General features: G+C 68.6%; 196 protein-coding genes and 1 pseudogene (1 of these 197 running past the window's edge). 103 read left to right on the top strand and 94 right to left on the bottom strand.

Translation table 11 applies throughout. From position 1 onward, the window contains the following. Together AC3FMM_RS18750 and AC3FMM_RS18745 are read left to right on the top strand one after the other, a co-directional pair. A partial coding sequence (locus tag AC3FMM_RS18750) for a bifunctional UDP-4-keto-pentose/UDP-xylose synthase (protein WP_488687257.1) occupies window positions 1-1041 on the top strand: 1041 nt, incomplete at its 5' end. Window positions 1042-1053: 12 nt separating this feature from the next. Then, window positions 1054-1953 (top strand): polysaccharide deacetylase family protein, encoded by a 900-nt coding sequence (locus tag AC3FMM_RS18745; RefSeq protein WP_488687256.1) that lies wholly within the window; start codon window positions 1054-1056, stop codon window positions 1951-1953. Between the two features lie 72 nt (window positions 1954-2025). Here the strand turns inward: AC3FMM_RS18745 and AC3FMM_RS18740 are convergent, their stop codons facing one another. The 4 genes from AC3FMM_RS18740 to AC3FMM_RS18725 all read right to left on the bottom strand — a co-directional run bounded on the left by AC3FMM_RS18740 (window position 2026) and on the right by AC3FMM_RS18725 (window position 7169). Further along, window positions 2026-4131, bottom strand: a complete 2106-nt coding sequence (locus AC3FMM_RS18740; protein ID WP_240987841.1) for a heavy metal translocating P-type ATPase — start codon at window positions 4129-4131, stop codon at window positions 2026-2028. Between the two features lie 346 nt (window positions 4132-4477). Then, entirely contained in the window at window positions 4478-4888 is a 411-nt protein-coding gene (locus AC3FMM_RS18735) for a VOC family protein (RefSeq protein ID WP_115683701.1), read from the bottom strand. A gap of 119 nt (window positions 4889-5007) precedes the next feature. After that, window positions 5008-6483 (bottom strand): heavy metal sensor histidine kinase, encoded by a 1476-nt coding sequence (locus AC3FMM_RS18730; RefSeq protein WP_488687255.1) that lies wholly within the window; start codon window positions 6481-6483, stop codon window positions 5008-5010. Next, window positions 6480-7169 carry a heavy metal response regulator transcription factor gene (locus AC3FMM_RS18725; RefSeq protein WP_018008628.1) on the bottom strand — a complete coding sequence of 230 codons (690 nt, stop codon included), beginning with the start codon at window positions 7167-7169 and terminating at the stop codon, window positions 6480-6482. The genes AC3FMM_RS18730 and AC3FMM_RS18725 overlap by 4 nt, the downstream gene beginning before the upstream one ends. Before the next feature lie 209 nt (window positions 7170-7378). On the opposite strand from AC3FMM_RS18725, the gene AC3FMM_RS18720 reads away from it, so the two are divergent. Further along, entirely contained in the window at window positions 7379-7816 is a 438-nt protein-coding gene (locus AC3FMM_RS18720; RefSeq protein ID WP_115713066.1) for a hypothetical protein, read from the top strand. A gap of 40 nt (window positions 7817-7856) precedes the next feature. Here AC3FMM_RS18720 and AC3FMM_RS18715 read toward each other — a convergent pair whose 3' ends face one another. Continuing rightward, window positions 7857-8108: an H-NS family nucleoid-associated regulatory protein gene (locus AC3FMM_RS18715; RefSeq protein WP_373429557.1), complete on the bottom strand. Its 252-nt coding sequence runs from the start codon at window positions 8106-8108 to the stop codon at window positions 7857-7859. Window positions 8109-8413: 305 nt separating this feature from the next. Between AC3FMM_RS18715 and AC3FMM_RS18710 the strand changes: the two genes are divergently transcribed. Next, complete coding sequence (locus AC3FMM_RS18710) at window positions 8414-8689, top strand: hydroxyquinol 1,2-dioxygenase (protein WP_115713064.1); 276 nt, start codon at window positions 8414-8416, stop codon at window positions 8687-8689. A gap of 43 nt (window positions 8690-8732) precedes the next feature. Here AC3FMM_RS18710 and AC3FMM_RS18705 read toward each other — a convergent pair whose 3' ends face one another. Continuing rightward, on the bottom strand, window positions 8733-9620 hold the full coding sequence (locus AC3FMM_RS18705) for a beta-keto acid cleavage family enzyme (RefSeq protein ID WP_326347310.1): 888 nt from the start codon (window positions 9618-9620) through the stop codon (window positions 8733-8735). Beyond that, entirely contained in the window at window positions 9617-10594 is a 978-nt protein-coding gene (locus AC3FMM_RS18700) for a 3-hydroxyacyl-CoA dehydrogenase family protein (RefSeq protein ID WP_488687254.1), read from the bottom strand. The genes AC3FMM_RS18705 and AC3FMM_RS18700 overlap by 4 nt, the downstream gene beginning before the upstream one ends. Window positions 10595-10728: 134 nt before the next feature. Here AC3FMM_RS18700 and AC3FMM_RS18695 point away from each other — a divergent pair, with 134 nt between their 5' ends. The 4 genes and pseudogenes from AC3FMM_RS18695 (at window position 10729) to AC3FMM_RS18680 (ending at window position 15476) form a co-directional block, all read left to right on the top strand. Beyond that, window positions 10729-11664 carry a LysR family transcriptional regulator gene (locus AC3FMM_RS18695; RefSeq protein WP_488687253.1) on the top strand — a complete coding sequence of 312 codons (936 nt, stop codon included), beginning with the start codon at window positions 10729-10731 and terminating at the stop codon, window positions 11662-11664. Next, window positions 11661-13973, top strand: coding sequence for a cation:proton antiporter (locus AC3FMM_RS18690; protein ID WP_115713061.1), 2313 nt, complete (start codon window positions 11661-11663; stop codon window positions 13971-13973). Before AC3FMM_RS18695 ends, AC3FMM_RS18690 begins: the two co-directional genes overlap by 4 nt. Before the next feature lie 270 nt (window positions 13974-14243). Beyond that, a pseudogene (locus AC3FMM_RS18685) lies at window positions 14244-15128 on the top strand (NAD(P)-dependent oxidoreductase); the annotation flags it as partial. Between the two features lie 171 nt (window positions 15129-15299). Beyond that, complete coding sequence (locus tag AC3FMM_RS18680; RefSeq protein WP_092309867.1) at window positions 15300-15476, top strand: glycine zipper 2TM domain-containing protein; 177 nt, start codon at window positions 15300-15302, stop codon at window positions 15474-15476. Window positions 15477-15540: 64 nt separating this feature from the next. Here the strand turns inward: AC3FMM_RS18680 and AC3FMM_RS18675 are convergent, their stop codons facing one another. After that, entirely contained in the window at window positions 15541-16359 is an 819-nt protein-coding gene (locus AC3FMM_RS18675) for a glycosyltransferase family 2 protein (RefSeq protein WP_116314559.1), read from the bottom strand. A 39-nt stretch (window positions 16360-16398) separates the two neighbouring features. Further along, a complete protein-coding gene (locus AC3FMM_RS18670; RefSeq protein WP_062802929.1) occupies window positions 16399-16659 on the bottom strand; it encodes a phosphopantetheine-binding protein in 261 nt (86 codons plus the stop codon). Between the two features lie 265 nt (window positions 16660-16924). On the opposite strand from AC3FMM_RS18670, the gene AC3FMM_RS18665 reads away from it, so the two are divergent. The 9 genes from AC3FMM_RS18665 (at window position 16925) to AC3FMM_RS18625 (ending at window position 26872) form a co-directional block, all read left to right on the top strand. Then, window positions 16925-17653: a COG4648 family protein gene (locus AC3FMM_RS18665; RefSeq protein ID WP_240991322.1), complete on the top strand. Its 729-nt coding sequence runs from the start codon at window positions 16925-16927 to the stop codon at window positions 17651-17653. Window positions 17654-17702: 49 nt separating this feature from the next. Further along, the gene (locus AC3FMM_RS18660) at window positions 17703-19433 is read left to right on the top strand and encodes an AMP-binding protein (protein WP_326347308.1); all 1731 of its coding nucleotides are present in this window, start codon (window positions 17703-17705) and stop codon (window positions 19431-19433) included. Beyond that, a complete protein-coding gene (locus AC3FMM_RS18655; protein ID WP_115682670.1) occupies window positions 19427-20401 on the top strand; it encodes a lysophospholipid acyltransferase family protein in 975 nt (324 codons plus the stop codon). The genes AC3FMM_RS18660 and AC3FMM_RS18655 overlap by 7 nt, the downstream gene beginning before the upstream one ends. Window positions 20402-20418: 17 nt before the next feature. Further along, complete coding sequence (locus AC3FMM_RS18650) at window positions 20419-21054, top strand: LolA-related protein (RefSeq protein ID WP_488687252.1); 636 nt, start codon at window positions 20419-20421, stop codon at window positions 21052-21054. Then, window positions 21051-23465 (top strand): MMPL family transporter, encoded by a 2415-nt coding sequence (locus AC3FMM_RS18645; RefSeq protein ID WP_488687251.1) that lies wholly within the window; start codon window positions 21051-21053, stop codon window positions 23463-23465. Before AC3FMM_RS18650 ends, AC3FMM_RS18645 begins: the two co-directional genes overlap by 4 nt. Next, complete coding sequence (locus tag AC3FMM_RS18640; RefSeq protein ID WP_488687250.1) at window positions 23462-24310, top strand: polysaccharide deacetylase family protein; 849 nt, start codon at window positions 23462-23464, stop codon at window positions 24308-24310. Before AC3FMM_RS18645 ends, AC3FMM_RS18640 begins: the two co-directional genes overlap by 4 nt. A gap of 65 nt (window positions 24311-24375) precedes the next feature. Beyond that, window positions 24376-25578, top strand: a complete 1203-nt coding sequence (locus tag AC3FMM_RS18635) for a beta-ketoacyl-[acyl-carrier-protein] synthase family protein (RefSeq protein ID WP_488687249.1) — start codon at window positions 24376-24378, stop codon at window positions 25576-25578. Between the two features lie 9 nt (window positions 25579-25587). Next, window positions 25588-26400 carry a beta-ketoacyl synthase chain length factor gene (locus AC3FMM_RS18630; protein ID WP_326347304.1) on the top strand — a complete coding sequence of 271 codons (813 nt, stop codon included), beginning with the start codon at window positions 25588-25590 and terminating at the stop codon, window positions 26398-26400. Further along, window positions 26393-26872, top strand: a complete 480-nt coding sequence (locus AC3FMM_RS18625; RefSeq protein WP_115713052.1) for a hotdog family protein — start codon at window positions 26393-26395, stop codon at window positions 26870-26872. The genes AC3FMM_RS18630 and AC3FMM_RS18625 overlap by 8 nt, the downstream gene beginning before the upstream one ends. A gap of 24 nt (window positions 26873-26896) precedes the next feature. Here the strand turns inward: AC3FMM_RS18625 and fahA are convergent, their stop codons facing one another. From fahA to AC3FMM_RS18610, 3 genes are all read right to left on the bottom strand, one after another. Then, window positions 26897-28159: a fumarylacetoacetase gene (gene fahA, locus AC3FMM_RS18620; protein WP_488687248.1), complete on the bottom strand. Its 1263-nt coding sequence runs from the start codon at window positions 28157-28159 to the stop codon at window positions 26897-26899. A 119-nt stretch (window positions 28160-28278) separates the two neighbouring features. After that, window positions 28279-29598 carry a homogentisate 1,2-dioxygenase gene (gene hmgA / locus AC3FMM_RS18615; protein ID WP_488687247.1) on the bottom strand — a complete coding sequence of 440 codons (1320 nt, stop codon included), beginning with the start codon at window positions 29596-29598 and terminating at the stop codon, window positions 28279-28281. A 404-nt stretch (window positions 29599-30002) separates the two neighbouring features. After that, window positions 30003-30386: a helix-turn-helix domain-containing protein gene (locus AC3FMM_RS18610; protein WP_115713049.1), complete on the bottom strand. Its 384-nt coding sequence runs from the start codon at window positions 30384-30386 to the stop codon at window positions 30003-30005. Between the two features lie 338 nt (window positions 30387-30724). On the opposite strand from AC3FMM_RS18610, the gene AC3FMM_RS18605 reads away from it, so the two are divergent. The 3 genes from AC3FMM_RS18605 to AC3FMM_RS18595 all read left to right on the top strand — a co-directional run bounded on the left by AC3FMM_RS18605 (window position 30725) and on the right by AC3FMM_RS18595 (window position 32868). Next, window positions 30725-31339: a TetR/AcrR family transcriptional regulator gene (locus AC3FMM_RS18605; protein WP_240987843.1), complete on the top strand. Its 615-nt coding sequence runs from the start codon at window positions 30725-30727 to the stop codon at window positions 31337-31339. A gap of 165 nt (window positions 31340-31504) precedes the next feature. After that, window positions 31505-32521 carry an alpha/beta fold hydrolase gene (locus tag AC3FMM_RS18600; protein ID WP_116314806.1) on the top strand — a complete coding sequence of 339 codons (1017 nt, stop codon included), beginning with the start codon at window positions 31505-31507 and terminating at the stop codon, window positions 32519-32521. Between the two features lie 14 nt (window positions 32522-32535). Continuing rightward, window positions 32536-32868, top strand: coding sequence for a DUF2917 domain-containing protein (locus AC3FMM_RS18595; protein ID WP_116314566.1), 333 nt, complete (start codon window positions 32536-32538; stop codon window positions 32866-32868). 161 nt (window positions 32869-33029) lie between these two features. On the opposite strand, the gene aliA is transcribed toward AC3FMM_RS18595, so the two are convergent. Genes aliA through badH form a run of 4 tightly spaced genes read right to left on the bottom strand, consistent with a single transcriptional unit; the run spans window position 33030 to window position 37488 of the window. Continuing rightward, window positions 33030-34673: a cyclohexanecarboxylate-CoA ligase gene (aliA, locus tag AC3FMM_RS18590; protein ID WP_488687246.1), complete on the bottom strand. Its 1644-nt coding sequence runs from the start codon at window positions 34671-34673 to the stop codon at window positions 33030-33032. 51 nt (window positions 34674-34724) lie between these two features. Further along, complete coding sequence (gene aliB / locus AC3FMM_RS18585; protein WP_326347301.1) at window positions 34725-35876, bottom strand: cyclohexanecarboxyl-CoA dehydrogenase; 1152 nt, start codon at window positions 35874-35876, stop codon at window positions 34725-34727. A gap of 26 nt (window positions 35877-35902) precedes the next feature. Next, window positions 35903-36685 (bottom strand): 2-ketocyclohexanecarboxyl-CoA hydrolase, encoded by a 783-nt coding sequence (gene badI / locus AC3FMM_RS18580; RefSeq protein ID WP_115682683.1) that lies wholly within the window; start codon window positions 36683-36685, stop codon window positions 35903-35905. A 35-nt stretch (window positions 36686-36720) separates the two neighbouring features. Further along, a complete protein-coding gene (badH, locus tag AC3FMM_RS18575; RefSeq protein ID WP_115713043.1) occupies window positions 36721-37488 on the bottom strand; it encodes a 2-hydroxycyclohexanecarboxyl-CoA dehydrogenase in 768 nt (255 codons plus the stop codon). 139 nt (window positions 37489-37627) lie between these two features. On the opposite strand from badH, the gene AC3FMM_RS18570 reads away from it, so the two are divergent. From AC3FMM_RS18570 to AC3FMM_RS18550, 5 genes are all read left to right on the top strand, one after another. After that, on the top strand, window positions 37628-38149 hold the full coding sequence (locus tag AC3FMM_RS18570) for a MarR family winged helix-turn-helix transcriptional regulator (RefSeq protein WP_115713042.1): 522 nt from the start codon (window positions 37628-37630) through the stop codon (window positions 38147-38149). Window positions 38150-38386: 237 nt separating this feature from the next. Next, entirely contained in the window at window positions 38387-38680 is a 294-nt protein-coding gene (locus tag AC3FMM_RS18565; RefSeq protein WP_116314571.1) for a GYD domain-containing protein, read from the top strand. A gap of 175 nt (window positions 38681-38855) precedes the next feature. Beyond that, window positions 38856-39080 carry a DUF2188 domain-containing protein gene (locus AC3FMM_RS18560; RefSeq protein ID WP_115713036.1) on the top strand — a complete coding sequence of 75 codons (225 nt, stop codon included), beginning with the start codon at window positions 38856-38858 and terminating at the stop codon, window positions 39078-39080. 83 nt (window positions 39081-39163) lie between these two features. Continuing rightward, window positions 39164-40210: an AI-2E family transporter gene (locus tag AC3FMM_RS18555; RefSeq protein ID WP_115682688.1), complete on the top strand. Its 1047-nt coding sequence runs from the start codon at window positions 39164-39166 to the stop codon at window positions 40208-40210. A gap of 137 nt (window positions 40211-40347) precedes the next feature. Continuing rightward, complete coding sequence (locus AC3FMM_RS18550; protein ID WP_116314572.1) at window positions 40348-42447, top strand: TonB-dependent siderophore receptor; 2100 nt, start codon at window positions 40348-40350, stop codon at window positions 42445-42447. A 60-nt stretch (window positions 42448-42507) separates the two neighbouring features. Here AC3FMM_RS18550 and fdhF read toward each other — a convergent pair whose 3' ends face one another. The 5 genes from fdhF to AC3FMM_RS18525 all read right to left on the bottom strand — a co-directional run bounded on the left by fdhF (window position 42508) and on the right by AC3FMM_RS18525 (window position 50469). Continuing rightward, window positions 42508-45330 carry a formate dehydrogenase subunit alpha gene (gene fdhF, locus AC3FMM_RS18545; RefSeq protein WP_488687245.1) on the bottom strand — a complete coding sequence of 941 codons (2823 nt, stop codon included), beginning with the start codon at window positions 45328-45330 and terminating at the stop codon, window positions 42508-42510. A 26-nt stretch (window positions 45331-45356) separates the two neighbouring features. Further along, window positions 45357-47066 (bottom strand): NADH-ubiquinone oxidoreductase-F iron-sulfur binding region domain-containing protein, encoded by a 1710-nt coding sequence (locus AC3FMM_RS18540; protein ID WP_115713033.1) that lies wholly within the window; start codon window positions 47064-47066, stop codon window positions 45357-45359. A gap of 187 nt (window positions 47067-47253) precedes the next feature. Then, the gene (gene oxlT / locus AC3FMM_RS18535; protein ID WP_326347297.1) at window positions 47254-48573 is read right to left on the bottom strand and encodes an oxalate/formate MFS antiporter; all 1320 of its coding nucleotides are present in this window, start codon (window positions 48571-48573) and stop codon (window positions 47254-47256) included. Window positions 48574-49199: 626 nt separating this feature from the next. After that, a complete protein-coding gene (locus AC3FMM_RS18530; protein ID WP_115713032.1) occupies window positions 49200-49418 on the bottom strand; it encodes a hypothetical protein in 219 nt (72 codons plus the stop codon). A gap of 127 nt (window positions 49419-49545) precedes the next feature. After that, window positions 49546-50469: a LysR family transcriptional regulator gene (locus AC3FMM_RS18525; RefSeq protein WP_115713031.1), complete on the bottom strand. Its 924-nt coding sequence runs from the start codon at window positions 50467-50469 to the stop codon at window positions 49546-49548. 305 nt (window positions 50470-50774) lie between these two features. On the opposite strand from AC3FMM_RS18525, the gene AC3FMM_RS18520 reads away from it, so the two are divergent. Both AC3FMM_RS18520 and AC3FMM_RS18515 read left to right on the top strand, forming a co-directional pair. Then, window positions 50775-51716, top strand: coding sequence for a LysR family transcriptional regulator (locus AC3FMM_RS18520; protein WP_115713030.1), 942 nt, complete (start codon window positions 50775-50777; stop codon window positions 51714-51716). A gap of 116 nt (window positions 51717-51832) precedes the next feature. Further along, window positions 51833-52138, top strand: a complete 306-nt coding sequence (locus tag AC3FMM_RS18515) for an HAD family hydrolase (protein ID WP_012356314.1) — start codon at window positions 51833-51835, stop codon at window positions 52136-52138. Window positions 52139-52192: 54 nt separating this feature from the next. On the opposite strand, the gene AC3FMM_RS18510 is transcribed toward AC3FMM_RS18515, so the two are convergent. Beyond that, window positions 52193-52651, bottom strand: a complete 459-nt coding sequence (locus AC3FMM_RS18510) for a DUF2269 family protein (RefSeq protein ID WP_115682696.1) — start codon at window positions 52649-52651, stop codon at window positions 52193-52195. Next, window positions 52633-53913 (bottom strand): SDR family oxidoreductase, encoded by a 1281-nt coding sequence (locus AC3FMM_RS18505; RefSeq protein WP_488687244.1) that lies wholly within the window; start codon window positions 53911-53913, stop codon window positions 52633-52635. The genes AC3FMM_RS18510 and AC3FMM_RS18505 overlap by 19 nt, the downstream gene beginning before the upstream one ends. A 12-nt stretch (window positions 53914-53925) precedes the next feature. On the opposite strand from AC3FMM_RS18505, the gene AC3FMM_RS18500 reads away from it, so the two are divergent. Next, the gene (locus tag AC3FMM_RS18500) at window positions 53926-54480 is read left to right on the top strand and encodes a hypothetical protein (RefSeq protein ID WP_488687243.1); all 555 of its coding nucleotides are present in this window, start codon (window positions 53926-53928) and stop codon (window positions 54478-54480) included. A gap of 264 nt (window positions 54481-54744) precedes the next feature. Beyond that, on the top strand, window positions 54745-55359 hold the full coding sequence (locus AC3FMM_RS18495) for a TetR/AcrR family transcriptional regulator (protein ID WP_488687242.1): 615 nt from the start codon (window positions 54745-54747) through the stop codon (window positions 55357-55359). Here the strand turns inward: AC3FMM_RS18495 and AC3FMM_RS18490 are convergent. The 10 genes from AC3FMM_RS18490 to AC3FMM_RS18445 all read right to left on the bottom strand — a co-directional run bounded on the left by AC3FMM_RS18490 (window position 55326) and on the right by AC3FMM_RS18445 (window position 68578). After that, on the bottom strand, window positions 55326-56903 hold the full coding sequence (locus AC3FMM_RS18490) for an AMP-binding protein (protein WP_488687241.1): 1578 nt from the start codon (window positions 56901-56903) through the stop codon (window positions 55326-55328). The genes AC3FMM_RS18495 and AC3FMM_RS18490 overlap by 34 nt on opposite strands. 148 nt (window positions 56904-57051) lie before the next feature. After that, entirely contained in the window at window positions 57052-57489 is a 438-nt protein-coding gene (locus AC3FMM_RS18485) for a PAS domain-containing protein (RefSeq protein ID WP_116314582.1), read from the bottom strand. Between the two features lie 158 nt (window positions 57490-57647). After that, window positions 57648-58898 (bottom strand): formyl-CoA transferase, encoded by a 1251-nt coding sequence (gene frc, locus AC3FMM_RS18480; RefSeq protein ID WP_115713024.1) that lies wholly within the window; start codon window positions 58896-58898, stop codon window positions 57648-57650. A gap of 40 nt (window positions 58899-58938) precedes the next feature. Continuing rightward, entirely contained in the window at window positions 58939-60678 is a 1740-nt protein-coding gene (gene oxc / locus AC3FMM_RS18475; RefSeq protein ID WP_115713023.1) for an oxalyl-CoA decarboxylase, read from the bottom strand. A gap of 438 nt (window positions 60679-61116) precedes the next feature. Continuing rightward, the gene (gene pntB / locus AC3FMM_RS18470; RefSeq protein ID WP_116314583.1) at window positions 61117-62514 is read right to left on the bottom strand and encodes a Re/Si-specific NAD(P)(+) transhydrogenase subunit beta; all 1398 of its coding nucleotides are present in this window, start codon (window positions 62512-62514) and stop codon (window positions 61117-61119) included. A gap of 16 nt (window positions 62515-62530) precedes the next feature. Then, on the bottom strand, window positions 62531-64090 hold the full coding sequence (locus AC3FMM_RS18465) for a Re/Si-specific NAD(P)(+) transhydrogenase subunit alpha (protein WP_115713021.1): 1560 nt from the start codon (window positions 64088-64090) through the stop codon (window positions 62531-62533). Between the two features lie 36 nt (window positions 64091-64126). Beyond that, window positions 64127-64909, bottom strand: a complete 783-nt coding sequence (locus AC3FMM_RS18460; protein WP_115713020.1) for a fumarylacetoacetate hydrolase family protein — start codon at window positions 64907-64909, stop codon at window positions 64127-64129. Window positions 64910-65065: 156 nt separating this feature from the next. Further along, complete coding sequence (frc, locus tag AC3FMM_RS18455; protein WP_115682707.1) at window positions 65066-66298, bottom strand: formyl-CoA transferase; 1233 nt, start codon at window positions 66296-66298, stop codon at window positions 65066-65068. A gap of 314 nt (window positions 66299-66612) precedes the next feature. Beyond that, entirely contained in the window at window positions 66613-67332 is a 720-nt protein-coding gene (locus AC3FMM_RS18450; protein ID WP_115713019.1) for a GntR family transcriptional regulator, read from the bottom strand. A gap of 268 nt (window positions 67333-67600) precedes the next feature. Continuing rightward, a complete protein-coding gene (locus AC3FMM_RS18445; RefSeq protein ID WP_115713018.1) occupies window positions 67601-68578 on the bottom strand; it encodes a 2-dehydropantoate 2-reductase in 978 nt (325 codons plus the stop codon). A 173-nt stretch (window positions 68579-68751) separates the two neighbouring features. On the opposite strand from AC3FMM_RS18445, the gene AC3FMM_RS18440 reads away from it, so the two are divergent. From AC3FMM_RS18440 to AC3FMM_RS18430, 3 genes are all read left to right on the top strand, one after another. After that, the gene (locus AC3FMM_RS18440) at window positions 68752-69516 is read left to right on the top strand and encodes a TerC family protein (RefSeq protein WP_115713017.1); all 765 of its coding nucleotides are present in this window, start codon (window positions 68752-68754) and stop codon (window positions 69514-69516) included. Window positions 69517-69623: 107 nt separating this feature from the next. After that, window positions 69624-71237 (top strand): OpgD/OpgG family glucan biosynthesis protein, encoded by a 1614-nt coding sequence (locus tag AC3FMM_RS18435; protein WP_116314585.1) that lies wholly within the window; start codon window positions 69624-69626, stop codon window positions 71235-71237. A 129-nt stretch (window positions 71238-71366) separates the two neighbouring features. Then, window positions 71367-72059 carry a GntR family transcriptional regulator gene (locus tag AC3FMM_RS18430; protein WP_115701264.1) on the top strand — a complete coding sequence of 231 codons (693 nt, stop codon included), beginning with the start codon at window positions 71367-71369 and terminating at the stop codon, window positions 72057-72059. Window positions 72060-72096: 37 nt separating this feature from the next. Here the strand turns inward: AC3FMM_RS18430 and yedA are convergent, their stop codons facing one another. The 12 genes from yedA to AC3FMM_RS18370 form a co-directional block, all read right to left on the bottom strand. Next, window positions 72097-72972 (bottom strand): drug/metabolite exporter YedA, encoded by an 876-nt coding sequence (yedA, locus tag AC3FMM_RS18425; RefSeq protein ID WP_116314586.1) that lies wholly within the window; start codon window positions 72970-72972, stop codon window positions 72097-72099. A 213-nt stretch (window positions 72973-73185) separates the two neighbouring features. Continuing rightward, window positions 73186-73371 carry a hypothetical protein gene (locus AC3FMM_RS18420; protein ID WP_115713014.1) on the bottom strand — a complete coding sequence of 62 codons (186 nt, stop codon included), beginning with the start codon at window positions 73369-73371 and terminating at the stop codon, window positions 73186-73188. A gap of 179 nt (window positions 73372-73550) precedes the next feature. Continuing rightward, entirely contained in the window at window positions 73551-74435 is an 885-nt protein-coding gene (locus AC3FMM_RS18415) for an SDR family NAD(P)-dependent oxidoreductase (RefSeq protein WP_326347288.1), read from the bottom strand. Window positions 74436-74523: 88 nt separating this feature from the next. Further along, window positions 74524-74910, bottom strand: coding sequence for a hypothetical protein (locus AC3FMM_RS18410; RefSeq protein WP_488687240.1), 387 nt, complete (start codon window positions 74908-74910; stop codon window positions 74524-74526). A 53-nt stretch (window positions 74911-74963) separates the two neighbouring features. Further along, the gene (locus AC3FMM_RS18405; RefSeq protein ID WP_488687239.1) at window positions 74964-78068 is read right to left on the bottom strand and encodes an efflux RND transporter permease subunit; all 3105 of its coding nucleotides are present in this window, start codon (window positions 78066-78068) and stop codon (window positions 74964-74966) included. A gap of 9 nt (window positions 78069-78077) precedes the next feature. Further along, on the bottom strand, window positions 78078-79211 hold the full coding sequence (locus tag AC3FMM_RS18400; RefSeq protein WP_488687261.1) for an efflux RND transporter periplasmic adaptor subunit: 1134 nt from the start codon (window positions 79209-79211) through the stop codon (window positions 78078-78080). Continuing rightward, window positions 79211-79801, bottom strand: coding sequence for a hypothetical protein (locus tag AC3FMM_RS18395; protein WP_488687238.1), 591 nt, complete (start codon window positions 79799-79801; stop codon window positions 79211-79213). The genes AC3FMM_RS18400 and AC3FMM_RS18395 overlap by 1 nt, the downstream gene beginning before the upstream one ends. Beyond that, entirely contained in the window at window positions 79798-81015 is a 1218-nt protein-coding gene (locus tag AC3FMM_RS18390) for a TolC family protein (RefSeq protein WP_488687237.1), read from the bottom strand. Before AC3FMM_RS18390 ends, AC3FMM_RS18395 begins: the two co-directional genes overlap by 4 nt. A 98-nt stretch (window positions 81016-81113) precedes the next feature. After that, window positions 81114-81458 carry a hypothetical protein gene (locus AC3FMM_RS18385; RefSeq protein WP_240991317.1) on the bottom strand — a complete coding sequence of 115 codons (345 nt, stop codon included), beginning with the start codon at window positions 81456-81458 and terminating at the stop codon, window positions 81114-81116. Between the two features lie 89 nt (window positions 81459-81547). Then, window positions 81548-85459, bottom strand: coding sequence for an autotransporter outer membrane beta-barrel domain-containing protein (locus tag AC3FMM_RS18380; RefSeq protein WP_147309752.1), 3912 nt, complete (start codon window positions 85457-85459; stop codon window positions 81548-81550). Between the two features lie 288 nt (window positions 85460-85747). Continuing rightward, the gene (locus AC3FMM_RS18375) at window positions 85748-86914 is read right to left on the bottom strand and encodes an acyl-CoA dehydrogenase family protein (RefSeq protein WP_092310014.1); all 1167 of its coding nucleotides are present in this window, start codon (window positions 86912-86914) and stop codon (window positions 85748-85750) included. 51 nt (window positions 86915-86965) lie between these two features. Then, window positions 86966-87160: a hypothetical protein gene (locus AC3FMM_RS18370; protein WP_414248842.1), complete on the bottom strand. Its 195-nt coding sequence runs from the start codon at window positions 87158-87160 to the stop codon at window positions 86966-86968. 79 nt (window positions 87161-87239) lie between these two features. Between AC3FMM_RS18370 and AC3FMM_RS18365 the strand changes: the two genes are divergently transcribed. From AC3FMM_RS18365 to AC3FMM_RS18355, 3 genes are all read left to right on the top strand, one after another. Beyond that, window positions 87240-88544: an acetyl-CoA hydrolase/transferase family protein gene (locus AC3FMM_RS18365; protein ID WP_488687260.1), complete on the top strand. Its 1305-nt coding sequence runs from the start codon at window positions 87240-87242 to the stop codon at window positions 88542-88544. A 40-nt stretch (window positions 88545-88584) separates the two neighbouring features. After that, window positions 88585-89793, top strand: a complete 1209-nt coding sequence (locus AC3FMM_RS18360) for an acetyl-CoA C-acetyltransferase (protein WP_115712991.1) — start codon at window positions 88585-88587, stop codon at window positions 89791-89793. A 78-nt stretch (window positions 89794-89871) separates the two neighbouring features. Continuing rightward, window positions 89872-91404, top strand: coding sequence for a class I adenylate-forming enzyme family protein (locus AC3FMM_RS18355; protein ID WP_488687236.1), 1533 nt, complete (start codon window positions 89872-89874; stop codon window positions 91402-91404). Between the two features lie 25 nt (window positions 91405-91429). Here AC3FMM_RS18355 and AC3FMM_RS18350 read toward each other — a convergent pair whose 3' ends face one another. From AC3FMM_RS18350 to AC3FMM_RS18340, 3 genes are all read right to left on the bottom strand, one after another. Then, entirely contained in the window at window positions 91430-92332 is a 903-nt protein-coding gene (locus AC3FMM_RS18350) for a LysR family transcriptional regulator (RefSeq protein ID WP_115682740.1), read from the bottom strand. 74 nt (window positions 92333-92406) lie between these two features. Further along, a complete protein-coding gene (locus tag AC3FMM_RS18345) occupies window positions 92407-92979 on the bottom strand; it encodes an AraC family transcriptional regulator (RefSeq protein ID WP_240987846.1) in 573 nt (190 codons plus the stop codon). Between the two features lie 135 nt (window positions 92980-93114). Further along, window positions 93115-94023, bottom strand: a complete 909-nt coding sequence (locus AC3FMM_RS18340; protein WP_115712989.1) for a LysR family transcriptional regulator — start codon at window positions 94021-94023, stop codon at window positions 93115-93117. 161 nt (window positions 94024-94184) lie between these two features. Here AC3FMM_RS18340 and AC3FMM_RS18335 point away from each other — a divergent pair, with 161 nt between their 5' ends. Continuing rightward, window positions 94185-95366 (top strand): M20 aminoacylase family protein, encoded by a 1182-nt coding sequence (locus AC3FMM_RS18335; protein WP_488687235.1) that lies wholly within the window; start codon window positions 94185-94187, stop codon window positions 95364-95366. Window positions 95367-95391: 25 nt separating this feature from the next. Beyond that, the gene (locus tag AC3FMM_RS18330; protein ID WP_115712987.1) at window positions 95392-96402 is read left to right on the top strand and encodes a tripartite tricarboxylate transporter substrate binding protein; all 1011 of its coding nucleotides are present in this window, start codon (window positions 95392-95394) and stop codon (window positions 96400-96402) included. A gap of 27 nt (window positions 96403-96429) precedes the next feature. Here AC3FMM_RS18330 and AC3FMM_RS18325 read toward each other — a convergent pair whose 3' ends face one another. Beyond that, complete coding sequence (locus AC3FMM_RS18325; protein ID WP_488687234.1) at window positions 96430-97947, bottom strand: PQQ-dependent sugar dehydrogenase; 1518 nt, start codon at window positions 97945-97947, stop codon at window positions 96430-96432. 396 nt (window positions 97948-98343) lie between these two features. On the opposite strand from AC3FMM_RS18325, the gene AC3FMM_RS18320 reads away from it, so the two are divergent. From AC3FMM_RS18320 to AC3FMM_RS18310, 3 genes are read left to right on the top strand one after another with little or no spacing between them, the layout of a single operon-like run. After that, window positions 98344-99021, top strand: a complete 678-nt coding sequence (locus AC3FMM_RS18320) for a hypothetical protein (protein ID WP_116314598.1) — start codon at window positions 98344-98346, stop codon at window positions 99019-99021. Between the two features lie 2 nt (window positions 99022-99023). Further along, the gene (locus AC3FMM_RS18315; RefSeq protein ID WP_240987847.1) at window positions 99024-99725 is read left to right on the top strand and encodes a hypothetical protein; all 702 of its coding nucleotides are present in this window, start codon (window positions 99024-99026) and stop codon (window positions 99723-99725) included. A 52-nt stretch (window positions 99726-99777) separates the two neighbouring features. After that, window positions 99778-100410 carry a uracil-DNA glycosylase family protein gene (locus AC3FMM_RS18310; RefSeq protein ID WP_488687233.1) on the top strand — a complete coding sequence of 211 codons (633 nt, stop codon included), beginning with the start codon at window positions 99778-99780 and terminating at the stop codon, window positions 100408-100410. Between the two features lie 21 nt (window positions 100411-100431). Here the strand turns inward: AC3FMM_RS18310 and AC3FMM_RS18305 are convergent, their stop codons facing one another. Beyond that, a complete protein-coding gene (locus tag AC3FMM_RS18305; protein ID WP_115712980.1) occupies window positions 100432-101256 on the bottom strand; it encodes an IclR family transcriptional regulator in 825 nt (274 codons plus the stop codon). A 128-nt stretch (window positions 101257-101384) separates the two neighbouring features. Between AC3FMM_RS18305 and AC3FMM_RS18300 the strand changes: the two genes are divergently transcribed. From AC3FMM_RS18300 to AC3FMM_RS18290, 3 genes are all read left to right on the top strand, one after another. Next, on the top strand, window positions 101385-103040 hold the full coding sequence (locus AC3FMM_RS18300) for a GMC family oxidoreductase (protein WP_488687232.1): 1656 nt from the start codon (window positions 101385-101387) through the stop codon (window positions 103038-103040). A 111-nt stretch (window positions 103041-103151) separates the two neighbouring features. After that, window positions 103152-104480, top strand: coding sequence for an MFS transporter (locus AC3FMM_RS18295; RefSeq protein WP_488687231.1), 1329 nt, complete (start codon window positions 103152-103154; stop codon window positions 104478-104480). Window positions 104481-104557: 77 nt separating this feature from the next. Next, on the top strand, window positions 104558-105292 hold the full coding sequence (locus AC3FMM_RS18290; RefSeq protein WP_414248848.1) for a GntR family transcriptional regulator: 735 nt from the start codon (window positions 104558-104560) through the stop codon (window positions 105290-105292). A 12-nt stretch (window positions 105293-105304) separates the two neighbouring features. Here the strand turns inward: AC3FMM_RS18290 and AC3FMM_RS18285 are convergent, their stop codons facing one another. Further along, the gene (locus AC3FMM_RS18285; RefSeq protein WP_488687230.1) at window positions 105305-106036 is read right to left on the bottom strand and encodes a BON domain-containing protein; all 732 of its coding nucleotides are present in this window, start codon (window positions 106034-106036) and stop codon (window positions 105305-105307) included. 156 nt (window positions 106037-106192) lie between these two features. After that, a complete protein-coding gene (locus AC3FMM_RS18280; protein ID WP_326347271.1) occupies window positions 106193-106861 on the bottom strand; it encodes an alpha/beta hydrolase in 669 nt (222 codons plus the stop codon). Window positions 106862-107320: 459 nt separating this feature from the next. Here AC3FMM_RS18280 and AC3FMM_RS18275 point away from each other — a divergent pair, with 459 nt between their 5' ends. The 5 genes from AC3FMM_RS18275 (at window position 107321) to AC3FMM_RS18255 (ending at window position 113210) form a co-directional block, all read left to right on the top strand. After that, window positions 107321-109786 carry a DUF3772 domain-containing protein gene (locus tag AC3FMM_RS18275; protein WP_414248850.1) on the top strand — a complete coding sequence of 822 codons (2466 nt, stop codon included), beginning with the start codon at window positions 107321-107323 and terminating at the stop codon, window positions 109784-109786. A 243-nt stretch (window positions 109787-110029) separates the two neighbouring features. Beyond that, window positions 110030-110917, top strand: a complete 888-nt coding sequence (locus tag AC3FMM_RS18270) for a LysR family transcriptional regulator (protein WP_115712973.1) — start codon at window positions 110030-110032, stop codon at window positions 110915-110917. Window positions 110918-110975: 58 nt separating this feature from the next. Beyond that, window positions 110976-112094 (top strand): NAD(P)H-dependent flavin oxidoreductase, encoded by a 1119-nt coding sequence (locus AC3FMM_RS18265; protein WP_488687229.1) that lies wholly within the window; start codon window positions 110976-110978, stop codon window positions 112092-112094. A gap of 169 nt (window positions 112095-112263) precedes the next feature. Then, window positions 112264-112614, top strand: coding sequence for a mechanosensitive ion channel protein MscS (locus tag AC3FMM_RS18260; RefSeq protein WP_115682759.1), 351 nt, complete (start codon window positions 112264-112266; stop codon window positions 112612-112614). Between the two features lie 11 nt (window positions 112615-112625). Then, on the top strand, window positions 112626-113210 hold the full coding sequence (locus AC3FMM_RS18255; RefSeq protein WP_115712971.1) for a methyltransferase domain-containing protein: 585 nt from the start codon (window positions 112626-112628) through the stop codon (window positions 113208-113210). A gap of 181 nt (window positions 113211-113391) precedes the next feature. On the opposite strand, the gene AC3FMM_RS18250 is transcribed toward AC3FMM_RS18255, so the two are convergent. The 4 genes from AC3FMM_RS18250 to AC3FMM_RS18235 form a co-directional block, all read right to left on the bottom strand. Then, window positions 113392-116508, bottom strand: a complete 3117-nt coding sequence (locus AC3FMM_RS18250) for an efflux RND transporter permease subunit (protein ID WP_115712970.1) — start codon at window positions 116506-116508, stop codon at window positions 113392-113394. 6 nt (window positions 116509-116514) lie between these two features. Next, on the bottom strand, window positions 116515-117675 hold the full coding sequence (locus tag AC3FMM_RS18245; protein ID WP_115712969.1) for an efflux RND transporter periplasmic adaptor subunit: 1161 nt from the start codon (window positions 117673-117675) through the stop codon (window positions 116515-116517). A 2-nt stretch (window positions 117676-117677) separates the two neighbouring features. Further along, on the bottom strand, window positions 117678-119126 hold the full coding sequence (locus AC3FMM_RS18240) for a TolC family protein (protein WP_116314606.1): 1449 nt from the start codon (window positions 119124-119126) through the stop codon (window positions 117678-117680). Window positions 119127-119343: 217 nt separating this feature from the next. Next, the gene (locus AC3FMM_RS18235) at window positions 119344-119754 is read right to left on the bottom strand and encodes a cobalt-zinc-cadmium resistance protein (RefSeq protein ID WP_115682764.1); all 411 of its coding nucleotides are present in this window, start codon (window positions 119752-119754) and stop codon (window positions 119344-119346) included. Between the two features lie 262 nt (window positions 119755-120016). On the opposite strand from AC3FMM_RS18235, the gene AC3FMM_RS18230 reads away from it, so the two are divergent. Then, the gene (locus tag AC3FMM_RS18230; RefSeq protein ID WP_488687228.1) at window positions 120017-120391 is read left to right on the top strand and encodes a type II toxin-antitoxin system PemK/MazF family toxin; all 375 of its coding nucleotides are present in this window, start codon (window positions 120017-120019) and stop codon (window positions 120389-120391) included. Between the two features lie 32 nt (window positions 120392-120423). Here the strand turns inward: AC3FMM_RS18230 and AC3FMM_RS18225 are convergent, their stop codons facing one another. The 3 genes from AC3FMM_RS18225 to AC3FMM_RS18215 form a co-directional block, all read right to left on the bottom strand. Then, on the bottom strand, window positions 120424-122037 hold the full coding sequence (locus AC3FMM_RS18225) for a rhodanese-related sulfurtransferase (protein ID WP_326347268.1): 1614 nt from the start codon (window positions 122035-122037) through the stop codon (window positions 120424-120426). Continuing rightward, window positions 122034-122651: a cysteine dioxygenase family protein gene (locus AC3FMM_RS18220; RefSeq protein ID WP_116314610.1), complete on the bottom strand. Its 618-nt coding sequence runs from the start codon at window positions 122649-122651 to the stop codon at window positions 122034-122036. Before AC3FMM_RS18220 ends, AC3FMM_RS18225 begins: the two co-directional genes overlap by 4 nt. 106 nt (window positions 122652-122757) lie before the next feature. Further along, window positions 122758-123969, bottom strand: coding sequence for an acyl-CoA dehydrogenase family protein (locus AC3FMM_RS18215; protein ID WP_414248858.1), 1212 nt, complete (start codon window positions 123967-123969; stop codon window positions 122758-122760). A 190-nt stretch (window positions 123970-124159) separates the two neighbouring features. On the opposite strand from AC3FMM_RS18215, the gene AC3FMM_RS18210 reads away from it, so the two are divergent. The 8 genes from AC3FMM_RS18210 (at window position 124160) to AC3FMM_RS18175 (ending at window position 133653) form a co-directional block, all read left to right on the top strand. Continuing rightward, window positions 124160-125257, top strand: a complete 1098-nt coding sequence (locus tag AC3FMM_RS18210; protein ID WP_488687227.1) for an LLM class flavin-dependent oxidoreductase — start codon at window positions 124160-124162, stop codon at window positions 125255-125257. 42 nt (window positions 125258-125299) lie between these two features. Beyond that, window positions 125300-126313, top strand: coding sequence for an ABC transporter substrate-binding protein (locus AC3FMM_RS18205; protein WP_115682771.1), 1014 nt, complete (start codon window positions 125300-125302; stop codon window positions 126311-126313). A 4-nt stretch (window positions 126314-126317) separates the two neighbouring features. After that, the gene (locus AC3FMM_RS18200) at window positions 126318-127385 is read left to right on the top strand and encodes an ABC transporter permease (protein ID WP_488687226.1); all 1068 of its coding nucleotides are present in this window, start codon (window positions 126318-126320) and stop codon (window positions 127383-127385) included. After that, window positions 127379-128257, top strand: a complete 879-nt coding sequence (locus AC3FMM_RS18195; RefSeq protein ID WP_488687225.1) for an ABC transporter ATP-binding protein — start codon at window positions 127379-127381, stop codon at window positions 128255-128257. Before AC3FMM_RS18200 ends, AC3FMM_RS18195 begins: the two co-directional genes overlap by 7 nt. 40 nt (window positions 128258-128297) lie before the next feature. After that, a complete protein-coding gene (locus tag AC3FMM_RS18190; RefSeq protein WP_488687224.1) occupies window positions 128298-129470 on the top strand; it encodes a c-type cytochrome in 1173 nt (390 codons plus the stop codon). A gap of 402 nt (window positions 129471-129872) precedes the next feature. Continuing rightward, window positions 129873-131639, top strand: a complete 1767-nt coding sequence (gene xsc, locus AC3FMM_RS18185; RefSeq protein ID WP_116314808.1) for a sulfoacetaldehyde acetyltransferase — start codon at window positions 129873-129875, stop codon at window positions 131637-131639. 215 nt (window positions 131640-131854) lie between these two features. Then, on the top strand, window positions 131855-132886 hold the full coding sequence (gene pta, locus AC3FMM_RS18180; RefSeq protein WP_488687223.1) for a phosphate acetyltransferase: 1032 nt from the start codon (window positions 131855-131857) through the stop codon (window positions 132884-132886). Further along, a complete protein-coding gene (locus AC3FMM_RS18175) occupies window positions 132883-133653 on the top strand; it encodes a sulfite exporter TauE/SafE family protein (RefSeq protein WP_115712958.1) in 771 nt (256 codons plus the stop codon). The genes pta and AC3FMM_RS18175 overlap by 4 nt, the downstream gene beginning before the upstream one ends. A 27-nt stretch (window positions 133654-133680) precedes the next feature. Here AC3FMM_RS18175 and AC3FMM_RS18170 read toward each other — a convergent pair whose 3' ends face one another. The 10 genes from AC3FMM_RS18170 to AC3FMM_RS18125 form a co-directional block, all read right to left on the bottom strand. After that, window positions 133681-134985 (bottom strand): MFS transporter, encoded by a 1305-nt coding sequence (locus AC3FMM_RS18170; RefSeq protein ID WP_115682779.1) that lies wholly within the window; start codon window positions 134983-134985, stop codon window positions 133681-133683. 45 nt (window positions 134986-135030) lie between these two features. Continuing rightward, window positions 135031-136524 carry an amidase gene (locus AC3FMM_RS18165; RefSeq protein WP_488687222.1) on the bottom strand — a complete coding sequence of 498 codons (1494 nt, stop codon included), beginning with the start codon at window positions 136522-136524 and terminating at the stop codon, window positions 135031-135033. A gap of 253 nt (window positions 136525-136777) precedes the next feature. Then, window positions 136778-136954 (bottom strand): hypothetical protein, encoded by a 177-nt coding sequence (locus AC3FMM_RS18160; protein ID WP_172583656.1) that lies wholly within the window; start codon window positions 136952-136954, stop codon window positions 136778-136780. A 164-nt stretch (window positions 136955-137118) separates the two neighbouring features. After that, on the bottom strand, window positions 137119-137829 hold the full coding sequence (locus AC3FMM_RS18155) for a GntR family transcriptional regulator (RefSeq protein WP_115712955.1): 711 nt from the start codon (window positions 137827-137829) through the stop codon (window positions 137119-137121). A 70-nt stretch (window positions 137830-137899) separates the two neighbouring features. Further along, window positions 137900-138901: a 2Fe-2S iron-sulfur cluster-binding protein gene (locus AC3FMM_RS18150; protein ID WP_488687221.1), complete on the bottom strand. Its 1002-nt coding sequence runs from the start codon at window positions 138899-138901 to the stop codon at window positions 137900-137902. A gap of 21 nt (window positions 138902-138922) precedes the next feature. Next, window positions 138923-139402, bottom strand: coding sequence for a GlcG/HbpS family heme-binding protein (locus tag AC3FMM_RS18145; protein ID WP_488687220.1), 480 nt, complete (start codon window positions 139400-139402; stop codon window positions 138923-138925). A gap of 27 nt (window positions 139403-139429) precedes the next feature. Further along, entirely contained in the window at window positions 139430-140875 is a 1446-nt protein-coding gene (locus AC3FMM_RS18140) for an aldehyde dehydrogenase family protein (protein WP_488687219.1), read from the bottom strand. A gap of 25 nt (window positions 140876-140900) precedes the next feature. After that, a complete protein-coding gene (locus AC3FMM_RS18135) occupies window positions 140901-141632 on the bottom strand; it encodes an iron-containing redox enzyme family protein (protein ID WP_115682785.1) in 732 nt (243 codons plus the stop codon). Between the two features lie 171 nt (window positions 141633-141803). Next, a complete protein-coding gene (locus tag AC3FMM_RS18130; RefSeq protein ID WP_488687218.1) occupies window positions 141804-142736 on the bottom strand; it encodes an ornithine cyclodeaminase family protein in 933 nt (310 codons plus the stop codon). Window positions 142737-142799: 63 nt separating this feature from the next. Beyond that, window positions 142800-143495, bottom strand: coding sequence for a sulfite exporter TauE/SafE family protein (locus AC3FMM_RS18125; RefSeq protein WP_116314809.1), 696 nt, complete (start codon window positions 143493-143495; stop codon window positions 142800-142802). Window positions 143496-143885: 390 nt separating this feature from the next. Between AC3FMM_RS18125 and AC3FMM_RS18120 the strand changes: the two genes are divergently transcribed. The 4 genes from AC3FMM_RS18120 to AC3FMM_RS18105 all read left to right on the top strand — a co-directional run bounded on the left by AC3FMM_RS18120 (window position 143886) and on the right by AC3FMM_RS18105 (window position 146502). Beyond that, on the top strand, window positions 143886-145424 hold the full coding sequence (locus AC3FMM_RS18120) for a hypothetical protein (RefSeq protein ID WP_488687217.1): 1539 nt from the start codon (window positions 143886-143888) through the stop codon (window positions 145422-145424). A 61-nt stretch (window positions 145425-145485) separates the two neighbouring features. Then, a complete protein-coding gene (locus AC3FMM_RS18115; RefSeq protein WP_111517151.1) occupies window positions 145486-145821 on the top strand; it encodes a 2Fe-2S iron-sulfur cluster-binding protein in 336 nt (111 codons plus the stop codon). Window position 145822: 1 nt separating this feature from the next. After that, window positions 145823-146140 (top strand): ferredoxin, encoded by a 318-nt coding sequence (locus tag AC3FMM_RS18110; RefSeq protein WP_326347257.1) that lies wholly within the window; start codon window positions 145823-145825, stop codon window positions 146138-146140. A gap of 32 nt (window positions 146141-146172) precedes the next feature. Then, window positions 146173-146502, top strand: coding sequence for a 2Fe-2S iron-sulfur cluster-binding protein (locus AC3FMM_RS18105; protein ID WP_115682790.1), 330 nt, complete (start codon window positions 146173-146175; stop codon window positions 146500-146502). Between the two features lie 13 nt (window positions 146503-146515). On the opposite strand, the gene AC3FMM_RS18100 is transcribed toward AC3FMM_RS18105, so the two are convergent. From AC3FMM_RS18100 to AC3FMM_RS18090, 3 genes are all read right to left on the bottom strand, one after another. Then, on the bottom strand, window positions 146516-148237 hold the full coding sequence (locus AC3FMM_RS18100) for a cobaltochelatase CobT-related protein (protein ID WP_473704917.1): 1722 nt from the start codon (window positions 148235-148237) through the stop codon (window positions 146516-146518). Further along, entirely contained in the window at window positions 148234-149253 is a 1020-nt protein-coding gene (locus AC3FMM_RS18095; protein ID WP_115712947.1) for an AAA family ATPase, read from the bottom strand. The genes AC3FMM_RS18100 and AC3FMM_RS18095 overlap by 4 nt, the downstream gene beginning before the upstream one ends. 65 nt (window positions 149254-149318) lie before the next feature. Then, window positions 149319-150167: an IclR family transcriptional regulator gene (locus AC3FMM_RS18090; RefSeq protein ID WP_115683709.1), complete on the bottom strand. Its 849-nt coding sequence runs from the start codon at window positions 150165-150167 to the stop codon at window positions 149319-149321. 334 nt (window positions 150168-150501) lie between these two features. On the opposite strand from AC3FMM_RS18090, the gene AC3FMM_RS18085 reads away from it, so the two are divergent. The 8 genes from AC3FMM_RS18085 to pdeM all read left to right on the top strand — a co-directional run bounded on the left by AC3FMM_RS18085 (window position 150502) and on the right by pdeM (window position 162102). Continuing rightward, window positions 150502-151938 (top strand): amino acid permease, encoded by a 1437-nt coding sequence (locus tag AC3FMM_RS18085; protein ID WP_116314624.1) that lies wholly within the window; start codon window positions 150502-150504, stop codon window positions 151936-151938. Between the two features lie 131 nt (window positions 151939-152069). Then, the gene (pdxR, locus tag AC3FMM_RS18080) at window positions 152070-153632 is read left to right on the top strand and encodes a MocR-like pyridoxine biosynthesis transcription factor PdxR (RefSeq protein WP_115712945.1); all 1563 of its coding nucleotides are present in this window, start codon (window positions 152070-152072) and stop codon (window positions 153630-153632) included. A gap of 118 nt (window positions 153633-153750) precedes the next feature. Further along, a complete protein-coding gene (locus AC3FMM_RS18075) occupies window positions 153751-154152 on the top strand; it encodes a nuclear transport factor 2 family protein (protein WP_115712944.1) in 402 nt (133 codons plus the stop codon). Window positions 154153-154168: 16 nt separating this feature from the next. Continuing rightward, window positions 154169-155614: an NAD(P)/FAD-dependent oxidoreductase gene (locus tag AC3FMM_RS18070; RefSeq protein ID WP_488687216.1), complete on the top strand. Its 1446-nt coding sequence runs from the start codon at window positions 154169-154171 to the stop codon at window positions 155612-155614. Window positions 155615-155898: 284 nt separating this feature from the next. Next, entirely contained in the window at window positions 155899-157014 is a 1116-nt protein-coding gene (locus AC3FMM_RS18065; RefSeq protein ID WP_488687215.1) for a ligase-associated DNA damage response exonuclease, read from the top strand. Further along, window positions 157011-158684, top strand: coding sequence for an ATP-dependent DNA ligase (locus tag AC3FMM_RS18060; RefSeq protein ID WP_488687214.1), 1674 nt, complete (start codon window positions 157011-157013; stop codon window positions 158682-158684). Before AC3FMM_RS18065 ends, AC3FMM_RS18060 begins: the two co-directional genes overlap by 4 nt. Then, window positions 158681-161398 (top strand): ligase-associated DNA damage response DEXH box helicase, encoded by a 2718-nt coding sequence (locus AC3FMM_RS18055; protein WP_488687213.1) that lies wholly within the window; start codon window positions 158681-158683, stop codon window positions 161396-161398. The genes AC3FMM_RS18060 and AC3FMM_RS18055 overlap by 4 nt, the downstream gene beginning before the upstream one ends. Then, complete coding sequence (gene pdeM / locus AC3FMM_RS18050) at window positions 161395-162102, top strand: ligase-associated DNA damage response endonuclease PdeM (RefSeq protein ID WP_488687212.1); 708 nt, start codon at window positions 161395-161397, stop codon at window positions 162100-162102. Before AC3FMM_RS18055 ends, pdeM begins: the two co-directional genes overlap by 4 nt. Here the strand turns inward: pdeM and AC3FMM_RS18045 are convergent. Together AC3FMM_RS18045 and AC3FMM_RS18040 are read right to left on the bottom strand one after the other, a co-directional pair. Next, window positions 162087-162860 carry an SDR family NAD(P)-dependent oxidoreductase gene (locus AC3FMM_RS18045; RefSeq protein WP_115712939.1) on the bottom strand — a complete coding sequence of 258 codons (774 nt, stop codon included), beginning with the start codon at window positions 162858-162860 and terminating at the stop codon, window positions 162087-162089. The genes pdeM and AC3FMM_RS18045 overlap by 16 nt on opposite strands. Before the next feature lie 540 nt (window positions 162861-163400). Beyond that, complete coding sequence (locus tag AC3FMM_RS18040; RefSeq protein ID WP_488687211.1) at window positions 163401-164354, bottom strand: helix-turn-helix transcriptional regulator; 954 nt, start codon at window positions 164352-164354, stop codon at window positions 163401-163403. 399 nt (window positions 164355-164753) lie between these two features. Here AC3FMM_RS18040 and AC3FMM_RS18035 point away from each other — a divergent pair, with 399 nt between their 5' ends. From AC3FMM_RS18035 to AC3FMM_RS17990, 10 genes are all read left to right on the top strand, one after another. Continuing rightward, entirely contained in the window at window positions 164754-165287 is a 534-nt protein-coding gene (locus AC3FMM_RS18035; RefSeq protein WP_115712937.1) for a (2Fe-2S)-binding protein, read from the top strand. Beyond that, on the top strand, window positions 165284-166261 hold the full coding sequence (locus tag AC3FMM_RS18030) for an FAD binding domain-containing protein (RefSeq protein ID WP_488687210.1): 978 nt from the start codon (window positions 165284-165286) through the stop codon (window positions 166259-166261). Before AC3FMM_RS18035 ends, AC3FMM_RS18030 begins: the two co-directional genes overlap by 4 nt. Continuing rightward, window positions 166258-168369 (top strand): xanthine dehydrogenase family protein molybdopterin-binding subunit, encoded by a 2112-nt coding sequence (locus AC3FMM_RS18025; RefSeq protein WP_473704910.1) that lies wholly within the window; start codon window positions 166258-166260, stop codon window positions 168367-168369. The genes AC3FMM_RS18030 and AC3FMM_RS18025 overlap by 4 nt, the downstream gene beginning before the upstream one ends. 69 nt (window positions 168370-168438) lie before the next feature. Then, complete coding sequence (locus AC3FMM_RS18020; RefSeq protein ID WP_116314633.1) at window positions 168439-169368, top strand: LysR family transcriptional regulator; 930 nt, start codon at window positions 168439-168441, stop codon at window positions 169366-169368. Between the two features lie 231 nt (window positions 169369-169599). Then, window positions 169600-169953, top strand: coding sequence for a Zn-ribbon domain-containing OB-fold protein (locus AC3FMM_RS18015; RefSeq protein WP_116314634.1), 354 nt, complete (start codon window positions 169600-169602; stop codon window positions 169951-169953). Window positions 169954-169982: 29 nt separating this feature from the next. Then, window positions 169983-171128: a thiolase family protein gene (locus AC3FMM_RS18010; RefSeq protein WP_488687209.1), complete on the top strand. Its 1146-nt coding sequence runs from the start codon at window positions 169983-169985 to the stop codon at window positions 171126-171128. Between the two features lies 1 nt (window position 171129). After that, window positions 171130-171894 carry an SDR family oxidoreductase gene (locus AC3FMM_RS18005; RefSeq protein ID WP_115712931.1) on the top strand — a complete coding sequence of 255 codons (765 nt, stop codon included), beginning with the start codon at window positions 171130-171132 and terminating at the stop codon, window positions 171892-171894. Window positions 171895-171904: 10 nt separating this feature from the next. Continuing rightward, window positions 171905-172708 (top strand): enoyl-CoA hydratase/isomerase family protein, encoded by an 804-nt coding sequence (locus AC3FMM_RS18000; protein WP_488687208.1) that lies wholly within the window; start codon window positions 171905-171907, stop codon window positions 172706-172708. A 32-nt stretch (window positions 172709-172740) separates the two neighbouring features. Then, complete coding sequence (locus tag AC3FMM_RS17995) at window positions 172741-173724, top strand: tripartite tricarboxylate transporter substrate binding protein (protein WP_115712929.1); 984 nt, start codon at window positions 172741-172743, stop codon at window positions 173722-173724. Continuing rightward, window positions 173721-174995 carry a CaiB/BaiF CoA transferase family protein gene (locus tag AC3FMM_RS17990; protein WP_488687207.1) on the top strand — a complete coding sequence of 425 codons (1275 nt, stop codon included), beginning with the start codon at window positions 173721-173723 and terminating at the stop codon, window positions 174993-174995. Before AC3FMM_RS17995 ends, AC3FMM_RS17990 begins: the two co-directional genes overlap by 4 nt. Window positions 174996-175020: 25 nt before the next feature. On the opposite strand, the gene gcvA is transcribed toward AC3FMM_RS17990, so the two are convergent. Beyond that, on the bottom strand, window positions 175021-175917 hold the full coding sequence (gcvA, locus tag AC3FMM_RS17985) for a transcriptional regulator GcvA (protein ID WP_115712927.1): 897 nt from the start codon (window positions 175915-175917) through the stop codon (window positions 175021-175023). A gap of 192 nt (window positions 175918-176109) precedes the next feature. On the opposite strand from gcvA, the gene AC3FMM_RS17980 reads away from it, so the two are divergent. Further along, on the top strand, window positions 176110-177000 hold the full coding sequence (locus tag AC3FMM_RS17980) for an oxidoreductase (RefSeq protein WP_115712926.1): 891 nt from the start codon (window positions 176110-176112) through the stop codon (window positions 176998-177000). A 201-nt stretch (window positions 177001-177201) separates the two neighbouring features. Further along, window positions 177202-179265, top strand: coding sequence for an elongation factor G (fusA, locus tag AC3FMM_RS17975; RefSeq protein WP_488687206.1), 2064 nt, complete (start codon window positions 177202-177204; stop codon window positions 179263-179265). A 103-nt stretch (window positions 179266-179368) separates the two neighbouring features. Here the strand turns inward: fusA and boxA are convergent, their stop codons facing one another. The 4 genes from boxA to AC3FMM_RS17955 form a co-directional block, all read right to left on the bottom strand. Further along, window positions 179369-180649 carry a benzoyl-CoA 2,3-epoxidase subunit BoxA gene (gene boxA, locus AC3FMM_RS17970; RefSeq protein ID WP_488687205.1) on the bottom strand — a complete coding sequence of 427 codons (1281 nt, stop codon included), beginning with the start codon at window positions 180647-180649 and terminating at the stop codon, window positions 179369-179371. Window positions 180650-180839: 190 nt separating this feature from the next. Further along, window positions 180840-182267 carry a benzoyl-CoA 2,3-epoxidase subunit BoxB gene (boxB, locus tag AC3FMM_RS17965; RefSeq protein WP_115712923.1) on the bottom strand — a complete coding sequence of 476 codons (1428 nt, stop codon included), beginning with the start codon at window positions 182265-182267 and terminating at the stop codon, window positions 180840-180842. 52 nt (window positions 182268-182319) lie between these two features. After that, a complete protein-coding gene (boxC, locus tag AC3FMM_RS17960) occupies window positions 182320-183978 on the bottom strand; it encodes a 2,3-epoxybenzoyl-CoA dihydrolase (protein WP_488687204.1) in 1659 nt (552 codons plus the stop codon). Between the two features lie 160 nt (window positions 183979-184138). Then, window positions 184139-185101, bottom strand: coding sequence for a helix-turn-helix transcriptional regulator (locus tag AC3FMM_RS17955; protein ID WP_414248880.1), 963 nt, complete (start codon window positions 185099-185101; stop codon window positions 184139-184141). Between the two features lie 89 nt (window positions 185102-185190). Here AC3FMM_RS17955 and AC3FMM_RS17950 point away from each other — a divergent pair, with 89 nt between their 5' ends. From AC3FMM_RS17950 to AC3FMM_RS17935, 4 genes are all read left to right on the top strand, one after another. Continuing rightward, window positions 185191-185655 (top strand): DUF4863 family protein, encoded by a 465-nt coding sequence (locus tag AC3FMM_RS17950; protein WP_115712920.1) that lies wholly within the window; start codon window positions 185191-185193, stop codon window positions 185653-185655. A gap of 8 nt (window positions 185656-185663) precedes the next feature. Beyond that, window positions 185664-187211, top strand: a complete 1548-nt coding sequence (locus tag AC3FMM_RS17945) for a 3,4-dehydroadipyl-CoA semialdehyde dehydrogenase (protein ID WP_488687203.1) — start codon at window positions 185664-185666, stop codon at window positions 187209-187211. Window positions 187212-187308: 97 nt separating this feature from the next. Then, window positions 187309-188913, top strand: a complete 1605-nt coding sequence (locus AC3FMM_RS17940; protein WP_488687202.1) for a benzoate-CoA ligase family protein — start codon at window positions 187309-187311, stop codon at window positions 188911-188913. Between the two features lie 49 nt (window positions 188914-188962). Then, the gene (locus AC3FMM_RS17935) at window positions 188963-190318 is read left to right on the top strand and encodes an MFS transporter (RefSeq protein ID WP_488687201.1); all 1356 of its coding nucleotides are present in this window, start codon (window positions 188963-188965) and stop codon (window positions 190316-190318) included. 102 nt (window positions 190319-190420) lie between these two features. On the opposite strand, the gene ycaC is transcribed toward AC3FMM_RS17935, so the two are convergent. Together ycaC and AC3FMM_RS17925 are read right to left on the bottom strand one after the other, a co-directional pair. Next, complete coding sequence (gene ycaC / locus AC3FMM_RS17930; protein WP_115712916.1) at window positions 190421-191047, bottom strand: isochorismate family cysteine hydrolase YcaC; 627 nt, start codon at window positions 191045-191047, stop codon at window positions 190421-190423. Between the two features lie 86 nt (window positions 191048-191133). Further along, window positions 191134-191811, bottom strand: coding sequence for an isochorismatase family protein (locus AC3FMM_RS17925; protein WP_116314643.1), 678 nt, complete (start codon window positions 191809-191811; stop codon window positions 191134-191136). Window positions 191812-191959: 148 nt separating this feature from the next. On the opposite strand from AC3FMM_RS17925, the gene AC3FMM_RS17920 reads away from it, so the two are divergent. The 4 genes from AC3FMM_RS17920 to AC3FMM_RS17905 all read left to right on the top strand — a co-directional run bounded on the left by AC3FMM_RS17920 (window position 191960) and on the right by AC3FMM_RS17905 (window position 194225). Beyond that, the gene (locus tag AC3FMM_RS17920) at window positions 191960-192868 is read left to right on the top strand and encodes a LysR family transcriptional regulator (protein WP_116314644.1); all 909 of its coding nucleotides are present in this window, start codon (window positions 191960-191962) and stop codon (window positions 192866-192868) included. Window positions 192869-193324: 456 nt separating this feature from the next. After that, on the top strand, window positions 193325-193558 hold the full coding sequence (locus AC3FMM_RS17915; RefSeq protein WP_115712913.1) for an isochorismatase: 234 nt from the start codon (window positions 193325-193327) through the stop codon (window positions 193556-193558). A 108-nt stretch (window positions 193559-193666) separates the two neighbouring features. Continuing rightward, complete coding sequence (infA, locus tag AC3FMM_RS17910; RefSeq protein WP_115682815.1) at window positions 193667-193888, top strand: translation initiation factor IF-1; 222 nt, start codon at window positions 193667-193669, stop codon at window positions 193886-193888. 82 nt (window positions 193889-193970) lie between these two features. Further along, window positions 193971-194225 carry a hypothetical protein gene (locus tag AC3FMM_RS17905; protein WP_018008446.1) on the top strand — a complete coding sequence of 85 codons (255 nt, stop codon included), beginning with the start codon at window positions 193971-193973 and terminating at the stop codon, window positions 194223-194225. A gap of 54 nt (window positions 194226-194279) precedes the next feature. Here AC3FMM_RS17905 and AC3FMM_RS17900 read toward each other — a convergent pair whose 3' ends face one another. The 4 genes from AC3FMM_RS17900 to AC3FMM_RS17885 form a co-directional block, all read right to left on the bottom strand. Continuing rightward, window positions 194280-194654: a hypothetical protein gene (locus AC3FMM_RS17900; protein ID WP_488687200.1), complete on the bottom strand. Its 375-nt coding sequence runs from the start codon at window positions 194652-194654 to the stop codon at window positions 194280-194282. Between the two features lie 117 nt (window positions 194655-194771). After that, window positions 194772-195098 carry a hypothetical protein gene (locus AC3FMM_RS17895; RefSeq protein WP_115714215.1) on the bottom strand — a complete coding sequence of 109 codons (327 nt, stop codon included), beginning with the start codon at window positions 195096-195098 and terminating at the stop codon, window positions 194772-194774. A gap of 67 nt (window positions 195099-195165) precedes the next feature. After that, window positions 195166-195465 (bottom strand): hypothetical protein, encoded by a 300-nt coding sequence (locus tag AC3FMM_RS17890; RefSeq protein WP_115712909.1) that lies wholly within the window; start codon window positions 195463-195465, stop codon window positions 195166-195168. Window positions 195466-195643: 178 nt separating this feature from the next. Next, window positions 195644-195847, bottom strand: a complete 204-nt coding sequence (locus tag AC3FMM_RS17885; RefSeq protein ID WP_020202065.1) for a cold-shock protein — start codon at window positions 195845-195847, stop codon at window positions 195644-195646. A gap of 282 nt (window positions 195848-196129) precedes the next feature. On the opposite strand from AC3FMM_RS17885, the gene AC3FMM_RS17880 reads away from it, so the two are divergent. Next, window positions 196130-196357 (top strand): hypothetical protein, encoded by a 228-nt coding sequence (locus AC3FMM_RS17880; protein ID WP_115682818.1) that lies wholly within the window; start codon window positions 196130-196132, stop codon window positions 196355-196357. A gap of 84 nt (window positions 196358-196441) precedes the next feature. Here the strand turns inward: AC3FMM_RS17880 and AC3FMM_RS17875 are convergent, their stop codons facing one another. Together AC3FMM_RS17875 and AC3FMM_RS17870 are read right to left on the bottom strand one after the other, a co-directional pair. Continuing rightward, complete coding sequence (locus AC3FMM_RS17875; RefSeq protein ID WP_488687199.1) at window positions 196442-198679, bottom strand: NADP-dependent isocitrate dehydrogenase; 2238 nt, start codon at window positions 198677-198679, stop codon at window positions 196442-196444. 342 nt (window positions 198680-199021) lie between these two features. Continuing rightward, the gene (locus AC3FMM_RS17870; protein ID WP_116380002.1) at window positions 199022-200563 is read right to left on the bottom strand and encodes a methyl-accepting chemotaxis protein; all 1542 of its coding nucleotides are present in this window, start codon (window positions 200561-200563) and stop codon (window positions 199022-199024) included. Window positions 200564-200845: 282 nt separating this feature from the next. Here AC3FMM_RS17870 and AC3FMM_RS17865 point away from each other — a divergent pair, with 282 nt between their 5' ends. Further along, a complete protein-coding gene (locus AC3FMM_RS17865; protein ID WP_488687198.1) occupies window positions 200846-201283 on the top strand; it encodes a phasin family protein in 438 nt (145 codons plus the stop codon). A gap of 23 nt (window positions 201284-201306) precedes the next feature. Here the strand turns inward: AC3FMM_RS17865 and AC3FMM_RS17860 are convergent, their stop codons facing one another. The 6 genes from AC3FMM_RS17860 to AC3FMM_RS17835 form a co-directional block, all read right to left on the bottom strand. Next, the gene (locus AC3FMM_RS17860) at window positions 201307-201612 is read right to left on the bottom strand and encodes a DUF1272 domain-containing protein (protein ID WP_115712902.1); all 306 of its coding nucleotides are present in this window, start codon (window positions 201610-201612) and stop codon (window positions 201307-201309) included. Between the two features lie 91 nt (window positions 201613-201703). Beyond that, window positions 201704-203047, bottom strand: a complete 1344-nt coding sequence (gdhA, locus tag AC3FMM_RS17855) for an NADP-specific glutamate dehydrogenase (protein ID WP_116314646.1) — start codon at window positions 203045-203047, stop codon at window positions 201704-201706. Window positions 203048-203335: 288 nt separating this feature from the next. After that, window positions 203336-204091, bottom strand: coding sequence for a DeoR/GlpR family DNA-binding transcription regulator (locus tag AC3FMM_RS17850; RefSeq protein ID WP_092310324.1), 756 nt, complete (start codon window positions 204089-204091; stop codon window positions 203336-203338). Window positions 204092-204349: 258 nt separating this feature from the next. Beyond that, on the bottom strand, window positions 204350-205813 hold the full coding sequence (gene phnY / locus AC3FMM_RS17845; RefSeq protein ID WP_116314652.1) for a phosphonoacetaldehyde dehydrogenase: 1464 nt from the start codon (window positions 205811-205813) through the stop codon (window positions 204350-204352). A gap of 62 nt (window positions 205814-205875) precedes the next feature. Beyond that, window positions 205876-207138: a phosphonoacetate hydrolase gene (phnA, locus tag AC3FMM_RS17840; protein ID WP_115712884.1), complete on the bottom strand. Its 1263-nt coding sequence runs from the start codon at window positions 207136-207138 to the stop codon at window positions 205876-205878. Window positions 207139-207209: 71 nt separating this feature from the next. Then, on the bottom strand, window positions 207210-207926 hold the full coding sequence (locus tag AC3FMM_RS17835; RefSeq protein WP_488687197.1) for a phosphonate utilization associated transcriptional regulator: 717 nt from the start codon (window positions 207924-207926) through the stop codon (window positions 207210-207212). Window positions 207927-208190: 264 nt separating this feature from the next. Here AC3FMM_RS17835 and AC3FMM_RS17830 point away from each other — a divergent pair, with 264 nt between their 5' ends. The 5 genes from AC3FMM_RS17830 (at window position 208191) to AC3FMM_RS17810 (ending at window position 214436) form a co-directional block, all read left to right on the top strand. Continuing rightward, window positions 208191-209225 carry a putative 2-aminoethylphosphonate ABC transporter substrate-binding protein gene (locus tag AC3FMM_RS17830; RefSeq protein ID WP_116380007.1) on the top strand — a complete coding sequence of 345 codons (1035 nt, stop codon included), beginning with the start codon at window positions 208191-208193 and terminating at the stop codon, window positions 209223-209225. 93 nt (window positions 209226-209318) lie between these two features. Then, window positions 209319-210461 (top strand): putative 2-aminoethylphosphonate ABC transporter ATP-binding protein, encoded by a 1143-nt coding sequence (locus tag AC3FMM_RS17825; protein WP_488687196.1) that lies wholly within the window; start codon window positions 209319-209321, stop codon window positions 210459-210461. Continuing rightward, window positions 210452-212290 (top strand): putative 2-aminoethylphosphonate ABC transporter permease subunit, encoded by a 1839-nt coding sequence (locus AC3FMM_RS17820; RefSeq protein WP_488687195.1) that lies wholly within the window; start codon window positions 210452-210454, stop codon window positions 212288-212290. Before AC3FMM_RS17825 ends, AC3FMM_RS17820 begins: the two co-directional genes overlap by 10 nt. 37 nt (window positions 212291-212327) lie before the next feature. After that, window positions 212328-213461: a 2-aminoethylphosphonate--pyruvate transaminase gene (locus AC3FMM_RS17815; protein WP_488687194.1), complete on the top strand. Its 1134-nt coding sequence runs from the start codon at window positions 212328-212330 to the stop codon at window positions 213459-213461. A 123-nt stretch (window positions 213462-213584) separates the two neighbouring features. Next, window positions 213585-214436, top strand: coding sequence for an EamA family transporter (locus AC3FMM_RS17810; RefSeq protein WP_115712875.1), 852 nt, complete (start codon window positions 213585-213587; stop codon window positions 214434-214436). 30 nt (window positions 214437-214466) lie between these two features. Here AC3FMM_RS17810 and AC3FMM_RS17805 read toward each other — a convergent pair whose 3' ends face one another. After that, on the bottom strand, window positions 214467-215375 hold the full coding sequence (locus tag AC3FMM_RS17805) for a LysR family transcriptional regulator (protein WP_414248891.1): 909 nt from the start codon (window positions 215373-215375) through the stop codon (window positions 214467-214469). 121 nt (window positions 215376-215496) lie between these two features. On the opposite strand from AC3FMM_RS17805, the gene AC3FMM_RS17800 reads away from it, so the two are divergent. The 7 genes from AC3FMM_RS17800 to adh all read left to right on the top strand — a co-directional run. Continuing rightward, a complete protein-coding gene (locus tag AC3FMM_RS17800; RefSeq protein ID WP_115712873.1) occupies window positions 215497-216405 on the top strand; it encodes a sterol desaturase family protein in 909 nt (302 codons plus the stop codon). Continuing rightward, a complete protein-coding gene (locus AC3FMM_RS17795) occupies window positions 216402-217871 on the top strand; it encodes a coniferyl aldehyde dehydrogenase (RefSeq protein WP_414248893.1) in 1470 nt (489 codons plus the stop codon). Before AC3FMM_RS17800 ends, AC3FMM_RS17795 begins: the two co-directional genes overlap by 4 nt. A gap of 127 nt (window positions 217872-217998) precedes the next feature. Then, window positions 217999-220482: a GcvT family protein gene (locus AC3FMM_RS17790; protein WP_488687193.1), complete on the top strand. Its 2484-nt coding sequence runs from the start codon at window positions 217999-218001 to the stop codon at window positions 220480-220482. 313 nt (window positions 220483-220795) lie between these two features. Next, window positions 220796-223630 carry a xanthine dehydrogenase family protein molybdopterin-binding subunit gene (locus AC3FMM_RS17785; protein ID WP_488687192.1) on the top strand — a complete coding sequence of 945 codons (2835 nt, stop codon included), beginning with the start codon at window positions 220796-220798 and terminating at the stop codon, window positions 223628-223630. Next, window positions 223627-224187, top strand: coding sequence for a (2Fe-2S)-binding protein (locus AC3FMM_RS17780; protein WP_115712867.1), 561 nt, complete (start codon window positions 223627-223629; stop codon window positions 224185-224187). Before AC3FMM_RS17785 ends, AC3FMM_RS17780 begins: the two co-directional genes overlap by 4 nt. Further along, window positions 224187-225470: a c-type cytochrome gene (locus AC3FMM_RS17775; RefSeq protein WP_115712865.1), complete on the top strand. Its 1284-nt coding sequence runs from the start codon at window positions 224187-224189 to the stop codon at window positions 225468-225470. The genes AC3FMM_RS17780 and AC3FMM_RS17775 overlap by 1 nt, the downstream gene beginning before the upstream one ends. Before the next feature lie 280 nt (window positions 225471-225750). Further along, a protein-coding gene (gene adh / locus AC3FMM_RS17770) for an aldehyde dehydrogenase (protein ID WP_414248896.1) crosses the window boundary here: on the top strand, window positions 225751-225860 show its start. It continues 1411 nt past the right edge of the window; only the first 110 of its 1521 coding nucleotides appear in the window; the start codon lies at window positions 225751-225753; the stop codon falls past the right edge of the window.

The raw sequence follows: 225860 nt of genomic DNA, 5'->3' as shown, positions 1-225860 counted from the left end.
CTGATTCTCGGCGTCAACGGCTTCATCGGCCACCACCTGACGCGCCGCATCCTGGAAACCACGCCGTGGGAGGTCTACGGCATGGACATGAACACGGACCGCCTGGGCGACCTCGTCGACCACCCGCGCATGCATTTCTTCGAGGGCGACATCACCATCAACAAGGAGTGGATCGAGTACAACATCCGCAAGTGCGACGTGGTGCTGCCGCTGGTCGCCATCGCCACCCCGGCCACCTACGTGCGCCAGCCGCTGCGCGTGTTCGAGCTGGACTTCGAGGCCAACCTGCCGATCGTGCGCGCCGCGGTCAAGTACCGCAAGCACCTGGTGTTCCCGTCGACCTCCGAGGTCTACGGCATGTGCGGCGACGAGGAATTCGACCCCGACGCCTCGCCGCTGGTCTACGGCCCGATCAACAAGCCGCGCTGGATCTACGCCTGCTCCAAGCAGCTGATGGACCGCGTGATCCATGCCTATGGCATGGAGCAAGGGCTCAATTACACGCTGTTCCGCCCCTTCAACTGGATCGGCGCGGGGCTGGACTCGATCTTCGAATCGAAGGAAGGCTCGTCGCGCGTGGTGACGCAGTTCCTGGGCCATATCGTGCGCGGCGAACCGATCAGGCTGGTCGACGGCGGCGCGCAGCAACGGGCCTTCGCCGACATCGCCGACGGCATCAGCGCGCTGATGCGCATCATCGAGAATCCCGGCGGCGTGGCCAGCGGCAAGATCTACAACATCGGCAACCCGGACAATATCCACTCGGTGCGCGAGCTCGCCGAGATGATGCTGAAGATGGCCGCCGACTACCCGGAATACGCGCAGCAGGCGCGCCTCACCCAAATCGTCGAGACCTCGTCGGGCGACTTCTACGGCAAGGGCTACCAGGACGTGCAGCACCGCGTGCCGAAGATCGACAACACCATCGAGGAGCTGGGCTGGCGCCCCGAGATCGGCATGGAAGCGTCGCTGCGGCGCATCTTCGAGGCGTACCGGGGCAAGGTGGTCGAGGCCCGCACGCTGGTCGATTCCGGCAACTGAACGCGCACCCACATGGCACGGATCGCCCTGAAGGTCGACGTCGACACGCTGCGCGGCACGCGCCAAGGCGTGCCCCGGCTGCTGTCGCTGCTGACGGCCGCGCAGGCGCAGGCCACCTTCCTGTTCAGCCTGGGCCCGGACCATACCGGCTGGGCGCTGCGGCGTGTGTTCCGCCCCGGTTTCCTGCGCAAGGTGTCGCGCACCTCGGTGGTGTCGAACTACGGCCTGCGCACGCTGATGTACGGCGTGCTGCTGCCCGGCCCGGATATCGGCCGCAAGGGCGCCGCCGAGATGCGCGCGGCGCGCGCCGCCGGGCATGAATGCGGCATCCACACCTGGGACCACGTCTACTGGCAGGACAACGTGCGCGAGCGCGATGCCGCCTGGACCCGCGACCAGATGCAGCGCGCCTTCGCGCGCTTTCGCGAAATCTTCGGCGAGCCCCCCGCCACGCACGGCGCCGCCGGCTGGCAGATGAACGAGGCCGCGTTCCGCCAGATCGATATCTGGGACATGGCCTACGCGTCCGACGGCCGCGGCACCGCGCCCTATATCCCCACCATCGGCGGCGTGCCATGCCGCCACGTGCAGATGCCGACCACGCTGCCGACGCTGGACGAGCTGATCGGCACCGACGGCCTGAGCGAGGACAACGTCCACACGGCCCTGCTGAAGCTGACCGAAGGCACGTGCGACCATGTGTTCACGCTGCATGCCGAGCTCGAAGGCGGCAAGCTCGCGCCCGTGTTCGAACGGCTGCTGGCAGGCTGGCTTGCACAGGGGCACGAGCTGGTGTCGATGGGCACGTGGTATCGCGGGCTGGATTGCGCGGCGCTGCCGCGCCTGCCGGTCACGTGGGGGGAGATACCGGGGCGCAGCGGGGAGTTGATCGTGCAGCCCGCTCCAGGCTGACGAACCGTCGCACCAAGCGATTGTGACTCCCTCTCCCGCACGCGGGAGAGGCGAGCAAACCAGCGGTGATGCTCACCCCCCGCGCCGCGCCCCCACCCGCAGCCCGTTGAACACCACCAGCAGGCTCGCTCCCATGTCGGCGAACACCGCCATCCACATCGTCCCCATCCCCAGCACCGTCAGCACCAGGAACACGGCCTTGATGCCCAGCGCCAGCGCGATGTTCTGCCTGAGGATGGTGGCGGTGCGGCGCGACAGCCGGACGAAGGCGGGGATCTTGCGCAGGTCGTCGTCCATCAGCGCCACGTCGGCGGTCTCGATCGCGGTGTCGGTGCCCGCGGCACCCATGGCGAAGCCGACGTCGGCACGCGCCAGCGCCGGGGCGTCGTTGATGCCGTCGCCGACCATGCCGATGCGGCCGCCGCGGGCATGGGCCGCGTCGGCCAGCGCGGCGATGGCATCGGCCTTGTCCTGCGGCAGCTGATTGCCGCGGGCCTCGTCGATGCCGACCTGCGCCGCGATCGCCTGTGCCGTGTGCGGATTATCGCCGGACAGCATCAGCGTCTTGACCCCCAGCGCATGCAGTTCGGCAATCGCCTGGCGGCTGGTGTCGCGCACGGTGTCGGCCACCGCGAACAGGGCCAGCGCGGTGGCCGCGCCGCGGCCGTCCACCCGCGCCAGCAGCACCACGGTCTTGCCCTCGCGCTCCAGCGCCTCCAGCCGCGCTTCCAGCGCCGGCGAGCACGCGCCCATCTCATGCACCAGCCGATGGTTGCCGAGCCGGTATTCCACGCCCTGCACGGTGCCGCGCGTGCCGCGCCCCGCCAGCGCCTCGAACGCCTCCACCGGCAGCGTGGCGATGCCGTCGGCCTGCGCCGCCGTGGCCACCGCGCGCGAGACCGGATGGTCGGAGCGCGCCGCCAGGCTGGCGGCAATGGCGCGCGCGTGCGGGACATCGTCGGCCAGCAGCGCATGGTCGGTCTGCGCCGGCTTGCCGTGCGTGATGGTGCCGGTCTTGTCCAGCGCCACCCAGGCCAACTCGCGGCCCTGCTCCAGGTAGACCCCGCCCTTGACCAGGATGCCGCGCCGCGCGGCCGCGGCCAACCCGCTGACGATGGTGACCGGGGTCGAGATCACCAGCGCGCACGGGCAGGCGATCACCAGCAGCACCAGCGCCTTGTAGATCCAGTCCACCCAGCCGCCGCCGGCCAGCAGCGGCGGCACCACCGCCACCGCCAGCGCGATCGCGAACACAGTAGGCGTGTAGATGCGCGCAAACTGGTCGACAAAGCGCTGCGTGGGCGCGCGGCTGCCCTGCGCGGCCTCCACCGCGTGGATGATGCGCGCCAGCGTCGAGTCGCTGGCGGGCGCGGTCACGGTGTATTCCAGTTCGCCGGACTGGTTGATCGAGCCCGCGTAGAGCGCATCGCCCTCGGCCTTGTCGACCGGCACGCTTTCGCCGGTGATGGGCGCCTGGTCCAGCGCCGACTGCCCGCGCACGACCTTGCCGTCGAGCGCCACGCGCTCGCCCGGGCGCAGCCGCACCAGCGTGCCGACCGCCACGCCGGCGGCCGGCACGGTGTCCCAGCTGCCATCGGCGCGCCGCACCGTGGCCAGTTCCGGCGCCATCGCCATCAGGCCGCGGATGGCATTGCGGGCCCGGTCCAGCGACGCCGCCTCGATGCGCTCGGCCAGCGCGAACAGCACCATGACCATCGCCGCTTCCGGCCACTGGCGCAGCAGCAGCGCGCCGGTCACGGCAATGCTCATCAGCGCGTTGATGTTCAGGTTGCCGTTGCGCAGGGCGATCCAGCCCTTGCGGTAGGTAGTGAGCCCGCCCAGCGCCACCGCGGCCAGCGCCAGCACCGCCGGCAGCCACGGCAGCCCAAGGCCCAGCCATTCCGTCGCCTCGGCCCCCAGCGCGGCGACACCGGCCAGCGCCAGCGGCCACCACGGCTTGCGTGCGGTGGTTTCGGGCAGGACCTGCTGCGCGGCTTCGGCACTGAGCGGGACCGGCCGCATGCCCAGGCTTTCGATGGCGCGGGCCACCGGCTCAGTCGACGGCAGCGTGTGGTGCACCGTCAGCACGCGCTGGATCAGGTTGAATTCGAGCGCGGCGATGCCGGCCATGCCGCCCAGCTTGTTGCGGATCAGCGTTTCTTCGGTGGGGCAATCCATGGCGTCGATGCGCCAGGCAGCGGTGCTGGCGCCGGCCGGTACCTCGACCCGAGGCGGCGGCGTCAGCGCGACGGTGGACGCACACCCGCCGCCGCAACACGCGGCAGGTGCCGGCTCCGGGGCGTGAGCGTGAGCGTGGCCGTGGTGATCGTGATCATGCGCATGGCAGGCGCCATGCTGCCCATCGTGCTTGACGGCGTGATCGTGTGGAAGAGCGTCTTCAGGTGACGTGCGAGCCATGTCTTGTTGTTCGCGCTGGTTTGACCTGATGACATTGAAGACCCTGTAGTGGCTACAGAGTCAAGCGGCATGGCCGCCGTGATGCCGGCCATGCCGCGGCGGGCCGCTAGTGCTCGCAGTTGACCATCCACGACATGCCGAAGCGGTCCACCAGCATGCCGAAGCCTTCGGCCCAGAAGGTCTTCTGGTATGGCACCACCACCTGCCCGCCTTCGCTCAGCCCTTCGAAGATGCGCTGGCCTTCGTCGCGGCTGACTCCGCCCACCGACAGGCTGAAGCCGCTGAACGCCGGGCGCTCGCCGGGACGGCCGTCGGAGGCCATCACCTGGTTCTCGCCGATCTGCAGGTTGGCGTGCATCACCTTGTCTTTCCAGTCCTCGGGCACCGCCATGCCCTGGTCCTGCGGCGCTTCCTTGTAGCGCATCGCAAACGTGACCTGCGCCCCCAGCACCTTGCCGTAAAAGGCCACTGCCTCGTCGAAGCGGCCGCCGAAATCCAGATAGGGTTGCACCTGCATGTAGCTCTCCTGGTTGTCCATCGGTTTGCATGACATGAGACCGGCGGGCACTGCGGGTCGCAGCGCGGCCGGCACGCGCGCCATTATGCGCGCGCGCCGGGCCAGTGCAAGTGCGGGGTTCAGGATACGGCGGCGGGGGTGGCAGCCGCCGGCATCGGCATCGGGTCGGCCGGGAACTGCAGCGTGAACACGGTCAGTCCGTCGACGCTGCGCACCGTCACGCTGCCGCCATGCAGCCGCATGATGGTGTCGACGATGGCCAGCCCCAGCCCCGTCGAAGCCGCCGAGTTGCGGCGCGACGGATCGGCGCGATAGAAGCGGCCGAAGATATGCGGCAGCGTCTCCGGCGGGATCGCCGGGCCCGGGTTGCTGACGCGGATACTGGTGCCCGTACCGCTGCCGGCGCCCGTGCCCGCGGCCGCGGGCGCAAGCGCGCGTGCCACGTCGACCCGCACCGTGCTGCCCGCCGGCGCGTGGCGCAGCGCGTTGTCGAGCAGGTTGGTCACCGCGCGCCGCAGCAGCGTCTGGTCGGCCTCCACCGGCGCGGAGCCGGAGACCGTCAGCACCACCTCGCGGTCCGCCGCCACGGCTTCGAAGTACTCGGCCATCTTGTCGAGTTCTTCGCGCGCGTCCAGCGTGCGCACGTCCAGCGCCACCTGCGCATGGTCGGCGCGCGCCAGGAACAGCATGTTCTCGATCATGCGGGCCAGGCGCTCGTATTCCTCCAGGTTGGATTCGAGCAGCGCCTCGTATTCGGCGGTCTTGCGGCTTTGCGCCAGCGTGACCTGGGTCTGCCCGATCAGGTTGCTGATCGGCGTGCGGAAGTCGTGCGCCAGGTCGGCCGAGAACTCGGACAGCCGTGAAAAGCTGTCCTGCAGCCGCGCCAGCATGTCGTTGAGCGCGGCCGCCAGCTCGCGCAGCTCCGCCGGCGCGCTGCCGACGTCGAGCCGCGTGGCCAGGCGGCTGGTGGTCACCGCGGCGGCGTCGGCGGCCATGCGCCGCAGCGGCCGCAGCGCGCGCCGCGCCAGCGCAAAGCCCAGCCCGGCGGCCACCGCGGCGCCGCACAGCGTGGCCCACAGCAACTGGTGGCGATATTCGCGGATCAGCGCGACGCGATAGCCGGCATCGCGCAGCACCACGATCTCCACGGCCTTGTCAGAGTCGCCCAGCTGGCCCAGCGCGGCAATGCCGCGCGAGGGCACGCCGTTCTTCGGGCGCCAGGTCTGCAGCATGCCCTTCTCGGGCTGCGTGGTGGCCGGCAGCACGCGCAGCGGCGGCACGGTCTCGTTGCGCGGGTTCAGCGTCACCAGCGGCTCGCCCTGGCGCGTGCGCACCACCAGGATCAGGCCCTCGTGGCCCATCGCGATATCGGCAAAGCGGTGGGTATCGGCGCGGATCTCGGCTTCGCTGCGCACCTCGCGCAGCAGGTGGCGCACCAGCAGCACCTCGCCCACCAGTTCGCTTTCATCGCGTCCTTCGAGCTGGGCCGACAGCGCGCTCGACAGGTAGGCCGCCACGCTGGCCAGGATCGCCGCGGTGGCGAGCCCGTAGGCCAGCGCCAGCCGCGTGGTAAGCGAAGACGGCAGCCGCATCATGCGTCCTGCACCCGCTCGTCGCCGTCGTCCAGCACATAGCCCATGCCGCGGCGCGTATGGATCAGCTTGCGCGGGAACGGGTCGTCGACCTTGGCGCGCAGGCGCCGGATCGACACGTCGACCACATTGGTGTTGCTGTCGAAATTGACATCCCACACCTGCGAGGCGATCAGCGAGCGCGACAGCACCTCGCCGCGCCGGCGCGCCAGCAGGTACAGCAGCGCGAACTCCTTCGAGGTCAGGTCGATCTTCTGGCCGGCGCGCACCACGCGGCGGCGGATGGCGTCGATCTGCAGGTCGGCCACTTCGATGAACTCGCTCTCGCGCAGCGGGCCGCGGCGCAGGATGGTGCGGATGCGCAGCACCAGCTCGGCAAAGGCAAAGGGCTTGACCATGTAGTCGTCGGCGCCGAGCTCGAGGCCCTTGAGGCGGTCCGACAGCTCGTCGCGCGCGGTCAGGAACAGCACCGGCGTGTCGCGCTCGCGGCGCAGTTCGCGCAGCACCTCCCAACCGTCCAGGCCGGGCAGCATCACGTCCAGCACGATCAGGTCATAGGGATGCTCGCGCGCGTGGGCCAGGCCGTCCGCGCCATCGCGCGCCAGGTCCACCACGAAGCCGGATTCGGTCAGCCCCTTGTGCAGGTAGTCGCCTGCCTTGGGTTCGTCCTCGACAATCAGGATACGCATGATTCAATCACTTTCGGGCGGCCCAGTGCCGCCATGGCGTAACGCTAGCCGAGGATGGCGGCAAATGGGTAAAGATTGCAGAAATGTCATCGCCATGCCAACGCATTGCCACGGCCTGGCCGCGCAAATCCCCGGTAGAATGCGCGCTCACCTTCCCTGCGCGCGACTGTCCCGCGCGCATCGTCTCCCATTCTGCCGGTTTCCCTGCGATGAAACGCCTGCCTGATTCCTTGTTGCTGTCCCTGGCCCTGCTTGCGCCCGCTGCGGGCATCGCGGCGGACGCCCGGATGTGCGGCGCAGTGCAGGCGGCTGGCCTGTCGCTGCCGGACCGGCACGTTGCGGCCAAGCTGGCGGCGGAAGCGTCGCTGGATGGCGCTGGCGACGCAGGCTGCGGCGGTAGCGCGGTGCGCGTGATGGCCGAGCCGGCCGGCGCCGGCGCGCCGTTGCAGCTGGGCGAGACGGATGGTCCGCAGGACCCTGCCGCGGGCAACGCCCCGCAGTCGGCCGCGGCTGGCGACGTGCTGCGCGAGCTGCCGCCCGAGGTCTTCGTGCACCGCTCTCATGCGGCGCCCATGGCGACGCCGGCGGCATTCACCGGCATCCTGCCGATGCTGCCGGTGCTGCGGCTGCTGCCCCCGCACTGCTGAGCGCGACGCTGCGCAAATTTAAAGTGGATTTAACCGCGGCTTAATCGACGCGGAAGAATTCGATCGACTGCCCGGCGTTGACCGCCCGCTGCAGCCAGTCAGGATATTCACCCTGCCCGTCCCAGCTCTGGCCCAGGGCATTGCGGTACAGCGGGCGCGCGCCCGCGGGCTTCGGCGCCGCGGCGGGGGCCGCCGACGGCGCGGACTCTTCGGCGCCCGCCGATGCCGCTGCAACGTTGTCGAAACACCCGGCCTCGACCAGGTCGTCGAGGGTCAGGGCATGACGGTCCATTTGCTCGCGGATCCACGCCACCGCAGCGAGTTTGGCTGAATCAGACTCGGACATGACTCTTGTGAGAGGCCCGCTGCATTTCCGCGGGCAATGAAAAACCGGCGATGGAACCACAGGCCGGTCGGACAGCCATGATTCTACAGCCTTTGCCCGGCGGCAGCTTCTCCGGCGTGCTGGCGGTGCCGACTAATGCCCGCGGGATGACGGCATTGTCATGTGGCAGTCATGCTCGTGTGGGTGGCCGCCACCTAGACTAGCCACACCGCCGCCCATCCCGGGCCGGCAACCTTACGGAGAAGCGATCCATGCATGCACTCAGGCAAGTCTTTGTCGCCACCGCCCTTATTGCCGGCGTTGCCGGCGCCGCGCAAGCCGCGCCACGCAGCGTCGATCCGTTCAGCGATGGCGCGCACAGCGTTACCAGCACGCGCAGCCCGTTCACCGACGGAGCCCACACCGCCACCGGCACCCGCAGCAGCTTTACCGACGGCGAACACACCGCGACCGGCGCGCGCAACCCGTTCGCCGACGGTGCCCACAACCCCAACGGCCCGCGCGACAGCTTCAGCGACGGCGCCTGATGGCCCCTGACGGCTCATTAAAGCGCCGCGCGGCGCGCCTTCGTCAGCGCACCTCGCCGTAGATACGGCGCGCATCGGCCGCATCCGCGATCGGCCGGCCCAGCGTCAGCCCGCCCTGCACCGCCTGCGCCACCAGCGCATGGTTGCCGGGCGCACGGCTGCCGTCGCGCAACAGCAGATTGTTCTCGAAGCCCACCCGCACATGGCCGCCGAACGCGGCGGCCGCGGTCACGCAGGCATTCTCCTCGCGACCGAACGCGCAGATCGCCCACGGCAGCGCATCGCCGCCCTCGGCCGCGGCCTGCAGGAACGGCAGCAGGTCGTGCGGCGATGACACCTGTCCCGCCGCATAGCGTCCCAGTACATACAGCACCGACCACGCGCCCGGCGGCACCATGCCGCGCGCGCGCATTTGCTGCCAGCGGCGCACGTCGGCTGCGTCATACAGGATCACCTGCGTCATCACGCGTTCGCGTGCCAGCCAGGCGAAGAACGCCGCCAGCTCGCTGTCCGCGACCTCCGGCACCGCGACTTCGCGCAGGCCGACCGAGACCGCCTCGGGGCGCAGCGCGCGCACCATCGCCATCTGCTCGGCTGCCTGGTACACGCCGGCGGCCTCGCTGGTCACCTGCACCAGCAGCGCGTCGCCGACGGCCTGCCTGACCGCCGCCAGCGCGTCGCGGTAGGTCTGCACATCGAGCGAATGGCGACCGTCGGCATCGCGCACATGCATATGCATCATGGCGGCGCCGGCATCGAGGCAGGCGCGCGCCTCCGCCGCCAGCGCCGCGGCGGTCAGCGGCACCGCGGGATGGTCGCTGGCGCGCTTGTAGGCACCGTTGGGCGCCACGGTGACGATCAGCGGCGATTCGGCCAGTGCGGCGCGCTGGGGGACAGGCCGGGTGCCGGCTTGGGATGGGGTATCGGTCATGGCTGGATCTCGGGCAGTTCGGGGGCGATCAGCGCCAGGCCGGCGCGCAGCAGTTGGTCATAGCGCGCGCGCTCGGCGGCGATGCTTTCAGGCGTCCACGCGTAGAAGCCTTCGCCGCGCTTCATGCCGTGGCGGCCGTCGGCGGCGCGCTCGGACAGGCAGCGCGCGGGATGGTCGTCGTTGCAGAAGGTCGGGTACATGGTGGCGCCGGCCGCCGCATGGACGTCGATGCCGGCGTGGTCGCGCTGCAGCACCGGTCCCGCCGCCAGGAAGCGGAAACCGAAGCCGAAGCGCACCGCCGCGTCGACGTCCTCGGGCGAGGCAATGCCGCGGTCGATCAGGCTGAAGGCCTCGCGCGACAGCGCATGCTGCAGCCGGTTGGCGAGGAAGCCGGGCAGGTCCTTGCGTACCTTCACCGGCACCATGCCGCAGCGGCGCATGAACGCGGCGAGCGCGTCGGCATGGCGCTCGTCGCTGGCCTCTCCCAGCACCACCTCGACCAGCGGCACCAGGTGCGCCGGCATGAAGAAGTGCAGGCCAAGCATGCGTTCGCGCGTGTCCAGGCCGGCGCCGATCGCGCTGATCGGGAAGCTGGAGCTGTTGCTGGCCAGCAGCGTATCCGGGCGCGCACGCGCGACCAGCTCCGCAAAGAGCGCCTGCTTCAGCGCCAGGTCCTCGGGAATGCATTCGATCACCAGGTCGACCGATGGCCAGTCGACGGCGTCGAGCGTCGCGGCCACCGCAAGGCGCTCCGCGCCCGCTTCACGGCCGATCGCGGCGAGGTTGGCGCGCACGCGCGCGGGCAGCGCGCCGGCACGCCCGGCATCCGGCTCGACAATGGTGGTGCGGCACAGCGCGCGGGTCAGCACCACGGCGACATCGGCGCCCATGGTGCCGCCGCCCACCACCACGGCGTGGGTGGCGCCCGGCCGGCTGAGGGTGGATGGCGTTGCGGCGGGGGTGGCGTTGGGCATGGTTTCTCCTGGCATCCCGCCAGTGTAGAGAACCCGCTTTGATTGAAGAAGTCGATTCTCTGGATAAAATGATCACCAAATCAGATCAATCGACTTGAGGGTCCGGCCACGGATGCCGCCGGACCGCTGCTGCCATGAACATCAACCTGTCGATGCGCGACATCGAAACCACGCTGGTGCTGGGCCGCACCCTGAACTTCCGCCAGGCCGCGAGCCAGCTGCACCTGTCGCAATCCGCCCTGTCGACGCAGATCCTGCGCATCGAGGAAGCGCTGGGCGTGCGCCTGTTCGACCGCACCACCCGCACCGTGCGCCTGACCGCGGCGGGCCAGGTCTTCATGCAGCAGGCCGCGCTGCTGCAGGCGGCGTTCCGCGGCGCCATCGACGCCGTGACCGGCATCGCCAGCGCCGAGCGCGGCCAGGTGGCCGTGGCCGCGCTGCCCTCGCTGGCGGCGCGGGTGCTGCCGCGGGTGCTGATGGCCTACCACCAGGCTCGCCCCGAGGTGGCACTGAAGGTGTTCGACACCCTGTCGGGGCCGGCCTTCGACCTGGTCCGCGCCGGCGAGGTGGATTTCGCGCTGACCGCCGCCAACCCGCAGCAGGCGGACCTGCAGTACGAGCCGCTGCTGTCGGACCGCTTCGTGCTGCTGATCCCGTCGGCGCACCCGCTGGCGCGCAGCCCCGGACCGCTGCGCTGGGCCGACACCGCCGCCACGCCGCATGTGTCGATGACCCATCCCAGCAGCGTGCGCCAGTACGCGGAATGGGCCTTCCTGCAGAACCGCATCCGCTTCCAGCCGGTGTTCGAGGCCGAACGCCTGGCCACCATCGCGGCCATGGTCGAATGCGGCTTCGGCGTGGCCGCGCTGCCCGAGATCGCCGCCGGCACGGTGCGCCAGCCCGGCATTGTCGAGCGGCTGCTGACCGCGCCGGTGACCGAGCGCTCGATCGGCCTGGTCACGGCGCGCAACCGCAGCCTGTCGCCGGCGGCGGCCGAGCTGGCGGCGGCCGTGCGCGCGCGGCTGGCCAGCTCGCCGCTGCAGGATGCGGCGCCGGAGGCCGGCGCATGAGCATCATCGTCGATATCCTGATCCTGGCCGGCGTGCTGCTGGCCATCGTCGCCGTGGTGCAGGTGGCCGCGGCGCGGCTGGTGCTGCCTGAATCCACGCTGCTGTCTGCCATCGGCATCGCCATCGGCGCGGGCTATGTGGCGATCGACGCCGCCCACCCCGACTTTGCCCGCCACTTCCTGCATCCGCTGATCGACCCGGCCTTGCCGCCCGAGGCCTACCTGTGGATCTTCCTGCCGCCGCTGCTGTTCCACGCCGCGCTGACCGCCGACGTGCGCGGCATGCTGCCCGACGCGGCGCCGATCCTGCTGCTGGCAGTGGTTGCGGTGGTGGTGGCCACCGGTGTCATCGGCGTGGTCACCGCGGCGGCCAGCGGCATGCCGCTGGCGGTGTGCCTGCTGCTGGGCGCGGTGGTGGCCACCACCGACCCGGCCGCGGTGATCGCGATCTTCCGCGACGTGGGCGCGCCGGCGCGCCTGATCCGGCTGGTGGAGGGCGAAAGCCTGCTCAACGATGCCGCCGCCATCGCCATCGTCGGCGTGCTGGTGGCGATGCTGACCGGGCACGGCGCGCAGGCGACGCTGGCGGCGGGGCTGCGCGAGCTGGCCTGGGCCTTTGTCGGTGGGGTGCTGTGCGGCGCGCTGGCCGGGCGGCTGGTGTCCGACCTGCTGCCGCGGCTGGCCGGCCTGGCCATGGCGGAAAGCGCGCTGACCCTGGCGCTGCCCTACCCGCTCTACCTGCTGGCCGAGCAACTGCTGGGCGTGTCGGGCGTGGTCGCGGTGGTGTGCGCCGGCCTGATGGTCAGCGCGCTAGGTCCCACGCGCCTGGCGCCGCCCAACTGGCGCCACCTGCGCATGATGTGGGAGCAGTTCGCCGGGATCGCCGGCGCCGTGGTGTTCCTGCTGGCCGCGGTGCGCGTGCCGTCGATGCTGGCGGGCGTGACCGGGCATCATGGCTGGTTGCTGCTGGCGCTGGTGCTAGCGGCGCTGGCGGCGCGCCTGCTGACGCTGTTCGGGCTGCTGCCGCTGCTGTCCGGGCTGCGGCTGAGCGCGCCCATCGATGGCGCCTTCAAGCTGGCCATCGCCTGGGGCGGGCTGCGCGGCGCGGTGACCCTGGTGCTGGCGCTGGGCATCGCCGAGAACAGCGACCTGCCCTACGAAACGCGGCATTTCGTCGCCATCCTGGCGACCGGCTTCGTGCTGGTCAGCCTGCTGCTCAACGGCACCACGCTGCGCGCGCTGATCCACCGGCTTGGCCTCGACCAGCTTTCGCCGCAGGAGCGCGCGCTGCAGCTGCAGGCGATCCGCCTCTCCACCGAGGAGGTCGAGGCGATGCTGGCGCGCGTGGCCGACTCGTTCGACCTGCCGCCCGCGATCGCGCGCGAGGCGGCGCAGAAATACCGGCACGGCATCGAGCTGGGCTCGGCGGAATTCGACTTCGACACCGCCCTGTCCGAGCGCGACCGCCTCAGCATCGGCCTGGTCACGCTGGCCACGCGCGAGCGCGAGCTGATTCCGGAATACGGCGACGGCGTGATCTCGGTGGCCAACCTCGACGCGATGATGCGCAACACCGCGCAGATGATCGACGCGGCGCGCGAGCAGGGCCGCATCGGCTACAACCGCGCAGCGCGGCATATCCTGGACTATCACCTGGGCTTCAAGGTGGCGCTGTTCCTGCATCGCCGGCTCGGCATCGATCGCCCGCTGGCGCGCGCGCTGGCCGACCGCTTTGAACTGCTGATCTGCCGCCAGACCGTGCTGGACCGGCTGCGCCGCTACAACCGCTCGATGCTGACGCCGGTGTTCGGCGCGCGCATGGCGACCGTGCTCGACGGAGTGCTGGAAGACCGCTCGCGCGCCGCTGCCGAAGGCCTGGCTGACATGCGCGGCAAGTTCGGCGCCTATACCGTGGCGCTGGAGCGGCGCCTGCTGATGCTGTTCGCGCTGCGCAAGGGTCGGCTGTCGCTGGAAGCGATGCGCGAGGAGGCGGTGATTTCCAAGGAAGCGTTCAACCAGATCGCCCAGGTGATCCAGCAGGCGTGGAACGCCAGCCTGGTGCGCCCGCCGCTGGGCGACGTCACGGAAGCTGCGACCGGGCCCGGCGTGGCGCCGGGCCCGCAGCCGCAAGGCGGCGTAACCAGAGGGGCTTCAGGAAGGGTCTTTGGTGCGGGTACGCGAGACGGCCGCCATGATGCCGATGCCGAGCACGATCAGGCAGGCAATGCCGATATAGACCGGCGCCAGCCCGGCCGTCGACAGGCCCCAGGCAATGCCGCCCACCAGGACCAGCAGGCCGATGATATATAGCGCGAATGACATGAGTCGGCTCCTTCGGGGGTGCAACCTGTGTTCAATGTAGGCAGCGTGCGCGGCGCCAGGGATAGGACAAGGGCGGATGCTGGCGTAGGCGGGTTCTGACCCGCTTGTGACTTGTCAGGGTCCTCGCCGCCGCCCACGGGCTGTCATGGCCCGGTGCCGGCAGTTCTGTATCTGTCCGGGGCGCCACCCGGCCCGTATACTCGCGGGACCGGCGCCGCCGCGCCGCACCGATTCCAGACATCAAACAAGCAACGGAGCAGCAGCATGCGTGTCGCATTCCTCGGACTGGGCGTGATGGGTTTCCATATGGCCGGCCACCTCGCCGCCAAGGGCCACGAGGTCACGGTCTATAACCGCACCGCCGCCAGGGCCCAGGCCTGGGTCGAGCGCTTCGGCGGCAAAGCCGCCGCCACCCCCGCGCAGGCGGTGCGCGATGCGCAGGTGGTCTGCTCCTGCGTTGGCAACGACGACGACCTGCGCGCGGTGCTGACCGGGCGCGACGGCGCCTTCTTCGGCGCGCCCAGCGGCTGCATCTTCGTCGACCACACCACCGCCAGCGCCAACGTCGCGCGCGAGCTGTACGCGGCGGCCGGCGAGCGCGGCCTGCACTTTGTCGATGGCCCGGTCTCGGGCGGCGAAGTGGGCGCGGAAAAAGGCATCCTGACCATCATGTGCGGCGGCGACGCCGACGCCTTTGCGCAGGCCGAACCGGTCATCGCCGCCTACGCGCGCGCCGTGACCCGCATCGGCGCATCCGGCGCCGGGCAGCTGGCCAAGATGGTCAACCAGATCAGCATCGCCGGCCTGATCCAGGGCCTGTCCGAGGCCATTGCCTTCGGCGAGCGCGCGGGCCTGGACATGCGCCTGGTGCTGGACGTCATCAGCAAGGGCGCGGCCGGTTCCTGGCAGCTCGAGAACCGCGGCCCCACCATGATCGACAACCGGTTCGACTTCGGCTTCGCCGTGGACTGGATGCGCAAGGACCTTGGCCTGTGCCTGGACGAATCCCGCCGCAACGGCGCGGCCCTGCCGGTCACGGCGCTGGTGGACCAGTTCTACGCCGACCTGCAGCAGATGGGCTGTGGCCGCGCCGACACCTCGTCGCTGATCAAGCGGCTGCGCCAGCACAGCGACCAGGTCTGAGGCCACGGACGCTCCACCCCTGCCGTCGTCCGATTCCTACAGGGCAATCGGCGCTTCACGGAAGGGCCGCGCCGCGTCACACGCCTAAAGTGGTCGCATGAGGGCCCGGCCGCTGCGATGGCTTCCCCGAGACGTGGTGCGGCGGGCCCGGCCACGAGGCAGGAGACCATCATGTGGAAACTCGCAGGCGCGCTTCTGGTAGGCGCAAGCATGGCGCTGGCCGGCTGTACGGCGGCGGGCGCGGTCGCCGGCGGTGTCGCCGGCCATGAACTGACCGACGGCAGCGCCGCCGGCACCATCGGCGGCGCCGTGGTGGGTGGTGTGATCGGCCACGAGCTCAGCGACTGACGGGTCGCTCCGTCCCACCGGGCACCAGGCCGCCGCGCGCGGCCTGGCCTGTTTTGGCCGTGGGTTACGCCGCGTGGCCGGACGGCCGGCGCAGGTGCCGCCACAGCAGCATCGGCAGCCGCACCACGAAGCCGGCCAGCAGCCGCAGGTGCATGCCGGTCAGCAGCAGGTTGTCGCGCAGGTAGCGGAAGTGGGAGACGCCGCCCTCGCGCCGATCGAAGTAGCGCACCGGGGCGTCGAGGTTGATAGGACGCACGCCGCGCCAGCACAAGCGCACCGCCACCTCCGGATCGAAATCGAAACGCCGCATCCAGCGGCTGCCATGCATCACCGCACGCAGCGGCGCGATCGGGTAGACGCGAAAGCCGAACAGCGAATCGCCGATACCGGCCCACAGCGTCTCCACATCCACCCAGAAATTGGACATGCGCCGCCAGTAGACCCGCTCGCGCGGGGCGCTGGCGTCGAAGCGCGGGCGGCCCAGCACCATCGCGCCGGGGTCGCGCTGCGACGCCGCCATGAATGCGGGGATCAGGTGGGCCGGATGCTGGCCGTCGGAGTCCATCACCAGCACATGCGTGTAGCCCGCCGCCGCGGCGTGTTCGATGCCGCGCAGCACCGCGGCGCCCTTGCCCTGGTTGCTTGGCAGCACCAGCACCTGCAGCCCGGGGTCGGCGGCGGCCTGCGCCTGCAGCCATTGCGTGCTGCCGTCGGTGCTGCCGTCGACCACCACCCAGACCGGGGTCCAGGCCGCGCGCGCGCCGCGCAGCACCTCCTGCAGGCGCGCGCCGGGGTTATAGCTGGGGATCAGCACCAGGTGGGTCGCCGAAGGCGGGGCACCGCCTTCCACCAGCGCCGGCGCGGGCGTGGCTTGCTGCGGCATGTCGTGGTCCTGTGCGGGCTGGAGGAAACAGTGGCTGGGCTAGCGGGTGCGGTGTTGCGCCAGGTAGGCGGCCAGGCTGCCCAGTGAGGTGAAGATGGTCTTGTTGTCGGGATTGTCCGAGCGCAGTTCGACGCCGTACTTGCGCGACACCAGCAGGGCGATCTCGAGAATATCGATCGAATCCAGCCCGAAGCCTTCGCCATAGAGCGGAGTGGCGGCGGTGATGTCCTCCAGCCGCAGTTCGGCGATGTCGAGTTCGTCGAGGATCAGGCGGGCAAGTTCGGTTTCGAGTTCGGTCATGTTGCTAGATGGCTGGAACGCCGCTGCGCCGCCCGTGCCGGGCAAGTCGGTCCCGGTGCGGGCGTCGGGCACCCGAATGCTATCAAACGGGCCATTCCCGGGCCAGTCGAGATAAGTTTAGTAACAACATCAACAACCTATTGGGGAATCATGATCGCGTCCGGAGGGTCTTTTGGGGTATAAAGCGTTCGCTTCGCGTGCCACTTGGCGCCTTTCCGGCGCACCGCAAGCCAAGCGCCTTACGCAACACACCAAGCTCTCACAAATGCCTTCGAGCCAGCCGTTCGACCGCCGTTCCCCGCCCGCCGCCATGCCTGCGCCGGACGCTGCCGCCCCGTGGTGGCGGCGCCATGCCTGGATCGGCGCGGTGGCAGCCTTCGTGGTCTACGAGTCGGCCCTGCATCGCGCGGCGCACCAGCCGGGCGCCGAGGTGGCCGCGCTGTGGCTCGGCGCGGCGCCGTTCCTGCTGATCGGCTTCGTCGCCTGCCGCCGGCTGGCCGGACGCGTGCCCGCCCTGCTGGCGCTGCTCGCCGCGTGCGCGGCGCTGTGGCTGTGGCGCGCACCGCTGTCCGGCCATTTCGGCTGGACCTACTATTTGCAGCATGCGGGCGCCAATGCCGCGCTGGGGGCAATGTTCGCGCTCAGCCTGCGCCGCGGCCGCACCCCGCTCTGCACCCAGATCGCCAGCGCCATCCACGGCCCGCTGTCCGCCGCGCATGCGCGCTACACGGTGCGCGTGACCCAGGCCTGGACGCTGTTCTTCGCGGCAATGGTGGGGGTGTCGACGCTGCTGTTCGTGCTTGCGCCGGTGGCGGCCTGGTCCAGCTTCGCCAACCTGGCCACGCCGCTGCTGATCGCGCTGATGTTCGCGGGCGAGGCCCTGTACCGCCGCATCGCCTTTCCGGGCATGCGCCACCGGGGGCTGCTCGACGCGGTGCACGGCTACCGCGCGCTGATGACGGCCCGTGCGGCCCGGCCCGGGTTGCCGCGCTGACGCGCCGCCATCCGGCCCCGGCCCCGCGTAACAGGCACAGGCTCCGTCCATGACCTCATTCCCCATCGTTGCCCACGCTGCGCCCGACGACACCATCGCCTGGGTGCACGGACGGCCCGTCACCGTGCGGCAGTTCCTCGCCGATACGGCCCGCCTGGCAGCGGCCTTGCCTGCCGGTACCCTTGGCGGCCACGTCTTCAACGCCTGCACCGACCGCTACCGCTTTACCGTCGGCCTGTGCGCGGCGCTGCTGGCGGGCAAGCCCACGCTGCTGCCGCCCTCGCACACGCCCGAGACGGTGCGCCAGCTGCTGGCCTTCGCGCCCGACGCCTTCTGCCTGCATGACCAGCCCGACGCGGCCTTCGACATGCCGGCGCTGCACTACCACGATGGCCTGGCCGCCACCGCCGCCGACGGTCCCGTCGAGATCCCGCAGATTCCGGCGGCGCAGGTGATGGCCTACGTATTCACGTCCGGTTCGACCGGCACGCCGGTGCCGCACCGCAAGACCTGGGGCGCCATGGTCGGCAGCGCGCGCGCCGCGGCGCAGCGGCTCGGCCTGCTCGACGGGCGCGCGTGGACGCTGGCGGGCACGGTGCCGCCGCAGCATATGTTCGGCCTTGAAGCCACCGTGATGCTGGCACTGCAGGGCCGCGCGGCGCTGGTAGCCGCGCCGGCGTTCTATCCGGCCGACGTCAGCGCGGCACTGGCCGCGGTGCCGGCGCCGCGCGTGCTGGTCAGCTCGCCGGTGCATCTGCGCACGCTGGTGCAGTCCGGGGTCGCCATGCCCGCGGCCGACCTGGTGCTGTGCGCCACCGCGCCGCTGGGACGCCAGCTCGCCGCCGAGACCGAGGCGCTGTTCGGCGCGCCGCTGTGCGAGATCTACGGCAGCACCGAGACCGGACAACTTGCCACCCGCCGCACCGCCCAGGAAGACACGTGGACCCTGGTGCCCGGCGTGCGGCTGCAAGCCCGCCCCAACGCCGCCGCTGACGATACCGAAACCTGGGCCGAGGGCGGCCATATCGAGCAGCCGGTGGCGCTGGGCGACGCCATCGCGCCGCTCGACACGCAGCGCTTCCTGCTACATGGGCGCAAGGCCGACCTGCTCAATATCGCCGGCAAGCGGACTTCGCTGGGCTACCTGAATCACCAGCTCACCGCCATTGACGGCGTGCGCGACGGCGCGTTCTTCATGCCCGACGACGCGCATGAAGGCGACGCGCACGGGCACGTGGTGCGGCTGGTGGCCGTGGTGGTGGCGCCGGGCGTGGCGCCGGCCCGGCTGCAGCAGGCGCTGCGCGAACGGATCGACCCGGCCTTCATGCCGCGCCCGCTGTACTTTGCCGAGCGCCTGCCGCGCAATGCCGCGGGCAAGCTGCCGCGCGAGGCGCTGGCCGCGCTGGTGGCAACCCTGTCCGGCGCGCATGACCGCGCTGCCGCGTTGCCGCCAGGCTTTGTCATCGACGCCGGCCATCCTGCCATGGCCGGCCATTTCCCGGGCCATCCGATCGTGCCGGGCGTGGTGCTGCTGGACCATGCCGTGCTGGCGCTCGGCACCGCGCTGGGCCGCCCGCTTGCAGTCGCGCAGGCGAGCCTGCTGAAGTTCCTGAGCCCGGTGCGCCCGGGCGAGCGCGTGGAGGTGCTGCACCAGTCCGAGGCGGCAGCCGATGGCGCCGAGACCATCCGCTTCACGCTGCGCAGCGCCGGGCGCGATGTCGCCAGCGGCACGCTGCAGGTGCGCACCAACTCGCCGCAAGCCGGAGCCTTGCCATGCTGAGCTGGCTGTGGCGGCGACAGGCGCCGCTGGACACGGAATGGTCCAGCCGCAAAGAGCGCGGCAGCATCACGCTGCTGCGCGTCATGACGTGGATCTCGCTGGCACTGGGCCGGCCCGCCGGACGCGTGGTGCTGCGGGCCATTGCCGCCTACTTCATGCTGTTCGCGCCGGCGGCACGCCATGCCTCGCGCGCGTACCTGGACCGCGTGCTCGGACGCCAGGCCGGCTGGAGCGACGGCTACCGCCATGTGTTCACCTTCGCCTCGACCATCCACGACCGCATCTACCTGCTAAACGGGCGCTTCGACCTGTTCGACATCCGCCTGCATGGCGAGCACCTGCTGGAAGCGGCGATGGCGCGCGGCCGCGGCGCCATCCTGCTGGGCGCGCACCTGGGCAGCTTCGAGGTGGTGCGCGCGCTGGGACGGCGCCACCCCAACATGGAGGTCGCGATCACCATGTACGAAGAGAACGCGCACAAGCTCAACGACGTGCTGCAGTCGATCAATCCGGCCATGCGCCAGGACGTGATCGCGCTGGGCCGCTTCGACACCATGCTGCGCGTGCGCGACTACCTGGACCGCGGCTATATGATCGGCATGCTGGCCGACCGCACACTGTCGCAGCGCGCCACCGACCCGGTGCAGCAATGCAGTTTCCTCGGCGCGCCGACAGGTTTCCCAACCGGCCCGCTGCGCATGGCGGCCATGCTGCGCCGGCCGGTGTTCTTCATCACCGGCCTGTACCGCGGCGGCAACCGCTACGACGTCCATTTCGTGCCGCTGGCGGACTTCACCGAGACCGCGCGCGGCCAGCGCGAAACGGCGGTGCAGGCGGCGCTGGCGGACTACGTGCGGCTGCTGGAGCGGTTCAGCCGCAGCGCCCCGTACAACTGGTTCAACTTCTATGACTTCTGGCACGCCGGCCCGCCGCTGTCCGAACAGCCGCCGCCGGGGAACGAGCCCTAACCCGTGAGCCGCCATTGATGTTCTTCTCCGCGCGCCCTTTCCGCTATTCGTTGTCGACCCTGCTGGCAAGCGCACTGCTTGCGCTGGCGCCGCTGCCGGCCACGGCAGCACCCGCCTCATCCGCGGCGCCGGCCGCCACCGCCGCGTTCGGCGTCGACCAGCTGATGTCCACGCTGGCGCAGCGCAAGTCGGGGCGCGTGTTGTTTACCGAGACCAAGTACCTGGCGCTGCTCGACAAGCCGGTGCAGTCGTCGGGCGAACTGCGCTTCACCGCGCCCGACCACCTGGAAAAGCGCACGCTCTCCCCCAAGGCGGAAAACCTGCTGCTGGACGGCGACATGCTGACGGTCGAGCGCGACGGCAAGCGCTACACCATGCCGCTGCAGAACTACCCCGAGATCGCCGCGTTTATCGAGAGCATCCGCGCCACGCTGGCCGGCAACCGCGATGCGCTGGAGCGCTACTACAAGCTCGGCGTCGAGGGCCGGGCCAGCCGCTGGACGCTGACGCTGACGCCGGCTGACTCGCGCCTGGCCGCGGCCGTCAGCCAGGTGCGTATCGAAGGCAGGCAGGATGTGCTGGACCAGGTCGAGATCCGGCAGGCCGACGGTGACCGCTCGGTGATGAAGATCCGGCCGGCCGCGAGCCGATGAGCGCGGCACCGCGCCGCCTGGCGCTGGCGCTGTGGGTGCTGGCACTGCTGGCCTGCGCCGCAGTCGTCAGCCGCACCAGCTTCACCGCCGACCTGTCCGCCTTTTTGCCGCGGCTGCCCAGCGCCGAACAGCAGTTGCTGGTGAACCAGCTGCGCGACGGGCTGGTATCGCGCCTGATCCTGGTCGGCATCGAAGGCGGCGATGCCGATGGCCGCGCCAGGGTCTCGCGCGCGATGGCGGCGCAACTGCGTAGCGACCCGCGCTTCGCCTCGGTGCAGAACGGCGAGCCGGTCAACCAGGCGGCGGACCGCGAATACGTGTTCGCGCACCGTTACCTCCTCAGCCCGGAGGTCACGCCGGAGCGGTTCAGCGAACACGGCCTGGCCCAGGCAGTGAACGATTCGTTCGCGCTGCTGGCCTCCTCGGCCGGGCTCTTCACCAAGTCGTTGCTGCCGCGCGATCCCACCGGCGAGGTCGCGGCGATGCTGGCCCAGCTCGATGCCGGCCAGCGCGTGCCGATGCATGCGGGCGCGTGGGCCTCGCGCGACGGCAAGCGCGCGCTGCTGCTGGCGCAGACCACCGGCGCGGGCTCGGATACCGATGCGCAGGCAGAGGCGATGGCGGCCGTGCAGCAAGCCTTTGCCAGCGCCGCCGCGAACGGCCCCTACCAGCTGGTGATGACGGGCCCGGGCGTGTTCTCGGTCAAGGCGCGCGACACCATCCGGCACGACGTCGAGCGGCTCTCGACCATCGGGCTGGCCATTATCGTCACGCTGCTGCTGGCGGTGTACCGCTCGGTGCCGCTGCTGGTGCTGGGGCTGGTGCCCGTGTTCAGCGGCGCGCTGGCAGGCATTGCCGCGGTCAGCCTGGGTTTCGGCGGCGCGGTGCATGGCCTGACGCTGGGCTTCGGCACCACGCTGATCGGCGAGGCGGTCGACTATTCGATCTACCTGTTCGTGCAGTCCGCGCAGTACACAAGCAATGGCCGGCGCGACGAACGCGCCTGGCTGGGCGGCTTCTGGCCGACGGTGCGGCTGGGGGTGCTGACCTCGGTCTGCGGCTTTGCGTCGCTGCTGCTGTCGGGATTCCCGGGACTGGCGCAGCTGGGCCTGTATTCGATCGCGGGGCTCGTCACCGCCGCGCTGGTCACGCGCTTCGTGCTGCCGCAGCTGGTGCCGGCCACGCTGCAGCTGCGCGACGTCGCACCGCTCGGCCGCAAGCTGCAATGGCTGACGCAGCGCGCGCCCCGGTTGCGCTGGCTGGTGCTGCTGCTTGTAGCGGGCGCCTGCGTGGTGCTGGTCCAGCATCGCGGCACGCTGTGGGGCCGGGAACTGCAGGCGCTGAGCCCGGTATCGGCCAGCGACCAGGCGCTGGATACCTCGCTGCGCGAAAACCTGGGCGCACCGGACGTGCGCTACCTGGTGGTGGTGTCGGGGCCGGACCAGGAATCCGTGCTGCAGGGCGCGGAACGCGTCGCGCATGAACTGGAACCGCTGGTGGCGCAGAACTTCATCGGCGGCTACGAGAGCCCCGCGCGCTACCTGCCCAGCGCGGCGACCCAGCGCGAGCGCCAGGCCAGCCTGCCGCCTCCCGATGTGCTGGCGCAGCGGCTGCATGCCGCCATCGCCGGCCAGCCGGTGCGCGCATCGGTGTTCGGGCCCTTTCTGGCGCAGGCCGAAGCGGCCCGCACCGGTCCCCTGCTGCAACGCGAGAGCCTGCGCGGCACCTCGATGGCACTGGCGGTCGACGCGTTGCTGGTGCATCGCAACGGCCGCTGGAGCGCGACGCTGCCCCTGCGCGCGCCGGTGCATGCCGCAGGCCATGCCAGCGCCGCCGACGGCGTAGACAGCGCGGCGGTGCGCGCCGCGATCCAGCGGGCGGGCGTGCCCGATACCCTGTTCGTCGATCTCAAGGGCGAATCGGACCGGCTCTATGCCGGCTACCTGCGCGAGGCCCTGCTGCTGTCGCTGGCCGGACTGCTGGCGATCATCGCCCTGCTGGCGCTGGCGCTGCGCTCGCCGCGGCGGGTGCTGGCGACAGTACTGCCGCTGGCCGCCGCCGCGGTGGTGGTGCTGGGCGGACTGGCGGCGCTGGGCCAGCCGCTGACGCTGCTGCACCTGGTGGGCCTGCTGCTGCTGGCCGCGGTCGGCTCCAACTACGCACTATTCTTTAATGGCCCGGCGGCAGACGGCCAGGAGGCTGGTGCTTCGCCGCACACGCTGGTGTCGCTGCTGCTGGCCAACCTGACCACGGTCGCCGCGTTCGGCCTGCTGTCGCTGTCGAGCCTGCCGCTGCTGCAGGCATTCGGCCTGACGGTCGGCCCCGGCGCCGTGCTGGCGCTGTGGTTTTCGGCCATCCTCGCGCCCGCGGCCTCGCCCGCGGCAGCGGCGAAGGCCGGGAGTGCAACATGAAGCCGCTATCCGCACCGGGCGTTGCCCTGCCCGGGCGTCCTCCCAGCCGCCCATGGCGGCCGACCCCGCTGCTCTATGGCGCCGCCGCGGTGCATGTGGGCGCCGTCGGCGCGATGCTCGCTTATCCGCAAGGCCTGGGCTGGGGCCTGGCCGGCATCGGCGCATCCCATGTGGCGATGTGCGCGGCCGGCCTGTGGCCGCGCAGCACCTGGCTCGGCCCCAACCTGCTGCGCCTGCCGCCATCGGCGGAAGGCTGCGTGGCGCTGACCTTCGACGATGGCCCCAACCCGGACCTGACGCCGCGGGTGCTCGACCTGCTCGACCAGCACGGCGCCAGCGCGACGTTTTTCTGCATCGGCGAGCGCGCCGCGGCGCATCCCGAACTGGTGCGCGAGATCGTGCGCCGTGGCCACGCCGTGGAAAACCACAGCATGTACCACCGGCTGCACTTCTCCACCTTCGGGCCCGGCCGCATGCAGCGCGACATTGCCGCCGCGCAGCTGCTGCTGACCGAGATCACCGGCCAGACGCCACGCTTCTTCCGCGCCCCGGCGGGGCTGCGCAATCCTTTCCTTGAGCCGGTGCTGTGCCGGCTGGGGCTGCAACTGGCGGCCTGGACCCGGCGCGGCTTCGATACCCTCAGCGGCAACCACGCCGCGCGCGTGGCGCGGCGCCTCGCCGGCAGCCTGGCCGCGCGCGACATCCTGCTGCTGCACGACGGCAACCCCGGCCTGGACCCTGCCGGCCAGCCCCACTGCACCACCGTGCTGCCAGGCCTGCTGGACGCGATCGAACGGGCCGGGTTGCGCTGCGTGACGCTGCGCGCCGCCGTGCCGCCGGGCTGAGCCGCCGCGGCTTGTTACAATTGCCGCTGCCTTCAGAGATTCCTTCCATTCGCCTCACCGAAGCTGTGTCCCCGCTCCTGTTCTCGCATTTCACGGCCACCAGCTGCCTCGGCGCCGGCCTCGACGCCACGCTGGCGGCGCTGCGCGCGCAGCGCGGCGGCCTGGCGCCGTGCCGCTTCGGCGACGTTGCCCTCGATACCTATGTCGGCGAAGTGGCCGGCCTGGACGCCGTCACGCTGCCGGCCGCGCTGGCCGAGTTCGACTGCCGCAACAACCGGCTGGCGCAGCTGGCGCTGGAGCAGGACGACTTTGCCGCACGCGTGCGCGAGGCGGCGGCGCGCTACGGCGCCCACCGCATCGGTGTCTTTCTCGGCACCAGCACCGCGGGCGTGCTGCAGACCGAACTGGGCTACCGCCAGCGCGATCCGGCCAGCGGCGCGCTGCCGCCGGACTTCCACTACGGCGGCACGCACAACCCCTACTCGCTGCCGGCGTTCCTGCGGCAGCAACTGGGCCTGACCGGGCCGGCGGCGGCGGTGTCGTCGGCGTGCTCGTCCGGAGCCAAGGTGTTCAGCTCGGCGCGGCGCATGCTCGAGGCCGGGCTGATCGATGCGGCAGTGGTGGGCGGCGTCGACTCGCTGTGCCACACCACGCTGTACGGCTTCAATGCGCTGGAGTTGTTGTCGCGCCAGCCGTGCCGGCCCTACGACGTGGCCCGCAATGGCATCTCGATCGGCGAAGGCGCGGTGTTCGGCCTGCTCGAACGCGTGACCGGCACGGAGGCGGACGATGCCATCCTGCTCGCAGGCATCGGCGAATCGAGCGATGCGCACCATATGTCGACACCGCACCCGCAGGGGCTGGGGGCACGCATGGCAATGGCGCAGGCGCTGGCCGGCGCAGGCCTCGCGCCGGAGCAAGTCGGCTACGTCAACCTGCACGGCACCGCCACGCGCAGCAACGACGCCGCCGAAGCGCTGGCCATGGCCGCGGTGCTGCCCGGCACGCCGTGCAGCTCGACCAAAGGCGCCACCGGCCATGCACTCGGCGCGGCCGGCGCCCTCGAAGCCGTGATCTGCGCGCTGGCGCTGCGCCACGGCCTGGTGCCGGCCGGCATCAACACCACGCAGCCGGACCCCGCGCTCGATGTGAACTACCAGCTCGCCAACCAGGACACGCCGTTGCGCTACGCGATGAGCAATGCGTTCGGTTTCGGTGGATCCAACTGCAGCCTGCTGTTCGCCCGTGCGGACGCAGTTGCTCACTGAGCCAGCGTCATGCCCCAGCCCGTCTATCTCGAAAGCATCGGCCTGCTCGGCCCCGGCCTGAGCGGCTGGCAGCAGGCCAGTGCCGTGCTCGCCGGACGCGCGCCGTACGAGCATGCGGCCACCGAGCTGCCGCTGCCGTCGGGCCTGCCACCGGCAGAGCGCCGCCGCACCGGACCCACCGTCCGGCTGGCGCTTGGCGTCGGCCAGCAGGCAGTGGCTGCCGGCGGCTGCGATGCCGCGCAGTTGCCGACGATCTTTACCTCGTCCAGCAGCGATGGCCAAAACTTCCATGCCATCTGCGAAGCGCTGGCGCAGCCCGAGCCGCTGATGTCGCCCACGCGCTTCCACAACTCCGTGCACAACGCGACCGCCGGCTACTGGTCGATTGCAGCCGGCGCGATGCGCGCCTCCAACGTGCTGTGCGCGATGGACGGCAGCTTTGGCGCGGGGCTGCTGGAAGGCGTACTGCAGGCCAGCGCCGATGCCGAGCCCTGCCTGCTGATTGCCTATGACACCGGCTATCCGGAGCCGCTGCACAGCTGCCGGCCGATTCCCGATCCGTTCGGCGTGGCCCTGCTGCTCACGCCGCAACCGAGCCCGCGCTCGCTGGCGCGCATCGCGGTGGCGCTGACACAGGCACCGGCCACCGCGATGGCGGACGCCGCTTTGGAAGCGCTGCGCCAGTCAGCCCCGGCCGCGCGCGCGCTGCCGCTGCTGGCCGCCATCGCCCGCGGCGAGACCGGCACGGTGGTGCTGGATTATCTGGACACGCTGCGGATCGAAGCCGAGGTCACCAGCCTCGGCAGCCAGGCCGATGCCTGAAACAATCAGGGACCGCGCCTGGATCGCGGCGCGCATTCCGCACCAGGGCAGCATGTGCCTGCTCGACGGCGTGGTGGCGTGGGACGCGGCATCGATCCGCTGCACGGCAAGCAGCCACACGCATGCGGAGAATCCGCTGCGCGCGCAGGACCGGCTGGCAGCGGTATGCGGGATCGAATATGCCGCGCAGGCCATGGCCGTGCACGGCGCCTTGCTGGCCGAGGCCGGGCAGGCAGGCGGCGCGCCGCAGCGCCCGCGCACGGGCTACCTTGCCAGCGTGCGCAAGCTGGTGCTGCAGGTGGAACGGCTCGACGACATCGCGGCGCCGCTGGAGGTCACGGCGGAGCGCATCAGCGGCGAAGGTGCCACCGTGCTCTACGCCTTTGCCGTCAGCGCCGCGGGACGTACGCTGCTGTCGGGCCGCGCGGCGGTCATCCTGGATGCCGCCGCGCTTGGCGCTGACGCAGGCTGAAGCCTGCCGGCCAGCACCCTCGCTTCAGCGCGCCGGCAGGATCTTGCCCGACACCGTACCGAAGCCGACGCGATAGCCGTCGCCCTGGCAGTAGCCGGTCATGAGCACGTCGTCGCCGTCCTGCAGGAAGCTGCGCTGGCTGCCATCGGCCAGCGTCAGCGGCTCGGCCCCGTTGCGGGTCAGCTCGAGCAGGCTGCCGTAAGAGTCCGGCGTGGTGCCGCTGATCGTGCCCGAGCCCATCAGGTCGCCCACGCGCACATTGCAGCCCGACACCGTGTGGTGCGCCAGCTGCTGCGCCATGGTCCAGTACATCGCCTTGAAGTTGGTGCGGCAGATGGTGCTGGGCGCCGCTGCGCCTGCGGGCTGCAGCGCGACTTCCAGCGCGATGTCGTAGGCGTTCTTGCCTTGCTGCTGCAGGTAGGGCAGCGGCTCGGGCGATTGCGCGGGATTGTCGCGGCGGAACGGCTCGAGCGCTTCCATGGTGACCACCCACGGCGAGATCGAGGTACCGAAGCCCTTGCTGTTGAACGGCCCCAGCGGCACGTATTCCCATTGCTGGATATCGCGCGCGCTCCAGTCGTTGAGCAGCACCATGCCGAACATATGCGACGGCGCGTCGGCGGTGCTGACCGGCTCGCCCAGGGCCGAGGGCTTGCCGACGACAAAGCCCATCTCCAGTTCGAAATCCAGCTTGCGGCAGGCGCTGAAGACCGGGCGCGCCTCGTTCGGCAGCTTGATCTGGCCATTGGGGCGATGCAGCGGCGTGCCGCTCACCACCACCGAGCTGGCGCGGCCGTTGTAGCCGATCGGGATTTCCAGCCAGTTCGGCAGCAGCGCATTGTCCGGATCGCGGAACATGCGGCCGACGTTGGTGGCGTGCTCCTTCGACGAATAGAAATCCGTGTAGCCCGGTATCTCGACCGGCAGGTGCAGCGTCGCGGCCGACATCGGCACCAGCGCCTGGTCGCGCAGGGAGGCATTGTCGCGCAACGCGGCGTCGGCACCGGACAACAGCGCCGTCAGGCGCCGGCGCGTTTCGCTCCAGACCGGCTGGCCCAGCGCGATGAAGCGATTGAGACTGGCCGCGGCAAAGGTGCCCCGGGCCGCTTCAGGCAGCAGGCCGGCCTGGTCCAGCGCGTCGAGGTCCACGACCTGGTCACCGATGGCAACGCCGACTCGGGGCGCCCGGCCTTGGGTGGAAAACACGCCGTAGGGAAGGTTTTGCAGCGAAAAATGGGTGTTGCCGTCGTTGGCGCTGTCGATCCAGCTGGTTTGGGGGGCGGTCATCGGGATACTCCGAAAATTTTGGTGGCACTTGTCACATGCGGTGACGCGTCACGCCTGGCGGGCGCCTGCCCTCTCCCGCAAGCGGGAGAGAGAAAACCGGGCGGGCCAGGCGGCCGGGATCAGCGGGTGTTCGGGTTGAAATGCTTCTTCAGGCCTTGCCAGCAGGTGTAGTACTCCTGCTGCAGCGACGCCGACTGCGCCGCGTACGGCGTCGGTCGGATCACGCCCGGGGTTTCGAACATGAACGCCATGGTGTTTTCGATATGGTGCGGCGTCGAGGTGTCGGCAACGCTGGCCTTCTCGAACGTCTCCGCATCGGGGCCGTGGCCGCTCATGCAGTTGTGCAGGCTGGCGCCGCCCGGCGCGAAGCCTTCGGCCTTGGCGTCGTAGACGCCCGAGATCAGGCCCATGAACTCGCTGGCGATATTGCGGTGGAACCAGGGCGGGCGGAACGAGTCCTGCATGGCCAGCCAGCGCGGCCCGAAGATGACGAAGTCGATGGTGTCGACGCCCGGCGTATCCGACGGCGATTGCAGCACCAGGAAGATCGACGGATCCGGATGGTCGTAGCTGATCGAGCCGATGGTGTTGAAGCGGCGCAGGTCGTACTTGTACGGCGCGTAGTTGCCATGCCAGGCCACCACGTCGAGCGGAGAGTGGCCGATGTCGGCGCGCCACAGGTTGCCCTGGAACTTGGCCACCAGCTCGAACGCGCCTTCGCGGTCTTCGTAGCTGGCCACCGGTGTCAGGAAGTCGCGCGGATTGGCCAGGCCATTCGAGCCGATCACGCCCAGGTCGGGCAGCCGGAACAGCGCACCATAGTTCTCGCAGATATAGCCGCGCGCCTCGCCGTCGGGCAGCTCCACGCGGAAACGCACGCCCCGCGGGATCACCACGATCTCGTGCGGCTCGGCTTCCAGGCGGCCCAGTTCGGTCACCATCAGCAGCCGGCCCTGCTGCGGCACGATCAGCATCTCGCCGTCGGCGTTGTAGAAAAAGCGGTCCTGCATCGAGCGGTTGGCCAGGTACAGGTGGATGCCGCAGCCGGTCATCGCCTCGGGGCCGCCATTGCCGGCCATGGTGACGATGCCGTCGACAAAGTCGGTCGCCACCGAGGGCATCGCCGGCGGGCTCCAGCGCATCTGGTTCGGCGACGGCGGCACCTGGTCGAAGCGGCTCAGGAAACGCGACTGTTCGATCAGCGTGAACGGCTTGTGCATTGCCGCCGGGCGGATGCGGTACAGCCACGAGCGGCGGTTGTGCGCGCGCGGCGCCGTGAACGCCGTGCCGGACAACTGCTCGGCATACAGGCCATAGGGCGCGCGCTGGGGCGAGTTCTGGCCGACCGGCAGCGCGCCGGGCAGTGCCTCGGTGGCGAATTCATTGGCGAAGCCGGACATATAGCCGTGCTCGGCAAGCTGGGTATGCGTGAGGTCCATGGTGTGGTCTTGCGTCTCCGGGGTGGGTCCATCAGCGCAGCGCTGGCCGCACGGCGCTTGAATTACGTATTGTGCAATGAATTTACCATATCGTAATCACCGAAACCGGGCGTGTCAAACCGCGGAGGCGCGCGGGCAGCACGCGGCGCTCTTGCAGTTGTAGGCGGCGGAATCGGGAAATGGGGAGGACGCCGCTGGGGCGTGCCAGAAGCGGAAGAAGACAGTAAGGCTCGAAAGCGCCGGTTCAGGCAGTCAGGCCTGCGGCGTCAGGGAGCAGAAACGGCTCTCGGGACAAAAGCGGCTCGGCGCGCGCCGGAGGGCACGCGCCGCTTGCGGAGGGTGGCCTGGAGGCCCGCCGCCGGACCGGCCCGCACAAGCATGCGTCCGGCCAGGCAGAAGGCGGATCAGACCGGTTTGTGGCCCTCGCCGGTGCCGGGGCCGAAACCGCCGCCGGAGGCCGGTGCCGCGGCCGGTGCCGGCGCGCTGCCAGCGGGCTGGCCGGCCATCGAGGCAGCGGTCACGCCGCCGTTGCGGCTGGCAATGAAAGCGTTGACGTCAGCGGCAAGGTGCTGCGGCGCCAGCACCACTTCGAGGCCCAGCGCCTCGCAGGCCGCCAGGAAGGTCGACATGCGGGGGTCGGCCTGACCTGATTCTGCCCGGAGGTAAGCCTCCCGGGAAATGCCCGCCTTGCGGGCAACGTCCTCCTGCTTGAGCTTGCGCGCGCGGCGCAGCGCCCGCAGTTGCCGGAACGGTTCGCTAGCGCCTCTCGGCACGGCTGTACTGTTCATGTCGGTCTCCAGTCACCAGTGAAAAAAAGTGCGCGGACGTGCATTCGAGTATAGAGCACGCAAAGCGTTCCGTATGTAACCGCCGAAACACTTTGTGCAGATTTATTGCTGGCCCGTCATCTTGCGCCGGCATCTACCGGAAGGCGCCCCTCCAAGCGTCGGACAGAGCACAACACCTTCCCGCCGCCTTGACAGTAACGAGCCCTCGGAATTTGCGTTGACGTCACATGCATAGCTGTATGACGTTATGGCCTCCCCAGCACAACAACGCAAGTCGGGGCAACTACCATGCATCCGGTTTCGTTGACAAACCGACCGGTCGTGCTATTCTTCGTTGCATGCAGAAAGGACATCTCACCCGCAAAGCCATCATCGAGCAGGCGCTGGACGCCGCCGCCAAGGTCGGCTTCGAGCAGTTGTCGCTGGCCACGCTGGCGGCCGACACCAATATGTCCAAGAGCGGCCTGTACGCGCACTTCAAGTCCAAGGAGATGCTGCAGCAGGCGGTGCTGGACCTGGCGGTGGAGCGTTTCGGCGACATCGTGATCCGGCCGGCGATGCGCCAGCCGCGCGGCATGCCGCGATTGCAGGCGCTGTTCGAAGGCTACCTGGAATGGCTTGGCGGCACGGTGACGCAGGGGCGGTGCCTGTTTACCGCGCTGGGGCAGGAGTATCGCGACCGGCCCGGCTCTATCCGCGACCTGGTGGTGCAGTCGCTGAAGGACTGGCACAGCACCATCGCGCGGGTGGTGGGGGACGCCATCGAGGAAGGCCAGTTCGGGCCGCACGTCGACCCGCGCCAGTTCGCCTTCGAGCTGTCCGGCATCGGCATGGCCTTCCAGCAGTCGTTCAAGCTGCTGGGGCGGCAGGATGCGGAAGCGATGGCGCGGCACGCCTTCGCGGCCCTGGCCGCGCGCGCGGCGGCAGGCGCGCCCCATCCCGCGAGGACCTGACATCGGCGCCGGCGCTATCCCGCCGGCAGGCAGCAAACCGCTCCGGCGGCTTTTTTTGTACTGAAAAAAGCACGACTGGTCGGTCTTTTAGAAAGCGCGAGACGCCGCCGGCCCGCCCGGTTCCGATGACGTCGCGCAATCCAGAATCCATTGGAGGTGCAGGTCGTGACGCAAGCAGTCTCTTCTCCTTCCCCGGTTTCCCCCTCTCCCGCCGTGGCCGCGACCGCCTTGCGCAGCCCAGATGCGTCGTCCCCCGCCAGCCGCGACGGTACCTTGCAGCGTGCCCTGATGGGCTTGCAGCGCTTGCGCTGGCAAGCCGGCAGTGTGCTGATGCCCGCGGCGACGGCGCGTCGGCTCGAGCGGATCTGGTTCTGCCCGCCGCGGGGTGTCGCCACTTCCGCTGCCCGGCATGCGCTGGACAGTGCGCGCGCAGACTGGGCCCTGGTAACCGGCCATGGACCCAGCCGGCGGGTGCGGGTCTACCGCTGGGGCAGCGCAGGTCCGGTGGTGCTGCTCGCCCATGGCTGGGGCGGTCATGCGGGCCAGTGGCATGCGGCGATCGACGGCCTGCTGGCAGCGGGCATGCGGGTGGTCGCCTTCGATGCGCTGTCGCACGGCGCCTCCGATGCCGGCGCGCGCGGCGCCGCGCAGAGTTCGGTGCTGGAAATGTCGCGCTCGCTGCTGGCGGCAGCCTGGCATGCCGGGCCGGTCCATGCCGTGGTGGCGCATTCGCTCGGCGGCGCGGCCGCGGCGCTGGCGCTGCGCGAAGGCCTGCCGGCACGCGCCGCGGTGCTGCTGGGCGCGCCCGCCGACATGCGCGCGGCATGCGCCGCGCTGGCGTGGCAGCTGGGCGTGGCGCCGGCGGTGCTGGGCCGCATGCAACGCCACAGCGAACGCTGGCTCGGCATGCCATGGTCGGCCTTCAACGTGCCGGACCTGGGCCGCGCCCGCCCGGTGCCGCCTACGCTGGTGATCCATGACCGCGACGACAAGGAAGTGCGCTGGGAAGACGGCGCGGCCATCGCCGGTGCCTGGCCTGGCGCCCGGCTGGAGACCACCACCGGCCTCGGCCATCGCCGCATCCTGCGCGATCCCGCGGTGATCCAGCGCATCGCCGAATTCATCCGGCCGCCATCCGGGCCGTGCCAGCTACCGGTATCCGCCGGCCTGGCCGTGGCCTGAACCAGGAGACCATCATGTACCTGGTAAGCAACGATATGACCGCCACCCTGCCCGCCCGCAGCTCGCTGCGGCTGGTCGCCGGGCCCGGCGAACGGGTGGCAGTGCGCTGCACCGCCGGCGAATTGTGGCTGATCCGCGATGGCGATCCGAAGGACACGGCGCTGACCGCAAGCGAGTGCTTTACGTTGTCCGACGCCGGCCATGTCGAGCTGTATGCGATCACCGCCGCCTCTCTGCATGTCAGCCGCTGCAAGGCGGCTCCCGGCCCGGTTCGCGACCCATGGCGGCAGCGCCTATCGCGCTGGCTCGGCCCGCGCCGCCACGGCTATACCGGCGCCAGCCGCTGACACGAGCCACCACCCCGTCTGCCATCCGCCGACAAGCCCTGCCCGCTTGCCGCCCCAGGGCGTTGGTGGATGGGTGTGCGCCATGGCGGTTAATTGCGCAATCGCCATGGCAAACATCGCTGACCTTGCCGCCCGCGCCGCGGATACCTGCCGACGCAACCTCAGCCTTCTTCGCCAAGCAGCATCTCGCGCAGCCGGAACTTCTGGATCTTGCCGGCGGGCGTGGCCGGCAGCGCGTCACGCACCACCAGTTTCTCCGGGATGTATTGCAGCGCCATCTTCTGCTGCCTGAGCCAGTCGACCATGCCGGCCATGTCGATCGACTGCCCCGGGCGTGGCACGACGAAGGCGCAGGCACGCTCGCCCAACCGCGCATCGGGATAGGCCACGATCGCCACCTGCGCCACCGCGGGATGCCGGTACAGCAGGGTCTCGACTTCCAGCACGGGGATGTTCTCGCCGCCGCGAATGATCACGTCCTTGCTGCGGCCGGCGATGCGCAGGTAGCCGTGCGCGTCCAGCTGCGCCAGGTCGCCGGTGTCGAACCAGCCGTCGGCATCGGTGCTGTTCAGGTGCGGCCGCTTCAGGTAGCCGCCGAAATTCGAACAGGCCCGCACCAGCAGGCGCCCGGTCTGCCCCGCGGGCAGGTCCGCGTCGGCGCCGTCCACCACCCTTAGCTCCACGCCGGGCAGCGGGCAGCCGTCGGTAGTCGAGGCACGCGTTTCGGGATCGTCCGGCAGGGTCGTGGTCACGGCGCCGTTCTCCGACATGCCCCATGCCGAGACGATCGTGGCGTCCAGCGCCGAGCGCGCGCGCTCCACCAGCGCCCCCGGGATCGGCGCGCCAGCGCACAGGAAGGTGCGCAGGCTCGGCACGGGCGTGCCGGACTCCGCCACCACGCGGGCCAGGTCGGTCAGGAACGGTGTCGAACCCATGGTGAAGGTCACACCTTGCTCGCGGATCAGCGCCGCCGCGCGCGCCGGGTCCCAGATATCCTGCAGCACCGCATGCGCGCCCAGCACCACCGGCATCATCAGTCCGTACATGAAGCCGGTCTGGTGCGCCATCGGCGAGGCCATCAGCACTACGTCGTCGCCGGTGAGATGGAGCCGGCCGGCATAGGCGACGATGTTGGAGAACAGCGTGTTCGCGGTATGCATCACGCCCTTGGGTTCACCGGTGGTGCCGGAGGTGTAGATCAGCTGGGTGACGTCATCCGGACCGGGGCGGCTGCCCAGCAGGATGGCGGCGGCATCGGTGTCGTCCTCCCAGGGCGGGCCGCTCAGCAGCGCCTCGAAGCTGTCGTCGCCGTCGCCGTCCACGGCGACGACATGACGCAGCGCGGGCAGCGCATCGCGCAAACCCCGCAGCATGTGCGCATGATCGAAGCCGCGGAACGTCTTCGGCACGACCACCACCTTGCTTTGGGCGTGCGCCAGCATGAACGACAGCTCGCGCTCGCGGAAGATCGGCATGACCGGGTTGAGCACTGCGCCCAGCCGCGCGCAGGCCAGGTACAGCACGCTCAGGTGCCAGCCGTTGGGCAATTGGCATGAGACCACGTCGCCGGTAACGATGCCGAGGCGGGAAAGCCCTAGCGCCACGCGATCGGCCATGCGCGCCAGCTCCCGCCAGGTGAAGCGCGTCACCTGTTGACGTTCGATGCTGAGCGCCGTCAACGCGGTTGCGTCGGGCCGTTCCCGCACGCATGCGGCAAGATAGTCGTTGATGGTACGGTCCTGCCAGTGCCCGCCGGCAACGCTGGCGGCACGGCGCGGCGCGATCAGTACGGCGTCGAAATCCATGGCGTTCTCCTCGTTGTTGTGTGCTGCCAGTCGTTGCGTCAGGCGCGCGCGTCAGGCCGGCACCGCCTCGCGCCCGGCGCGGGTGCGCGCGATGATGGTCTTCATGATCTGCGCGGTGCCGTCGCCGATCTGGAAGCCGAGCACGTCGCGCAGGCGCTGCTCCATCACGCCGCGGTCATAGCCGCCGTGGCCGAACGACAGCAGGCACTGGTGCACCACGTCGTACGCCAGCTTGGGTGCCCACCACTTGCACATCGCGGCTTCGGCGGTATGCGGCAGGCCGCGGTCCTTCAGCCACAGCGTCTGCAGGCACAGCAGCCGCGCGCCCTGCACCTGGGTCTCGAAGTCGGCCAGCGGATGCGACACGCCCTGGAACGCCGACAGCGGCTTGCCGAAGGCCTGGCGCTCCGCCACATAGGTCCAGGTCTCGTCCAGCGCTGCCTGGGCCACCGCCAGCACCTGCAGCCCGATCAGCGCGCGCGAGAAGTCGAAGCCCTGCATCACCTGCACGAAGCCCTCCCCTTCCTTGCCCAGCAGGTGGCTGGCCGGCACGCGCACGTTCTCGAAGAAGATCGAGCCGCGCCCGATGGCGCGCTGGCCATGGCAGTCGAAGCGGTTGCGCGTGATGCCCGGCAGCTCCATCGGCACCAGCAGCGCCGACACGCCGCGCGCTCCCGACTCCACCGAACCGCTGCGCGCGAACACCACTGCGGCATCGGCCTGGTCGGCGGCGGAGATCGAGGTCTTCTCGCCATTGAGCACATAGTGGTCGCCATCGCGCTCCATGCGCAGGCGCAGGCTGGCCGCGTCGGAGCCGCCGCGCGGCTCGGTCAGCGCGATCGCCAGCAGCGCTTCGCCGCGCGTCAGGCGCTGCAGCCAGGGGCCGGCGATCTCCGGCCGCGCATGGTGCGCCAGGATCTGCCCGTTCAGCGATGCCAGCAGGTTGATGTACGACAGGCTCAGGTCGGCGCGCGCCACCGCTTCGTGGATCACGCCGGCGGCGAGCGAGCCCAGGCCCTGCCCGCCATACTGTTCCGGCAGCTCGGGCGCGATAAAGCCCATCTCGCCCATCTCTCGCATCAGCGCGCGGTCGAGCACGCGGGTGCGGTCGCGCTCCAGGCAGCCGGGTGCGACGCGCGCGTCGGCAAAGCGGCGCGCGTGTTCCGCCAGCGCCATCAGTTCTTCGTCAAGGTAGGGATTCATGTTCGTCTCCGCGCGGTTGGGCCGGCTTACTTCGCGTACTTGCGGAAATCCGGCTTGCGCTTTTCCTGGAAGGCGCGCACGCCCTCGCGCGATTCCTCGGTGTCGTAATAGAGCTTGAGCGCGTACATGCCCATGCCGGCGATGCCGCCCTGGTGCGCGGTGTCCATGTTGAACGAACGCTTGGCGATGGCGATCGCGGTCGGGCTCTTTTCCAGGATCTCGTCGCACCACTTCTGCACTTCGGCGTCGAGCTGCTCGTGCGGCACCACGGCGTTGACCAGGCCCATCGCCAGCGCTTCGGCGGCGGGATAGCGGCGGCACAGGTACCAGATCTCGCGCGCCTTCTTTTCGCCCACCACGCGCGCCAGGAAGGCGGTGCCGTAGCCGGGGTCGACCGAGCCAACCTTCGGCCCGACCTGCCCGAACACGGCCTTGTCCGAGGCAATGGTGAAATCGCAGATCGTGCACAGCACGTTGCCGCCGCCGATGGCATAGCCCTGCACGCGCGCGATCACCGGCTTGGGCACGTCGCGGATGGCGTTGTGCAGTTCTTCCATCGGCAGGCCGATGGTGCCGCGGCCGTCGTACTGGCCCTCGTGCGCGGACTGGTCGCCGCCGGTGCAGAACGCCTTGTCGCCGGCGCCGGCCAGCACGATGGCGCCGATCTCGCGGTCATAACCGGCGCGGTTGATGGCGTGGATCAATTCGTCGCAGGTGCGGCCGCGGAAGGCGTTCATCTTTTCCGGGCGGTTGATGACGATCCAGGCCGCGCCGTTGCGCACTTCATAGCGGATGTCTTCGTATTGCATGGTGGTCTCCGTTGTCTGGTTGGGATGGTTTGCGCTCAGCCGTTCATGGTCAGGCCGCCCGACACGCTCAGCACTTGCCCGGTGATGAAGGCCGCATCGTCGCCGGCAAAGAACAGCACCGCGCCGGGCAGGTCGTCGGGCTGCCCGATGCGGCCCAGCGGGATCGAGCGGGTGAAGGCTTCCACCAGCTTCTCGGGGTTGCCCGCGCCCTGCTTGTAGTCCTCGAACAACGCGGTCTCGGTCGGCCCCGGGCACACCACGTTCACGGTGATGCCGTGGCGCGCATGCTCGCGCGCGATGGTCTTGGAGAACGACACCAGTCCGCCCTTGCACGCGGCGTACACCGCCTCGCCGGACGAACCCACGCGCGCGGCATCGGAGGCGATATTGACGATGCGCCCGCGCTTGCGCGCCACCATGCCGGGCAGCACCGCGTGGTGCATATGCAGCGCGCCGGTCAGGTTGATGGCGATCAGCCGCTCCCACTGCGCCGGCTCGGTCTTGACGAACGGACGGAACACATCCCAGCCGGCGTTGTTGACCAGCACGTCGATGGGTCCCAACTCCTGCTCCACCGCCGCCACCGCCGCATCGACGCTGGCGCGATCGGTGATGTCACAGCGCACCGCCAGCGCGCGGCCGCCGGCATCGCGGATCTGCGCCGCCACGCGTTCGCCCGCGTCCGGGTTCAGGTCGAGCACCCCCACCGCCGCGCCCGCACGTGCAAAGCGCAAACAGGTTGCGCCGCCGATACCGCCACCACCGCCGGTCACGATGACCGTCTTGCCTTCGAGTCCTTGCACAGCCGTTCTCCTTTCAGGGTTCCGGTGCTATCGTGCCGGCGGTGTCGCCGCCACATGCGCCTTTATTTACGTAAATATATTGACGTATACTAGGCGCGACCGAGACCGCGTGCAAGGCCGCTATCCTTTGGAAATCACTATGGTTAACCCCGACCAGGGAGGCGAACTCCCGACTAACGCGCGCATGGAACTGGCCAACCGGCTGTTCTTTCGCCTGTACCAATGCGCAAACATGTTGCATAAAACCGGCTCGCGAGCCGTCGAAGCGGAAGGCTTGACGACACAGCAGTGGGCCGTGCTGGGCGCGCTGTCGCGGCCGGAAGCCGCCGATGGCATGAGCGTCGGCGACCTGGCCCGTTACCTGATGGTGAGCCGCCAGAACCTGTCCGGGCTGGTCAGCCGGATGGAACGGGACGGCCACGTCACGCTGGCGCCTGACGGGCGCGACCGCCGCTCGCGGCTGGTGCGGATGAGCGAGCCGGGCCGCGAGGTGTGGCTCCACCAGGCGCAGCCGAAGATCCGGCAGTACTACGAGCAGGCGCTGGACGGCTTCTCCACCAACGACCTGACGCACACGCTGCATTACCTGCTGAAGTTGCTGGACAACATGCGCGCACTGGACGCGCCGGAGGGTGGCGACGGCGGGCCGGCACAGGACTAAGGCGGATCGCTGTATCAGGACTGATACACAGCAGCCCATCCCGAGCCGTCGGGCACCGCGGCATTTCCCGCGACGCGGCCCACCACGTCGGCTGGCGCGCAATATGCGTCGGTGTGGGGTTGCTCAGGCCCCCGGCGCTGCGCCGGGACTCCCTGAACCACTGCCCCGGCTTGCTGCGATCGGTCGCGTGCGCGCAGCCGGGACGGCGTTCGATCGATCCTTACCGGAGATCCCGCCATGACCCGCTATATCGTGCTAGCCAGCTTCACCGACCAGGGCATCCGCGCCGTCAAGGACACCACCAAGCGCGCCGCCGCGGTGCGCGAGATGGGCGCGCGCTTCGGGGTGCAGATGAAAGACATCTACTGGACCCTGGGCAAATACGACATCGTGCTGACCGTCGAAGCCCAGGATGACGCCAGCATGACCGCCTTCGGCCTGGCGGTGGGCGCGCTCGGCAACGTGCGCACGCAGACGCTGCGGGCCTTCAACGTCGACGAGATGCAGGAGATTATCGACAAGATGAGTTGAACCGCCCTGGCACTCTGTCCATGTCATCAAGAACGCCCGCCATGGCGCCTGGCGGGCGTTGTTGCTGCTGGCTGGTGCGCGCTTTCCGGATATCCGACGGCCTTGTCAGACGGCGCCCGATACCTCGGCCACGGCACAGCGCTGACACTCATACTGCCAACTTCCGGAGAGCGCCATGCCAGGCAAGAATATCCATGTCGTGCCGACCCATAACGGCTGGGCCGTCGAAGCGGAAGGACGCGCCGGCAACCAGCAGCGATTCACGTCGATGGACCATGCGATCGCCACCGGCATGGAAAAAGCCAGGCGCGCAAAGGTCGAGTTGCTGATCCATGGAAAAGACCACCAGATCATGGAGCGCAACTGCTTCGGCAACGCTTCCGGTGACGCCGACGGGTAATGGAAGGGAAACCTCGTGCAGGGTACCATCGTGCAGGGCACCATCGGCAACGTGCCTGGACGACTCTAATCGCGGACAACCCGATGCGCAATTTGAGAGGTTTTTACATCCTTCTGATCGCCGTCACCATTGCGTTCATCTGGATACTGCTGCCCTTCTACAGCGCGATCCTGTGGGGCACCATACTTGCCATCCTGTTCCATCCCATGCACCGCAAGCTGACGGTGCGATTCGGCAACCGGGAAAATCTCGCGGCATTGACCACGCTGCTGGTCTGCGTGCTGATGGCCATTGTCCCGGTATTCCTGATGATTGCCACGCTCGCACAGGAAGTGGCTTTTGCCTACCAGCAAATCAAGACCGGCAAATGGGATTTCGGGCAGTACTTCCAGACCGCCGTACAAGCCCTGCCGGCTTCCATCGAGAACTGGCTGAACGAAATCGGGTTGGCCGACGTCGCGGGCCTGCAGGCAAAACTGACCGAAGGGGCCGCCCGCATCAGCCAGTTCATGGCGGCCCAGGCTGTCGCCATTGGCCAGAACACGCTGCAGTTCGCGGTTGGCCTCGGTGTCATGCTGTACCTCGTGTTTTTCCTGCTGCGTGACGGTGCGGTGATTTCCCATCGCTTCCGCGAAGCCATGCCGCTGAGCGACGCGCACACCCGCCGGCTGGTCGGCCGGTTCACCACCGTGGTCCGCGCCACGGTCAAGGGCAACGTGGTGGTGGCGGCGGTGCAGGGCATTCTGGGCGGCCTGGCTTTCCTGCTGCTGGGCATCAACGGCGCGCTGCTGTGGGGCACGCTGATGGCGTTCCTGTCGCTGCTGCCGGCCGTTGGCGCCGCGCTGGTCTGGGGCCCCGCCGCGATTTATTTCCTGCTGGCCGGCCCGGTCTGGAAAGGCGTCGCGCTCATTGCCATCGGTACCCTCGTCATCGGCGCGGTGGACAACCTGCTGCGCCCTGTCCTGGTCGGCAAGGACACCAAGTTGCCGGACTGGCTCGTGCTGATCTCGACCCTCGGCGGCATGTCGGTGTTTGGCATCAACGGCTTTGTGATAGGTCCGCTGATTGCCGCGCTGTTTATGTCGTGCTGGGATATCTCGGTGATCGAGGATCGCGACGACACCATGTGACCGGTTCACGCCGCCATTTCGCCATGTCGCCGTGCTCTCCACGTTGACAAAACAACTGCGAACACCCAGACAAAACCCCTAGAAACAAGAATTATTCTCATTTATTATTCGGCCTTTTGCTTTTATCCCGGGCCGTCATGCTTTTCCGCCGTCTTGCCATACCTGCCGCCGCCAGTTCGCTGCTGCTGCCTGCCGTTGTCTCCCACGCCGCCGAAGAGCCGGCCACGCTGCCGTCCGTGACAGTCAGCGCCGCCGCTGACGGGCAGACCGACATCGGTTTCGCCACGCGCCGGGCGGCTGGCGTGACCAAATCCGGCGAAGCGGCGGCCGACGCAGCGCAATCGATCACCGTGATCACGCGCGACCTGCTCGACAGCCAGCAGGCGCAGAACCTCAGCGACGCGCTGCAGAACTCGGCCGGCGTGGTTACCAACGTCTATGGCCGGCGCGGCTGGGACGACTTCATCATCCGCGGCCAGCGTGCCTCGGAATCGATCTTTGCCGACGGGCTGCTGGTCGACAGCAACAACCGCGTGGCGCAGGAGCTGTTCGGCGTGGAGCGCGTGGAAGTGCTCAAGGGACCGGCCTCGATACTGTTCGGCGCGGTGCAGCCCGGCGGCCTGGTCAACATGGTCAGCAAGCGCCCGCGCGCGGAACTGTTCGGCGAACTGGGCCTGACCGTCGGCAACTATGGCTTCCGGCAGATGACGGTCGATGTGGGCACGCCGCTGGCCAAGGACAGCAAGGCGGCGTTCCGCCTGAACGGGCTGATGATGAACAGCGACGATCCGACCGACTTCGTCTGGTATCGCAACCGCTGGATCGCGCCGTCGCTGACGCTCGACCTGGGCGCGCGCACGGACTTCACCATCCTGGCCAGCCACAACCAGCGCAACTACGTGCGCCAGCAGGGCCTGCCCGTGAATGGCACGCTGGTGCCGAACCGCAATGGCGTGGTGCCGGCCAACCGCTTTATCGGCGAACCGGATGCCCCTTCCTATGACGGCGAGCAGAACCGCATCGGCTACGCGCTGACGCACCGGTTCGACTCGGGCTGGACCCTGAACCAGAACCTGCGCTACCAGACCTCGTCGTTGACCGGTACGCTGGTATCGGCCGGCACCATGGCGCTCAACAGCCAGTCGATGAACCGCAGCGGCACGCAGCAGAACTTTTCGGGCAATTCGTTCGGCGTCGACACCAACGTGCAGCGGACTTTTGCGTTCACGGGCCATGCCCACAACGTGACCTTCGGCATCGACTACCGGCATACCAAGGAAGACCGCCTGCAGAAGACGTGCCGCGTGGCCGCGCTGAACGTTTACAGCCCGGTCTATGGCGCCAGCATCAACTGCCCGCCAGCCTATAGCGTGGATGCGACCGATACGCTGGATGCGCTGGGCCTTTACCTGCGCGACCAGGTCCGCATCGGGCAGCGCTGGACCGTCACCGGCGGCGTGCGCTACGAATCCGCGCGGACGGGCACAACCGACCGGCTCGCCTCGTCGCGTACCGACAATGACAACAACGCCGTCACCGGCAGCGCCGGCGTGATGTACGACCTGACGCACTGGGCGCGACCGTACGCGAGCTTCGCCACGTCGTTCCTGCCCAACGCCGGCACCGATGTCAGCGGCGCCACCTTCAGGCCCGAGAAGGGTCGCCAGTACGAGGTCGGCGTCAAGTTCGACATGCCGGACAAGTCCGGCCTGCTGACGCTGGCGGCGTTCGACCTGACGCGCACCAATGTGCTCAGCAGCGATCCGGTCAACACGGGTTTCAGCATGGCCGTGGGCGAGCAGCGCTCGCGCGGGCTGGAAGTGGAACTGACGCAGGATCTCGGCAATGGCCTCAGCGTATCGGCGGCCTACGCCTACATCGCCAGCGAAGTCACCGAGGACACCACCGCCGCAAACGTCGGCAAGCCGCTGAACAGCGTGCCGCGGCACAGCTTCTCGGTCTGGAGCCAGTATCGCCTGCGTGGCGCGCTGGCCGGCTGGTACGTCGGCGCCGGCGTGCGGGGCGAGAGCGCCAAGCGCGGCTACAGCTTCAACTACACCGTGCCGGGCTACGCCGTCGCCGATCTTGCCGTCGGCTACGTGGCCTCGCACTGGCGCGCGGCATTCAACGTCAAGAACGTGTTCGACAAGATGTACTACGCGGGTGGCCTGAACAACAACGTGCTGCCGGTGGGCAATCCGCGCGTCGCCATGCTCAACGTGACCATGAACTATTGAAGCTGGGGTGGTGTTCCGCCGGCGATGCGAAACACCACCGCTCCTTGTGACTAGGCCGGGCTAGGCCGAAGCGGGCTCCAGGATCTGCCCGCCGCCATAGCTGGACTGCACCGGCACCGGTCCGCCCGCCGTCATCCTGATTGCGCAGTACTTGAACTCGGGAATCTTGCCGAACGGGTCCAGCGCCGCGTTGGTCAGCTTGTTGATCGCCGCCTCGTAGTAGCAGAACGGCACGAACACGGCGCCGCGCGGCGTGCCGGCATCGGCGCGCGCATAGAGCGTGACCTCTCCGCGCCGCGATGACAGCGTGACCACGCCGCCCGGCGTGCCGCCGAGCGCATCCAGGTCGAGCGGATGCACCAGCGCCACCGGATCGGGCTCGATCGCGTCCAGCACGCCGGCGCGGCGCGTCATGCTGCCGGTATGCCAGTGCTCGAGCTGGCGTCCGGTGATCAGCACCATCGGGTAGTCTGCATCCGGCCGCTCGGCCGCCGGGATGATATCGGCCGGCACGAAACGGCCCCGCCCCGTGGCGGTCGGGAAGCTGTCGACGAAGATCACCGGCTCGCCCGGATCGCCCTCTTCCTTGCACGGATACGTCACCGCGTGTTCGCGCTCCAGCCGCTCCCAGGTCACGCCGCCGATGCTCGGCATCGCCTGCCGCATCTCGTTGAACACGTCCTCGACGCTGTCGTAGCGCCAGTCCAGCCCCAGCTGTGCCGCCATCTGCTGGACGATCCACAGGTCCTGGCGCGCCTGCCCCGGCGGATTCAGCGCCTGCCGTCCGAGCTGCACGGTGCGGTCGGTGTTGGTGAAGGTGCCGGTCTTTTCGGGGAAGGCCGAGGCCGGCAGCACCACGTCGGCCAGGTACGCGGTCTCGGTCAGGAAGATGTCCTGCACCACCAGGTGGTCCAGCGATGCCAGCGCCTCGCGCGCATGCTCGGCGTCAGGGTCGGACATCGCGGGGTTCTCGCCCATGATGTACATGCCGCGCACTTCGCCGCGCTCGATCGCCTGCATCACCTCGACCACGGTCAGGCCTGGCTGGCGGTCCAGCGGCATGCCCCACAGCGCTTCGAAGCTGGCGATCGCCAGCGGGTCGTCGACGCGCCGGTAGTCCGGGTACATCATCGGGATCAGCCCCGCGTCGGAAGCGCCCTGCACGTTGTTCTGGCCGCGCAGCGGATGCAGGCCGGTGCCGGGGCGGCCGATCTGGCCGGTCATCAGCGCCAGCGCGATCAGGCAGCGCGCGTTGTCGGTGCCATGCACGTGCTGCGACACACCCATGCCCCACAGGATCATCGAACTCTTCGCGGTGGCATAGACGCGCGCGACCTCGCGGATGGTTTCGGCGTCGATGCCGCAGATCGGCGCCATCAGCTCGGGGCTGTACGCGGCGACGTTGCGCTGCAGTTCGTCGAAGCCGATGGTGCGGCTGTCGATGAAGTCCTGGTCGACCAGCCCTTCGTTGACGATGACATGCATCATCGCGTTAAGCAGCGCCACGTCGGCATCGGGCTTGAACTGCAGGAAGCGCCAGGCGAAACGCGCCAGGTCCGAGCGGCGCGGATCGGCCACGATCAGCTTGGTGCCGTTCTTCACGGCGTTCTTGATCCAGCTGGCGGCGACCGGATGGTTCACGGTCGGGTTGGCGCCGATCACGATCACCACCTCGGCCTTGTCGACATCCATCACCGGATTGGACACCGCGCCCGAGCCGATCCCTTCCAGCAGCGCCGCCACCGACGAGGCATGGCACAACCGCGTGCAGTGGTCGACGTTGTTGCTGCCGAAGCCGGTGCGCACAAGCTTCTGGAACAGGTAGGCCTCTTCATTGCTGCCCTTGGCCGAACCAAACCCGGCCAGCGCGCGCTTGCCATGGGTATCGCGGATCTGCGCGAGCTTGCCGCCGGCCAGCGCCAGCGCTTCTTCCCAGCTGGCTTCGCGGAACACGTCCATGACGTGGTCGGGATCCATGACGAAATCGCCCTGCTTCGGCACGCCGTCGCGGCGCACCAGCGGCACCGTCAGCCGCTGCGGATGCTGGACGTAGTCGAAGCCGTAACGGCCCTTCACGCACAGGCGCTGGTGGTTGGCCGGGCCATCGCGCCCTTCCACGAACAAAATGCGGTTGTCCTTGACGTTGTAGGTCAGCTGGCAGCCGACGCCGCAGTACGGGCACACCGATTCCACCTGCTTGTCGGGCACCGCCAGCGCGGCATCGCGCGCGGGCATCAGCGCGCCGGTCGGGCAGGCCTGCACGCATTCGCCGCAGGCGACGCAGGTGGAGGCGCCCATCGGGTCGTCCATGTCGAACACGATGCGGGCTTCGTCGCCGCGCAGCGCCAGGCCGATCACGTCGTTGACCTGTTCGTCGCGGCACGCGCGCAGGCAGCGGGTGCACTGGATGCAGGCATCCAGGTTGACCGCGATGGCCGGATGCGACAGGTCCGCCGCCACGCGTTCGCGCGGGGCGAAGCGCGGCTTGCCGACTTCCAGCCGGGCAGCCCATTGGTCAAGCTCGTTGTTGCGCGTGTATTCCGCTTCCGGCATGTCTGACTGCAGCAGTTCCAGCACGGTGCGCTGGGCGCGGCGGGCGCGCGCCGATTCGGTCTGCACCTGCATGCCTGCGGCGGGAAAGCGGCAGCACGACGGGGCCAGCACGCGCTCGCCCTGGATCTCGACCATGCAGGCGCGGCAATTGCCGGCGGGCTCGAGGCCGTCCTTGTAGCACAGGTGCGGCACGTCGAAGCCTTCGCGCTGCGCCACCTTCAGCAGGGTTTCGCCGGGCTGGGCGCTCACCTCGCGGCCGTTGAGGGTGAAGGTGACGGCTGGTTCGGCGGATTCGACAAGCGCGCGTTCGGCGCGGGTCAGTGCATTCATGTCTGTCTCTCAGGCTCGGGCCGGCATCAGGCCAGTTCGTGCGGGAAGTACTTGATCACGCAGTCGACGGGGTTCGGCGCGGCCTGTCCCAAGCCGCAGATCGAGGCATCGCGCATCACCGCGGACAGGTCATCCAGCGCCGCCAGGTCCCACTTCGGCTGGCGGATCAGGTCGAGCGTCTTGGCCGTGCCGGTGCGGCACGGCGTGCATTGTCCGCACGACTCGTGCTTGAAGAAGTGCATCAGGTTGCGCGCCGCCTGCGTGGCGCTGTCGTGGTCGGACAGGATCACGATCGCGGCCGAGCCGATAAAGCAGCCGTAGGGCTGCAGCGTATCGAAGTCCAGCGGAATATTGCCCAGCGCCGCCGGCAGGATGCCGCCCGACGCGCCGCCCGGCAGGTAGCCGTAGAACGCATGGCCGTCGAGCATGCCGCCGCAGTATTCGTCGATCAGCTCGCGCACCGTGATCCCGGCCGGCGCCAGGTGCACGCCAGGTCGTTTGACCCGGCCCGAGACCGAGAACGAACGCAGGCCCTTGCGCCCGTTGCGCCCTTGCGAGGCAAACCACTCGGCGCCCTTCTCGAGGATGTCGCGCACCCAGTACAGGGTTTCGAAGTTGTGCTCCAGCGTCGGCCGCCCGAACAGCCCCACCTGCGCCACATAAGGCGGACGCAGCCGCGGCATGCCGCGCTTGCCTTCGATCGATTCGATCATGGCCGACTCTTCGCCGCAGATATACGCGCCCGCGCCGCGACGCAGCTCGATGCGCGGCAGGCCAGGGACCGGAGGGTCCTGCTGCAACTGCTGCAAGGCCGCGGACAGCAGCGCGCGGCAGCCCGCATATTCGTCGCGCAGGTAGATATAGATCGCCGCCACGTCGACCACATGCGCCGCGATCAGCATGCCCTCGAGGAAGCGATGCGGATCGCGTTCCAGGTAGACCCGGTCCTTGAAGGTGCCGGGCTCGCCCTCGTCGATATTGACCGCCATCAGCCGCGGCGCGGCTTCGCCGCGCACGATGCGCCATTTGCGCCCGGTCGGGAAGCCCGCGCCGCCCAGGCCGCGCAGGCCGGAATCCTCCATCGTGGCCAGCACCGCGTCCGGGTCGAGCGCGCCGCCGGCCAGGGCCTTCAGCAAGGCATAGCCGCCGTCGCGCCGGTAGGTGTCGTAGTCGATATGGGGTTCGGGCGCATGGCGCACGGCCTTGGCCTGCACGGCGTTACCGATGGCCTCGGCTGTCGCGGCATCGACCGGATTCTGCCCGACCAGCGCTGCCGGCGCCTTCTCGCAGCGGCCGATGCAGGGCGCGGCGACCACCCGCACGTCGGTGCCGAGCAGCGCCGGCAGCTTGTCGATCAGGGCCTGCGCACCGGCCAGCTCGCAGGCAATGCCTTCGCACACCCGCACGGTCAGCGCGGGCGGCGGGGCGATCTGGCCGTCGGCATCCTCGCGCACCACGTCGAAGTGGTGGTAGAAGGTGGCGACCTCGTAGACCTCGGTCATCGACAGCCGCAGTTCGCTGGCCAGCGCCACCAGGTGCGGCATGGCCAGCTGGCCGTAGCGGTCGTTGATGCAGTGCAGGTGTTCGATCAGCAGGTCGCGCCGGCGGGGCATGTCGCCCAGCGCCACGCGCACTTCGGCCAGCGCGGCCGCGTCGACCTGCCGGCCCTTGGGCTGGCGGCGCTTGCGCTGCCGGCTGAGGCCCGTGGCCTCGAGGGGAATGACAACCTGGTTCATGGCGTGCCTGGAGGATGTTGTTGGTGGGGATGCGGTGCGCGATCAGGAAGGCGTCCGGCGGGCCGCCCTCCTGTCGTGCCTTGTTGTTGTCGTATTGTGCTCTACCGGGCGCGACGGCTGTGCAGGCATCGCAGCCGCACGCGCCCGGGTACCGCCGGCGCCGGTGGGCGCCGTACTGCTTTCTTCATCAGGTCAGGTCTTCGGGCACGGTACGGTAACCCATCGGCGCAGCGGTGTTGGCATGCACGTACTTGCGGGCATGGGCCTCGCGCATCGGCTTGAGCACGAACAGCGCCATCGCCGCGGTCAGTGCCGCCATGCCCGCGGCCACCATGAATACCGCGTGCCAGCTGCCGGTGGCGGCGGTGATCACGCTCGAGAACGGCACCAGCAATGCCGCCGTGCCCTTGGCGGTGTACAGCAGGCCGGCGTTGGTGGCGGCAAACTTGGGCCCGAAGGTATCGCCGCAGGTGGCCGGGAACAGGCTGTAGATCTCGCCCCAGGCGAAGAACACCACGCCGGTCAGGATCACGAAGGCGACCGGATGGTGTCCGTACTTCGACAGCAGCAGGATGCCGACGGCCTCGACCGCGAAGGCGAAGAACATGGTGCGTTCACGGCCGATATGGTCGGAGATCCAGCCGAAGAACGGACGTGTCAGGCCATTGAGCACGCGGTCGATGGTCAGCGCAAACGTCAGCGCCGGCAGCGTCAGGCCGAGGATGGAGATCGGCGCCTCGTGCAGGCCGAAGTCCTTGGCGATCGGGCCCAGCTGCGCGGTGGCCATCAGGCCGCCGGCGGCCATCATCACGAACATCGCGTACATGACCCAGAAGATCGGCGACTTCAGCACCTCGCGCGGCGACGCGTTGTAGGTGGCGGCCGTCTTCAGCGTGGTCTTGACCTCGTTCAGGATCTTGGCCGACGGCGGGTACAGGGCCATGCCGAGGATAAACACCACCAGCCCCTGGCCCAGGCCGAACCACAGGAATGCCGCCTCATAGCCGGAGCTCTTGATCATGTTGGCGATCGGCACCACGGTGAGCGCCGAGCCGGCGCCAAAACCCGCCGCGGTGATACCCGCCGCCAGGCCGCGGCGATTCGGGAACCACTTCAGCGCATTGCCCACGCAGGTGCCATACACCGCGCCCGCGCCCAGGCCGCCGATGGCCGCCGCAACATAAAGCATGGGCAGCGAGGACGCCACCGAGTTAAGCGCCCAGGCCACTGCGCACAGCAGGCCGCCGCCCACCACCACCGGGCGCGGGCCGTACTTGTCGACCAGGTAGCCCTCGATCGGCACCAGCCAGGTTTCGGTCACAACGAAGATGGTGAATGCGACCTGGATCGCGGTACGGCCCCAGCCGTATTTGTCGTCGATCGGGTTGACGAACAGGGTCCAGCCATACTGCATGTTGGCGATCATCGCCATGCAGATCACGCCAAATACCAGTTGCACCCACGGCGACGCAAAGCGCGACGTGGACTCCCTCTGCTGCAATTCCATGATGTCTCCTTATAGCGGCGAACCGCCAAGGTGGAAGATGGGCGCCTTCAGACGCCTCTGCGTGACTCTCGGTCGAAGAACAGCTTAGCCGTCCCAGTGCTATACGGTATGTGATATATCAGGTAAGTCAAGCGTATTCTTCGCGGCTGTGCAGCATGCAGCCGCGTTACCTGGTGCCGTAGCCGTCACGGACCGCACGCGACTGGTGCGCAAGCGGAATCAATGGCAGTTCCGGCAGCATCAAGAGTCCTTGGAAATCAAGCAGTTGCCTTGCGGCGGGTCATAAATCGGCCGACGCACGGCATCCGCAAGCATGCCGGGGATCTCGCCATCGAAAAACCGGGAAAACGATCGGTTCGGGAAAGTCCCTAGATGCAAACATGGATGTCCGGCCGTGTCCGTATCGATATGGAATGTCGGGGAATCCACGCGGGGCACGCACGGTGCCGATGGTTGACGGCGCGCAAGCAGGCGCCAAGGCGTTCGCTCTTGCGAACCGAGGGAAGAGAACGAAGGGAGGTAAGGAGAATGGCGGCCGTACTCGCCGTGATGGTCGCAAGGGATGCCGGCCGCTACAGCCCTTGCCTTCAGCGCTTCAGCGCGAACGCGCCGCACGCCTGGCGGCGTCAGGCATAGGCGAGTTCACCGGCGGCGGGCACGATGCGCGACGTGCGGGCGCGGCCCACGCCGTCGCTGTGCTGGTCCGAGCCCAGGCCAGCGAAGCGGCCATGGTCCTGCGCGGTGACCAGCACATCCATGGGCAGGCGCGTGGCCAGCAGCGTGGTCACGCCCACACCGACAGCAATCAGGGCCAGGCCAAGGGCGACGAGAAGAGCGACTTCCATTTGAAAACTCCAGTAGCGTTGTGATCAGGAGTTTTCATTATATGCTGCGCCGCACTATGTGTAAATATCCTGTATGTAATATATCAATAGAGCGTGTGCACTAATCCAACACTCTTCTCGCCTCTCCTCAAACCGTCGTCGCTTCGCGCCTGCGGACAGGCGGCTCCTGGTATTCCTGGCCGCGCAAGGCATCCCAGATCGCGGCAGCGTTGGGCTTGAGCGACCGGCTCTTGCGCCGCACCAGCATCACCGTCGACGTCACCTGGGGTCGCAGCGGCCGCATCACGGCTGCCGGATGCATGCCCCCGGCCTGCGCCCGCGACGGCAGCACGCCGATGCCCAGGCCCAGCGCCACCATGCCGAACACCGCAGCGAAATGGCCCAGCAACTGCAGCGAGCCCGCGCGCACGTGATAGCTGCTGAGCGCCTTTTCCACCACGGGCTGCACGCCGCATTGCTGGTCCAGCGTGAGCACGCTGGCATCGCAGAGGTCGCCCCAGCCTACGGTGTCGTGCTGGGCCAGCGGATGCTTGGCGGGCAGCACGGCGTGATAGGCGTCGACGCACAACGGTTCGCAATACAGGTCGTCGCCGGCGCGCGGATCGGTGGCGATGCCGAAATCGACCTCGCCGCTGCGCACACTCTGCAGCACCGATTCCTGCGAACGGTCCTTCAGGTGGATGGCGATCGCCGGCCACGCCTGCCGGCAGCCGGCCAGCCAGGTCGGCAGCGACATCGAGCTCAGCACCGGGTCCGACGCGATCTGCACCAGGCCCTGGCATGGGCGGCTGGCGCTCTGGCTGTCGCGCAGGGTCTGCTCCACTTCGTCGATCAGGTGGCAGATGCGCTGGGACAAGTGCTGGCCGGCGTCGGTCAGCTCCACCTGGCGCGTGGTGCGGTCGAACAGGCGCTGGTCGATCTCTTCTTCCAGCTCGCGCACGCTGCGGCTGACCGCGGATTGCGTCAGGCCCAGTTCGACCGCGGCGCGGGTAAAGCTCTTGTGCCGCGCCACCGCGGCAAAGGCCTTCAGTTGCGGGAGCGAGATATTCATGGCCTGCCCCCCTGCCCCGCGCCGGCATGGCCGAGGTAAATCCTGTCTTCAGGCACGGCATGGCGCCGCGGTGCACGCACGGTTGCGTTCAATCCGGTCACGGTTGTCTCCTGGTTTGCGTGGCTGTGGGCAGCCATCGTGTTGTCGGCCATGATGATGGCCGGTGGCTGGCTCCTGCGCTGCCGGAGTGCCGGATTCTGGCGGGAAATGTCGAACGGACGATTGATGCTACTTGAATCTAAGATCAGCAATGCATAAAGTTTTTTATCGTTTATATAGCCGATCGTTTATAGGACGGAAGCAGGATGAAGAACGCCACGCTGCGGCAACTGAAGGTCTTCGAGACCGTAGCCCGCCATCTGAGCTTTTCCCGCGCCGCCGAGGAACTGCACCTGACCCAGCCCGCGGTATCGACCCAGGTGCGGCAACTGGAGCACCACGTGGGGCTGCCGCTGTTCGAGCAGCTCGGCAAGAAGATCTACCTGACGCCGGCGGGCCATGAAATGCTGCATTACAGCCGCAGCATCATCCAGCAGTTCCGCGAGGCCGAAGACGCCATGTCGCAGCTCAAGGGCATCTCCGGCGGCCGCCTCAATGTCGCGGTGATCAGCGCCGGCGATTACTTCTTTCCGCGGCTGCTGGCGGAATTCATGGACCGCCACGCTGGCGTGACGCTGAACCTGGCCGTGCACAACCGCGAGGAGCTGCTGCACCAGCTGGCCGGCAACCTGACCGACCTCGCCGTGATGGTGCGCCCGCCCGAAGGCATGGACACCATCAACGAGGCCTTTGCCCCGCACCCTTACGTGATCGTGGCCGCGCCCAGCCACCCGCTGGTGGGCGCGCGCAATATCCCGCTGGCCGAACTGGCCGACGAGGCCTTTGTCTCGCGCGAGAAGGGCTCGGACACCTGGAACTCGATGCAGGAGGGCTTTGCCGGCCGGCTGTCGAACCTGCGCATCGCCATGGAGATCAAGAGCACCGAGACCATCAAGCAGGCGGTAATCGCCAACATGGGCATTGCCTTCCTGTCGGCCCATACCGTGGGCCTGGAGCTGCAGGCCGGCAAGCTCGCCGTGCTCGATATCGAAGGCTTTCCGGTGATGCTCAACTGGTACGTGGTGCACCGCAAGAACAAGCGACTGCCGCCGGTGGCGCTGGCGTTCAAGCAGTTTCTGATGGAGGAAGGCGCGGACCTGATCCAGACCATCACCGGTGTGGAAGGACTGATCCGCCAGGACGCTTGACCTCATCCATAAACGATGAGTTATGATTTTTCTATGAAACTTTAATTATCGTAAATTGTTCGCCGTCCCTATGCTTGTCTCAACCCAACTGCCAGCGCGCATCCGAGGAGACCAGCATGAACCCAGCCCAGCAGGAAAGCCGCCACGCCGCCATCACGGTCGGCGCCGACAACCAGCCGATCCCGCGCGAGACCCAGCTCGCGGCGTATAACGCGGCCTTCATCGAACTGGGGCTGCGCTTTCGCTGGGACGCCGCCATGTATGAATGGCTGTGCGGCATCGAATGCGAAAAGGGACGCGTGGCCCGCTATATCGAGGAACACCACCCTCACCTGCTGGCCGCCTACGACGCCGCGTTCCTGAGCGGGCTGATCTTCGAGAAAAAGAACGAGTACCTGCGCGCGGTCGGCCACCTCAACTGAGCGGCCCGATCGGTTCACGGCGAGGCGCGCGACAGCGGCCTCGCCGTTTTTTCTTCAACTGATCTTGGCCACCATCAGGTAGAAGATGGCAAGGAACGAGAACAGCGCCGGAAAGCCCAGGCCGAACCACCACCAGAACAGGCGCCAGTACACACGCGGCAGCTGGGGCCCGGTGCAGTCCAGCGCCACGTCGCGCATGCGCTTCTGCAGCCAGACCACCGGCAGCCAGCAGGCAATGGCGACGGCGTAAAGCACCACCGACCACTTCAGCCACGGCACCGACCACGAGAACCCGGCCATCTTCACCAGTGCATAGCCAGTCAGCGGCTGCAGGATGGCGGTGGAGGCCGTGAAGATCCAGTCGGCGATCACCACCATGCGCGCGGTCGCGGCGACGGTGCGGACATTGCGCGTCAGCGTCGCGCCAACCAGGTAGAAGGCGCTGCCCACGCCGGTGCCGAACAGGAAGGTGGCCGACATGATATGCAGCCATTTCAGCGTGACGTAGTCCATGCCCGCTCCTCGGTCAGGTGCAGCCACCACAGCACGGCCAGCATCGGCACGTTCTTGCTGAGCGGGCCATACGGATGCAGCCAGTATTCCGGCAGGCGCACGCTGATGATGGCGGTATAGCCCAGGATCAGCGCTATCTGCGCCAGCCACAGCCAGCGCGGGCGCCGCGGCAGCACGCACAGCACGCCGAAGGCCAGGTCGAGCAGCGCCGCGCCATAGAGCGCCAGCGGCTGCAGCGCAGGCGGCACGCCCGCGCGCGCCAGCAGCGCATAGCTGTCGGCCACCGGGTACAGGCCCAGCGAAACCGCCGCGGTGACGATCCACACAAAGGCCAGGCTCCAGCGCAGCAGCGGATGCAGCCAGCGCTGCAGTGCCTGCGCGCGCAATGCGCCGCGCAGTCCCGGCGGGATGAAGGCATGCGCCGCCTGCGGCGACCGCCCGAGCACGCGCGCGAGTCCGGACGGATCGGCCACGCTGCCCTGGTCCAGCATGGTCAGCGCATCGCGCCCGAGCACGCCGCCGGTGGCGCGTTCGGCCAGCGGCATCACCGCGCGGGCCAGCGCGCGCGGCAACGGCAACAGCCAGGCCTTGCCGCGCAAGCCCAGGCCATGCCGCAACGCCTGCAGGTAGCCGGCCAGCGGCATCGGCGCCGGCCCCACCAGCGCCAGCCGGCCGGAGCGCCAGGGCGCTGCGCCGCCCCATCCGGCCAGCAAGGCCACGATGGCCTGCGCCACGTCGTCGACATGGACCGGCTGCACCGGCTGCCTGCCGCCGCCGGGCAATGCCAGGCAGGGCAGCGTCGCCAGCGCGCAGAACAGCTGCGCACTGGTGCCGTCGACACCGAACACCAGCGACGGCTGCAGCACCACGGCATCGATGCCGAGGCCGAGCAGGTGCTGGTCGGCGGCGCGCTTGCTGCGATGGAAGTCGGTCAGCGCGTGTTCGTCGGCACCCAGCGCCGACATCTGCACCACCAGCCGCACGCGCTGCCGCAGACAGGCATCGAACAACGCCTGCGGCGCCGCGCGGTGCAGCACGTCAAAGCGCTGCGTGGCGGTCTCGCGGAAGATGCCGACCAGGTTGACCACCGCATCGATGTCGGCCAGCACCGGCGCCCAGTCCGCCGCCGCCGTCATCCGCGCGAAATCGACGGCACGAAATTCGCTTGCCGTGCAGGCATGGCCGCTGTGCGGCGCTTCGGGTGCATCGTGCGCAGGCACGCGCCGCACCCCCGCTATCACATGGAATCCTCGATCCAGCATTGCGGCACAGGCATGCCGGCCGATAAAGCCGCTGGCGCCGAGCACCAGCACGCGCTGGATGCTGCCACCGTGCTGCGCCGGGCCGCGGTCTCGGGCACTTGCGCCAGCCTGTTGTCGACAGGCATGCTCGCCTGCGGCGGCAGCGTCGACTGCGGCAGCGCGTTCGCGCCCGTCAACGCCGTCAGCCACTGGATCTGGGGCGAGCGGGCCATTCACACCAACCGGCCGTCGGTGCGGCATACCGTGCTGGGCTATGTCATCCATCATGCGATGTCGGTGTTCTGGGCGGCGTTCTACGAAGGCGCGATGGCGGTGGGCGGCACACATGGCGATGTCCATGCCAGCGCGCGTCCCGCCGCATCCCCCACGGCGCCGACGCGCGTGCTCGGCGGCCTCGCGATTGCCGGCATTGCGTGCTTCGTCGACCTGAAGTGCACGCCCCATCGCCTCACCCCTGGCTTCGAGCGCCGGCTGTCGCCCGGCATGCTGGCACTGGTCTACGTCGCCTTCGGTCTGGCGTTGCCGCTGGGCGCGATGCTGCTGCGGCAAGCAGGAAGGCGCGCTTGAGTCCTGCCCGCGTCCGCCGCCTGTGTCCGTCTTGCTGCACGCAGCGCCAGTAATTTTCACACGGCTCTCCCGCTTTTACCGTTTCCGCCGCGTCCGGGCGGGCCCTGGCGTTGCACCCGGCAACGCGCTGCACCAGCCGTGCAAGCTCCACGCCACCGCGCGCCTGGCGCCATGCTGCAGCGCGTGCGGGAATCGTCGTAACATACCGCTCCCAACCCAGCTTCAACCCGCCGGCGGCAGCCGGACGCATAGCCCGCCCGCTTGATGGCCACGCGACGCACCGACGAAGACTTTATCCACGACCTGACGCGCCTGCTGTGCAGCGAAGGCGTCTCGTCGCTGACCATCGGCGAGATCGCGCAGCGCATGCGCTGCTCGCGGCGTCGCCTGTACGAGATCGCGCCGACCAAGGAGGCGCTGTTCGTCGGCATCTGCCGCGATGTGCTGGCGGCCAACCTGGAGCGGGGCTTCGCCGCTGCGCGCCGCGAGAGCGATGCCGCGCGCGCCGTGTCGGCCTACCTGCATGCTGCGCTGAACACCTCGGGACTGAGCAAGGCGGCACTGGCCGACCTCGATGCCATCGACAGCGGCCGGGCCGTGTTCGACGCGTACCAGCTGGCGCGCGTGCGCGGGCTGGAAAGCCTGCTCGAGGCCGGCATGCGGCAGGGACTGATGGCGCCGCACAACCCGCGGCTGGTGTCGGAAGCGATCCTCGGCGCCGCGCATCGCCTGCGCAGCCAGCAGTTCCTGAAGGACACCGGGATGAAGATGGGCGATGCCTTCAGCGAGTTCTACGAGATCATCCTGAACGGCCTGCTGTGCCGGCCGGACGCCGGTAGCCGTACTCAGGCCACCTGCCGCTCCTGCCCGCCCCAGTAACGACCGCGGATGGCCTTGCGGTCGATCTTGCCCAGCGCCGTCAGCGGCAGCGCATCGGCGAACACCACCTGCTTGGGCGCATTGACCACGCCCTTGTGCCGGGTCACGTGGGCGATCACCTCGGCCTCGGTCAGCTCGGTGCCGGGACGGGCCACCACCACCGCGGTCACGGCTTCGCCCCACTTGGGATCGGGCACGCCGATCACCGCCGACATGGCGATGGCCGGATGCAGCGCCAGGCAGTGCTCGACTTCGCTCGGGTACACGTTGAAGCCGCCGCTGATGATCATGTCCTTGGCGCGGTCGACCAGGTACAGGAATCCTTCGCTGTCGCAGCGGGCCATGTCGCCGGTATGGAGCCAGTCGCCGGCAAAGACCCTGGCGTCTTCTTCCGGCCGGTTCAGGTAGCCCTCCATCACCAGCGGGCCGCGCACGCACAGTTCGCCCACCTCGCCCGGCGCGACTTCCCGCATCTGCGCGTCGAGCAGCCTGACCTGGTTGCCGGGAATGACCTTGCCGCATGAACGCAGGCGCTCGGGATGGTTCGGATCATGGTCGCGCGGGCTCAGGTAGCTGATGCACATCGGCGCCTCGGCCTGGCCGTAGATCTGCCCGAACACCGGGCCGATGCGGCGCAGCGCGTCGGCCAGGCGCACCGGTGCGATCGGCGCCGCGCCGTAGAGCACCAGTTCCAGGCTGGACAGGTCGGCCGCGTCCAGGCCGTCGCAATCGAGCAGCCCGTAGATCTGCGTGGGGACCAGGAAGGTCAGGTTGATGCGGTGCTCGGCCACGCGGCGCAGGAAATCCGCCGGGCTGAACTTGTCGCACAGGTAGATGGTGCCGCCGCGCAGCAGCGTCGGCAGGAACAGGCTGCCGGAGGCGTGCGAGATCGGCGTGGTCACCAGGTAACGCACCTGCGCCGGCCATTCGTAGGTTGCCAGCATGTACTGCAGCATCGTCACCGAGGTCCGGTGCGTATGCAGGATGCCCTTCGAACGTCCGGTGGTTCCGCCGGTGTACGACAGCTTGCTGATCTCGGTCGGATCGTCGCCGGGGACCACGGAGGCGTCGTCGAAGCCGGCGGCGGCGCGGACCAGGCCGGGGCCGAACTCGCCGTCGTCGAGCGGCAGCACCTGCACCCGCGTGCTGGCGGCAAGCACGCGCGCGCGCTCGGCAAAGCGGGCGTTGTCGACCACCAGCGCCTGCACCGCCGCGTCTTCGAGCACGAAGGCATGGTCCGCTTGCGCGGCCATCGGGTGCAGCGACACGGCCTTCAGCCCCGCCAGCTGCGCGGCGATGATGGCTGCGACCGCCTCGGCGCGGTTGCCAACCAGGAAGGCCACCACGTCCTGACGCGCCAGGCCGCGCGCGGCGAACAGCCGTGCGATGCGTGCGCTGTGCCGGGCCAGCGCCTCATAACTCAGCGTGACGTCGTCGCCGACCACGGCGGGTACGCCGGGCCGCGCGCGCAGCGCCGCGGTATAGAGCTGGCCGACGGTCGCGCCGCCGTGGACGACGCAAGCCGCTGAAGCCTGACGGGCCATGTTGTCTCCCTGGAGTTGTTCTGGTCAGGCTCCCAATGTAGGGGCCACCCGGTACCAGGTCAACGCTTTTGGTACCGAGAAGACCGGGTTAACTCAGGGCAAAGCCAGCCGCTCAACGGTGTCCGGCGACACGCAACCCGCAGGCGCCTCAGGCCTGTTCCTTGACCTGGCTTTCCAGCTCCACCAGCCGCTTCTTCAGCGCCCGCTCTTCCTGGAAGCGCGCGGTCTCGTCGCGGATCACTGCGACGATGCCGGTCACGGCACCGGCGTCGTCCTTGAGCAGCGCCACGGTGAAGGCGATCGACATCGTCTTGCCGTCCTTGTCGACCGCCGGCACCTTGAGCAGGTCATGGCCGTAGCGCGTGATACCGGTCGCCATGGTCTTGTCGTAGCCTTCCCAATGCCGCCCGCGCAGGCGCTCGGGGATGATCAGGTCCAGCGACTGCCCCATGGCCTCGGCCTCGGTGAAGCCGAACATGCGCTCGGCCGCGGGATTCCACAGGGTGATGGCGCCCTTGGCGTCGGAGATGATGATGGCGTCGCCGATGGCGGACACCAGTTGCGCGTAGTCGATCTGCTCTGTCATGGGGATTCCCTCTCGTCATCTGCAAACGGCAGCGGCCTGGAGCCCGCCGGTGCCGTCAAGGTAGCGTGCCACAGCGCGGCGCCACAAGCAAAAACGCCGGAGCCCGCTGTGCGCGCGGCCCCGGCGTCGGCGCCGGCACGGGGTGCCGGCGGGCGGCGTCAGATCACCTGGGACTCGCGCAGGCGCTTGATGTCTTCCGCACCGTAGCCCAGGCCGGCCAGCACCTCTTCGCTATGCTCGCCCAGCAGCGGCGAACCCGTGATCTCCGGCTTGAGGTCGGAGAACTTGATCGGGCTGCCCACCGTCAGATAGCTGCCGCGCTCCTTGTGCGGCACCTCGGTGATGCTGCCGCTGGCGCGCAGCGACGGATCGGCGGCAATCTCCTTCATCGACAGCACCGGCGAGCACGGGATGTCGAACTTGCGCAGGATGTCGACCGCCTCGTACTTGGTCTTGTCGGCCAGCCATTCCTCGATGGTGTTGAAGATATCGAAGATGTGCGGCTGGCGCGCCTTGGCGGTGGCGTAGTTGGGATCGGCTATCCATTCCGGCTTGCCCAGCGCCTTGCAGATCGGCTCCCAGGCATGGCCCTGGATGGTGAAGTAGATGTAGGCATTGGGATCGGTCTCCCAGCCCTTGCACTTCAGCACCCAGCCCGGCTGGCCGCCGCCGCCCGCGTTGCCGCCGCGCGGCACCACGTCGCTGAAGGTGCCGTGCGGGTATTGCGGGTACTCTTCCAGGTAGCCCAGGCGGTCCAGGCGCTGCTGGTCGCGCAGCTTGACGCGGCACAGGTTCAGCACCGCATCCTGCATCGACACCGCCACCTTCTGGCCCTTGCCGGTCTTGTCGCGGCCGATCAGCGCGGTCAGGATGCCGATGGCCAGGTGCATGCCGGTGTTGGAATCGCCCAGCGCCGCCGCGGACACCGTGGGCGGGCCATCCCAGAAGCCGGTGGTCGAGGCCGCGCCGCCGGCGCATTGGGCCACGTTCTCGTAGACCTTCAGGTCTTCATAGTGGTGGCCGTCGCTGAAGCCCTTGACCGACGCCACGATCATCTTCGGGTTGAGTTCGTTGATGCGCTCCCACGAAAAGCCCATGCGGTCCAGCGCGCCCGGGCCGAAGTTCTCCACCAGCACGTCCGACTCGCGGATCAGTTGCTCCAGGATCTTCTTGCCGTCCGGCTTCTTCGTGTCCAGCGTGAGCGAACGCTTGTTGCTGTTGAGCATGGTGAAGTACAGCGCGTCGACATCCGGGATGTCGCGCAGCTGGGTGCGCGTCACGTCGCCGGAACCCGGGCGCTCCACCTTGATCACGTCGGCGCCGAACCATGCCAGCAGCTGGGTGCAGGCGGGACCCGCCTGGACGTGCGTGAAGTCGATGATCTTGATGCCGTTGAGTGGGAGGTTCACGTTCGTCTCCTATTGGATTAGGGGGTGAAATTCGGGTGGATTACTTCTTGGCCGAGCTTTGCGGATTCAGGTTGGTCAGGCGGCCGCTTTCGGTGCCTGCCGCCGGATCGATGACGGCGTTGACCAGCGTCGGCCTGCCCGAGCGCAGGGCTTCGTTCACCGCGGCCTCGAGTTCCGCCGGCGTGGTGACGTTGGCACCGACACCGCCGAAGGCTTCCATCATCTTGTCGTAGCGCGCGCCCGGGACGAAGGTCGTGACCGCGGGGTCGGTGCCGCCGGTGGGGTTCTTGTCGATGCCCTTGTAGACGCCGTTGTTGTTGAAGATGACGATGCAGACCGGCAGGTTGTAGCGGCAGATGGTCTCGACTTCCATGCCCGAGAATCCGAAGGCACTGTCGCCGCACAGCGCCAGCACCGGCTTGCCGGTCTCGACCGCGGCGGCCACCGCGTAGCCCATGCCCACGCCCATCACGCCCCACGTGCCTACGTCCAGGCGCTTGCGCGGCTCGTACATGTCGATCACGGCGCGGGCGTAGTCCAGCGTGTTGGCGCCTTCGTTGACGAAGGAGATGCCCGGGTTGGCCTTGACCACGTCCTTGAGCACGGCCAGCGCGCCGTGGAAGTTCATCGGTGCGGCATCCTTGGCCCTGGCCAGGGTCTCGGCCATCTTGGCAAGGTTGGTGTCCCTGCGGTCCGCCACCGCGTTCAGCCAGTCGGCGCCCGGCTTGGCGAAGTCATTGCCGATCTTGTCGAGCAGCGCCGTTACGCACGAGCCGATGTCACCGACCACCGGCGCGGCGATGGCGACATTGCTGTCCATCTCGGTCGGCGCGATGTCGACCTGGATGAATTGCTTGGGCTTGCCCCAGGTCTTGCCCTTGCCGTGCGACAGCAGCCAGTTCAGGCGGGCGCCGACCAGCAGCACCACGTCGGCTTCGGCCAGCACATAGGAGCGCGCCGCCGAGGCCGACTGCGGATGCGTATCGGGCAGCAGGCCCTTGGCCATCGACATCGGCAGGTACGGGATGCCGGTCTTCTCGACCAGCTTGCGCAGGTCCGCCTCGGCGCGTGCGTAGGCGGCACCCTTGCCGATCAGGATCAGCGGGCGCTTGGCGGTCTTCAGCAGCGCGACCGCACGCTCGACCGAGTCCGGTGCGGGCAGCTGGCGCGGCGCCGGGTCCACCACCTTGATCAGCGACTGCTTGCCCTTCTCGGCTTCCAGCGACTGCCCCAGCAGCTTGGCCGGCAGGTCCAGGTACACGCCGCCCGGGCGGCCCGACACGGCGGCGCGAATCGCACGCGCGACGCCGACGCCGATGTCCTCCGCGTGCAGCACGCGGAACGCCGCCTTGGCGTGCGGACGGGCGATGGCCAGCTGGTCCATCTCTTCGTAGTCACCCTGCTGCAGGTCGACGATCTCGCGCTCGCTCGAGCCGCTGATCAGGATCATCGGGAAGCAGTTGGTGGTGGCATGCGCCAGTGCCGTCAGCCCGTTCAGGAAGCCCGGCGCCGAGACGGTCAGGCAAACGCCCGGCTTCTGCGTCAGAAAGCCCGCAATCGCCGCGGCGTTGCCGGCATTCTGCTCGTGGCGGAAGCTGATGACGCGCATGCCGTTGGCCTGCGCCAGACGGGCCAGATCGGTGACCGGAATGCCGGGCAGGCCGTAGATGTTTTCGATGCCGTTCAGCTTCAGCGCGTCGATGACCAGATGAAAACCATCGGTTTGTGCCTGATGTTCTTCCGCGGCGTGACGCTGCAGCTCGTTTCCGACTTCTGCCATGGTTGCTTCCTTCTATGCAAATTGACTGGGGTGGGAATTTTTGTGACTCAGGCTGCCGCGGGAGTGCTTGGGGCCCGCTTCGCTACGACTTCCGACATGCTTGGTCTCCTTTTGGACTTGTGTTCGTGGTGCGCGGGGGCTGTGCCCTGCTGCGGTCGGTGCCGGTTCGGTTCGACCGGTCTTGATGACATACGGTATGTGATATATCAGAGAACGGCAAGTTATTTTCCACCTCTTCGACCAACTTTCGTCAGTGCACCGCAGCAAACCAGGCTGGATCTGCGCGTAAATCAGCGTAATTCCTCAATCCACGCTAATTATTCCCATTTCTCACTAATGCAGACGTTCGATTTGAAATTGCCTTAAAAGGCGATTTCAGCCATCAGATATATCACATACACCGTTTCCAGCCAGCTGACGGTACGGCTACAGCGCCGCTCAGGCCGGTACTTCCTCCAGCTGCCGCAGCAGCGCATCGACACTGCCCTTGGCATCGCCAAACCACATGCGCGTGTTGTCCTTGTAGAACAGCGGGTTGTCCACGCCCGCGTAGCCCGCCGCCATGCTGCGCTTGGACACCACCACGGTCTTGGCCTTCCACACCTCCAGCACCGGCATGCCGGCAATCGGGCTGGCGGGGTCTTCCAGCGCGCCGGGGTTGACGATGTCGTTGGCGCCCACCACCAGCACCACGTCGGCCTTCTCGAAGTCGTCGTTGATCTCTTCCATTTCCAGCACGATGTCATATGGCACCCGCGCCTCGGCCAGCAGCACGTTCATGTGCCCCGGCAGGCGGCCGGCGACTGGGTGGATGCCGAAGCGGACATTGACCCCCTGTGCGCGCAGCCGCCGCGCGATCTCGCTGATGGTGCCCTGCGCCTGCGCCACCGCCATGCCGTAGCCCGGCACGATGATGACCTCGTTGGCGTCCTTGAGCAGGCTGCTGACTTCCTCGCTCGACACCGGCAGCACCTCGCCCTGCTCGGCCGCCGCGCCCTGGGCCTGCACCGCGCCGAAGCCGCCCAGGATCACCGACAGGAACTTGCGGTTCATCGCCTTGCACATGATGTAGCTGAGGATGGCGCCGCTCGACCCCACCAGCGCGCCGGTAATGATGAGCAGGTCGTTGCCCAGCATGAAGCCGGTCGCCGCCGCCGCCCAGCCGGAGTAGCTGTTGAGCATCGACACCACCACCGGCATGTCGGCGCCGCCGATCGCCAGCACCAGGTGCGCCCCGACCAGCAGCGCGACCACCGTCATCGCCGCCAGCGGCACCAGCCCCTGCTGCGGATCCGGCGCGGCCAGGAAGGCATAGCCCAGCCACACGCATACCACCAGCGCGCCGGCGTTGAGGACGTGTCGCCCCGGCAGCAGCATCGGCTTGCCGCCCATGGTGCCCTGCAGCTTCAGGAAGGCGATGATCGATCCGGTAAAGGTGACCGCGCCGATCAGGATGCCGAGGTAAGTCTCGACCTCATGGATCGCCTTTTCGGCGCCGGCCAGCGTGGTCGGTTCCAGGTAGTTGGCATAGCCGACCAGCACCGCGGCCAGGCCGACGAAGCTGTGCAGCACCGCCACCAGCTGCGGCATCTGCGTCATCTCCACGCGCCGGGCCAGCATGGCCCCGGCAATGCCCCCCACCACCATCGCGACGATGATGATGGCGATGCCGTCGGGACTGCCCGCCAGCACCGTGGTCATGACCGCGATCACCATGCCGGCGATGCCGAGCATGTTGCCGCGCCGGGCGGTGGCAGGATGGCTCAGCCCGCTCAGGCTGAGGATAAACAGCGCACTGGCGGCGAGGTAAGCAATATTGCTGATTCCGGATGGCATGGTTCTCTCCCTGGCCTTAGTCGCGCTGGAACATCTTCAGCATGCGCTGCGTCACCAGGAAGCCCCCGGCGATATTGATGGTGGCCACCAGCACCGCGCAGCCGGCGATCACCGCCGTCAGCAGCGACGGCTTGCCCAGCTGCACCAGCGCCCCCACCACGATGATCCCGCTGATGGCATTGGTCACGCTCATCAGCGGCGTGTGCAGCGCCGCGGTCACGTTCCACACCACCTGGTAGCCGACGAAGATCGCCAGCACGAACACCGTGAAATGCGCCATGAAGGCCGGTGGCGCGACCGCCCCCAGTCCGAGCAGCGCAGCGGCCGCCAGTGCCAGGGCAATCAGCGTCGTGCCGGTGCGGCTGCGCGGCGGCGCGGCTTCGGCCGGCGCCGGGACCTCCGCCGGCGCCTGCTGCTGCGGCACCGCCACTGTCAGCGGCGGTGGCGGCCAGGTCACCGCGCCCTGGTGCAGCACGGTCGCGCCGCGGATCATCTCGTCGTCCATGTCCACCACCAGCTGGCCGTCCTTGCCCGGCGTCAGCTCGCTCAGCAGGTGGCGGATATTGGTGCCATAGAGCTGGCTCGCCTGCGCCGCCATGCGGCTGGGCAGGTCGGTGTAGCCGATGATGGTGACGCCGTCGCGGCGCACGCTTTCGCCCGGCACGGTCAGCACGCAGTTGCCGCCCTGCTCGGCGGCCAGGTCGACCACCACGCTCCCGGCGCGCATCAGCCCCACGGTGCCGGCCTCCAGCAGCCTGGGCGCCGGCTTGCCCGGGATCAGCGCGGTGGTGATGATGATGTCGACCTCGCGCGCCTGCTCGGCAAAGAGGCGCATCTCCGCTTCGATGAAAGCCGGGCTCATTTCCTTGGCATAGCCGCCGCTGCCGCTGCCATCTTCTTCGATCTCGACCGTGAGGAACTCCGCGCCCAGGCTCTCGATCTGCTGGCGCACCACCGGCCGCGTATCGAAGGCGCGCACCACCGCCCCCAGGCTGCGCGCCGCGCCGATCGCCGCCAGCCCCGCCACGCCCGCGCCGATCACCAGCACCCGCGCCGGCGGGATCTTGCCGGCGGCGGTGATCTGCCCGGCAAAGGGCCGGCCGAAGGCATGGGCGGCCTCGATCACCGCGCGGTAGCCGGCCATGTTCGCCATCGAGCTGAGCGCATCCAGCTTCTGCGCGCGCGAGATGCGCGGCACGCAGTCCATCGCCAGCACCGTGGCCCCGCGCTGCGCCAGCCGCTCCAGCATCGGCATCTGCTGCGCGGGCCAGACAAAGCCGATCAGCGTGGCATGCTTCTTCAGCAGCGCCGCCTCTTCCACCCCCAGGCTGGGATGGACCTGCGGCGGGCGCACCTTGACCACCACGTCGACCGAGGCCCACAGGCTGGCCGCATCGACAATGGCCGCGCCGGCGGCGCGGTAGTCGTCGTCCGAGAACGACGCTTCCAGCCCGGCGCCGGTCTCCACTACCACCTGGTAGCCGAGCTTGAGCAGTTCCTTGACCGAGTCCGGGGTGGCGGCAACGCGCCGCTCGCCCGGGTGGACCTCGCGCGGCACACCGATCGTCATTGGCATGGCATTCACCGTTTCAGGAAAGGAATGGGCGCCGGCTCAGCCGCGCACGTGGTTGACCAGCGAGCCGATGCCGGCGATCGACACCTCGACCACGGCGCCGTCCTTCATCGAACCCACGCCCAGCGAAGTGCCGACGGCAATCACATCGCCCGGCATCAGCGTCAGGTCCTGCGAGATGCGGCTGACCTGCTCCTCGGGCGAGAAGATCATGTCCGACAGCGGATAGTTCTGCCGCTCCACCCCGTCCAGCCGCGTGACCACGCTGGCGCCCTTCCACTGGAAGCCGGTGACGATGGCCGGGCCGATGCAGCCGAAGGTGTCGAAGCCCTTGGCGCGGGTCCATTGCGGGAAATTGGGATCGGCCGTGATCAGCTCGGCCGCGGTCACGTCGTTGACGATGGTGTAGCCGAAGATATGCGCGCCGGCCTCCGCCACCGTCACGTTGCGCGCCTTCTTGCCGATGACGATGCCCAGCTCGCCCTCATAGACGATCTTGCCGTCATAGCTCTTGGGGCGCTGCACGGCGTCGTTGGGCCCGGCCAGCGACGAGGCCGGCTTGATCAGGAACAGCGGGTGCGTCGGCACCGGCTTTTCCAGCTTGCGCGCGAGCGCGTGGAAGTTGTTCCACAGCGCCACCACCTTGCCCGGCGCGCACGGTGCCAGCAGCGTCAGCGCGGCGCGGTCGTGCACGGCGCCGGTGGGACTGGGGTTGTCAAAGCCGTCGCGGTCATATTCGACGACGCGGTTGGGGTTGGCCTCATCCAGGCGGCCATGGCCGATGCTGCCGTCGGCGCGGCGGAAACGTATCCAGGTTTGCACAGCATGCTCCTTGCGCGGGCAAAGCGAGGCCCCGCCTGCGCCGATGTCGGTTCAGGGATCTTCGGAAAAGGGAGAGGCATGACGGCGCGCGGCCGCCGCGGGTCATTCCCGCACGCGCGGGAATGACGGGAATGACATCAGGCCGGGCTCATGCGCTCATACCGCGCCGGCCAGCTTCATCGCGGCGATCTGCGCCGGGGTGCGGCCGAGCCACTCGAGGATCTCCTCGGTGTGCTCGCCCAGCAGCGGCGAGCGTTCCACCTGCACCGGCGAGGCCGACAGCGTGATCGGGCAGCCCAGCTGCACGTAGTTGCCGCGCTGCGGATGCTCCAGTTCCACCAGGTAGCCGCGCTGGTACAGCGACTCGTCCTCGATCAGGTCTTTCATCGACAGGATCGGGCCGCACGGCACATCGACCTCGTTCAGCGCCGCCATCACCTCGAACTTGCTGAGGCTGCGCGTCCATTTCTCGATCACGGCGAAGCAGTCGGCCAGGTGCTTGAGGCGCGCTTCCGGCGTGGCGTAGTCCGGGTTGGTGATCAGATCCTCGCGCCCGCACAGGCGCATCAGCGGCTCCCAGCCCTGCGGCTGGATGATGACGTAGACATAGTCGTTGGGACCGCCCGGGGCGCAGCGCAGCGCCGCGCCCGGCTGCCCGCCGCCCGACGCATTGCCCGCGCGCGGCACGTGGTCGCCGAACTCCTGGTTGGGATACTCGCGCAGCGGGCCGTTGGCCAGGCGCTGCTGGTCGCGCAGCTTGACCCGGCACAGGTTCAGGACCGCGTCCTGCATCGCCACTTCCACGCGCTGGCCGCGGCCGGTGTGCTCGCGATGCAGCAGCGCGGCCAGGATGCCGACCACGGCATGCACACCGGTGCCGGAGTCGCCGATCTGCGCGCCGGTCACCGTGGGCACGCCGTCGGCGTCGCCCGTGGTCGAAGCCGAGCCGCCCATGCACTGCGCCACGTTTTCATAGGCCTTGCAGTCCGCGTACGGGCCCGGGCCAAAGCCCTTGATCGAGGCGTAGACCAGTCGCGGATTCAGGTCCTGCATGTGGTCCCAGTCGAAGCCCGCGCGCGCCAGCACGCCCGGGCCGAAGTTCTCGATCAGCACGTCGCTGCGCTGGATCAGGTCTTCGAGCAGCGCCTTGCCTTCGGGCGTCTTCATGTTCAACGTCAGGCTGCGCTTGTTGGAGTTCAGCATGGTGAAGTACAGGCTGTCGGCGTTCGGCACGTCGCGCAGCTGGCTGCGCGTGATGTCGCCGCGTCCCGGCATCTCCACCTTGATCACGTCCGCGCCCAGCCACGCCATCAACTGCGTCGCCGACGGGCCCGCCTGGACGTGGGTCATGTCCAGGATACGCACTCCTTGCAGGGCTTTGGTTTCCATTGCGAAGGGTCTCCTCTTCCGCTATTTGTAGTCTCTGATGACATACGGTATGTGATATATCAGAAGAGAGCAAGAGGAGTTTGGCGCTTCCGGCGTAAATATCGACGATGCGACGCAGCAGAGAGCCGCCATCCAGACGCGCAAGGCATAAAGACCGGCGTTTTCAGTAGCGGGATGGAATAAAGGCGGCTTGCCTTTTCACATTGATATATCACACACCATTTAGCGAAATGGCGTCGTTCAAGCAAATCCTCGCCAGAAAGCAAAACGGCGGACCGAAGTCCGCCGTCTCTTGCACCGGATTGCTGGCTGCTTCAGTCCAGGAAATCGCAGTGCTTCTCCACGTAGTCCGCGAGGTCCAGCGAATGCTGCCGCACCAACCGCTCCGCGAGTTCGGTGTCGCGCCTCTCCAGCGCCTCGATGATGCGCAGGTGGTCGACGATGGACCGGGCCGCGCGGTCGCTCTGCGAGATGGTCATCTTCCGGATCGCGCGAACGTGGATAAAGATATTGCGGATCGTGTCCATGATGATCTGCGACTTCGACAACTGCACGATCGCCTGGTGGAACACAATGTTGGCGTCGGAATACTCTTCGATATGCTCGGCCGGCGTGGAGTCGCGGAAGCTGTCGAACATGCTGCGCAGTTGCGCGATCTCGGCGTCGGTGGCGTTCTCGGTGGCCAGGCGCGCCGCCATGCTTTCCAGCGCGGCCCACATCTGGATCATCTCGACGATCTCGCGCTTGGTCTTGCGCATGATGTAGATGCCACGTCGCGGTACCGTGCGCAGGAAGCCCTCCTGCTCCAGCAACGTCATGGCCTCGCGGATCGGCGTGCGGCTGACGCCCATGGCCTCGCTCAGCACGCGCTCGTCCAGCCGGATCTCGTCGCGCGACTGGTAGATGTCGGCGTCGGCAATGGCCTGCCGCAACATGGCATAGGCCTGGTCGCGCAGGCTGGCGCCGGCGTTGATCGGTTGTACCGACAGGGACAGCCCGTTGGGCTGGACGATGGATTGGCTTTGCGCAGACATGGATGTGCTCGTGTGAGACCGGCGGCCGGGCGGCCGGAATGGCTGCCCGCCGCATTGCTGCACAGCTTAGCAAAAACGCCGGATCCATTATGAAAGCGCATCAAACGATGCGCGGTTCCTATGCATCGGCACAGAAGCGGTGCGCGGCCTGTCGTATATGGTATATCACAATCGCCCTGCCTTCGGACTTTGCAAGCCGGGCGTGCGTCACGTTGCCGCCCGGCTCGCGCTGCGGGGGGACGCCCGACCCGGCGGCGTCCCGTGCTGGTCAGGCGGCGAGCTTCGCCATCGCATCGCGCTGCTTGATCAGCCCCAGCACGGCGTCGCACATCGGAGTCGGCGCACCCACCAGCCGCCCCATTTCCTGCACCACCGTCAGCAGCGGGTCGATTTCCATGGCCCGCCCCGCCTCCAGGTCCTGCAGCATCGAGGTCTTGTGCGCGCCGACGGCGCCGGCGCCGTTGATGCGCCGCTCCACGTCGACGCGGAACTTCACCCCGAAGCGCTCGGCGATGCCCTGCGCCTCCACCATCATCTGGCGCGACAGCGCGCGCGTGGCCGGATCGGCGGTAATGACATCCAGCGTGGCGTGGGTCAGCGCGCTGATCGGGTTGAAGCACAGGTTGCCCCACAGCTTGAGCCAGATCTCGTCGCGGATATTGTCGCGCACGGGAGCTTCCAGGTCGGCGGCCATCATCATTTCGCTGAGCCGGGTCACGCGCGCGGAGCGGCTGCCATCCGGCTCACCGAGCGGAAATTTCTTGCCGTAGACATGCTTGATCACGCCCGGCGCGATGATTTCCGCGGCCGGATAGACCACGCAGCCGATGGCCCGCTCCGGGCCCAGGCGTTGCCACTGGCGCCCGCCCGGATCGACGCTTTCCAGCGTGCGCCCGGCCAGATCGCCGCCGTGCTTGTAGAAGTACCAGTAAGGAATGCCGTTGACGCCGGTCACGATCGCCGTTTCGGGACCCAGCAGCGGCTGCATCTGGTCTACGACCCCGGGCACCGAATGCGCCTTGAGGGTGATGAACACATAATCCTGGTGCCCGAGTTCATGCGGATCGCTGGTGCAGCGCACCCGGGCGACGCGCTCCTCGCCGTCGATCAGCAGCTTGACGCCGTGCTCCTGCATCGCCGCGAGGTGGGGTCCGCGCGCGACGAAGCTGACCTCTGCCCCAGCGCGCGCCATTTGCGCGCCGACATAGCCGCCGATCGCTCCGGCGCCGTAGATACAGACTTTCATGCTGCCTCCTTGATGGCTCGATTGGATCTTTTGATATATCACATACTATATTCCATGGCAGCACATGGCAACCTGCGCAGGTACGCTTTATCTTTATGTGACAGGCTGCGCGGCCAAGCGACGCTGCGCTAACATGAAGCCTGCATGCGCCCTCCTATCACTCCGGAGCCTTCATGGAAGCGACGTTGGCATTGCTGCAGGATCCCGCCGCCTGGGCGGCACTGGCCACGCTGGTGGCCATGGAAATCGTGCTTGGGATCGACAACCTGATCTTCATCTCGATCCTGACCAACAAGCTGCCGCTGGAGATGCGGGAGAAGGCCCGCAAGATCGGCATCAGCCTGGCGCTGCTGATGCGCCTGGGCCTGCTGGCTACCATTGCCTTCATCGTCACGCTGACCCAACCGGTCTTCAGCGTGCTGGGCCATGGCCTGTCCTGGCGCGACCTGATCCTGATCGGGGGCGGCGGCTTCCTGGTATGGAAGGCCACGCGCGAAATCCACCAGCACGTCAACGCCGCCGAAGAAGCCGCGGAAGGCGGCACGGCCACGGCAGTGCATAGCTTTGCCTCGGCCATCGGCCAGATCCTGGTGCTGGACCTGGTGTTTTCGATCGACAGCATCATCACCGCGGTGGGCATGACCGAACACGTGCAGATCATGTTCGTAGCCGTCATCGCGGCGGTCATGGCGATGCTGTTCGCGGCGACGCCGCTGGCCAACTTCATCAACCGCAATCCCACCATCGTGATGCTGGCGCTGGCGTTTCTGATGATGATCGGCATGACGCTGATCGCCGAAGGCCTCGGCACGCACGTGCCGAAGGGCTATATCTATACGGCGATGGCGTTCTCGGCGGCGGTCGAGGGGCTGAACATGCTGGCGCGGCAGCGGCGCCGCCAGCGCCGCGCCGCGAGCGAGGTGCGCGAGGTGCCGTGAGGCGCTGGCGCCACCCGCTGTAACAGAGGGTGTCCGAACTTTTCCGCGGCGGCGGCGTCTTTTACAGTTCTGCACAAACCCGGACAATAAAAGGACGCTTTCGCCACATGATGAATCGCCGAACCCTGCTGGTCTCTGCCACCGCCTCTGCGGCGCTTGCCGCCCTCGGCATTACCCCATCGGTACTGGCGGCCAGCCGGATCAAGCTAGGCGAGGCCCAGCCGTTTGGCTTCGACGCCCTGATCGAGCGCGCCCGCGCGCTGGCCGGCAAGCCTTACGCGCCGCCGCCCGCGCCACCGGCAGACGTGCTGTCCCGCATCGACTACGACGCCCACGGCAAGATCCGCTTCCGCACCGAGGACGCGCTCTTTGCCAGCGGCCCGGGCCAGTTCCCGGTCACGTTCTTCCACCTCGGCACCTACTTCCGCAGCCCGGTGCGCATGCATGTGATCGAGCGCGCCAAGGGCGGCACCGGCAAGGCACGCGAGATCGTCTATGACGATGCCTACTTCGACATGCCGGCCGACAGCCCCGCGCACAAGCTGCCGCCGGGCAGTGGCTTTGCCGGCTTCCGTTTCCAGGAAAGCCGCCTGGGCGACCAGAAAACGCGCGACTGGCGCAAGAACGACTGGGTGGCCTTCCTCGGCGCCTCGTATTTCCGCGCCATCGGCGAGCTGTACCAGTACGGCCTGTCCGCGCGCGGCATCGCCATCGACGTCGCCGAAGCGGGCAAGCAGGAAGAATTCCCGGCCTTCACCCACTTCTGGTTCGAGACCCCCGAGGGCAACAGCGACACCGTCACGGTCTACGCGCTGCTGGACGGGCCCAGCATTTCCGGCGCCTACCGCTTCGTCATGCAGCGCGCCAAGGCCGTGATCATGGATGTCGAGTGCGTGCTGTTCCTGCGCAAGGACGTGGCGCGGCTTGGGCTGGCGCCGCTGACCTCGATGTACTGGTTCTCGGAAAGCATCAAGGGCACCGCCGTCGACTGGCGCCCCGAAGTGCACGACTCCGACGGCCTGGCGCTGTGGAACGGCGCCGGCGAGCATATCTGGCGCCCGCTCAACAACCCGCCGCAGACCACCGCCTCGGCCTTCTCCGACGACAACCCGAAGGGCTTCGGGCTGCTGCAGCGCGACCGCCTGTTCGACCACTACCAGGACGGCGTCAACTACGACCGCCGCCCCAGCCTGTGGGTGGAGCCGCGCGACGGCTGGGGCGCCGGCTCGGTGCAGCTGGTGGAGCTGCGCACCGACGATGAGATCCACGACAATATCGTCGCCATGTGGGTGCCGAAGGCGCCGGCCAAGGCCGGCAACACCTACCGCCTGCGCTACCGGCTGCACTGGGCGGCCGACGAGCCCTACCCGTCGCCGCTGGCGCGCTGCGTGGCCACGCGCCTGGGCAACGGCGGCCAGCCGGGCCAGCCGCGGCCCAAGGGCGTGCGCAAGTTCATGGTCGAGTTCAAGGGTGCGCCGCTGGAGAAACTGCCCTTCGGCGTCAAGCCCGAAGCCGTGCTGACCGCCTCGCGCGGCAGCTTTTCCTATGTCTTCACCGAAGCCGTGCCCAATGGCGTGGCCGGGCACTGGCGGGCCCAGTTCGACCTGACCACCGAGGGCGCCCAGCCGGTCGACCTGCGGCTGTTCCTGCGCCTGAACGGCAAGCCGCTGTCGGAAACCTGGCTGTACCAGTACCACCCGTTCCAGTCGCCGGCGGGCTGACGCCCCCGGCGGCGCGGGGCTGGCGCCGGGCCAGCCCCTTTACCCCGTATTGCGACACCGTGATGTCAGGCGGGCGCGAGCGGGTATGATGGCTGGCTACGACAGTTACACCGCATCCGCCAGCCTCACATGATTTCTCAAGAGTTCAACGGCGCCGCCGACAGCGGCCAGGCTGCATCGCTCCCGCGCTCGGAGCGCGCCTACCAGCAGTTGCGCGCCGCCATCCAGGCCGGCCAGCTTTCCCCCGGCACCCGGCTGCGCGAGGTGGAACTGGCCGAATCGCTGGGGTTGTCGCGCACGCCGGTGCGTGAAGCGCTGTCCAGGCTGGAATCCGAGGGCCTGGTCGTCAACGAGCCCAATCGGGGCATGATGGTGACGCAGCTCGATGCCAGCATGGTCAGCGAGCTGTACGTGATGCGCGAAGTGCTGGAGGGCACCGCCGCCGCGCTGGCCGCGCGCCACGCCACCGACGTCGAGATCTCGCTGCTGCGCGATATCGTCGAGCGCGACCTCGCCATCGCCGACGATCCCGACCGGCTTGCACTGAACAACCGGCTGTTCCATGAGACCCTGCACCGCTGCGCCCACAACCGCTACCTGCTGAAGACCCTGCGCTCGCTGCACGAGTCCATGGCACTGCTCGGGCGCACCACGCTGGCGGTGCCGGGGCGTGCGCGCAGTTCGTACGAAGAACACATCTCGCTGGTGGAAGCGCTGGAACAGCGCGATCCGACGCTGGCCGAGCAGATCGCGCGCCGGCATATCCAGCAGGCCTACAAGGTCCGGCTGTCGCTGTGGATCCAGGAGCAGTCGGGCCGCTAGGCGGGATAGCGCAAGCGCCCGCGGCGGCGTGGCGCGCTCAGGCTGCCTGGGTACGCGCCGCGCGCAGCGTGCCCAGGCTCAGCACCGTCAGCGCCACCAGGATCAGCACCACCGCGCCCAGCGTCTGCGGCGCGATCTGCTCGCCGCCCAGCCATGCGCCCATGGCCAGCGCCACCGGCGGGTTCACGTAGACATAGCTTGCCGCCAGGGTCTGGCTGACCGTCGAGACCAGGTACATGTAAGCGGAGAAGGCTACCAGGGACCCCGCCACCACCAGGTAGACCCAGGCCCAGCCGGCCTGCGCGCTGACGGCAGACGGCCACGGCTCCTGCCGCAGCAGCGACAGCGCCATCAGCACCGCGCCGCCGATCACCATCTCCGCGGCAAACGCCGCCGCCCCCGGCGGCAGGTCGAGCCGGCGCGCCAGCTGCGAGCCGAAGGACCAGCTCGCCACCGCCAGCAACAGCGCCACCACGCCGCCGCTACTGACCTGGAATTCCGCGCCCGCGGTCAGCAACAGGATGCCGGCGCTGCCAATGGCGATCGCCACATACTCGAACCACTTCGGCCGGTTGCCGAAGCACGCCCCCCAGATCAGCGCGAAGATCGGCATCGACCCGATCATCACCGTGGTGGCGCCCGAAGAAATCGTCTGCTCGGCGATGGCAGTGAGTCCCATGCCGCCCACCAGCAGGAACAAAGCCGGCACCGCGCAATGTCGCAACTGCCGCACCGACGGCATCGGCGTGCCGCGCCATGCCAGCCACGCGGCCAGCAGCAGGCCCGCGCACAGGAAGCGCGTGCCCATCATGAACAGCGGCGGAAAGCTCTCCAGCGTAAAGCGGATCGCCAGATAGGTCGTGCCCCAGACCACATAGGTGATCAGCAGGCACAGCAGCACAAGCGGGGACATGGGCGCACGGGACTCCGGAAAGGCATCCAAGATAGCCCTGTCCGCCGCGGCGGCAAAACGAAAAGCACTGGCAAGCCTTGTGAGAGTTGCTCACAAAGCACTCCAACGCCGCAGGCAAAGCAAAACCGGCCGCGTTCACCCGGGCGGGCGCACGTATGGCCGGTTCTTCAACGCAGCCCGGAAGGGCCGCAACTACCGTACTGCCGCCAGGGCTCAGCCGTTGGCGTAGACCACCTTGGCCTTCCGGGCCTGGCTTTGCAGGCGCTCGATCACCGACTGCACGGTGGCGATGGCGCGCTTCACGTCATGGGCGAAGCCCAGGCTTTGCGTGCCGAGCTCGCGCTCGATGAGGTGGCGTTCCAGTTGATCGGTCAGCTTGATATCGGATTGGGTGTTCATGGCGTCCTTCCTTTCGGGATTACCCTTATGGGGTTTTCCCTGATTGTAGCAAAAGAATTGACGCAATGCAGCATTAGGTGAAAGTACGTATGCTGGGACACCACAAGCTGTGCCGGATGAAATACTTCTCCGTGGATTGTGTGACGGTTAAGGCGAACGCCCGATCACCGGATCTGGCATCAAACCAGTCTTGTTCCTGTCACGCGGGCCAGTTCGCCCAACAACCGATCCTGGAATTTCGTGTTGCGGACGAGGGCGTGCGGCTCCTGCAACCGCTGGTGGTACCAATACCCTCCGCTGGTCAGCGCCCGCGGATCGTTGCTGGTAGCCAGCCACTCCTGGGTCAGATGTCCCAGCCGAAGGTCGTCTGGCGCATTCGCACCACCCATCTTGGTGGGAACCCAGCCCGGATCGACTGCGTTGCTGTAGACGTCGGGCCACAACCGCGCCACGGCTGCCGCCAGGGTCGTGATGAAAAGCTTGCTCTCCGAATAGCCAGCTGTGCCGGTACGCCCGGACCAGTCGATGCGGTCAAGACTTACCCGGCCACCTTTGTGCATGCTGCTGCTCAGGTAGATCAGCCGCCTGGGGCGCCGGATCAGCGCCGTGAGCAGGTACGGCGCGACGACGTTGACCATCAGGACCTGGGGCCCTGACAGGATCCCCGCGTTGTGGATCACCGCGTCCATCGTGCCAATGGCGTTGACCTGCCGGGCCAGGTCCCGTGTCTGCTCCAGGTCGGAAAGGTCGCCGATGGTCGCGATGGCACCCTGCTCCACGAGCTCCCTGACGGCGGGCAGCCGCGCCTGGGAGCGAACGTGCACCACGACCTCATGCCCGTCGCCGAGCAGCGTCCGCGCCGCCGCATGACCGAGACCGTCGGACGAACCAGTGATGAAGATGCGGGCCTTACGTCCGCGGCTGCGTTGAACGGGTGTCGCGGCGGACCTTGCCGCGGGACTGGATGCGGGTTGCGCCAATGCAGCAGCGACGGTCAGCAACGGCGCCATGACCAGGCCCACACCCAGATACGCACCATTCAGAATGAGTTTGCGGCGGTCCATGGCGCCTCCTGCTCAGCATGAAGTTTTTTTGAAACAGGCGATTCTTTCAAATGTTACCAAGTAACGCAGCGAGTCAAGGGAGCGCCCGTCATTTCGCCACAAAGCGCGCCGTGACAGTCTTGCCGTCCGCAAACCGGATCGTCGCCACCAGCTTGGAGCCGGCCGTGAGTTGCAGCTTGTCGGCCGCAACCAGCGCATTGTCCGCACTCGGGTTCAGCGCCGTTTCCGTCTTGCGGGTGCCGGTCAACACCGTCAGCTTGCCGCTGGCGCCGGCCACGGGCAGCTTCTTGTCATGGTCGTCGACATAAATCGTGACCGCGCCATCCCGGTTCACCAGTTCGAACTGCAGGTCGCTGGCGACCTGCACGATGCCGCCGTATTGCGCGGGCTTGGCGCCGTGCGCCAGGGCCACGCCGGAAAACCCGGACAGTGCGAGACTGCCGGCAAACACCATGGCCGAGATCTGTTTCTTCATCGTCTACTCCGTTGCTGCAGCGGCTTGCGGGCGCCGCTGCCAAAGCCCGTGAATCAGTAAGTGTCCTCCGGCTGCTGCGACAGGATGCGCTGCAGCGGGCGGCGCCCGAACAGCCAGAACGCCAGCGGCGTCAGCATGGAATCGAGCAGGGTCGAACTGACCAGCCCCCCAAAGATAACCACCGCGACCGGATGCAGGATCTCCTTGCCCGGCGCGTCGGCCGATACCAGCAAGGGCACCAGTGCGAACGCCGCCACCAGCGCGGTCATCAGCACCGGCGTCAGCCGCTCCAGCGAACCGCGCACGATCATCGGCATGCCGAAGGTCTCGCCTTCGAAGCGGCACAGGTTGATGTAGTGGCTGACCTTCAGGATGCCGTTGCGCGTGGCAATGCCGGTCAGCGTGATAAAGCCGACCATCGACGCCACCGACAGGCTCAGCCCCGCCAGCCACATCGCGATCACGCTGCCGATCAGGGCGAACGGTATATTGGCCATGATGACCAGCGTCAGGGTGGCGGAGCGATAGCGCGAGTAGAGCACCAGATAGATCAGCGCCAGCGACACCAGGGACAGCAGCACGATGCGGCGCGTGGCCTGCTCCTGCGCCTGGAACTGGCCCTCGATGCTGACGAAATAGCCACCGGGCAATCCGGCACGCGCCGCCGCTTCGCGCACCGCGCCGACGATCTGCGACATATCGGAGCCGTCGGTATTGGCATAGACCACGATGCGCCGCCGGCCGTTCTCGCGCCCGATCTGGTTGGGGCCATCGCCCTCCTCCACGCTGGCGATGGCCGACAACGGCACCGCGCCGCGCGGCGAGTCCAGCATGACCCGGGACAGGTCCTGCGGCGTACGGCCGCTATCGGGCAGGCGCACCACCAGGTCGTGGCGGCGCACGCCGTCGATCAGTTGCGTGACGCGCGTGCCGTCGGACAAGGTCTGCAGCGCCTTCAGCGCCTCGCCGGCAGGGATGCCGTACTGCGCGGCCTTGCGATAGTCGAGCCGCACATTGACCTGCGGAATCAGCACCTGGCGCTCGACCGTGATGTCGACCAAGCCGGGTATCGCCGCCAGGCGCCCACGCACGTTCTCCGCCAGGCCGCGCAGCGTATCGAGGTCGTCGCCATAGATCTTCAGCGCGATCTGCGCCCGCACGCCGGACAGCAGGTGATCCAGCCGATGCGAAATCGGCTGGCCGATCGCCACCGACGCAGGCAGCCCGGCCAGTTGCGCGCGGATCGCGGCCATGACCTGTTCCCGGCTGCGGCCGGAGGGCTTCAGGTCGATGTCGATCTCCGAGGCATGCACGCCTTCCGCGTGTTCGTCCAGTTCGGCGCGGCCGGTGCGGCGCCCGACGCGCGTCACTTCCGGCACTTGCCGGATCAGCGTTTCCGCGAGCGCGCCGATGCGGTTGGCTTCGGCCAGCGAGGTGCCGGGATTGAGCATCAGCGACATCACCATCGAGCCCTCGTTGAAGCCCGGCAGGAAGGCCCGCGGCATCCACGGCACGGTGGCGGCCGCCAGCACGACCGCGACGGCGGCCACGGCGAGCACCGCACGCGCGCGCGGGAACGACCAGTCCAGGATGCGGGCATCGGTGCGCTTGAGCCATGCCACCAGCGGACTGTCCGGATGGTCGAGCCGCTTCATCCGCGGCAGCAGGTAGTACGACAGCACCGGCGTCACCGTCATCGACACCAGCATCGACGCCAGGATCGACACGATGTAGGCGATCCCCAGCGGCGCGAACAGGCGCCCTTCGATCCCCGGCAGCGCAAACAGCGGCACGAACACCAGCACCACCACCAGCGTGGCATAGACGATGCCGGAGCGCACTTCGACCGAGGCGCGCCAGATGGTCTCCAGCACCGGCGGCGGGTTGTCCATGGCGGCGCGCTGCCGCAGCCGGCGCTGGATGTTCTCCACGTCGACGATCGCGTCGTCGACCAGTTCGCCGATGGCGATGGCCAGGCCGCCCAGCGTCATCACGTTGATCGACTGGCCCAGCAGGTGGAAGGCCAGCGCGGAGACGGCCAGCGACAGCGGGATCGCCACCAGGGAGATCGCGGTGGTGCGCGCGCTCAGCAGGAACGCGAACAGGATCACCGTCACCATGATGGCGCCATCGCGCAGCGCCTCGACCACGTTGCCGATCGAGGCCTCGATAAAGTCGGCCTGGCGGAACAGCACCTGCGGCGTGGACAGCCCCTGCGGCAGCCCCTGCTTCAGTTCGCCCAGCGCGGCTTCCAGGTCGCGCGTCAGGCGCACCGTGTCGGCGGCGGGCTGCTTCTGCACGCTGACGATCACCGCGGGCTTGCCGTTGAAGCCGGCGTCGCCGCGCTTGAGCGCCGCGGCGTAGCGTACCTGGGCTACCTGCTCCAGCAGCACCGGCACGCCGTCCTGGTAAGCAACCGCCAGGCCCTTGAGGTCGTCGAGCCGGTTGGTGCGGCCGAGATTGCGGATCAGGTATTCGCGGCCGTTGAGGTCGATGAAGCCGCCACTGGTATTGGCGGCGAAGTCGCGCAAGGCACCCTGCACCTGTGCCAGCGCCACGCCGAATTGCGCCATGCGCGCGGTATCGGGCTCGACCCGCAATTGCCGCACCTCGCCGCCGATCGGGATCACCTGCGACACGCCGGGCACCGACAGCAGCCGCGGCCGCAGCACGAAGTCGGCATACTCGCGCGCCTGCATCGGGCTGGCGCGCGCCGGATCGATCGGCAAGGCGATCAGCATGATCTCGCCCATGATCGACGAGACCGGACCGAGGATGGGCGTGAGCCCGCCCGGCAACTGCTCCTTCACCAGCGCCAGCCGTTCCGACACGAGCTGGCGGTTGCGGTAGATATCGCTGCCCCAGTCGAACTCCGCATAGACAATGGACAGGCCGACGCCGGACACCGAGCGCACCCGCGTGACGCCGGGCATGCCGTTGAGCGCCGTCTCGATCGGGAACGACACCAGCAGCTCGACTTCCTGCGGCGCCATGCCGCCCGCTTCGGTGATCACGGTCACCAGCGGCTTGTTCAGGTCCGGGAACACATCGACCGGCGTGCGCCATGCGGTGAGGCCGCCGTAGACCATCAGGATCAGCGCGAAGGCCAGTACCAGCAGCCGGTTGCCCAGGCTGGCGCGAACGGTCCAGTTAAACATGCGCGCCCCTCAGCGGATCTGGTTGATCAGCGCCGCGCCGGACACCACCACCCGGTTCTCCGGCGACAGTCCGCCGACCACGACCACGGTGCGCGCATCGAGCACGCGCGCCTCGACCGGCTGCGCGATAAAGCGCTGCGCGCCGGACTTGATCCACACCACCGGCAGGTTGCTGGCATTGCGCACCAGCGCCTCGCTCGGCAGCGCGATGCCGCGGACGGTATCGCTCAGCGTCGCGACCACGGTCACGGGCTGGCCGACGGCCAGCGGCACGTCGTTGCCGGTCAGCCGGAACGTCAGCGGCACCGCGCCGTTCTTCAGGCTGCGGCCGGCGCCGACGAATTCCAGCTTGGCGCCGGTGCCGCTGGCCAGGGCGCCGCCCTGGATACGGCTGGCCAGCGAACTGTCCGCGCTGCTGGCCTCGATCAGCAGGCGGGCGGGATCGACCACCTCGTACAGCACGTCCCCGGCGGCAACCACCTGCCCTGCCAGCACATTGGCGCTGGCGATCACGCCACTGGCCGGCGCGGTCAGCGTATCGGTCTGGTGCAGGCTCTTGCCGACCGCATCGCGCTGGCCGGACAGGCTCTGGACCTCGGCGCGGGCGGCTTCGATTTCCTTGCGCGGAATGCTGTCCGGCAGCGACTCCAGCCGCTGCAGCCGCTGCCGTGCCAGCTTCAGGCTGGCGCTCAGGTTGGCGAACTGTGCCTGCTGGTTGCCGATGTCGAAGGGCTCGCTCTTGTGGCGCAGCACGGCCAGCACCTGGCCCTTGGCGACACGCTGCCCCAGCACGGGAAAGCCGCCCGGCGGCGGTTCGATCCAGCCCGGGTGGCCCGCCTGCAGGCGCCCGCCCGCGTTCGGATCGATCGCCACGACGGCGTTCAGCTCCACCGTCACGGGGTGTACGGCCTGCTGCGGCATCGCAGTCCGTATGCCCATGCGGCGCTGTGCCAGCTTGGGCACCTGGACACTGCCGTCCGCCAGCCGGACGAGGCCGCCGCCGACCGGCACCGCGGCCGGTGCATCGAGGTGTTCGCCATTCGGGCCGTGCGCGCCGGGTCCGGCCAGCGCCGGCAAGGTTGACCAGGCGGTCAGCGCGATCACCAGGGTTGCGATATGGGTCGCGATATGGGTCGTCTTCATCACGCCATGCCTCCGTTCCTCTTGCCAGCGCGGCGCTTCACGCCCCAGGCCGCGGCTGCCGCAAGCAGCGCCGCAAGCAGGACCAGCCACGGCCAGCGCGCCTGCCACCACGCCAGGCCGTGGTCGTGTCCGTCCGCGGCAACGTTCAGGGTGCCCTCGATCAGGTCCGACTCATTGCCGGTGACGAGCGTAAACACCAGCGCATGCTGGCCGGGCTGGCGCAGCGCCAGCAGCAGCTTCTCGTCGGTAAAGGCATAGTCGCCGGCATCGGCATGCAGCTTGCCCTGGGCCTTGATGCCGTTGAACTCGACCTCGAGCGTGCCGTCGAGCACCGGCTCGTTGGTGACGTAGCGGTCGACCATGACCGAGAGTTCGTCCGTGGAGAGGGTGCCCACCAGTTCGAATGCTTCCGTATGGGCTTCGATGGTCGGCTGGGCGTGTGCCGCCGCGCCGGTGCCGGCGGGCGCGTCCAGGTGCTCGCCATTGGGGCCGTGCGCACCGGGTCCGGCATGCGCCGCCGGCGCCGCGAGCGCGAGCGCGAGCGCGAGCGCGAGCGACAGGAACAGGGAAAGTAACAACTGGCGGATCATGGCAGGACTCCGAACGCCTGGTTCAGGGTGGCAATGGCGATGCCGTGCCGGGCACGCTGGCGCACGAGGTCGGCCTCGGCTTCCAGCGCCTGGTTTTGTGCGCGCAGCACTTCCGGCAGGCCGATCTCGCCGGCATCGAAGGTCTTGCGCAGCAGCGCCGCCCGTTCGGACAGCGTGGCGCTGCGCTCTTGCGTCAGGCTGAGCTGCTGCCCGGCCAGCCGCAGCGCGGCCTGCGCCGCGTCGATCTCGGCGCGCACCATGCGTTCGGTGCGCGCAAGTTCGGCCCGGGCTGTCATTAGCTCGGTCTGCGCGGCGGCTTCGCGCGGCAGGTTGCGCGCATCCGTGGCGAACGGGATCCTGACGAACAGGCCGACGGTCTGGTCGCCGGGCATGCCGCCGCCGGCCCGGTCGTTGCGGTACATCACGCCGACTTCCGGCGGGTCGCGGCGCGATTTGCGCAGGTAGCCCAGCTGGCGTTCGCTGCGCAGCACGGCCTGTTGCACCGCTTCCAGGCGTGGATGGCTCGCGGCCAGGCCGCCCGGGTCTCCCGGCGCCGCCGCCGCCTCGTCGTACCGCGACGGCAGCGCGGCAACGCCGGTGGCTTGCAGCAGCCGCGCGCTGGCCTCGACCACGCGCGCCTCGCTGTCGGCGAGCAGCCCCTGTGCCGCCAGGTGGTCCTGCTGCGCCAGCAGCAGGTCGGTGCGCGCCAGGTCGCCCGCATTGACGCGCCGGCGCACATCGTCGCGCAGCGACGCGGCGATCCCGGCGCGTCGACGCATCACCTCGCGCTCGCCTTCCGCGGCGGCCAGCTGCCAGACGCGCTCGCGAACGTCCGCGGCAAGATTCAGCCGCGCCAGCGCGACGCCAGCCTCGGCCTCGGCCGCCTGGGCGTCGGCCAGCTCGCCGCGTGCCGCGCGCTGGCCTGGCAGCCACACCGGCACGCCCAGCTGGACCTCGCTCTCGCGCACGCCGCGCTGCTCCGTCCAGCGGTCGTCACGGTGCAGCAGGCCCAGCGTGGGCGGCCCCGCGATCAGCGAATCAGCCTGGACCCGGCTGGCCGCCGCCTCCAGGCGCCGCCCCTCGGTGGCCTGGAAGGCGACGGAGCGCTCCCAGGCGGCATCGAACAGCGCGCGCAGGTCGGCCGGCGCGGGCTGGCCATGGGCCGCCGGCATCAGCAACGCCAACGCCACCACGGAGATGAAGAATTTATGCATGGAATCCCCAACGCAGATTGCGACAAGCAGGCAATGCGGCGGGGCGCGGCGCAAGGCATTGCGCCACGGCAGGCAATCAGCAGATCAGTGCCCCGCCGTCAGGCGGGCGCGTGAGGGGGGCGTAACGGGGGACTGGAGCCCGGGTCGGGGATGCGACTGCCGAGGAACGACGGCTCGCGCTGCGTCTGCAGCGTCAGCGGCGGCACCATGCCGGCTGGCAATGGCGCCTGGAAGTGGGTGCCGTAGTCGAAGTCGAGCTGGTGCGACGCGGAAGCCGCGGAATCGTCGAAGGCGATTTCGCCACCCTCATCATGGTGATGCGGAACGTGCTCGGCGTGCGCGGCCATGTGGTCCGGCGGGAAGCCGGCCGCGTGCGCGAGCTGCCGCTGCGCTGCGGCCAACGCCTGCAGCGGCAGGATCAGCATCAGGAGCAAGGCAATCATGCGCGACATAGGGCGGCATTCTACCTGAGCTGCCGGCGCCGGTGCGCGACCGCGGCGCCGGATGCCGTAAGCGCCGCCCGCGCCGAAACCTAGAACAGGTAGCGGGCGCCGGCATTGAACAGCCAACCCTGGATCCCGCCCCGCCCCATCGCATGCTGGTACGAGACCCGGCCATAGAGCGACAGCCGCCCCGTCGGCATCCCGTTGAGCCCCAACGACAACTGGAAGGCGTCGCCCAGCTTGCCGGATTCGAACTGCACCTCGCCGACGTGCACGTTGGTGCCGCCGGTGAACGCATGGAACAGGTCGAAGCCAACGTATGGCGTCAGCCGGCCGCCGGCGACGGCGACCGGCCGAGTCAGGCGCACGCCGGCGCGGCCCACCAGCTGGTTCTGCGAGCCGATGTTGACCTCCAGCTCGTCGACGTCGATGTTGTTGCGGAAGCTCACGTGCTGCCCGATCAGCTGCAGCTGCGGCTCCAGGTTCAGGCCGTAGGGCATGGCAAACGGGTAGCCGGCTTCGATCGATGCGGCGAACAGGCCCCCGTCCATCGAACTGGCCCGGCCGCGCGCCTGCGTCGAGACATCGCCGTCGAACCATCCGCCCGACAGGATGCCGTCGACATACCAGCCCTGGTGGCTCTGGTAGGTGCCGTAGCCGCTGATGCGATAGATGGTGGCACGCGTGCGGCTCGGCCCGTCGACGGCATGCGGCGTAAAGTGCAGCCATCCGACCGAACCGGCCAGGCCGAACCGCCACAGGCCGGTCTCGCCGTCCTGGCGGAACAGGTTGCCGCCGAGGTGGATGGCCGCGTAATCGCCATTGGCATCGTAGCCGTACCGTTCGAACGACTGGTTGCTGGTGTAGCGGAAATTGCCGCCATAGGCGCGGAAGAACATCTCGCCCGGGCCCTGGTCGCGCGCCAGCGCGCGGTCGTCGCGCACCTCGCCCAGGCGGCGGTGCAGGCTGTCGAGGTCGAGCATGCCGGCGTGCAGCATCGCAGCCGGCGCGGTGACGTAGGACGCCACCTGCGGCGCCACCGCGGGACGGGCATCGGGCGGCAGCGGCTCATCCGGGTCGGGCACCACCGGGCCATCGGGCTCGACATAGGTGCTTTGCAGCCGGTAGTCCCAGTAGCCGGACGCATTGCCCACCAGCGACGCATTGGCATCGGCCGCGCTGATCGACGAACCGGGGCCATAGGCGTACAGCCGGTAGGCGTAGGGCGAATTGGCGGCGGTGACATAGCCGCCTTTGAGCGCGAACGCGTCCGGCGTGGAACTGCCGGCGACCTGGACCACCGAGATGCCTTCGCTGGCGTTGACCACGCCGCTGGGCGAGGTGGTCGCGCCAGGGCTGGTGGCGACCGGCTTGATCTGCAGCGTGGTGGTGCCGCTGGCCGAGCCGTTGATCAGCAGGCGGTCGGTGAATTGCTGCGCCAGGCTGCCACCCGCGTCGAGGAAGGTGTTCAGCGCCACCACGCCGTTGTTGCCGGCATAGTCGCCGGTGACGTTGACGGCGTGGTAGGCATTGCCCGGAATCGGGCTTGCAAGCAGCGAACGGCGTCGCCCCAGCGGCAACCCCGGTGCCGCCTGTACGTCGATCACGCTGCCGTCATTGCCAAGACGGGTCAGCACCGAACTCGCCGTCACGTTCCAGCGGCTGCCATTGGAAAGGTTCAGGGTCGACTGGCTGCCGTTGCCGGTCACCGCGGCTCCGGTCAGGGTCGAGGCACTGGCGTTCAGCGTCGCCACGCCCGGCACATTGACCGGCGTGCCGCCGGAAGACTCCTGCCTGCCCAGCACCTGCAGCGCCGCCACGCCCTGGATGGTGGTGTTGTTCGCCGCGATGGTAGCCGAACCGCCCGCGACGCTGATCGCCGCGCCGGCGTCCGACACCACCGTGCTGTTGGCGAGGGTCACGGTTTCGGTGGTATTCAGCGCCTGTCCCAGCGTCGGCACCGGCGGTGCCGACGCCACCGGTGCCGGCGAGCCGTCATCGTTGGGCGGTGCCACGGGAGCCGGTGCCGGCGCCGCATTGGCAATGGCGGTGGCCGAGGCCGCATCCGCGACCCCAAGCAGATGGATGCCCGCCGCATCGACCCCGGCGGCATGCAACGATGCGCCCGTGGCGCTGAAGCGGCCGCCCGAACTGACCCGCACTGCATGCGCGCCGGCGCCGCCCGTACTGACGGCGACGCCCGCACCCTGCGCGCCCGGAGTCAGTTCGACCGTGGCATCGTTGATATAGATGCCGTGGGCATTGGCCGCGGTACCGGTATCGACCCGCCCGCCCGCCAGGCGCAACGCGGCACCTTGCCACGCATAGATGCCCATGCCGCCGCCGCTGGTGCCGATATCGAAATTGCTGCCGGCATAGGTGCTGGCGCCGCCGTCGAACACCGCCCCGTGCGCGCCGGCGCCCGCCGTGCGCACCACCATGCCGTCGATCTGCGCCGTGGGCGCGCCGACCACCCGCAAGCCATAGGCGTTATCGCCCTGGGTGGTCAGCGTCAGGTTGCGCGCCTGCAAGGTAGAACCGTTGTACGCATAGATGGCATGGTCTTCCGCCGTCGCGGTGCTGACCGAGACATCGGTCAGGTCCAGCGTCGATGCCACGGCCTGCACGCCGCGCGTCGCGCCGCTGCCGCTGGTGATCGCCGTGCCGGTGGCGCGCAGCGTCGCGCCCTCGGTCAGGTAGATGCCATAGGCGCCCCCGAACACTGTGCCGCGGGTCAGTTCAACCGTGGTGCCGACGGCCCAGACGCCGACCGCGGCGGCGCTGGAGATCGCCGTATCGGTGGTGCGCAAGGTGCCCCCCGCATTGACGTAGGCGCCGTGGCCATTGGCCAGCGCCCCGCTGAGCGCGCCGCCGGTCATCGTCAGCGACGATCCGGCGCCGTTGACCCACGTGCCTATGCCGGAAGTGCCCTGCGCGGCGAACCGGCTATCGGCCGCCACGGCGGTCGCACCGCCGGCAACGTACAGGCCCCGGGCGCTGGGGCCGGTGGCCGTCACCATGGCGCCCTGCATGCCCAGCGTGCCGCTGCTGACGAAGATGCCATGGGCGGTGGTCCCGCCCGTCGTGATCGTGGCGCCGTTGAGCGTGGTGGTGGAATTGCCATACAGGTAGAGGCCATGGGCGTTAGTCCCCTGCGTACGGATCGTCCCGCCCGTGACGGAAACGGTCGAGCCGATCGCCCAAAGCCCATAGCCGGTGGTCCCTTGCGTGCTCACATTGGTACCGGTCAACACGCCGGTCGCGCCGTTGATCACGACCCCGCGCGCGCCGTTGAGGCTGGCACTCACACTGCCGCCGGTGGTTTCGATCCTGGCGCCGCTGGTGGCATAAATGCCGTAGACGTCCGCCGCCTGCACCGTGACATCGGTGTTGGACAGTTTCACCGACGCGTTGCTCCAGGCCAGCACACCATGCCCGCTGCCCGAGGTTACCAGCGTCGAGTCCCTGACATCCACCGACGCGAATACCCCGTATGCGTGGATCGCGTAGGCACTGGGGCCGTCGGCCGACATGTACATGCGCGCGCCGGTAAAGACCGAAGGACCGGTCTCGCCGGGGACATAGACGCCATGCACCGACTGCCCATGGCCACGGGCATAGGTCAGGCGGCCCGCAACGCTGCTGCCGACGACGGTCAGCGTGCCGTTGGCAACGTACAGCGCCGTGTTGGGCGCGCCTTGCCGATAGTCCGAGTCGATGAAGATATCGCCCGGTGCCGGGCCGAGATCGGGATTGATGGTGGCCGAGCCTCGCGCGGCCACGGACACGCCGGCGCCGCCGAAGTTCTGTGGATAGGGCGGCTTGGGGTAAATCGTCGTACTGCCCTGGATAACGCCGTCCGTGCCGAAGAACTGGAACGCATCCCCATACGAGCCCGGCCCGTAGGTGCCCGAGGGCGTGGCATTGGCCTGGGCCTGCACGCCTGCGGCGTACATCAGTCCGGCCGCAACGCCGGCGAGCGGCGTCAGACGAAAATGCAATCCGGCGTCCCGCTTGCGGACAACACGCGGGCGATGCTGCTCCTTCGGCATAGTGCTTATCCCTTGACGGAGGCTACAGTCCCCGAAGCGGTCAGCACCGGCGCGCGCGCCGCGCCTGTCCGGCGATTCAGCTCTGGGGTCGGTGCCGGAAACCGGCCAGTGGCGGCGAAGCCAGGCTCCGCATTCGCCACTTGTAGCTTGCGCCAAGAATGCCGAAAATCAAGTTAGTGTTTCTTGCCTGCCAATTAAGTTATTTTTTTCAGATGCCGGCGCAACGCCGGCATGCCCTCAGAACGAGCGCGGCAGCCCCAGCACGTGTTCGGCGACGAAGGAGTAGATCAGGTTGGTCGAGATCGGCGCCACCTGGTACAGGCGCGTCTCGCGGAACTTGCGCTCGACATCGTATTCGCAGGCAAAGCCGAAGCCGCCGTGGAACTGCAGGCAGGCGTTGCCGGCCTCCCAGCTGGCCTTGGCGGCCAGGTACTTGGCCATGTTGGCCTGGGCGCCCATGGACTCGTGCTTGTCGAACAGCTCGCACGCTTTCCAGCGCATCAGGTTGGCCGCCTCGAGTTCGATGAACGACTCGGCGATCGGGAACTGCACGCCCTGGTTCTGGCCGATGGGGCGGCCGAAGACTTCGCGCTCCTTCACGTACTTCGTCACCCGATCCATGAACCAGTAGCCGTCGCCGATGCACTCGGCGGCGATCAGCGTGCGCTCGGCATTCAGGCCATCGAGGATGTACTTGAAGCCCTTGCCCTCCTCGCCGATCAGGTTTTCCTCGGGAATCTCCAGGTCCTCGAAGAACAGTTCGTTGGTCTCGTGGTTGACCATGTTGGGGATGGGGCGCACCGTCAGGCCCTTCTTCTGCGCCTCGTGCAGGTCCACCATGAAGATCGACATGCCCTCGCTCTTCTTCCTGACCTCGGCCAGCGGCGTGGTGCGCGCCAGCAGGATCATGAAATCGCTGTGCTGCACGCGGCTGATCCATACCTTCTGGCCGTTGACGACGTAGCGGCCGTCCTTCTTCACCGCCGAAGTCTTGATCTTGGTGGTGTCGGTGCCGGTGGTGGGCTCGGTCACGCCCATCGACTGCAGGCGCCATTCGCCGGAGGCGATCTTGGGCAGGTACTTTTCCTTCTGCGCGGTTGAGCCGTGCCGCAGCAGCGTGCCCATGTTGTACATCTGGCCATGGCAGGCACCGGAATTGCCGCCGCAACGGTTGATCTCTTCCATGATGACCGAGGCTTCGGTCAGGCCCAGGCCGGAGCCGCCGTATTCCTGCGGAATCAGCGCTGCCAGCCAGCCCGCCGCGGTCAGCGCATTGACGAAGGCCTCGGGATAGGCGCGCTGTTCATCGACCTTGCGGAAATACTCGTCGGGAAACTCGGCGCACAGCGCACGGATGGCATCGCGGATTTCGTGGAAATTATTCGATAGGGTCTGTTCGATCATGGCGCTGCCTTGCGGTGGGTCTGTGTCTGTGGCGGTCGGGTACGTGGCGATCTATGCGCCGGCGTGGCGGATGGCCGACGCCGCGTGATAGCCGCCATGGTCGCGGCGTTCGGCCGGCGGGACAATCAGCCTTTCCGAAAGCGCGCCTTCCACGCGGCTTAAGTCCCGGGCAGCCAGGGCCCGGCCGGCATTTTCGCCATCGCCGAAGCCGGCCATTGGCATTGTCGAATAGCGCAAACGCGACATTGGCGACATGCTTCGGGCTATCCCGGCGCGGGCCGGCTGACTTCCGGCCGTGTGCCGACCCAACGTATTCCCCGTGGACATGCACGACCTGGCTTCCCGACTGCAAACCCTCATCCGCCCCGGCGACCACCTCTGGTGGGGACAAGCCACCGCCGAGCCGCTGACGCTGACGCGCGCGCTGGTGGCGCATCGCCATGCCATCGCGCGCGGCGGGCGCTTCAGCGTCTTCGTCGGCATCGGCCAGTCGGACACGCTGCAGCCGGAGCAAGCCGATGTCATCGATTTCTTCGGCTATGCCGCCAGCGGGCCGCACCGCCGGCTGGCCAGCGCGGGCGTGCTCGACATCGTGCCGAGCCATTATTCGCACCTGCCGGGGCTGATCCGGCACGGCACGCTGCGCGCGGATGTGGTGCTGGCGCAGGTCTCGCCCGCCGACGAACAGGGGCGTCACAGCCTGGGCCTGGTGCACGAGTACCTTCCCGCCGCGCTCGACCGCGCCCGCGTGATCATTGCCGAAGTGAACCCGGAGGTGCCGTGGACCCACGGCAGCCGTTATCTCACCGCTGACCAGATCGACCTGCAGGTCGAGGCGCTGTACCCGCCCATCAGCCTGGAGCGCAGCGCTGCCGGCCCCGCCGAACAGGCCATTGCCGGCCATATCGCCGGCTGGGTGGAGGATGGCGCGACCCTGCAGATGGGCATCGGCAACCTTCCTGAAGCAGTGGTTGCCGCGCTGCATGACCGCCGCGACCTGGGGCTGCACAGCGGCGCGGTCGGCGACGGCATTGCCGCGCTGGCCGAGGCCGGCGTGCTGACCAACGCACGCAAGCGCATCGATGCGGGCATCGGCATTGGCGGCATCCTGATGGGCAGCGAGCGGTTGCGGCGCTGGGCCCATCGCAATCCGCAGCTGCAGCTGCGCGAAACCGCCTACACCCACCATCCCGAAGTGCTCGCCAGCGTGGACAAGCTGACCGCGATCAATTCGGCGATCGAGGTCGACCTGACCGGACAGGTCAATGCGGAAGTTGCCGCCGGCGTCTATGTCGGCGCCGTCGGCGGCGCGGTGGATTTCCTGCGCGGCGCCGCGCGCAGCCGCGGCGGCCTGCCGATCGTGGCGCTGCCGGCCACCGCCAAAGGTGCGAGCCGTATCGTCGCGCAATTGTCCGGCCCGGTCAGCACGCCGCGTGCCGACGCCGGCCTGATCGTCACCGAGCATGGCGTGGCCGACCTGCGCGGCCAGCCCCTGTCGCAGCGCGTGCGCCGCATGCTGGACATCGCTGCCCCCGAACACCGCGCCGACCTGGAGCGCCAGGCCCATGCGCTGCTGCGCCAGTGCGGCGCGGCCTTCGTCGCCCTTCCGGGGACGACGCACACCGACTAATTTGATGATTCACCCGATACCGAATACCAAGGAGACTTCCATGCGCAGAGCTGCAATCGTCACCCCCCTTCGCACCCCCGTCGGCACCTTTGGCGGCAGCCTGCGCCCGGTGCCGGTCGAGGAACTGGCCGCGACCGCCGTGCGCGCGGTGGTGGAACGCAGCGGCATCGACCCGGCGCGCATCGACGACGTCGTCTTTGCCCAGTCGTATGCCAACAGCGAAGTGCCGTGCGTGGGCCGCTGGGCCGCGCTGCAGGCCGGCCTGCCGGTTGAGGTGCCGGGCATGCAGCTGGATCGCCGCTGCGGCGGCGGCCTGCAGGCCATCGTTACCGCGGCGATGATGGTGCAGAGCGGCGCGGCCGACGTGGTGATCGCCGGCGGCGTCGAAAGCATGAGCAATATCGAGTACTACACCACCGATATGCGCTGGGGCGCGCGCTCCGGCAACGTGCGCTTCTTCGACCGGCTCGACCGTGGCCGCGAGCGCTCGCAGCCGGTGGAGCGCTTCGGCAAGATCTCGGGCATGATCGAGACCGCCGAGAACCTCGCGCGCGACTACGGCATCAGCCGCGAAGCCGCCGATGCCTTCGCCGTGCGCAGCCACCAGCGCGCCGCGGCCGCCTGGGATGCCGGGCGCTTCGACGCCGAGATCGTCCCGGTGCAGGTGCCGCAGCGCAAGGGCGAGCCGGTCGCATTTACGCGCGATGAGGGCTTCCGCCCGCAGACCACGGCCGAAAGCCTGGCCAAGCTGCGCGTGCTGATGCCGAACGGCACGGTCACCGCGGGCAACGCAAGCCAGCAGAACGATGCGTCGGCCGCCTGCCTGATCGTCGCCGAGGACAAGCTCGCCGAACTCGGCCTGACCCCGATGGCCTCGCTGGTGGGCTGGGCGGCTGCCGGCTGCGAGCCGTCGCACATGGGCATCGGCCCGGTGCCGGCGGTGAAGAAGCTGCTGGCGCGCCTGAACCTGACGCTGGATCAGATGGACCTGGTCGAGCTGAACGAGGCCTTTGCCTGCCAGGTGCTGGCCGTGCTCAAGGGCTGGGACTGGCAGGACCAGGACGCGATCGAGCAGAAGCTCAACGTCAACGGTTCGGGCATCTCGCTGGGCCATCCGATCGGCGCCACCGGCGTGCGCATCCTGGCCACGCTGCTGCACGAACTGCAGCGCCGCGGCGGCCGCTACGGCCTGGAAACCATGTGCATCGGCGGCGGCCAGGGCATTGCCGCGGTATTTGAACGCTATTGATGCCGCAGCGGCGGCGTGGGGCCCTGTGCTTGCCGCACGCCCGCCGCATGCTTTGCCCCGCACCAGGACGCCTGAATCATGCCACCGGACCGAGCCCCCCTCACCCGCATCAGCGACATCCCGCGCCACTGGGCCGCGCGCACGCCCGGCCATGTCGCCGTGTTCGAGGAAGACCGAAGCACCACCTATGCGCAGCTGTGGGCCGGCATCGGCGACGCGCAGCGCTACCTGCAGTCGCAGGGTGTCGGCACCGGCGACCGGGTGCTGGTGGTGGCCGAGAACTGCCTGGCGGTGGTCACGCTGGTGTTCGCACTGGCGGAGCTGGGCGCATGGCCGGTGGTCGTCAACGCGCGCCTGTCCGAGCGCGAGATCGAGGTGATCCGCGCCCACTGCCACCCGCGGCTGATGCTGTTCACCCACGCGGCCTCGCCGGATGCGCTGCGCCACGGCGTGCGCTATCGCGCCCGCGAAATTGCCCCGGCCGGCCTGGGCCCCCTGATGGCCGGCGCCGTCGACGAGACCGCCACGCGCGAGCCCGAAGCGCTGGCGCGCGAGGTGGCCGCGCTGATCTACACCTCGGGCACCACCGGACAGCCCAAAGGGGTGATGGTCACGCACCGCGGCCTGCTGCACTTTGCCGACGTAACCGTGGCCTCGCGCCGCATGCGGCCGGACGACTGCGCCTACGCGGTGATGCCGATGTCGCATGTGTTCGGGCTGGGCACGTTGCTGGTATCGACCTTGCACGCCGGCGCCAGCCTGTACCTGTGCGCGCGCTTCAACGCCGCGGACCTGGCCGCGGCGATCCGCGATGGCGCGATCACGCTGCTGCAGGGCGTGCCGGCCATGTTCAGCCGCATCCTGGCCCACGTGCGGGCCACCGGTGTGCCATTGCAGCCCTCGCCGCGACTGCGCTATCTCTACACCGGCGGCGGCCCGCTCGACCCTACCCTCAAGCGCGATGTCGAGGCGGCATTCGGCCAGCCGCTGCACCACGGCTACGGCATGACGGAGTACGCGGGATCGATGTTCGTGACGCGCCTGGACCGGCCGCGCACCGATTGCGCCGCGGGCGAGATCGTCGCGGGGGCGGACCTGCTGGTGGTCGGCGCTGACGGCAAGCCGGTGCCGCCGGGGCAGCCCGGCGAACTGTGGATCCGCGGGCCGGGTGTGATGCGCGGCTACTACCGCGCGCCCGAACTGACCGCCGCAGCGCTGCGCCCCGGCGGCTGGCTCAACACCGGCGATATCGGCCGCCTGGATGCCGACGGTGCCTTGTTTATCGTCGGACGCACCAAGGACCTGATCATCCGTTCGGGCTTCACCGTCTACCCGATCGAAGTCGAATCGGTGCTCAACACGCATCCGTCGGTGCGGGTGTCGGCCGTGATCGGCCAGCCCGCCGCGGACGGCAACGAGGAAGTGGTCGCCTTCGTCGAGATCCGCGAGGGCGAGCGCTTCGACGCGCCGGCGTTGCATGACTACCTGGTCGGGCGCCTGTCGCCCTACAAGCGCCCCGAGCGCATCGTGCGCGTGGCGGCGATGCCGACCACTGCCAGCGGCAAGCTGCTCAAGCACCAGTTGCGGCAGACGCTCGCGGGCCAGGCGTAGCACGCAGGCGTGCCGCGGTGCTGCTTCAGTCCTGGCGTCCCTGCCCGTCTTCCACCAGCAGGTCCACCAGCTTGCGCGCGAACAGCGGCAAGGCGTCGAGGTCGGCCACGCAGATCTGCAGCTGGCGCTCGGCCCACTCGTCGTCGAGCTGGACGATGCGCAGCGCCATGGCCCTGGCATGGCGGCGCGCGGTGGTCTCGGGCAGCACGGCCAGGCCGACATTGGCCTCGACCATGCGGCACGCGGTCTCGAAATTGCTGACCTGCACGCGCCAGCGCAGGTTGCGCTGCAGGTCCGCCGCGGCCCGCTTCAGAAAGTTGTGGATGGCGCTGTCCTCGGGCAGGCCGATGAAGTCGTAGTCGAGCGTATCGAGGAAATCCACGCGGCCGCGCTCGGCCAGCGGATGGCTCAGCGCGGTGGCCAGCACCAGCCGGTCGCGCCGGTATGGCATGACTTCCAGCCCATCGGTACGCACATTGCCGGCAATGATGCCGATATCGACGATGCCCTCTTGCACTGCGCGCACGATGTCCGGGCTGAGCCGTTCGTGCATGTCGATGGTCACGTCCGGATGGCTGACCAGGTAGCTGCGCAGCACCGCCGGCAGGAACTCGCTCATGGCGGTGGTATTGGCGAACACGCGCACATGGCCTTTGACGCCCGCCGCGTATTCCTGCAGGTCGCCGCTGAGCTGCTCCAGCTGGCGCAGCACGCGGCGCGCATGGGCCAGCAAGGTCTCGCCCGCACCGGTCACCTTCACGCCCTGGCTGCTGCGGCTCAGCAGCTTGACGCCGACGTGTTCCTCCAGGTTCTTGATACGCGTGCTGGCCGCGGCCAGCGACAGGTGCGAGCGCTGCGCGCCGCCGGTCAGGCTCTGGGCCTCCGCGATATGCGTGAACAGTTTCAGGTCGACCAGATCAAAGCGCATGACATCCTTCCCGGGCGTAACGACGGATTATCGCGCAAACCGCGTCATGGAACACCCCTGAGCCGCGCCGCGATTCACGCGACCGAGCGCTGCCGCGGCATGGCGCGCCCGCCGGCCAGCCTTCGCGCCGCTTCCAGCGAGACGCCGAAGCGATCATAGAATGCGCTGTCCAGGTCACCGCCGGCCGGCCAGCCGACCCGGCGCCTGGCCTCGGCAAGGCCCGCTTCGCCCGCCATGACGTCGAACAGCAGCCGCATCAGCCGTTGCGTGCGGCACAGGTCGGTCAGCGCGGTCCCCTGCGCGAACAGCGCGCGGCGCAACTGCGCCGCCGACATGCCGAGCCGTTCCGCGATAAAGGCTGCGTTCCAGGCGTACTGCGGCTGCAGGAACACCCGCTTGGCAATGCGGTGATGCAGGCATTCGGAGGGTTGCGCCGGGGTCAGCCCCAGCAGCTCCAGCGTGCATGCCGCGGGCTGGGCACTGCTGCCATCCAGGCGCAGCGCAAACGCCTCGAACGGCTCGAGGGTGGCCTGCTGGCCGGCCAGCAGCACCCGTTCGTAGCCGCGCCGCCGGACCACCACCCTGCCGCGCTCGGCGCCGACCGACAGCGGAAAGGCCAGCAGCAACTGTTGCAGGCTGGCGTGCATGGAAGACTGCAGATGGACATGCATGGCGGAGCGCGAATGGCGGACAGGATCAAGCTGCATGATCGCCGCAATCCGGCGCGCGCGCCTCTGCCATTCCCGAACACTCCGTTCGCCGCCGCCGCATGCCGCGCCGTGTCAGGCGGCCGGAAACGCCTTCACCAGGTGCCGCAGCAAACCGTCCGCCACCGGCGACAAATGCCGGCCGGCGCGCGTCAGGATGTGGATGCGGCTGTTGTTCAGGATGGGATTGGCCAGCGGCAGCGATACCAGCTGCCGCAGTTGCGGCTCCTTCAGCGGCACCGAGCGCGCCGTCAGGATATAGCCCAGCCCCATCGCGGCGTATTCCCACAGCACCTTGAATGAGTTGGTGACCAGCATCGGCTTGAGCGTGATGTGCTCGTCCAGCTCCGCTGCCTGCACATGCTTGCGCACGCCGAACGAACCGGCCAGGAACGCGCCCTGGTGCTGCGCCAGGTCTGCCAGCGTCAGCGCGCGGCGGCGCCGCGCCAGCGGATGGTCCTTGTGCACGTGCGCGCGGATCGGCGACAGCCGCGAATAGTGCGAGTGCAGCCGCGCATCGTCGGGCGGCTGGAACACGAAGCCGATATGGGCCAGGTCTTCCAGCAGCAGCCGCACGGTCTCGTCCGTGCCCGCCACCTGGATGCTGCAGGTGACGTCGGGGTGCTTGCGCAGGAAGCCCTGCAGCACCGGTTCCAGCACCAGGTCGACAAAGCCTTCGCCGAAGGACAGTTCGACATGGCCGCGCTGGGCGTTCTTCAGGTTGTTCACCTCGGCCAGGAAGGTGTCGTTCAGGTCCTGCTGGCGCCGCGCGAACAGCGCCAGCAGCCGTCCCGCGTCGGTGGCGACCACGCCGCGCCCGCGCCGCTCCAGCAGCGCCAGGCCGGTGTCCTGCTCCAGCTTGGCCACGGCGCGGCTGACCACCGAGGGGTCCAGCTCCAGCACTTCGGCGGCGCCGCGCACCGAGCCGGTCTCGATGATCTGCAGCAGGCACAGCGCCCGCTTGCGGTCCAGCACGTCTTCCATGTCTTGGTCTCCTCCGGCGCCGGCGCAACGTTGTCGTTCCTGGCCGCGCCGCGCGATTTCTTATCGTTGCATTTTATACAACGATTTGTCGCTACCGTTGTCATGGTTTCGGCGGGCCCCTGCGGTGAGAATGCGATGAACCACCACCATCCCGATGTCCCATGACCCTCGCCCTGCCCGCCGACCTGCAGTCATCGATCGAGACCCTCGCGCCGGAATTCGTTGCCATCCGGCGCAGGATCCACGCGCATCCCGAACTGGCCTTCGAAGAGCGCCAGACCAGCAACCTCGTCGCCGAACAGCTGGCGGCATGGGGCTACACGGTGCATCGCGGCCTGGGCACCACCGGGGTGGTGGGCACGCTGCGCAAGGGCCACGGCAGCAAGGCGCTGGGGATCCGCGCCGACATGGACGCGCTGCCGATCCAGGAACGGACCGGACTGGACTATGCCAGCACCATCGCGGGCAAGATGCATGCGTGCGGCCATGACGGCCACACCGCGATCCTGCTGTGCGCCGCGCGCTACCTGGCCGAGTGCGCCGACTTCAACGGCACGCTGAACCTGATCTTCCAGCCGGCCGAAGAAAACGAAGGCGGCGCGCTGCGCATGCTGGAGGACGGGCTATTCGAGCGCTTCCCGTGCGACGAGGTCTACGCGCTGCACAACTCGCCGGGGATGCCGGTGGGACAGATCGGCGTGATCGCCGGCCCCGCCATGGCCTCGTTCGACCGCGCCACGGTCACGCTGCGCGGGCGCGGTGCCCACGGCGCCATGCCGCACCATGGCATCGACGTGATGCAGGGCGCGGCCAGCATGGTGCTGGGGCTGCAATCCATCGTCAGCCGCGAGATCGACGCGCTCAAGTCGGCGGTCATCACGGTGGGCGCGCTGCAGGCCGGCAGCACCTACAACGTGGTGCCCGACACCGCGACCATCAAGATCGGCGTGCGCACGCTGGACCCGCGCGTGCGCACGCTGGTCGAAGAACGCATCCAGGCCTTCGTCACGGCGCAGGCGCAGAGCTTCCGCCTGCAGGCCGAGGTGGTCTACGAGCGCAAGTATCCGGTGCTGGTCAACCACGCCGCGCAGACCGAATTCGCGCGCCAGGCGGCGATCCGGCTGGTGGGCGCGGACAACGTGGTGGAGCGCCCGCCGGTGATGGGCAGCGAAGACTTCGCCTACATGCTCGAGCATCGCCCCGGCGCCTATATCCGGCTGGGCAACGGCGTGGGCGAAGACGGCGGCTGCATGGTGCACAACCCGCTGTATGACTTCAACGACAGGGCCCTGCCGGTCGGCGCCGCATTCTGGGCGCACCTGGCGCAAAGCTATCTGGCCTGAACAAGAATCTGAGGAGACAACCCCCATGGCTACCCTGAACCGCCGCCGCTTCCTGCAACACGCCGGCCTTGCTGCCGGAGCTTCCGTACTGTCCGGCCTGCCGGCGTTTGCGGCCGATGCCTTTCCCGCCAAGGCCCTGTCGCTGGTAGTGCCCTACCCCGCCGGCGGCGCCAGCGATGCGTCGGCGCGCATCTTCGGCGAATCGATCAGCAAGAGCGTGCGCCAGCAGGTGGTGGTGGAGAACTACGGCGGCGGCACCGGACTGATCGGCGCCAACAAGGTGCTGGCCGCGCCGGCCGACGGCTACACCTTCTTCCATGGCTCGATCAACGAGGTGTTCCTGGCGCCGCTGCTGAACCCCGCGGCGCGCTACAAGCCGCAGGACTTCGTGCTGGCCGCGCCGATCAGCGACGCCAATATCGTGCTGATGGTGCGCAACGGCATCGCCGTGGACAGCCTGGACAAGTTCATCGAGTTCGCGCGGCAGGGCAAGGGCAAGTCGCTGACCTACGCCACCGTCGGCATCGACTCGATCTATCACCTGATGGGCGATGCGCTGGCCGCGCGGCTGGGCGTGCCGTTCCTGCACGTGCCCTACAAGGGCGGCGCGCCGGCGCTGCAGGGCCTTGCCGGCGGCGAAGTGGACTTTGCCATCCTGCCCTACCAGTCCAGCTTCGACAGCATGCAGCAGCAGGGCCGGCTGAAGATACTGACCAGCTTCTCGCGCGCCTTGCCACCGGCGCTCAAGTCGGTCCCGCTGATTTCGCAGAGCAAGCTGGTGCCGGATTTCGAATACACCATCGGCGGCGGCTATTTCGTCAGGCAGGGCACGCCGGCGGATCGCGTGGCGGTGCTGCGCAAGGCCATCGGCGAAGCGCTGGCCAAGCCGGAGATCCGCGCCAAGCTTGAAGCCGAGGGCCGCACCGTGCTGCAGCCGATCGACAGCCAGGAGCAGGCGAACCGGATGTTCGAACAGTACCTGGCGCGCGTCAACAAGCTGATCCAGGGCGTCGGCCGCAAGACCAACGCGGCCTGAGGCGCGGCGAGTTGCGGCGGCAAGGCATCAAGGCGTGCCGTCCGAGGCATCGATCCGGTAGACCCGCCCGCTGTTTGCGGACGTGCCCGGATCGGCCATCACATAGAGCGCCTGCGCGCCATCCACGCCGAACGAGAACACGCTGCCCGGCACCGTGACGTTCCAGTCGACCGGTTCGGTCGCGGCGCCATCGCGGTACACGAAGCTCTGCAGCTTGCCGGTGCACAGATCGGAATAGAAATAGCGTCCCTGCAGCGCCGGGCTGGCATTGCCCCGGTACACGTAGCCGCCGACGATGGCACAGCCGCCGTCGTCGTGGCCGTACTCGAACACGGGCATGGTCAGTCCGCTCTTGTCGCAAGTGGCGGCGCCCACGCACACGCTGCCTTCAGTCAGGTTCCAGCCGTAGTTCAGGCCCGCGCTGGTGGACGGCGCGACGTCGACTTCCTCGAGGAGGTTCTGGCCGACATCCGCGATATACAGCGACCCGGCGTCGAACGAGAACCGCCACGGGTTGCGCAGCCCGAGCGCCCAGATCTCGCCGCGGCTGCCGGACTGGCCCAGCAGCGGGTTGCCGGCAGGCACGCCGTAGCCCGCCGCGCCGCTGACATCGATGCGCAGCATCTTGCCGAGCAGCGTCGCCGCGTTCTGCGCGTTGCCCGCCGGATCGCCGCCACCGCCGCCGTCGCCCGTGCCGATATAGAGCATGCGGTCGGGGCCGAACGCGAGCTGGCCGCCGTTATGGTTGGAGAAGGTGCCGTGCGGGATCGCCAGCAGCACCGTGCCGGCGGCGTCGGCAAGGTCCGGGTTGGCGGCCGAGACATGGTAGCGGGCGATGGTGATGGCGCCAGCGGTGTCGGTGTAATAGACGTAGAAGCGGCCGTTGGCCGCATAGTCAGGATCGAACGCCATCGACAGCAGCCCGCGCTCGCCATCGGTGGTGGTCAGCGCGGCAATATCGAGAAACGGCGTGGCCAGCAGCGCGCCGTCGCGCACGACACGGATACGGCCGGCGCGTTCCACCACGAACAGGCGCGCATCGCCGGCGGGCGCGGTCAGGAAGATCGGCGCCGAGTACTCGCCGGGCACCTGCGCCAGCGACAACTGCATCGATTCCGGCGCACCGTAGGCCACGCTGGCGGTCACACCCGTGCCAACGGCCACTGCGACCACCTGCGACGGCAGCTGCGGCTTGCGCAACGCACTGCCCGTCAGCACGCTGTCTGCGGTGACGGTGTAACTGCCGGGCGCGAGGTTGGACAGCGTGGTCGACTGGGCCACGGCCTGACGGAACTGGCTCGGCCCCACTACCGTGATGGCCGCGGGGGTCCCGGACGGCAGGCCCGAGATGGCCAGCGTCAGCGAGCCGTTGCCGCCGGCGCCGCCACCACCGCCACCACCGCCACCACCGCCACCTCCCCCACCTGTACCGCCAGCGTCGCCCGCACCGGCGCTGTCGCCCCCGCCACCACCTCCGCAGGCTGCAAGGCCCAGGCAGCAGGCGATGGCGAATCGGCGAAGCGCGTGGCGTAGTGCGTCGGGCATGGCGTGGCTCCTGTGACGGCCGGGGCACCGCCTGCATGCAGCAGCCGCTGCGCGGCCGCGCACTTGCGCCGGCGTGTCCGGCGGCAGGGGCGCCTTGCCCTTGTAAAGTATGTCATGCGCGCGGCATCGGCCAACCACTGCAGATGCGCTTGAAAGCGCGCATTCCGTACAGGCGTAGTTTCCCGCACCAGCGCCGCTATCATCGGTGTGAATCTTTGCCTACAGTAAATGCGGCGGCGGTTGGCGAGTGCCGGCGGCGCCGCCTTCGCCGTCTGGTCGCGCCCCCGGAATACTGCCCGCCCGGGCGCCGCAGGCCCGATGCTGTCGCCCCCGGCACGGGTGCGAGGGCTTCGTCGCAGACCTTCGCCATGGGCAGTTGCTGCCGGGTGCAAGCCAGTGCTGACTACTTCCCTAGACCCCCACGCGGCCGAAGCACGGCCGCGCCTGCTCGATACCGTCGACCGCGTATGCGAGACGTGCTTCGGCCTGTTCATGGCGCTGACCTTCGTGGGCGCGGTGTCGGCCGTCGGCGCGCCGGCGGATGCCCCGCGCACGATGTTCTTCACGGCGCTGGGCTGCAACCTGGCCTGGGGGCTGGCCGACGCCGTGATGTACCTGGTGCGCACGCTGACCGAGCGCGGACGCAGGCTGTCCCTGGTCAAGGCGGTTCGCAATGCCGGCGACCCGGGCGACGCCATCGCGCGCCTGCGTGATGCGCTTTCGCCGGCCTTGCGCACGCTGGTCGACGATGCCGAGCTGGAAGCACTGAGAGGCCGCCTCGCCCGCACCGCCGACCTGCCCGCACGCCCGGCGCTGAGCGCGCAGGATTTGCTGGCAGCGGTCGGGATCTTCCTGCTGGTGGTGCTGGCGACGTTCCCGGTGGCGCTGCCGTTTATCGTGTTCACTGACGTCTCCACGGCGCTGCTGGTATCGCGCGTGCTGACCATCCTGATGCTGTTCGGCGCCGGCATCGCACTTGGGCGCCATGCCGGCTTCGGCGGATGGATCGCGGGTGCGGCGATGACGTTGGTCGGGGTTGCACTGACCATGGCCATCATCGCTCTCGGAGGCTGACCATGCAGGCCGGAGGCAGGGCTGCACGTCCGGCGGCACGGCCGCCCACGCGGGCCGCGCAACTGGCTCCGCGACTGGCCGCACGCGGTCTGGTGCTGGCCGCGGCCATCGCGCCGCTGCCCTTGCATGCCGCCGAAGACAGCGGCACGCCCGCGAGCGCGGAGGCGCCGGCGTGGAGCGGCGGGATCTCGGCTTACCTCAACCTGCCGCGCGGCAGCGAAGCCTATGTCACGGGTATCGCCATCGCCAAGCGCGGCGTCTTGCACCTGGAGGCACGCAGCAACTACGAAGGCATGGATGCGTACTCGTTCTTCGTCGGCTACAACCTTGGCTGGGGTGAGGCGTTGCGGCTGGATTTCACGCCAATCCTCGGCGTGGTCACCGGCAGCACGCACAGCGTCGTGGGCGGGTTCGAGGCCACCCTGACCGGCCGCTATGCCGATGCCTATATCGAGTTCGAATACGTGCCGGACGCCGAACCGTCCGGGTACGCCTACGCATGGAGCGAGCTAGCCTGGCGCCCCCGGGACTGGCTGCGGCTTGGCCTGGCAGCCCAGCGCACGCGTGTGCCCGACAATGGCCGCAATCTGCAGCGCGGCGTATTTGCGCAAGTGAAAGGCAAGCATGTCTCCGGTGCGGTCTACTGGTTCAACCCGGCCGCGCACGACCAGATCGCCGTGGTCTCGGTCGCGCTGAGCTTCTGACGCGGCCCGGGGCGATGCGCGAAACCGGGGACGGTTTTTCCGGGGTGCGGGAATGGACCTGAAGCGCAACACCCTGCTTCACCAACCCGCCGCGCTCGAGGCCCTGCTGGCCGAGGTCCGTGCCTGCCGCGCCTGCGCGCAGCATTTGCCGCTCGGCCCGCGCCCGGTGGTGCGCGCCGGCGCCGGCGCGCGCATCCTGATCGTCGGCCAGGCGCCGGGAACGCGCGTGCACGAGACCGGCATTCCATGGAACGACGCCAGCGGCGAGCGGCTGCGGCAGTGGCTCGGGGTCGACGACGCCACCTTCTGCGACGCCTCGCAATTCGCCATCATCCCGATGGGCTTGTGCTATCTGGGCCGTGGCAAGGGCGGCGACAACCCGCCGCGCCCCGAATGCGCGCCCTTGTGGATGGACCGCCTGCTGGCACAATTGCCGTCTATCGCCCTGACCCTGCTGGTCGGCCAGTACGCGCAACGGCATTTCCTCGGGGCGCGCCGCAAGCCCACGCTGACCGAAACCGTCCGGGCATGGCGGGACTACGCGCCGGCCTTCATACCGCTGCCGCACCCGTCGCCGCGCAACCAGCCGTGGTTCAAGCAGCATCCGTGGTTCGAGGCGGAGGTGCTGCCGATGCTGCGGGAGCGGGTTGCGCGGATCCTGGCGCACCCAAACGCATCGGGCTGAGCGGGAAGCTTGCAGCCCGGCTCAGTGCGTGCACAACACCGCCGCCATCTCCTTCGCCGCACCCTGCAGCGTCGGCACCGCCTGCAGCAACGCTTCGAGCGAGGCCCGCGCGGTCGGCGCATGACAGGCAATCGCCGCGACCACCCGGCCGGGCCCGGCGCTGTCCGGTTCGCGCACCGGCACCGCCACCGCGCACATGCCGCGCACGAATTCCTCGTGATCGACGCCGATGCCGCGCGCAGCCAGCCGGTCCAGCTCGGCATTGAGTGCCGGCAGGTCGGACAGCGTGCGCGGCGTGTGCGCGGCGAGGTCCAGGCGCCGCAATGTCTGCTGGCGTTCCAGCCGGTTCATCGCTGACAGGAACAGCTTGCCGCTGGCGGTGCAATGCAGCGGCACATGGATGCCGGGCGACAACTGCAGGCGCAGCGGCTCGTGCGTTTCCACGCGCTCGACGTAAAGCACGCGGTCGCCGTCGAGCGCGGTCAGGTTGCAGGTCTCGCCCAGCCGCGCCACCAGCCGGGCCAGGATGCCGCGGCATTCGCGCAGCAGCGGCGGGCTGCGCAACGTCTGCAGCGACAACGCCGCCGCGGCCGGACCGGGCACATAGCCGCGCTCGGCCGGCATCCGCACCACAAAGCCGCTGCGCTCCATCGCCGCCAGCAGGCGCATCAGCGTCGCCTTCGGCACATGCAGCCGCTGCGACAGCTGCGACAGCGTCTGCGGCTGCTGCGCCCGCGCCAGGCTGGACAGCACCGCCAGCACGCGCAGGCTGCGGGCGTCCTCCTCCGGCACCGCGTCCTCTGCTGCAGTGCGATTCTGAAACGGCATTGTCATGTTCTGTTTCACAACCGGCGTCTCCTCGCGATTGGGCTTTCCATTCCGGCCTTGAAAAATAAAATCCGGAACAGAACGTTTCAGATTATAAATCCAGGCCGCGGGCTACGTGCCCAGGCCAGAAACAGGAGACAGCGACGATGTCGCAAACCGTTGACTACATCGTGGTGGGCGCGGGCTCGGCCGGGTGCGTGCTGGCCAACCGGCTCAGCGAAGACGGCCGCTATTCGGTCTGCCTGCTCGAGGCGGGCCCGCCCGACCGCTACCCGTGGATCCATATCCCGATCGGCTACGGCAAGACCATGTTCCACAAGCAGGTGAACTGGGGCTTCTATACCGATCCCGATCCCAACATGCTGAACCGCCGCATCTACTGGCCGCGCGGGCGCACGCTGGGCGGCAGCAGCGCCATCAACGGCCTGATCTACGTGCGCGGCCAGCGCGAGGACTACGACCACTGGGCCGCGCTGGGCAATCCGGGCTGGGGCTGGGACGACTGCCTGCCCTACTTCCGCAAGCTCGAGAACAACGACCTCGGCGCCGGGCCGACGCGTGGCACCGGGGGCCCGCTCAATGCCACCTCGATCGACCGGCGCCATCCGCTGGTCGATGCCTTCGTCGCCGCCGGGCAGGCGCTGGGCCTGCCGCGCCAGACCGACTTCAACAGCGGCGACCAGGAAGGCGTGGGCTATTACCAGCTGACCACGCGCAACGGCTGGCGCTGCTCCACCGCGGTGGCCTACCTGCGCCCGGCGCGCGGGCGCGCCAACCTGCGCGTCGAAACCGATGCGCACACCACCGGCATCCTGTTTGAAGGCAAGCGCGCCGTCGGCGTGCGCTACACCCAGCATGGCCAGCCCTATATCCTGCGGGCGCGGCGCGAGGTGATCCTGTGCGCCGGGGCGCTGCAGTCGCCGCAGCTGCTGCAGCTGTCCGGCATCGGCCCGGCGCCGCTGCTGCAGGAGCTGGGCGTGCCGGTGGTGCATGCGCTGCCGGGCGTCGGCGAAAACCTGCAGGACCACCTGCAGATCCGGCTGATCTACGAGGTGGCCAAACCCATCACCACCAACGACCAGCTGCGCACGCTGGCCGGCAAGGCGCGCATGGGCCTGGAATGGCTGCTGCTGCGCAAGGGCCCGCTGGCGATCGGCATCAACCAGGGCGCGATGTTCTGCCGCGCCCTGCCGCAGGAAAGCGCGACGCCGGACACGCAGTTCCATTTCTCGACACTGTCGGCCGACATGGCCGGCGGCACGGTGCATCCGTTCTCGGGCTGCACTTATTCCGTGTGCCAGCTGCGGCCCGCGTCGCGCGGCACCGTGAGGATCCGTTCGACCGACCCGTTCGAGCCGCCGTCGATGCAGCCCAACTACCTGTCGGCCGAACTGGACCGGCGCTGCACCATCGCGGCGGTGCGCTACGCGCGGCGCGTGGCGCAGACCGAACCGATGCGCGGCCTGATGAAGCGCGAATTCCGGCCCGGCGACGATGTGCGCAGCGACGACGAGATCCTGCACTTCTGCCGCGAGTACGGCGCCACCATCTTCCATCCGTCGGGCACCGCAAAAATGGGGCCGGCCGCCGACCCGCTGGCGGTGGTCGACGCGCGCCTGCGCGTGCACGGCATTGGCGGGCTGCGCGTGGTGGACTGCTCGGTAATGCCCACGCTGGTCTCGGGCAACACCAACGTGCCGGTGGTGATGATGGCCGAGCGCGCAGCAGACCTGATCCGCGAAGACGCGCGGCGCGAGATCCACCACGCCGACGTGGTCGCGCCGATGGCCGCCGCGGCCTGAAGCGGCAAACCGGCGGGCCGGGCATCCATAACCACCAGGCCAGCCCTGCAGCGCATCGGCGTCCATAACCATCCTTCCAGAGGACGCCGCCCACCACCAGAGGAGACAAGCATGACTAGCCCCAACGAACAGGCGATCCGCAAGGTCGCGCTGGCGTCCGTGATCGGCGCCACCATCGAGTGGTATGACTTCTTTTTGTACGGCGTGGTCGCCGGCCTGGTCTTCAACAAGCTGTACTTTCCCGGCGACGACCCGCTGGTGGCCACCATGCTGGCCTACACCACCTTCGCGGTGGGCTTTGTCACGCGCCCGCTCGGCGGCGTGATTTTCGGGCACTTCGGCGACAAGGTCGGGCGCAAGAGCATGCTGGTGATGACGCTGATGATCATGGGCGTTTCCACCTTCCTGATCGGGCTGGTGCCGACCTATGACAGCATCGGCATCCTGGCGCCGGTGCTGTTGCTGCTGCTGCGCGTGCTGCAGGGCATCGGCCTGGGCGGCGAATGGGGCGGCGCGGTGCTGATGGCGTACGAGTACGCGCCGCCGCACCGCAAGGGCTTCTACGCGTCGCTGCCGCAGATCGGGCTGGCGATCGGGCTGTGCCTGGCCTCGGGCGTGGTGGCGCTGCTGTCGCTGACGCTGTCGGATGCGCAGTTCCTGGCCTGGGGCTGGCGTGTCGCGTTCCTGATCTCGGCGGCGATGGTGTTCGTCGGCATGTACATACGGCTCAACGTCAAGGAAACGCCGGAATTCGCCGTGATCAAGCAGCGCAATGCCGAAACGCAGATTCCATTTGTCGACATGATGCGGCGCTACCCCGGCAATATCGTCAAGGGCATGGGCGCGCGCTATATCGACGGCGTCTTCTTCAACATCTTCGGCGTGTTCTCCATCACCTACCTGACCCAGACCGTCAATATCAGCCGCACGCAGGCGCTGGTAGGGGTGATGGCGGCGGCGATCGCGATGTGCTTCTTCATCCCGTTCTTCGGCCACCTGTCCGACCGCATCGGCCGCACGCGGGTGTATTTCTGGGGTGCGCTGATCACCGCGCTGTCGGCCTTCCCGGCGTTCTGGCTGATGCTGAACAGCGGCGGCAACACCATGCTGCTGTGGCTGGCGATCGTGGTGCCGTTCGGCATCCTCTACGCCGCGGTGTACGGGCCGGAGGCGGCGCTGTTCTGCGAGCTGTTCGATGCAAGGGTGCGCTACACCGGGATCTCGTTCGTCTACCAGTTCTCGGGCATCTTCGCTTCCGGCATCACGCCCATCATCGCCACGGCGCTGCTCAAGTCGGGCGGCGGCCAGCCCTGGCAGATCTGCGCCTACGTGGCGTTCGCGGGACTGGTGTCGGCGCTGTCGGTGGCGCTGATCGGGCTGGGCGCGGGCGCCGGGGCGCCGCGCGAAAACGGCGTGCCGCTGCGCGGCCCCGCGCGCTGAGCGCAAGGGTCGCGGCCGCCGTTGCGGCAGGCCGGCAATGTCTTAGAATGGCACCACGCTAATGACAGGGACATTGCATGCAACCTTCGGACGGCACCGGCACCGGAACCGGCACCACCGCCGCCCCGCTTCTGCCCAAGGTGGTGCGCCAGCGGCTGCACGACACCGTGGTCGACCACCTGCGCAACTTCATCGTCGAAGGGGTGCTGGCGCCCGGCATGAAGCTGAACGAGCGCGAACTGTGCGAAACGCTGGGGATCTCGCGCACGCCGCTGCGCGAGGCGCTCAAGGTGCTTGCCGCCGAGGGGCTGATCGAGATCTCGCCCAACCGCGGCGCCAGCGTCTCGCGCATGACCGAAGCCGAGGCGTGGGAGGCGTTCGAGCTGATGAGCGGGCTGGAAGCCTTTGCCGGCGAGCTGGCGTGCGAGCGCATCACCGCGCCGGAACTGGCCGAGATCAAGGCGCTGCATTACGCCATGCTGGCCTGCCATGCCCGCAACGACCTTCCCGGCTACTACAGCCGCAACCAGGAAATCCACGACCGCATCGCCGCGGCGGCGCGCAACCAGACCCTGCTGCAGACCTACCTGACGCTGAACCGGCGGCTCAAGGCGATGCGCTTCCGCTCCAACCACCAGACCGAGAAGTGGGACCGCGCGGTGCACGACCACGAGGAAATGATCCGCGCGCTGGAAGCCCGCGACGGCAAGCGCCTGGCGTCCATCCTGCGCCAGCACCTGCTGGAGAAGCGCGCGGCGGTGATGCAGATCCACCCGGATCCGGCCAGCGCGCCTGCCGTCCCCAACGCCTAGCGCGGCGCGCCGTCAGCGCCGCGTGGCCAGGATGCGGTAGCCGCGGCTGCAATGCTCCTGCGCCGCGGCGCGGGCTTCATCCGGATCGTCGAACAGGCCGGCCTGGGCAATCCCCGGCACCAGCACGGCCTCGCCGGATTCCGCGCCGAGGAAGCGCCCGTCGCGCGACTGGACGATATACAGCACGTCCGCCTCAACCTCTCCCACCGGCTGGCGCCAGCCGGCAGACTGGCCCAGGCGCCTTTGTCCGGGCACGCTGCCGCCCGCGCCGGACTGCTGCTGTCCGTCGGCCGTGCCGCCTGCGCGGCGCGCCACTTGCAGGTTGTTGCGCACCTCGTTGACGCCCAGCACGTCCTCGGCCAGTTCTTCAATGCGGTACTTGATGCCGCGGTCGGCCACGGTGCCGGTCAGCGTGACGATGCCCGAGCCAACGTCGACGGTCACGTCCGAGACATCGTCGTCGGCATGCGCCAGCCGTTCGCACAGGTCGTCGCGGATGCGCGTGTCGGTGCGCTGGTAATTCTTGGGCAGCCGGCGCGACGCGGTCCGCGCCGGGATGCCGGGACGGTACTGGTCTTCCGGACCCTCGCCGCCTTCCGTGCCATAGCGCGCCTGTCCGTAGCCAAAGCCCGCGCCGCCCGGATTGCCGCTGCGCCAGTGGTGTGCCTGGCGGGTATCGCCGGGCTCGGCATAGCCCCGGTTGCGCCACGTTTCCCTGATTTCCGAGGGGGGATAGTCTTTCATGGATTGCCTCCGATCTGGACGCGTGTTCGTGCGCCGTGTCTGCTATCGGTAGCATCATCCATGCCTCGCGACCGCCCACCGCAGCGCGCAGCGGCTCGCGCGCGCCGGACGGCCCCGCCGGCGTGTACCGCGCAAGCACGGCAACGATCGAAGTTTTTACACGGTGGCGCCGGGCGCGGGCCGGTCGAGGTAGCCCCCGACGATACGCACCAGCAGCGGCAGCTTGCCGGTGAAGAAGTGATCCGCGCCCGGCACCACCACCACCGGCAACGCCTGCGGCCTGGCCCAGTCGAACAGCGCGGCCAGTGCCGCGCGCTCGTCGCGCTCGCCATGGACCACCAGGCAATCGGCCGGCACCGCCGGCGTGTCATAGCTGCGATGGCCTTTCACCACGCCGTAGGGGGTGCCTGTCAGCACCAGGTGGCGGATCGGCACGGACTGCGCCGCCAGGGCCGCGGCAACATGGGTCATGACGAAGGCACCGAAGGAAAACCCGGCCAGCGCCAGCGGCAAGCCGGGATGCGCGTCGCGCAGGTGGGCCACCACCGCCAGCATGTCCTGCGCCTCGCCGCGGCCCTGGTCATGGGCGCCGCCGGAACCCTCCACGCCGCGAAAATTCGGCCGCACGGTCAGGTAGCCGCGCGCCACCAGCGCCTTGGCCAGCTGGTGCGGCACCTTGTGCGTGGCCGCGCCGCCCAGCAACGGATGCGGATGGCACACCACGGCAATGCCGAGCGGATCGCCTTGCGGTCGGTCGACCAGCATTTCAATCGGCCCGACGTCGCCGTCGAGCCTGGTCTTTTCGGTGCCTGACGCAACCGCCATGCGTTCTCCAGAAGATGTTGAGTGACTGAGTGCGGGCCGCGCATGGCCCGAAGCCCGTGATGTTACTGCGATGACGGCGAGCATGCCGATGGCGGTCGCGCGGCGGCGCGCATATGGATGCGTATCAATTTGTCACAGTGTGCCCGATCCGCCGCAGCATGCGGCGGTGTGGCGGATGCGCTTTTCTATAATTTCGCGAATCGCGGCGGGGCCGGTTGCATCCGGCCCAGCCCTCCGCGGCCAGCTGCCGGTGCCCTCGTTTGGGCGCATGGGGCCTGGCCGAACCCTGCGCCGAGAGGATCGCCAGCGAGCGGCGTCCCCTCGCCTGTTCATTGCCGGTGTCCCGGCCGTTCCCGCATCGATCGCCGCGCCGCATCCTGCCTGATGCCAGCGCGACAGGCGATCCCTTAGGTCGATGCCGGACTGCCGCAAGCCGTCACCTGCCGACGAGATTCCGCCATGAGCAACGTTTCACGGCTCGCACTGGGCCTTGCGCTCGCTGCGCTATGCCACCTGATGCCAGCCACCCTGCCCGCCGCGAGCGCGGCGCCGGCGTCCGAGGCCGCTTCCGCCACCGAGGGGCAACAGCCGCCCGCCCTCACCCACACCGAAGCCAGTGCCGAACTCAAGCGCCTGCAGACCGAGCAGGACCGCATCAAGCAGCAGGCCTCCGATCCCGACGGCACCACCAAGCTGGATGAGCTTGACCATGACCTGCACAAGCTCGATGCCGATGTCGACAAGCTGTCCGCCGCGCTGGCGCCGCAGCGCGCCCAGCTGCAGGCGCAGCTCGACGTGCTGGGCCCGCCGCCGTCGGACGGCATCACCAAGGAAGCCCCGGCGGTGGTGCGGCAGCGCGCCGAACTGAACGCGCGGCGCCTGCAGCTCGATGCGCAGGTCAAGCAGGCGGCCGAGAGCAAGGAGAACATCGCCAACCTGAGCGGCCAGATTGCCCGGCTGCAGCGCAGCCAGCTGAAAGACCAGCTGGCGCTGCGCTCCGACAGCATCCTGAACCCGCAGTTCTGGAAGCCGATGGTCAGCCCCGCCGCCGAGGACCGCGCGCGCATGGCCGCGTTTATGGACCAGGTAGAGCCGATGGTGCAGCTGGCGTGGCAGCCGTCGCAGCGCGCCGCCACCATCGCCCTGCTACTGCTTGCGCTGGGCGTGTGGCTGCTGGGCAAGCGCCTGGCCGAACGCGCGCTGGCCTGGTTCTGCCTGAACAAGCTGCCGCCAACGCGGCTGCGGCGCAGCGCGCTGGCGCTGGCCACCACGCTCGCCACCGTGGCCACCACCGGCCTTGCGGTGCAGATCGTCTACAACGCCTTCACCCGCAACTATGAACTGCCGCCGGACCTGATGACGCTGTACGGCGGGCTGGTCAAGCTGACCCTGACCAGCGCCCTGATCGCGGGCCTCGGGCGCGCGCTGCTGTGCACGCGCCACCCGTCCTGGCGCCTGCCCGCGCTGGCCGATCCCGTGGCGCGGGCGATGAAGCCGTTCCCTGCGGCGCTGGCCGGGCTGTTGCTGCTGGCCGGTACGCTGGAACAGCTCAACCGCATTGCCGATACCAGCGTGCAGGTCACGCTGCTGGGGCGCGGGCTGGTCTCGCTGGTGGTCGTGCTGACCATCGGCGCGGCGCTGCTGCGCGCCAACCGCGTGCGCAACGAGCTGGCCGCCGCCGGCGAGCAGCCCGAGGCGCGCGCCACGCTGGCGGGCATGATCCACGCCGGCGTCACGCTGATCGTGATCGTGTCGATGGTGGCGCTGCTGGCGGGCTATATCAGCTTTGCGCGCTTCCTGACCTATGAGCTGGTCTGGTTCGACATCGTGCTGTGCAGCCTGTACCTGCTGACCCAGGTCACGCGCGACCTGTTCGAAAGCCTGTTCTCGACCCAGCACGCCAGCGGCCAGGTGATCAAGCAGCTGTTCGGCGTCGACGATGCGCGCCTGGAGCAGGCCGCCACCATCCTGTCCGGCATCGGCGCCAGCCTGTTGCTGCTGCTGGCGGTGGTGGCGCTGCTGACCGGCGGCTTCGGCACCACCCCCGCGGACCTGGTCAACAGCCTGGTCACCGTGCTGGGCGGAGAAAAGCTGCGCAGCCTGAACATCATGCCCGAGCGCATCCTGAATGCGCTGGTCGCGCTGGGCGTGGGCATCTGGCTGCTGCGCACGGTGCGGCGCTGGCTCGATGCGGAACTGCTGCCCAAGCTGTGCATGGAGCCCGGGCTGCGCGCGTCGCTGATCACGCTGTTCAGCAATGTCGGCTACGTGCTGCTGGTGCTGCTGACGCTGTCGCTGCTGGGCGTGCGCTGGGACAACCTGGCGTGGATCGTCAGCGCGCTGTCGGTCGGCATCGGCTTCGGCCTGCAGGAGATCGTGAAGAACTTCGTCTCGGGGCTGATCCTGCTGACCGAGCGCCCGGTCAAGGTGGGCGACATGGTCAGCATCGCCGGCGTCGAGGGCGACATCCGCCGCATCAACGTGCGCGCCACCGAGATCCAGCTCGGCGACCGCTCCACGGTGATCGTGCCCAACTCGCAGCTGATCTCGCAGAACCTGCGCAACGTCACCATGAGCAACAGCACCCAGGGGGTGGCCTCGCTGCAGCTCACCTTCCCGCTGAACACCGACCCCGAACAGCTGCGCGACCTGCTGCTCGACGTCTACCGCGAGAACGAAAGCATCCTCGACGTGCCCGCCCCGTCGGTCATGTTCAGCCAGCTCGCGCCCAACGGCATCACGCTGTCGGTGACCGGCTATGTCGGCAGCCCGCGCATCGCCGCGAACACGCGCAGCGACCTGCTGTTCGAGATCCTCAAGCGGCTGCGCGGCGCCGGCATCTCGCTGTCGGTGCCGCAGTCGCTGCGGCTGGAGAACATGCCGCCGTTCGGCCCGGAACCGGAGCGCGCGCTGGCGACCGGCTGATGGCCGGCGGCAGCGCCGGCCCGCCCCGCATCGGCGCAAGAACGCGGCCACCCTCGCGGTGGCGTTTTCCACCGGCAGCGCCGCCAGCCAGCGGCGAATCACCTGCTCGTCGTGCGTCGCGAGGCGCACACGGTACGGCGTTGCCGCGTTGGATATTCTCATAGAAAGATTGTTCGTTTTGCTATATTCTCATAAAGAGAATATCCAGACGACCCCTCTTGCGCCTGCCGCGCCCGACCGCCGATGGAACTGGCTGAACTCGAAATCTTCCGCGCGGTAGCCACCGAGCAGAGCATCACCCGCGCCGCGCGCCTGCTGGACCGGGTGCAGTCCAACGTCACCACGCGCGTCAAGCAACTGGAAGAGGCGCTTGGCGTGGCGCTGTTCCAGCGCGACAGCAAGCGCATGCTGCTGACGCCCGAGGGTCACCGGCTGCTCGCCTATGCCAACCAGATGCTGGCGCTGGCCGAAGAAGCGCGGCAGTCGGTGCGGGGCGCCGCGCCGTCGGGCCGCCTGCGCATCGGCACCATGGAAAGCGCCGCCGCCAACCGCCTGCCGATGCCGCTGGCGCGCTTCCACGCGGCCTGGCCGGGCGTGGAAATCGAGATCCGCACCGGCACCACGCGCGCGCTGGTCGATGCCGTGCTCGACCACCGGCTCGATTGCGCCGTGGTCGCGCATCCAGGCGAAGGGCCGGCGCGCGCGGCCGATCTGGATGAACTGGCCCCCGGCCTGGAAGGCACCTACCTGTTCACCGAACACCTGCAGCTGGTGCTGCCGGGCAGCCATCCCAAGGTGCGCGGGCCCGGCGACGTGGCATTGCGCCGCCTGGCCGCCTTCCCGAAGGGCTGCACCTACCGCCAGTGCGCAGAAGCCTGGCTGGCGCAGGGCAGCGACGACATGCGCCAGCGCCTGGCCATCACCGAGATGCCCTCTTACCACGCCATGCTGGCCTGCGTCAGCGCCGGCACGGCAATGGCGATCCTGCCCCGCTCGCTGCTGGCGCTGCACCGCGACGCGGTCGACGTGCAGACCGTGCCGGTACGCGCGGTGCACACCTATATCGTCAAGCGTGCCGGCTATGCCACGCACGCCTGCGACGCCTTCGTGCGCGAACTGCGCGACGGCTGACCCCTGCCGTCCCCCCTCGCCGCACCATCGCCATCGAACCTTGCCAAGGAGCGCCAAATTGACCCCGACAACCCCAATCGCTGACCGGCTGCCGCTGTTGCGCCGGCTCGGCATACGCACCCCGATCATCCAGGCACCCATGGCCGGTGTCAGCACGCCCGCGCTCGCTGCGGCCGTTACCAATGCCGGCGGGCTCGGTTCGCTCGGCGTAGGCGCGATGGATGCCGAGGCCGCGCGCAAGGCCATCCGCGAGACCCGCGCGCTGACCAGCGGACCGTTCAACATCAATGTGTTCTGCCATGCGCCGGCCGTCGCCGATGCCGCGCGCGAGCAGGCCTGGCTGGCCTATCTTGCACCGCGCTTCGCCGAATTCGGCGCGACTCCGCCGACGGCGCTGCGCGAGATCTATCGCAGCTACGTCACCGACGAAGCCATGCACGCGATGCTGCTGGAAGAACGCCCGGCCGTGGTCAGCTTCCATTTCGGGCTGCCCGATGCGGGCCGCATCCGCGCGCTGCGCGACGCCGGCATCGTGCTGCTGGCCAGCGCCACCTCGCTCGATGAGGCGCGCGCCATCGAGGCGGCCGGCCTCGACGCGATCGTCGCGCAGGGCATCGAGGCCGGCGGTCATCGCGGCGTGTTCGACCCGGCCGCCGTCGACGAAGGCCTGGGCACTTTCGCGCTGGTACGCATGCTGGCGACGCAGACCCGCCTGCCGGTGATCGCCGCGGGCGGCATCATGGACGGTGCCGGCATTGCCGCGGCGCTGGCGCTCGGCGCGCAGGCCGCGCAGCTTGGCACCGCGTTTATCGCCTGCCCCGAGACCGTGGCCGACGGCCCTTACCGCGAGGCGCTGCTGCAGCCGCACAAGCGTCCGACCGTGCTGACGCGGGCCATTTCCGGCCGCCATGCCCGTGGCCTGGCCAACCGCTTCACCGAGCTGGGTGCGGCAGCCGGCGCGCCCGCCACGCCCGACTACCCCACCGCCTACGATGCCGGCAAGGCCCTGCACGCCGCCGCCAAGGCGCAGAGCAGCGCCGACTTTGCCGCGCAGTGGGCCGGCCAGGCGGTGCCGCTGGCCCGGGCACTGCCGGCGGCGGAGCTGGTCTCGGCGCTGGCCGGGGAGCTTGCCGCCAGCGCGCGCGGGCTGGGGGCGCTGGCCGAAACGCTCGGATAGGCGCTTTCGGACACGGCCGTTTTACCGCGTCTTACACCGCATTAAAAAAGCCAGGTCCTAAAAGCCGCGGTTACAAAGCTAACAAGTCGACCCGGGGCCCGAAACACCTTGATCGCCGCTTTGCGTCCATCATTCAGGAACACAAGCTGTGCATGACAAGGAGTCCGAAATGCGCCCCTCCACCCGCATCGTCGCCGCGGCGGTCCTGGCCGCGACCCTGGTAGCCGCCGGTTCCGCCTCGGCGCGCGGCCGGCACCACCACCATGGCGGCTCCAATGCCGGCGCGGTGCTGGCGGTCGGCGCGCTGGCCGGCCTGGCGCTGGGCGCCATGCTGGCCTCGGGGCCGGTGGTGGCGGCACCGGTGGCGCCGCCACCCGTCACCTACGCCCCCGCGCCGGTCTCATACGCAGCGCCGGCGGTGCCGCCGGGCTACTGCTACCGCGACTACGACCGCGCCTACGTGCCGTGCGCCCCGCAGCCTTCGGGCTACTACCGCGAAGCGCCGTACTACGGCTACTGAGGCCTGCCGCCATGCCGGTCGACCGCGACTATTTCGCCGGCCTGTACGGCCGCAACCAGGACCCATGGGGCATCGGCACGCGCTGGTATGAAGCGCGCAAGCGCGCCCTGCTGCTGGCCACGCTGCCGCGCGAGCGCTTCGCCCGCGCCTTCGAGCCCGGCTGCGGCGGCGGCCACCTGAGCGTGGCGCTGGCGCCGCGCTGCGACGCGCTGATAGCGATGGAACTGGCCGAAAGCGCTGCCGAGCAGGCGCGGCAACGGCTGGCGCCGTTCCCGCACGCACGCGTGCTGACCGGCGAATTGCCGCAGCAGTGGCCCGACGGCAGCTTTGACCTGATGGTGTTTTCCGAACTGGGCTACTACTTTCCCAAGCCGGACTGGCACGAAGTCGCGGCCATGGCCGCGCGCGCGCTGGCCGACGACGGCGTCATCGTCGCCTGCCATTTCCGGCATCCGTTCGCCGAGCAGCAGATCACCGCGCAGGCGGTGCATGACGCGATCGGCGCGCAGCGGGGGCTGTACCGGCATATCCGCCACGAGGAACCGGATTTCGTGCTGGAACTGTGGACGCGGCAGCTGGAGATGCGGCTGGCGTAGGTGCCTGTGTTGATCGGCAAAGAATAACGCCCCATGCAAGTTGCCACTTGCATGGGGCGTTGTCTTTAGACGAATCGGCCGGCCCAGTCCACCGGTTCATGAATTACCGCCGGGGTACTCCCTCTCCCGCAAGCGGGAGAGGGGAGCAAACCTGCAGGCCCGTCAAGGCAACCGACTAGCCTTACACCGGCACATCCCGCGTCGGATCCGGCTTGCGATCATCGAACCAGCGGTACAGCGTCGGCACCATCACCAGCGTCAGCAGCGTCGACGTGATCAGCCCGCCGATCACCACCACCGCCAGCGGGCGCTGCACTTCGGAGCCGGGGCCGGTCGAGAACAGGAACGGCACCAGGCCCAGCATGGCGATGGTCGCGGTCATCATCACCGGACGGAAACGCTGGGTCGCGCCCTGCACCACCGCCTCGTCGAGCGACAGGCCCGAATCGCGCAGCGTGCGGATGTACGACACCAGCACCACCCCGTTCAGCACCGCCATGCCCCACAGCGCGATAAAGCCCACCGACGCCGGCACCGACAGGTATTCGCCGGTGACGAACAGCCCGATGATGCCGCCGATCGATGCGAACGGCAGCACCGTGATGATCAGCGTGGCGAAGCGCAGCGAGTTGAACAGCAGGAACAGCAGGAAGAAGATCGCGGCGATGGTGACCGGCACGATGATCTTCAGGTGGCCCATGGCGCGTTCCATGTTCTGGAACTGGCCGCCCCACTCCAAGTAGTAGCCTTCCGGCAGCTTGACCTTGGCGTCGGCGGCCTGCTGCAGCTCGGCGACGAAGCCGCCGAGGTCGCGGTCCTTCACGTTGATCATCACCACGACGCGGCGCTTGGCCATTTCGCGGCTGATCTGCGCCGGGCCGTCATTGACTTCGATCCTGGCCACGCTCTGCAGCGGCACCTGCGTGCCGTCCGGCGTGTTCACCAGCAGCTGGCGGATCGACTGCACGTTGTTGCGGAACTCGTCCGGCAGGCGCACCGCCGCGGCAAAGCGGCGCTCGCCTTCGAAGATATCCGTGGCGCGCTTGCCGCCGATGGCGATCTCGATCACGTCGTGGATGTCGGAGACGTTCAGCCCGTAGCGCGCAATCGCCTGGCGGTCGATCTCGATCGACAGGTACTGCTGGCCCGACACGCGCTCGATGCGGATATCCTGCGAGCCCTGGATGCCGCCGGCGACGCGGGCGATCTCGCCCGCCAGCTCGCGCAGCTTGTCCAGGTCATCGCCGAACACCTTCACCGCCACGTCGGAGCGCACGCCGCTGACCATCTCGTCGACGCGGTCCGAGATCGGCTGCGCCATCACGATCTGCACGCCCGGAATGGCCTTGAGCTTTTCGCGGATGGCGTTGGCGATATCGTCCTGGGTCCAGCCGTCGGGCCACTCGTCGCGGTCCTTCAGGCTGGCGATCGGGGTCGATTCGTTCTGGCCCTGCGGGTCCGCCGGGCTTTCGCCGCGGCCCACGCCCGACACCACCGATTTCACGCCCGGCACGCCCAGCACCAGCTTGTTGGCTTCCTTCTCCAGCTTGATCGACTCTTCCAGCGAGATGTTGGGCACGCGGTCGATCGCGGGCACGATCGAGCCTTCCTTCATCTCGGGGATGAACGAGGTACCAAGCAGCGGCACGATCAGCAGCGTGGCGACAAAGGCGCCGACCGCGCTGAGCACGGTCTTGCGGCTGTTGCCCAGCGCCCAGTGCAGCAGGCGCAGGTAATGGCGCTTCATGAAGGCGATCAGGAAGGTGTCATGCTCGGCACCGCCCTTGAGCAGGTACGACGACAGCACCGGCGACAGCGTCAGCGACAGGAACAGCGAGATCGCCAGCGCGATCGAGATGGTGAACGCCAGCGGCGCGAACATCTTGCCTTCCATGCCCGACAGCGTCATCAGCGGCAGGAACACCAGGATGATGATGCCGACGCCGACGATCACCGGCGTGGCCACTTCCTGCACCGCCTTGACCAGGATCTCGGTCTTGGACAGCCCCGGCTCCTTGTGGCCGAGCCGCTCGAACGCGTTCTCGACCACCACCACCGAGCCGTCGACCATCAGGCCGATGGCGATCGCCAGCCCCCCGAGTGACATCAGGTTGGCCGACAGCCCTGCCTCGTTCATCACCATGAAGGTCAGCAAGGGCGTCAGCACCAGCGTGGCCAGCACGATCACCGACGAGCGCACGTCGCCCAGGAACAGGAACAGCACGATCACCACCAGCACCACGCCTTCGAGCAGCACCTTGGTCACGGTCCACAGCGCCGCGTCGACCAGCTCGCTGCGGTCGTAGTACGGCACGATCTGCAGCTTGCCCGGCAGCATGCCGCGCTCGTTGATCTCGGCCACGCGGGCCTTGACGCGGCTGACCACTTCCTTGGCATTGCCGCCGCGCATCATCATGACGATGCCGCCGACCGCCTCGGTCTGGCCATTCTTGACCAGCGCGCCCTGGCGCACCTCATGGCCGATGGTGACGTTGGCCACGTCGCGCAGGTAGACCGGCGTACCGTTGACTTCCTTCAGCACGATGCTGCCGAGGTCCTCGACACCCTTGGCCAGGCCGACGCCGCGGATCAGGTACTGCTCGGCGTAGTGCGGCAGCACGCCGCCGCCGGAGTTGGCGTTGTTGCGCGCCAGCGCCTCGTAGACCTGCTGGATCGACACGCCGTAGTGGCGCATGCGCTCCGGGTTGACCAGCGCCTGGTACTGGCGCACGTAGCCGCCCTGCGAGTTGATCTCGGCCACGCCGGGAATCGAGCGCAGCAGCGGGCGCACCACCCAGTCCTGGGCGATGCGGCGCTCGGCCAGCTCTTCCTGGGTCAGTTCGCGGTTGCCGTCGTCGGCGCGGTCCAGCGTGTACTGGTAGACCTCGCCCAGGCCGGTCGAGACCGGCCCCAGCACGGGCGTGACGCCCTCGGGCATGCGCCCGCCCACTTCGATCAGGCGCTCCATCACCAGCTGGCGCGCGAAGTACACGTCGGTGGCATCGGTGAACACCAGCGTGATCAGCGACAGGCCGGCCTTGTTCAGCGAGCGCATTTCTTCCAGCCCGGGCAGGCCGGTCATGGCCATTTCCACCGGCACGGTGACAAAGCGCTCCACTTCCTCGGGCGAGCGGCCCGCGGCTTCGGTGGCGATCTGCACCTGCACGTTGGTCACGTCCGGGAACGCATCCACCGACAGCTTGGTGGCAGCGCGCAGGCCGAAGAAGAACAGCACCACGGCAAGGACGCACACCACCAGCCGCTGCTTGATGGCGGCTTCGACTAGGGATTTCATCATGGCCGATTACCCTTGTTCGAGGCGCTTGCGCTCGTTGTCCAGGTGGAAGGCACCCTCGACCACGATGCGGTCGCCGGCCTTCACGCCGTTCTGGACCACGCGCATGCCGTCGCTTTCGGCGCCCAGCTTGACGCGGGTCAGGCGGTACTTGTTGCCCGGCATCTCGACATAGACCAGCTCGTCATTGCCGTCGCGCACCACCGCCGCCGCCGGCACCACCAGCTGGTCGACCGGCTTGCCGGCAATCAGCATGCTCGCCAGCATGGCTGGCTTGAGCCGGCCCTCGCGGTTCTCCAGCTCGGTGCGGACCAGCACCGTGCGCGACTGCGGGTTGACCGTGCGGCCCACGTAGATCAGCTTGCCGGTAATGGTCTGGCGCCCGGCGCCGTTGGCCAGCGACGGCACCTCGATCTCGACGCTCTGGCCTTCGGCCACCTGCGCGGCCTGCTGCTCGGGCACCTCGGCCACCACCCATACCCGCGACAGGTCCGCCACGGTATAGAGCGCGTCGGCGGGCTGCACCACCTGGCCCTGCGCCACGTTGCGCTCGACCACGGTGCCGCTGATGCTCGAATACACCGGCGAGTGCGAGTTGATGCTGCCGCTCTTGGCCAGTTGCGCGATCGAGCTCGCCGACATGCCCAGCACGCGCAGCTGGTCGCGGTAGGCACGCATCTCGGCCGAGGCGATCGCCAGTTCGCTCTCGCGGCGCTGCAGTTCGCCGCGGCCGATCACGTCGGCGGCGAACAGCTGGCGCGCGCGCTCGGCGTTGCGGCCTTGCAGCTCGGTCTGGGCCTCGCTCTTCAGGAACGCCATCTGCGCCGCGCCCAGCTCGCTGCTGTGCAGGCGCGCCAGCACCTGGCCGGCCTTCACTTCCTGGCCCAGCGTGGCATACAGGTCGGTGACGCGGCCGGTCACGCTGGCGCCGATGCGCGACACGCGCTGCTCGTCGAAATCGACGCGGCCGGCCACGCGCAGCATCTCGCTGAACGGGGACGTGGCCACCGGTGCCACCTTCAGGCCCTTCTGCAGGTTGCCCTCGGGCTGGATCACGCCGGGCGGCAGCTTGGGCGCTTCGGCCACCGGCTCAGGTTTGTCGGAACAGGCCGCCAGGCTGAACGTCAGGACGGCGGCGGCCGTCAGCGAAAGCAGGAAATTGGGACGCATGGTTATTTCTGTTCGATGTTGGACGTCGGCTGCAGGCCCGGCGCGGCGGTGGCGCCCGGGGCGGTCGACATAAGCTTTTCGATCTGGATCGCGGCCAGCTGCAGGTCGTACTGCGCGGCGATCAGCTCATTGCGCGCGCCCCGCAGCACGCGCTGGGCATCGAGGTAGTCCAGGATGCCGCGCTCGCCGAAGCGGTAGGCGGCCTCGGCCACGCCCAGCGCCGACTCGGCCTCGCGCACGATGCCGGACTCCAGCGCCGTCACCTGGGCCTGGTTGATCTCGTACTGGCGGTAGGCCGCTTCCAGTTCCTGCGTCAGCTCGAACTCGCGCATCTCCAGCGCGCTGCGCGCCTGGGTGGCCTGCGCCGTGGCTTCGCCCACCGGACCGCCGCGGCGGTCCCACAGCGGGATGGTCAGGATCAGGCCGATCTGCGAGACGTTGTTGTCAGGCTGGCGGTCGGTGCTGGCACGCAGTGCCACTTCCGGCCAGCGCAGCGACTTCTGGTAGTCCACGCCCAGCTGCGCGCGCTCCAGCTCCGTGCGGCGCTGGACCAGTTCGGCGTTGCCGGCGATCATGGTGTCGCGCAGCGCCTGCAGCGGCGGCACGTCGGGCGACTGGCCCAGCATGCCCGCCAGCGAATACTGGCCCGGCATGGCGCCGCCCACCTGCTGGCGCAGCGCGGCCTTGGCCTGGTTGACGCGCAGCTCGGCGGTCTGCTGGCTCTTCTGCGACGCCAGCAGTTCGGTCTCGGCCTTGATCAGCTCGTAGCGCGGGGCCTCGCCCACCTCCACGCGCAGGCGTGCGCGCGAATGGATCTGGCGCATCATCGCCAGGTCTTCCTCGGCCGCGTGCAACTCGCTCTCGCGGCGCAGCACGTCGTAGTAGGCGGTCTTCACGCGCGCGGCCAGGTCGGCCCGGAAGCCCTGCCGCACCGCCTGCGACGACTCCAGCCCGCGGGTCGCCATGGCCTCGCGCAGGCTGCGCTGGTGCGGATAATCGAACTTCTGCACCACCGCATAGCTGGGCGCATTGCCGCTGGCCACGCCCGGCTGCTTGCCGGACATGCGGCCATACATCACCTCGACCTGCGGATTCGGATAGGCGCGGGCGCTGCTGATGGCGGCGCTGGCCGCATCGACATTGGCTTCGGCGGCGGCCACGCCCTTGTTGGTGGACTGGGCCAGGTCGAGCAACTGGGGCAGCGAGTAGGCGGGTCCGGCGGCAGCGGCGCCGGCAGGAGCGGTCTTCGGTACGGCGGCGGCCGCCAGGATGGCGGCGCCCGGCAGCGGCGCGGCAGCCGGCTTGGACAGCGGTGCGCGGGCCGCGGGCGCGGCACCGGCCAGGTCTGTCGCCTTCGCGGAGGTCTCGCCTTGGGCTCCGGCCTGGGCCGGGGCCGCGGCAAGCGCCATCAGCGAAAGCGACGCGATCAGGGTCAGCTTGGTTGTTGTCATGAGTCGGGAATGCAAGCAGTACGTCTGCCTTTCGCCACGCTGCCGCCCGCCCCGGGTGACGCCATCGCGGGGACGCGGTCACGGCAGGACGCACAACGGCGGCGGCATGCCCGCGCGGTCAGGCGGCAAGCAGGCTGGCGATGTCAGGCAAAGGGGCGCGGCCCGCGGCCGGGCGGCTGCATGCGGCAGCACGCGCGATGCGGGCGCAGGAAAGCGGTCAGGCCAGGAATATGGGCGGCCGGAAAAAGGCCGAAGGCGGCGGATCGGCGCGGCCTGGCGGGCGCTGGGCCACGTCGCCGGTGGGCAGCAGCAGCTTCACCGGGGGTAATGCGAACAGCGCGCTGGATTCCTCGATCTCGTCGAGCAGGTCGAGCGGATCGAGCAGGTCGGCGGACCAGATATTGCAGTACCCGGGGGGCGGGTCATCGCAGATATCGTCGTCGTGCAGCCCATCGTCGCCGGGCACCACGATGCGGCCCAGATCGTCGACGGGCTGGGCCGCCGCCATGTCGATCAGGTCCACCCCCGCCTGCTGCGGCCCTGGCAACGCCGCGCGCGCGTCCGCCGCTGCTCCAAAGGAGAGCAGCGACAGGCACATGGCAGTCAGCAGCAGGAACAACAGTCGCATTGGGTCGGGGGCATTGACGGCATCGCCGGGGACCAGGGTGTGTCACGGCCCCACCGGGATGCTGCAGGACAGCATTGTAACTGAACGATTACGATTGACAGGGAATCGTTACGTTCGTTCCCTTGCTGTAGAGAGATCGCGCGCCTTGCAGGCCTTTCAGACTTGTCCCCTACCCCGCTATTGCCCGGCTCCGTAGGCTTCATGGACCCTTTGACCAGCGGCTAAAGAGTTCATCGTCTGCAACTTTGTAATACAGAAACGAGTGACAAATAAGCGCTATCTCAACCCCCAGACCCACCGGGAAGAGCCGGCCAAGCGCAACCGGCCAGCGCTGGTGCTGCAAACAGACCTGCTCAACGATGCCGGCCATCCGACCACCATCGTCGTGCCCGGGACATCACAGATCGAGCCCGAGGATTGCTTTCCCCTGCGGGTGGCGCTGGGGAAGTTGCCGGGGCTGGCCCATGAAACGGATCTTCTGATCGACCAGGTCCGCGCGATATCCAATCGCCGTTTCCTGGGCAGCCATCCGGTGGCGACATTGGCCCCCAACCACCTGCGCAAGGTGGAAGCGCCTTGGGGCTGGGGGGTGGGTTTGGGCCCGGCTGCGCCGCTGGACGGCTGCGTCGCTGCATGATATGCAGCGTCACTGCATATCATGCAGCCGCCCTACACCACCCTGAACCCATGCGTGCCGTCGCGCTCCAGCTGCGCGATCAGGCCGAATTCCCAATCCAGGTAGCCCTGCATGGCCTCGCGCGGGTTGTCGGTGCCTTCATAGGGGCGGCGATAGCGGTCGGTTCGTTCCGAGGCCAGGTGCGTCTCGCCGCTCTCCAGCGGCAGCCCCGCGGCAATCCACGCCTGGGTGCCGCCTTCCAGCACGAACACCTCCGCATCGGTCAGGCGCCGCAGGTCGGCGGCGGCAAAGCGCGCCAGCAGGCTGCTGCCGCAGGTCAGCACGTAGCGCTGCGGGCGCGGGATGCGGGCCAGCGCGTCGGCCAGCTGGGCGCGAATGACAAAGTACGCCCCCGGGATATGGCGCCTGACGTAGTTGGCGCTGGTGGTGAAATCCAGCACGGCGGTGTTGCCGTCACCGGCATCCAGCCATGCGACCAGCTGCGCCGTGCCGATGCTGGCGACGGGCGCTGGCGTTGGCACCGGCGCGGCGACCGCTCCGGTTTCGCTGCGCGCCGACGCGGCCACCGGTTCCACCACCCAGACCTCCCAGCCCATCTGCGCCAGCCAGGATCCCGTCATGCCGGCGCGCACGTCGTCATCGTCCGCCAGCACGATGCGCGCGCCGCGCACCGGCGCGCTGTGGTCGGTTTCCTGCACCAGCTGCCCGCCCGGCGCGTTGACGAAACCCGGCAGGTGGCCGTCGGCGAATTCCTCCGGCGTACGCACATCGAAGCGGTACAACGTGCGCCCGGGCGCCTGCAGCGTGTCCAGCTGCGCCAGCGCGATGCGCCGCACGCCGGCCCGGTCGGCGATCTCGCGCGCGCCGCGGCGGGCGCTGTCGCGGTTGGCGTCGCCGACCGCGGCCGGGGCGCGGCGGCTGGCGCCATGCTCCAGCTGCTGGCCGGCCAGGGTCCAGCCGATGGTGCCGTTGCGCAGCGCCGCCACCGGGTTCGGGATCCCCGCGTTCACCAGTGATTGCGTGCCGATGATGCTGCGCGTGCGGCCCGCGCAGTTCACGATCACGCGCGTGCGCGGATCGGGCGCGAGCTCGCGCACGCGCAGCACCAGCTCGGCACCCGGCACGCTGGTGGCGGTGGGGATGCTCATGGTCTGGTACTCGTCGAAGCGGCGCGCATCGACGATCACCACATCGGCGCGGCTGTCGATCAATGCCTGCACTTCCTCGGCCGCCAGCGACGGCGTATGGCGGGCGGCTTCGACCACTTCGCCGAACGACTTGCTCGGCACATTGACGTCGCGAAACACCTCGCCGCCGCCCTCGATCCATGCGCGCAGCCCGCCCTCCAGCAGATGCACGCGGGTATAACCCAGGCCTTGCAGCACCGCCGCCGCGCGTGGCGCCAGGTCAGCGCCGGCATGGTCGCCGTAGACCACGATCTGCGTATCGCGGCGCGGGATGCGCGCCCACGCGTCCAGTTCCAGCCGCGACAGCGGGAAGTTGGCGGCCCACAGCGGGTGCTCCTGCGCGAAGGGATCTTCCTCGCGCACGTCGATCAGTGCGATTTCGTCGCGGTTGCGCAAGGCGTTGCGCACGGCTTCGGGAGAAACCGTCGGAAAGGCCGGCGTAGCGGAAACGTTGGTCATGACTGGGCAAAATCGCGGGAGCGGTCCCACGGGTTGGGCAGGGTCTGGTTGGAATAGCCCGAGACAAAGGGCTTGCGGGTGCCGTCCTCGGCGTAGACCGAGCGGCGCACCGCGCCGATATTGGCGCCGTAGACATGGATGCTGACCGAGACGCGGTCGTCGTAGACGTTGTTGACGCGGTGGATATCGCCCACGGCCGGCGACACGGCTTCGACCTGCCCGGGCAGCAGGCGCACGCTCGCGCCGCTGGCGACCGGGCGCCCGGCGGCGTCGAGCGCGAACGCCTGCGCATCTTCCGCGCCGCGCAGCATGCCGATCAGGCCCCATACGGTGTGGTCGTGGATCGGCGTGCGCTGGCCCGGTCCCCAGACAAAGCTGACGATGGAAAAACGCTCGGCGGAATCGCAATGCAGCAGGTGCTGCTGGTAGTACTCGGGGTGCGGCCGGGCCCACGCTTCGGGCAGCCAGTCATCGCGCGCGACCAGCTTTGCCAGCAAGGCCCCGCCTTCACGCAGGATGCGGGGCTCGTCGGGATGCTGGTCGAGCAGCGCGGCCAGGCCGGTGATGAAATCGCGCAGCGGTGCCAGCGCGTTCGGATCGGGGGAACTGCCCATGGGAATGCTCCGGGTGTCTCGTTGTGGTTGCCGGCCGCCGGGGCCGGCCATGCGCCCTCTGCGGGGCGCTGGCCCCGCAAACATAGCACGGCGGGCGCGGTGGCGCTTACACGCCAAGTTGCGCGCGCCCGGCGGCGAGCAGGATCGAATCGTTCTGCGGCGTATGGATGCGGCTGCACAGCACGTCGCGATAGTGGCGCTCGAGCGGGTGGTTGCGGCTCAGCCCGTGGTTGCCCGACAGCTGCAGCGCCAGCTCCGCCGCGCGGATGGCATTGCCGGTCACGGTGAACTTCAGCAGGCCGCTGTCGGCAATGGCCGGCGGCTCGCCCGCGTCGGTGCGCGCCGCGGCGTCGTCGAGCAACACCTGGTTGACGCGCAGCAGCGCGGCGATCTCGCCGACGGCCTCCTGCACGCGCGGCAGCGTGGCCAGCGGCGCGCCCAGGCTGCCGGGCGCGCGCTCGCGCACGAAGTCGTTGAGCCAGGCGGATGCGGCGCGCGCCACCGCGTCATAGAGGCTGCCCAGCAGCACCACCATCCAGGCCTGCTGGTCGGCGTTGGCGTCAGCGTCCGCCTGGCTGGCGCCGGCCGGCGCCCACGCCGATGGCGCACGGATATCGACGGCGTGGTCCGGCGGAATCCAGACGTTGTCGAGTACGGTCTCGTGGCTGCCCGAGGCGCGCAGGCCAAGGTGGTTCCAGTTCTCGACGATGCGCACGCCGGCGATACCAGCCGCGGGCCCCGGCACCAGGAACACGCCCACGCGCGGCTGCGGCTCGTCGGTGCGCGCCCACACCGCGAGCCAGCGCAAGGCCGGGATGCCGGTGCTGTACAGCTTGCGGCCGCTGATGCGCCAGCCGTCGGCCACGCGCGTCGCCACCGTGGCCGGCAGGCCGCCGCGCGCGGGCGAGCCCAGTTGCGGTTCCACGCGCAGCGAGTTGATCAGGGCGCCCTCCTGCACCGCGCTGGCGAAGACCTGCTCGCGCAGCGCCGCCGGCCAGTGCGAATCGGTGCGCGCAATGGCGCGATGCTGCAGGTAGGTCATGGTCAGCACCAGCGCGGTCGCGGCGTCGCCGCCGGCCAGCGCGGCCACGATGCGGCGCGCCTGCGCCAGGCCCGCGCCGCCGCCACCGTGCGCGCGCGGCACCACCTGCGCGATCAGGCCATGGTCGTGCAGCAGCACGAAGTTGTCGTGCGGGAAGCTGGCCGCGGCATCGTGCGCGCCGGCGTCGCCGGCAAAGCGCGTCGACAGCGCCGCCAGCGACTCGCCAAGGCGCGCATCGCTGCCTGGCAGCCGGCGCAGGGCAGACGTCGAAGACATGGAACAGGACTCCGGAAAAGATCAGCGCAGTGCGCATCGAATGCCGCCTAGCGTAGCGCCGCCGTGGCCCGGCGAAAACGATGCTTATTGAATATGGAGCGTCGTTTTTATTCGTTAGCGAAGCCGCGCCGCTGTCGTACTTTCTGCCTCAGCCCAATCCCGCCCGACACCGACTTCCAGGAGAACGCATATGAGCGTCGATTTCATCGGCATGATCCAGAGCCAGAAGCAATCCGAGATCCATCCCCCGTCAGGTCCGGTGATCGATCGCAACTACGTGCGCGCGTTTGCCCAGGCCCATGAACAGGCCGGATTCGACCGCATCCTGGTGCCGCACCACTCCACCGGACCATCGGCGACGCTGACCATCGCCTACGCCGCCAGCGTGACCGAGCGCATCCATTTCATGCTGGCGCATCGCCCCGGCTTTACCGCGCCGACGCTGGCCGCGCGCCAGATCGCCACGCTCGACCAGTTCAGCGGCGGCCGCCTGGGCGTGCATGTCATCTCCGGCGGCTCGGACAGCGAGCAGCAGCGCGACGGCGACTTCCTCGACCATGACCAGCGCTATGCGCGCACCGACGAGTACCTGCACATCCTGCGCCGGATCTGGACCGAGGCCAGGCCGTTCGACCATGAAGGCGAGTTCTACCGCTTTACCCAGGGCTTCTCCGAGGTCAAGCCCGCGCAGCAGCCGCATGTGCCGATCTATTTCGGCGGCGCCTCGGTCGCCGCGCTGGCGGTCGCGGGCAAGCATGCCGACGTCTACGCGCTGTGGGGCGAATCGCTCGACCAGGTGCGCGAGCTGACCGCACGCGTGCGCGCCGAAGCCGCGCGCCACGGCCGCACGGTGCGCTTCTCGGTATCGTTCCGCCCGATCCTGGCCGATACCGAGGACAAGGCCTGGGCCCGCGCCGACCGCATCCTGGAACGCACCCGCGCACTGCGCGTACAGGCCGGCTACAGCCGCGGCGGCCCGCAGCAGAGCGAGGGGGCGCGCCGCCTGCTCGCGGCGGCCGAGCAAGGCGACCGCGTGGACCAGCGCCTGTGGACCGCGATCGCGCGCGAGACCGGCGGGCGTTCCAACTCCACCGCGCTGGTCGGCACGCCCGAGCAGGTCGCGCAGGCGCTGCTGGCCTACTACGAACTGGGCGTCACCACCTTCCTGATCCGCGGCTTCGATCCGCTCGAAGACGCCGTCGACTACGGCCGCGAACTGATCCCGCGCGTGCGTGCCTTGGTGGCGCAGCACGACGCCGCGCAAGGGACACAGCGCCAGGCCGCCTGAGCGCATCCCCACCCCACCACACCACGAAGACGGGAATCCCACATGAGCCAGAACCTTAACCATGCCGACCCGCGCCGACGCCGCGTGCTGCGGCTTGCCGGCGCCGCGGCCGTGGCCGCGCCCGCGCTGATCCTTGGCCGGCAAGCCTGGTCGGCGCCGCGCAAGCTGACCTTTGCCTGGAACCAGAATTCCTTTTGCCTGACGCCGGTCGTGGTGGCGCAGGAGAAAGGCTTCTTCGAGAAGAACGGCCTGCAGGTCGACCTGATCAACTACAGCGGCTCGACCGACCAGTTGCTGGAATCGATCGCCACCGGCAAGGCCGACGCCGCGGTCGGCATGATCCACCGCTGGCTCAAGCCGCTCGAAGCCGGCTTCGACGTCAAGATCATCGGCAGCTCGCACGGGGGCTGCGTGCGGCTGGTGGGGGCGAAGGCCGCGGGGGTCACCACGCTGCAGCAACTGAAGGGCAAGACCGTCGGCGTCAGCGACCTGGCGGCGCCGGGCAAGCACTTCTTCACCATCCTGCTGGCCAAGCACGGCATCGACCCCGACAAGGACGTCACCTGGCGCCAGTATCCGGCCGACCTGCTGGGCGTGGCGGTCGACAAGGGCGAGATCCAGGCCATCGCCGACGGCGACCCCAATCTCTACCTGCTGGAAAAGCGCACCAACGGCGCCTACGTGGAACTGGCCACCAACCTCACCGGCGAATACGCGCGCAAGGTCTGCTGCGTGGTCGGCGCGCGCGGCGAACTGGTGCGCAACGATCGCCCCGCGGCGACGTCGCTGGCGCGCGCCATCGTGCAGGCCACCGACTATGTCAACGAGAATCCCAACGAGGCCGCGAAGGTGTTCGCCAAGTACTCGCCCAAGATCAATCCGGACGACCTGCGCAAGCTCTACGCCACGCTGACCTATACCCACCACCCGACCGGCGTCGACCTGCGCGACGAGATCGCCTTCTATGCCGACGATTTCCGCCGCATCGGCGTGCTGAAGAAGTCCACCGATGCCAAACGCCTGGCGCAGCATGTCTACGCCAACGTGCTGGGGTAATGCCATGACCACAAGCCAAAGCGCGCTCGAGCCTGGCCTCGGGCGCCAGCCCTCTGCGGCGCCCGCATCGCACGCGACCGCAGCCGCAGCCGCATCCAGCCACGCCGGCCCGATCTGGGCCACCGGCATCCTCGCCGCGCTGGCGTGGGCCGCGTTTGGTGCGCTGACATGGCAATGGCCCAACCAGGCCGTGGGCTTCAGCGACTGGGCCTATACCGCGGAACTGGGCATCGCCGCGCTGGCCGGCGCGGTCTTGCTGGCCGTGGTGGCGCTGGCCGGCCAGCGGGCCCGGACCGCGCAACGCCCACTGGCGGCGTTGCGCACCGCCGGGCCGTGGCTGGTGGCGCTGCCCGTCGCGCTGTCGGCCTGGGAAATCCTGACCGCCAAGACCGCGATCCTGCCCACGCCCTTCTTCGCGCCGCCGCAAGCGCTGATCGAGGTGTACGCGGACGACTGGCCGCGGCTGGGCGAGAGTGCGCTGAACACGCTGAAACTGCTGGGGCTGGGCGTCGCATACGGCGGACTCGCGGGCTTCCTGGTGGGCGTGTCGATCGGCTGGTCGCGCCGCATCGGCTACTGGGTGCATCCGGTGCTGCGCGTGCTGGGGCCGCTGCCCTCGACCGCGCTGCTGCCGCTGACCTTCTACTTCTTCCCGTCGAGCTATTCCGCCGCGGTGTTCCTGATCGCGCTGGCCACGGCGTTCCCGGTCGCGGTGCTGACGTGGTCGGGCGTGGCCGGCGTCAACAAGAGCTATTACGACGTCGCGCGCACGCTGGGCGCCTCGGGCTGGTTCCTGGTGCTGCGCGTGGCGATCCCGGCGGCGCTGCCGCAGGTGTTCGTCGGCCTGTTCATGGGGCTCGGCGCTTCGTTCTCGGTCCTGGTCACCGCGGAAATGATGGGCGTGAAGTCGGGCCTGGGCTGGTACCTGACCTGGGCCCAGGGCTGGGCCTCGTACGTGAACATGTATGCGGCGCTGATCGTGATGGCGCTGCTGTTCTCGGGCGTGATCACGCTGCTGTTCGCCGCGCGCGACCGGGTGTTGTCGTGGCAAAAGGGGACGGTGAAATGGTGAGCGTGGTGGAGCGGTTGAAGGCATCGGGGTCTTTTCCGCGCTTGAAGAAGGCTCCCCTCTCCCGCAAGCGGGAGAGGGGAGTTAACGCAGCGGCAGGTGAGGACTCGACAGCCCGAACTGGCGCCCGTATCGATATCCGGCAGGTCAGCCACTGGTTCGGCCATGGCAACGAGCGGCTGCAGGTCCTTGACGATGTCAGCCTCGACGTCGCGCCGGGGGAATTCGTCGCCCTGCTCGGCCCCAGCGGCTGCGGCAAGTCCACGCTGCTGCGGCTGGTCGCGGGCCTGGAGCAGCCCACGTCGGGAGACATCCTGCAGGACGGCGTGCCGATTACCGAGCCGGACCCGTCGCGCATCGTGGTGTTCCAGGATCCCACGCTGTACCCGTGGCGCCGTGTCTGGGACAACGTCGCGCTCGGGCTGCAGGCGCAGGGCATCCTCGCGCAGCAGCGCCATCGCGTCGACGACGCCTTGCGCCGGGTCGGGCTGGAATCGTTCGCGCGCGCCTTCCCGCACCAGCTGTCCGGCGGCATGGCGCAGCGCGTGGCACTGGCGCGCGCGCTGGTCAACGATCCGCGGCTGCTGGTGCTGGACGAGCCGCTGGGCAAGCTCGATTCACTGACGCGGCTGGCAATGCAGAGCGACCTGGTCGAGCTGTGGCAGCGCTCGCGCTTCTCGGCGCTGCTGGTCACGCACGACGTGGAAGAGGCGCTGTTCCTGGCGCAGCGCGTCATCGTGTTCAGCCAGCGCCCCGCGCGCATCGCGGCCGAGATCCGCGTCGACCTTCCCTATCCCCGACATCGCGGCGATCCGCGCCTGACCGCGTTGCGCCATGAGGCGTTGCGCCACCTGGGACTCGACGCCAGCTGGTAATGCAACGCATGGCGCCGACCTTCCGCGCGCGGGCCGGCCAATGAGCGGCCCGCCGCCGCAGGCATGGCTGAATGCGCTGCTGGTGCTGGTCGAGGCACTGCAGCGCGGCCTGCTCTGGCTCTGGCATGCGCTGGGCCTGACCGGCGACAGCCACGGCCAGCCCGCCTGGCCATGGGCGCGGCGCATCGCCGGCGAGACCCTGCTGATCGACCTCGGCCTTGCCCGCCAGGTCGGCCTGACCCTGTGCGCCGTGGCCGTCGCCGTGCTGGCCATGGCGCTGGCGCTCACCTGGCGTCGCCGCCGCGGCGTGCTGGTGGCGGCCGGCGCGCTGGCGCTGGCAGCGGCTCCGTGGCCCAGCGCATCGCTGCTGCTGGTGCCAGCCGCGCCCACCAGCTTCCACGCCAGCCCGGCACGGTTTTCCGTCGACACCATCGCCCTCGGCGCGCGCGTCTATGCACAGCATTGCGCCGCCTGCCACGGCACCGACGGGCGCGGCGAAGGACCGCTCGCCGCCAGCCTGGCGGTGTGGCCGCCCACGCTGGCCGGTCCGCTGCTGGCACGGCGCGCCGACGGCGAGCTGTTCTGGCACGTGCTGGCCGGCATGCGCGACCGCCACGGACAGCCCACCATGCCCGCCTTCCGTGACCGGCTTGGCGACGGCGAGGCCTGGGCCGTGATCGACTACATGAAGGCGCTCTCGGCCGGCAGCGGCAGCGCGGGCAATTGGCCCGTGCCGCTGCAACTGCCGGAGATGGCGGTCCGTTGCCCCGGCGCCGCGCCGGTGGCCCTGTCTGCATGGCGCGGCGGGCAGCGCGTGCGGCTGGTGGCGGTTGACGGCACCACCGCGCTGCCGTTCGACGATCCCCGTTTCCTGACCGTGCTGCTCACGCCCGACGGCCGCCCCCCAGCGCAAGTGCCACGCTTCCGGGCCGGCTGCACCGCGGCCTCGGCGCAGGCCTGGCAGGCCGTCGCGGCGATCTCCGGCCAGGCGCCCACGGACCTGGCCGGCACGCAGCTGCTGGCCGACCGCGCCGGCTGGCTGCGGGCCCGCGGCATTCCCGGCCGGGCCTGGTCCGACGCCGACCTGGTCTGCGTCTCCGGCCCGGCGGCCGCCGCTCCACGCCCGTCCGCCGGCGCCGACGGCCTGACAACGCTGTTGCTGCGCATGGACGCCGAGCCGGTGCGCTTCGTCAAGGGCGGCTTCATTCACTGAGCCGCCGTCACCGGGCCGCACCGTTCGCGTGCGGTCCATCTGATTGACCTTCCCGCTTTTTTTCTACAACCACCGCTGGGCCTCGTTGCGCCGACCGATGGCTGCCTGGGCGTCGACTGCCGCATTCCAGCCCCAATAAATGCCGAATGAGGCACCAGGCCCAACGCTTCGTCTCGATTTTTTGTTATTTTCATTCCGTAAATCAAAACTTTCTATTGACCAACGGAAGTCTTCCGCCTACATTTCCCCCAACAAGCAATTTTCCGGAACGCCATGTTCCACTTTATAACACCTTCATCAGGAGACAACGCCATGCGCGACCTCGAAACCACCTCGAATCCCGCCGTTTCCGGTGGCTCGGCCGCCGCGAAGGACGGCCAGGTGCCGGCCGGCCCGCAGACCATGACCCCGTCCGAAGCCTTCGTCGAAACGCTGGCCGCCAACGGCGTGACCGACATGTTCGGCATCATGGGCTCGGCCTTCATGGACGCGATGGACATCTTCGCGCCGGCAGGCATCCGCCTGATCCCGGTGGTGCACGAGCAAGGCGCCGGCCACATGGCCGACGGCTACGCCCGCGTGTCGGGCCGCCACGGCGTGGTGATCGGCCAGAACGGTCCCGGCATCTCCAACTGCGTGACCTCGATCGCCGCCGCCTACTGGGCCCACAGCCCGGTGGTGATCGTCACCCCGGAAGCCGGCACCATGGGTATCGGCCTGGGCGGCTTCCAGGAGGCCAACCAGCTGCCGATGTTCCAGGAGTTCACCAAGTACCAGGGCCACGTCACCAACCCGGCGCGCATGGCCGAGTTCACCGCGCGCTGCTTCGACCGCGCCAAGGCCGAGATGGGCCCGACCCAGCTGAACATCCCGCGCGACCACTTCTACGGCAAGATCACCGCCGAGATTCCGAAGCCGCAGAACCTTGACCGCGGCCCCGGCGGCGAGCAGAGCCTGAACGAAGCGGCCGAGCTGCTGGCCAACGCCAAGTTCCCGGTGATCATCTCGGGTGGCGGCGTGGTGATGGCCGATGCCATCGAGGAATGCAAGGCGCTGGCCGAGCGCCTCGGTGCACCGGTGGTCAACAGCTACCTGCACAACGACTCGTTCCCGGCCAGCCACCCGCTGTGGTGCGGCCCGCTGGGCTACCAGGGCTCGAAGGCGGCGATGAAGCTGATCTCGCGCGCCGACGTGGTGGTGGCGCTGGGCTCGCGCCTGGGGCCGTTCGGCACGCTGCCGCAGCACGGCATGGACTACTGGCCCAAGACCGCCAAGATCATCCAGATCGACGCCGATCACAAGATGCTGGGCCTGGTGAAGAAGATCTCGGTCGGCATCTGCGGCGACGCCAAGGCCGCCGCGATCGCGCTGACCCAGCGCCTGGCCGGGCGCACGCTCGCCTGCGATGCGACCCGCGACGGCCGTGCCACCGAAATCGCCAACGAGAAGGCAGCGTGGGAGAAGGAGCTGGACGACTGGACCCACGAGCGCGACCCGTACTCGCTCGACATGATCGAAGAGCAGAAGAACGAGCGCACGCCCACCGGCGGCCACTACCTGCATCCGCGCCAGGTGCTGCGCGAGCTGGAAAAGGCCATGCCGGAAGATGTGATGGTGTCCACCGATATCGGCAACATCAACTCGGTGGCCAACAGCTACCTGCGCTTCGAGAAGCCGCGCAGCTTCTTCGCGGCGATGAGCTGGGGCAACTGCGGCTACGCCTTCCCCACCATCATCGGCGCCAAGGTCGCGGCGCCGCATCGCCCGGCCGTGTCGTACGCCGGTGACGGCGCCTGGGGCATGAGCCTGATGGAAACCATGACCTGCGTGCGCCACAACATCCCGGTGACCGCGGTGGTGTTCCACAACCGCCAGTGGGGCGCGGAGAAGAAGAACCAGGTGGACTTCTACAACCGCCGCTTCGTCGCGGGCGAGCTCGACAACCAGAGCTTCGCCGAGATCGCCAAGGCGATGGGCGCGGAAGGCATCGTGGTGGATCGCCTGGAAGACGTGGGCCCGGCACTGAAGCGCGCCATCGACCTGCAGATGAACCACGGCAAGACCACCATCATCGAGATCATGTGCACCCGCGAACTGGGCGACCCGTTCCGCCGCGATGCGCTGGCCAAGCCGGTGCGTTACCTGGACAAGTACAAGGACTACGTCTGATCAAAGTCGGACCCTGTCGATATCGATTGGGTGCTCCCTCTCCCGCATGCGGGAGAGGGCCGGGGTGAGGGTGGGCGCAACCACGAAGTGAAGCGCCTCGCATAGCCACCGCCTGCCCTCACCCCCTGCCCCTCTCCCGCGAGCGGGAGAGGGGAGCAAACCACCAGCATGACAAGGGCTCCGGCCCTTTTTTCAGTTTCACCGAGCCAACCACCATGAAACCCATCCTCCGCATCATCGACCGCGCCCGCGCCGCGCCCCGCCGCATCGTGCTGTGCGAGGCCGACGACCCGCGCGTCCTGCGGGCCGCGCAGCGCGCCACGCAGGAAGGCATCGCGCGCATCGTGCTGGTTGGCGACCCGCGCCAGATCAACGCCGCCGCGGCCATCCACGGCATCGCGCTCGACGGCATGACGCTGGTCGACCCCGCCACCTCGGCGCTGACGCCCTCCTTCGCCCAGCAGCTCTTCGCGCTGCGCCAGAAAAAGGGCATGACGCTCGACGACGCAAAGCGCGCCGTGCTGGACCCGCTGTGCTTTGCCAACCTGATGGTGCGCCTCGGCCATGCCGACGGCTCGGTCGCGGGCGCCGCCCACACCACCGCCGACGTCGTGCGCAACGCGATCCAGCTGATCGGGCTGGCCCCCGGCTTCCGGCTGGTGTCGAGCTTCTTCCTGATGATGCTGTGCGAGCCCTTCCACACCCTCAAGGGCGGTCTGATCTTCTCCGACTGCGGACTGGTGGTCGACCCGGATGCCGAGGCCCTGGCCGATATCGCCATGGCCGCCGCCGACAGCGCGCGCGCCCTGCTGAATGACGAGCCGCGCGTGGCGATGCTGTCGTTCTCGACCAGCGGCAGCGCACACCATGCCGCCGTGGACAAGGTCGTGGCCGCCACCGAACGCGTGCGCGCGCAGCGCCCCGGCCTGGCCATCGACGGCGACGTGCAGCTCGATGCCGCCATCGTCGCCGAGATCGCCGCGCGCAAGGTCGCGCATTCGCAGGTGAACGGCCACGCCAACGTGCTGGTGTTCCCCAGCCTGGAGGCCGGCAATATCGGCTACAAGCTGGCCGAGCGCGTCGGCGGCGCCAAGGCCATCGGCCCGATGCTGCAGGGACTGAACAAGCCGGCCAATGACCTCTCGCGCGGCTGCAGCGCCGACGACGTCTTCCATGTGATCGCCGTCACCGTGATCCAGGCGCAAGCCAGCGCGGAAACGGCCACCAAGGGCGAGCAGGCGGCATGAAGGCAGAACTGTTGTTGCCGCTGCTGGGCCTGCAGGCCCTGCTCGGTGCCGGCACCTATTTCCAGACGGTGACCGGCTTTGGCCTCGGCATGATCGTGATGGGCGCCACCAGCGGCCTGGGCCTGGCCCCCGTAGCCACCGTGGCCGCCGTGGTCAGCCTGGTGACGCTGGCCAACAGCGCCTGCGCGCTGCCCGGCAAGTTCCAGCATATCGACTGGCGCGCCGTGGGCGCGGCGGCGATCGGCATCCTGCCTTCGGTGCTGGTCGGCGTGCTGGTGCTGGAATACCTGAGCAGTACCGCCGCCACCCTGCTGCAGCTGCTGCTTGGCGCGGTGATCCTGTATGGCGGCCTGAGCGCCGCCTTCAAGCCCGAGCCGCTGCCGCAACGTTCCGGCGACGGCAGCTTCTTCATGAGCGGCGTTTTCGGCGGCTTGCTGAGCGGCATGTTCGGCGTCTCGGGGCCGCCGCTGATCTTCCAGTTCTACCGACAGCCGATGAAGCCGGTGGAAATCCGCTGCGCGCTGATCCTGGTGTTTACCGTGACCTCGTCCGTGCGCACGCTGTTCTCGGCCTGGCAGGGGCAACTGGACGCCGCGATCTGTCTGCAGGCCGCGATCGGGGTGCCGGTGGTGGTGCTTGCCACGCTGCTCGGGCGGCGCTTTCCGCCGCCGTTCTCGCCGACCACGACGCGGCGGGTCGCGTTCGGGGTGCTGATCGGGATCGGGGTTAGTTTGATGCTGCCGGCGATATCGGCGTGGGTGCGCTGAGGTGCCGGCAGCGTCCTCCCTTCGCTCTCAGGCCACCGTCCCCGCCGGCCGCCCCAGCGGCGCCGCATCTTCCTTGCCGCCACTGCCGCCGGCCTGCTCCAGGTCCATGCCGGTGGTTTCGGGCAACAGTGCCGCGGCCACCACCACCATCGCATAGCCGACGCCCGCGACGATCGCGATCGCGGTCGGCAGCGAGGTGTGGCCCGAGCTGAGCCACCCCACCGACAGCGGGAACAGCGAGCCGATCACGCGGCCGGCGTTGTACGAGACGCCGTACCCCGTCGCGCGGATATCGTTGGGATAGGATTCGGCGATGGTTGCGCCGATGCCGGCGAACACACCCTGCATCAGCACGCCCAGCGGGAAGCCGAGGAACAGCATGGATGTATTGGACACCGGGATCACCATGTAGACCAGCGCGGCGATGAACGCCCCCGCCGCGAAGACGATGTACGTAAGCCGCCGGCCCCAGCGGTCGGTGGCATAGGCGCCCGCCACGTAGCCGGCCAGTGAGCCGATGATGGTGACCGTCAGGTAGGAACTGGTGCCGAACACCGACAGGCCGCGCTCGGTCTTGAGAAAGGTGGGCAGCCACGTGGCAATGGCGTAGTACGCCCCCAGCATGCCGCCGGACAGCAGGCTGCACAGCAGCGTCTTGGCCAGCAGCGGCCCGCGGAACAGCCGGCCCAGCCCGGCCAGCGCCGAGCCGTGGTGGCCGGCGGCGCGGCTCTTCAGGAAGATCTCGGGCTCCTCCAGGTTGCGGCGCAGGTAGATCACCACCAGCGCCGGCAGGATGCCGAGGAAGAAGCAGACGCGCCATGCCGTCTCCGCCGGCAGCACGCTGAACGTGATGGCATATACGATCGCCGCCGCGCCCCAGCCAAAGGAGTAGCTGCTCGCGGTGAAACCCGAGTATTTGCCGCGGTGTGCCGGGTTGCGGATCATCTCGGTCACCAGCACCATGCACAGCGACGACTCGCCGCCGAACCCCAGTCCCTGAATCATGCGGAATACCATCAGCTGCTCCGGCGACTGCGCCAGCCCGCACAGGAAGCACGCGCCCGCGAACACGATAATGGTCCAGCGCAGCACGCGCACGCGGCCGTAGCGATCGGCCAGGATGCCGGCTCCGATGGCCCCGACCAGAGATGACACCAGCGTCCAGGTGACGATCGCCCCCGCCGTCGATTTGCTCATGCCCCACTGCCCCAGCAGCGTGGAAATGAGGAAGGAATAAATCATGAAGTCGAACACGTCGACGGCATGCCCCAGGAACGCGCCATAGAATCCCTTGCGCTCCATGCGCGACAAATCACGGAACCAATCGAACATGATCCCCTCCCCAGTGGTGTGTGATGTGTTTGTGGTCGGTTGTAATCAGGTGTGGTGCGCCGCCGGCAAGGCGGTCGGCCGCGGCGGCCGGTAGGCATAGCCTGCTTCCTCCAGCAGGCAGGCAAAACGCAAGGCGGTGAGATCCCGGTAGCGGCCGGCGACGATCTGCACGCCCACCGGCAGGCCGCCGGCACCGGGGCCGATCGGCGCCACGGCGGATGGCAGGCCGCACAGACCCGAGTGGCCGGCCCAGAACAACTGCGTGGTCATCGGCTGCGGGGCCCCGTTGACGCTAAGCGTGCGCTGCCACGGCTCGCCGGCCTCGTCGAGCGCAAACGCCGTGGTGGCGGCGGCCGGGCACAGCAGCACGTCGTAGCGGGTGAAGAAGCTGCGCCATGCAGCGGCAAAGCGTTCGCGCGCCACCTGCAGGCGCAGCCAGTCGCGGTGGCGCAGCGTCGCGCCGGTGTACTGCAGGGTCGCGTAGTCGCGGTCGCCGGCGGTGGCGGTGGCGCTGCGGGCCAGCGCATCGGCGAAGGCCGTGTCATCCATGTGCACCGAGGTGGTGGCGCGCAGCAGCGTCACGTAGGCATGCCACAACTCGCCGGCGTCGAAGTCCGGCCGTTCATGCCAGCCGACGTGGGCACCTTGCTCCGCCAGCCAGTGGCCCAGCTGCCCGATCTGCGTGGCGACCTCGCCGTCCGCTTCGGCCTGGGCATGGGTGGGCAACACGGCGATGCGGAAGTCGGCGAGCCGGCGGTGCGGGCATTGCGGCCACTGCAGGCGGTATGGCAGCGCGTCGTCACCGTCCGGGCCCGCGATCACGCGCAATACCGGTTCCAGGTCGCGCGCGCTGCGCGCCAGCGGGCCGGCGACATTGATGTCCTGCTCGCCGAAGCGCGCGGCACCGGTGCCGTGGCCGGCTAGCGGCACCAGCCCGTGGCTGGGCTTGAGCGAGAAAATGCCGCAGTAGTGCGCCGGATTGCGCAGCGACGAACCGATGTCGGAACCCACGTCGAAGAACGACAGGCCGGCGCACACCGCCGCGGCGCTGCCGCCGGACGAGCCGCCCGGCGTGCGCGCCGGATCGTGCGGGTTGCGCGTGGTGCCGTAGATCGCGTTGTAGCTCTGCCAGTCACGCAGGCCAAGCGGGACATTGGTCTTGCCGAGCAAGATCGCGCCAGCATCGCGCAGCCGCTGTACCACCACCGCGTCGCGCCCGGCCACGTGCCCACGCAGGGCCGGATTGCCGCAGGTGGTCGGCCAGCCGGCGACATCGAACGACTCCTTGACCGAGAACGGCACGCCGTCGAGCACGCCGCGTGCCTGGCCGGCACGGCGGCGCCGGTCGCTGTCGCGCGCGGCCGCGCGCGCCGCGTCGAAATCCGACAGCACCATCGCATTGATGATGCCGTGCCATTGCCTCTGCGCCGCCTCGCACGCGTCCACCAATTGCTCCGCAGACACCGTGCCGTCGGCAAGCCGCTGCGCCACCTCCCATAGCGGCGGAAATCCGCCAGTCGTCCAGTCGGGCAGGTTCACATCGGCTCCTTGTCGTTATCCGCGCCGTTCGGCGCGGTGGGGGCGTATGAGGGGCTCACGCGTACTTCGGCTGCGTTGGTATACTATATTCCGTATCGCGCGCAGTGCAAGGACAATGCGCGCGGGCACCCGCGAGCGGTGTGCGCAAGTTTTGGATGACAGGAGAGGATGGCCCGCAGAACGCGTGCCAAGGAGGAAGGCCGGAACAGCCAGAACGCGCAGCGGAGCTCCGCCGCGCGTCAGTCAGCAAGGATCAGCAATGCCCGCGGCGCGGGGCGCGGCCGCCCAGCGCGCGGAAGAAGCGGCCGATATCGCGCAGCCGCAGCGGCACCAGAGGGGTGGCATGGCGCACCGCATCGCGGGCGGCAAAGTGGCCGAGCAACTGCTGGCCGACGGGTTGCGAAAGGTAGCGTTGTTCGGAGGACTGCATGGCAAATCTCGTGACCTTGAATGACTACAGTATACACTCAATTGGTGCAGTGCGTCATATCAGGGCACATCATGCCCTGCTCAAGGGCATCCATGCATGCGGAGCCGGGATGGGCCACGCTTCGGTACCACGACGGGACAACCAGGAGAAGGCAGCCGGAGCGTTCAGGCTGCCTGCGCCGCGCTGCCCTGCCCTTCCACCGGCAGGTCAGCCGCCTTGGCGGCGCTGTAGACATGGCGCGCGGCCAGCAGGGCCGCCAAATCGGCGTCGCCGGCGATGACCGCCTGCAGGATCTGCGCGTGCTCGTCCCAGTTCTGGCGCGCGCGCACCACGTTGGCCGGGCCGAACAGCACCGCGGTGCGCTCGCGCAGCGAACGCATCATTTCCTGCAGCACACTGTTTGCCGCGATGGTGCCGAGCACTTCATGGAAGCGCGTATTGAGCGCCAGCAGTTCATCCGCGCGGCCCTGCGCCGCGGCCTCCATGCCCTGCCGCAATACGGTTTCCAGCTCCGCCACCAGCGCCGGGTCGCGCCGCTGCGCGGCGAGCTTGGCGTTGAGGCCCTCCAGCGTGGCGCGAACTTCGACCATCTCGCGCGCAATCACCGGCGACAGGCTGGCCACGGTCGCGCCGCGGCGCGGCTCGATCACCACCAGCCCTTCGCTGGCGAGCGCGCGCAGCGCCTCGCGCACCGGGATGCGCGATACACCGAGTTCCGCCGAGAGCTTGTTCTCCACCAGTCGTTCGCCCGGAGCGTATTTGCCGTTCAGGATGCCTTCGCGCAGCTTGTCGGTAACAAGGGCGAACAGCGGCGAGTGGCTGGCACCGAGGCTCAGCGGCTCGGCGGGCGCGGCAGGAGGCGGAGTGAGGGACATGGGTCGGCAGAGGCGTAAGCGGAAAGGCTGGCGTCATTGTATACCAGCCATTTATGCATACCGCCATGTCTTAACAAGGGTGCTGGAACGTGAAGCTGTCGGCGTAGAGGTGGTCGGGACTGGCGCCATGCGCAATAAAGGCGGCACGCGCGTCACGAATCATGTCGGGCGAACCGCACAGGTAGATCGCATGATCGCTGAGGTCGCCCAGGTCGGCCAGCGCCGCGTCATGCACATAACCGCGCCGGCCCTGCCAGTCCGCGCCGGCGCGCGACAGTACCGGCGCGTAACGGAACTCGTAGAGCCGTTCGCCCCAGGCCGGGATCTCGCCGTGCAGGTACAGGTCCTGCGCCTGCCGCATGCCCCAGTACAACGACACCGGCGGGCAGTCGGGATCGTCCATCAGCGATTCCAGGATTGCCTTGATCGGCGCCAGGCCGGTGCCCGTGGCCACCATCAGCAGCGGCCGGTAGTCGCTCTCGCGGTAGAAGAAGGTGCCCAGCGGCAACTCGACCTCGATCGCATCGCCGGCGCGCATGCGCGGCAGGATGCCATCGGTAAAGGCGCCGCCGGGAATGCGCCGCACGTGCAGGTCGATGCGCCCGTCGCGCGGCACCGAAGCCATCGAGAAGCTGCGCGCGAGCCCGTCAGCGCTCAACAGCTTCAAATACTGGCCGGGCCGGTAGTCCAGCGCACCCGCGCCGGGCACCTCCAGCTCGACGTGCATGACGTCGGCCGACAACGCGCGCAGCGCCCGCACCACCGCGCGATGCCGCGCCGGTTCGGCGCAGGCCTCGTCGTCGCGCGCCGTGCTGATGACCAGGTCGGCCTGCGGCTGCGCCTGGCACGCCAGCGCGTAACCGGCAGCGCCTTCGTCGGGGGCCAGGCCGAACGGTTCCTCGTCGTAGCGCACCTGTCCGTCGAGCAGCCGGATGCGGCAGGTGCCGCAGCCGCCCAGCTGGCAGTCGTGGCGCAAGGCAACGCCGGCGCGCTGCGCGGCCTGCAGCAGCGTCTCGCCGCGCTCGACAAAGAAGACCTGCTCCGTTTCGGCGATCTGGATGCGGTACGACATGGAACCTCCCGGCAAGCGTGCTTACTTCTTGATGTCGGCCTGCACCAGCACCTTCAGGTCCTGCGGTGCCAGCAGTTCGGCCAGCGCCTGCAGCGCGGCCAGGCCGGCCTGCGTGTCCTGCTCGCCATTGCCGCCGGACAGGCCGATGCCGCCGATCACTTCGTCGTCAACCACGATCGGGAAGCCGCCCACAAAAGCGGCGAACTTGCCCTCGAAGCTCCACTGGATGCCGAAGGCCTCGTTGCCCGGCAGCGCCGGACCGTTCGGCGGCGTAGTGAACAGATGCGTCGAGCGCTTGTGGCCCGCGGCGGTGAACGCCTTGTTCCACGCAATCTGGGGCCCGGTGATGCGGGCGCCGTCCATGCGCTCGAGCGCGAGCGGATAACCGCCCTCGTCGACCACGCAGATCGACTCCAGCACGCCGATCTCTTCCGAGCGCCGGATCGCGGCGGCAACCATGTGGCGCGCTTCGCGCAACTCCAGCTTGATGGCTTGCTTCATCTCTGTGACTCCTTGCGACGGCCGGGCTCAGGCGCCCCGGTAGACCGTCTTGACTTGCGTATAGAACTCCAGCCCGGTGCGGCCCGACTCGCGGAAGGTCGAGGTGCTCGACCGCTTGACCCCGCCGAACGGCGCATTGACCAGGTTGCCGGTGGTGGTGCGGTTGATCTTGACCGTGCCCGCCTCGATGTCGTTGGCGAAGTGGTGGATGTAGCGCGGGTCGCTGGTGACAATGGCCGCGGCCAGGCCGTACTCGGTATCGTTGGCCTTGGCGATGGCGTCGGCGTAGCCGGTGAAGCCGATGATGGCGATCACCGGGCCGAAGATCTCCTCGCCCGCGATCCGCATCTGCTGCGTCACGTCGGTGAATACCGTCGGCGCGACGTAGTAGCCCTGGTCGAACTCCCCGCCGGTCAGGCGCATGCCGCCACAGCGCAGCGTCGCCTCGGACTTGCCGATGTCGATGTAGCGCAGCACGGTTTCCAGTTGCTTTTGCGAGGCCAGCGGCCCCAGATCCATGCCCGGCGTCATGCCGCTGCCGACCTTGAGCGTTGCGACCTTCGCCAGCAGGCGTTCGGTATAGGCGGCCTTCACGGATTCGTCCACCAGCACGCGGCTGGTGCCGGTGCAGGCCTGCCCCGACAGCGAGAAGCCGCCCTTGATGGTCAGGTCGACGGCGCGGTCCAGGTCGGCGTCTTCCATCACGACCAGCGGATTCTTGCCGCCGAGTTCCATCTGCGTGCGCGTGGTCAGCGGCGCCGCGCGGTGGATCTGCTCGCCGGCGCGCGACGACCCGGTGAACGAGATCGCGCGCACCGCAGGCGCTTCGGTGATGGCTGCGCCGATCTCGGCGGCGCTGCCGGTGATGAAGTTCAGCACGCCCTTGGGCAGCCCGGCCTTGACCAGCGCCTCGGCCAGCCGGTAGCCCGACAGCGGCGCCTCGGACGACGGCTTGAACACCACCGTGTTGCCGGTCACCAGCGCCGGCGCGATCTTGCGCGCGGGGATCGATAGCGGGAAATTCCACGGCGCGATCACCGTCACCACGCCCAGCGGCTCGCGCTGGCTGTAGACGAGCTGGTCGGGATCGTCGTTGGGAAACACCTCGCCGGTAAAGGTCTGCCCTTCCACGGCATAGAAGCGCAGCGTCTGCGCCGAGCGCAGGACCTCGTCGCGCGCCAGCGCCAGCGCCTTGCCTTCCTCGCGGGTCAGCTCGGCGGCGATGCTGTCGGCATTGGCCTCCAGGTGCTCCGCCGCGCGGTTGAGGATGGCGGCGCGCTTGCCGACCGGCGTCTTTTTCCAGCCGGAAAAGGCCGCTGCCGCGGCGGCCACGGCGGCTTGCCCGTCCACCGCGGACGAGGCCTGGAAGCGGCCCACCACGTCGGCGGTGTCGGCGGGGTTGACGTTGTCGAAGGTCCGGCCCGACTGGCAGGCCGTCCATTCGCCGTCGATATGGTTCAAGAACACAGTCATCGTCGGTCCCGTTGCGTGGCGCTGCTCAGGCCGCCATGTCCAGTTCGGGCAGCGGCAGCTCTTGCTCGACGTAGTCGTGATAGAGCGCGGTGGTGTACAGCAGCCGCATTTGCGCGCCGATCTCGCAGATCTTCAGGCAGCGCTGCTGCAGTTCCGGCGTATTGGCGTGCTCCAGCACGATCTGGTAGCCGCGCTCGCCGTGGATCTCGTCCGAGACGATATGCAGGTCGAAGAACTCGACCTCTTCGTCGGTGAACTGGTATTTGTCGCGCAGCGTCGGCGTCTGCTTGCGGTAGATCGACGGGACCTGCGATTCCAGGCCCACCACCAGGCCGGCCACGGCCACGATCGGATCCTCGCGCATCGCCACCGCGTAGCACCAGCTCTGCAGGCCGCGCGTGGTGGGCGACATGTTGTCCGGGTCGAGCACGCGTTCGCGGGTGGTGCCGCAGGCTTCGGCAAAACGGATCAGCAGGTCGGTGTGGCGGTCGCCGCCGATCTCCTCCTCGTACATATTGGCCAGCAGGAAATCCTTGGCCTCGGTGTAGCGGTCCGGCGTGCGCGCATAGATATAGCCAAGGTAATCCGCGAACGGTCCGACGTAGTGGTAGTGGTTTTCGGCCCAGCGCGCGAGATGGGCACGGGTCAGCTTGCCGCTGGCCCAGGCCACGCTGAACGGCGCCTGGTTGGCGCTCTTGCCCTTGATCGCTTGTTCGAGGGCGGCTCGGAATGCTTCGCGGTTCATCAGTTCGGCCATAACGGGACTCCTTGGTGTCGAGGGGACGATGCAGTGGGTCGGAATGTCGGAATCCAGTTCGCTTCGAAGTTGTTCCGGCATGTTTGTATACTATATACATTCATTCGGCGACGGCAAGGGATCTGTTGACTCCCACCTCAGTGTTTACCCGCGAGCGTTGGCGCGCGAGGATCAGCCGGCGCGGCGCTCCGCCTCGCCCGCGATACGCGACCACGCGTATCCCGCCAGCGCGACGTCTTCCAGCCCCACGCCGACCGACTTGTAGATCACGATGTCGTCATCGCGCTGTCGCGGCGACACCTTGCCGGTGACAACGTCGGCCAGTTCGACGATTTTTTCCGGCGGCAGCGCGCCGGGACCGGCCAGCACGATATCGCCGGCCTCGCGGGTCGATTGCGGCCGCCACTCCACCACCACGGCGGCGGCGCGGCGCAGCGCGGTGTCGTCCAGTTCGCGCGTATGGGGCAGGCTGGAGCCGATCGCGGCGACGAAGGCGCCTGGCCGGATCGCCGCCCCCGCAAACAGCGGCGTGGTCGCGCGCGAGGCCGTGACGATGATGTCGGCCTCGGCCACCGCGGCATCGGGCTCGGCCAGCGCAACCGGAATGCCGCACTGCGCCGACAGCCGTTCCGGCATGCCGGCGTCGGCATGCGGATCGGACACCAGGATGCGCTCGAGCCCGAGCGTGGCGCTGAGCTGGCGCGCGTGCTGCGCGCCCTGCGTGCCGGCACCGAACAGGGCCAGCGTGCGCGCGCCGGCGCGGGCCAGCCGCTGCGCCGCCAGCGTGGTGCAGGCGGCAGTGCGCAGCCGCGTGATGGCGCCGGCGTCGAACGAAGCCAGCGGGCGGCCGTCGTCGGTGGAGAAAATCAGGATGACGAAGGAGAACTGGCCGTTGATGGTGGTGTAGATCTTGGCCCCGGCCACGCCCTGCTGTGGAATCACCGCACCCAGCGTCGACAGCTTGACCCCGCCCGCCTCGGTGCGTATCCGCGCCTGCATCGCGGCATCGCCGCGTCCGAACCTGGAAAAGGCGGACGCCATGACGTCGAGGGCCGCTTCCGGCGTGACATGGGCATCGATCATGGCATCAGTGATGTGCTGCATGGAAACTCCGCTGGTGGGTTAGTTGGCAAAGCGAGAAGGTCCGTGGCGTGTGGGCACGCCGTCTCAGGCAAATGCCGCGCGGCCGAGCACGCCCAGCGCGCCGGCCGCGCACAGGCCCAGCAGCAAGCGGCGCACGGCGTGGGCGGAAACGCGCCCGCGCAGCCGGTTCGACAGCGCAAAGCCGGCCACCAGGAACGGCGCGAGCGCCAGTGCCAGTAAAAGCTGCGGCATGCCGAAGCGCCCGGCCAGCGTCAGCATGGCCAGCGACAGCACGGCGCCGCCCGAGAGGATGGTGCCCATGGTTGCGCGCATCGGCGCGGGCGCCATGTGCTGCATGACCAGCGCGAACGGCGGCGCGCCGGCCGAAGTGATGGTCCCCATGAAGCCGGACAGCGTGCCGGCGATCACCACGTTGCGCGGGCCCGGCAACAAGCGCCAGCCAAGCAGGCTCAGCGCCACCGCGGCCAGGATCGACAGCGAGAACAGCACCGCCAGCGGCCCCGGCGCCAGCCAGGCGATGGTCAGCACCGCTGCCGCGCCGCCGACGGCCCGCCCCACCAGCGCAAAGCCGGCCACAGGCCAGACGATGGCTTCGCGCTCGCGCAGCGCGCCCATCAGCGACAGGCAGCAACCCATCGCCAGCAGCGGTCCCGGCACCAGTTCCGGAAAAAAGATCGCGCCGAGCGGCGCGCACAGCATGGCAAAGCCGATCCCGCCCACGCCTTGCAGGCACGCGCCGACCAGGACGAGCGCCCCCATCCACAGGTAATCCGGAGCGGAAAGGCCTGGAGGCAGAAGCATCAGGAAGGCGGCGGGCATGGCGTCGGTCATAGGCAGGGAACAGCATGGCGGCGGGACGGCTGGCGCGCATCTCTCCGGTTTTTACTGGGCTGCATCGGTATACAGTCTACATATTGCCCCGATCGCCGGCAACGTATGGACGGACGATGCACCATCGTACAGCACTAGGCAGCCCTGAAAAGCCCAATAAATGTGCGGCTCACAGGCACATTGCACCGACCCGGAATGCGCGTAAGTCCCGATGAAAAATCGCTTGGCGCGCAACAAGCATGGAATATAGTATACCGCCACGGCCCCACGCAGTCCCATGGAACCGCCCCCAAACCCCTCCGCCCCCAGGGAGTCTTCATGTCACAACAAGTCGTGATCGGTGCCGCGCACTGGATCTATCTGTCAGGGGTAGCAGTCATCGTGCTGACGATGATCCTGCGCGCCAATGTCGTCGTCCCCTCGATCGTAGGTACCGCCCTGGTCGTGTTTGCGCTGACCGGCAGCCCGGTGTCGGCGCTGGCCGGGGTGTTCTCGGCCAGCCTGGTCGCCGCGCGCGAGCTGTTCAACATCTTCCTGGTGATCGCCTTCATGACGGCGCTGCTCAATGCGCTCAAGACGCTGCGCTCGGACATCCGCATGGTCGAGCCCTTCCGCGTGGTGATGAAGAACGGGCATTCCGCGTTCTTTATCCTGGCCGGCATCACCTACGTGATCTCGCTGTTCTTCTGGCCGACGCCGGCGGTGCCGCTGGTATCGGCCATCCTGCTGCCGGCCGCGATCGCAGCGGGGCTGCCGCCGCTGGCGGGGGCGATGGCGATTGCCATCGCCGGACAAGGCATGGCGCTGTCGTCGGACTACGTGATCGGGGTCGCGCCCGGCATCAGCGCCAAGGCCGCCGGCGCGGCGGTCAGCGCCGCGGTGGTGGCCGACCGCGCGCTGGCGCTGTCGCTGATCACCGGCGGCATTGCGCTGTGCCTGGCCTACCTGTCGATGCGCAAGCACATCGTGCCGGCCAGCGGCACGCTGCTCGACCGCTGGCAGGCGCGCGCCGGCGGCAGCGCCGAAGCCATCGACGGCGGCATCACCTTCGACAAGGCCGAGATCGCGAAGGGCACCGCCCACGCCGAACCGCTCGTCACCGACAGCAATATCGAAGCCAGCCTGTCGATGGTCGCACTGCGGCGGGTGAAGTGGTCCAAGTGCTTTGCCATCGTGACGCCGCTGGCCTTCCTCGCCGTGGTCGCCGTGATGGTGCTGCCCAAGCTGGGCGCCGGCGTGCAGGACCTGAAGGGCGGCGAGGCCGCCGCGCTGGTGGGCGGGGTCGCCGTGGTGCTGATGATGCTCGTGACGCTGGCCGCGGAAGGCCCGCGCCGCATGCTGGACGTCTGCCCGGAGCACATCACCGACGGCTTCGTCTTCGCCTTCAAGGCGATGGGCTCGGTGCTGCCGATCGCGGGCTTCTTCTTCGTCGGCGCCGGCGAGACCGCGGCGCACATCCTGGGCCTGCCGCCGGGCAAGGCGCCCAGCCTGCTGTTCGAGCTGATCCAGGCGTACCAGCACCTGATCCCCGACAACCACATGCTGGTCGCCTTTGGCGTGCTGCTGGTCGGCATGATCACCGGCATCGACGGCTCCGGCTTCGCCGGCCTGCCGCTGACCGGCACGCTGGCCGGCGCACTGGGGCCGGTGGTCGGCTTCGACCCCGCCACGCTGGCGGCGGTCGGCCAGATGGGCGCGGTCTGGACCGGCGGCGGCACGCTGGTGGCGTGGTCGTCGCTGATCGCGGTGGCCGGCTTTGCCCGCGTGCCGGTGCTCGAAGCGGTGCGCGCGCTGCTGATCCCGGTGCTGATCGGGCTGGCCTGCTCCACCGTGGCCGCAATGGTGCTGTGGTCGTAGGCGGACGCGGCACCGCGACGAATTTCCCTGACCTGTTTCGCGACCTTTGCCCAGACCAACGATGCCAAAAGTCATCCTGCACAAGTTCGGCCAGACCTTTACCGACGAGGTCGGCCCCAACACCAACCTGGTGGTCCGCGCCGGCATCCGGCAGTTCCCCTACCCCAACCTGCGCTACGAATGCGGCATGGGCAAGTGCTCGAAGTGCGCGTGCCGCGTGATCGCCGGCGCCGAGCACCTGCCGCCGCCCAACTGGAAGGAAAAGAAGCAGCTTGGCGAACGGCTCGAACAGGGCTACCGGCTGGCCTGCCAGCTGTGGATCGAGCATGACATCGAACTGGCCCAGGACGATGTGCCGGCCGCGGCCGCGCTGGCCGGGGCAAGCGCGGGGGCCTGACATGTTCGTGCTGCTGACCAGCCGCCCCGGCCAGTTCCGTACCGAGCCCACCGACGGCATGACCGTCGTCGAGGCCTACGACTACGTCTTCTACGGCAAGCCCACCGCCCGCTTCGTCATTGCCGAGCTGGCCGCCGATACCAGGGTCCGCATACAGGAGGAAGCGCCGCCCGGCATCGTCAACCTGGTCTCGACCCGTTTCCTCGACAAGTACGCCACGCTCGAAGCCGCCCGCGACGCGCTGCGCCAGCTGGCCAGCTTCGGCAGCATGGATATCGCCTTAGTAGCCGTGCCGGTTGCCGCGGACGGCCGCTCCTGAAGCCTTACACCTGCCGCCAGGCATCTATCGCCATGATCCAGATCACCTTCCTCACCAACCACGGCAAGACCGTCACGGCACCGGCCAACAGCAACCTGCTGCGCGTGTCGCTGCGCGAACAGGGCGGCATCCCGTTCAAATGCGGCGGCGGCCTGTGCGGCACCTGCAAATGCCGCATCGAGCAAGGCCGCGAGCATACCGATGCGGTCAAGCCGAAGGAGCGGAAGCTGCTGACGGAAGCGGAGCTGGCCGATGGCTTCCGGCTGGCATGCCAGACCTTCATGGCCGGCGATGTCGCGGTCTCGTGGCAGCCGAAGGCGATGGCCGGGCGGCCGCAGCCGGCCGCCGCCAGCGGCGAATAAGCGGGCGCCGCCGCTAGCGCCGCCTGGCCCCTACCAGCCCCGCGACCTCATCAAGCATCGCCATATCCACCGGCTGCGACAGGTCCAGCGCCAGCGTGTGGCGGTAATACGGGCTCAGGTCCAGCCCGACCCCCAGCCCGAGTATTTCCACATCCCGCAGCGCCTCGTGCCGAGCCACCACGGCCTTCAGGTGGTTGTCGAGGTAGCAGGCGTCGTTGGCCTGCCCGGTCGCGGTATCCATCGGGCTGCCGTCGGACACCACCACCAGGATGCGGCGCGCCTTGCCGCTGGCATGCAGGCGCGCGCAGGCCCACTCCACTGCCTCGCCGTCGACGCCCTCGCGGAACAGGTCGGCCTTCAGCAACGCGGTGATGTCGGTGCGCGCGCGCCGCCAGCTGCGCTGCGCGTCCTTGAACACCATGTGGCAGGTTTCGTTGAGCCGGCCCGGGTGCTGCGGGCGGCCGCGCGCGAGCCAGTCGCTGCGCGCCCGCCCGCCGTTCCACGCGTTGGTGGTAAAGCCCAGCACTTCGGTGGCGACGCCGGCCTGGTCCAGCGCGCGGGTGAGCAGGTCGACCAGCAGGGTCAGCGGCTCGGCCTGCGCCTTCATCGAGCCGGAGCAGTCGACCAGGAAGCCGACCACGCAATCGGCATGGGCCTTGTGCGCTTCCTGGCGAAACAGCCGTCGCTCGGCCGGCGAACTGACCAGTTGCGCCAGGCGGCGGCCGTCGATGCGGCCGCTTTCCTCGCCGAACGACCAGCCGTCCACGCGCGGCTGCGACAGCGCGGCGCGCAGCCGGCGCGCCAGCCGGGCGATGTTGACGCCGGCGCGCGCGATGCGTGCGTCCAGCCGCGTGCGGTACTCGTCCAGCAAGGCACGGCGCACCAGCGTGGCGGCGCGCACTTCGCGGTCGTAGCGGGCGGTGTAGATGCGGTAGCCATCGGTGGCGTCGGCAAGCACGCGGCTATGGCCGCTGTCGGCCAGGGCAAAGTCCTCCGCGGGCGGTTCGTCGAAGTCGAGCCACAGCGCGAAGCCGGCGCGCGCGGCGGAGGCAGCATGCTCATCCTCTTCGCCGGCACCTGGCGCTTCGGTGCGGATCATCTGCGCCACCGCATGCGCCAGCGCCAGCGCGTGCACGGCGTACGCGGCCTGGTCGTGGCGTTGCGCGCGCAGCCCCGCCAGCTGGTTGCCCAGCATCGGCACGATGGCGGCGCGCGTGGCCTCGATCAGGTCTTCGGTTTCTGCCAGCACCGGCGCGCCGGTCAGCCGCGACCAAGCCACCTGCGCCACGGTATAGAGCAGGATGCCGAGGTGGCCGTCGGTCAGGCCGGAACGATGGAAGGCGCGCGACCACGCCAGGAAGCGGTGGCGCAGGTTGGCCTCGACGCCGGCCATGCCGCGCGGCAGGCGGGTCTCGCAGCGCAGCTGCTCGAGCAGCTCGAACACCAGGCGCCCGACCGCATCGGCCGGGCACAGCCGCCGATGCAGGGCGGCGTCGGAATGCGCCTGGCGCAGCGCGGCGCCATCGGCGGCACCACGCAGGCACGCGGCGGTGTCGGTGTCCGGATCGGTGCGCAGGTGCGGCGCATGCTGCGGCACCGGGCGCAGCGCGCGCCACAGCTGGCCGTCGCGGAAATGCAGCGCCGCATCGCCGGTGAGCGCGCGCACCGCCGCGCCGGACAACTCATCCTGCCGCTGGCGCCGACGCAAGCGCTGGGCCAGCGCCGCCGCATTCATTGCACGGGCTCCGATGCCGCGCTGGCGCCAGCGGCCTCGCCAGGCAGTTGACCGAAGCAGCGCTGGTAGTACTCCGCCACCACCGGGCGTTCGGCCTCGTCGCACTTGTTCAGGAAGGTCAGCCGGAACGCAAGCGCGGGGTCGCGGAAGATCTGGCAGTTCTCGGCCCAGCTGATCACGGTGCGCGGCGACATCAGCGCCGACACATCGCCCGCGGCAAAGCCGCGGCGGGTCAGGCCCGCCAGCGCCACCATGGCATCGACCAGCGCGCGGCCGCCAGCGTCGTCCAGCTCGGGCACGCGTGCCAGCACGATGCCCGCCTCTTCGTCGTGCGGCAGGTAGTCCAGCGTCGCCACCACGTTCCAGCGGTCGATCTGCGCGTGGTTGAGCAGCTGCGTGCCGTGATAGAGCCCGTTGACGTTGCCCAGCCCCACGGTATTGGACGTGGCAAAGAGACGGAAGGAAGGATGGGGGCGGATCACGCGGTTCTGGTCCAGCAGCGTGAACTTGCCATCGCGCTCCAGGATGCGCTGGATCACGAACATCACGTCGGGCCGGCCCGCGTCGTATTCGTCGAAGATCAGCGCCACCGGACGCTGCAGCGCCCACGGCACGATGCCTTCCTGGAACTCGGTGACCTGGCGGCCGTCGCGTACCACGATGGCATCCTTGCCGACCAGGTCGAGCCGGCTGATGTGGCCGTCCAGGTTGACGCGAACACAGGGCCAGTTCAGCCGCGCGGCCACCTGCTCGATATGGGTCGACTTGCCGCTGCCATGCAGGCCCTGCACCATCACGCGCCGGTCGCGCATGAAGCCCGACAGGATCGCCAGCGTCACCTCGGGCTGGAAGCGGTAGGCCGGATCGATCTCCGGCACGTGGTCGTCGCGCTGGCTGAAGGCCGGCACCATCAGGCCGGAATCGATGCCGAACACGCTGCGCACCGGAATCATCCGGTCCGGCTTGCCAAACTGCTCTTGCGTCACCTTGTGCTCCTCGTTGCCTCGCTGCCCCATTGCCCGGGGCACGCCATGCCATCGGCACGGCGGCAAGCGGAGCGGTGCCGCGTAACGCCGTGCCTCTATTCGTCCTCTTCCGCGGCGTCCGTGGCCTCGGCGCCGCCCTGCCAGCTGCCCGCGCTGTCGGCCTCGATTGCCGCCAGCGCCGCCGCCGCCCGCTGCAGCGCGGGCAGCAGCTGCACTGCCTTGTCGCGCGACACGCGCATCACCGGGGCCTGCAGCGCCAGCCCCAGGTTGGACTTGCCGCCGTCGGCGGCCGGCACCAGCACGCCGATGCAGACCAGCCCCGGCAGGAATTCCTCGTCATCCATCGCGTAGCCGTCGCGCTTCACGCGCTCCAGTTCCGCTTCCAGCTGGCCATGGTCGGTCAGCGTGTTCTGCGTGTAGCGTTCCAGCTCCACATTGGCCAGCAGCCGCTGCCGCTGCGCCGGCGCAAGCTGCGCCAGGAACAGCTTGCCGGTGGCCGAGCAGTGCGCCGGCACGCGCGAACCCGGATGCAGGTAAAAGCGCAGCGGCGCCGCGGTCTCGACGCGATCCAGGTACAGCACCTCGCCGCCGGAGAACGCGGTCAGGTTGCAGCTCTCGCCCACCTCTTCCACCAGCCGGCGCAGCACCATGTGGCGCGCCCCGTGCGAGGTGCTGTTGAGCAACAGGTTCTCCGCCAGCCGGCGCAGCCGCAGGCCGGTGCCGTATTGCCGCCCGTCGCCGTTGCGCTGGATCAGTCCGGCCGCCTCCAGCTGCTGCAGCATGCGATGCAGCGTGGGCTTGGGCAGGCCGGTCTCTTCCACCAGTGCCTGCAGGTTGAAGGACTGGTCCTTCTCCGCGATGACCTCGAGCAGGCCGAACAAGCGCAGCGCCGGCGTATCTCCGTCCGGCCTGGCTTCACTTTTGGCGAGGCGCATATCGTTCATGCCTGGCTCCATCATAGGTAAGTTTCATTTTCAGAGTCAAATCATATCAATTATCGAAACTTCTGGTTGACCTTCCCGCTCGGACGGCCTACATTCCGGTTAAACAATAATTTTTTGGAACTTCTGGTTCCATTTTTTAAGCGAACACCGGAGACAAGTCGACATGTACGGATAGGCCATCCTCTCCCGGGATTGCAAATACTGAACGACCACGGCCCCAGGCTGGCATTTACTGCCCCGCCACCTATACCGAAGAGAAGCCGTGGCGCCTGCCTTAATCGCTGGACTGGCTGCAATGCAGTACCGACAGCAAGCGCAGCACAGGAGACACAACATGATCCAACAATCACCGTCCGGCAACGGACTATCCCACGGCCTCAAGCAACGCCACATGACCATGATCGCGCTCGGCGGCGTGATCGGTGCCGGCCTCTTCGTCGGCAGCGGCGTCGTCATCAAGTCGGCCGGCCCGGCCGCGGTACTTTCCTTCCTGATCACCGGCCTGCTGGTGGTGCTGGTGATGCGCATGCTGGGCGAGATGGCCTGCGCCATGCCCGGCAGCGGCGGCTTCTACGAGTATGCACGCGAGGCCTGGCGCGATCGCCCCGCGGTGGGCAACCTGGCCGGCTTCCTGACCGGCTGGATGTACTGGTACTTCTGGGTCATCGTGGTGGCGCTGGAAGCGGTGGCGGGCGCGGACCTGGTGCGCTACTGGCTGCCGGACGTGCCCAACTGGATCATCAGCCTGGTGCTGCTGGTGATGCTGACGCTGACCAACCTGGTATCGGTCAAGTCCTTCGGCGAGTTCGAGTTCTGGTTCGCCTCGATCAAGGTGGCGGCAATCATGGTGTTCCTGTTCGTCGCCGGCGTCTACGTGCTGGGCCTGGCCCCTGGGTCGCACGGCATGGAGGTGGCCAACCTGACCGCCAACGGCGGCTTCATGCCCAACGGCATCGTGCCGGTGCTGACCGGCGCGGTGGCGGCCACCGGCTTCTACTTCGGCGCCGAAATCGTCACCATCGCCGCCGCCGAAACCGCCGAGCCGCAGAAGGCCGTGGCCAAGGCCACCAGCTCGGTGATCACGCGCGTGCTGGTGTTCTATGTCGGTTCGATCCTGCTGGTGGTCTGCCTGGTGCCGTGGAACTCCACCAGCATCGCCACCCCTTACGTCAGCGCGCTGAACGTGATGGGCGTGCCGGCGGCCGCGCAGATCATGAACGCGATCGTGCTGACCGCGGTGCTGTCGGCGCTCAACTCGGGCCTGTACGCGTCCTCGCGCATGCTGTTTGCGCTGACCCGTCGCGGCGACGCGCCGCAGTCGCTGGCCCGCGTCAGCCGCAACGGCGTGCCGGTGCGCGCCATCCTGGTGGCGACGCTGTTCGGCTACGGCGCGGTGGTGATGTCCTATGTCTCGCCCGACACGGTGTTCGCCTTCCTGGTGAATTCGTACGGCACGGTGGCGATCTTCGTCTACATCCTGATCGCGATCTCGCAGCTGCGCCTGCGTTCGCGGCTGGAGCGCGAGGCGCCGGACCAGCTGCGCGTGCGCATGTGGTGCTATCCGTACCTCACCTATGTGGCAATCCTGGGCATGCTCGGCATCGTGGTGGCGATGGCCTTCATTCCCGACCAGCGCACGCCCCTGGCGCTGGGCGTGGTGAGCCTTGCGCTGCTGCTGGTGGCCTACTTCGCGCGGCAACTGTTTCGGCGTGGCGTGGAGCCTGTAGTGCCGCTGGCGGAACTGCCGCGCCGCGACCTGCGCAAGTATTGAAGCGCAATCAAGGCGCAAGGAAGCGCCGCTGCCTGGCGCCGACATGCCCGAAGCAACTTAACCATGACTGACGTGGCGCGCCGGTGCGGTATGCTGGCGCGCTTCGTCATTCGGCAAACGCCCCCTGCCCCATGAGCCTGAAGTCTCCCACCACCCTCTGGTCGCAGCTGTTCCAGCAGCATGTGCATTCGGGCCTGAGCCTGCAGGGCAAGATCCGCCAGATGCTGGTCTCGGCGATCCTTGACGAGCAGCTGCCGCAAGGCGAGCCGCTGCCCAGCAGCCGCGAGCTTTCGGCGCAGCTGCGGGTGGCGCGCAATACGGTGGTGCTGGCCTACCAGCAGCTGGTCGACGAGGGCTACCTGGTCGCGCGCGAGCGCAGCGGCTACTTCGTCAACCCGGAAATCCTGGGCACCCGCGTCAGCGGCGTCGCCTCGCTGCGCGGCGAACCGGTGCCGGCGCGCGCGGGCGAGCCCGACTGGGAACGGCGCTTCGTGTTCCGTCCCACGCAGCAGCGCAATATCGTCAAGCGCGCCAACTGGCGCGACTATCCCTACCCCTTTATCTACGGCCAGTACGACCCGGCGCTGTTCCCCACCGCGGACTGGCGCGAATGCTGCCTGAAGGCGCTGAGCGTGCTCGACATCCACGACTGGGCCCAGGACATGATCCTGCGCGACGACGAGTCGCTGGTGCAGCAGATCCGCACCCGCGTGCTGCCGCGCCGCGGGGTCTGGGCCGGCACCGACGAGATCGTGATCACCGTGGGCGCGCAGCAGGCGCTGTACCTGCTGGCCGACCTGCTGGTCAGCCCCGACACCCCGGTCGGCATCGAAGACCCCGGCTATCCCGACGCCCGCAATATCTTCGGCTCGCACACGTCGAGCCTGGTGCCGCTGCCGGTCGATGACCACGGCCTGACGCTGTCCGACGCGCAGCGCGCCTGCGACTACGTCTACGTGACCCCCGGCCACCAGTGCCCGACCACCGTCACCATGCCACTGGCGCGGCGCCAGGCGCTGCTGCGCCAGGCCGAGGAAGCGGACTTCGTGCTGATCGAGGACGACTACGAGGCCGAGAGCCGCTTCGAGGGCGATCCCACGCCCACGCTCAAGAGCCTGGACCGCAGCAACCGCGTGATCTACGTCGGCAGCCTGTCCAAGAGCCTGGCGCCGGGCCTGCGCATCGGCTACATCGTCGGCCCGGCCGCGCTGATCGCGGAACTGCGCGGCGCGCGCCGGCTGATGCTGCGGCACCCGTCGGCGTATATCCAGCGCGCGTTCTCGCTGTTCCTGTCGCTCGGCCACTATGACGCGCACCTGCGCCGGCTGGCCGCCGCGCACCGGGAGCGCGCCGAAGCGGTGCTGGCGGCGCTGGCCACGCATATGCCCGACTTCCGCGCGGTGCCGATCGCCGGCGGCGCGTCGTGCTGGATCGAGGGGCCGTCCTGGCTCGACGCCGATGCGCTGGCACGGCTGGCAGAGCTGCAGGGCGTGCTGATCGAGCCCGGCAGCGTCTTCTTCATGGCCGAGCCCGCGCCGCGCAACGGCTTCCGGCTGGGCTACTCGTCGATCTCGCTGGACCGCATCGAGCCCGGCATCCGCGTGCTGGCCGGCGTCGCGCGTGAACTGCAGGCCACCGCCGGCAGTGCCAGCGCCCCCGCCGCCGTCACTTCCCGGGCCCGCCCCGCCGCCTGAGCGGCTGGCCCAAGCGATAGTCCCGAACTGGCGCTACAGCGCCGCGGCCGGTTTCCCTATCCTCGAGTCATGGCCGGTTCCCGATGGACCGGCACACAACACTCACGGAGACCAAGCCATGTCCAAGGACAACACCGCCGCCGGCATCGAACTGCTGCAAGCCTTCAACGACGCCTGGAACCGCCACGACATCGACGCGCTGATGGACTGCATGGCCGATGACTGCGTCTTCCACGGCGTGGCCGGCCCCGACCTGCTCGGCCGCAGCTTTGTCGGCCGCGAGGCGGTGCGCGAAGGCTTCCAGCTGGCCTGGCAGACCTTCCCCGATGCGCAATGGGTCGATGGCGACCACTTCGTCACGGGCGACCGCGGCGTCAGCGAATCGACCTTCCGCGGCACCCGCGCCGACGGCGCCCGCATCGAAGCGCGCATGGTCGACGTGTTCACCTTCCGCGGCGGCAAGATCGCGGTGAAGAATGCCTACCGCAAGGACCGCCCGCCGGTGGTGGCCGCAGCCTGAAGCGAGGAGACGCGCCATGCAAGCCGTAGCCCCCCGCAGCAGCCTCCTGGCCGGCGAGCAGTCGACCGCCCCGACCCGGCCGTACGACCCCGCCTACGACCCGCTGCACACGCCCACGCCCGGCCATGGCCGGGAATATGCGCCCACCTACTGGATCGGCACCGCGGGCGAGCCGCCCGCCGACGACGGCCCGATCACGCACGACATCGACGTCGACGTGGCCATCATCGGCTCGGGCTTCACCGGCCTGACCTGCGCCATCTTCCTGGCGCAGGAATACGGCATCAAGGCCACCGTGCTCGAGGCCAACCGCGTCAGCTGGGGCTGCAGCACGCGCAACGGCGGCCAGGCGCAATGCGCGTCGGGGCGGCTCAAGCGCTCGCAGTGGATCCAGCGCTACGGCCTCGATACCGCGCTGCGCCTGCATCAAGAGGTCTGCGACGGCATGGAGACCTTCAAGGGCCTGATCAAGGACATCGACTGCGATCCGCAGCCCGGTGGCCACCTGTATATCGCGCACCGCGTCAAGGTGATGCCCGCGCTGGAGAAGGAAGCGAAGATCCTGCGCGAGGTGTTCAACTACGACGCGCGCATCCTCGATGCCGACACCGTGCGGCGCGAATACGTCGACGACAAGGAAGCCGCGGGCGCCATGCACGAACCCGAGGGCATCGGCATCCATGCCGGCAAGCTCGCCTTCGGCTACCTGCGCCGCGCGCGCGCGCTCGGCGCCAAGGTGCATCCGTCCAGCCCGGTGACGGGCTGGGAAACGCGCAATGGCGTGCACTACCTGCGCACCCCGGGCGGCATCGTGCGCGCCCGCGCCGTGGGCGTGGCCACCGGCGGCTATACTTCGCAGTCGCTGCACCGCGAGCTGAAGAACCGGCTGTTCCCGATCCTGTCGAACTCCATCGTCACGCGCCCGCTCACCGCCGATGAACTGGCCGCGTGCAACTTCCGCACCACGCAGGTCATCACCGACACCCGCATCCTGCGCCACTACTACCGGCTCATGCCCGACGGCCGCCTGCAGATCGGCAGCCGCAGCGCCATCACCGGCAACGACGCGCCGCAGGACCAGTACAAGCAGAAGCTGATCGCCGACATGCACCGCAAATTCCCCGCGCTGCAGGGTATCCAGATCGACTATTCCTGGTGGGGCTGGGTCGACGTCAGCCACGACATGATGCCGCGCATCACCCAGCCCGACCCGGCGCAGTCGATCTACTACGCCATGGGCTACGGCGGCAACGGCGTGATGTATTCCGCCCAGGCCGGCAAGCGCCTGGCGGCGCTGATCGCCGGCAAGTCGTCGGCGCTGCCGGAACTGCCCATCTTCGGCTCGCCGCTGCCGTTCCCCAATGTGCGCGAGATGGTGGAATCGCAGATGTTCGCACCGTTCCGGAGGCTGGGGCAGCGGGTGCTGTATCACTGGTATCACCTGAAGGACGACGTGCTGTAAGCAGTCTGGCGCTGCCGGCTGAAAGCGCACGCCGTCCCTGCCACCGACCTTCGAACTCGCGATTGCGTACTCCCTCTCCCGCACGCGGGAGAGGGGAGCACACCGTCAGCCGCGTTGCGTTGAATCGATGCGTCAAGCGCGACCCCGCTTGTCAGACCCCCACCGACACCCGAACCAGCCCCCACCGCCTCCACACCCGGCAGCGCCGCGAAGTATGATGCCCAGGTCTCCCTCCGCGGGAGCATCGCGGCCACGCAGCGGCCGCAGTGCATCAGGAGGCACGCTTGGACCCGACCCGGCCGCTACCCGATTCCGCCCGCCCCGGCGACCTCATCGTCGCCCGGCCGGAAGGCCTCTATTGCCCGCCCGGCGACTTCTACATCGATCCGTGGCGCCCGGTCGAGCGCGCCGTCATTACCCACGCCCACTCCGACCACGCCCGCTTCGGCCATGCGCACTACCTGTGCGCGGCGCCCGGCCGCGGCGTGCTGCTGGCGCGGCTGCCCGGCATCCAACTCGATACCCTGCGCTACGGCGAACGCATCACCCACCACGGCGTCACGCTGAGCCTGCATCCGGCCGGGCACGTGCTGGGCTCGGCGCAGGTGCGGCTGGAGCATGGCGGGCAGGTCTGGGTGGCCTCGGGCGACTACAAGCTGGAAGCCGACGGCACCTGCGCCCCGTTCGAGCCGGTGCCCTGCGACACCTTCATCACCGAAAGCACGTTCGGCCTGCCGATCTACCGCTGGCCGCCGCAGGCGACGCTGATGGCCGAAATCTTCGACTGGTGGCAGGCCAATGCCCGTGCCGGGCGCGCCAGCGTCGTCTACGCCTATACCTTCGGCAAGGCGCAGCGCATCCTGCATGGCCTGCTGCGGCATACCGGCGCCGATGGCATGCCCGGGCCGGTGATCGTGCATGGCGCGCTGACGCAGCTCAACGCCGCCTATGCCGAGGCTGGCGTCGCGCTGCCGCCCACGGCACTGGTCTCCGAACTGCCCGCGCGCAGCCCGCTGCTGCGCCAGGCGCTGGTGGTGGCGCCGCCCTCGGCGCAGCGCTCGCCCTGGCTGCGGCGTTTCGGCGATGCCTCCGACGCGTTCGCCAGCGGCTGGATGCAGCTGCGCGGCACGCGCCGGCGGCGCGGCGTCGATCGCGGCTTTGCGCTGTCGGACCATGCCGACTGGCCCGGGCTGCTGCAGGCGATCAGCGCCACCGGCGCGGCCCGCATCATCGTGACCCACGGCAACGTGCCGGTGATGGTGCGCTACCTCGGCGAGCGCGGCTGGCAGGCGCAGGCCTTCGACACCGAGTACGGCGACGACGATGAAGCCGCGCGCCCGGACCCGGCGGTGTCCGCCGAAGCGGGCCAGGAAGCGGGCCACGAAAAGGCCGCGCCATGAAGGCCTTTGCCGACCTCTACGCCGCGCTCGACGGCACCACGTCGACCAAGGCCCGGCTGGCCGCGCTGGTCGAATACCTGCGTGTCGCGCCGCCCGAGGATGCCGCCTGGGCCGTCTATTTCCTGGCGGGCGGCAAGCCGCGCCAGATCGTGCCGGTATCGCTGCTGCGCGACCTCGCACGGCAGGCCGCCGACCTGCCCGACTGGCTGTTCGAGGAAAGCTACCAGGCGGTCGGCGATCTTGCCGAGACCATCGCGCTGCTGCTGCCGGAGCCGCGCGATGCCGACCACGCCGGCCTGGCGGAATGGGTCGAGCTGCGGCTGCTGCCGCTGCGCGGGCTGCCGCCGGAAGCGCTGCTGCCGCGACTCGATGCGCTGTGGCGCCCGCTCGATGCGCATGGCCGGCTGGTGCTGTTCAAGCTGATCACCGGCGCGTTCCGCGTGGGGGTGTCGCGCCTGCTGGTCACGCGCGCGCTGGGCGAGGTGGCCGGCATCGACCCCAAGCGCGTGGCCGAGCGCATGGTCGGCTACACCGATCTCTCGGCGCGCCCCGACGCGGCGCGCTTGCTGGCCCTGCTGGCGCCCGAGGACGAAGACGACCGCGCCCTGCGCGCCGGCGGCCAGCCGTATCCGTTCTTCCTGGCCCATCCCCTGCAGGCCCCGGCCGAGCAGTTCGACACCGTGCTGGGCGCGCCCGGCGCGTGGCTGGTGGAATGGAAGTGGGACGGCATCCGCGCCCAGCTGGTGCGGCGCGGCGGCCAGACCTGGCTGTGGTCGCGCGGCGAGGAACTGATCACCGAGCGCTTCCCGGAACTGCAGCAGGCCGCCGCGACGTTGCCAAACGGCACCGTGCTCGATGGCGAGATCGTGATCTGGCAGCAGGGGCGCGTGCAGCCGTTCGCGTTGCTGCAGCAGCGCATCGGCCGCAAGACGCTGAGCGCCAGGCTGCTGCGCGAAGCGCCCGCCATCCTGATGGCGTACGACCTGCTCGAGTGGCAGGGCGAGGACTGGCGTAGCCGCCCGCAGGCCGAGCGCCGCGCGCGGCTGGAACAGGTGGTCGCCGCGCACGTCCACCCCGCACTGGAACTGAGTCCGCTGGTGGACGCCGACAGCTGGGAACACTATGCCCGCCTGCGCGACGCATCGCGCGAGCTGGGCGTGGAGGGCTTCATGCTGAAGGCCGCCGGCGCGGCCTATGGCGCGGGCCGCACCAAGGATGTGGGGGTCTGGTGGAAGTGGAAGATCGACCCGTACTCGGTCGATGCCGTGCTGGTCTACGCGCAGCGCGGCCACGGCCGCCGCGCCAGCCTCTATACCGACTTCACCTTCGCCGTCTGGAACGGCCCGCCCGGAACGCCGGGGCGGGCGCTGGTGCCGTTCGCCAAGGCCTATTCCGGGCTGACCGACGCCGAGATGCGCGCGGTCGACGCCATCGTGCGCCGCACCACGGTCGAGAAGTTCGGCCCGGTGCGCAGCGTGGAGCCGACCCAGGTGTTCGAGCTCGGCTTCGAAGGCATTGCCCGCAGCGGCCGCCACAAGAGCGGCATCGCGGTGCGCTTTCCGCGCATGCTGCGCTGGCGCACCGACAAGCCGATCGAAGAGGCCGACACGCTGGCCACGCTCGAAGCGATGCTGCCGGCCACCGGCACGCCGCGCGAGGATGCGGCATGAACCCGCCCCGTGGCGCAAGCCGGCAAGCGACGGCGGCGGTCGACCCGGCCCTGCCCGACCCGCCTGCGTTGACCGTGGCCCAGGGCATGCAGGCGCTGTTCGACGCGCGCGGCTGGCAGCCCTTCGCCTTCCAGCGCGAAGTCTGGACCGCGATCGCGCGCGGCCAGAGCGGGCTGCTGCATGCCACCACCGGCACCGGCAAGACCTATGCGGCGTGGCTCGGCGCGCTGATGGCGTTCGCCACGCCGCGCGCGGCCCCGTCGCACGGCAAGCCCGCGCCGCCGCTGACCGTGCTGTGGCTGACGCCGATGCGCGCGCTGGCGGCGGACACCACGCGCGCGCTGCAGGCGCCGCTGGCCGAGCTGGACCTCGACTGGACCGTCGCGCTGCGCACCGGCGACACCGGCAGTGCCGAGCGCGCGGCGCAGCAGCGGCGCTTGCCGACCGCACTGGTGACCACGCCCGAAAGCCTGACGCTGATGCTGACCCGTGCCGACGCGCACGACACCCTGCGGCGCGTGCGCATGGTGGTGGTCGACGAATGGCACGAGCTGCTCGGCAACAAGCGCGGCGTGCAGGTGCAGCTGGCGCTGGCGCGGCTGCGGCAATGGCAGCCCGCGCTGATGGTGTGGGGGCTGTCGGCCACGCTCGGCAATCTGCCGCACGCGGCCGACGTGCTCCTGAGCGGCGTGCCCGGCGAGCGGCGCGTGCTGGTGCACGGCCATACGCCGAAGACCCTGGTGATCGATACCCTGCTGCCCGACAACGCCAGCCGCTTCCCGTTTGCCGGCCACCTGGGCCTGTCGATGCTGCCGCACGTGGTCGAAGAACTGGCGCACGGCGGCACCACGCTGGTGTTCCTCAATACGCGCTCGCAGGCCGAGCTGTGGTACCAGGCGCTGCTCGACGCGCGCCCGGACTGGGCGGGCGAGATTGCCCTGCACCACGGCTCGCTCGACCGCGCGGTGCGCGAATGGGTCGAGCTGAACCTGAAGAACGGCGCGCTGCGCGCGGTGGTGTGCACCTCCAGCCTGGACCTTGGTGTCGACTTCCTGCCGGTGGAGCGCGTGCTGCAGGTCGGATCGCCCAAAGGGGTGGCGCGCCTGCTGCAGCGCGCCGGGCGCTCCGGCCATGCGCCGGGCCGCGCCTCGCGCGTGACGGTGGTTCCCACGCACAGCCTGGAACTGGTCGAGGCCGTGGCCGCGCGGCATGCGGTGCAGGCCGGCCGGATCGAGGCGCGCGAGTCGCCCGACAAACCGCTCGACGTGCTGGTGCAGCACCTGGTCACGGTGGCGCTGGGCGGCGGCTTCCGGCCCGAAGCATTGCTGGCCGAGGTGCGCTCCGCCTGGGCCTACCGCGGCCTGACCGGCGAGGAATGGCAGTGGTGCCTGGACTTCGTGCGCCAGGGTGGCGCCACGCTGACGGCGTACCCGGATTTCCGCCGCGCGGTGCCCGACGACGAAGGCGTCTGGCGCGTGCCGGACGTGGGGCTGGCGCGGCGCCACCGCATGAGCGTGGGCACCATCGTCAGCGATGCCACCATGCAGGTGCGCTACTGGAGCCGCGCGGGCAGCGGCGGCGCCTCGCTGGGGTCGGTGGAAGAAGGCTTTATCGCCCGGCTCGCGCCCGGCGACTGCTTCCTGTTCGGGGGCCGGCTGCTGGAACTGGTGCGGGTGCAGGAGATGACCGCCTTCGTGCGCCGTGCGAGCGGCCGACGCCCGGTGGTGCCGCGCTGGAACGGCGGCAAGATGCCGATGTCGACCGAGCTGGCCGAGGCCGTGATCGACACGCTCGCCGCAGCCGCGGCGGGCCGGCTGGATCCGCGCGACACCCCCGAGCTGCCGCTGATCCAGCCGCTGGTGGACCTGCAGGCGCAGTGGTCGGCCCTGCCCACGCGCCACACCCTGCTGGCCGAATCGCTGCATTCGCGCGAGGGCTGGCACCTGTTCCTCTATCCGTTTGCCGGCCGCTCGGTCCACCTTGGCCTGGGCAGCCTGCTGGCATGGCGGCTGGGGCAACAGGTGCCGGCCACGTTCTCGGTGGCCGTCAACGATTACGGGCTGGAACTGCTGGCGTCGGCGCCGGTGGACTGGGCCCGCTGGCTGCCGCAGGTATTGGCCGACGAGCGCCGGCGCGACCTGGCCGCCGACGTGCTGGGCAGCCTCAACGCGGGCGAACTGTCGTTGCGGCGTTTCCGCGAGATCGCGCGCATTGCCGGGCTGATCTTCCAGGGCTACCCCGGCGCGCCCAAAAGCGCGCGCCAGCTGCAGGCGTCGTCCAGCCTGTTCTACGAGGTCTTCCGCAAGCACGACCCCGGCAACCTGCTGCTGGGCCAGGCCGAACGCGAAGTGCTGATGCAGGAGCTGGACGCGCATCGGCTCGCCGCAACGCTGGAGCGGCTGGCGGCGCTGAAGCTGGACCTGCACGCGCTGAAGCGGCCCACGCCGCTGTCGTTCCCGCTGGTGGTGGAGTTCCTGCGCGAGAAGCTCAGCACCGAGAAGCTCGCCGACCGCATCGCCCGGATGCTGGCCGACCTGGAACTGGCGGCCGGACCCGAGCCCGGCGAAGCCGCGGGCATGCCGGCCGAAGCGACGGCCGATGCCGTTGCCGAGGCCGCGCGCTTCGGCATGGCCGACCATGCCGGCCCGTCCGCCAGAACACCGCGCCGGGCGCGCCGGCCACGCAAGCCGTCGAAGCCGTTGCCGCTGCTATGACGCCCGACGCCCGCACCTTGCAGCAGGGCGGCGCGATGGCGGTGGAGGCCGCCGGCGAAACGCTTTGGCTGCTGCCCGAACATGCGCTGTGGTGGCCGGCGGCCGACATGCTGATGGTGGCCGACGTCCACTTTGGCAAGGCCGCGGCGTTCCGCGCGCTCGGGCAACCGGTACCGCACGGCACCACCGGCGACAACCTGTCAGTGCTGACCCGGCTGGTGCGACAACTGCCGGTCGATGAACTGGTATTCCTCGGCGACTTCCTGCACGCGCGCGCCTCGCGCACGCCAGCGGTGCTGCAGGCGTTATACGACTGGCGCCAGGACCTGCCGGCGCCGTTGCGCTGCACGCTGGTGCGCGGCAACCACGACGCGCGCGCCGGCGACCCGCCCGCGTCGCTCGGCATTGCCGTGGTGTCCGAGCCCGTGGTGGCGGGCCCGTTCGCGCTCTGCCATATGCCCGGCACGTCGCCGCTGGGCTATGTGCTGGCGGGCCATCTGCACCCGGCCTGCCGGCTGCGCGGCAGCGGCGCCGACAGCCTGCGCCTGCCCTGCTTCCTGTTCGGGCCGCGCGGCGCCATCCTGCCCGCGTTCGGCGCCTTCACCGGCCATGCCACGGTGCGGCCGCAGGCCGACGAGCGCGCCTATGTGGTCGGCGGCGGCAGGGTCTGGCCGGTGGGCCCGGGGCGTCAGAACAACGTATAGCCGCCGTCGATGACGAAGGTATCGCCGGTGTGGTAGGCCGAGGCCGGGCTCATCAGGTAGACCGCGATGCCGGCGAAGTCGCTGCCCTCGCCCCAGCGGCGCATCGGCACGCGCTTGTGCACCATCTCCTGGAAGGCATCGTTGCCCTGCGCCGCGCTCGTCATCTCGGTCTTGATCCAGCCCGGCAGGATCGAATGGGCGCGGATGCCCTTGCGCGCATACTCGACCGCGAGCCCCCGCATCATCGAGATCACGCCGCCCTTGGTGGCGGCGTAGTGCTCGGCGCGCGGCGCGCCTTCGATGGCGGCGACCGAGGCCGTGCTGCACAGCACGCCGCCGTCGCCCTGCGCCAGCATCTGCCGCACCGCCGCGCGCAGCGTGAAGAAGGCGCCGTCCAGGTTGACGCGCAGGGTCCGGCGCCAGGCCTCGGTGGCGATCTGGTCGAACGGTGCCTTGCTGCCGCTGCCCACGCCGGCGTTGGCAAAGCAGCCGTCGATGCGTCCCAGCGCCGCCACCGTGCGCATCATTGCGGCGTCGACCGCCTGCTCATCGCCCACGTCGCAAAGCTCCGTATGGACCTTGCGCCCGTGCCGGCCCAGCCGGTCCGCGGCGGCGGCGTTCTTGTCCGCGTTGGTGCCCCAGATCGCGATATCGGCGCCGGCCACGGCCAGCCCCTCGGCAATGCCCAGGCCAATGCCGCCGTTACCGCCGGTCACCAGTGCCACCTTGCCGGTCAGGTCGAACGGATGTGTGCTCATGTCTGTCTCCTCGGATGGTTTTGTCGCTGTCTTGGCCGGACATTGTTGGCAAGACAGGCGCAAAAACTCGTCGTCGGAACAGATGAAATTGCCCCAGCGGAAGGGGAAACAGAGAAGCGGGCGTGGCGCCGCCACGCCGCACTGCAGCAAGGGCATCATGCGATGCCCGCGGTACGCGCATGCCGCGGCGATGCGCCGGCGGCGCGGCGCGGCACGCTACGCGATGTGGTCTAGCGCAAGCCGAAGAAGCTGAGTACCGCGAGAATGATGACCACGGCTCCAACAAGCCAGACGATATTCATGACAGCTCTCCTTGTCCCAAAGGTCCCGACGCGGCCTCTACCGACGCCTTGTGGCGGGTGGATGGTCGACCCGGTCACATGACTCTCGGGCCAGCGATATACCCATCGCTGTCAGGAACTCCCGCAACATTCGTGCCTTGCGTTGCCGGTGCATCGGGCGGCGCACCAGCGACCGTTGCAGGTGCCAGTACACGCTGCGTGCGCCACGAATCCACGGATTACAAGGAAAGCCAGGGTCTTAATTACAAACGCATGACATGGCGGGCTGCGGCACTTGCAGCTGTGGCGACGCCTCCGCGCCTGGCGTGGTGCCGTACCTGAGCAGTTCGCCGGGAGTGCAGCCGAAATGCCGCTTGAAGCGCCGCCCCAGATGTGACTGGTCGGAGAACCCCACCAGCGTGGCCACCAGCGCCAGCGGATAGTCGCCAGAGCGGATCATCTCGCGCGCGCGCAACAAGCGCACGCGCTCGACATACGCCATCGGCGTTTCACCCATGCTGCGCTTGAACACGCGCGCGAAATGAAAGCGGCTGACATTGGCGAGATCTGCCAGCGCCTGCAGCGTCACCACCTCCGGGGTGCCATGGATATAGTCCAGGACCCTGCTCAGCGCATGAGGATGCAAGCCGCCGGGCGTCGGCGAGGCCCCCGGGTTGCCGACATTGAAGCGATGCACCAGATGGGCGGACAGCGCGCAGGACAGGGACTCGGCAATCAGCAGCTGCGCCGGATGCGCGGTGAGCTGGAGTTCTCGCGCGAGCGTGAAGATCAGGGTTTCGGCAAAGCCGTCGCGCACGCCGAAGCAATTGCGCAGCTGCTGTGCCCCGCGTGGCAGGCGCATGGTGGCATCGGCGGCTTCGTCCAGCAGGGTTGGCGGGACCCGGGCAATGACGATGGAGCCGGGCCGGTCCCAGCTCCAGCTGGACTCGACTTGCCGAGGATGCAGGCTGAGATTGCCGGGAAAGACGATGCTGCGATGGACCTGGCCCAGGCGCCGCTGCTCCAGCGAGGCATGTCCGGCCAGCCGCATCGCCAGCATGTCGTGGTCCAGCTCCGGCGACGACACCGCCCCGCCCGAGCGCCAGTGGTGGACCTGTACGGTGATGCCCGCCCACGGCCGTCCGCGGCTGCTGACATCGGGACTAACCGGCAACTCCGCATCGATAACGCCATGTCTGGTCGACGCTCGCATAGGCACTCAACCTCGCAAGGCCCAGGTCGGTAGCGTCGGGGCCAGGGCCAAGTCCCCGCTGCGCATGGAAGCATATGAAGTTATCGGGGCGAAGTAAACCGGCCTGCACACGCCCGGCGCGTGCCCCGGTCGAAGACGCAAGGATCGTCCACCGCAGCGCAACGTCGTTCTATTTCGATGACCGCCTGTGGCGGTAGCGTTGCGACGACTGCCCGCCAGTCCGAAGTCGCCATGCACCCTCCCGTAATCGCGACGGCCGAACACGCTCACCCTGCTGCAACTTGCAGAATGCGTCGCCCCGGTCGTTGCCGCAGCGGATTCAACGAACGGGTGCAAGCCTGCAGAGCGTCCGTCCCCACCGCTCAAGTCCATTGGGCCCAGCAAAGAGGAATGTCAACCATGTCAAGTCCTGTTCGTACCAACGGCAGCCAGCAACAGCCCGGCGATGCCGGCGGCTCGCCCCGCATGCCGCTGCGCATGACGATCAACGGCACGCCGCATCAGCTAGAAATCGATCCGCGCGAATCCCTGCTTGACGTACTGCGCGAGCGCCTGGACCTCACCGGCGCGAAGAAGGGATGCAACCAGGGCGCATGCGGCGCCTGCACGGTGCTGGTGAACGGGCGCCGCATCAACAGCTGCCTGACCCTGGCCGCGCTGTGCCACGAGGCGCAGGTCCACACCATCGAAGGCCTGTCGGCCCCCGGCGGCGCATTGCATCCGCTGCAGGCCGCGTTCGTCGCGCACGACGGCTTCCAGTGCGGGTTCTGCACCGCCGGCCAGATCATGTCGGGCGTCGCCTGCCTCGACGAGGGCCATGCCGGCTCGGCCGACGAGGTGCGCTTCTGGATGAGCGGCAACATCTGCCGGTGCGGGGCGTACCCGGGCATCGTCGCCGCGATCGCCGAACTCGGGCAAAGGAAGCTGCCATGATTCCCTTCACCCTGCACAAGGCCGGCTCGGAAGCCGAAGCCCTGGCGGCCGCCGCTGCCGGCGCCCGCTTCATCGCCGGCGGCACCACGCTGGTGGACCTGATGCGCGAGCACGTGGAACAGCCCGCGCGCCTGGTGGACATCAACGCGCTGCCGCTGAACCATATCCGCGCGCAAGGCGACGAGCTGGTCATCGGCGCGCTGGCCCGCATGGCCGACGTGGCCGCGCACCCGGACGTGCTGCGGCTGCAGCCGGTGATCGCCGAGGCGCTGATCGAAGGCGCCTCGCCGCAATTGCGCAACATGGCCAGCATCGGCGGCAACCTGCTCCAGCGCGTGCGCTGTCCCTACTTCCGCATGCTCGACGCGGCCTGCAACAAGCGCGCGCCGGGCAGTGGCTGCGCGGCCGTCGACGGCCTGCACTCAGGCCATGCCATCCTGGGCACGAGCGCGCATTGCAGCGCCACGCACCCGTCCGACCTTGCGGTCGCGCTGGTGGCACTGGATGCGGTGGTCCAGGTACGCGGCCCGGACGGCGCGCGCCACATCGCCGTGGAAGACCTGTACCGGCTTCCCGGCACCACGCCGCAACTGGAGCACACCCTGGCACCGGGCGAACTCATCGTCGAGGTCAGGGTTCCGGCGCTCTCGTGCGGGCGCACCGCGCGCTATCTGAAGGTGCGGGACCGGGCCTCCTATGAGTTTGCCCTGGTATCGGCCGCGGCGGCGTTCGAGCTCGGCGACGGCGTGATCCGCGCCGCCCGCCTTGCCTGCGGCGGGGTTGGCACGCGGCCATGGCGCATGCGCGCGGCCGAGCTGGCGCTGCAGGGCAAGCCGCCGACGCGCGCGAGCTTCGAGGCGGCGGCCTTGACCACGATTGCCGACGCCACGGCGCTGCCGGGCAACCGGTACAAGGTGGCCCTGCTGCAACGCACGGTGGTACGGGCCCTCGAACTGGCAGGAGAATGCAAATGAACACCAACCACATCGGCCAGCCGCACGCCCGCGTCGACGGCCGCGCCAAGGTCAGCGGCAGCGCGCAGTACGCCGCCGACTTCAACCAGCCCGGACAGGCCTACGCCGTCATCGTCGGCGCCTCGATCGGACTGGGGCGGCTGACGGAACTCGACACCGAAGCCGCGCAGCGCGTGCCCGGCGTGCTGGCGGTCCTGACCCACCAAAACACGCCAAAGCTGGCTTACGCGCCGCACAAGGGCTTTATCGATCCGGAGCATGGCGAGCGCCTGCACGTGCTGCAGGATGACCGCGTGCGCTTCTATGGCCAGCCCGTGGCCGTGGTCGTGGCACAGGCGCTGGACCAGGCCGAACATGCCGCCACCCTGCTGCGGATCGGCTATACCGCGCAAACCCCGGTCTGCGACCCGCTCGACCCGCGCGCCGAAGCCGTGGTGCCGGAGGCGGGACGCGAGCCGGGGCCGCACGCAGCGGACCGCGTACGCGGCGACCCCGACGCGGCACTTGCCGCCGCGGCCGTCAGCATCGATGCGCATTACGATGCCGCCCGCGAGAACCACGTGCCGATCGAGCCGAACGCCACCATTGCCGCCTGGGAAGGCGAGCGGCTGACGCTCTGGAGCAAGAGCCAGTTCGTGGTCAACGAGCAGGCCGAGATAGCGGCGATCCTGGGCCTCCCGGCCGGGAACGTCCGCGTGGTCTGCCCGTTCATCGGCGGCGCGTTCGGCACCAGCCTGCGCACCTGGCCCCACGTCACGCTCGCGGCGATCGCCGCGCGCGTGGTGGGCAGGCCGGTCAAGCTGGTGCTGTCGCGTCGGCAGACGTTTCATCTGGCGGGGCATCGACCGCGCACGGTACAGCGCGTGGCGCTGTCGTCCACGCCCGACGGACGGCTGACCGCCATCGTGCATGAAGGCAGCGGCGAAACCAGCCGCTACGAGCAGTTCGCCGAGGCGCTGACAGCGGTCACGCCGTTCCTCTATAGCTGTCCCAACGTGCGCACGCGCTACCGGCTGGTGCCGCTGGACATCAGCACTCCCACGTATATGCGCGGCCCGGGCGAGGCCACCGGCATTTTTGCGCTGGAATGCGCGATGGACGAGCTGGCGCACGCGCTCGGGATGGATCCGCTCGAGCTGCGCCGGCGCAATGAGCCCGGGCTTGACGAGGGCCTGCAGTTGCCGTTCTCGAGCCGCTCCATGCTGGCCTGCTACGAGCGCGGCGCCGATGCGTTCGGCTGGTCGCGCCGCACGCTCGCGCCCGGCTCCATGCGCGACGGCCGCCTGCGCATCGGCTGGGGCATGGCGTGCGCGAGCTACCCGGTGTTCCATGGCCAGGCCAGCGCGCGGGTGCGCCTGCTGGCCGACGGCACGGCCGAAGTCGAGGCCGCGGCCAGCGACATGGGGCCCGGCACCTATACCTCGATCACCCAGATCGCCGCGGAAACGCTGATGCTGCCGCTGGAGCGCGTGCGCTTCAGCCTGGGCAACTCTGACTTTCCGCCGACCCCGCCGCATGGGGGCTCGATGACGCTCGCGTCGGTGGGCTCGGCGGTGCGCGCTGCCTGCCTCGCGGCGCTGGACCGGCGCCGCGAGGCAAGCCATGGCAGCGGCATCATCGAGGCCAGCGCCACCGCAGGGCCGGATGCGGCGGTGCGTGGCCGGTTCTCCATGCACGCCTTCGGTGCGGTGTTCGTCGAAGTCGCGATCGATCCCGATGTCGGCACCATCCGGGTCCGGCGGGTGGTTGGCGCCTATGGCGCGGGCCGCATCGTCAACCCGCGGCTGGCCGCCAGCCAGTGCACCGGCGGCATGGTCGGCGGCATCGGCATGGCGCTGATGGAGCGAACCGCGCTGGACCCGCGCGACGGCCGCCCGGTGAACGCGCACATGGCGGACTACCTGGTGCCCGTCAACCTGGATATCCAGGGGCTGGAGGCCCATTTCGTCGACGAGGTCGATCCTCACGTCAACGAACTGGGCGTCAAGGGACTCGGTGAGATCGCGCTGGTGGGGGTCGCCCCGGCCATCGCCAACGCCGTCTTCCACGCCACCGGGAAGCGTGTGCGGGAGCTGCCGATCCGCATCGAGCACCTGGTGGAGCACTAGCGGCCTGACCGCCTGCGTGGCCATGACTGGCGCTATGATGGGTGCATTCCCAACCTCTGGTTGCCAGTCATGGACAAGGCCCGGGTCCTCACCCTCTTTCTCGGCGTGGTGCGCGCCGGCAGCTTCCGGCGTGCCGCGGTCGAGGCCGGCGTCACGCCGCAGGCGGCGAGCAAGGCGGTGCGCACGCTCGAGGCCCACCTGGGCGTGCGCCTGCTGCACCGGACCACGCGCAAGCTCAGCCTGACCGAGGAAGGCGCGCGCCTGTTCGAACTGACCGCCCCCGGCATGCGCCAGCTCGACGAGGCGCTCGAGCAGGTCCGCGCCAGCCGCGGCGACGACGACGGGCTGATCCGCCTGACCGCGCCGCCGTCGCTCGGCAGCCGGGTGCTGGTGCCGCTGGTCAAGGGCTTCCGCGACCAGCACCCCGGCATCGGCTTCGACGTGGTCCTGAGCGACCTCTTCACCGACCTGGTCGAAGCCAGGATCGACGTGGGCTTCCGCGTCGGCACCAGCCCCGGCCAGAACCTGGTGGCGCGGCGCCTGTGCGACCTGCCGCTGGTGATCTGCGCCGCGCCGGAGTACCTGGCGCGGCACGGCGAGCCGGCCACGCTCGACGACCTGCTGCGGCACCAGTGCACCGGCTTCCGCCGCCCTGCCACCGGCCGCATGGTGCCGTGGGAACTGCAGGTGGACGGCAACCTGGTGTACCAGGAGCTGCCGGCCGTGGCCAGCTTCAACGACGTGGAAGCCGAGGTCGAGGCGGTACGCGCCGGCATCGGCATCGGCCAGCTGCCCGCCTACATGGTCCATGCCGACCTGGTCAGCGGACGCCTCAGGGCCATCCTGCCCGGATACAGCAGCAGCCAGGTCGGGCTGTACATGTACTACCCGCACCGCAGCCAGATGCCGGTGCGGGTCCGGCGCTTCATCGACTTCGTGGTGGCGGCCTCGCGCGGCGCGGAACAGTCGTTGTCACGGCTGGTGGGGGTGGTGGACTAAGGCGTCCATCGCCGGCTGGTGCCACCGCGCTCTCAGCCGGCGCCACCACCCGCATAGATCAGCGGCCACAAGCGCCCTCTCCTTCTCCCGGGCCTGACTCCCATTTCCTTCTATCCCCCTGCACGTTGCCTTTCGCTTGACTTTTTCTCAACCGAAAGCGCCTGAAATATCGTTTGTCGCGCGGCCCGCCGGCGACAACCATTACACCAGGCCCAACCGCAGGAGACAGCCATGTCAGACCAGCCCTATCCGCTCTGGAGCGCGGAACCCGTCCCCCATCTGCTTGCCTCGCGCGAGCGCGCCACCGGCGCCTGGACTTTCCCGGCGCTGCCCGCCGACTCGCCGCTGGCCGAGGGCCATGAGGCCGTCGCCATCGCCGGCACGGGCACGCTCTACAGCTATACCGTGATCCACCCCGCGCCCAAGACCGGGCAGCCGCCGTACGCGCTCGGCTATGTCGATTTCGTCGGGCCGGTACGCATCTTCGGTCGCCTGCTGGGCGCCGCGCGCCCGGTCATCGGCGCGCGCTACGCGCCGCGGCATGACGCCGAGCTTGGCTATGTGTTCGAAGCCGTCCCCGCCTGAACGATCGAGAGAAGGAAAAGGTAAGCACCATGCAGGACATCTACATCCACGGCGGCGCAATGACGCCGTTCGGCCGCCATCCTGGCGTGCTGGCGCCGGAACTGGCGCAACAGGCCATCCTGAAGGCACTGGCCGACGCCGACGTGCCGGCCGGCCGCATCCAGGCGGTCTATTGCGCCAACGTGCTGGGCGGCATGATCCTCGGCCAGCTCATCGTGCGCGACCTGGGGCTCAAGGGCATCCCGGTCTACAACGTCGAGAACGCCTGCGCCAGCGGCGCCACTGGCGTGCACCTGGCCCGGCACGCGCTGCTGGCCGGGCAATACGACACGGTGCTGGTGTTCGGCATCGAGCAGCTCACGGCGCTCGGCGGCGGCACCATCCCGTTGCAGCGCAACGACCACAAGACCGAGCTCTATGCCAGGTCCGGCATGGTGCTGCCCGCGGTCTATGCGATGCGCGCCACGCGCTTCCTGTACGAGCGCGACGCCCGGCCGGCCGACCTGGCCGAGGTTGCGGTCAAGAACCGCCACCACGGGTCGCTCAACCCGTACGCGCAGCAGCGCAACACCACCACGGTCGAAGAAGTGCTGGCCTCGCGCATGATCGCCGAGCCGCTGACGCTGCTGCAATGCTGCCCGTCGCAGGTCGATGGCGCCGCCGCGCTGGTGCTAAGCACGCACCGCCCGGCGCAGGCGCGGCCGGTGAAGGTGCTGTCGTCGGTGGTGGTGTCGGGGATGCGCGAAGAGGCCGACGACGACATCCTCGATGCCGAGATCACCGCGCGTGCCGCGCGCCAGGCTTACGTGCAGGCCGGACTGGGGCCGCAGGACGTCGACGTGGTCGAGTTGCACGACGCCTTCACCATCGCCGAGCTGCTCTACTACGAAGCCCTCGGACTGGCGCCGCGCGGCGAGGCCGTGGCCCTGCTCAGGTCCGGCGCCACGCGCCTGGGCGGGCGCGTGCCGGTCAACCCCAGCGGCGGGCTGCTGGCCAAGGGCCATCCGCTCGGCGCCACCGGCGTGGCGCAAATGGTCGAGATCCTGTGGCAGCTGCAGGGCCGCGCCGGCGCACGCCAGGTGGCGGAGGCCCGCATCGGCCTGACGCAATGCACCGGCGGCGGCATCGCGGGCGTGGACCATGCCGCCTCTTCCGTACACCTGCTGGGAGTCTGAGATGCGCACACAAAACTTCAATCCCGCGCACGTGGCGGTGGTGACCGGTGCCGCGCGCGGCATCGGCCTGGGCATCGCCACGCAGCTGGCGCGCCAGGGCCTGGCCGTGGCCCTGCTCGACCGCGACGCGGCCGCGCTCGATGCCGCCGTCGGCGCGCTGGTTGCCGAGGGCTTCGATGCCTTCGGCGCCAGTGCCGACCTGACCGACTCGGCCGCCGTCAACGACGCCTTCGCGCAGGTGCAGGCACGCACTGGCCGCGTCGACTACCTGGTCAACAACGCCGGCGCGGTGCGCGACATGCGCTTCCTGAAGATGAGCGACGAAGACTGGGACCTGGTCGTCGACACCAACCTGCGCTCGCAATTCCTGTGCTGCCGCGCGGCGCTGCCGGGCATGGTCGAGCGCGGCTACGGCCGCGTGGTCAATATCTCGTCGCGCGCCTGGCTGGGCGGCTTCGGGCAGGCCAACTATGCCGCGGCCAAGGGCGGCGTGGTCAGCCTGACGCGTTCGCTGGCGATTGAATTCGCGGCCAAGGGCATCACCGTCAACGCGGTGGCGCCGGGCATTGTCGATACCCCGCTGTTCCGCGGTTTTGCGGCGGACGTGCAGGCCAGGCTGCAGAAATCGGTGCCGGTGCAGCGCATCGGCACCGCCGACGATATCGCCAATGCGGTCAGCTTCTTCCTCGACCCGCGCGCGTCGTATGTGACCGGGCAGGTGCTCTATGTCTGCGGCGGGCGCAGCCTGTCGTCGCCCAGCGTATAAGGAGTCCGCCATGACTGTACGACGCCATCTCGAAGGCGCGGTCGCGGTGCTGACCATCGACCGGCCCGAAGCGCTCAATGCGCTGGACGTTGCCACCCTGCGCGAACTGCGCGACCACCTGGCCGAAGTGCGCGACCGCGACGACCTGCGCGTGGCGGTGCTGACCGGCGCCGGCACGCGCGCCTTCTGCGCGGGCGCGGACCTGAAAGGCACGCGCGAATCGCCTGCCAGCTACGCGCAGGCGCTGTTCCGCGCCCCGGATCCGGCCGCCGAACTGGGACTCTATATTCGCCTGATGGACCTGACCGACCTGGGCCTGTGCAAGCCGCTGATCGCGGCGATCAACGGCCACTGTCTCGGCGCGGGTCTGGAGCTCGCGCTGCAATGCGATGTGCGGATCGCATCGGCACAGGCGAGCTTCGGCCTGCCCGAAACGGCGGTTGGCTCGATCCCGGCGGTCTCGGGACTGCACCGGCTGCTGAAGGCCGTGCCGGCGGCGCATGCGATGCAGATGGTGCTGACCGGCGAGCGGATCGATACGGAACACGCGGCCCGCATCGGGCTGGTCAGCGAGACGGTGGCGCCGGACGTATTGCTCGACCGCGCGCTGGCGATCGCCGCGCGCATCGCCGCCAATGCGCCGCTGGCGGTGCAGGCGGTCAAACGGCTGTCGCGCCAGACCGGCCACCTTGGCGAAGCCGACGCGCAGCAGCTCACCGAGCTCTACTGGGGCGTGCTGCGCGATACCGCCGACCGTACCGAGGGCCGACAGGCTTTCGCCGAGAAACGCCAGCCCCGTTTCAGCGGGCGTTGAGCGTTCGAGAACCCATCGAAAGGAGACAGAACATGACTGGCATGACCCGATTCGCACGCATGGCGCTGGCCGCCATGCTGTCGGCCACGGCGCTGGGCGCGGCGGCGCAGGCGCCCTTCCCCGCGCAGAAGCCGATCACGCTGGTGGTACCGTTCGCCCCGGGCGGCGGCAACGATATCCTGGCGCGGCTGATCGCGCCCAAAATGGGCAAGCTGCTGGGCCAGACCATCGTGATCGAGAACAAGCCGGGCGCCGGCGGTAACCTCGGCACCGATTTCGTCGCTCACGCGGCACCCGATGGCTATACGCTGGTGATCGCCTCTAGCCAGGTCACGATGAACCCCTTTCTCGGCACCAAGGTGCCTTTCAATATCGAGCGCGACTTCGCGCCGGTGGGCCGCATCGCCGCGGTGCCGATCATGCTGGTGGCCAATCCGGAGCAGCCGTTCCGCACCCTGCAGGACTTCATCCAGTACAGCCGCGCCAACCCCGGCAAGCTCAGCTACAGCAGCCCGGGCAACGGCACGCCGCAGCACCTGGCCGGCGAAGTCTTTGCCAAGCTCAATCGCACCGAACTGCTGCACATCCCGTATCGCGGTACGGGGCCATCGATCACCGACCTGATGGGTGGCCAGGTGCAGGTCTCGTTTGCAACCATTGCGTCGGCAATCCAGTATGTGCGCGCCGGCAAGCTGCGCGCGCTGGGCATTGCCGGCAACAAGCGCACGGCGCTGATGCCCGACCTGCCCACCTTTGCCGAGGCCGGCGTAGTCGGCTACGACGCCGAGCTGTGGTACAGCCTGCTGGCGCCGGCGCGCACGCCCGGCGCGGTGGTCGACAAGCTCAACGCCGCGCTGGTCGCCGCGCTGAAGTCCCCCGACATCGCCGAGCAGATGGCCAGGCAAGGCTTCGAGCCGCAGGCCTCGTCGCCGGCCGAGCTGAAGGCCCATATCGGCAAGGACCTGGCGCGCTGGCAGCGGCTGATCCAGGACAACGGCATCAAGGTGGCGCTATGAACGCGCCCGCCCTTGCCGCCACGGCGCAACCCACGCTGCGCAACGCCCTGGACGGCCTGACCGTGATCGACTTCACGCAGATCGGCGCCGGGCCGACCTGCACCATGCTGCTGGCCGACATGGGCGCCAGGGTCATCAAGGTGGAGCCGCCCGGCGGCGAACTCGGCCGCGGCCTGGGCCCCGCATGGATCGGCGACGACAGTGCGCTGTTCCACGGTTTCAACCGCAACAAGCTGGGCGTGGCGCTCGACCTGAAGTCCGCCGACGGCGTGGCGGTGGCGCGCCGCCTGGTCGCGACCGCCGACATCGTGGTCGAGAGCATGCGTCCCGGAGTGATGGCGCGCCTCGGCCTCGATCATGCGCAACTGGCGGCCGACCATCCACGGCTGATCTACTGCTCGATCTCGGCCTACGGCCAGCACGGACCCTATGCGCAGCGCGCCGGCGTCGACGGCATCCTGCAGGCCGATGCCGGCCTGATGAGCCTGACCGGCACGCCCGACGGCGAACCCTGCAAGGTGCAGGCGCCGGTGGTCGACGTCATGACCGGCTATGTGGCCTGCATGGGCGTGCTGGCCAAGCTGGCGCAGCGCGCGCGCGACGGTCTGGGCGGACATCTCGACGTCAGCCTGTTCAATGCGGCGCTGGCGCTGCAGCAGTCGTCCCTGACCAGCTATGGCGCCGACGGGCAGCTGCCGCAGCGCATCGGCAGCGCCGCCCCCTACTCCGCGCCCAACCAGGCCTTCCGGACCGCCGACGGCTGGATCATGGTGGCGGCCTACATGCCCGAGCGCTGGCGCCGGCTGTGCGATGTGCTGGGCCAGCCAGGCCTCGCCGACGACCCGCGCTTTGCCACCCCGGCGCTGCGCGTGGCCAATCGCGCCGCCATGGTGGCAGCGCTGACCGCCGCCTTCGTGAAGCACACCACCGAGTGCTGGCTGGCGTTGCTGCACGAGGCCGACATCCTGTGCGCGCCGGTGGCGAACTACGAGCAGGTCCTGGCGCATCCGCAGGTGGCGGCCAACCGCATGATGCAAAGCGTGCAGCACGACACGCTGGGCGAACTCCGCATGCCGGGCTTCCCCATCAACAGCGCGCAGGAGAACGCGCTGCCGGCACGGCCGGCGCCGGCGCTCGGCCAGCACACCGAGGCCGTGCTGGCCACACTTGGCTACAGCCGCGACGAGATTGCGGCCCTGTCGGCAGCGGGCGCGGTCCACTGCGGCGTGGCGGCGGCGCGAACGCAGGCAGCCCCGCCGGCGACCGCGTAAGCCTGCGCCGTTTCAGCCCTGCGCCTCAACCCTGCGCTTCGAACTGCGCCAGCAGCCACTGCCGGAACACCGCCATGCTCGGGCTCTCCTTGCGCTCCGCCGGCGTCAGCAGGTAGTAGGTGAAATCGCCCATGTCCACGGTCTGGCGGAACGGCGCCACCAGCCGGCCCGCATCGAGGTCGGCCGCCACCAGGAAGCGCTGCGCCATCGCAAAGCCCTGGCCTTCGACCGCCGCCGCATAGGCCATGGCCGAGCTCTGGAAGGTCATGCCGCTGCGCGCGTCGACCGCCTTGTCGGCGCGCGCGGCTTTGAGCCAGTGGCTCCAGTCATCGGGCCGCGCGATCGAATGCAGCAAGGTCTGGTGCTGCAGGTCGGCGGCGCGCTTCACCTTCGGCCCCGCGTCCAGCAGCGCCGGGCTGCACACCGGCACCAGGATGTTCGACACCAGCCGGTAGGCGTTGACGCCGTGCCACCTGCCGTCGCCCAGCCGGATGGCGCCATCGATATCTTCCCTGCGGAAGTCGACCGGATCGAGCGAGGCCGTCAGCAGCACCTCGATGCCGGGATTGGCGGCATGGAAGCTCGACAGGCGCGGGATCAGCCAGCGCATGGCAAAGGTGGTATAGGCGCGCACCTTGAGCTGCCTGCGCCGGGCGCGCTTGCCCAGCCGGCGCGTGGCTTCGCGCAGGTCATCCATCGCCCGGGTCACGGCGCGGTAGTAGTCCTCGCCGGTGCGGGTCAGCGAGATCTGGCGGTGGCCGCGATGCAGCAACTGCACGCCCAGGCCCTGTTCGAGCGCGCGGATCTGCCGGCTGACGGCGCCAGGCGTGACGTGCAGCTCTTCGGCCGCGACGGTGATGCTGAGATGCCGCGCAGCCGCCTCGAAGGCGCGCAACGCGTTCAGTGGGGGCAGTTTGTCCATGCCGGCGAGTCTGCCATACGGTTGAGGTTTGCTCAATCGAGGCGGACGCAAATCCATTGGCAACTCACGGTTGCCATTGAAACGCCATTGTGGTGGCTAGTGTTGCCTGCGTAGTCCGCCTAAATTTGTCTCCGTGGCCCCCGCCATCCGACATCGCAGTCCAACACCACGCAACCGCAAAGGAGATTCACCATGTCCGCCATCCAAACCCAAGCCATCCCCACCCACCCCGCCGGCGCCGGCGCCAAGGTCTGGTTCATCACCGGCGCCTCGCGCGGCTTCGGCCTCGAGCTGACCCGCGCCGCGCTGGCCCGCGGCGACCGGGTCGTTGCCACGGCGCGCAATCCGCAGGCCGTCATCGGCGCCGTGGGCGAGCATGAACACCTGCTCGCGGTGGCGCTCGATGTCACCAGCGAAGACCAGGCGATCGCTGCTGCCGAGGCCGCGGTGGCGCGCTTCGGCCGCATCGACGTGCTGGTCAACAACGCTGGCTACGGCCTGCTGGGCGCGGTGGAAGAGGCCTCGGCCAGGGAGGTCGAGCAGCAGTTCGCCACCAATGTGTTCGGCGTGCTGGCAGTGACACGCGCGGTGCTGCCGCAGATGCGCCGCCAGCGCAGCGGCCATATCGTCAACATCTCGTCGATCGGCGGCTATGCCGCGTATCCGGGCTGGGGCGTGTACGGTGCCACCAAGTTCGCGGTCGAAGGGCTGACCGAAGCGCTGTCGGCCGAGCTGGCGCCGCTGGGCGTCCGTGCCACGGTGGTCGAACCGGGCTTCTTCCGCACCGATTTCCTCGATGCCAGCTCGCTGGTGCGCGTCGGCACGGAGATCGGCGAGTACGCGGAGACGGTCGGCGCGATGCGCGCGCACATGGCCTCGGCCAACCACCAGCAGCCCGGCGATCCTGCCCGCCTGGCCACCGCCCTGCTCGCGCTGGCCGACAGCGATAACCCGCCGGTGCGGCTGCCGCTGGGTTCCGACACGGTCGCGCGCATCGCCGACAAGCACCGCAAGGTGGAAGGCGAGCTGGCCGCGTGGCATGCGCTGGCGGTTTCGACCGACCACGCCGACGCGCGCGGCTGAGCCCGCGCCACACGCCACACGGTTTGCTGCACTGCAGCCAAGCCTGTGCGTCTCCAGAAGACGCCGGCCGAGCGCCGGCCTCTTCACTTGAAGTCGCCCTTGCGTCGGGCATTGCACGGTATCGGCACGCATATATGTCGCTTCCGCCAAATTTCGCCAATAATGCCCTGAGAGTCATTGCCGGACGAACCGAGAGCCACCATGCACGAGAGTCCCGATGCCATCCGCACTGTCGCCCTGCTCGGGCACGCAGGAAGCGGCAAGACCTCGCTCGCCGAGGCGCTGCTGCACAAGGGCGGTGCGGTGCACACGCCTGGCAGCGTCGAACGCGGGTCCACCGTGTGCGACAACGATCCGCTCGAGCGCAAGTACAAGCGCTCGCTCAGCGCCGCGGTCGCCCACCTGGACTACCGCGACACCCGCATCTACCTGATCGACACCCCGGGCTACCCGGATTTCTCCGGGCACGCCATCAGCGCGCTGGCCGCGGTCGAAACCGCGGCCATCGTCATCAATGCGCAGACCGGCATCGAAATGACCACGCGCCGTGCCATGGCGTGGGCGCAGGCGCGCCAGCTGTGCCGGATGATCATCATCAACGGCATCGACGGCGAGAAGGTCGACCTGCCCGCGCTGCTGGCGGAGATACAGGAGGCCTTCGGCAAGGAATGCCTGCCCATCAACCTGCCGGCCGACCACGGCGGCAAGGTGGTCGACTGCTTCTTCAATCCGGCCGGCGAGTCGGATTTTTTATCGGTGGCGTCCGCGCACGACGCGCTGATCGACCAGGTGATCGAGATCGACCCCGAGCTGATGGAGCTGTACCTGGAGCAGGGCGAGGCCATCACCCCCGAGCAACTGCACGCGCCGTTCGAGCGCGCGCTGCGCGAAGGCCACCTGGTGCCGATCTGCTTTACCTCGGCCGTCACCGGCGCCGGCATCGAGGCGTTGCTGGACGTGTTCGTGCGGCTGCTGCCCAATCCCACCGAAGGCAACCCGCCGCTGTTCTACCGCTCCACCGGCGCGGATGCCGAGGGCACCGAACAGCGCCAGGCGGTGCGCGCCGAACCGGTGCCGGACAAGCATGTGCTGGCGCATGTGTTCAAGGTGGTGATCGACCCCTATGTCGGCAAGCTGGCGATCTTCCGCATCCACCAGGGCACGGTCACGCGCGACAGCCAGCTCTATATCGGCGAAGGGCGCCAGCCGTTCAAGGTGGCGCACCTGCTGCGGCTGCAGGGCAAGGAGACCCAGGAAGTGCCGCGTGCCGGCCCCGGCGATATCTGCGCGGTGGCCAAGGTCGATGAACTGGGCTTCGACGCGGTGCTGCACGACGCCACCGAGGACGGCAACATCCACCTGACGCCGCTGGAATTTCCCACCCCCATCTATGGCCTGGCGATCGAGCCGGCGCGGCGCGGCAACGAGCAGCGCCTGGCAGAAGTGCTGCACAAGCTCAGCGCGGAAGACCCCTGCCTGCGCGTCGAGCATCCGGCCGGCACCAACGAGACCGTGGTGTTCGGCCTGGGCGAGTTCCACCTGCGCTGCGCGCTGGAGCGGCTGACCGAGCAGTACAAGCTTGAAGTGGCAACGCGCCCGCCCAAGATCGCCTACCGCGAAACCATTGGCGCCAGGGCCGAAGGCCATCACCGGCACAAAAAGCAGACCGGCGGCGCGGGACAGTTTGGCGAGGTGATGCTGCGCATCGAGCCGCTGGCGCGCGGCGCGGGCTTCGATTTCGTCGATGCGGTCAAGGGCGGCGCGATCCCCGGGCAGTTTATTCCGGCGGTCGAGAAAGGCATCCGCCAGGCGCTGGACAGCGGTCCGCTGGCGGGCTTTCCGATGCAGGATGTACGCGTGACCGTGTACGACGGCAAGAGTCATCCGGTCGATTCCAAGGAAGTCGCGTTCGCGACCGCCGGACGCAAGGCCTTTATCGATGCGGTGCTCAAGGCCAGGCCGAGCGTGCTCGAGCCGATCGTCGACATCGAGGTCACGGCGCCTGGCAGCGCCATGGGCGATATCATCGGCGACCTGTCGACCAAGCGCGGTCAGGTCCATGGCACGCGCACCGCGGCCGGCAACACGGTGATCGTCGCCGGGCAGGTGCCGCTGTCGGAGCTGAACGACTACCAGTCACGGCTGAACAGCATCACCGGCGGGCATGGCAGCTACACCATCCAGTTCAGCCACTACGACAACGTGCCGCCCGCGCAGCAGGAGAAGATGGCGGCGCGGCACAAGGCGCAGCCGGATACGGACTGAAGGCATTACGCCGAAGATTTACGCGCACAATGCCGCGGGTGTGCTCCCTCTCCCCCAAGCGGGAGAGGGAATACACAAGCGGTTGGCGGGAGACAAAGCAAGTTCAATACGTCTCCAGATGCAAGCGCCCCTCCCGCTTCAACCGCTCAGCCACCCCCTCCCAATTCAACCCCGCCTGCTGCGCCACATCGCGCAGCGCCAGCACCACGCCCTCTTCCATGCTCTTCAGCCCGCACACATAGAAGTACGTGTCAGGGCTGGCCAGCAGTGCCGCCAGGTCCGCCGCGCGCTCGCGCATCAGGTCCTGCACGTAGCGCTTCGGCTGCCCCGCCGTGCGCGAGAACGCCAGGTTGATGTCGATGAAATCCTTGGGCAGCTTCTGCAGCGGACCGAAATAAGGCAGTTCCTCCTGCGTGCGCGCGCCGAAGAACAGCATCAGCTTGCCGCCGTCGAACTTGCCCGCCTTGCGCAGGCGCCGGCGCCATTCGGTCATCGCCCGCATCGGTGCGCTGCCGGTACCAGTGCAGATCATCACGATGTTAGAGCGCGGATGGTTGGGCATCAGGAAGCTGGCGCCGAACGGGCCGATCACCTCGACCTTGTCGCCCACCTCCAGGTCGCACATATAGTTCGAGCCGACACCGCGCACGGGATTGCCGTCGTGGTCCTGCAGCACGCGCTTGATGGTCAGCGACAGGTTGTTGTAGCCGGGGCGCTCGCCGTTGCGCGGACTGGCGACCGAATACTGGCGGGCATGGTGCGGTCGGCCGCCGGCGTCGGTGCCCGGCGGCACGATGCCGATCGACTGGCCTTCCAGCACCGGGAACGGCGTGGTGCCGAAGTCCAGCACGATGTGGTGGGTGTCGTAGTCGCGGCCGACCTCGGTCACGCGCACGTTGCCGGTGACGGTGGCGGTGATGGTCTTGGTGGGCGCCTTGGCGCCATACAGGTTGGTGTAGGCATGCGCGGCGGACCACGGCGGCACGGTGGCGCCGTAGCGGGCGCTGTTGAAGGCCTCCTCGGCGCTGCCGGCCAGCGGCGATGCCGTGGGAACCTCCGGCGCTGCCGGCTGCAGGCCGGCGCCAGGGGCCATGTCGGCGAGCTGCTCCGGCGACAGTTCATCCGGCAGCGCGTCCCAGGTCAGCTGCTCGTCGACGCTATAGGCGCGCAGCTTCGGCACGTCGCGCCAGTTGTCGATCGATCCGGTCGGACACGGGGCAATGCAAGCCATGCACAGGTTGCACTTGTCGGCATCGACCACGTAGTTGCGCGAGTCATGGGTGATCGCGCCCACCGGGCAGGTGGCTTCGCAGGTGTTGCAGCGGATGCAGATCTCGGGATCGATCAGGTGCTGCTTGATGACTTGAATTTCTGCCATGTCCATGGCGGTCTCCAGAAATCAGAGGGCTTCCAGGGCGTATAGGCCGTGCCCGCGGTGTTCCCCTCTCCCCTCAGGGGCGAGGGCAGGGTGAGGGGTGGTTTAAGCACCGGCGCTTCGTTGAAGCTCCCGCCCTCACCCCCGCCGCCCCTCTCCCGCATGCGGGAGAGGGGAGCAACCCGCAGGAAGGCTCGCCTCAGTTAAACCGCACGTACTCGAAATCCACCGGCTGCCGGTTGATACCCATCACCGGCGGCGCGATCCAGTTGGCGAACTTGCCCGGCTCGACCACGCGGCCCATCAGGCTGGCGACAAAGGCGCGGTCGCCGTCGGTGGGCAGCCACTGGTCGCGGAAGTCGCGCCATTCAGCGTCGGAGATCACACGGCCGTCGGGCGAGACCTTGACCCCGGCGAGCGCGCCGATATTGCGGTGGAAGGCCTTGTGCGGCACCTTCAGGCGGAACGGGATGCCAGCCTTGTCGATGACCTTGTTCCAGCGCTCGATGCCGGCCATGCTGTCCTTGATGTAGTCGTCGCGCAGCACCTCGTTGAGCGCGTTCAGCATCGGCACCTCTTTCTCGGTCAGCTGGCCGTTCTGCGCCTGCAGGATGCGGTAGGTCTGCCCCTTTAGCACGTGGTCGTCCATGCGCTTGCCCTCTTCGTAGCGGCCTTTCAGGCCGGTGCTGTAGAAGGTGGCGGCGTTGCTCGACTCGTCGGCACCGAACAGGTCGATGGTGACGCTGTAGTGGAAGTTCAGGTAGCGCTGCAGCGTCGGCAGGTCGATCACGCCGGCGGCGCGCAGCTTCGCCGGGTCATCGGTCTTCAGCTCGTTCATCACCTGGCAGGTGCGCTGGATCACGCGCGACACGCCGGACTCGCCGACGAACATGTGGTGCGCTTCCTCGGTCAGCATGAACTTGGTGGTCCGCGCCAGCGGGTCGAAGGCGCTCTCGGCCAGCGCGCACAGCTGGAACTTGCCGTCGCGGTCGGTGAAGTAGGTGAACATGAAGAACGACAGCCAGTCGGGCGTCTGTTCGTTGAACGCCTGCAGGATGCGCGGGTTGTCCTGCTGGCCGCTGCGGCGTTCCAGCAACGCCTCGCCCTCTTCCCGGCCGTCGCGGCCGAAGTACTTGTGCAGCAGGTAGACCATCGCCCACAGGTGGCGGCCCTCTTCCACGTTCACCTGGAACAGGTTGCGCAGGTCGTACATGCTGGGCGCGGTCAGGCCGAGATGGCGCTGCTGCTCCACCGATGCCGGCTCGGTATCGCCCTGCGTCACGATGATGCGGCGCAGGTTGGCGCGATACTCGCCGGGAATGTCCTGCCACGCGTCCTCGCCCTTGTGGTCGCCGAAATGGATCTTGCGGTTGGCCTCGGCCGGGTTCAGGAAGATGCCCCAGCGGTAGTCCGGCATCTTGACGTGGCCGAAGTGGGCCCAGCCCTGCGGATCGACGCTGATCGCGGTGCGCAGGTAGATGTCATGGGTGTGCGAGCCTTCCGGACCCATGTCGTTCCACCAGCTCAGGTAGTTGGGCTGCCACTGCTCGAGCGCGCGCTGCAGGGTGCGGTCTTCGCTCAGGTTGACGTTGTTGGGGATCTTGTCGCTGTAGTTGATGCCGGACATGGTGGTCTCCGTTTCCGTTATGCGGGCGATTCGGTATGGGTTCGGCGGGCGGTCAGACCCGGTTCCAGTCGAAGGCGGCCTTGTCGCCCTTGCCGTAGACCTTGAGCGCGCCCTTGTCGCCGACCGCGTTGGGGCGCTGGAAGATCCAGTTCTGCCACGCGGTCAGGCGGCCGAAGATGCGGGTGAACATGTTTTCCTGGCCGTTGAAGCGCAGGTTGGCTTCCATGCCGGTGAGCGCATCGGGCGACATCGCCACGCGCTCTTCCAGCGCGATGCGCACTTCGTCGGTCCAGTCGATGTCGTCCGGGTTGGCGGTGACCAGGCCCAGCGCGTAGGCGGCATCGGCATCGAGCGGCTGCCCTGCCGTGGCGCGCACGGCATCGAGCGCGGGCTGCTCGTCGTAGAAGCGCCGTCCCAGGCGGCTCTGGCCGGTGGCCATCGGGTACAGGCCGAAGTTGACATCGGCCACGGTGATCTTCGGCGCGCGCGCCTCGTCGTCGGGCAGCGCCAGGTGGTAGCTGCGGTCGCACGCCAGCGCCAGTTCCAGGAAGGTGCCGGCAAAGCAGGAGCCTGGCTCGATCAGCGCGAACAGGCTGCGCGACGACACGTCCAGCCGGCTCAGCGTGCGGCGCAGCAGGCCGATGGTCTCGCGCACCAGCCAGTGGTCCTGATGCGCCAGCAGCGTGGCGTCGTTGGCCAGCACCGCGGCGGCGTCGCCGGCAGTCTTGATCAGCCAGGTGCCGATATCCAGCTCATTGGTGCGCATCGACAGGATCGCGTCTTCCAGCTCGCGCGCCAGTTGCAGCGGGTACCAGCCGGCGCCGGCCTGCACGATCGCGTCGATGTCCTGCGGCTGCGCGCCCGTCGGTGCCTTCACCGTGAAGGTGGCGGTGCGGCCGGCGCGGTCGATCTCGACCGTGACGTGCGTATAGCGCAGCGCATCCGCTTCGATCACGCGCTCGATCGGGGCGAGCGCGACGCCTTGCGCATCGGCCGGGCGGTCGCTCTGCGCGGCCAGCGCCAGCGCGCGTTCCCGCACCTTCTGCGCAAACACCGCGGGCTTGGCGATATCGTCGACCAGGCGCCAGTCCTTGGCGCGCTGGCCGCGCACGCCTTCGGTGGTGGTGCAGAAGATATCGGCGAGGTCATGGCGCACATGGCGCTTGTCGGTCACGCGGGTCAGGCCGCCGGTGCCCGGCAGCACGCCCAGCAGCGGCACTTCCGGCAGGCTCACCGCCGACGAGCGGTCGTCCACCAGCAGGATCTCGTCGCAGGCCAGCGCCAGCTCATAGCCGCCGCCGGCGCAGGCGCCGTTGACCGCGGCCAGGAACTTCAGGCCGCTGTGTGCCGAGGAGTCCTCGATGCCGTTGCGGGTCTCGTTGGTGAACTTGCAGAAGTTGACCTTCCACGCATGGCTGCTGACGCCGAGCATGAAGATATTGGCGCCCGAGCAGAACACCTTGTCCTTGCCGCTGGTGATGACCACGGTGCGCACTTCCGGATGCTCGAAGCGGATGCGGTTGAGCGCGTCGTTCAACTCGATGTCGACGCCGAGGTCGTAGCTGTTGAGCTTGAGCTTGTAGCCGGGGCGCAGGCCGGCGTTCTCGTCGATATCCACCGCCAGCGTGGCGACGGGGCCTTCGAAAGCCAGCTTAAGGTGCTTGTATTGGGAAGGATCGGTCTGGTAGTCGACGCGGGGGGCGGTGGTCACGGCGGGGTCTCCTCAGCGAAACTGCACTATCGTGCATCAACGGGTATCTGGTTTAGACGAACTATAGTTCATCAATCAGATCTTACGCAAGCACTATTGTGCAGATTTTCAGAGGCGTGACACGTGATGCTCTCCACCCCCGCTGACTGAGGCAGCGCCGTCACACCGGCATGCGCAACGCCTCCCGCACCAGCCCGCGCAGGCCGGCAAAGGTAGCGTCGAGCGGCTGCGCGCTGGTGTCCAGCGAGAATTCCGCCTTGGAATAGAAGGCGGCGCGGCCGGCCAGGATCTGGCGCAGGTCTTCCATGGCCTCCTTGCTGGCGGCCATCGGACGGAAGTCACCCTGCGCCCGCACCCGTTCCATATGGTGTTCCGGCTCGGCCTGCAGCCACACCGTGGTGCAGTGGGCCAGCAGCAGGTTGAAGGTGGCCGGGTCCGACACCAGGCCGCCGGGCGTTGCGAGCACGGCCTCGGGATAGATCTGGATGGCCTCCTCCAGCGCGCGCCGCTCGTAGCGGCGATAGGCGTTCATGCCGTACAGGCCCTGGATCTCGGAGATGCTGCAGCCGGCGAATTTCTCGATCTCGCGGCTCAGCTCCACGAACGGGAAATCCAGGTCTTCGGCCAGCATCCCGCCCAGCGTGGTCTTGCCCGCGCCGCGCAAGCCGATCAGCGCCACGCGCGGACTGCGCGCGGCCTGGGCCGCGTTCTCGCCGCCGGTACCGAGCAGCTCGCCCACGGCAATACGCACGCGCCGCAGCGTGGCTTCGTCGCGGTGTTCCAGCAGCTCGCGCAGCAGGATCCATTCCGGCGACGACGTGGTGACGTCGCCCAGCAGCCCGGCCAGCGAGCACTGCAGCGCCTCGGCCACATGCTGCAGCACCAGGATGGAGGCGTTGCCGCTGCCGTATTCCAGGTTGGCGAGGTGGCGCTCGGAGACGCCCGCCGCCTGCGCGGCGGCCTTGCGGGTCAGGCCCCGGCAGGCCCGCTGCTGGCGCACGCGCTCGCCCAGGGACACCAGCAAGGGGTTTTTCTCCGCCCCGTTGGCGGCCGCCCCGCTAGAACCATGCTGCAGTTCCGTATCCGGGGTTAACCCAGATTCATGCAATATAGTGCTTGACATGATTTCCCTGCGGCTCTATTTTTCATACATGCACAATAATGCATGATGCCGGTGAAGGCAACCGGCGCATGAGACGGAGCCCCTCCCCTATGTCCCCAACAGAATTCCGCAGCCAGATCGCGCGCCTCACCGCGCAACTGGCAGGCCGCCCGCTCGATACCGCGCTCGATGCATGGCTGAATGCCGAGCACGGCGCGGGCAGCCCCATCTACCAGCAATTGATGGCGTCATGTCAGGCCGGCGTGGCCGAAGGCTGGCTGTGCGACCGCGAAGGCGGCGGCATCCGCTACGGCCGCGTCTTCAAGCCCGCCGACGACCTGCACGGCTTTTCGGTCGACGTGGTCGACATGCACGACATCGCCGGACCCCACCACACCCATCCCGAGGGCGAGATCGACCTGATCATGCCGCTCGACCGCGACGCGCGCTTCGACGGCCGCCCCGCCGGCTGGCTGGTGTGCCCGCCGGGCAGCGCCCACCGCCCCACCGTCAGCAACGGCCGCGCGCTGGTGCTGTACCTGCTGCCGCAAGGCCGCATCGACTTCACGCGCTGAGAGCCATCATGACCGAACTCCTTTCCAATTACCTTGGCGGCACCTGGCAGCACGGCAGCGGTGGCGGCACCGCGCTGTTCGACCCGGTGCTCGGCAACGAACTGGTGCGCGTCGATGCCACCGGCCTGGACCTGGCGGCCGGCTTCGCGTTCGCCCGCGAGCAGGGCGGCGCCGCGCTGCGCGCACTGACCTACCGGCAACGGGCCGCGCTGCTGGCCGAGGTGGTGAAGGTGCTGCAGGCCAACCGCGATGCGTATTACGACATCGCCACCGCCAACAGCGGCACCGTGCGCAACGACTCCGCAGTCGACATCGATGGTGCCATCTTCACGCTGGGCACCTACGCCAGGCTGGGCGATACGCTCGGCGACCGGCATTACCTGCCGGACGGCGAAGCGGCGCGGCTGGGCAAGGATCCGCTGTTCCAGTCGCAGCATGTGCTGGTGCCGACGCGCGGCGTGGCGCTGTTTATCAATGCCTTCAACTTCCCGGCCTGGGGACTGTGGGAAAAAGCCGCGCCGGCGCTGCTGGCGGGCGTGCCGGTGATCGTCAAACCCGCCACCGCAACCGCCTGGCTGACGCAGCGCATGGTGCGCGACGTGGTCGAGGCCGGCATCCTGCCAGCCGGCGCGCTGTCGGTGGTGTGCGGCAGCGCCGCGGGGCTGCTGGACGTGCTGCAGCCGTTCGACGTGGTCTCGTTCACCGGTTCGGCCGATACCGCCGCGGTGATCCGCTCGCATCCGGCCATCGCCCGGCGCTCGGTGCGCGTGAACATCGAAGCGGACAGCATCAATTCGGCCGTGCTGCTGCCGCAGGACGGCGCCGGCAGTGCTGCCTTCGACCTGCTGGCGAAGGAAGTCGTGCGGGAGATGACGGTCAAGTCCGGCCAGAAATGCACCGCGATCCGGCGCGTCTTCGTGCCCGAGGCGCTGTACGCCCAGGCCGCCGAGGCCATCGGCGCGCGGCTGTCCAAGGTAACCGTGGGCAATCCGCGCCACGATTCGGTACGCATGGGCGCACTGGTCAGCCGCGCGCAGTTCGACGCCGTGCAGGCGGGGCTGGCCGAGTTGCGCTCGCACGCGCGGGTGCTGCATGACGGCGCGCGCCAGCCGCTGGTCGATGCCGACCCGGCGCTGGCCTGCTGCATCGGCCCGACGCTGCTGGGCGTGAGCGATGCCGACGCGGCCGCCGCGGTGCACGACACCGAAGTGTTCGGCCCGGTCGCCACGCTGCTGCCCTACCGGGATACGGCCCATGCCCTCGACCTGGTGCGCCGTGGCCAGGGGTCGCTGGTGGCCTCGCTCTATGGCAGCGACGCGGCCGCGCTCGGCGCCGCCGCGCTGGAGCTGGCAGACAGCCATGGGCGCGTGCATGTGATTTCGCCCGAGGTGGCGCAGCTGCACACCGGCCACGGCAACGTCATGCCGCAATCGCTGCACGGCGGCCCGGGCCGCGCCGGCGGCGGCGAAGAGCTGGGCGGCCTGCGCGCCCTGCACTTCTATCACCGCCGCTGCGCCATCCAGGCCAGCACCGCGGTGCTCGGCAGCCTGGCCTGACCTTGGCCTGAGCGATCCGGCCCACCGCCTTCCCGCGCCGCCACATCCGCATGGCGGCGCGCGGCACACCGTACACCAGCAACAGGGGAGACAACCCATGAACGCCACGCCCGCAGCGCCACCGGTCCGGCCACCCGGCACCCCCTTCAACTTCGCCGCGCACCTGCTCGAGGGCAATGCCGCGCGCGCCGGCAAGGTGGCCTATGTCGACGACGACGGCCAGCTCACCTATGGCGAACTCGACCAGCGCGTGCGGCGCCTGGCCGCGGCGCTGCTCGGCGCCGGCATCCGCCGCGAAGAGCGCGTGCTGCTGCTGATGCACGACTGCACCGACTGGCCGGTGTGCTTTCTCGGCGCGATGTACGCCGGCATCGTCCCCGTTGCCGTCAACACCTTGCTGACCGCCGACGACTACGCCTACATGCTGCAGCACAGCCGCGCGCAGGCAGTGATGGTGTCGGCCGCGCTGGTGCCGGTGTTGCGGGACGCGCTGGCACGACCGGGGCATGAGGTGCGGCAGGTGCTGGTATCGCGTGCGCAAGCAGCATTGCCCGATGGCATGGCGACGCTGGAAACTGCGCTGGCCGCGCAGGCGCCGCTGCCGGCGCCCGCCGCCACCGGTTGTGACGATCCCGGCTTCTGGCTCTATTCGTCGGGCTCGACCGGCCAGCCCAAGGGCGTGGTGCACAGCCACGGCAACCCGTACTGGACCGCTGCGCTCTACGCCGGGCCGGTGCTCGGCCTGACCGAGCAGGATGTGTGCTTCTCCGCGGCCAAGCTGTATTTCGCTTACGGCCTGGGCAACGGGCTCAGCTTTCCGCTCAGCGTCGGCGCCACGGTGGTGCTGATGGCCGAGCGGCCCACGCCCGATGCCACGTTCCGGCGCTGGCTGCAGCACCAGCCCACGGTATTCTTCGGCGCGCCGACCGGATACGCCGGCCTGCTGGCCTCGCCGGCGCTGCCGGCCCGGGCCGAGGTCGCGCTGCGGCTGTGCTCGTCGGCCGGCGAAGCGCTGCCGGCGGACCTCGGCGAGCGTTTCACCGCGCATTTCGGCTGCGAGATCATCGACGGCATCGGCTCCACCGAAATGCTGCATATCTTCCTGTCCAACCGTCCCGGCCAGGTGCGCTACGGCACCACCGGCTGGCCGGTGCCGGGCTACACCATCGAGCTGCGCGACGAGGACGGCCGCCCGGTGCCCGACGGCGAGATCGGCGACCTGTATATCCAGGGCCCCAGCGCGGCGATGATGTACTGGGCCAACCGCGAGAAGTCGCGCGAGACCTTCCGCGGCGGCTGGACCAAGAGCGGCGACAAGTACGTGCGCAACGCCGACGGCAGCTACAGCTACGCCGGACGCAGCGACGACATGCTCAAGGTCAGCGGCATCTATGTGTCTCCGTTCGAGGTCGAGGCCACGCTGGTGCAACACCCCGCGGTGCTCGAAGCCGCGGTAATCGGCGTGCCCGACCAGGACGGTCTGGTCAAGACCAAGGCCTTCGTGGTGCTGAAGGCCGGCGCGCAGCTGGGCGAGGACGAACTGAAGGCCTTCGTCAAGGAACGGCTGGCCGCCTTCAAGTACCCGCGCGCGATCGCCTTCGTCGAGGCGCTGCCCAAGACCGCTACCGGCAAGATCCAGCGCTTCATGCTGCGCGAACGAGAACTGCAGGCCGCCGCAGAGCGTGCCGCCGCGGTGGCGTGAGCGGCAACGCCGCCCGCCGCCGCACCCCAACCATATCCGGAGACAAACCATGCGTCAGATCGATGTCCACCAGCTGGCCGACACGGCCCGCTTCAACCGCTTCCATGCGCTCATCCTGTTCTGGTGCGCGCTGATCATCATCTTCGACGGCTATGACCTGGCCGTCGCCGGCATCGCGCTGCCGTCGATCATGAAGGAGATGGGCGTGAGCGCCACCAGCGCGGGCTTCATGGTCAGCTCGGCGCTGTTCGGCATGATGTTCGGCGCGATCTTTCTCGGCACCGTGGCCGACCGCATCGGACGCCGGCGCGCCATCGCCATCTGCATCGCGCTGTTCAGCGTGTTCACCGCGGCGGCGGGCCTGACCAGCGACCCCGTCAGCTTCAGCGTGACGCGCTTCCTGGCGGGGCTGGGCATCGGCGGGGTCATGCCCAACGTGGTGGCGCAGATGACGGAATACTCGCCGCGCAAGCTGCGCGGCACGCTGGTGACGCTGATGTTCAGCGGCTATTCGGTCGGCGGCATGCTGGCAGCGCTGCTGGGCAAGGGCCTGATCGAAAGCTACGGCTGGCAGTCGGTGTTCCTTGCCGCCGGCCTGCCGGTGGTGCTGATCCCGCTGGTGCTGCGCGCGCTGCCGGAGTCAATGCCCTACCTGATCCGCACCGGCCAGACCGATGCCCTGCATGCCGTGGTATCGCGGCTGGCGCCGTCGCATCGCCCGCAGGCCGGCGATGTCTTTATGCTGGCTGCGGACGACAAGGCCGGCAGCACGCCGATCCGCCGCCTGTTCCAGGACGGCCGCGGCGTCAGCACGGTGATGTTCTGGGTGGCGTTCTTCATGTGCCTGTTCATGGTGTACGCGCTCAGCTCGTGGCTGGCCAAGCTGATGGCGGGCGCGGGCTACAGCCTGGGCTCGGCGCTGACCTTCGTGCTGGTGCTGAACTTCGGCGCGATGCTGGGCGCCATCGGCGGCGGCTGGCTGGCCGACCGGCTGCCGATCAAGCACGTGCTGGTCGGCATGTATGCGCTGGCGGCGGTGTCGATCACGCTGCTGGGCTATCCGATGCCGAGCGCCGCGCTGTTCGTGGTGGTGGGCCTGGCGGGCGCGTCCACCATCGGCACGCAGATCGTCACCTACGCCTACGCGGGCCAGTTCTACCCGATGGCGGTGCGCGGCACCGGCATCGGCTGGGCCTCCGGCGTGGGCCGCAGCGGCGCCATCCTGGCCCCGATCGTGATCGGCGTGCTGGTGGGGATGTCGCTGCCGCTGCAGCAGAACTTCATGGCGATGGCAATCCCGGCGGTGATCGCGGCGGGTGCGGTGTCGATGATCAATCACCGCAAGTCGGCCTCGGCGCAGGCGGAAGTCGCTGCGCCGGTGCGGGCGGCGGTGCGGGAGGCCTGAGGGAAATTGCTTGTGACTTGAGTCCTCCCGCATGCCCATTGTTTGCTCCCTCTCCCGCAAGCGTGAGAAGGGAGCAAACCGGCAGCTTCGCAAAGGGTATTCCTACTTCCCGCCCTTCACAGTCGTATAGGCCGTGATCAGGTTGCGGTAGTCCGGGATATGGTTCGAGAACAGCGTGCCCAGGCCTTCGATGTCGTTGCGCCAGTCGCGGTGCAGCTCGCACGCCACGCCGAACCACGTCATCAGCTGCGCGCCGGCTTCCGCCATCCGGTGCCAGGCCGAATCGCGCGTGATTTCGTTGAAGGTGCCCGAGGCATCGGTCACGACGAACACTTCAAAGCCTTCTTCGATCGCCGACAGCGCCGGGAATGCCACGCATACTTCCGTGACCACGCCGGCAATCAGCAGTTGCTTCTTGCCGGTGGCGCGCACGGCCGCGACGAAGTCTTCGTTGTCCCAGGCATTGATCTGGCCCGGGCGTGGAATGAACGGCGCATCCGGGAACATGGCCTTGAGTTCGGGCACCAGTGGTCCGTTGGGGCCATCCTCGAAGCTGGTGGTCAGCACGGTCGGCAGCTTGAAATACTTGGCCAGGTCGGCCAGCGCCAGCACGTTGTTCTTGAACTTGTCGGGCTCGATGTCCCGCACCAGCGACAGCAGGCCGGCCTGGTGGTCGACCATCAGCACGGCGGCCTGGGTCTTGTCCAGGCGCTTGTAGGGCTTACTCATGGCACGCTCCTGTGGAGAAATTGCGGGCGCTGCAAAGGATCCCTTGCAGCGCCCGCGTTGAGAGGCAGTGCCTACAGGTTAGGACGTTAACGCTGGGAGTCCAGTACCTCGTGCTTCTTCTCGACTTCCTGCGCCTTCATGTAGCTTTCGATCAGCAGCTGGTAGGCCGGGAAGATCTTGGTGTAGACCTCGGCCCATTGCTGGGCGTCCGGGCGGTTCCATGTTTGCTGCAGCTCCGACGCCACCGCGGCGGTGTCCATCGGCACCACGCCGGCCTGGACGATGCGCGCCAGCGTGATTTCCTGTGCCATCTTGGAATAGGTGCCGGAGGCGTCGACCACCGCAAAGACCTTGTAGCCATCAGCGACCGCGCTGATCGACGGGAACGCCATGCACACGCTGGTGATGGTGCCGGCGATGATCAGGGTCTTCTTGCCGGTTTCACGCACGGCGGCGACGAAGTCGGGGTTGTCCCAGGCGTTGATCTCGCCCTTGCGCGCGACGTATTTGGCATGCGGGGCGTTTTCATGGATCTCGGGGATCAGCGGGCCGTTGGGGCCTTGCGGCACCGACGCGGTGGTGATCACCGGCAGCTTGCATAGCGTCGCCATCCTGGCCAGCGCGGCGGCGCGCAGGCGCAGCTCGGGCATCGGCATGTCGCCCACGGTCTGGAACAGGCCACTCTGGTGGTCGATCAGCAGCATTGCCGTATCGGCGGGATCGATGGCCGGACGCTTGCCGTTGAAATTGGCGGGTGTGGTCATTGGGCATTCTCCTATGCAGTTGGCAAAACCGGCGGACCGGACCATCCGGAACCGACCGTGTTGCGGAAGCATAGGACTTGGCAAATGTGCCCGGTAGACCGGAAAATCTGCCCTCAGCGTCCTACTGGCAGGACGACAGGAGCGGCGTTTGCACCCGGACCTCAATGACCTGTACTACTTCGCGCAGGTGGTCGACCACCAGGGCTTTGCCCCGGCCGGCCGCGTGCTGGGCATCCCCAAGTCCAAGCTCAGCCGGCGCGTGGCCCTGCTGGAAGAGCGCCTGGGGGTGCGCCTGATCCAGCGCTCGACGCGGCGCTTCTCGGTGACCGAGCTGGGACAGACCTATTACGCCCACTGCAAGGCCATGCTGGTCGAGGCCGAGGCCGCCGAGAGCGCGATCGAGCAAAGCCGCGCCGAGCCCAGCGGGCTGGTGCGCATGACCTGCCCGGTGGCCCTGCTGCATGCGCACGTGGGCGAGATGGTGGCCGACTTCATGGCGGCCAATCCCAAGGTCATCGTGCACCTGGAGGCCACCAACCGGCGCGTCGACGTGGTCGCCGAGGGCATCGACCTGGCCGTGCGCGTGCGCGTGCCGCCGCTGGAAGACAGCGACCTGGTGATGCGGGTGCTGGCGCAGCGCGCCTGGTGCTTTGTCGCCAGCCCGGCGCTGCTGGCCAGGCACGGACCGCTGCTGGCCCCGGCGGACCTGAACGCCCTTCCCACGCTGGACCTGGGGCCGCCGCGCCCGTCGCACACCTGGTCGCTGTACGGGCCCGGCGGCGCCAGCGCCGACCTGCACCACAAGCCCCGGCTGGTCACCGACGACATGATCATGCTGCGCACCGCGGCGATGGCCGGCGCCGGCGTCGTGCAGCTGCCGGTGATGATGATGACCGACGAGTTGCGCGATGGCCGCCTGGTCAAGGTGCTGCCGGAATGGTCGGTCAAGGGCGGCGTGATCCACGCCGTGTTTCCGTCGCGGCGCGGGCTGCTGCCGTCGGTGCGCGAGCTGATCGATTTCCTGTCGCAGCGCTTCGCGCAGATCAACGAATCCTGAGAGCGGCGGCGCGCCCCGCGCCAGGGGCAGTGGTCGTCACGCGGGCGGCCGTGGCCCGGAAGTGGTATCATCCACGTTCCCATGTACAGACCGGATCGGCAACGCCCGCCTTCTGTGCATCTGCCGCAGACACTCTCTGCTTGTAAGCACTTCCGTAGCGGCATATCAGGCGCAAACCCGGGTCGACACCCTCTGCGTCCTCGGGCCCACAGCCCATCACCCTTTTCCGACCAGCGGCTGGTCCGCTCCGCGACGATCGCCCGTACCCTCCCCCGGTACGCCGGCGCCTCGGCTTGCGCAGGCATGGTCCACTTCACGCCAGATGCAACGCCCGTGCTTGCGCGCGGGCCCGATGCTGGCACATCGCAACGGCTGACGGCCGCCACCGCGCCACGCGCCGCATCGGCATGCCGATGCCCACGCTGCCGACGGCCGCGCCCAAGAACAGGTAACACATTGAATCGAGTCAAATCCATCCAGCACAGCCCTTATACCGTTTCCGTCTATCCGATCGAGCAGGAACCCGGCCTCTGGTTCGCGACCTACATGATTGCGGAATACCGCAACGGCGCCGAACGCATCGTGGCCAACGTGGCCATGCGCCATGACACCCACCGCTCCGAAGCCCGCGCCCGGCAGGCAGCGCGCCGCGCGGGCGAACATGCCGCGGCGCGCCTGCGCCAGCAGTAGGCCGCGCCGCAAGCTGCTTCGTCAGTCCCCTCCCATCGGCTTGCCGCTATCCGGCTGGCCGCCACCACGGCGCGCGCGCAAGCCGCGCGGCTACATCAAGGAGCTCCCTTGGCAAAAGAAGAACTGGTCGAATTTGGCGGCAAGGTGTCGGAAGTGCTGCCCGACAACCGCTTTCGCGTGACCCTGGAAAACGGCTTCGAAGTCTGGGCGTATTCGTCCGGGCGGCTGAAGAAGAACCGCATCCGCGTGCTGGCGGGCGACCGTGTCACGCTGGAGATGTCGCCCTATGACCTGACCAAGGGCCGCATCAACTACCGGCACAAGTCCTAGCCGGCACCCCTTCGCCATGGCATGCGCCGCGCCGGCGCGTGCCGTCCCGCAATGCTCTATCCCTCAATCAAGGAGAATCGACATGTCCGTCATCGAAGAATGGGAAGCCCTGCACCTGACGCCGGAAGGCTGGCAGCCGGGCAGCTACCGGCACGCGCCCTGGCAAGCCGTGGAAATCGCACCGCCCGCGGCGGGCGTGCTGACCGTCAGGCGCCATGTGACGGCCACCTATTGCGGTCCGTCGCGCGCGGTGGAGGACCGTACGCCGGAGATCACGGACATGGCGCTAATCGAAGCGCTGCTGGAGCGCCACGGCGACCCCGTGTTCCGGATCTGACGCCAGGCGGCGTTCCGCGCAGCCGCCTACCGTTGCCGCTGGCGCACTGACTCGTCAGCCAAGCACGCGCACATGCGGCCGGGCCGTCCTGAGCCCGGCGCCGACCGTGCGCAACTCGCCGTCCCACGGGGCGGCGGACAGGTCCAGCACATAGTCGCCCTCGCGCGTCTTGTCGTGCAGCTGGTCGCGCACCACCTGGCCGATGGCCAGGCGGCACAACGCCTCGCCACTGGTGGCAAGCTGGCCGCGCAAGGCAGCCGGGTCGGTCAGCACGCCGAACGAACGCCGCCCTACGCCCACGAAGCTGGTGAACAGCACGCCGGTGGGACGCTCGGCATCGATAAAGCAGATGGCCACGTGATAGGTGGTGCCTTTGCCCTCGCCGGGCAACGTGCACAGAAAACCGGATGATCCCGTACGTATGTCCATGAACGGACTCCTTGCAGTCTGACGGATGACGCCGCGCGCCTCCGGTTGCGCAACCGGCCGGATCTGCCGGCACGCTGCAAACACCCGCGCCCTGAAGCGACGCCCTGCAGTGACGCCCTACAGCGACGCCACGGATTCGCCGGCAACCAGCCCGTTGATGATGTCTTCGCCGAACTGCAGCGCGCCACGGCGCGCTGAGCCGATGTTCTCCCAGCGCGACTGGCCCAGCGGGAACACGCGTGCATGGTCCTCGCCCGGGCGATAGCCTTCGCGGCAGATCACGATCGAAGCCTGGAAACTGTTGTCGGGCCGCGTACGCGGCCAGGCCTGCCCGGGCCGGTTGCGGTAGACCAGCGGGTACAGGTCAAAACCCTTGTAGCTGGCAAAGGGTGTGGTGCCGGGAACATTGTTGCCGGGACTACGGCTGGGACTGCTGTCGCTCACGACGGCTCCATGCGGCATGGCGCCGCGTTGATGGGAAGAGAAATGCGGGAACGGCGCCGGCCTTCGCTCAGGACGCCGGCAATCCGGACGAGGTCACCGATACCCCGGGCACCGCGCCGTTGATGATCGCTTCGGCATAGCGCAGCGCACCACGGCGGGCGCCGCCGACGTTGTCCCACGGCGTGGCATCCAGGCGGAACGTGCGCGCCTGCGCGCCTTCCGGCGACTCGCCCTCGAGGCAGATCACCACCGCCGCATCGAACGAGCGGTCGGGCCGCGGCTCTGGCCACACGCGCGTGATGGTGTGCTTGTAGACCAGGGGATAGAGGTCGTACCCCTTGTATGTCGCAGCTGGATAGATATCCATGGCAGCCTCCCGCGCAATGATGGTGTTGCCCCCACTCTACGCCTGTTGCGGGCCGCGCAGTGGCTTTATTTCGCCATCGGCCGGCATCATGCCGGGCAAAATGAAAAAGCTCCGCCGCAGCGGAGCTTTTCTTATCAAACTGGCGCCGGGGCGCTCAGCTCAAATCGGTTCGACGCGCTCAGATCGGCTCGATCTTGGTCGCGGCCGGGCCCTTCTGGCCGACGCCGGCGACATAACGCACCTTCTGGCCTTCTTGCAGCGACTTGAAGCCGCTGCCCTGGATTTCGGAGAAGTGCGCGAACAGGTCGTTGCCGCCTGCATCAGGCGTAATGAAGCCAAAACCCTTCGAATCGTTGAACCACTTGACGGTACCGGTTTCCATGCTGGATTCCTCAATAAGTTTTTCTCACCGGCAAAAGCGCCGGCAAGGCATGACGATCAAGGAAGACACAAGGAGAAAAAGTGGCGCCGTGTGGGCAAGCACCTGGACTTCTAGGTTGCTGCTTGAAAGATCCTGCATCGACCCTTGTACACGCCAGCCCTTGCCGTGTCAATCAACTTCGCCGGATCGATGGTGAATCGGCACGCAAAGTGCGGGGTGAAGGTCTTCCCGTCCTGCACGCGGCATGCATGCTACAGTGGCCCATCGAACGGAACGCTACGGATGACACTCTGCACTGCCTGCCAGGCCATCGAACGCCATGTGCGCGGCGCCCCCGGGCACGCCGCGCTGCGCATCACCGACACCCGACGCATCAAGCCTCCGCGCTCGGCGGCCGTCACCATCAGCAGCTTCGTCTGCCAGGATTGCGGTGCCGCATGGACCTACCGCGACCAGAAAAGCGGCCCGGAACAAGGGTGGGACCTGCCCGCCGAAACGCCGCAGCCGTAAGCGGAGCGGCGATGCAAAGAAAAAACCCCGGACCAGGGTCCGGGGTTTTGCTCACGCGCGGCCCGCAACGCAGGCCGACCGCGCTCAGGCAGCCACCGCAGCCAGCGCGGCGTTCAGCGTCTGGCTCGGGCGCATCGCGGCGCTGAGCTTGGCGGCGTCCGGCTGGTAGTAGCCGCCGATGTCGACCGGCTGGCCCTGCACCGCTGCGAGTTCGCCGACGATCTTCTGCTCGTTGTCGGTCAGCGTCCTGGCCAGCGGTGCGAACCTGGCGGCCAGCTCCGCGTCGTCCGACTGCGCGGCCAGTTCCTGGGCCCAGTACATCGCCAGGTAGAACTGGCTGCCGCGGTTGTCCAGCTGGCCGGTCTTGGGCGACGGGCTCTTGTTGTTGTCGAGCAGCTTGCCGGTGGCGGCATCCAGCGTCTTGGCCAGGATCTTGGCACGGGCGTTGCCGGTCTTGATGCCGACATCTTCCAGCGACACCGCCAGCGCCAGGAACTCGCCCAGCGAATCCCAGCGCAGGTGGTTTTCTTCGACCAGCTGCTTGACGTGCTTGGGCGCCGAACCGCCTGCACCGGTTTCATACATGCCGCCGCCGGCCATCAGCGGCACGATCGACAGCATCTTGGCGCTGGTGCCCAGTTCCATGATCGGGAACAGGTCGGTCAGGTAGTCGCGCAGGATGTTGCCGGTCACCGAGATGGTGTCCAGGCCTCGGATCACGCGTTCCAGCGTATAACGCATGGCGCGCACCTGCGACATGATCTGGATGTCCAGGCCGCTGGTGTCGTGGTCCTTCAGGTACGTTTCGACCTTCTTGATCAGCTCGGCCTCGTGCGGACGGTACGGGTCCAGCCAGAACACCGCCGGCATGCCCGAGTTGCGTGCGCGCGTGACGGCCAGCTTGACCCAGTCGCGGATCGGCGCGTCCTTGACCTGGCACATGCGCCAGATATCGCCCTGCTCGACGTTCTGCGTCAGCAGCACTTCACCGGTGGCCAGGTCGACGATGTTGGCAACGCCGTCTTCGGCGATCTCGAAGGTCTTGTCGTGCGAGCCGTATTCCTCGGCCTTCTGTGCCATCAGGCCGACGTTCGGCACCGTGCCCATGGTGGTCGGGTCGAAATTGCCGTTGGTCTTGCAGAAGTTGATGATCTCTTGATAGATCCGGGCGAAGGTGCTTTCCGGGATCACGGCCTTGGTGTCCTTCGGACGGCCGTCGGCGCCCCACATCTTGCCGCCGATGCGGATCATGGCCGGCATCGACGCATCGACGATCACGTCGTTCGGCGCGTGCAGGTTCGAGATGCCCTTGGCCGAATCCACCATCGCCAGTTCCGGGCGATGCTCGTGGCAGGCGTGCAGGTCGCGGATGATCTCTTCGCGCTTGGAGCTGGGCAGCGACTCGATCTTCTCGTACAGGTTGACCAGGCCGTTGTTGACGTTCACGCCCAGTTCGTCGAACAGCGCGCCGTGCTTGGCGAAGGCTTCCTTGTAGAAGATCTTGACGGCGTGGCCGAACACGATCGGGTGCGACACCTTCATCATGGTCGCCTTGACGTGCAGCGACAGCATCACGCCGGTCTTGCGCGCGTCTTCGAACTGCTCTTCATAGAAGGCGCACAGGGCCTTCTTGCTCATGAACATGCTGTCGATGATCTCGCCGTCCTGCAGCGAAACCTTGGGCTTGAGCACGATGGTCTTGCCGCTCTTGGTGATCAGCTCCATCTTGACGTCGCGGGCCTTGTCCAGCGTCAGCGACTTCTCGCCGTGGTAGAAGTCGCCGTGCTTCATGTGGGCCACGTGCGTGCGCGAGGCCATGCTCCACTCGCCCATGCTGTGCGGGTGCTTGCGCGCGTAGTTCTTGACCGCGGCCGGGGCGCGGCGATCGGAGTTGCCTTCGCGCAGGACCGGGTTCACGGCCGAGCCCAGGCACTTGGAATAGCGCTTCTGGATCGCCTTTTCTTCGTCAGTCTTCGGGTCTTCGGGGTAGTCGGGCACCTTGTAGCCCTTGCCCTGCAGTTCGCGGATGGCGCTGACCAGCTGGTGCACCGAGGCGCTGATGTTGGGCAGCTTGATGATGTTGGTGTCCGGCAGCTGCGTCAGCTTGCCCAGCTCGGCCAGGTTGTCCGGCACGCGCTGCGCTTCGGTCAGGAATTCGGGGAACTCGCCCAGGATACGGCCCGCCACCGAGATATCGCTGGTGGTCACGTTGATGCCGGCCGGCTTGGTGAAGGTCTGGATGATCGGGAGGAACGCACTGGTCGCCAGCAGCGGGGCTTCGTCGGTCAGCGTGTAGATGATGGTGGGTTGCTGGGTACTCATTGCTTCTCTCAGATCCTCTATCGGTGGGTGGGACTTCTGCCTGCCGGGTCACGGTCAGGGCAACAAACTAGGCGAAAAGTAGAATTTTGCCTCAGTTTGCTTTCAGGAATCTGAAAACCACCGCATCCGGGGCGGCAATCGGGCAGAAAATTGGGCTGATCACGGGCTTGTGCAGTCGGATGGCGTCCATTGCACCTGAACGGTGCCGTCCGGGCCGCGCCTCAAAAAATGGGGACAGGAATCCGCCGCCGGGTGGCCGGCACGTGTCACCGACGGATCACATCCGCGCTGAGGGCGCGCCCCTCTCCGCTGAGGGGAGAGGGGAAAACTGCAGCAAGCCCCTCAGGCCGCCAGCCTGAACGTCGCCACCGCCTCCTTCAGCCGCTGCGCCTGCTCCTCGAGCGAACCCGCCGCCGCCGCGGCCTCTTCCACCAGTGCCGCGTTCTGCTGCGTCACCGTATCCATCTGCGTCACCGCCTGGTTCACCTGCTCGATGCCCGAGCTCTGCTCGGCCGACGCCGCGCTGATCTCGCCCATGATGTCGGTCACGCGCTTGACGGCCGCGACGATCTCTTCCATGGTCTGGCCCGACTGCGTCACCAGCATCGAGCCCTTTTCGACGCGGTCGACCGAATCGCCGATCAGCGCCTTGATCTCCTTGGCCGCGGTCGCGCTGCGTTGCGCCAGCGTGCGCACTTCGCCCGCCACCACGGCAAAGCCGCGGCCCTGCTCGCCGGCGCGCGCGGCTTCCACCGCGGCGTTCAGCGCCAGGATATTGGTCTGGAACGCAATGCCCTCGATCACGGCGATGATGTCGACCACCTTCCTCGACGCGCCGTTGATCTCTTCCATGGTCTCGGCCACCTTGCCCGCGACTTCGCCGCCCTTGGCCGCGATATCGGAGGCGTTGACCGCGAGCGTGCTGGCCTGGCGCGCGTTGTCGGCGTTCTGGCGCACGATGCTGGTCAGCTCTTCCATGCTGGCCGCGGTCTGCTGCAGCGACGAGGCCTGTTCCTCGGTGCGCTGCGACAGGTCGGTGTTGCCGGCGGCGATCTGGCTGGTGCCCGACACGATCGACTCGGTGCCGGCGCGCACCTGGCGCACGATACGCAGGATATTGGCGTTCATGTCCGCCAGTGCCTGCAGCAGCTGGCCGGTTTCGTCGCGGCTGTCGACGTCGATGCGGCTGGTCAGGTCGCCCGACGCCACCGTGCGCGCCACCGCCACGGCGCGATGCAGCGGACGCGTAATGCCGATGGTGAGCCAGAACGCGAACCCAATGCCGATGCCCAGCACCACCACGCCCAGCCCGATCAGGCTGTTGCGCGCGTTGACGTAGATGGCGTTGATCTCGCGCGCGGTGGCGTCGATGCTGGCGCGCTGGATGTCGAGCAGCTTCTGGATCTCGGCCAGGTAGGCGTCGCCGGCGGGCACGAACTCTTTCTCCAGCACCTGGTTGGCTTCCTCGGTCAAACCTTCCTGCTTGAGCTTCGTGATCTTGTCGCGCCCGTTGTTGTACGGGTCGCGCACGCTCAGGATCTTCTGGAACGCGGCCTTTTCCTGCTCCGAGCTGAGCATCGGCTGCAGCTTGTCGCGCAGCTGGGCAATGCCTTCGATCGAGGCCTTGGTCTCGGCGGCAAAGAACTGGCCCAGCGACGGGTCGGCGCTGCGCGCCACCGCGGTGGTGCGGCGCACGCTGGTATGCATGAGGCGGTACCAGTCGCTGACCAGCCGCTCCTTGGTCAGCGGCTGCTGCATCATCGCGTGGGTGCGCTCGGCCACCTGCTGCAGCCGCAGCATGCCCAAGCCCGTCATCAGCGCCGCAAGCAGCAATACCACCCCAAAACCGATGCCGAGGCGAACCCCGATACCTAGATTCTTCATTTCTTCTACCTGATTAGCATTGGTCATGGCGAAGTGCTGCCGCGCACGGCCTGGGTCGGCGCAGCGCTCTTCGCTCTCATCGTCCGCGGGCGGGCCGGGTCGGGCCGACGCACAGGCGGGCTATGGATGCCAACGGCAGGGGCGGCGGTAACTTTAGGGTCTTCCTCGATTGACGGCCAGAAGTGTGCGGATACCGGCTATAGTGGACAGGATCCCGGCCAAAAGGGACACGCCGTCCCCGCCGCCGGCCGACCTGCCAGTCCTTCCACCAGGAGACCCAGCATGGCCACCACGCCTCCCAATCCCTTTGCCGATTTCACCAGGATGATGGAACAGTTGCGCCTGCCGGGCGTGGACATGAGCGCGGTGGTCGAAGCGCGCCGCAAGGACATCGAAGCCCTGGCCGAGGCCAACCGGCTGGCCTATGAAGGCATGCAGGCCATCGTGAGGAAGCAGCAGGAAATTTTCGCCCAGACCATGCAGCAGTTGCAGGCGGCCGCCCAGCAGTACGGCACGGCGAGCAATCCGGCGGAGGCCATGGCCAGGCACAGCGAGTTCGTGCAGCAGCAGCTGCACCAGGCGCTGGAGAACATGCGCGCGCTGGCCGAGACCGCGCAGAAGGCGCAAGCCGAGGCGCTTGCCGTGATCAGCAAGCGCGCCGAACAGAACGTGAAGGAGGCCGGGGAAATTCTCCAGCCGAAAACCAAACCCCGCGGCTAGCGCCGCTCAGCGAAACCGCGCGGCTAGCGCCGCTCAGGCGGGACCTGCCCCACCGCCTCGACCAGGCGGGCATGCGCGGCCAGGTCCACCGGCCGGTGCTTGACCTTGGTACTGGCCGGGTTGTTGCCCAGGTAGTTGCCGTTCTTCCAGTCGCGCGCCGGTCGCACCGGCCGGGGCGCGAAACCACCCCCGCAGTTCGGGCAGACATTGCCGAGCAGTTCGACGCAGCCCGCGCAGAAGGTGCATTCGAACGAGCAGATGCGCGCTTCGGCGGAATCCGGCGGCAGGGGCTTGTTGCAGTGTTCGCAGCCTGGTCTGAGTTCCAGCATGGCGCATGGCTCCTTTTCTGGATGAGCGGTTCGGGACCGCCATCGTAGCCGGATTCCGCGCGGCCGGCATGGCGCCGGCCGCTGCTTCAGGTCAGATCACGCCTTGCGCCAGCATGGCGTCGGCCACCTTGACGAAGCCGGCGATGTTCGCGCCTTCCACGTAGTTGATGTAGCCATCCGCCTTCTGGCCGTGGTGGATGCAGTTCTGGTGGATGTCCTTCATGATCGCGTGCAGCTTCTCGTCGACCTCGGCATGGTGCCAGGACAGGCGCATCGCGTTCTGCGACATCTCCAGGCCCGAAGTCGCGACGCCGCCGGCGTTGCTGGCCTTGCCCGGCGCGTACAGGATCCTGGCGTCGACAAAGCGGTCCACCGCCTCCAGCGTCGACGGCATGTTGGCGCCTTCGGCCACGCAGATCACGCCATTGCCCAGCAGGGTCTCGGCATCGTTGCCGTCGAGTTCGTTCTGGGTGGCGCACGGCAGCGCCACGTCGGCGGGCACGTGCCACGGGGTGCGGCCGGCTTCGAAGCTCATGCCGTGGCGGGCGGCAAAGTCCGACAGGCGGCCGCGCTCTTCATTCTTGAAGGCCATGACTTCGGCCAGTTGCTCGGTGGTCATGCCCTGCGGGTAGTGCAGCACGCCGCCGGAATCGGACAGCGTCAGCACCTTGGCGCCGAGCTCGATCGCCTTCTCGGCCGCGTACTGCGCCACGTTGCCCGAGCCGGAGATCAGCACGCGCAGCCCGTCGAAGCCACGCCCGCGACGGTGCAGCATTTCCTGCGCGAAGTAGACCGTGCCGTAGCCCGTCGCCTCGGGGCGCATCAGGCTGCCGCCGTAGGCCAGGCCCTTGCCGGTAAACACGCAGGCCGACTGGTTCGACAGCTTCTTCATCATGCCGGCCATGAAGCCGACCTCGCGCGCGCCCACGCCGATGTCGCCGGCCGGGATGTCGGTATCCGGGCCCAGGTGGCGGAACAGCTCGGTCACCAGCGCCTGGCAGAAGCGCATCACTTCACCGTCCGACTTGCCCTTGGGATCGAAGTCCGAGCCGCCCTTGCCGCCGCCCATGGGCAGCGTGGTCAGCGCGTTCTTGAAGGTCTGCTCGAACCCCAGGAACTTCAGCACCGACAGGTTCACGGTGGGGTGGAAGCGCATGCCGCCCTTGAACGGGCCGATGGCCGAGCTGTGCTGCACGCGGAAGGCGCGGTTGACCTGCACGCGGTTCTGGTCGTCGGTCCATGCCACGCGGAACTGGATCACGCGCTCGGGCTCCACCAGCCGCTCGAGCAGGGCCTGGTCGGCGTAGCGCGGATTGCGCTCGACGAACGGCCACAGCGTCATCATGACTTCCTTCACGGCCTGGAGGAATTCGGGTTGATTGGGGTCGCGGCGGGCAACCCCCGCCAGAAATGCTTCAAGGGAAGGAGAATTCACGGATGTCTCTTGCTGTGCTGGAGTGGCAGGATGCGGCAGCCTTGCCGGCTGGATGCCGGTCTGCGGTGCCGTGTGGCGTTGCGCCGATGGAAGGTGGGTCGCCTCCGGTTTATCGGACGGGCACGGCTGACCGTGCCGGTCCGACAACCCAGCACTTTAGCACCGCCATGGGGCACAGGACAGTCAAAACACCTGTGACAGCGGCGTCAAAGCCGCAATTTGGTGCGAGGGCGGACGGATTTGCGTGCGATCAGCGGACAAGGCCCGGCCCCTGGCCAGGCGAGACCGTCAGGCAATCAGCAGCTTGTTGCCCCGTTCCTTCAGCGCCGCGCCCAGCTCCGGCTCCGGCGCCATGTCGGTAATCACCCAGGCGGCCAGTTCGGCATGCTTGATGGTGACGCCGGTGTTGCGGCCGAACTTGGTGTGGTCGGCGACCACGCAGGCCACGTCGGCCGCCAGCAGCATGCGGCTGCGCAGCTCCGCCGCGGCGCGGGAGAAATCGCAGATCTCGCCGCGCGGCGTGATGCCGCCGATGCCGATAAAGGCGAAGTCCGTGTGGTAGCGCGACAGCTGCTCGATGGTGTCCCAGCCATGGGTGGCGTCTTCGTTGTCCTGCAGCTCGCCACCCAGCACGATCACGCGGTTGCCGTTGCGCCGGCCCAGCAGCTGGGCGATGGCCAGGTCGTTGGTGTAGACCAGCAGGTTATGGTGCCCGTGCAGCGCCTGCGCCACCGCATGCGTGGTGGTGCCGTAGTCCAGGATCAGCGAGGCGCCGTCGCGCACCAGCTCGGCCGCGCGCACGCCGATGGCGCGCTTGCCCTCGGCATTGACCTGCGCGCGGGTCTGGGTATCGGGCTCGGTCCGGTCCGGCGCCAGCGCGCCGCCATGGGTCAGCACCAGCAGCCCGCGCGTGGCCAACGCATTGAGGTCGCGGCGGATGGTCTCGCGCGATACGTCAAGCTCGCTCACCAGCTCGCTGATGGCCAGCGCGCCGGTCGCGGACAGCTGGTCGAGGATATATTTCTGCCGTTGTTCGGCGAGCACGGGGACTCCGGAAGGGTCGGGGACTTGGGGGCTGATTCTAGCGCAGCCAGGGCCCCCCCGAGCGACCTTGCGCGAAACTGCGACGGCCCTTCCCGTAACCGCCTGGGTGCTCCCTCTCCCGCTTGCGGGAGAGGGTTGGGGTGAGGGCGGGAGCGTCACGTAGTAAAGGCCCTCGCTATTGCACCGCCCGCCCTCACCCCCGGCCCCTCTCCCGCGCGCGGGAGAGGGGAGCAAACCCGCAGCGGTTTCAGCCTTGATTCACCCCCACGGCAACGTAATCGTCTTCAAATTGGTAAAGCTCTTCGCCGCCTCCTGCACCCCCTCCTTGTAGCCCAGCCCCGAGTCCTTGATCCCGCCGAACGGCGTCAGTTCGATCCGGTAGCCAGGCACCTCCCACAGGTTGACGGTGCCCACATGCAGCGCATTGGCGATTTTGGTGAAGGCCTCGATATTGTTGGTGCACACCCCCGACGACAGCCCGAACGCGGTGCCGTTGGAAATCCGGATGGCATCGTCCACATCGCGGAAGGTGATGATGGGCGAAACCGGACCGAAGGTTTCCTCGCGCACCACCGTCATCGACGGATCGACGCGGTCCAGCACCGTGGGCGCATAGCTGGCGCCGTTGCGCTGGTTGCCGACCAGCAGCCGCGCGCCCTGCGCCACCGCCTCGTTGACGCGGGCCTCGAACAGCTGCGCGGCCTGCTCGTCGATAACGGTGCCCATGTCGACACCGCGGTCCATCGGGTCGCCGTACTTCCAGGCGCGGGTCTTCTCCACCACCAGTTCGGTAAAGCGCGCCGCCACGGCCTGGTGCACCAGCATGCGCTTGACCGCGGTGCAGCGCTGGCCGGAGTTCTTGTACGAGCCCTGCACCGCCAGGTCCGAGGCACGGTCCAGGTCGGCGTCGTCGAGCACGATCAGCGGGTCGTTGCCGCCGAGTTCCAGCACCACGCGCTTGTAGCCGGCCTTGCTGGCGATGTACTTGCCGATCGCGACGCCGCCGGTGAAGGTGACCAGGTCCACTGCCGGGTGTGTGATCAGCTCGTCGGCGATCTCGCGCGGGTCGCCGGTGACCACCTGGAACATCTGCGGCGGCAGGCCGGCTTCGTACAGCAGGTCGGCGAGGTAGAACGCCGACAGCGGCACCTTTTCCGATGGCTTGAGCACCATGCGGTTGTTGGTGGCGATCGATGGCGCGACCTTGTGCGCGACCTGGTTCATCGGGTGGTTGAACGGCGTGATGGCGCTGATCACGCCCATCAGCGGCTCGCGCTGCGTCATCACGCGGCGCTTCTTGCCGTGCGGCGTCAGGTCGCACGAGAACAGCTGGCCGTCGTCGCGCAGCGCCTCGGTGGCGGCAAAGCCCAGCACGTCGGCGACGCGGCCGATCTCGTACAGGGAATCCTTCTTGGACAGGCCGGACTCGAGCGTGATCAGGTCCGAGGCCTCCTCGGTGCGCTCGCGCAGCAAGGCCGCGGCGCGGTTCAGGATGGCGGCGCGCTCGTAGCGGGTCAGCGTGGCGCGGTAGGCCTGGCCCACCTCGAAGGCGCGGCGCACGTCCTCGAGCGTGGCCTTGGGCACGGTGCCCACCAGCGATCCGTCAAACGGGTTGCGCACTTCGATGACGCGCTCGCGCACGATCTTCTGGCCGTCGATGCGCAGCGCTTCGGCGCGGAAATGGGGGCTGACGGCGCCAGCGGGAAATTGGGGGGCGTTCATGAGTCTCCTCCGGTGGATGCGGGTCAGGCAGCGGCTCGAACCGCCAGATACGATGCGGGCGTTCAGTGCAGGTGGTTCAGCGCGACATCGAAGATGTCGAAATTGCGCAGCACGGCTTTGCCGGGAATGCCGGCGGTGGCGCGGTTGAACACCAGCGGCACGGTCTGCTCCGACACGCCGCCATGCGAGCGCAGCGGCGCGTCGAGGCCGGACAGGTCATGGCGGCTGCGGCTGGTGCCCAGCACCACGTGCTTGTCGCTGGTGACCACCAGGTCGCCGACGCGGTCGGGCGGCAGCTCGAAGCGCGCGCACGCGTCGGCGTTGGTCAGCACGCTTTCCACGCCCTGCAGGTCCGACAGGCGCGCCTGGATCGCGGCAGCGTCGGCATCGTCGGGCAGGTAGATGGTGGCGTACGATCCCAGCGCGCCGTGGTGGACCACGTACGGGTCGGTGATCGGCAAGATCACGCGCGCGCCGCCGTCTTCCACGCCGCGGCCCAGCCAGGCATCCAGCTGGTCCTGCAGGTAGATCACGTTGGGCGCCTTGGTGGCGTCGTCATGCTTGGCGTTCATGCCGTGGTCGGCGGTCAGCGCCACCACGCAGCCGAGTTGGTCCAGCCGCGCCAGGTACTTGTCCATCATTGCGTAGAAGGCATTGGCACCGTCCGAGCCGGGCGCGAACTTGTGCTGGATATAGTCGGTGGTGGACAGGTACATCAGGTCCGGGCGGCGCGTTTCCATCAGGCGCACGCCGGCGGCGAAGACGAACTCGGACAGCTCGGCGCTGTAGACGTCCGGCACCGGCATGCCCACCAGTTCGAGCACGCCGTCGATGCCGTTTTCCGCCACCGTGGCCTGGTCGGCCTTCTCCGACGAGAAGCAGATGCCCTGCATGCCGTGGCCCAGCAGCCGGCGCAGCTTGTCCTTGGCGGTGACCACCGCCACGCTGGCGCCGGCCTCGGCAAAGGCGGCCAGGATGGTGCCGGCGCGCAGGTACTTCGGGTCGTTCATCATCACTTCCTCGCCGCGCCCGCCATTGGCGCTGCGATCGAAGAAGTAATTGCCGCAGATGCCGTGCACCGCGGGCGGCGCGCCGCAGACGATGGACAGGTTGTTGGGGTTGGTGAAGGTCGGCACCACGCACGCGCCGCGGAAGGCGGAGCCTGCTTCCAGCAGCCGCTTCAGGTAAGGCGCGCCGCCGCTGGCCGCGGCGGCTTCCAGGTAATCGAACTCGCAGCCGTCGACGCAGACCACCACGACGGGCTGCTGCATCCAGCGATAGCTGCGCTGGTTGACGGTAATGGTGCGGGCGTTGGTATCGGGCATGGTCGGTTCCTGTGCGGGATCGCGGTCGGTAAGGCGGTAGCTGAATTGGATTGGCTCAGGCCGGATCAGTGTCAAGCCGCGGCATCGGCGCCGTCGCTGGCCGCCGACGGGGCCACCGCGGCATGCATGCGCGCGCGGCCGCGCTCGACGTGCTCGCGCATCAGGCGCGCCGCCAGTTCGCCGTCGCGCGCGGCAATCGCCGAGACGATGGCGCGGTGCTCGCGGGTGGAATCGGGCATGGCGGCGTGGCTGCGCGACAGCGCCTCGCGCCGGAACAGCGTCAGTTCCTTGACCAGGCGCCGGTAGGTCTCCAGCAGCTTGCGGTTGCCGGCCAGCTCGACCATGCGGTCGTGGAAGGCCAGGTTCAGCCGCGTGTATTCATCGACATCGCGCGCCTGGCTCGCCGCGTCGAGCGCCTCCACCAGGGCGCGCAGTTCGCGCAGGCTCTCGGGCGTGATGCGCGCGGCCAGCTGCCGGCCGATGAATTCGTCCAGCACCGCGCGCAGTTCATAGATCTCATCGGCTTCCTCCACCGAGATGGCGCGCACGTACACGCCGCGGTTCTTCTCGGTGCGTAGCAGGCCTGCCTGCTCCAGCGCCCGGAACGCCTCGCGCACCGGACCGCGCGACACATTGAGCTGCCCGGCGACTTCGATCTCATTGAGCTTGGCGCCGGGCGCCAGTTCGCCGGACATGATCCGCAACTCCAGCTCGCGCTGCACCAGGGTGGTCAGCGACTGGCTCTGCAGGATGGTGATTTCGCTCGCCAGCGGGGCTTGGCGTGACATGAACACTCCCGTTTGTGACGGATTCAGCAGTATCGAAAATCCTTATTGCCATTAAAGCAAGCGGTTTGTATATTGTCAACAATCAAGACATCGGCGCAGTCAGAGGGGTGACGAAGCAAGCGCCAAAAGTTTGGCACATGTCTTGCAAGTGTTGTAGTACAAGGGTTTTACGGTGATTCTATGTTGTGCAGCGTGCCCCGTGGCATTGCAACAGATTCACCACATTGACACATTTCTCCACCTACAATGCCGGAAGGAGTCCCCATGCAACCGTCCTTCACCACCACCCTGCGCACCGCCGCCACCCTGCTTGCGCTAGCCGCCTCCGGCACCGCGCTGGCCCAGAAAACCACGCTCACCGTCTATACGGCGTGGGAGACCGAGACCCTCAAGCCCTATGCCGAGGGCTTCGCCAAGGTGGCGCCCGATATCGAACTGAAGTACGTGCGCGATTCCACCGGCGTGATCACCGCCAAGGCGCTGGCCGAGAAAGCCAACCCGCAGGCCGACGTGATCGCCGGGCTGGCGGCGTCGAGCCTGGAACTGCTCAAGCAGGAAGGGATGCTGGCGCCCTACACCCCCAAGGGCTTCGAAAAGCTGACGCGCGACTACAGCGACAAGGCCACGCCGCCGTCGTGGGTGGGACTGGATGTGTGGGGCGCGACCATCTGCTTCAACACCATCGAGGCCAAGAAGCGCAACCTGCCCCGCCCCGAGACCTGGAAGGACCTGGCCAAGCCGGTCTACAAGGGCACCATCGTGATGCCCAACCCGGCCTCGTCCGGCACCGGCTTCCTCGACGTGACCGCCTGGCTGCAGCTCTACGGCGAGCAGGAAGGCTGGAAGTACATGGACGCGCTGCACGAGAACATCGCGCAGTACACGCATTCCGGCTCCAAGCCCTGCAAGCAGGCCGGCTCGGGCGAGTTCCCGATCGGCATCTCGTTCGAGCTGCGCGCGCACAAGACCCTGGCCGCGGGCGCGCCGATCGAGATGATCTTCCCCAAGGAGGGCCTGGGCTACGACATCGAGGCCGCCGGCATCGTCAAGGGCACGAAGAAGATGGAGGCCGCGCAACGCTACCTGGACTGGCTCGCCAGCAAGGAAGCCAACCAGCTGTTCGCCAGGGACTGGGCCATCGTCGCCTACCCCGGCGTGGCGAGAAAGGTCGAGACCATCCCGGCCAACTACGAGCAGATGCTGGTCAAGAACGATTTCGGCTATATCGCCAAAAACCGCGAGCGGGTGCTGACCGAATGGCAGAAGCGCTACGCCAGCAAGTCGGAGAAGCAGCCCTGAGCGCCTGAGCGCCGTTTTGTACCGGCGCCGCCGGCCCGCCTCGCTGGCGGGCGGCGCCGGGGTCCCCCAACAGAACACACCAGGCCCCACGCCATGCAGACCTCCACATCCACGGCCGAGACCTATCTCAGCCTGAAAGGCATCCACAAGCGCTTCGGCGGCAGCAGCGGCGCCTTCGTCGCCCTGCACAACATCGACCTCGACGTGCGCCAGGGCGAGCTGCTGTGCTTCTTGGGCCCGTCGGGCTGCGGCAAGACCACGCTGCTGCGCATCATCGCGGGGCTGGAATCGCAGAACGCCGGCACCATCCACCAGGGCGGGCGCGATATCTCCACGCTGCCGCCGATGGAGCGCGACTACGGCATCGTGTTCCAGTCCTATGCGCTGTTCCCCAACCTGACCGTGGCCGACAACGTCGCCTACGGCCTGGTCAACCGGCGCATGCCGCGCGACCAGCGCCGCGCGCGCGTGGCGGAACTGTTGACGCTGGTGGGGCTGCCCGATCGCGGCAACCAGTACCCGGCGCAGCTGTCGGGCGGCCAGCAGCAGCGCGTGGCGATCGCGCGCGCGCTGGCCACCTCGCCCGGGCTGCTGTTGCTGGACGAGCCGCTGTCGGCGCTCGACGCGCGCGTGCGGGTGCGGCTGCGCAGCGAGATCCGCGCGCTGCAGCAGCGCCTGAACATCACCACCATCCTGGTCACGCACGACCAGGAAGAGGCGCTGTCGATGGCGGACCGCATCGTGGTGATGAACCAGGGCGCGATCGAGCAGGTCGGCACCCCGGCGCAGGTCTACCAGCGCCCGGCCACGCCGTTCGCGGCGGACTTCGTCGGCAAGACCAACATGCTGGGCGCGCGCGTCTGCGGCGACGGCGAGCTGCACCTGGGCGGCGTGCGCATGCGCTGCGCCGCGCCCCCGGGCTGTTGCGCCGACGAGGACGTGCAGGTGTTCTTCCGCCCCGAAGACGTCTGCGTGCGCGGCATCGAACAGCATGGCCCCAACGTGCTGGAAGCCACCGTCGACAAGATCGAGTTCCTCGGCGCCTTCTCGCGGCTGACGCTGCGGCTGCCCGATGCCGGGCCCGCGGCAGCGGGTGCCGCGGCCGCGGCCGGCGGCGCGCTCTATGCCGACCTCTCGCTCAATGACCTGCACGAGCTGCGCCCGCACACCGGCGACCGGCTGCGCCTGGCCATTCCCGCTGACCGTATCCGCATCTTCCGCCACGCATGCGCATGAGCCTCACTGCGGCGCCGGCCACCACGTCTGCCTCCCTGCCGGCTACCGATACCCTAGCCCCCGCCTCGGCCAGCGCGCCGGCGGGGCCCGCCAACCCCGGCGCGCAGCCCCCGCTGCCCGCCTCGCCGGCCTCGCCGGCGCTGGTCGCCAGCGCGGTGCGCGCGCACTGGACCGACCGCCTCGCCCACGTGCTGCTGGCGCTGGCCGCGCTGGCGCTGGCCTGCTTCGTGCTGGCGCCGATCGTGATGATCCTGGCCAAGAGCGTGCAGAACCGCGACGGCACCCTGGCCGGCATCGCCCACTTCCGCGCCTACTTCGAATCGCCCGCGCTGCTGCGCTCGGTGTGGAACAGCCTGTGGGTGTCGGCGCTGGCCACCTGCATCACGGTGCCGCTGGCGTTCGGCTTTGCCTATGCGCTCACGCGCAGCCGCATCGCCTGCAAGGGGCTGCTGCGCAACCTGGCGCTGATCCCGCTGCTGGCGCCCTCGCTGCTGGCAGCCATCTCCTTCATCTTCTGGTTCGGCAACCAGGGCCTGTTCAAGCCGTGGATGGGCAGCACGCAGATCTACGGGCCGCTCGGCATCGTCGCGTCGCTGGTATTCGCCACCTTTCCGCATGCGCTGATGATCCTGATCACAGCGCTGTCGCTGACGGATGCGCGGCTGTATGAAGCCGCCGATGCGCTGGGCACCTCGACCGTGCGCAAGTTCTTCACCATCACCGTGCCGGGCGCGCGCTACGGGCTGGTCAGCGCCGCCATGGTGGTGTTCACCTATGCGATCTCGGACTTCGGCATCCCCAAGGTGATCGGCGGCAACTTCCATATGCTGGCGACCGACATCTACAAGCTGGTGATCGGCATGCAGGACTTCTCGCAGGGCGCGGTGGTGTCGCTGATGCTGCTGGTGCCGGTGGCCGTGACCTACTGCGTCGACGCGCGCGTGCAGCGCCGCCAGATGGCGCTGATGTCGGCGCGCTCGGTGCCCTACGTGCCGCGCCGCAGCCCGCGCTTCGACCTGGCCATGGCGGTGTTCTGCTGGCTGATGGCGGCGCTGATGCTGGCGGTGATGGGCATGGCGGTGTACGCGTCCTTCGTCAAGCTGTGGCCGTACAACTTCTCGCTGTCGCTGAACCACTACCGGGTCGGGCTGGTCGAGGGCGGCGTGGTCGATTCCTACCTGAACAGCCTGCGCATGGCGGGCCTGGCCGCGGTGATCGGGCCGGTGTTCATCTTCGCCACCGCCTACCTGCTGGAGAAGACCCGCGGCATGGACTGGCTGCGCGGCTTCGTGCGGCTGATGGCGGTGCTGCCGATGGGCGTGCCGGGGCTGGTGCTGGGGCTGGGCTACATCTTCTTCTTCGTGCCGCAGGCCAATCCGCTGCACGGGCTGTACCAGACCCTGGGCATCCTGGTGCTGGTGACCATCGTCCACTACTACGCATCGTGCCACCTGACCGCGGTGACCGCGCTCAAGCAGCTCGACAGCGAGTTCGAGGCCGTGTCGGCATCGCTCAAGGTGCCGTTCTACAAGACCTTCTTCAAGGTCACGGTGCCGGCCTGCCTGCCCGCCATCCTGGAGATCTCGCGCTACCTGTTCATCAATGCGATGACCACGGTCTCGGCGGTGGTGTTCCTGTACGGCGCCGACACCAAGCTGGCCTCGGTCGAGATCGTCAACCTGGACGAGTCCGGCGACATCGGCCCGGCCGCGGCCATGGCCACGCTGGTGGTGCTGACCTCGGCCGGCGCCTGCCTGCTCTATTACCTGCTGCAACGCGTGCTCGATTGCAAGACCCAGGCCTGGCGCCAGGGCCAGGGCAACGACTGACCTTCCCTTTCCAAGCCTTCCCAATCAGGAGTTCAACATGATTCGCGGCAACGACCCGATCCTTCTGACCCCCGGCCCCCTGACCACCTCGCTCGCCACCAAGCAAGCCATGCTGCGCGACTGGGGCTCGTGGGACGCCGCCTTCAACACCATCACGCGCAGCCTGTGCGACGACCTGGTGCGCATCGTCCACGGCGAAGGCACCCATGTCTGCGTGCCGATGCAGGGCAGCGGCACCTTCTCGGTGGAAGCCGCCATCGCCAACGTGGTGCCGCGCGACGGCAAGGTGCTGGTGCCCCAGAACGGCGCCTATTGCCAGCGCATCCTGAAGATCTGCAAGGTGCTCGGCCGCGCCAGCGTGGAGCTGCCGATCCCGGAAGACCAGCCCGCCAGCGCCGCGCTGATCGAGGAAGCGCTGCGGCGCGATCCGTCGATCACGCACGTGGCGCAGGTGCACTGCGAGACCGGCGCCGGCGTGCTCAACCCGCTGCAGGACATCGCGCAGCTGTGCCAGCGGCTGGGCAAGGGCCTGATCGTCGATGCCATGAGCTCGTTCGGCGCGATCGAGATCGATGCGCGCACCATGCCCTTCGACGCGCTGGTGGCCGCCACCGGCAAGTGCATCGAGGGCGTGCCCGGCATGGGCTTCGTGCTGGTGAGAAAGGACGTGCTGGAAGCCAGCCAGGGCAACAGCCACTCACTGGCGCTGGACCTCTACGACCAGTACGTCTACATGCAGAAGACCACGCAGTGGCGCTTCACCCCGCCGACGCACGTAGTGGCCGCGTTCCGCGCGGCGCTGGACCAGTTCCTGGAAGAAGGCGGCCAGCCGGTGCGCGGCGCGCGCTATCGCCGCAACTGCGACACGCTGGTAAAGGGCATGGCGGCGCTGGGCTTCCGCGCCTTCCTGCCGGCGGCGGTGCAGGCCCCGATCATCGTCACCTTCCACGCGCCGGCGGATGCTCGCTATGACTTCAAGAGCTTCTACGCCAAGGTGCGCGAGCGCGGCTACATCCTGTATCCGGGCAAGCTGACCCAGGTGGAAACCTTCCGCGTGGGCTGCATCGGCGCGATCGACGACAACGAGATGCGCAACGTGGTGACGGCAATCGGCGAGGTGCTAAGGGAGATGGGGATCGAGATGCAGGGGCGGCTGGCAGAGGCGGCTTAATAGACTGAGCTTCCTCAATCGTTGGCAGCAAGCTCCCCTCTCCCGCAAGCGGGAGAGGGGAGAAAACAAGCGGGTTCGCGAAACGCCTCGACCCAGCAAACCACAAGAACCAACCACCCCTTCATGTCCCTCCCCCCGGATTTCCACGGCCTCGCATTTGCCGCCGTGATGCTGTCGGCACTGATGCATGCGTCGTGGAACGCCATCGTCAAGATCGGCGGCGACCGCCTGTCGTCGATGGCGCTGATCGACACCTTCTGCCTGCTGGTGGCGCTGCCGTTCCTGTTCGTGGTGCCCGTGCCGGCACCGCAGGTATGGCCGTTCCTGCTGGCCACGGTGGCGCTGGAGGTGGTCTACAAGCTGTCGCTGGTGGCCGCCTACAACCGCGGCGACTTCAGCCAGGCCTATCCGCTGATGCGCGGCTCGGCGCCGATGATGGTGGCGATGCTGCTGTTGCTGACCGGCAGCGAACGGCTGGGCCCGGGCGGCTATGCCGGCATCGCGCTGATCTGCTGCGGGCTGGTCAGCCTGGTGCACTGGCGCCGGCAGGCGCCCGACCTGCTTGGCTTCGCGCTGCTGGCCGGGGCCTGCCTGGCGGGCGGCACCGTGATCGACGGCACCGCGGTCAAGCGCCATGGCGAGGTGCTGACCTACATCGTCTGGCTGCAGGCGATGTCGCACGTGTTCATGCCCGGCTACGCTTTTGCCCGCCGCGGCACGGCGCTGCTGGCGCTGCTGCGCACCGAATGGAAGCGTGCCGGCATCGGCGGCATCAACCGCGTGGGCTCGTATGCGCTGATGCTGTGGGCCATGACGCTGGCGCCGGTGGCCAAGCTGGCGGCGCTGCGCGAGTCGAGCGTGATCTTCGCCGCGCTGCTGGGGCACTTCCTGCTGCGCGAGGCGTTCGACCGGCGCCGGCTGATTGCCACAGCGCTGGTGCTTGCGGGCATTGTGACGCTGCAGATGGCGCGGTAGGGATCATTTTCCCGTGGCGATCCGCGTCAGCTAGCGGTTCATTTCGCGGGCTACCCGCGTGAAGCAGGCGATGGCATTCTGCGCCATCGGCGATGGCGTCCGGTTGCGAAGGCTCACCACTCCCATTTCGGAATACAGCGAGGGCAGCCCGCGGATTTGCAGCGGCAACAGCGCGCCTGACTCAACATCTGCCCGCATCGACACCTGCGTCGCGGCAAGCACCGTGTCGGTGGACAACGCCACGCGCCGGAGCACGGCAATGTCATCGCATTCCAGCGCAAGGACGGGTTCCTGGCCCGCAGGTAAACCAAGCAACCTTGCCAGCGCAGCTCGCACCGGGCTTGGCAGCTTCGTCGCCGCGATGCCGTACGCCCAGGCGTCCTTCAATGAGCATTCACGTCCGGCAAGCGGATGCGCGGCGCGGCCGTAGAGGTCGCCGCGCTGCTTTCCCAGGGGACGGATATCCAGCGCCGCGTCATCGGGCAGGTCGCGCACATCGGCGACGAAGAACTCGATATCCTCGGCGCGCAGGCGTTCCAGCAACTGCTGCCAGTTGCTCTCCTCCACGCGCAAGGCAACCTCCGGATGCAGTCGGCGCAATTCGGTCAGCACCAACGGCAAGAGGGTCGCGGCCGGGAAGGGCCCGATGCCGAAGGCCGTGTCGCCCAACTGACTGTCGCGATAGAGATCGACATCGCGCTGCAGGCAGCGTGCCTCGAACAGCAGCCGCCGCGCCCGCGCGATCACGAATTCGCCGGCCGGGGTTGGCCGCACGTCTCCGATGTCGCGATCGAACAGGCGGATGCCCAGGTCGCCTTCAATGGCCTGGATGCTGCGACTGAAGGCTGGCTGGCTAAGGTGAACACGCTCCGCCGCCCGCGCGAAATGCAACTCATCGGCAAGCGCCAGGACATGACTGAGGCGGCGGAGGTCCACCATTTCAATGCTCTCAACGCATTAGAACATTGCGAAGTATGCATTGGACGCATTAGCACGGCAAGCCTACAGTCATCCGGACGCTGGCGTCGTACAGCCCATAAGCGAGATCGGAGACACCCACATGAGTCCGCAACTACAGAACATATTGATCGTGACACTCATGCTTGGCTTTGCCGGGCTGGAGATCGTCACACGGCGCTACAAAGATAGCGTTCACGCTACACAGGACGACACCCGGCTGGAACTGGCCATGTTCCTGAGCTTGCTGGCGGTGGTGCAGCCGCTGCTCTTGCTCGCCACGAACGTGCTCTGCACGTGGCTGATTCCGGAACAGCGTGGCGCCTGGGCGGACCTGCCGTGGTGGGCCATGGCCGCGATCCTGCTGGTTTGCGATGACCTGACCCAGTACTGGTGGCATCGGATCTCGCATACCCCATTGTTGTGGCCATTGCACCGCGCGCACCACACCGCGCAATACATGAGCATCCGCATCACGTACCGCAACAACTTCTTCTATTACCTGATGATGCCGGGTCTCTGGTTCGCGGGTGTGTTGCTTTACCTCGGCTTTGCCAAGGTCTACGGCGTCTACTTCGTCATCAAGATCGCCGTGATTCTCGGGGCGCATAGCGCATGGCGCTGGGACGAGCCCTTGTACAGGATCCGTGTGCTGCGCCCGCTGATGTGGCTGCTGGAACGGACCATCTCGACGCCTGCCACGCACTGGGCCCATCACGCGCTGACCAACGAGGACGGCATCGGGCATTACAAGGGCAACTTCGGCAATCTCCTGTTCTTCTGGGACATCCTGTTCGGCACCGCCCACATCACGCGCAAGTACCCGGCCAAGGTCGGCTTGCAGGACGATCTGATCTTTGGCCAGGAGCGCTGGTTCATCCAGATGTTCTACCCGCTGTGCCAGTCTCGTCGCGAACATTCCGCGCTGCGCTTTGGCGGCCGCGCCTATGCCGAAGAGGAAACCCGATCCGATGCGCTGCCGCAGGCCACCGAACAGCGGAGGTCGGCATGAATGACCGCGCGCTGACAGATCAGCAGGCCAGCCAGGCCATTGAGCATGCCCGCGTGGAAGCGCTATTCGCTGCCCAGCAGCAAGCCTTCCTGCAGGACACCTGCCCGGACGCCGGCACAAGACGGAACCACCTGCACGCACTCAAACGGCAACTGCTGCGCTACCAGGACGTGCTGGCCGAGGCAATTTCGCGCGACTTCGGCGAGCGGGCCGTGGCCGAAACCAAGATGTTGGAAGTCCTGCCGACCACGCTCGAAATCCGGCACGCGATCTCGCACCTGCGCCGCTGGATGCGCCCGAGCCGACGCAGGCCCGAACTGCTGTTTGCGACCAACAGCCTCCAGGTGAGATACCAGCCCAAGGGCGTGGTCGGGGTTATCGCCACCTGGAATTTCCCGGTCTACCTGTCGCTCGGGCCGCTGGTGACAGCGCTGGCGGCAGGCAACCGCGTCATGATCAGGATGCCGGAGACCACTCCGGCCACCAACGCCACGCTCAGGAAGATGCTGGGCGAGGTCTTCGCCGAGGACCATGTTGCGCTGATTGGCGAGGAGCTGGAAGATCCCGCCGTCTTCACCGCCCTGCCCTTCAACCACATTGTCTTCACCGGCTCGCCGGCGGTGGGCCGCATTGTCATGGCCCAGGCAGCGCGCAATCTCACGCCGGTCACGCTGGAACTCGGCGGCAAGTCGCCTGCCATCGTGTTGCGCGACTATCCGGTGCGCGAGGCCGCCAGAAGCATCGCCCATGGCAAGGGGATCAACTGCGGGCAGATCTGCGTGGCACCTGACTATGCATTGGTGCCGCGAGAGCAGGTGGACGCCTTCGTCGACGCATTGCAGCAGAGTTTCGGGAAACTGTTCGGCAAGCTGACTGACACCAACGCCGACTACACAGCGCTGGCCACCGACCGCCACGCGGCGCGGATACTGGACCTGCTGGACGATGCACGCGCCAAGGGCGCGACGGTCATCGCCTGCGGCGAGGTTGGCAGCGGGCGGCGCATGCCACTCCATATCGTCACGCATTGCACGCCGCAGATGCGCCTGATGCGCGAGGAAATCTTCGGCCCCGTCTTGCCCGTGGTGCCCTACGACACGCACGAGCAAGCAATCGAAATGGTGCAGCGGCAAGCACGCCCGCTGGCGCTGTACTGCTTCAGCCATGACAAGCCTGAACGCGAGAAGCTGCTGGCGCGCACGCATTCCGGCGGGGTCACGATCAACGACTGGGCCTGGCACGTGGTCAACCACGATGCGCCCTTTGGCGGCGTCGGCCAGTCAGGGATGGGCAATTATCACGGCGAGGAGGGGTTCCGGGAGCTGTCGCACGCGCGCACCGTGTTCAAGCGGCATCGCTTCTTTCCTATCGGCTTGTTCCTTCCGCCGTATGGCAACCTTGCGCAGCGCCTGACGCTGAAGCTGTTCGCCGGACATGGCGATCCTGAGGTGAAAGGGCCCTTCTGACCTGCGGCGCTTTAGTTGCCACTGCCGCGCGGCCTCGCGAGCGCTCTGTTGCATTTTGCGTTGTTATTTGGCATTTTGTGGAATAAGATTCAGCCACGCGCTGATCATCGTTCCCAAGGTGCCCTACATGCCCCCACTGCCCTCCCACTCCCGCGTCGTCATCATCGGCGGCGGCATCATCGGCTGCAGCGTGGCCTACCACCTGACCAAGCTGGGCTGGAAAGACGTGGTTCTGCTTGAGCAAGGGCAGCTCTCGTGCGGCACGACCTGGCACGCAGCGGGCCTGGTCGGCCAGTTGCGCGCGCAGGAGAGCATGACCAAGCTGATCCGCTACTCGACCCGCCTCTACAGCGAGCTGGAAGCGGAGACCGGCCTTGGCACCGGCTGGAAGCAATGCGGGTCGCTGTCGGTGGCGCGCACGGCTGAGCGCATGACGCAACTGCGCCGCACCGCGGCGGTGGCGCGGGCCTATGGTGTTGAATGCGAAGTCATCTCTGCGTCCCAGGCCGGCGAACTGTGGCCGGTGATGCGCACCGACGATCTGCTTGGCGCAGTGTGGCTGCCGGGCGACGGCAAGGCCAACCCGACGGACCTCACGCAGGCGCTGGCACGTGGCGCGCGCTCACGCGGCGCGGTGGTCGCGCAGGACACCAAGACCACCGCGCTCCACACCCGCGATGGCCGCGCCACCGGCGTCAGCTGGCGCAACAAGGCCGGCGACGAAGGCCGCATCGAAGCCGAGATCGTGGTCAATTGCGCCGGCCAGTGGGCGCGCCAGGTGGGGCAGATGTGCGGCGTGACCGTGCCGCTGCATTCGGCCGAGCATTACTACATCGTCACCGAGCGCATTGCCGGCGTGCATCCCGACCTGCCGGTGATGCGCGACCCCGACGGCTTTATCTACTTCAAGGAGGAAGTGGGCGGGCTGGTGATGGGCGGCTTCGAGCCGGACGCCAAGCCGTGGGGCATGCAGGGCATCCCCGAGCCGTTCGAGTTCCAGCTGCTGCCCGATGACTGGGACCAGTTCCAGATCCTGATGGAAAACGCGCTGGTGCGCGTGCCGGCGCTGGAAACCGCGCAGGTCAAGCAGTTCTACAACGGCCCGGAATCGTTCACGCCGGACAACAACTTCATCCTGGGCGAGGCACCGGAGCTGCGCAACTTCTACGTCGGCGCGGGCTTCAACTCGATGGGCATCGCCTCGGCCGGCGGCGCCGGCATGGCGCTGGCCGAATGGATCGTCGCGGGCGAGCCCACCATGGACCTGTGGCCGGTCGATATCCGCCGCTTCGCCGGCTTCAACGGCAACCAGTGCTGGCTGCACGACCGCGTCAAGGAAACGCTCGGGCTGCATTACGCGATGCCGTGGCCGAACCGCGAACTGGAGAGCGCGCGGCCGTTCCGCCGCTCTCCCCTGTATGCGCAGTTGCGCGATGCCGGCGCCGGCTTCGGCAGCAAGATGGGCTGGGAACGGCCCAACTTCTTCGCGCCGCCGGGTGCATCGCCACAGATCGAATACGCCTTCGGCCAGCAGAACTGGCTGCCGTGGAGCGGCGCCGAGCACCGCGCCTGTCGCGAGGGCGTGGCGCTGTTCGACATGAGCTCGTTCTCCAAGTACCTGGTCAAGGGCGCCGACGCCGAGGCGGTGCTGCAGTACGTGATGAGCAACGACGTGGCGGTGCCGCCCGGCCAGACCGTCTACACCGCGATGCTCAACGAGCGCGGCACCTATGAGTCCGACCTGACCGTGACGCGGCTGGCGCACGACCAGTACCTGGTGGTGACCGGGTCGGCGCAGACCACGCGCGACTTCAGCTATATCGAACGGCAGATCCCCGCCGACCAGCGCTGCGTGATCGTCGACGTCACCGGCCAGTACGCGGTGCTGGCGGTGATGGGACCGCGCTCGCGCGAGCTGCTGCAGAAGGTATCGCGCGCGGATTTCTCCAATGAAGGCTTTCCGTTCGGCAGCTCGCGCGAGATCGACCTCGGCTATGCCACCGTGCGTGCGACGCGCCTGACCTACGTGGGCGAGCTGGGCTGGGAACTGTACGTGCCGGTGGAGTTCGCGGTGGGCGTGTACGAGACCCTGCATGCGGCCGGCCGCGCGCTCGGGCTGGTCAATGCCGGCTATTACGCGATCGAGTCGCTGCGGCTGGAAAAGGGCTACCGCGCCTGGGGCCGCGAGCTGTCGCCGTCGGTCGATCCGTTCGAGGCGGGACTGTCGTTCGCCTGCAAGCTGGCCAGCGGCATCGATTTCCGCGGGCGTGAAGCGCTGCTGCGGCTGCGCCAGGCGGGCGCGCCCAGGCGGCGCATGGTGGTGGTGACGGTCGACGGCGCCAGCGACGCCATGCTGTGGGGCGGCGAAGCCGTGCTGCGCACCGGCCCCGACGGCAGCGTGCGCGCGGTGGGATCGCTCAGTTCCGCCGCGTTCGGGCATACGCTGGGCTGCCCCGTCGGCATGGCGTTGCTGGCGCGCGCGGACGGGCCGGCCGATGCGGCGTGGCTGGAAGCCGGCAGCTACCACGTCGACCTGGCCGGCGCCCTGCTGCCCGCGCGCGTGCACCTGCGCGCGGCCTACGATCCGGCCTCGGCAAGGCCCAGGGCCTGAACGGAAGGCCGGCGGGTAATATTCGCGCCGGATGATAACCGTTATTCAACGCGCTGCCTTGAGGTAAACCCTAGGCCACGGCGACAATCGCGGGGTCAGCGCAGCCGTTCAGCGCCAGGACCATGACAACCATGCCCCGCCCCGATTCACCCGCGCCGCAGCCGTAGTGACTGGCGGCACGCCATGCCCTGCAGCGGCCGCACCATCGCGGCCGCGTCCCCTGAACACCTGAACCGTATCCGCGCCAGCCCCCGGGCTGGCCCGCGGATGGCTGCCCTTGCCGCGCAATCTTGCGCAACCCCCAAGGAAATCCATGCCCAGCTTCAACCCTTCACGGCGCACCTTCCTCAAAGCCAGCGTCGTGGCCGGGGTGTCGGTCTATATCGCACCCATCGGCGGCAAGGCTTTCGCGGCCTTGTTCGAAGACAAGATCCTGACCCCCGTGCAGTGGGACGCCAGGGCCGGCGCCCCCAGGTTCCGCATCGACGGCATCGCCAAGGTCACCGGCGCCAAGGTGTTTGCGCGCGATATCCGCTCGCGCGACATGCCGCACTGGCCGCGGCAGCAGTCGCACGCCTTCATCCTGCGCGTGGCCCGGGCCGACCGCATCTATGAGGGCTTCGACCTGGGCGTGCTCGGCGACGGGCTCAAGCCCGACCGCGTCGTCACCGCCGACGACCTGGCCCGCGACGGCGTCGCCTTCCCCGCCTTCTACGGCGACGACATGCTGCTGCCCGCCGGCAAGACCCCGGCCTACCTGGGGCACGCGGTGGCGATCCTGATCTACCACGACTTCGCGCGCTTCCGCTTTGCCAAGGACAAGCTCAAGTTCCGCGACGACGTGATCCGCTACGGCGCGAAGACCGGCCCGCTGGAACGCGACCCGTGGGGCACCTTCCGCTTCGTGCGCGTGGGCGGCGCCACGCCCTATGCGGACGACGTGTTCTCCAGCCTGAAGCATGCGCCGGTGTTCCCCAGCATGATGCGCAAGCACCAGCCGGTCTGGCCGGACGGCAAGGACCACGGCCAGCTCGGCGAACAGGGCATGCACCACGCCGCACGGATCCGCGCGCAGCTGGCAAGGCCGTCCGACGACTGGCTGGTGCTCGAGCGCGAATACAACTCGCAGTCGGCCGATACCGCCGCGCTCGAGCCCGACAACGCCAACTGCTGGTACGACGCCGCCGCGCAGGCGCTGCACATGGTGGTGCCGACGCAAGGGCCGAACGAGGTCGCCGAAAGCGTGGCCGAGATGCTGGCGAAGGCCAAAGGCGCATTCCCGGTGAAGCAGGTGTTTCTGCACCCGTGCTACACGGTCGGCTACGGCTCCAAGGACCACTACAACTTCCCGTTCTATGGCCTGGTCACGGCGCTGTACGCCGACGGCAAGCCGGTGCGGCTGGCCAACGACCGCTACGAGCAGTTCCAGACCTCGATCAAGCGCCACGCCTTCAGGATGCGCTACCGCATCGCGGTGGACCGCAACACCGGCCTGTTCCAGGCTTTCCAGGGCGACCTCGAAGCCAACGGCGGCGGGCGCTCCAATTTCTCGCCGTCGGTGGCGATGGTGGGCGCCACCGCGGCGCAATCGATCTACTACTTCCCGAACAACGACCTGACCGCGGTCGCGATCGCGTCGCGCGCCATCGACGCGGGCTCGGCGCGCGGCTACGGCACGCTGCAGAGCATGGCCGCGACCGAGATGATGGTCGACGAGTTCGCCGAGCAGCTCAAGCTCGACCCGATCGAGTTCCGGCTGAAGAACGCGCTGCGCTCGGGCATGAAGAACACGCAGGGCGCGATCCCCGCCGGGGCGATCCGCGTCGACGAGGTGCTGGAGGCAGCGAAGGCCTATCCGCTGTGGACCAACCGCGCCAGCAAGAAGGCGGAGTACGAAGCCGCCCACCCGGGCCGCCGCTATGGCGTGGGCTTTGCGTGCGTGCAGAAGGACTTCGGCACCGGCGCGGAAGCGTCGTTCGCCAAGGTCGAGCTGAAGGCCGACGGCAGCATCGTGCTGCATCACTCCGGCGCCGAGATCGGCACCGGCATGTCGACGTCGCAGGCCGCCGCGGTGGCGCGCTGGCTGGGCAAGCCGGCGCGCGAGGTGCGCACTTCCGTCACCGACTGGACCGACCTGCCGGTGACCGCCTCCGGCGATCCCTACCTGATGAGCCAGGCCGAGCAGGACAGGCTGTCGGCCAATCCGCGCTGGTCGCCGGCCTATGCCTCGCCCGCCAGCGCCACCAACTCGGCCTACTACTTCACCCACAGCACGCGCGAAGCCGCGCGCGTGGTGTTCCTGCACGGGCTGTGGCCGGCGGCGATGGCGATCTGGAGCCAGGGCATCGGCGGCGGCCAGGCGGCCTCGCTGGTGGTGCGCGTGGAAGACGCGCGCTGGGTCGACGGCAAGCTCAGCGCCGGCGGCCTGCAGGCGCTGCCGCTGGAGCAGCTCGCGGCCAAGGCGCACGAGCTGGGGCTGGTGACCGGCGCCACCGTGCACGCTTTCAACCGCTGGCAATGGAGCGAGGCCGATTTCGACATCAACGGGCACGCCGCGCGGCTACCGGTCGACGGCCTGTCGGTGCGCTACGGCGACGGCGCCGATGCAGCGCGCAAGGCGCGCATGCGCAGCCCGGGCGGCTGGCATGTGCTCGATCGCAGCAAGGTCCATATCGCGCCCACGCAGCGCAACAACGCCGCGGTGACCTACTACAGCGCGGTCGGCACCTTCGTCGAGCTGTCGGTGCACGAAGCCAGCGGCAAGGTGGAAATCCTGTCGCACCACTCGATCATGGAATGCGGCACGCAGCTGTCGCCGCAGCTGGTGTCCGGCCAGCTGCAGGGCGGCATCGCCATGGGCATCGGCCACGCGCTGCATGAATACCTGCCCCTCTACGAGGACGGCCCCGGCAACGGCACCTGGAACTTCAACCGCTACCACCTGCCGCGCGCCAGCGACGTGGCGGTGTGGAGCCAGACCGGCACGGTGCTGCCGCCGGTCACCGAAACCGACCCGCCCAAGGGCATTGCCGAGGTGGTGATGATCCCGGTGGTGGGCGCCATCGTCAACGGCATCGCGCATGCCATCGGCCACCGCTTCACCGACCTGCCGGTGACGGCGGCCAAGATCCAGGAGGTACTGGCATGAGCATCGCCACCCAGCCCATCACGCTCAACCTCAACGGCAAGGAAGTCGGTCCGGTCGACGTGCCCGAAGGCCTGATGATGATCGATTTCCTGCATGAGTACCTGGACCTGACCGGCTCGCGCCTGGGCTGCGGCCAGGGCATCTGCCACGCCTGCGTGGTGATCCACGACAAGCCCGACGGCACCAGCGAGGAAGTGCGCAGCTGCATCACCGGCGCGCACTGGTTCAACGGCCGCAAGGTGCGCACCGTGGAAGGCCACGGCAAGCGCAACGAGCAAGGCGAGGTGGTCGAGCTGACGCCGGTGCAGCAGAAGTTCCTGGAGCATTTCAGCTTCCAGTGCGGCTACTGCACGCCGGGCTTCGTCAACGGCGCCACCATCCTGGTGGAGCAACTCAGGCGCAAGCCGGTGCCGAAGGACCAGGTCGAGGCCACCATCACCCGGGCGCTGGACGGCCACATCTGCCGCTGCACCGGCTACGTGCGCTACTACGAGGCGGTCAGGGACGTGATCACCAGCACGCCGGGCCTGGTGCTGGATAGCGGGAGCGACAAGTGATGCAGCGCACGCCCCTGATGATCGCCACGCGCGCCGCACTGGCAGTCCTGACCGCAGCCGCGGTCATGGCCGGCTGCGGCAGCCGCACCGAAGCGGTTGCCCCTGCTGCCGACCAGGCCCCCCAGGCGCAGCTGTCGCCCGCCGAGCAGATCGCGCGCGGCCGCTACCTGGTGCGCGCGGCCGACTGCGCCGCCTGCCATACCGCACCGCAGGGCGCGCCGTTCGCCGGCGGCGTGGAACTGGCCTCACCCTTCGGGACCTTCTACGGCACCAACATTACGCCGGACAAGACGCACGGCATCGGCAACTGGAGCGCGGACGACTTCTACCAGGCGCTGCATGACGGCAAGGCCCCGGGCAAGCAGCTCTATCCCGCGATGCCGTACACCTCGTACCGCGGCCTGTCGCGCGCGGATTCCGATGCCATGTTCGCCTACCTGATGCAGGTGAAGCCGGCCGCCGTGGCCAACCGTGCGCACGACCTGCAGTTCCCGTACAACCTGCGCTTCGCGCTGGCGGGCTGGAACCTGCTGTTCCTCGAGGACAAGCTGCCGGACGCTTCCCAGGGCAATTCGGCATCGTGGCAGCGCGGCCGCTACCTGTCGAACGCGCTGGGCCACTGCGCCGAGTGCCACACGCCGCGCGCCGCGTTCGGCCGGCTGGACCCGTCGAAGCCGCTGGCCGGCTCCGCGCTGGCGCGCATCGGCGCGCCGGACATCACGCCCGCCGGGCTGGCCGCGCGCGGCTGGACCGCCGCCGACCTGCAGCAGTTCTTCGCCACCGGCATCGCGCCGCAGGGCTCGGCCTTCGGCGAGATGTACCCGGTGGTGCATCTGAGCAGCCAGCACCTGAACCAGGGCGACCTGGCCGCGATGGCCACCTACCTGCTGGGCGACCAGCCGCCCGCGCCGCAGCCGGTCAAGTCCGTGAGCGCCGACGCCGCGCAACTGGCACCGGGCCGCCGCCACTATGTCGCCGTCTGCGCGGGCTGCCATGGCCGCGAGGGCGAAGGCAAGCCGCACGTGGCGGTGTCGATGGCCGGCAACTCGACGGTGCGCAACGCCGACGCGCGCAACCTGATCGTGTCGATGCTCGATGGCATCGCGGCGCAGCGCTTTCCCGGCGTGGAGGCGATGCAGGAGATGCCCGGCTTTGCCGGACGCATGAGCGATGACGAGCTGGCGCAGCTGGCCAACTACCTGCGTGCGACGTGGGGCGGGCAGCCGGCCGATGTGAGGCCGGGTGATGTGAAGGCGCTGCGCGCGGCCGGGCCCGGGCATTAAAACGTCCGCCGGTTTGCTCCCTCTCCCGCTCGCGGGAGAGGGAAGCGATTATGCGGGTCAGCAGCAAGCGCTGTCGCACAACGAGTCAATCCGCCGAGTGTTCCAATCCTGAACACCCGCTGTCACGCACTGGCACACCTGGCCCGATTCCGCGGCCAGATCTTCGGTTTCTCCCCCGCATTTCCGCCCTCTTCCGCCCCGGCACACCTCTTGCGATCTGCTCCGTGCGCACGGCGAAGGCCGTGACGGCACCACACAGATCACTCGAACGGAGCGAGACATGAACATGGCGGAAATCGCCCAGCTGGGCGTCAGCAACCCCTACAAGCAGCAGTACGACAACTACATCGGCGGCCAGTGGGTGCCGCCCGCCGGGGGCGAGTACTTCGA

The organism is Cupriavidus sp. 207A1 (genome assembly GCF_057798955.1).
The sequence above is the reverse complement of the archived record's forward strand: the minus strand, read 5'-3'. Positions and strand labels throughout refer to the sequence as shown.

Coding starts and splice junctions, on each gene's coding strand:
- AC3FMM_RS17785 (WP_488687192.1), top strand. CDS start 220,796: ATGCCCAGCTTCAACCCTTCACGGCGCACCTTCCTCAAAGCCAGCGTC.
- AC3FMM_RS18075 (WP_115712944.1), top strand. CDS start 153,751: ATGTCCAAGGACAACACCGCCGCCGGCATCGAACTGCTGCAAGCCTTC.
- AC3FMM_RS18005 (WP_115712931.1), top strand. CDS start 171,130: ATGCGCACACAAAACTTCAATCCCGCGCACGTGGCGGTGGTGACCGGT.
- pntB (WP_116314583.1), bottom strand. CDS start 62,514: ATGCCATCCGGAATCAGCAATATTGCTTACCTCGCCGCCAGTGCGCTG.
- AC3FMM_RS18745 (WP_488687256.1), top strand. CDS start 1,054: ATGGCACGGATCGCCCTGAAGGTCGACGTCGACACGCTGCGCGGCACG.
- AC3FMM_RS18115 (WP_111517151.1), top strand. CDS start 145,486: ATGCCAAAAGTCATCCTGCACAAGTTCGGCCAGACCTTTACCGACGAG.
- AC3FMM_RS18565 (WP_116314571.1), top strand. CDS start 38,387: ATGACCCGCTATATCGTGCTAGCCAGCTTCACCGACCAGGGCATCCGC.
- AC3FMM_RS18000 (WP_488687208.1), top strand. CDS start 171,905: ATGACTGTACGACGCCATCTCGAAGGCGCGGTCGCGGTGCTGACCATC.
- pta (WP_488687223.1), top strand. CDS start 131,855: ATGAAACCCATCCTCCGCATCATCGACCGCGCCCGCGCCGCGCCCCGC.
- AC3FMM_RS18400 (WP_488687261.1), bottom strand. CDS start 79,211: ATGAAGACGACCCATATCGCGACCCATATCGCAACCCTGGTGATCGCG.
- AC3FMM_RS18025 (WP_473704910.1), top strand. CDS start 166,258: ATGAACACCAACCACATCGGCCAGCCGCACGCCCGCGTCGACGGCCGC.
- AC3FMM_RS18625 (WP_115713052.1), top strand. CDS start 26,393: ATGCCTGAAACAATCAGGGACCGCGCCTGGATCGCGGCGCGCATTCCG.
- AC3FMM_RS18660 (WP_326347308.1), top strand. CDS start 17,703: ATGACCTCATTCCCCATCGTTGCCCACGCTGCGCCCGACGACACCATC.
- AC3FMM_RS18045 (WP_115712939.1), bottom strand. CDS start 162,860: ATGAGCACACATCCGTTCGACCTGACCGGCAAGGTGGCACTGGTGACC.
- AC3FMM_RS18210 (WP_488687227.1), top strand. CDS start 124,160: ATGAGCGTCGATTTCATCGGCATGATCCAGAGCCAGAAGCAATCCGAG.
- AC3FMM_RS18450 (WP_115713019.1), bottom strand. CDS start 67,332: ATGTCTGCGCAAAGCCAATCCATCGTCCAGCCCAACGGGCTGTCCCTG.
- AC3FMM_RS18735 (WP_115683701.1), bottom strand. CDS start 4,888: ATGCAGGTGCAACCCTATCTGGATTTCGGCGGCCGCTTCGACGAGGCA.
- AC3FMM_RS18095 (WP_115712947.1), bottom strand. CDS start 149,253: ATGGGGCAGCGAGGCAACGAGGAGCACAAGGTGACGCAAGAGCAGTTT.
- AC3FMM_RS17925 (WP_116314643.1), bottom strand. CDS start 191,811: ATGACCACACCCGCCAATTTCAACGGCAAGCGTCCGGCCATCGATCCC.
- AC3FMM_RS18200 (WP_488687226.1), top strand. CDS start 126,318: ATGACCACAAGCCAAAGCGCGCTCGAGCCTGGCCTCGGGCGCCAGCCC.
- AC3FMM_RS18175 (WP_115712958.1), top strand. CDS start 132,883: ATGAAGGCAGAACTGTTGTTGCCGCTGCTGGGCCTGCAGGCCCTGCTC.
- AC3FMM_RS18030 (WP_488687210.1), top strand. CDS start 165,284: ATGATTCCCTTCACCCTGCACAAGGCCGGCTCGGAAGCCGAAGCCCTG.
- hmgA (WP_488687247.1), bottom strand. CDS start 29,598: ATGGACCTCACGCATACCCAGCTTGCCGAGCACGGCTATATGTCCGGC.
- AC3FMM_RS18710 (WP_115713064.1), top strand. CDS start 8,414: ATGCATGCACTCAGGCAAGTCTTTGTCGCCACCGCCCTTATTGCCGGC.
- AC3FMM_RS17790 (WP_488687193.1), top strand. CDS start 217,999: ATGCCCCCACTGCCCTCCCACTCCCGCGTCGTCATCATCGGCGGCGGC.
- boxA (WP_488687205.1), bottom strand. CDS start 180,649: ATGGACATGGCAGAAATTCAAGTCATCAAGCAGCACCTGATCGATCCC.
- AC3FMM_RS17900 (WP_488687200.1), bottom strand. CDS start 194,654: ATGGACATACGTACGGGATCATCCGGTTTTCTGTGCACGTTGCCCGGC.
- AC3FMM_RS18385 (WP_240991317.1), bottom strand. CDS start 81,458: ATGATTGCCTTGCTCCTGATGCTGATCCTGCCGCTGCAGGCGTTGGCC.
- AC3FMM_RS18570 (WP_115713042.1), top strand. CDS start 37,628: ATGGTTAACCCCGACCAGGGAGGCGAACTCCCGACTAACGCGCGCATG.
- AC3FMM_RS18650 (WP_488687252.1), top strand. CDS start 20,419: ATGTTCTTCTCCGCGCGCCCTTTCCGCTATTCGTTGTCGACCCTGCTG.
- AC3FMM_RS17805 (WP_414248891.1), bottom strand. CDS start 215,375: ATGGTGGACCTCCGCCGCCTCAGTCATGTCCTGGCGCTTGCCGATGAG.
- AC3FMM_RS18430 (WP_115701264.1), top strand. CDS start 71,367: ATGATTTCTCAAGAGTTCAACGGCGCCGCCGACAGCGGCCAGGCTGCA.
- AC3FMM_RS18040 (WP_488687211.1), bottom strand. CDS start 164,354: ATGCGAGCGTCGACCAGACATGGCGTTATCGATGCGGAGTTGCCGGTT.
- AC3FMM_RS17795 (WP_414248893.1), top strand. CDS start 216,402: ATGAATGACCGCGCGCTGACAGATCAGCAGGCCAGCCAGGCCATTGAG.
- AC3FMM_RS17890 (WP_115712909.1), bottom strand. CDS start 195,465: ATGGATATCTATCCAGCTGCGACATACAAGGGGTACGACCTCTATCCC.
- AC3FMM_RS18375 (WP_092310014.1), bottom strand. CDS start 86,914: ATGATCGAACAGACCCTATCGAATAATTTCCACGAAATCCGCGATGCC.
- AC3FMM_RS18250 (WP_115712970.1), bottom strand. CDS start 116,508: ATGATGAAATCCCTAGTCGAAGCCGCCATCAAGCAGCGGCTGGTGGTG.
- boxB (WP_115712923.1), bottom strand. CDS start 182,267: ATGTCCGGCATCAACTACAGCGACAAGATCCCCAACAACGTCAACCTG.
- AC3FMM_RS18725 (WP_018008628.1), bottom strand. CDS start 7,169: ATGCGTATCCTGATTGTCGAGGACGAACCCAAGGCAGGCGACTACCTG.
- AC3FMM_RS18560 (WP_115713036.1), top strand. CDS start 38,856: ATGCCAGGCAAGAATATCCATGTCGTGCCGACCCATAACGGCTGGGCC.
- AC3FMM_RS18110 (WP_326347257.1), top strand. CDS start 145,823: ATGTTCGTGCTGCTGACCAGCCGCCCCGGCCAGTTCCGTACCGAGCCC.
- AC3FMM_RS18245 (WP_115712969.1), bottom strand. CDS start 117,675: ATGCGTCCCAATTTCCTGCTTTCGCTGACGGCCGCCGCCGTCCTGACG.
- AC3FMM_RS18255 (WP_115712971.1), top strand. CDS start 112,626: ATGCCGGTCGACCGCGACTATTTCGCCGGCCTGTACGGCCGCAACCAG.
- AC3FMM_RS17800 (WP_115712873.1), top strand. CDS start 215,497: ATGAGTCCGCAACTACAGAACATATTGATCGTGACACTCATGCTTGGC.
- AC3FMM_RS18500 (WP_488687243.1), top strand. CDS start 53,926: ATGCCGGCCGATAAAGCCGCTGGCGCCGAGCACCAGCACGCGCTGGAT.
- AC3FMM_RS17875 (WP_488687199.1), bottom strand. CDS start 198,679: ATGAGTACCCAGCAACCCACCATCATCTACACGCTGACCGACGAAGCC.
- AC3FMM_RS17780 (WP_115712867.1), top strand. CDS start 223,627: ATGAGCATCGCCACCCAGCCCATCACGCTCAACCTCAACGGCAAGGAA.
- AC3FMM_RS18555 (WP_115682688.1), top strand. CDS start 39,164: ATGCGCAATTTGAGAGGTTTTTACATCCTTCTGATCGCCGTCACCATT.
- AC3FMM_RS18220 (WP_116314610.1), bottom strand. CDS start 122,651: ATGGGCAGTTCCCCCGATCCGAACGCGCTGGCACCGCTGCGCGATTTC.
- AC3FMM_RS18490 (WP_488687241.1), bottom strand. CDS start 56,903: ATGGCCCGTCAGGCTTCAGCGGCTTGCGTCGTCCACGGCGGCGCGACC.
- AC3FMM_RS18440 (WP_115713017.1), top strand. CDS start 68,752: ATGGAAGCGACGTTGGCATTGCTGCAGGATCCCGCCGCCTGGGCGGCA.
- AC3FMM_RS18465 (WP_115713021.1), bottom strand. CDS start 64,090: ATGCCAATGACGATCGGTGTGCCGCGCGAGGTCCACCCGGGCGAGCGG.
- AC3FMM_RS18055 (WP_488687213.1), top strand. CDS start 158,681: ATGAACCCGCCCCGTGGCGCAAGCCGGCAAGCGACGGCGGCGGTCGAC.
- AC3FMM_RS18700 (WP_488687254.1), bottom strand. CDS start 10,594: ATGCCCAACGCCACCCCCGCCGCAACGCCATCCACCCTCAGCCGGCCG.
- AC3FMM_RS18740 (WP_240987841.1), bottom strand. CDS start 4,131: ATGGATTGCCCCACCGAAGAAACGCTGATCCGCAACAAGCTGGGCGGC.
- AC3FMM_RS18120 (WP_488687217.1), top strand. CDS start 143,886: ATGTCACAACAAGTCGTGATCGGTGCCGCGCACTGGATCTATCTGTCA.
- AC3FMM_RS18690 (WP_115713061.1), top strand. CDS start 11,661: ATGAGCATCATCGTCGATATCCTGATCCTGGCCGGCGTGCTGCTGGCC.
- AC3FMM_RS17880 (WP_115682818.1), top strand. CDS start 196,130: ATGACACTCTGCACTGCCTGCCAGGCCATCGAACGCCATGTGCGCGGC.
- AC3FMM_RS18300 (WP_488687232.1), top strand. CDS start 101,385: ATGTCGCAAACCGTTGACTACATCGTGGTGGGCGCGGGCTCGGCCGGG.
- AC3FMM_RS18010 (WP_488687209.1), top strand. CDS start 169,983: ATGCAGGACATCTACATCCACGGCGGCGCAATGACGCCGTTCGGCCGC.
- AC3FMM_RS18060 (WP_488687214.1), top strand. CDS start 157,011: ATGAAGGCCTTTGCCGACCTCTACGCCGCGCTCGACGGCACCACGTCG.
- AC3FMM_RS18365 (WP_488687260.1), top strand. CDS start 87,240: ATGCACGACCTGGCTTCCCGACTGCAAACCCTCATCCGCCCCGGCGAC.
- AC3FMM_RS18135 (WP_115682785.1), bottom strand. CDS start 141,632: ATGGCCGAACTGATGAACCGCGAAGCATTCCGAGCCGCCCTCGAACAA.
- AC3FMM_RS18275 (WP_414248850.1), top strand. CDS start 107,321: ATGAGCAACGTTTCACGGCTCGCACTGGGCCTTGCGCTCGCTGCGCTA.
- AC3FMM_RS18505 (WP_488687244.1), bottom strand. CDS start 53,913: ATGCTGGATCGAGGATTCCATGTGATAGCGGGGGTGCGGCGCGTGCCT.
- AC3FMM_RS17825 (WP_488687196.1), top strand. CDS start 209,319: ATGCAGACCTCCACATCCACGGCCGAGACCTATCTCAGCCTGAAAGGC.
- AC3FMM_RS18215 (WP_414248858.1), bottom strand. CDS start 123,969: ATGTCTTCGACGTCTGCCCTGCGCCGGCTGCCAGGCAGCGATGCGCGC.
- AC3FMM_RS18150 (WP_488687221.1), bottom strand. CDS start 138,901: ATGTCGTACCGCATCCAGATCGCCGAAACGGAGCAGGTCTTCTTTGTC.
- AC3FMM_RS18540 (WP_115713033.1), bottom strand. CDS start 47,066: ATGAACCAGGTTGTCATTCCCCTCGAGGCCACGGGCCTCAGCCGGCAG.
- AC3FMM_RS18195 (WP_488687225.1), top strand. CDS start 127,379: ATGGTGAGCGTGGTGGAGCGGTTGAAGGCATCGGGGTCTTTTCCGCGC.
- AC3FMM_RS18325 (WP_488687234.1), bottom strand. CDS start 97,947: ATGCCCGACGCACTACGCCACGCGCTTCGCCGATTCGCCATCGCCTGC.
- AC3FMM_RS18340 (WP_115712989.1), bottom strand. CDS start 94,023: ATGGAAGACGTGCTGGACCGCAAGCGGGCGCTGTGCCTGCTGCAGATC.
- AC3FMM_RS18675 (WP_116314559.1), bottom strand. CDS start 16,359: ATGCCGCAGCAAGCCACGCCCGCGCCGGCGCTGGTGGAAGGCGGTGCC.
- AC3FMM_RS18270 (WP_115712973.1), top strand. CDS start 110,030: ATGGAACTGGCTGAACTCGAAATCTTCCGCGCGGTAGCCACCGAGCAG.
- AC3FMM_RS18640 (WP_488687250.1), top strand. CDS start 23,462: ATGAAGCCGCTATCCGCACCGGGCGTTGCCCTGCCCGGGCGTCCTCCC.
- AC3FMM_RS18715 (WP_373429557.1), bottom strand. CDS start 8,108: ATGGACCGTCATGCCCTGACCCTCGACGACCTGGTCGAGGCCGGGTGT.
- AC3FMM_RS18020 (WP_116314633.1), top strand. CDS start 168,439: ATGGACAAGGCCCGGGTCCTCACCCTCTTTCTCGGCGTGGTGCGCGCC.
- AC3FMM_RS18310 (WP_488687233.1), top strand. CDS start 99,778: ATGGACCTGAAGCGCAACACCCTGCTTCACCAACCCGCCGCGCTCGAG.
- AC3FMM_RS17945 (WP_488687203.1), top strand. CDS start 185,664: ATGACCGAACTCCTTTCCAATTACCTTGGCGGCACCTGGCAGCACGGC.
- AC3FMM_RS18330 (WP_115712987.1), top strand. CDS start 95,392: ATGGCTACCCTGAACCGCCGCCGCTTCCTGCAACACGCCGGCCTTGCT.
- frc (WP_115682707.1), bottom strand. CDS start 66,298: ATGGAAACCAAAGCCCTGCAAGGAGTGCGTATCCTGGACATGACCCAC.
- fusA (WP_488687206.1), top strand. CDS start 177,202: ATGCACGAGAGTCCCGATGCCATCCGCACTGTCGCCCTGCTCGGGCAC.
- AC3FMM_RS18345 (WP_240987846.1), bottom strand. CDS start 92,979: ATGCACGCCAGCCTGCAACAGTTGCTGCTGGCCTTTCCGCTGTCGGTC.
- AC3FMM_RS18395 (WP_488687238.1), bottom strand. CDS start 79,801: ATGATCCGCCAGTTGTTACTTTCCCTGTTCCTGTCGCTCGCGCTCGCG.
- AC3FMM_RS18655 (WP_115682670.1), top strand. CDS start 19,427: ATGCTGAGCTGGCTGTGGCGGCGACAGGCGCCGCTGGACACGGAATGG.
- AC3FMM_RS18100 (WP_473704917.1), bottom strand. CDS start 148,237: ATGAATGCGGCGGCGCTGGCCCAGCGCTTGCGTCGGCGCCAGCGGCAG.
- AC3FMM_RS18705 (WP_326347310.1), bottom strand. CDS start 9,620: ATGACCGATACCCCATCCCAAGCCGGCACCCGGCCTGTCCCCCAGCGC.
- AC3FMM_RS18720 (WP_115713066.1), top strand. CDS start 7,379: ATGAAACGCCTGCCTGATTCCTTGTTGCTGTCCCTGGCCCTGCTTGCG.
- AC3FMM_RS18515 (WP_012356314.1), top strand. CDS start 51,833: ATGAACCCAGCCCAGCAGGAAAGCCGCCACGCCGCCATCACGGTCGGC.
- gcvA (WP_115712927.1), bottom strand. CDS start 175,917: ATGGACAAACTGCCCCCACTGAACGCGTTGCGCGCCTTCGAGGCGGCT.
- AC3FMM_RS18090 (WP_115683709.1), bottom strand. CDS start 150,167: ATGAACGATATGCGCCTCGCCAAAAGTGAAGCCAGGCCGGACGGAGAT.
- AC3FMM_RS18035 (WP_115712937.1), top strand. CDS start 164,754: ATGTCAAGTCCTGTTCGTACCAACGGCAGCCAGCAACAGCCCGGCGAT.
- AC3FMM_RS18360 (WP_115712991.1), top strand. CDS start 88,585: ATGCGCAGAGCTGCAATCGTCACCCCCCTTCGCACCCCCGTCGGCACC.
- AC3FMM_RS18390 (WP_488687237.1), bottom strand. CDS start 81,015: ATGCATAAATTCTTCATCTCCGTGGTGGCGTTGGCGTTGCTGATGCCG.
- AC3FMM_RS18190 (WP_488687224.1), top strand. CDS start 128,298: ATGAGCGGCCCGCCGCCGCAGGCATGGCTGAATGCGCTGCTGGTGCTG.
- AC3FMM_RS17980 (WP_115712926.1), top strand. CDS start 176,110: ATGTCCGCCATCCAAACCCAAGCCATCCCCACCCACCCCGCCGGCGCC.
- AC3FMM_RS18550 (WP_116314572.1), top strand. CDS start 40,348: ATGCTTTTCCGCCGTCTTGCCATACCTGCCGCCGCCAGTTCGCTGCTG.
- AC3FMM_RS18495 (WP_488687242.1), top strand. CDS start 54,745: ATGGCCACGCGACGCACCGACGAAGACTTTATCCACGACCTGACGCGC.
- AC3FMM_RS18680 (WP_092309867.1), top strand. CDS start 15,300: ATGTGGAAACTCGCAGGCGCGCTTCTGGTAGGCGCAAGCATGGCGCTG.
- AC3FMM_RS17820 (WP_488687195.1), top strand. CDS start 210,452: ATGCGCATGAGCCTCACTGCGGCGCCGGCCACCACGTCTGCCTCCCTG.
- AC3FMM_RS18670 (WP_062802929.1), bottom strand. CDS start 16,659: ATGACCGAACTCGAAACCGAACTTGCCCGCCTGATCCTCGACGAACTC.
- AC3FMM_RS18315 (WP_240987847.1), top strand. CDS start 99,024: ATGCAGGCCGGAGGCAGGGCTGCACGTCCGGCGGCACGGCCGCCCACG.
- fahA (WP_488687248.1), bottom strand. CDS start 28,159: ATGACCGCCCCCCAAACCAGCTGGATCGACAGCGCCAACGACGGCAAC.
- AC3FMM_RS18510 (WP_115682696.1), bottom strand. CDS start 52,651: ATGGACTACGTCACGCTGAAATGGCTGCATATCATGTCGGCCACCTTC.
- AC3FMM_RS18520 (WP_115713030.1), top strand. CDS start 50,775: ATGAAGAACGCCACGCTGCGGCAACTGAAGGTCTTCGAGACCGTAGCC.
- phnY (WP_116314652.1), bottom strand. CDS start 205,813: ATGAACGCCCCCCAATTTCCCGCTGGCGCCGTCAGCCCCCATTTCCGC.
- AC3FMM_RS18280 (WP_326347271.1), bottom strand. CDS start 106,861: ATGGCGGTTGCGTCAGGCACCGAAAAGACCAGGCTCGACGGCGACGTC.
- AC3FMM_RS18160 (WP_172583656.1), bottom strand. CDS start 136,954: ATGCAGTCCTCCGAACAACGCTACCTTTCGCAACCCGTCGGCCAGCAG.
- AC3FMM_RS17995 (WP_115712929.1), top strand. CDS start 172,741: ATGACTGGCATGACCCGATTCGCACGCATGGCGCTGGCCGCCATGCTG.
- AC3FMM_RS18085 (WP_116314624.1), top strand. CDS start 150,502: ATGATCCAACAATCACCGTCCGGCAACGGACTATCCCACGGCCTCAAG.
- AC3FMM_RS18610 (WP_115713049.1), bottom strand. CDS start 30,386: ATGAACAGTACAGCCGTGCCGAGAGGCGCTAGCGAACCGTTCCGGCAA.
- AC3FMM_RS18355 (WP_488687236.1), top strand. CDS start 89,872: ATGCCACCGGACCGAGCCCCCCTCACCCGCATCAGCGACATCCCGCGC.
- AC3FMM_RS17865 (WP_488687198.1), top strand. CDS start 200,846: ATGGCCACCACGCCTCCCAATCCCTTTGCCGATTTCACCAGGATGATG.
- AC3FMM_RS18695 (WP_488687253.1), top strand. CDS start 10,729: ATGAACATCAACCTGTCGATGCGCGACATCGAAACCACGCTGGTGCTG.
- AC3FMM_RS18125 (WP_116314809.1), bottom strand. CDS start 143,495: ATGGGGGCGCTCGTCCTGGTCGGCGCGTGCCTGCAAGGCGTGGGCGGG.
- AC3FMM_RS18645 (WP_488687251.1), top strand. CDS start 21,051: ATGAGCGCGGCACCGCGCCGCCTGGCGCTGGCGCTGTGGGTGCTGGCA.
- AC3FMM_RS18595 (WP_116314566.1), top strand. CDS start 32,536: ATGTACCTGGTAAGCAACGATATGACCGCCACCCTGCCCGCCCGCAGC.
- AC3FMM_RS17990 (WP_488687207.1), top strand. CDS start 173,721: ATGAACGCGCCCGCCCTTGCCGCCACGGCGCAACCCACGCTGCGCAAC.
- AC3FMM_RS18260 (WP_115682759.1), top strand. CDS start 112,264: ATGCGCCCCTCCACCCGCATCGTCGCCGCGGCGGTCCTGGCCGCGACC.
- badI (WP_115682683.1), bottom strand. CDS start 36,685: ATGCAATACGAAGACATCCGCTATGAAGTGCGCAACGGCGCGGCCTGG.
- AC3FMM_RS18530 (WP_115713032.1), bottom strand. CDS start 49,418: ATGGAAGTCGCTCTTCTCGTCGCCCTTGGCCTGGCCCTGATTGCTGTC.
- fdhF (WP_488687245.1), bottom strand. CDS start 45,330: ATGAATGCACTGACCCGCGCCGAACGCGCGCTTGTCGAATCCGCCGAA.
- AC3FMM_RS18435 (WP_116314585.1), top strand. CDS start 69,624: ATGATGAATCGCCGAACCCTGCTGGTCTCTGCCACCGCCTCTGCGGCG.
- AC3FMM_RS18235 (WP_115682764.1), bottom strand. CDS start 119,754: ATGCGACTGTTGTTCCTGCTGCTGACTGCCATGTGCCTGTCGCTGCTC.
- AC3FMM_RS18140 (WP_488687219.1), bottom strand. CDS start 140,875: ATGACTGTGTTCTTGAACCATATCGACGGCGAATGGACGGCCTGCCAG.
- AC3FMM_RS17835 (WP_488687197.1), bottom strand. CDS start 207,926: ATGTCACGCCAAGCCCCGCTGGCGAGCGAAATCACCATCCTGCAGAGC.
- AC3FMM_RS17935 (WP_488687201.1), top strand. CDS start 188,963: ATGCGTCAGATCGATGTCCACCAGCTGGCCGACACGGCCCGCTTCAAC.
- aliB (WP_326347301.1), bottom strand. CDS start 35,876: ATGAATCCCTACCTTGACGAAGAACTGATGGCGCTGGCGGAACACGCG.
- phnA (WP_115712884.1), bottom strand. CDS start 207,138: ATGCCCGATACCAACGCCCGCACCATTACCGTCAACCAGCGCAGCTAT.
- AC3FMM_RS18730 (WP_488687255.1), bottom strand. CDS start 6,483: ATGATGCGGCTGCCGTCTTCGCTTACCACGCGGCTGGCGCTGGCCTAC.
- yedA (WP_116314586.1), bottom strand. CDS start 72,972: ATGTCCCCGCTTGTGCTGCTGTGCCTGCTGATCACCTATGTGGTCTGG.
- AC3FMM_RS18015 (WP_116314634.1), top strand. CDS start 169,600: ATGTCAGACCAGCCCTATCCGCTCTGGAGCGCGGAACCCGTCCCCCAT.
- AC3FMM_RS18410 (WP_488687240.1), bottom strand. CDS start 74,910: ATGAAGAAACAGATCTCGGCCATGGTGTTTGCCGGCAGTCTCGCACTG.
- ycaC (WP_115712916.1), bottom strand. CDS start 191,047: ATGAGTAAGCCCTACAAGCGCCTGGACAAGACCCAGGCCGCCGTGCTG.
- AC3FMM_RS17810 (WP_115712875.1), top strand. CDS start 213,585: ATGTCCCTCCCCCCGGATTTCCACGGCCTCGCATTTGCCGCCGTGATG.
- oxc (WP_115713023.1), bottom strand. CDS start 60,678: ATGGCAGAAGTCGGAAACGAGCTGCAGCGTCACGCCGCGGAAGAACAT.
- AC3FMM_RS18295 (WP_488687231.1), top strand. CDS start 103,152: ATGACTAGCCCCAACGAACAGGCGATCCGCAAGGTCGCGCTGGCGTCC.
- AC3FMM_RS18370 (WP_414248842.1), bottom strand. CDS start 87,160: ATGTCGCGTTTGCGCTATTCGACAATGCCAATGGCCGGCTTCGGCGAT.
- AC3FMM_RS17860 (WP_115712902.1), bottom strand. CDS start 201,612: ATGCTGGAACTCAGACCAGGCTGCGAACACTGCAACAAGCCCCTGCCG.
- AC3FMM_RS18145 (WP_488687220.1), bottom strand. CDS start 139,402: ATGAAGCAAGCCATCAAGCTGGAGTTGCGCGAAGCGCGCCACATGGTT.
- AC3FMM_RS18285 (WP_488687230.1), bottom strand. CDS start 106,036: ATGAAAGACTATCCCCCCTCGGAAATCAGGGAAACGTGGCGCAACCGG.
- AC3FMM_RS18485 (WP_116314582.1), bottom strand. CDS start 57,489: ATGACAGAGCAGATCGACTACGCGCAACTGGTGTCCGCCATCGGCGAC.
- AC3FMM_RS18415 (WP_326347288.1), bottom strand. CDS start 74,435: ATGGACCGCCGCAAACTCATTCTGAATGGTGCGTATCTGGGTGTGGGC.
- AC3FMM_RS18630 (WP_326347304.1), top strand. CDS start 25,588: ATGCCCCAGCCCGTCTATCTCGAAAGCATCGGCCTGCTCGGCCCCGGC.
- AC3FMM_RS18605 (WP_240987843.1), top strand. CDS start 30,725: ATGCAGAAAGGACATCTCACCCGCAAAGCCATCATCGAGCAGGCGCTG.
- AC3FMM_RS18420 (WP_115713014.1), bottom strand. CDS start 73,371: ATGAACACCCAATCCGATATCAAGCTGACCGATCAACTGGAACGCCAC.
- AC3FMM_RS18445 (WP_115713018.1), bottom strand. CDS start 68,578: ATGAAAGTCTGTATCTACGGCGCCGGAGCGATCGGCGGCTATGTCGGC.
- AC3FMM_RS18290 (WP_414248848.1), top strand. CDS start 104,558: ATGCAACCTTCGGACGGCACCGGCACCGGAACCGGCACCACCGCCGCC.
- AC3FMM_RS18350 (WP_115682740.1), bottom strand. CDS start 92,332: ATGCGCTTTGATCTGGTCGACCTGAAACTGTTCACGCATATCGCGGAG.
- AC3FMM_RS17905 (WP_018008446.1), top strand. CDS start 193,971: ATGTCCGTCATCGAAGAATGGGAAGCCCTGCACCTGACGCCGGAAGGC.
- aliA (WP_488687246.1), bottom strand. CDS start 34,673: ATGGATTTCGACGCCGTACTGATCGCGCCGCGCCGTGCCGCCAGCGTT.
- AC3FMM_RS18105 (WP_115682790.1), top strand. CDS start 146,173: ATGATCCAGATCACCTTCCTCACCAACCACGGCAAGACCGTCACGGCA.
- oxlT (WP_326347297.1), bottom strand. CDS start 48,573: ATGGAATTGCAGCAGAGGGAGTCCACGTCGCGCTTTGCGTCGCCGTGG.
- AC3FMM_RS17950 (WP_115712920.1), top strand. CDS start 185,191: ATGTCCCCAACAGAATTCCGCAGCCAGATCGCGCGCCTCACCGCGCAA.
- AC3FMM_RS18130 (WP_488687218.1), bottom strand. CDS start 142,736: ATGCAGCACATCACTGATGCCATGATCGATGCCCATGTCACGCCGGAA.
- AC3FMM_RS17775 (WP_115712865.1), top strand. CDS start 224,187: ATGCAGCGCACGCCCCTGATGATCGCCACGCGCGCCGCACTGGCAGTC.
- AC3FMM_RS18070 (WP_488687216.1), top strand. CDS start 154,169: ATGCAAGCCGTAGCCCCCCGCAGCAGCCTCCTGGCCGGCGAGCAGTCG.
- AC3FMM_RS18405 (WP_488687239.1), bottom strand. CDS start 78,068: ATGTTTAACTGGACCGTTCGCGCCAGCCTGGGCAACCGGCTGCTGGTA.
- AC3FMM_RS18525 (WP_115713031.1), bottom strand. CDS start 50,469: ATGAATATCTCGCTCCCGCAACTGAAGGCCTTTGCCGCGGTGGCGCGG.
- xsc (WP_116314808.1), top strand. CDS start 129,873: ATGACCCCGTCCGAAGCCTTCGTCGAAACGCTGGCCGCCAACGGCGTG.
- AC3FMM_RS18225 (WP_326347268.1), bottom strand. CDS start 122,037: ATGACCAACGTTTCCGCTACGCCGGCCTTTCCGACGGTTTCTCCCGAA.
- AC3FMM_RS17870 (WP_116380002.1), bottom strand. CDS start 200,563: ATGAAGAATCTAGGTATCGGGGTTCGCCTCGGCATCGGTTTTGGGGTG.
- AC3FMM_RS18205 (WP_115682771.1), top strand. CDS start 125,300: ATGAGCCAGAACCTTAACCATGCCGACCCGCGCCGACGCCGCGTGCTG.
- AC3FMM_RS18335 (WP_488687235.1), top strand. CDS start 94,185: ATGACCCTCGCCCTGCCCGCCGACCTGCAGTCATCGATCGAGACCCTC.
- AC3FMM_RS18155 (WP_115712955.1), bottom strand. CDS start 137,829: ATGTCCCTCACTCCGCCTCCTGCCGCGCCCGCCGAGCCGCTGAGCCTC.
- AC3FMM_RS18170 (WP_115682779.1), bottom strand. CDS start 134,985: ATGTTCGATTGGTTCCGTGATTTGTCGCGCATGGAGCGCAAGGGATTC.
- AC3FMM_RS17940 (WP_488687202.1), top strand. CDS start 187,309: ATGAACGCCACGCCCGCAGCGCCACCGGTCCGGCCACCCGGCACCCCC.
- AC3FMM_RS17815 (WP_488687194.1), top strand. CDS start 212,328: ATGATTCGCGGCAACGACCCGATCCTTCTGACCCCCGGCCCCCTGACC.
- AC3FMM_RS18240 (WP_116314606.1), bottom strand. CDS start 119,126: ATGACAACAACCAAGCTGACCCTGATCGCGTCGCTTTCGCTGATGGCG.
- AC3FMM_RS17885 (WP_020202065.1), bottom strand. CDS start 195,847: ATGGAAACCGGTACCGTCAAGTGGTTCAACGATTCGAAGGGTTTTGGC.
- pdeM (WP_488687212.1), top strand. CDS start 161,395: ATGACGCCCGACGCCCGCACCTTGCAGCAGGGCGGCGCGATGGCGGTG.
- AC3FMM_RS17830 (WP_116380007.1), top strand. CDS start 208,191: ATGCAACCGTCCTTCACCACCACCCTGCGCACCGCCGCCACCCTGCTT.
- AC3FMM_RS18665 (WP_240991322.1), top strand. CDS start 16,925: ATGCCTTCGAGCCAGCCGTTCGACCGCCGTTCCCCGCCCGCCGCCATG.
- pdxR (WP_115712945.1), top strand. CDS start 152,070: ATGAGCCTGAAGTCTCCCACCACCCTCTGGTCGCAGCTGTTCCAGCAG.
- AC3FMM_RS17955 (WP_414248880.1), bottom strand. CDS start 185,101: ATGTCAAGCACTATATTGCATGAATCTGGGTTAACCCCGGATACGGAA.